General features: G+C 21.7%; 201 protein-coding genes, 16 tRNA genes and 2 pseudogenes (2 of these 219 running past the window's edge). 64 read left to right on the top strand and 155 right to left on the bottom strand.

Annotation, left to right across the window (positions count from 1 at the left end):
- Both hslV and hslU read left to right on the top strand, forming a co-directional pair.
- Nucleotides 1-449: the 3' portion of an ATP-dependent protease subunit HslV gene (hslV, locus tag GJT85_RS00590; protein ID WP_208754299.1), read on the top strand. It extends 79 nt beyond the left edge of the window; 449 of the gene's 528 nt are visible here — the last part of the coding sequence; its start codon lies off the left edge, out of view; its stop codon occupies nucleotides 447-449.
- A gap of 21 nt (nucleotides 450-470) precedes the next feature.
- A complete protein-coding gene (gene hslU, locus GJT85_RS00595; protein ID WP_208754300.1) occupies nucleotides 471-1,787 on the top strand; it encodes an ATP-dependent protease ATPase subunit HslU in 1,317 nt (438 codons plus the stop codon).
- 99 nt (nucleotides 1,788-1,886) lie between these two features.
- Here the strand turns inward: hslU and hisIE are convergent, their stop codons facing one another.
- From hisIE to rnhA, 9 genes and pseudogenes are all read right to left on the bottom strand, one after another.
- The gene (gene hisIE / locus GJT85_RS00600) at nucleotides 1,887-2,507 is read right to left on the bottom strand and encodes a bifunctional phosphoribosyl-AMP cyclohydrolase/phosphoribosyl-ATP diphosphatase HisIE (protein WP_208754301.1); all 621 of its coding nucleotides are present in this window, start codon (nucleotides 2,505-2,507) and stop codon (nucleotides 1,887-1,889) included.
- The gene (gene hisF, locus GJT85_RS00605; protein WP_208754302.1) at nucleotides 2,501-3,280 is read right to left on the bottom strand and encodes an imidazole glycerol phosphate synthase subunit HisF; all 780 of its coding nucleotides are present in this window, start codon (nucleotides 3,278-3,280) and stop codon (nucleotides 2,501-2,503) included. The genes hisIE and hisF overlap by 7 nt, the downstream gene beginning before the upstream one ends.
- On the bottom strand, nucleotides 3,262-3,999 hold the full coding sequence (gene hisA / locus GJT85_RS00610) for a 1-(5-phosphoribosyl)-5-[(5-phosphoribosylamino)methylideneamino]imidazole-4-carboxamide isomerase (protein ID WP_208754303.1): 738 nt from the start codon (nucleotides 3,997-3,999) through the stop codon (nucleotides 3,262-3,264). Before hisA ends, hisF begins: the two co-directional genes overlap by 19 nt.
- A gap of 14 nt (nucleotides 4,000-4,013) precedes the next feature.
- Nucleotides 4,014-4,601 (bottom strand): imidazole glycerol phosphate synthase subunit HisH, encoded by a 588-nt coding sequence (gene hisH / locus GJT85_RS00615; protein WP_208754304.1) that lies wholly within the window; start codon nucleotides 4,599-4,601, stop codon nucleotides 4,014-4,016.
- Nucleotides 4,598-5,665 carry a bifunctional histidinol-phosphatase/imidazoleglycerol-phosphate dehydratase HisB gene (gene hisB / locus GJT85_RS00620; protein WP_208754305.1) on the bottom strand — a complete coding sequence of 356 codons (1,068 nt, stop codon included), beginning with the start codon at nucleotides 5,663-5,665 and terminating at the stop codon, nucleotides 4,598-4,600. The genes hisH and hisB overlap by 4 nt, the downstream gene beginning before the upstream one ends.
- A gap of 29 nt (nucleotides 5,666-5,694) precedes the next feature.
- On the bottom strand, nucleotides 5,695-6,792 hold the full coding sequence (gene hisC / locus GJT85_RS02310; RefSeq protein WP_246212340.1) for a histidinol-phosphate transaminase: 1,098 nt from the start codon (nucleotides 6,790-6,792) through the stop codon (nucleotides 5,695-5,697).
- Nucleotides 6,793-8,097 (bottom strand): annotated as a pseudogene (gene hisD, locus GJT85_RS02315) (histidinol dehydrogenase); the annotation flags it as partial.
- A gap of 5 nt (nucleotides 8,098-8,102) precedes the next feature.
- Nucleotides 8,103-8,996 carry an ATP phosphoribosyltransferase gene (gene hisG / locus GJT85_RS00630; protein ID WP_208754306.1) on the bottom strand — a complete coding sequence of 298 codons (894 nt, stop codon included), beginning with the start codon at nucleotides 8,994-8,996 and terminating at the stop codon, nucleotides 8,103-8,105.
- A 155-nt stretch (nucleotides 8,997-9,151) separates the two neighbouring features.
- Nucleotides 9,152-9,613 (bottom strand): ribonuclease HI, encoded by a 462-nt coding sequence (gene rnhA / locus GJT85_RS00635; RefSeq protein WP_208754307.1) that lies wholly within the window; start codon nucleotides 9,611-9,613, stop codon nucleotides 9,152-9,154.
- A gap of 49 nt (nucleotides 9,614-9,662) precedes the next feature.
- Between rnhA and dnaQ the strand changes: the two genes are divergently transcribed.
- Nucleotides 9,663-10,385 (top strand): DNA polymerase III subunit epsilon, encoded by a 723-nt coding sequence (gene dnaQ, locus GJT85_RS00640; RefSeq protein ID WP_208754308.1) that lies wholly within the window; start codon nucleotides 9,663-9,665, stop codon nucleotides 10,383-10,385.
- A 59-nt stretch (nucleotides 10,386-10,444) separates the two neighbouring features.
- Nucleotides 10,445-10,518: transfer RNA gene (locus GJT85_RS00645), tRNA-Asp, on the top strand.
- A 33-nt stretch (nucleotides 10,519-10,551) separates the two neighbouring features.
- On the opposite strand, the gene GJT85_RS00650 is transcribed toward GJT85_RS00645, so the two are convergent.
- From GJT85_RS00650 to tkt, 4 genes are all read right to left on the bottom strand, one after another.
- Entirely contained in the window at nucleotides 10,552-11,385 is an 834-nt protein-coding gene (locus GJT85_RS00650; protein ID WP_208754309.1) for a mechanosensitive ion channel domain-containing protein, read from the bottom strand.
- Nucleotides 11,386-11,461: 76 nt separating this feature from the next.
- Nucleotides 11,462-12,541 (bottom strand): class II fructose-bisphosphate aldolase, encoded by a 1,080-nt coding sequence (fbaA, locus tag GJT85_RS00655; protein WP_208754310.1) that lies wholly within the window; start codon nucleotides 12,539-12,541, stop codon nucleotides 11,462-11,464.
- A gap of 90 nt (nucleotides 12,542-12,631) precedes the next feature.
- On the bottom strand, nucleotides 12,632-13,792 hold the full coding sequence (locus GJT85_RS00660) for a phosphoglycerate kinase (protein ID WP_208754311.1): 1,161 nt from the start codon (nucleotides 13,790-13,792) through the stop codon (nucleotides 12,632-12,634).
- Nucleotides 13,793-13,830: 38 nt separating this feature from the next.
- Entirely contained in the window at nucleotides 13,831-15,840 is a 2,010-nt protein-coding gene (tkt, locus tag GJT85_RS00665) for a transketolase (RefSeq protein WP_208754312.1), read from the bottom strand.
- A 309-nt stretch (nucleotides 15,841-16,149) separates the two neighbouring features.
- Here tkt and metK point away from each other — a divergent pair, with 309 nt between their 5' ends.
- A complete protein-coding gene (metK, locus tag GJT85_RS00670) occupies nucleotides 16,150-17,310 on the top strand; it encodes a methionine adenosyltransferase (protein ID WP_208754313.1) in 1,161 nt (386 codons plus the stop codon).
- 14 nt (nucleotides 17,311-17,324) lie between these two features.
- On the opposite strand, the gene gyrA is transcribed toward metK, so the two are convergent.
- The 3 genes from gyrA to GJT85_RS00685 all read right to left on the bottom strand — a co-directional run bounded on the left by gyrA (nucleotide 17,325) and on the right by GJT85_RS00685 (nucleotide 23,199).
- Entirely contained in the window at nucleotides 17,325-19,844 is a 2,520-nt protein-coding gene (gene gyrA / locus GJT85_RS00675; RefSeq protein ID WP_208754314.1) for a DNA topoisomerase (ATP-hydrolyzing) subunit A, read from the bottom strand.
- A gap of 97 nt (nucleotides 19,845-19,941) precedes the next feature.
- Complete coding sequence (mutS, locus tag GJT85_RS00680) at nucleotides 19,942-22,365, bottom strand: DNA mismatch repair protein MutS (RefSeq protein ID WP_208754315.1); 2,424 nt, start codon at nucleotides 22,363-22,365, stop codon at nucleotides 19,942-19,944.
- 96 nt (nucleotides 22,366-22,461) lie between these two features.
- A complete protein-coding gene (locus tag GJT85_RS00685) occupies nucleotides 22,462-23,199 on the bottom strand; it encodes a Bax inhibitor-1/YccA family protein (protein ID WP_208754316.1) in 738 nt (245 codons plus the stop codon).
- Nucleotides 23,200-23,384: 185 nt separating this feature from the next.
- On the opposite strand from GJT85_RS00685, the gene rsmH reads away from it, so the two are divergent.
- The 8 genes from rsmH (at nucleotide 23,385) to GJT85_RS00725 (ending at nucleotide 33,204) form a co-directional block, all read left to right on the top strand.
- Nucleotides 23,385-24,317, top strand: coding sequence for a 16S rRNA (cytosine(1402)-N(4))-methyltransferase RsmH (rsmH, locus tag GJT85_RS00690; protein WP_208754317.1), 933 nt, complete (start codon nucleotides 23,385-23,387; stop codon nucleotides 24,315-24,317).
- An 86-nt stretch (nucleotides 24,318-24,403) separates the two neighbouring features.
- On the top strand, nucleotides 24,404-25,912 hold the full coding sequence (locus GJT85_RS00695) for a UDP-N-acetylmuramoyl-L-alanyl-D-glutamate--2,6-diaminopimelate ligase (protein ID WP_208754318.1): 1,509 nt from the start codon (nucleotides 24,404-24,406) through the stop codon (nucleotides 25,910-25,912).
- The gene (locus GJT85_RS00700; RefSeq protein ID WP_208754319.1) at nucleotides 25,902-27,260 is read left to right on the top strand and encodes a UDP-N-acetylmuramoyl-tripeptide--D-alanyl-D-alanine ligase; all 1,359 of its coding nucleotides are present in this window, start codon (nucleotides 25,902-25,904) and stop codon (nucleotides 27,258-27,260) included. The genes GJT85_RS00695 and GJT85_RS00700 overlap by 11 nt, the downstream gene beginning before the upstream one ends.
- Nucleotides 27,254-28,351 (top strand): phospho-N-acetylmuramoyl-pentapeptide-transferase, encoded by a 1,098-nt coding sequence (gene mraY, locus GJT85_RS00705; protein ID WP_208754320.1) that lies wholly within the window; start codon nucleotides 27,254-27,256, stop codon nucleotides 28,349-28,351. The genes GJT85_RS00700 and mraY overlap by 7 nt, the downstream gene beginning before the upstream one ends.
- Nucleotides 28,348-29,661, top strand: coding sequence for a UDP-N-acetylmuramoyl-L-alanine--D-glutamate ligase (gene murD / locus GJT85_RS00710; RefSeq protein WP_208754321.1), 1,314 nt, complete (start codon nucleotides 28,348-28,350; stop codon nucleotides 29,659-29,661). The genes mraY and murD overlap by 4 nt, the downstream gene beginning before the upstream one ends.
- Before the next feature lie 69 nt (nucleotides 29,662-29,730).
- Entirely contained in the window at nucleotides 29,731-30,792 is a 1,062-nt protein-coding gene (gene murG, locus GJT85_RS00715; protein ID WP_208754322.1) for an undecaprenyldiphospho-muramoylpentapeptide beta-N-acetylglucosaminyltransferase, read from the top strand.
- Between the two features lie 9 nt (nucleotides 30,793-30,801).
- Nucleotides 30,802-32,271 carry a UDP-N-acetylmuramate--L-alanine ligase gene (murC, locus tag GJT85_RS00720; RefSeq protein ID WP_208754323.1) on the top strand — a complete coding sequence of 490 codons (1,470 nt, stop codon included), beginning with the start codon at nucleotides 30,802-30,804 and terminating at the stop codon, nucleotides 32,269-32,271.
- Between the two features lie 12 nt (nucleotides 32,272-32,283).
- A complete protein-coding gene (locus GJT85_RS00725) occupies nucleotides 32,284-33,204 on the top strand; it encodes a D-alanine--D-alanine ligase (protein ID WP_208754324.1) in 921 nt (306 codons plus the stop codon).
- 89 nt (nucleotides 33,205-33,293) lie between these two features.
- Here GJT85_RS00725 and GJT85_RS00730 read toward each other — a convergent pair whose 3' ends face one another.
- Nucleotides 33,294-33,761, bottom strand: a complete 468-nt coding sequence (locus tag GJT85_RS00730) for a hypothetical protein (protein WP_208754325.1) — start codon at nucleotides 33,759-33,761, stop codon at nucleotides 33,294-33,296.
- A 116-nt stretch (nucleotides 33,762-33,877) separates the two neighbouring features.
- On the opposite strand from GJT85_RS00730, the pseudogene secA reads away from it, so the two are divergent.
- Nucleotides 33,878-36,418 (top strand): annotated as a pseudogene (secA, locus tag GJT85_RS00735) (preprotein translocase subunit SecA); the annotation flags it as partial.
- A 158-nt stretch (nucleotides 36,419-36,576) separates the two neighbouring features.
- Here the strand turns inward: secA and dnaJ are convergent.
- Both dnaJ and dnaK read right to left on the bottom strand, forming a co-directional pair.
- A complete protein-coding gene (gene dnaJ / locus GJT85_RS00740) occupies nucleotides 36,577-37,683 on the bottom strand; it encodes a molecular chaperone DnaJ (protein WP_208754327.1) in 1,107 nt (368 codons plus the stop codon).
- 115 nt (nucleotides 37,684-37,798) lie between these two features.
- On the bottom strand, nucleotides 37,799-39,736 hold the full coding sequence (gene dnaK / locus GJT85_RS00745) for a molecular chaperone DnaK (RefSeq protein WP_208754328.1): 1,938 nt from the start codon (nucleotides 39,734-39,736) through the stop codon (nucleotides 37,799-37,801).
- 341 nt (nucleotides 39,737-40,077) lie between these two features.
- Between dnaK and GJT85_RS00750 the strand changes: the two genes are divergently transcribed.
- The 5 genes from GJT85_RS00750 (at nucleotide 40,078) to GJT85_RS00770 (ending at nucleotide 47,123) form a co-directional block, all read left to right on the top strand.
- The gene (locus tag GJT85_RS00750) at nucleotides 40,078-41,580 is read left to right on the top strand and encodes a leucyl aminopeptidase (protein WP_208754329.1); all 1,503 of its coding nucleotides are present in this window, start codon (nucleotides 40,078-40,080) and stop codon (nucleotides 41,578-41,580) included.
- 55 nt (nucleotides 41,581-41,635) lie between these two features.
- The gene (locus GJT85_RS00755; RefSeq protein ID WP_208754330.1) at nucleotides 41,636-44,482 is read left to right on the top strand and encodes a valine--tRNA ligase; all 2,847 of its coding nucleotides are present in this window, start codon (nucleotides 41,636-41,638) and stop codon (nucleotides 44,480-44,482) included.
- 49 nt (nucleotides 44,483-44,531) lie between these two features.
- Entirely contained in the window at nucleotides 44,532-45,551 is a 1,020-nt protein-coding gene (gene argF / locus GJT85_RS00760; protein ID WP_208754331.1) for an ornithine carbamoyltransferase, read from the top strand.
- An 88-nt stretch (nucleotides 45,552-45,639) separates the two neighbouring features.
- The gene (locus GJT85_RS00765) at nucleotides 45,640-46,023 is read left to right on the top strand and encodes a Rid family detoxifying hydrolase (RefSeq protein ID WP_208754332.1); all 384 of its coding nucleotides are present in this window, start codon (nucleotides 45,640-45,642) and stop codon (nucleotides 46,021-46,023) included.
- A gap of 50 nt (nucleotides 46,024-46,073) precedes the next feature.
- Nucleotides 46,074-47,123 (top strand): extracellular solute-binding protein, encoded by a 1,050-nt coding sequence (locus GJT85_RS00770; RefSeq protein WP_246212318.1) that lies wholly within the window; start codon nucleotides 46,074-46,076, stop codon nucleotides 47,121-47,123.
- Nucleotides 47,124-47,130: 7 nt separating this feature from the next.
- Here GJT85_RS00770 and trhO read toward each other — a convergent pair whose 3' ends face one another.
- A complete protein-coding gene (gene trhO, locus GJT85_RS00775) occupies nucleotides 47,131-48,084 on the bottom strand; it encodes an oxygen-dependent tRNA uridine(34) hydroxylase TrhO (RefSeq protein WP_208754333.1) in 954 nt (317 codons plus the stop codon).
- A gap of 132 nt (nucleotides 48,085-48,216) precedes the next feature.
- Here trhO and GJT85_RS00780 point away from each other — a divergent pair.
- The 3 genes from GJT85_RS00780 (at nucleotide 48,217) to aroC (ending at nucleotide 50,436) form a co-directional block, all read left to right on the top strand.
- Nucleotides 48,217-48,289 (top strand) — tRNA-Asn (locus GJT85_RS00780).
- A 114-nt stretch (nucleotides 48,290-48,403) separates the two neighbouring features.
- On the top strand, nucleotides 48,404-49,318 hold the full coding sequence (prmB, locus tag GJT85_RS00785) for a 50S ribosomal protein L3 N(5)-glutamine methyltransferase (protein ID WP_208754334.1): 915 nt from the start codon (nucleotides 48,404-48,406) through the stop codon (nucleotides 49,316-49,318).
- A gap of 41 nt (nucleotides 49,319-49,359) precedes the next feature.
- Entirely contained in the window at nucleotides 49,360-50,436 is a 1,077-nt protein-coding gene (aroC, locus tag GJT85_RS00790; RefSeq protein WP_208754335.1) for a chorismate synthase, read from the top strand.
- Here aroC and GJT85_RS00795 read toward each other — a convergent pair whose 3' ends face one another.
- From GJT85_RS00795 to rsmA, 5 genes are all read right to left on the bottom strand, one after another.
- Complete coding sequence (locus tag GJT85_RS00795) at nucleotides 50,437-51,042, bottom strand: redoxin domain-containing protein (protein ID WP_208754336.1); 606 nt, start codon at nucleotides 51,040-51,042, stop codon at nucleotides 50,437-50,439.
- 75 nt (nucleotides 51,043-51,117) lie between these two features.
- Nucleotides 51,118-52,137 carry a 16S rRNA (guanine(1207)-N(2))-methyltransferase RsmC gene (rsmC, locus tag GJT85_RS00800; RefSeq protein WP_208754337.1) on the bottom strand — a complete coding sequence of 340 codons (1,020 nt, stop codon included), beginning with the start codon at nucleotides 52,135-52,137 and terminating at the stop codon, nucleotides 51,118-51,120.
- A 2-nt stretch (nucleotides 52,138-52,139) separates the two neighbouring features.
- A complete protein-coding gene (locus GJT85_RS00805) occupies nucleotides 52,140-52,979 on the bottom strand; it encodes a symmetrical bis(5'-nucleosyl)-tetraphosphatase (protein WP_208754338.1) in 840 nt (279 codons plus the stop codon).
- 11 nt (nucleotides 52,980-52,990) lie between these two features.
- A complete protein-coding gene (gene apaG, locus GJT85_RS00810; RefSeq protein WP_208754339.1) occupies nucleotides 52,991-53,368 on the bottom strand; it encodes a Co2+/Mg2+ efflux protein ApaG in 378 nt (125 codons plus the stop codon).
- A 5-nt stretch (nucleotides 53,369-53,373) separates the two neighbouring features.
- Nucleotides 53,374-54,171, bottom strand: a complete 798-nt coding sequence (gene rsmA / locus GJT85_RS00815; protein ID WP_208754340.1) for a 16S rRNA (adenine(1518)-N(6)/adenine(1519)-N(6))-dimethyltransferase RsmA — start codon at nucleotides 54,169-54,171, stop codon at nucleotides 53,374-53,376.
- A gap of 479 nt (nucleotides 54,172-54,650) precedes the next feature.
- On the opposite strand from rsmA, the gene djlA reads away from it, so the two are divergent.
- Nucleotides 54,651-55,520, top strand: a complete 870-nt coding sequence (gene djlA, locus GJT85_RS00820; RefSeq protein ID WP_208754341.1) for a co-chaperone DjlA — start codon at nucleotides 54,651-54,653, stop codon at nucleotides 55,518-55,520.
- A gap of 3 nt (nucleotides 55,521-55,523) precedes the next feature.
- Here the strand turns inward: djlA and acpS are convergent, their stop codons facing one another.
- The 13 genes from acpS to GJT85_RS00885 form a co-directional block, all read right to left on the bottom strand.
- A complete protein-coding gene (acpS, locus tag GJT85_RS00825; protein WP_208754342.1) occupies nucleotides 55,524-55,919 on the bottom strand; it encodes a holo-ACP synthase in 396 nt (131 codons plus the stop codon).
- A gap of 35 nt (nucleotides 55,920-55,954) precedes the next feature.
- Nucleotides 55,955-56,794 carry a GTPase Era gene (era, locus tag GJT85_RS00830; protein WP_208754343.1) on the bottom strand — a complete coding sequence of 280 codons (840 nt, stop codon included), beginning with the start codon at nucleotides 56,792-56,794 and terminating at the stop codon, nucleotides 55,955-55,957.
- Between the two features lie 20 nt (nucleotides 56,795-56,814).
- Nucleotides 56,815-57,495 (bottom strand): ribonuclease III, encoded by a 681-nt coding sequence (gene rnc, locus GJT85_RS00835; RefSeq protein ID WP_425482947.1) that lies wholly within the window; start codon nucleotides 57,493-57,495, stop codon nucleotides 56,815-56,817.
- Between the two features lie 55 nt (nucleotides 57,496-57,550).
- A complete protein-coding gene (lepB, locus tag GJT85_RS00840) occupies nucleotides 57,551-58,423 on the bottom strand; it encodes a signal peptidase I (RefSeq protein ID WP_208754344.1) in 873 nt (290 codons plus the stop codon).
- Nucleotides 58,424-58,475: 52 nt separating this feature from the next.
- Nucleotides 58,476-60,263 carry a translation elongation factor 4 gene (gene lepA, locus GJT85_RS00845; protein ID WP_208754600.1) on the bottom strand — a complete coding sequence of 596 codons (1,788 nt, stop codon included), beginning with the start codon at nucleotides 60,261-60,263 and terminating at the stop codon, nucleotides 58,476-58,478.
- 49 nt (nucleotides 60,264-60,312) lie between these two features.
- Entirely contained in the window at nucleotides 60,313-62,358 is a 2,046-nt protein-coding gene (locus tag GJT85_RS00850; RefSeq protein WP_208754345.1) for a M3 family metallopeptidase, read from the bottom strand.
- A gap of 88 nt (nucleotides 62,359-62,446) precedes the next feature.
- Nucleotides 62,447-63,187 (bottom strand): 23S rRNA (guanosine(2251)-2'-O)-methyltransferase RlmB, encoded by a 741-nt coding sequence (gene rlmB / locus GJT85_RS00855; RefSeq protein WP_208754346.1) that lies wholly within the window; start codon nucleotides 63,185-63,187, stop codon nucleotides 62,447-62,449.
- Between the two features lie 76 nt (nucleotides 63,188-63,263).
- Nucleotides 63,264-64,205 carry a tRNA (adenosine(37)-N6)-dimethylallyltransferase MiaA gene (gene miaA / locus GJT85_RS00860; protein ID WP_208754347.1) on the bottom strand — a complete coding sequence of 314 codons (942 nt, stop codon included), beginning with the start codon at nucleotides 64,203-64,205 and terminating at the stop codon, nucleotides 63,264-63,266.
- Nucleotides 64,206-64,212: 7 nt separating this feature from the next.
- Entirely contained in the window at nucleotides 64,213-65,901 is a 1,689-nt protein-coding gene (gene mutL / locus GJT85_RS00865; protein ID WP_208754348.1) for a DNA mismatch repair endonuclease MutL, read from the bottom strand.
- A gap of 43 nt (nucleotides 65,902-65,944) precedes the next feature.
- A tRNA-Gly gene (locus tag GJT85_RS00870) sits at nucleotides 65,945-66,018 on the bottom strand.
- A gap of 85 nt (nucleotides 66,019-66,103) precedes the next feature.
- Nucleotides 66,104-66,631 (bottom strand): oligoribonuclease, encoded by a 528-nt coding sequence (orn, locus tag GJT85_RS00875; RefSeq protein ID WP_211080555.1) that lies wholly within the window; start codon nucleotides 66,629-66,631, stop codon nucleotides 66,104-66,106.
- Between the two features lie 128 nt (nucleotides 66,632-66,759).
- Nucleotides 66,760-67,758 carry an elongation factor P--(R)-beta-lysine ligase gene (epmA, locus tag GJT85_RS00880; RefSeq protein ID WP_246212320.1) on the bottom strand — a complete coding sequence of 333 codons (999 nt, stop codon included), beginning with the start codon at nucleotides 67,756-67,758 and terminating at the stop codon, nucleotides 66,760-66,762.
- Nucleotides 67,739-68,308: an elongation factor P gene (locus tag GJT85_RS00885; protein WP_208754349.1), complete on the bottom strand. Its 570-nt coding sequence runs from the start codon at nucleotides 68,306-68,308 to the stop codon at nucleotides 67,739-67,741. Before GJT85_RS00885 ends, epmA begins: the two co-directional genes overlap by 20 nt.
- 62 nt (nucleotides 68,309-68,370) lie before the next feature.
- On the opposite strand from GJT85_RS00885, the gene GJT85_RS00890 reads away from it, so the two are divergent.
- On the top strand, nucleotides 68,371-69,339 hold the full coding sequence (locus tag GJT85_RS00890) for a KamA family radical SAM protein (protein WP_211080552.1): 969 nt from the start codon (nucleotides 68,371-68,373) through the stop codon (nucleotides 69,337-69,339).
- Nucleotides 69,340-69,440: 101 nt separating this feature from the next.
- Here GJT85_RS00890 and groL read toward each other — a convergent pair whose 3' ends face one another.
- Together groL and GJT85_RS00900 are read right to left on the bottom strand one after the other, a co-directional pair.
- A complete protein-coding gene (gene groL, locus GJT85_RS00895) occupies nucleotides 69,441-71,087 on the bottom strand; it encodes a chaperonin GroEL (protein ID WP_208754351.1) in 1,647 nt (548 codons plus the stop codon).
- 71 nt (nucleotides 71,088-71,158) lie between these two features.
- Nucleotides 71,159-71,449 (bottom strand): co-chaperone GroES, encoded by a 291-nt coding sequence (locus GJT85_RS00900; RefSeq protein ID WP_208754352.1) that lies wholly within the window; start codon nucleotides 71,447-71,449, stop codon nucleotides 71,159-71,161.
- A 248-nt stretch (nucleotides 71,450-71,697) separates the two neighbouring features.
- Here GJT85_RS00900 and GJT85_RS00905 point away from each other — a divergent pair, with 248 nt between their 5' ends.
- Complete coding sequence (locus GJT85_RS00905) at nucleotides 71,698-72,975, top strand: anaerobic C4-dicarboxylate transporter family protein (RefSeq protein WP_208754353.1); 1,278 nt, start codon at nucleotides 71,698-71,700, stop codon at nucleotides 72,973-72,975.
- Nucleotides 72,976-73,048: 73 nt separating this feature from the next.
- Nucleotides 73,049-73,121: transfer RNA gene (locus GJT85_RS00910), tRNA-Phe, on the top strand.
- Nucleotides 73,122-73,203: 82 nt separating this feature from the next.
- On the opposite strand, the gene GJT85_RS00915 is transcribed toward GJT85_RS00910, so the two are convergent.
- The 9 genes from GJT85_RS00915 to GJT85_RS00955 form a co-directional block, all read right to left on the bottom strand.
- Nucleotides 73,204-74,169, bottom strand: coding sequence for a tRNA-modifying protein YgfZ (locus tag GJT85_RS00915; RefSeq protein WP_208754354.1), 966 nt, complete (start codon nucleotides 74,167-74,169; stop codon nucleotides 73,204-73,206).
- Between the two features lie 107 nt (nucleotides 74,170-74,276).
- A complete protein-coding gene (gene carB, locus GJT85_RS00920) occupies nucleotides 74,277-77,501 on the bottom strand; it encodes a carbamoyl-phosphate synthase large subunit (protein WP_208754355.1) in 3,225 nt (1,074 codons plus the stop codon).
- Between the two features lie 3 nt (nucleotides 77,502-77,504).
- On the bottom strand, nucleotides 77,505-78,656 hold the full coding sequence (carA, locus tag GJT85_RS00925; RefSeq protein WP_281351812.1) for a glutamine-hydrolyzing carbamoyl-phosphate synthase small subunit: 1,152 nt from the start codon (nucleotides 78,654-78,656) through the stop codon (nucleotides 77,505-77,507).
- A gap of 218 nt (nucleotides 78,657-78,874) precedes the next feature.
- Nucleotides 78,875-80,344 (bottom strand): ketol-acid reductoisomerase, encoded by a 1,470-nt coding sequence (ilvC, locus tag GJT85_RS00930; RefSeq protein WP_208754356.1) that lies wholly within the window; start codon nucleotides 80,342-80,344, stop codon nucleotides 78,875-78,877.
- Between the two features lie 216 nt (nucleotides 80,345-80,560).
- Complete coding sequence (ilvD, locus tag GJT85_RS00935; RefSeq protein ID WP_208754357.1) at nucleotides 80,561-82,408, bottom strand: dihydroxy-acid dehydratase; 1,848 nt, start codon at nucleotides 82,406-82,408, stop codon at nucleotides 80,561-80,563.
- A gap of 33 nt (nucleotides 82,409-82,441) precedes the next feature.
- A complete protein-coding gene (locus GJT85_RS00940) occupies nucleotides 82,442-83,368 on the bottom strand; it encodes a branched-chain amino acid transaminase (RefSeq protein WP_208754358.1) in 927 nt (308 codons plus the stop codon).
- Between the two features lie 52 nt (nucleotides 83,369-83,420).
- Nucleotides 83,421-83,651, bottom strand: a complete 231-nt coding sequence (gene ilvM, locus GJT85_RS00945; RefSeq protein WP_208754359.1) for an acetolactate synthase 2 small subunit — start codon at nucleotides 83,649-83,651, stop codon at nucleotides 83,421-83,423.
- A complete protein-coding gene (gene ilvG, locus GJT85_RS00950) occupies nucleotides 83,652-85,319 on the bottom strand; it encodes an acetolactate synthase 2 catalytic subunit (protein ID WP_208754360.1) in 1,668 nt (555 codons plus the stop codon). It abuts the gene before it with no gap.
- A 285-nt stretch (nucleotides 85,320-85,604) separates the two neighbouring features.
- Nucleotides 85,605-85,678 (bottom strand) — tRNA-Trp (locus tag GJT85_RS00955).
- 183 nt (nucleotides 85,679-85,861) lie between these two features.
- Between GJT85_RS00955 and GJT85_RS00960 the strand changes: the two genes are divergently transcribed.
- The 3 genes from GJT85_RS00960 (at nucleotide 85,862) to tpiA (ending at nucleotide 89,035) form a co-directional block, all read left to right on the top strand.
- Nucleotides 85,862-87,421, top strand: a complete 1,560-nt coding sequence (locus GJT85_RS00960) for a hypothetical protein (protein WP_208754361.1) — start codon at nucleotides 85,862-85,864, stop codon at nucleotides 87,419-87,421.
- A 65-nt stretch (nucleotides 87,422-87,486) separates the two neighbouring features.
- Nucleotides 87,487-88,242 (top strand): FAD-binding oxidoreductase, encoded by a 756-nt coding sequence (locus GJT85_RS00965; RefSeq protein WP_208754362.1) that lies wholly within the window; start codon nucleotides 87,487-87,489, stop codon nucleotides 88,240-88,242.
- Nucleotides 88,243-88,264: 22 nt separating this feature from the next.
- Nucleotides 88,265-89,035 (top strand): triose-phosphate isomerase, encoded by a 771-nt coding sequence (tpiA, locus tag GJT85_RS00970; RefSeq protein ID WP_208754363.1) that lies wholly within the window; start codon nucleotides 88,265-88,267, stop codon nucleotides 89,033-89,035.
- Here tpiA and lysS read toward each other — a convergent pair.
- The 4 genes from lysS to GJT85_RS00990 all read right to left on the bottom strand — a co-directional run bounded on the left by lysS (nucleotide 89,030) and on the right by GJT85_RS00990 (nucleotide 93,424).
- Complete coding sequence (gene lysS / locus GJT85_RS00975; RefSeq protein ID WP_208754364.1) at nucleotides 89,030-90,550, bottom strand: lysine--tRNA ligase; 1,521 nt, start codon at nucleotides 90,548-90,550, stop codon at nucleotides 89,030-89,032. The genes tpiA and lysS overlap by 6 nt on opposite strands.
- Before the next feature lie 19 nt (nucleotides 90,551-90,569).
- Nucleotides 90,570-91,664 carry a peptide chain release factor 2 gene (gene prfB, locus GJT85_RS00980; protein WP_211080553.1) on the bottom strand — a complete coding sequence of 365 codons (1,095 nt, stop codon included), beginning with the start codon at nucleotides 91,662-91,664 and terminating at the stop codon, nucleotides 90,570-90,572.
- A gap of 178 nt (nucleotides 91,665-91,842) precedes the next feature.
- Nucleotides 91,843-91,916 (bottom strand) — tRNA-Ile (locus tag GJT85_RS00985).
- Nucleotides 91,917-91,984: 68 nt separating this feature from the next.
- Entirely contained in the window at nucleotides 91,985-93,424 is a 1,440-nt protein-coding gene (locus GJT85_RS00990) for a trypsin-like peptidase domain-containing protein (RefSeq protein WP_208754366.1), read from the bottom strand.
- 184 nt (nucleotides 93,425-93,608) lie between these two features.
- Between GJT85_RS00990 and rpiA the strand changes: the two genes are divergently transcribed.
- From rpiA to corA, 4 genes are all read left to right on the top strand, one after another.
- On the top strand, nucleotides 93,609-94,310 hold the full coding sequence (gene rpiA, locus GJT85_RS00995) for a ribose-5-phosphate isomerase RpiA (RefSeq protein ID WP_208754367.1): 702 nt from the start codon (nucleotides 93,609-93,611) through the stop codon (nucleotides 94,308-94,310).
- A gap of 59 nt (nucleotides 94,311-94,369) precedes the next feature.
- On the top strand, nucleotides 94,370-95,200 hold the full coding sequence (gene dapF / locus GJT85_RS01000) for a diaminopimelate epimerase (protein WP_208754368.1): 831 nt from the start codon (nucleotides 94,370-94,372) through the stop codon (nucleotides 95,198-95,200).
- 57 nt (nucleotides 95,201-95,257) lie between these two features.
- Complete coding sequence (locus GJT85_RS01005; protein WP_211080554.1) at nucleotides 95,258-97,456, top strand: UvrD-helicase domain-containing protein; 2,199 nt, start codon at nucleotides 95,258-95,260, stop codon at nucleotides 97,454-97,456.
- A 67-nt stretch (nucleotides 97,457-97,523) separates the two neighbouring features.
- Nucleotides 97,524-98,477, top strand: coding sequence for a magnesium/cobalt transporter CorA (corA, locus tag GJT85_RS01010; protein WP_208754369.1), 954 nt, complete (start codon nucleotides 97,524-97,526; stop codon nucleotides 98,475-98,477).
- A gap of 101 nt (nucleotides 98,478-98,578) precedes the next feature.
- On the opposite strand, the gene GJT85_RS01015 is transcribed toward corA, so the two are convergent.
- Entirely contained in the window at nucleotides 98,579-100,024 is a 1,446-nt protein-coding gene (locus GJT85_RS01015) for an amino acid permease (RefSeq protein ID WP_208754370.1), read from the bottom strand.
- Nucleotides 100,025-100,431: 407 nt separating this feature from the next.
- Here GJT85_RS01015 and GJT85_RS01020 point away from each other — a divergent pair, with 407 nt between their 5' ends.
- The 11 genes from GJT85_RS01020 to GJT85_RS01070 all read left to right on the top strand — a co-directional run bounded on the left by GJT85_RS01020 (nucleotide 100,432) and on the right by GJT85_RS01070 (nucleotide 117,445).
- Nucleotides 100,432-103,104 (top strand): 2-oxoglutarate dehydrogenase E1 component, encoded by a 2,673-nt coding sequence (locus GJT85_RS01020; RefSeq protein WP_208754371.1) that lies wholly within the window; start codon nucleotides 100,432-100,434, stop codon nucleotides 103,102-103,104.
- A 42-nt stretch (nucleotides 103,105-103,146) separates the two neighbouring features.
- Entirely contained in the window at nucleotides 103,147-104,259 is a 1,113-nt protein-coding gene (locus GJT85_RS01025) for a 2-oxo acid dehydrogenase subunit E2 (RefSeq protein ID WP_208754372.1), read from the top strand.
- 133 nt (nucleotides 104,260-104,392) lie between these two features.
- Entirely contained in the window at nucleotides 104,393-105,949 is a 1,557-nt protein-coding gene (locus tag GJT85_RS01030) for a cytochrome ubiquinol oxidase subunit I (protein ID WP_208754373.1), read from the top strand.
- Between the two features lie 36 nt (nucleotides 105,950-105,985).
- A complete protein-coding gene (gene cydB / locus GJT85_RS01035) occupies nucleotides 105,986-107,134 on the top strand; it encodes a cytochrome d ubiquinol oxidase subunit II (protein WP_208754374.1) in 1,149 nt (382 codons plus the stop codon).
- A 25-nt stretch (nucleotides 107,135-107,159) separates the two neighbouring features.
- Nucleotides 107,160-107,252 carry a cytochrome bd-I oxidase subunit CydX gene (gene cydX / locus GJT85_RS01040; protein ID WP_208754375.1) on the top strand — a complete coding sequence of 31 codons (93 nt, stop codon included), beginning with the start codon at nucleotides 107,160-107,162 and terminating at the stop codon, nucleotides 107,250-107,252.
- Nucleotides 107,253-107,427: 175 nt separating this feature from the next.
- On the top strand, nucleotides 107,428-108,120 hold the full coding sequence (locus tag GJT85_RS01045; RefSeq protein WP_208754376.1) for a MotA/TolQ/ExbB proton channel family protein: 693 nt from the start codon (nucleotides 107,428-107,430) through the stop codon (nucleotides 108,118-108,120).
- 219 nt (nucleotides 108,121-108,339) lie between these two features.
- Nucleotides 108,340-110,244 carry a DNA topoisomerase IV subunit B gene (parE, locus tag GJT85_RS01050; RefSeq protein WP_208754377.1) on the top strand — a complete coding sequence of 635 codons (1,905 nt, stop codon included), beginning with the start codon at nucleotides 108,340-108,342 and terminating at the stop codon, nucleotides 110,242-110,244.
- A 216-nt stretch (nucleotides 110,245-110,460) separates the two neighbouring features.
- Nucleotides 110,461-113,109 (top strand): pyruvate dehydrogenase (acetyl-transferring), homodimeric type, encoded by a 2,649-nt coding sequence (gene aceE, locus GJT85_RS01055; protein ID WP_208754378.1) that lies wholly within the window; start codon nucleotides 110,461-110,463, stop codon nucleotides 113,107-113,109.
- Between the two features lie 11 nt (nucleotides 113,110-113,120).
- The gene (locus GJT85_RS01060; RefSeq protein ID WP_208754379.1) at nucleotides 113,121-114,614 is read left to right on the top strand and encodes a 2-oxo acid dehydrogenase subunit E2; all 1,494 of its coding nucleotides are present in this window, start codon (nucleotides 113,121-113,123) and stop codon (nucleotides 114,612-114,614) included.
- A 28-nt stretch (nucleotides 114,615-114,642) separates the two neighbouring features.
- Nucleotides 114,643-116,058 carry a dihydrolipoyl dehydrogenase gene (gene lpdA, locus GJT85_RS01065; protein WP_208754380.1) on the top strand — a complete coding sequence of 472 codons (1,416 nt, stop codon included), beginning with the start codon at nucleotides 114,643-114,645 and terminating at the stop codon, nucleotides 116,056-116,058.
- Between the two features lie 94 nt (nucleotides 116,059-116,152).
- On the top strand, nucleotides 116,153-117,445 hold the full coding sequence (locus tag GJT85_RS01070; protein WP_208754381.1) for a glycoside hydrolase family 28 protein: 1,293 nt from the start codon (nucleotides 116,153-116,155) through the stop codon (nucleotides 117,443-117,445).
- Here the strand turns inward: GJT85_RS01070 and dapE are convergent, their stop codons facing one another.
- The 7 genes from dapE to GJT85_RS01105 all read right to left on the bottom strand — a co-directional run bounded on the left by dapE (nucleotide 117,446) and on the right by GJT85_RS01105 (nucleotide 125,580).
- A complete protein-coding gene (dapE, locus tag GJT85_RS01075; protein WP_208754382.1) occupies nucleotides 117,446-118,618 on the bottom strand; it encodes a succinyl-diaminopimelate desuccinylase in 1,173 nt (390 codons plus the stop codon).
- A gap of 64 nt (nucleotides 118,619-118,682) precedes the next feature.
- The gene (lon, locus tag GJT85_RS01080) at nucleotides 118,683-121,019 is read right to left on the bottom strand and encodes an endopeptidase La (protein ID WP_208754383.1); all 2,337 of its coding nucleotides are present in this window, start codon (nucleotides 121,017-121,019) and stop codon (nucleotides 118,683-118,685) included.
- A gap of 80 nt (nucleotides 121,020-121,099) precedes the next feature.
- A complete protein-coding gene (gene clpX / locus GJT85_RS01085) occupies nucleotides 121,100-122,350 on the bottom strand; it encodes an ATP-dependent Clp protease ATP-binding subunit ClpX (RefSeq protein WP_208754384.1) in 1,251 nt (416 codons plus the stop codon).
- A 61-nt stretch (nucleotides 122,351-122,411) separates the two neighbouring features.
- A complete protein-coding gene (gene clpP, locus GJT85_RS01090; RefSeq protein WP_208754385.1) occupies nucleotides 122,412-123,038 on the bottom strand; it encodes an ATP-dependent Clp endopeptidase proteolytic subunit ClpP in 627 nt (208 codons plus the stop codon).
- Nucleotides 123,039-123,095: 57 nt separating this feature from the next.
- Nucleotides 123,096-124,358: a trigger factor gene (locus GJT85_RS01095; protein WP_208754386.1), complete on the bottom strand. Its 1,263-nt coding sequence runs from the start codon at nucleotides 124,356-124,358 to the stop codon at nucleotides 123,096-123,098.
- 59 nt (nucleotides 124,359-124,417) lie between these two features.
- On the bottom strand, nucleotides 124,418-124,687 hold the full coding sequence (locus tag GJT85_RS01100; RefSeq protein ID WP_208754387.1) for a BolA family protein: 270 nt from the start codon (nucleotides 124,685-124,687) through the stop codon (nucleotides 124,418-124,420).
- A gap of 110 nt (nucleotides 124,688-124,797) precedes the next feature.
- Nucleotides 124,798-125,580: an inositol monophosphatase family protein gene (locus tag GJT85_RS01105; RefSeq protein WP_208754388.1), complete on the bottom strand. Its 783-nt coding sequence runs from the start codon at nucleotides 125,578-125,580 to the stop codon at nucleotides 124,798-124,800.
- 159 nt (nucleotides 125,581-125,739) lie between these two features.
- On the opposite strand from GJT85_RS01105, the gene GJT85_RS01110 reads away from it, so the two are divergent.
- From GJT85_RS01110 to GJT85_RS01120, 3 genes are all read left to right on the top strand, one after another.
- Nucleotides 125,740-126,039 (top strand): NifU family protein, encoded by a 300-nt coding sequence (locus tag GJT85_RS01110; RefSeq protein ID WP_208754389.1) that lies wholly within the window; start codon nucleotides 125,740-125,742, stop codon nucleotides 126,037-126,039.
- Between the two features lie 65 nt (nucleotides 126,040-126,104).
- Nucleotides 126,105-127,007: a homoserine O-succinyltransferase gene (locus GJT85_RS01115; protein ID WP_208754390.1), complete on the top strand. Its 903-nt coding sequence runs from the start codon at nucleotides 126,105-126,107 to the stop codon at nucleotides 127,005-127,007.
- Between the two features lie 71 nt (nucleotides 127,008-127,078).
- A complete protein-coding gene (locus GJT85_RS01120; protein WP_208754391.1) occupies nucleotides 127,079-128,782 on the top strand; it encodes a proline--tRNA ligase in 1,704 nt (567 codons plus the stop codon).
- Here the strand turns inward: GJT85_RS01120 and tilS are convergent.
- The 12 genes from tilS to rpsB all read right to left on the bottom strand — a co-directional run bounded on the left by tilS (nucleotide 128,779) and on the right by rpsB (nucleotide 143,702).
- Nucleotides 128,779-130,104 carry a tRNA lysidine(34) synthetase TilS gene (gene tilS / locus GJT85_RS01125; protein WP_208754392.1) on the bottom strand — a complete coding sequence of 442 codons (1,326 nt, stop codon included), beginning with the start codon at nucleotides 130,102-130,104 and terminating at the stop codon, nucleotides 128,779-128,781. The two genes, GJT85_RS01120 and tilS, sit on opposite strands and share 4 nt — an antisense overlap.
- 103 nt (nucleotides 130,105-130,207) lie before the next feature.
- Entirely contained in the window at nucleotides 130,208-133,699 is a 3,492-nt protein-coding gene (gene dnaE, locus GJT85_RS01130; protein ID WP_208754393.1) for a DNA polymerase III subunit alpha, read from the bottom strand.
- A 33-nt stretch (nucleotides 133,700-133,732) separates the two neighbouring features.
- Nucleotides 133,733-134,152 (bottom strand): 3-hydroxyacyl-ACP dehydratase FabZ, encoded by a 420-nt coding sequence (gene fabZ, locus GJT85_RS01135; protein WP_208754394.1) that lies wholly within the window; start codon nucleotides 134,150-134,152, stop codon nucleotides 133,733-133,735.
- 92 nt (nucleotides 134,153-134,244) lie between these two features.
- Nucleotides 134,245-134,751 (bottom strand): OmpH/Skp family outer membrane protein, encoded by a 507-nt coding sequence (locus GJT85_RS01140; RefSeq protein WP_208754395.1) that lies wholly within the window; start codon nucleotides 134,749-134,751, stop codon nucleotides 134,245-134,247.
- Between the two features lie 25 nt (nucleotides 134,752-134,776).
- Nucleotides 134,777-137,203, bottom strand: a complete 2,427-nt coding sequence (gene bamA, locus GJT85_RS01145) for an outer membrane protein assembly factor BamA (RefSeq protein WP_208754396.1) — start codon at nucleotides 137,201-137,203, stop codon at nucleotides 134,777-134,779.
- 37 nt (nucleotides 137,204-137,240) lie between these two features.
- Complete coding sequence (gene rseP / locus GJT85_RS01150; RefSeq protein WP_208754397.1) at nucleotides 137,241-138,617, bottom strand: RIP metalloprotease RseP; 1,377 nt, start codon at nucleotides 138,615-138,617, stop codon at nucleotides 137,241-137,243.
- Nucleotides 138,618-138,753: 136 nt separating this feature from the next.
- Entirely contained in the window at nucleotides 138,754-139,479 is a 726-nt protein-coding gene (gene uppS, locus GJT85_RS01155; RefSeq protein WP_208754398.1) for a polyprenyl diphosphate synthase, read from the bottom strand.
- Nucleotides 139,480-139,529: 50 nt separating this feature from the next.
- Nucleotides 139,530-140,726 carry a 1-deoxy-D-xylulose-5-phosphate reductoisomerase gene (locus tag GJT85_RS01160; RefSeq protein ID WP_208754399.1) on the bottom strand — a complete coding sequence of 399 codons (1,197 nt, stop codon included), beginning with the start codon at nucleotides 140,724-140,726 and terminating at the stop codon, nucleotides 139,530-139,532.
- A 52-nt stretch (nucleotides 140,727-140,778) separates the two neighbouring features.
- Complete coding sequence (locus tag GJT85_RS01165) at nucleotides 140,779-141,336, bottom strand: ribosome recycling factor (RefSeq protein ID WP_208754400.1); 558 nt, start codon at nucleotides 141,334-141,336, stop codon at nucleotides 140,779-140,781.
- Nucleotides 141,337-141,392: 56 nt separating this feature from the next.
- A complete protein-coding gene (pyrH, locus tag GJT85_RS01170; protein WP_208754401.1) occupies nucleotides 141,393-142,124 on the bottom strand; it encodes a UMP kinase in 732 nt (243 codons plus the stop codon).
- 33 nt (nucleotides 142,125-142,157) lie between these two features.
- Nucleotides 142,158-142,952: a translation elongation factor Ts gene (gene tsf, locus GJT85_RS01175; protein ID WP_208754402.1), complete on the bottom strand. Its 795-nt coding sequence runs from the start codon at nucleotides 142,950-142,952 to the stop codon at nucleotides 142,158-142,160.
- A 24-nt stretch (nucleotides 142,953-142,976) separates the two neighbouring features.
- Nucleotides 142,977-143,702 (bottom strand): 30S ribosomal protein S2, encoded by a 726-nt coding sequence (rpsB, locus tag GJT85_RS01180; RefSeq protein ID WP_211080556.1) that lies wholly within the window; start codon nucleotides 143,700-143,702, stop codon nucleotides 142,977-142,979.
- 153 nt (nucleotides 143,703-143,855) lie between these two features.
- On the opposite strand from rpsB, the gene map reads away from it, so the two are divergent.
- Nucleotides 143,856-144,641 carry a type I methionyl aminopeptidase gene (gene map, locus GJT85_RS01185; RefSeq protein WP_208754605.1) on the top strand — a complete coding sequence of 262 codons (786 nt, stop codon included), beginning with the start codon at nucleotides 143,856-143,858 and terminating at the stop codon, nucleotides 144,639-144,641.
- Nucleotides 144,642-144,699: 58 nt separating this feature from the next.
- On the opposite strand, the gene rpoD is transcribed toward map, so the two are convergent.
- The 3 genes from rpoD to rpsU all read right to left on the bottom strand — a co-directional run bounded on the left by rpoD (nucleotide 144,700) and on the right by rpsU (nucleotide 148,655).
- Nucleotides 144,700-146,487 (bottom strand): RNA polymerase sigma factor RpoD, encoded by a 1,788-nt coding sequence (gene rpoD, locus GJT85_RS01190; protein ID WP_208754404.1) that lies wholly within the window; start codon nucleotides 146,485-146,487, stop codon nucleotides 144,700-144,702.
- Between the two features lie 140 nt (nucleotides 146,488-146,627).
- Nucleotides 146,628-148,376: a DNA primase gene (gene dnaG / locus GJT85_RS01195; protein ID WP_208754405.1), complete on the bottom strand. Its 1,749-nt coding sequence runs from the start codon at nucleotides 148,374-148,376 to the stop codon at nucleotides 146,628-146,630.
- Between the two features lie 63 nt (nucleotides 148,377-148,439).
- Entirely contained in the window at nucleotides 148,440-148,655 is a 216-nt protein-coding gene (rpsU, locus tag GJT85_RS01200; RefSeq protein WP_208754406.1) for a 30S ribosomal protein S21, read from the bottom strand.
- A 115-nt stretch (nucleotides 148,656-148,770) separates the two neighbouring features.
- Here rpsU and tsaD point away from each other — a divergent pair, with 115 nt between their 5' ends.
- Together tsaD and GJT85_RS01210 are read left to right on the top strand one after the other, a co-directional pair.
- The gene (gene tsaD / locus GJT85_RS01205; protein WP_208754407.1) at nucleotides 148,771-149,805 is read left to right on the top strand and encodes a tRNA (adenosine(37)-N6)-threonylcarbamoyltransferase complex transferase subunit TsaD; all 1,035 of its coding nucleotides are present in this window, start codon (nucleotides 148,771-148,773) and stop codon (nucleotides 149,803-149,805) included.
- A gap of 11 nt (nucleotides 149,806-149,816) precedes the next feature.
- Nucleotides 149,817-150,620: an undecaprenyl-diphosphate phosphatase gene (locus tag GJT85_RS01210; RefSeq protein WP_208754408.1), complete on the top strand. Its 804-nt coding sequence runs from the start codon at nucleotides 149,817-149,819 to the stop codon at nucleotides 150,618-150,620.
- Here the strand turns inward: GJT85_RS01210 and GJT85_RS01215 are convergent, their stop codons facing one another.
- Entirely contained in the window at nucleotides 150,621-151,859 is a 1,239-nt protein-coding gene (locus tag GJT85_RS01215; RefSeq protein WP_208754409.1) for a multifunctional CCA addition/repair protein, read from the bottom strand. It abuts the gene before it with no gap.
- A 426-nt stretch (nucleotides 151,860-152,285) separates the two neighbouring features.
- Here GJT85_RS01215 and ribB point away from each other — a divergent pair, with 426 nt between their 5' ends.
- Nucleotides 152,286-152,945 carry a 3,4-dihydroxy-2-butanone-4-phosphate synthase gene (ribB, locus tag GJT85_RS01220; protein ID WP_208754410.1) on the top strand — a complete coding sequence of 220 codons (660 nt, stop codon included), beginning with the start codon at nucleotides 152,286-152,288 and terminating at the stop codon, nucleotides 152,943-152,945.
- 15 nt (nucleotides 152,946-152,960) lie between these two features.
- Here ribB and GJT85_RS01225 read toward each other — a convergent pair.
- The 5 genes from GJT85_RS01225 to trxA form a co-directional block, all read right to left on the bottom strand.
- Nucleotides 152,961-153,034 (bottom strand) — tRNA-Pro (locus GJT85_RS01225).
- Nucleotides 153,035-153,083: 49 nt separating this feature from the next.
- Nucleotides 153,084-153,156 (bottom strand) — tRNA-His (locus GJT85_RS01230).
- A 32-nt stretch (nucleotides 153,157-153,188) separates the two neighbouring features.
- Nucleotides 153,189-153,262: transfer RNA gene (locus GJT85_RS01235), tRNA-Arg, on the bottom strand.
- 124 nt (nucleotides 153,263-153,386) lie between these two features.
- Nucleotides 153,387-154,646, bottom strand: a complete 1,260-nt coding sequence (rho, locus tag GJT85_RS01240) for a transcription termination factor Rho (protein WP_208754411.1) — start codon at nucleotides 154,644-154,646, stop codon at nucleotides 153,387-153,389.
- Between the two features lie 224 nt (nucleotides 154,647-154,870).
- A complete protein-coding gene (gene trxA, locus GJT85_RS01245) occupies nucleotides 154,871-155,203 on the bottom strand; it encodes a thioredoxin (RefSeq protein WP_208754412.1) in 333 nt (110 codons plus the stop codon).
- Between the two features lie 295 nt (nucleotides 155,204-155,498).
- Between trxA and dksA the strand changes: the two genes are divergently transcribed.
- Nucleotides 155,499-155,948 carry an RNA polymerase-binding protein DksA gene (dksA, locus tag GJT85_RS01250; RefSeq protein WP_208754413.1) on the top strand — a complete coding sequence of 150 codons (450 nt, stop codon included), beginning with the start codon at nucleotides 155,499-155,501 and terminating at the stop codon, nucleotides 155,946-155,948.
- 78 nt (nucleotides 155,949-156,026) lie between these two features.
- Here dksA and GJT85_RS01255 read toward each other — a convergent pair whose 3' ends face one another.
- From GJT85_RS01255 to tsaC, 5 genes are all read right to left on the bottom strand, one after another.
- Nucleotides 156,027-156,797, bottom strand: coding sequence for an ABC transporter permease (locus tag GJT85_RS01255; RefSeq protein WP_208754414.1), 771 nt, complete (start codon nucleotides 156,795-156,797; stop codon nucleotides 156,027-156,029).
- Nucleotides 156,798-156,801: 4 nt separating this feature from the next.
- A complete protein-coding gene (locus GJT85_RS01260; protein WP_208754415.1) occupies nucleotides 156,802-157,737 on the bottom strand; it encodes an ABC transporter ATP-binding protein in 936 nt (311 codons plus the stop codon).
- A 109-nt stretch (nucleotides 157,738-157,846) separates the two neighbouring features.
- A complete protein-coding gene (locus GJT85_RS01265) occupies nucleotides 157,847-158,473 on the bottom strand; it encodes a superoxide dismutase (protein ID WP_208754416.1) in 627 nt (208 codons plus the stop codon).
- Between the two features lie 54 nt (nucleotides 158,474-158,527).
- The gene (gene aroE / locus GJT85_RS01270; protein WP_208754417.1) at nucleotides 158,528-159,352 is read right to left on the bottom strand and encodes a shikimate dehydrogenase; all 825 of its coding nucleotides are present in this window, start codon (nucleotides 159,350-159,352) and stop codon (nucleotides 158,528-158,530) included.
- Between the two features lie 4 nt (nucleotides 159,353-159,356).
- Nucleotides 159,357-159,905, bottom strand: coding sequence for an L-threonylcarbamoyladenylate synthase type 1 TsaC (gene tsaC / locus GJT85_RS01275; RefSeq protein WP_208754418.1), 549 nt, complete (start codon nucleotides 159,903-159,905; stop codon nucleotides 159,357-159,359).
- 146 nt (nucleotides 159,906-160,051) lie between these two features.
- Here tsaC and def point away from each other — a divergent pair, with 146 nt between their 5' ends.
- The gene (def, locus tag GJT85_RS01280) at nucleotides 160,052-160,543 is read left to right on the top strand and encodes a peptide deformylase (protein ID WP_208754419.1); all 492 of its coding nucleotides are present in this window, start codon (nucleotides 160,052-160,054) and stop codon (nucleotides 160,541-160,543) included.
- Between the two features lie 19 nt (nucleotides 160,544-160,562).
- Nucleotides 160,563-161,525 carry a methionyl-tRNA formyltransferase gene (gene fmt / locus GJT85_RS01285; RefSeq protein ID WP_208754420.1) on the top strand — a complete coding sequence of 321 codons (963 nt, stop codon included), beginning with the start codon at nucleotides 160,563-160,565 and terminating at the stop codon, nucleotides 161,523-161,525.
- A gap of 12 nt (nucleotides 161,526-161,537) precedes the next feature.
- On the opposite strand, the gene rplQ is transcribed toward fmt, so the two are convergent.
- From rplQ to rpsJ, 28 genes are all read right to left on the bottom strand, one after another.
- Complete coding sequence (gene rplQ / locus GJT85_RS01290) at nucleotides 161,538-161,903, bottom strand: 50S ribosomal protein L17 (protein WP_208754421.1); 366 nt, start codon at nucleotides 161,901-161,903, stop codon at nucleotides 161,538-161,540.
- 23 nt (nucleotides 161,904-161,926) lie between these two features.
- Nucleotides 161,927-162,943, bottom strand: a complete 1,017-nt coding sequence (locus GJT85_RS01295; RefSeq protein WP_208754422.1) for a DNA-directed RNA polymerase subunit alpha — start codon at nucleotides 162,941-162,943, stop codon at nucleotides 161,927-161,929.
- A 26-nt stretch (nucleotides 162,944-162,969) separates the two neighbouring features.
- Complete coding sequence (gene rpsD / locus GJT85_RS01300) at nucleotides 162,970-163,590, bottom strand: 30S ribosomal protein S4 (protein WP_208754423.1); 621 nt, start codon at nucleotides 163,588-163,590, stop codon at nucleotides 162,970-162,972.
- Nucleotides 163,591-163,624: 34 nt separating this feature from the next.
- Complete coding sequence (rpsK, locus tag GJT85_RS01305) at nucleotides 163,625-164,026, bottom strand: 30S ribosomal protein S11 (protein ID WP_208754424.1); 402 nt, start codon at nucleotides 164,024-164,026, stop codon at nucleotides 163,625-163,627.
- A 23-nt stretch (nucleotides 164,027-164,049) separates the two neighbouring features.
- Entirely contained in the window at nucleotides 164,050-164,406 is a 357-nt protein-coding gene (rpsM, locus tag GJT85_RS01310; protein WP_208754425.1) for a 30S ribosomal protein S13, read from the bottom strand.
- A 40-nt stretch (nucleotides 164,407-164,446) separates the two neighbouring features.
- Nucleotides 164,447-164,563 (bottom strand): 50S ribosomal protein L36, encoded by a 117-nt coding sequence (rpmJ, locus tag GJT85_RS01315; RefSeq protein WP_208754426.1) that lies wholly within the window; start codon nucleotides 164,561-164,563, stop codon nucleotides 164,447-164,449.
- A 25-nt stretch (nucleotides 164,564-164,588) separates the two neighbouring features.
- Nucleotides 164,589-165,920, bottom strand: coding sequence for a preprotein translocase subunit SecY (gene secY / locus GJT85_RS01320; RefSeq protein ID WP_208754427.1), 1,332 nt, complete (start codon nucleotides 165,918-165,920; stop codon nucleotides 164,589-164,591).
- An 8-nt stretch (nucleotides 165,921-165,928) separates the two neighbouring features.
- Nucleotides 165,929-166,363, bottom strand: a complete 435-nt coding sequence (rplO, locus tag GJT85_RS01325) for a 50S ribosomal protein L15 (RefSeq protein WP_208754428.1) — start codon at nucleotides 166,361-166,363, stop codon at nucleotides 165,929-165,931.
- Nucleotide 166,364: 1 nt separating this feature from the next.
- On the bottom strand, nucleotides 166,365-166,544 hold the full coding sequence (rpmD, locus tag GJT85_RS01330; RefSeq protein ID WP_208754429.1) for a 50S ribosomal protein L30: 180 nt from the start codon (nucleotides 166,542-166,544) through the stop codon (nucleotides 166,365-166,367).
- Nucleotides 166,538-167,059: a 30S ribosomal protein S5 gene (rpsE, locus tag GJT85_RS01335; RefSeq protein ID WP_208754430.1), complete on the bottom strand. Its 522-nt coding sequence runs from the start codon at nucleotides 167,057-167,059 to the stop codon at nucleotides 166,538-166,540. Before rpsE ends, rpmD begins: the two co-directional genes overlap by 7 nt.
- A 23-nt stretch (nucleotides 167,060-167,082) precedes the next feature.
- Entirely contained in the window at nucleotides 167,083-167,436 is a 354-nt protein-coding gene (gene rplR, locus GJT85_RS01340) for a 50S ribosomal protein L18 (RefSeq protein WP_208754431.1), read from the bottom strand.
- 20 nt (nucleotides 167,437-167,456) lie between these two features.
- Nucleotides 167,457-167,990: a 50S ribosomal protein L6 gene (gene rplF, locus GJT85_RS01345; RefSeq protein ID WP_208754432.1), complete on the bottom strand. Its 534-nt coding sequence runs from the start codon at nucleotides 167,988-167,990 to the stop codon at nucleotides 167,457-167,459.
- A 20-nt stretch (nucleotides 167,991-168,010) separates the two neighbouring features.
- Nucleotides 168,011-168,403 (bottom strand): 30S ribosomal protein S8, encoded by a 393-nt coding sequence (gene rpsH / locus GJT85_RS01350; RefSeq protein ID WP_208754433.1) that lies wholly within the window; start codon nucleotides 168,401-168,403, stop codon nucleotides 168,011-168,013.
- Between the two features lie 37 nt (nucleotides 168,404-168,440).
- Nucleotides 168,441-168,746, bottom strand: coding sequence for a 30S ribosomal protein S14 (gene rpsN / locus GJT85_RS01355; protein WP_208754434.1), 306 nt, complete (start codon nucleotides 168,744-168,746; stop codon nucleotides 168,441-168,443).
- Nucleotides 168,747-168,758: 12 nt separating this feature from the next.
- Nucleotides 168,759-169,298, bottom strand: a complete 540-nt coding sequence (gene rplE, locus GJT85_RS01360; protein WP_208754435.1) for a 50S ribosomal protein L5 — start codon at nucleotides 169,296-169,298, stop codon at nucleotides 168,759-168,761.
- An 18-nt stretch (nucleotides 169,299-169,316) separates the two neighbouring features.
- A complete protein-coding gene (gene rplX, locus GJT85_RS01365; RefSeq protein ID WP_208754436.1) occupies nucleotides 169,317-169,628 on the bottom strand; it encodes a 50S ribosomal protein L24 in 312 nt (103 codons plus the stop codon).
- A gap of 20 nt (nucleotides 169,629-169,648) precedes the next feature.
- Complete coding sequence (gene rplN / locus GJT85_RS01370; protein WP_208754437.1) at nucleotides 169,649-170,020, bottom strand: 50S ribosomal protein L14; 372 nt, start codon at nucleotides 170,018-170,020, stop codon at nucleotides 169,649-169,651.
- A 113-nt stretch (nucleotides 170,021-170,133) separates the two neighbouring features.
- A complete protein-coding gene (gene rpsQ, locus GJT85_RS01375; protein ID WP_208754438.1) occupies nucleotides 170,134-170,388 on the bottom strand; it encodes a 30S ribosomal protein S17 in 255 nt (84 codons plus the stop codon).
- Nucleotides 170,389-170,392: 4 nt separating this feature from the next.
- A complete protein-coding gene (gene rpmC, locus GJT85_RS01380; RefSeq protein WP_208754439.1) occupies nucleotides 170,393-170,590 on the bottom strand; it encodes a 50S ribosomal protein L29 in 198 nt (65 codons plus the stop codon).
- Nucleotides 170,591-170,604: 14 nt separating this feature from the next.
- Nucleotides 170,605-171,009, bottom strand: coding sequence for a 50S ribosomal protein L16 (gene rplP / locus GJT85_RS01385; protein ID WP_208754440.1), 405 nt, complete (start codon nucleotides 171,007-171,009; stop codon nucleotides 170,605-170,607).
- Between the two features lie 16 nt (nucleotides 171,010-171,025).
- Nucleotides 171,026-171,727 carry a 30S ribosomal protein S3 gene (gene rpsC / locus GJT85_RS01390; RefSeq protein ID WP_208754441.1) on the bottom strand — a complete coding sequence of 234 codons (702 nt, stop codon included), beginning with the start codon at nucleotides 171,725-171,727 and terminating at the stop codon, nucleotides 171,026-171,028.
- Between the two features lie 12 nt (nucleotides 171,728-171,739).
- A complete protein-coding gene (rplV, locus tag GJT85_RS01395; protein WP_208754442.1) occupies nucleotides 171,740-172,075 on the bottom strand; it encodes a 50S ribosomal protein L22 in 336 nt (111 codons plus the stop codon).
- A gap of 45 nt (nucleotides 172,076-172,120) precedes the next feature.
- Nucleotides 172,121-172,402, bottom strand: a complete 282-nt coding sequence (gene rpsS, locus GJT85_RS01400) for a 30S ribosomal protein S19 (protein WP_208754443.1) — start codon at nucleotides 172,400-172,402, stop codon at nucleotides 172,121-172,123.
- A 20-nt stretch (nucleotides 172,403-172,422) separates the two neighbouring features.
- Nucleotides 172,423-173,244, bottom strand: coding sequence for a 50S ribosomal protein L2 (rplB, locus tag GJT85_RS01405; RefSeq protein WP_208754444.1), 822 nt, complete (start codon nucleotides 173,242-173,244; stop codon nucleotides 172,423-172,425).
- A 22-nt stretch (nucleotides 173,245-173,266) separates the two neighbouring features.
- On the bottom strand, nucleotides 173,267-173,566 hold the full coding sequence (locus GJT85_RS01410; protein ID WP_208754445.1) for a 50S ribosomal protein L23: 300 nt from the start codon (nucleotides 173,564-173,566) through the stop codon (nucleotides 173,267-173,269).
- Nucleotides 173,563-174,171 carry a 50S ribosomal protein L4 gene (gene rplD / locus GJT85_RS01415; RefSeq protein WP_208754446.1) on the bottom strand — a complete coding sequence of 203 codons (609 nt, stop codon included), beginning with the start codon at nucleotides 174,169-174,171 and terminating at the stop codon, nucleotides 173,563-173,565. Before rplD ends, GJT85_RS01410 begins: the two co-directional genes overlap by 4 nt.
- 31 nt (nucleotides 174,172-174,202) lie before the next feature.
- Complete coding sequence (gene rplC, locus GJT85_RS01420) at nucleotides 174,203-174,841, bottom strand: 50S ribosomal protein L3 (protein WP_208754447.1); 639 nt, start codon at nucleotides 174,839-174,841, stop codon at nucleotides 174,203-174,205.
- A 52-nt stretch (nucleotides 174,842-174,893) separates the two neighbouring features.
- Nucleotides 174,894-175,205, bottom strand: a complete 312-nt coding sequence (gene rpsJ / locus GJT85_RS01425) for a 30S ribosomal protein S10 (RefSeq protein ID WP_208754448.1) — start codon at nucleotides 175,203-175,205, stop codon at nucleotides 174,894-174,896.
- A gap of 318 nt (nucleotides 175,206-175,523) precedes the next feature.
- On the opposite strand from rpsJ, the gene ruvX reads away from it, so the two are divergent.
- From ruvX to hemW, 3 genes are all read left to right on the top strand, one after another.
- On the top strand, nucleotides 175,524-175,937 hold the full coding sequence (gene ruvX, locus GJT85_RS01430) for a Holliday junction resolvase RuvX (RefSeq protein WP_208754449.1): 414 nt from the start codon (nucleotides 175,524-175,526) through the stop codon (nucleotides 175,935-175,937).
- A 159-nt stretch (nucleotides 175,938-176,096) separates the two neighbouring features.
- A complete protein-coding gene (locus GJT85_RS01435; RefSeq protein ID WP_208754450.1) occupies nucleotides 176,097-176,657 on the top strand; it encodes a YggT family protein in 561 nt (186 codons plus the stop codon).
- A gap of 9 nt (nucleotides 176,658-176,666) precedes the next feature.
- The gene (gene hemW, locus GJT85_RS01440; RefSeq protein WP_208754451.1) at nucleotides 176,667-177,815 is read left to right on the top strand and encodes a radical SAM family heme chaperone HemW; all 1,149 of its coding nucleotides are present in this window, start codon (nucleotides 176,667-176,669) and stop codon (nucleotides 177,813-177,815) included.
- Here hemW and trmB read toward each other — a convergent pair.
- Complete coding sequence (gene trmB, locus GJT85_RS01445) at nucleotides 177,808-178,503, bottom strand: tRNA (guanosine(46)-N7)-methyltransferase TrmB (protein ID WP_208754452.1); 696 nt, start codon at nucleotides 178,501-178,503, stop codon at nucleotides 177,808-177,810. The genes hemW and trmB overlap by 8 nt on opposite strands.
- A gap of 97 nt (nucleotides 178,504-178,600) precedes the next feature.
- On the opposite strand from trmB, the gene GJT85_RS01450 reads away from it, so the two are divergent.
- Entirely contained in the window at nucleotides 178,601-178,840 is a 240-nt protein-coding gene (locus GJT85_RS01450; protein ID WP_208754453.1) for an oxidative damage protection protein, read from the top strand.
- A gap of 14 nt (nucleotides 178,841-178,854) precedes the next feature.
- Here the strand turns inward: GJT85_RS01450 and GJT85_RS01455 are convergent.
- Nucleotides 178,855-178,927: transfer RNA gene (locus tag GJT85_RS01455), tRNA-Ala, on the bottom strand.
- Nucleotides 178,928-178,936: 9 nt separating this feature from the next.
- Nucleotides 178,937-179,010, bottom strand: a tRNA-Ile gene (locus GJT85_RS01460).
- A gap of 100 nt (nucleotides 179,011-179,110) precedes the next feature.
- Here GJT85_RS01460 and rmuC point away from each other — a divergent pair.
- From rmuC to asnS, 3 genes are read left to right on the top strand one after another with little or no spacing between them, the layout of a single operon-like run.
- Nucleotides 179,111-180,559: a DNA recombination protein RmuC gene (gene rmuC / locus GJT85_RS01465; RefSeq protein ID WP_208754454.1), complete on the top strand. Its 1,449-nt coding sequence runs from the start codon at nucleotides 179,111-179,113 to the stop codon at nucleotides 180,557-180,559.
- A gap of 26 nt (nucleotides 180,560-180,585) precedes the next feature.
- Nucleotides 180,586-181,377: a TatD family hydrolase gene (locus GJT85_RS01470; protein WP_208754455.1), complete on the top strand. Its 792-nt coding sequence runs from the start codon at nucleotides 180,586-180,588 to the stop codon at nucleotides 181,375-181,377.
- A 49-nt stretch (nucleotides 181,378-181,426) separates the two neighbouring features.
- Nucleotides 181,427-182,791: an asparagine--tRNA ligase gene (gene asnS, locus GJT85_RS01475; protein ID WP_208754456.1), complete on the top strand. Its 1,365-nt coding sequence runs from the start codon at nucleotides 181,427-181,429 to the stop codon at nucleotides 182,789-182,791.
- Between the two features lie 18 nt (nucleotides 182,792-182,809).
- Here the strand turns inward: asnS and GJT85_RS01480 are convergent, their stop codons facing one another.
- The 13 genes from GJT85_RS01480 to GJT85_RS01540 all read right to left on the bottom strand — a co-directional run bounded on the left by GJT85_RS01480 (nucleotide 182,810) and on the right by GJT85_RS01540 (nucleotide 196,922).
- Nucleotides 182,810-183,445 carry an MBL fold metallo-hydrolase gene (locus GJT85_RS01480; RefSeq protein ID WP_208754457.1) on the bottom strand — a complete coding sequence of 212 codons (636 nt, stop codon included), beginning with the start codon at nucleotides 183,443-183,445 and terminating at the stop codon, nucleotides 182,810-182,812.
- 67 nt (nucleotides 183,446-183,512) lie between these two features.
- Nucleotides 183,513-185,168 (bottom strand): 30S ribosomal protein S1, encoded by a 1,656-nt coding sequence (gene rpsA / locus GJT85_RS01485; RefSeq protein ID WP_208754458.1) that lies wholly within the window; start codon nucleotides 185,166-185,168, stop codon nucleotides 183,513-183,515.
- A gap of 306 nt (nucleotides 185,169-185,474) precedes the next feature.
- A complete protein-coding gene (gene aroA, locus GJT85_RS01490; protein ID WP_208754606.1) occupies nucleotides 185,475-186,773 on the bottom strand; it encodes a 3-phosphoshikimate 1-carboxyvinyltransferase in 1,299 nt (432 codons plus the stop codon).
- Nucleotides 186,774-186,813: 40 nt separating this feature from the next.
- Nucleotides 186,814-187,902 carry a 3-phosphoserine/phosphohydroxythreonine transaminase gene (gene serC, locus GJT85_RS01495; RefSeq protein ID WP_208754459.1) on the bottom strand — a complete coding sequence of 363 codons (1,089 nt, stop codon included), beginning with the start codon at nucleotides 187,900-187,902 and terminating at the stop codon, nucleotides 186,814-186,816.
- A 30-nt stretch (nucleotides 187,903-187,932) separates the two neighbouring features.
- Nucleotides 187,933-189,048, bottom strand: a complete 1,116-nt coding sequence (rodA, locus tag GJT85_RS01500; RefSeq protein ID WP_208754460.1) for a rod shape-determining protein RodA — start codon at nucleotides 189,046-189,048, stop codon at nucleotides 187,933-187,935.
- 22 nt (nucleotides 189,049-189,070) lie between these two features.
- Nucleotides 189,071-190,963: a penicillin-binding protein 2 gene (mrdA, locus tag GJT85_RS01505; protein ID WP_208754461.1), complete on the bottom strand. Its 1,893-nt coding sequence runs from the start codon at nucleotides 190,961-190,963 to the stop codon at nucleotides 189,071-189,073.
- Nucleotides 190,964-191,002: 39 nt separating this feature from the next.
- Entirely contained in the window at nucleotides 191,003-192,007 is a 1,005-nt protein-coding gene (holA, locus tag GJT85_RS01510; protein ID WP_208754462.1) for a DNA polymerase III subunit delta, read from the bottom strand.
- Nucleotides 192,008-192,103: 96 nt separating this feature from the next.
- The gene (gene leuS / locus GJT85_RS01515; protein WP_208754463.1) at nucleotides 192,104-194,632 is read right to left on the bottom strand and encodes a leucine--tRNA ligase; all 2,529 of its coding nucleotides are present in this window, start codon (nucleotides 194,630-194,632) and stop codon (nucleotides 192,104-192,106) included.
- Nucleotides 194,633-194,753: 121 nt separating this feature from the next.
- A complete protein-coding gene (gene ybeY, locus GJT85_RS01520) occupies nucleotides 194,754-195,209 on the bottom strand; it encodes an rRNA maturation RNase YbeY (protein ID WP_208754464.1) in 456 nt (151 codons plus the stop codon).
- Between the two features lie 47 nt (nucleotides 195,210-195,256).
- Entirely contained in the window at nucleotides 195,257-196,600 is a 1,344-nt protein-coding gene (miaB, locus tag GJT85_RS01525) for a tRNA (N6-isopentenyl adenosine(37)-C2)-methylthiotransferase MiaB (RefSeq protein WP_208754465.1), read from the bottom strand.
- Between the two features lie 42 nt (nucleotides 196,601-196,642).
- Nucleotides 196,643-196,714, bottom strand: a tRNA-Gln gene (locus GJT85_RS01530).
- Between the two features lie 15 nt (nucleotides 196,715-196,729).
- Nucleotides 196,730-196,816: transfer RNA gene (locus GJT85_RS01535), tRNA-Leu, on the bottom strand.
- 32 nt (nucleotides 196,817-196,848) lie between these two features.
- Nucleotides 196,849-196,922, bottom strand: a tRNA-Met gene (locus GJT85_RS01540).
- Nucleotides 196,923-197,029: 107 nt separating this feature from the next.
- Between GJT85_RS01540 and glnS the strand changes: the two genes are divergently transcribed.
- The gene (glnS, locus tag GJT85_RS01545; RefSeq protein ID WP_208754466.1) at nucleotides 197,030-198,685 is read left to right on the top strand and encodes a glutamine--tRNA ligase; all 1,656 of its coding nucleotides are present in this window, start codon (nucleotides 197,030-197,032) and stop codon (nucleotides 198,683-198,685) included.
- Between the two features lie 54 nt (nucleotides 198,686-198,739).
- Here the strand turns inward: glnS and fldA are convergent, their stop codons facing one another.
- Nucleotides 198,740-199,258, bottom strand: coding sequence for a flavodoxin FldA (gene fldA, locus GJT85_RS01550; protein ID WP_208754467.1), 519 nt, complete (start codon nucleotides 199,256-199,258; stop codon nucleotides 198,740-198,742).
- 20 nt (nucleotides 199,259-199,278) lie between these two features.
- A complete protein-coding gene (locus tag GJT85_RS01555) occupies nucleotides 199,279-200,052 on the bottom strand; it encodes an alpha/beta fold hydrolase (RefSeq protein ID WP_208754468.1) in 774 nt (257 codons plus the stop codon).
- Nucleotides 200,053-200,228: 176 nt separating this feature from the next.
- On the opposite strand from GJT85_RS01555, the gene pgi reads away from it, so the two are divergent.
- Nucleotides 200,229-201,845 (top strand): glucose-6-phosphate isomerase, encoded by a 1,617-nt coding sequence (gene pgi, locus GJT85_RS01560; RefSeq protein WP_208754469.1) that lies wholly within the window; start codon nucleotides 200,229-200,231, stop codon nucleotides 201,843-201,845.
- Between the two features lie 121 nt (nucleotides 201,846-201,966).
- Here the strand turns inward: pgi and GJT85_RS01565 are convergent, their stop codons facing one another.
- From GJT85_RS01565 to GJT85_RS01620, 12 genes are all read right to left on the bottom strand, one after another.
- Nucleotides 201,967-203,619 carry a DEAD/DEAH box helicase gene (locus tag GJT85_RS01565; RefSeq protein WP_208754470.1) on the bottom strand — a complete coding sequence of 551 codons (1,653 nt, stop codon included), beginning with the start codon at nucleotides 203,617-203,619 and terminating at the stop codon, nucleotides 201,967-201,969.
- Between the two features lie 277 nt (nucleotides 203,620-203,896).
- Nucleotides 203,897-205,981 (bottom strand): polyribonucleotide nucleotidyltransferase, encoded by a 2,085-nt coding sequence (gene pnp / locus GJT85_RS01570; protein WP_208754471.1) that lies wholly within the window; start codon nucleotides 205,979-205,981, stop codon nucleotides 203,897-203,899.
- Nucleotides 205,982-206,045: 64 nt separating this feature from the next.
- Nucleotides 206,046-206,315: a 30S ribosomal protein S15 gene (gene rpsO / locus GJT85_RS01575; protein WP_208754472.1), complete on the bottom strand. Its 270-nt coding sequence runs from the start codon at nucleotides 206,313-206,315 to the stop codon at nucleotides 206,046-206,048.
- 36 nt (nucleotides 206,316-206,351) lie between these two features.
- Nucleotides 206,352-207,284, bottom strand: coding sequence for a tRNA pseudouridine(55) synthase TruB (gene truB, locus GJT85_RS01580; RefSeq protein WP_208754473.1), 933 nt, complete (start codon nucleotides 207,282-207,284; stop codon nucleotides 206,352-206,354).
- A gap of 30 nt (nucleotides 207,285-207,314) precedes the next feature.
- On the bottom strand, nucleotides 207,315-207,677 hold the full coding sequence (gene rbfA / locus GJT85_RS01585) for a 30S ribosome-binding factor RbfA (protein WP_208754474.1): 363 nt from the start codon (nucleotides 207,675-207,677) through the stop codon (nucleotides 207,315-207,317).
- Between the two features lie 58 nt (nucleotides 207,678-207,735).
- Nucleotides 207,736-209,916 (bottom strand): translation initiation factor IF-2, encoded by a 2,181-nt coding sequence (gene infB, locus GJT85_RS01590; protein ID WP_208754475.1) that lies wholly within the window; start codon nucleotides 209,914-209,916, stop codon nucleotides 207,736-207,738.
- 37 nt (nucleotides 209,917-209,953) lie between these two features.
- Nucleotides 209,954-211,444, bottom strand: coding sequence for a transcription termination factor NusA (gene nusA / locus GJT85_RS01595; protein ID WP_208754476.1), 1,491 nt, complete (start codon nucleotides 211,442-211,444; stop codon nucleotides 209,954-209,956).
- Nucleotides 211,445-211,783: 339 nt separating this feature from the next.
- A tRNA-Met gene (locus GJT85_RS01600) sits at nucleotides 211,784-211,860 on the bottom strand.
- Nucleotides 211,861-211,918: 58 nt separating this feature from the next.
- Nucleotides 211,919-212,009, bottom strand: a tRNA-Leu gene (locus tag GJT85_RS01605).
- 16 nt (nucleotides 212,010-212,025) lie between these two features.
- The gene (secG, locus tag GJT85_RS01610) at nucleotides 212,026-212,295 is read right to left on the bottom strand and encodes a preprotein translocase subunit SecG (protein WP_208754477.1); all 270 of its coding nucleotides are present in this window, start codon (nucleotides 212,293-212,295) and stop codon (nucleotides 212,026-212,028) included.
- Between the two features lie 343 nt (nucleotides 212,296-212,638).
- On the bottom strand, nucleotides 212,639-214,519 hold the full coding sequence (gene ftsH, locus GJT85_RS01615) for an ATP-dependent zinc metalloprotease FtsH (protein WP_208754607.1): 1,881 nt from the start codon (nucleotides 214,517-214,519) through the stop codon (nucleotides 212,639-212,641).
- Between the two features lie 54 nt (nucleotides 214,520-214,573).
- Nucleotides 214,574-215,218, bottom strand: coding sequence for an RlmE family RNA methyltransferase (locus tag GJT85_RS01620; RefSeq protein WP_208754478.1), 645 nt, complete (start codon nucleotides 215,216-215,218; stop codon nucleotides 214,574-214,576).
- 169 nt (nucleotides 215,219-215,387) lie between these two features.
- Between GJT85_RS01620 and dut the strand changes: the two genes are divergently transcribed.
- A complete protein-coding gene (gene dut, locus GJT85_RS01625) occupies nucleotides 215,388-215,840 on the top strand; it encodes a dUTP diphosphatase (protein ID WP_208754479.1) in 453 nt (150 codons plus the stop codon).
- A gap of 135 nt (nucleotides 215,841-215,975) precedes the next feature.
- On the opposite strand, the gene rpoC is transcribed toward dut, so the two are convergent.
- From rpoC to fusA, 10 genes are all read right to left on the bottom strand, one after another.
- Nucleotides 215,976-220,202 carry a DNA-directed RNA polymerase subunit beta' gene (gene rpoC / locus GJT85_RS01630; protein ID WP_208754480.1) on the bottom strand — a complete coding sequence of 1,409 codons (4,227 nt, stop codon included), beginning with the start codon at nucleotides 220,200-220,202 and terminating at the stop codon, nucleotides 215,976-215,978.
- Between the two features lie 85 nt (nucleotides 220,203-220,287).
- Complete coding sequence (gene rpoB, locus GJT85_RS01635; RefSeq protein WP_208754481.1) at nucleotides 220,288-224,319, bottom strand: DNA-directed RNA polymerase subunit beta; 4,032 nt, start codon at nucleotides 224,317-224,319, stop codon at nucleotides 220,288-220,290.
- 96 nt (nucleotides 224,320-224,415) lie between these two features.
- Complete coding sequence (gene rplL / locus GJT85_RS01640) at nucleotides 224,416-224,787, bottom strand: 50S ribosomal protein L7/L12 (protein WP_208754482.1); 372 nt, start codon at nucleotides 224,785-224,787, stop codon at nucleotides 224,416-224,418.
- A 69-nt stretch (nucleotides 224,788-224,856) separates the two neighbouring features.
- A complete protein-coding gene (gene rplJ / locus GJT85_RS01645) occupies nucleotides 224,857-225,339 on the bottom strand; it encodes a 50S ribosomal protein L10 (protein ID WP_208754483.1) in 483 nt (160 codons plus the stop codon).
- A gap of 128 nt (nucleotides 225,340-225,467) precedes the next feature.
- Entirely contained in the window at nucleotides 225,468-226,169 is a 702-nt protein-coding gene (gene rplA / locus GJT85_RS01650; RefSeq protein WP_208754484.1) for a 50S ribosomal protein L1, read from the bottom strand.
- A 7-nt stretch (nucleotides 226,170-226,176) separates the two neighbouring features.
- Nucleotides 226,177-226,608 carry a 50S ribosomal protein L11 gene (gene rplK, locus GJT85_RS01655; protein WP_208754485.1) on the bottom strand — a complete coding sequence of 144 codons (432 nt, stop codon included), beginning with the start codon at nucleotides 226,606-226,608 and terminating at the stop codon, nucleotides 226,177-226,179.
- Between the two features lie 59 nt (nucleotides 226,609-226,667).
- Nucleotides 226,668-227,213: a transcription termination/antitermination protein NusG gene (gene nusG / locus GJT85_RS01660; protein WP_208754486.1), complete on the bottom strand. Its 546-nt coding sequence runs from the start codon at nucleotides 227,211-227,213 to the stop codon at nucleotides 226,668-226,670.
- 11 nt (nucleotides 227,214-227,224) lie between these two features.
- On the bottom strand, nucleotides 227,225-227,602 hold the full coding sequence (secE, locus tag GJT85_RS01665) for a preprotein translocase subunit SecE (RefSeq protein ID WP_208754487.1): 378 nt from the start codon (nucleotides 227,600-227,602) through the stop codon (nucleotides 227,225-227,227).
- A 150-nt stretch (nucleotides 227,603-227,752) separates the two neighbouring features.
- Nucleotides 227,753-228,937, bottom strand: a complete 1,185-nt coding sequence (gene tuf / locus GJT85_RS01670) for an elongation factor Tu (RefSeq protein WP_208754488.1) — start codon at nucleotides 228,935-228,937, stop codon at nucleotides 227,753-227,755.
- A gap of 22 nt (nucleotides 228,938-228,959) precedes the next feature.
- A protein-coding gene (gene fusA / locus GJT85_RS01675; RefSeq protein ID WP_208754489.1) for an elongation factor G crosses the window boundary here: on the bottom strand, nucleotides 228,960-230,686 show its 3' portion. The gene runs 385 nt beyond the window's last position; 1,727 of the gene's 2,112 nt are visible here — the last part of the coding sequence; the start codon falls outside the window, past its right edge — the gene reads right to left on this strand; it ends in the stop codon at nucleotides 228,960-228,962.

Consider the following 230,686-nt stretch of genomic DNA (forward strand, 5'->3'; position numbering starts at 1 on the left):
TAATGAAAGGTAATGTCAAAAAAATTCGTAAATTATATAATAATAAAGTAATAGCAGGTTTTGCAGGAGGCACAGCAGATGCATTTACTTTATTTGAATTATTTGAACAAAAATTAGAAATGTATCAAGGTAATTTGACTAAATCTGCTGTTGAATTAGCAAAAGATTGGAGAACAGATAGAATTTTAAGAAAATTAGAAGCATTATTAGTTATTGCTGATAAAATAACATCTTTAATTATTACAGGTATTGGAGATGTAATACAACCTGAAAATGATATAGTTACTATAGGATCTGGTGGACCATATGCACAAGCATCAGCTCGTGCGTTATTTGACAATACTAATTTAAGTGCATATGAAATAGTAAAAAAATCACTTGTTATAGCAGGAGATATTTGTATTTATACAAATCATAATTTTACTATTGAAAAACTATTATCTAAATAAAGCATGAGGAAAATGCTCATTATGTCTGAAATGACCCCACGTGAAATTGTAAATGAATTAGATAAATTTATTATAGGACAAAATAGTGCTAAAAAAGCTGTAGCTATAGCTTTAAGAAATCGTTGGCGTCGTATGCAATTAGATGAAAATTTAAGGCAAGAAGTTACACCAAAAAATATATTAATGATTGGTCCAACAGGAGTTGGTAAAACTGAAATAGCACGTCGTTTGGCAAAATTAGCTAATGCTCCATTTATTAAAGTAGAAGCTACAAAATTTACTGAAATTGGTTATGTTGGTAAAGAAGTAGATTCTATTATTCGTGATTTAACTGATTCTGCAATTAAAATGATTAAAACTCAAGCTTTTAAAAAGAATTGTTATAGAGCAAAAGAAATAGCTGAAGAAAGAATTATTAATGTTTTATTATTAAATACCACTTGGGATAAAGAACAAAATAAAACATTAATTAGACAAAAATTACTTGTTAAGTTAAGATCAGGTCAATTAGATAATGAAGTAATTGAAATTAATATATCTAGTACACCTATGGGTGTAGAAATTATGGCACCACCAGGTATGGAAGAAATGACTAATCAATTACAATCATTATTTCAAAATTTAGGTGGTAATAAACAAAAAAAAAGAAAATTAAAAATTAAACATGCTTTTAAATTACTTATAGAAGAAGAAGCAAATAAATTAGTAAATAATGAAGAAATTAAACAACAAGCAATAGAAGCTGTTGAACAACATGGCATTGTTTTTCTAGATGAAATAGATAAAATTTGTAGAAGAAATACTAATATGTCATCTGATATTTCTAGAGAAGGAGTACAACGTGATTTATTACCATTAGTAGAAGGTTGCACAGTATCTACTAAACATGGAATGGTTAAAACTGATCATATATTATTTATTGCATCTGGATCTTTTCAAATTGCTAAACCATCAGATCTTATTCCTGAATTACAAGGTAGATTACCTATTAGAGTAGAATTAAAAGCATTAACTACAAATGATTTTGAAAGAATATTAATAGAACCTAATGCATCTATTACAATGCAATATCAATCTTTACTTGCAACAGAACAAGTACATATTAATTTTACTGCAGATGGCATTAGACGTATTGCAGAATCTGCATGGCAAGTAAATGAAACTACAGAAAATATAGGTGCAAGAAGATTACATACTGTTCTTGAACATTTAATGTCTGATATTTCATATAATGCTAGTGAATATAATAATAAAATTATTACCATTGACAAAAATTATGTTAGTAAACATTTAGATACATTAGTTGCTGATGAAGATATAAGTAGATATATTTTATAAAAAATATAAATATTATTTTTATCTTAAATTATTTTGTTGTTCTATGTATTATTTATTTAATTTATAAAATATATACATTAATTAATGTATTTCCCATATTTAAAATGAATTTCTTTTTTGTAACATTTGAATAATATCATTTATTTTAATGTTTTGAGATTGTAAAAGTATAATTAAATGATATAATAAATCAGATGTTTCTTCTATGATTTCCTGTTTGTTATTATGATTTGCTGCTATAATAGTTTCAATAGCTTCTTCACCAACTTTTTGAGATATTCTTTTTGTTCCACTTTTATATAAATTATAAGTGTATGATTTAGTTATAGATTTAACATTTTTTCTGTTATTTAAAAATTGTTCTAAAATATATAAAAATGTGAAATTTGGTATCATTGTACTTTTAAAACAACTGTATGTATTTAAATGACATGTTTTATGAATAGGATTAACTAAAATTAATAAAGTATCTTGATCACAATCAGTTAAGATTGAATCAACCTGTAAAAAATTACCAGAAGTTTCTCCTTTAGTCCATAAAGTATTACGTTTTCTAGAAAAAAATGTTACTTTTTTATTTTTTAAAGTCATATTTAATGCAATTTTATTCATAAAAGCATGCATTAAAATTTGTCCAGAAATTTTATGCTGTATAATAGTTGGGATTAATCCATTGGGTTGATCCCAATTTAATTTATTTATATTATTATCAATTAACATAATCTAATCTCTATGTTTTTCTTAAATAAAAATTTTTTTAATTTATGAATATTAATTATTTTATTATGAAATATTGATGCAGCTAAAGCTCCATCAATATTAACATCCTGATGAAATACTTGGTAAAAATGTTCATAAATACCCGCACCACCTGAAGCAATTAATGGTATATTACATATATTTTTAATATCTTTTAATTGTTTTAAATCATAACCGTCATTCATACCATCATGATTCATCATATTTAATACTATTTCACCTGCACCTAATTCTTGTACTGTTTTTACCCAATTAATTGTTTCCCATGTTGTTTTTTGTATGTAATTAATGTTGCCTGTGTATTTATATACATAATATTTATTATTATTTTTATCGTACCAAGAATCAATTCCAACCACAATACATTGTTTGCCAAAATATTGAGATAAATCTTTAATTAACAAAGGATTATTTAAAGCTGGAGAATTAATAGATATTTTTTCTGCACCAAATTGCAAAATTGTTAAAGCATCATTAATAGATTTGATACCTCCTGCAACACAAAAAGGAATATTTATTACATCTGCAATTTTAGAAATCCATGTTCTATCTACTATTCTATTATCAATAGAAGCAGTAATATCATAAAAAACTAATTCATCTGCTCCATCTTTATCATATTTTTTAGCTAATTCTACAATATTGCCTACATATTTATGATTTTTAAATTGTTTACCTTTAACTACTTTACCATTTAATACATCTAAACATGGAATTATGCGTTTTGCCAACATTTATTAGCCTCTTGAATAGTAAATTTATTTTCTAAAAAAGCTTTACCAATAATTATATCTTTAATTCCTAAATCTTTTAATTTTTTGATATCATTTAATGATGTTACCCCTCCAGAAGACTGAAAATATATTTCAGGATATTTATTTATTATTTCTTTATATAATTTAAAATTAGGACCTTGAAATGTACCATCTTTTGTAATATCTGTACATAAAATGTACTTAATGCCTATCTTAATTGCTTTTTCTATAATATCTTCAAAAACTAATCTACTATTTTTTTGCCATCCATTAATATATACAAATTTATTATTATTTTTATCTACTTTAATATCAATAGCTAAAATTATTTTTTTGTTATATAAATTTATCCAATTTTGTACAGACTCTATATCATTGATAATAGAGGAACCAATTATAATTTTGGATTTAGGAATAATATTATGTATAATGTTAATATCTTTTATTGTACGTATACCACCACCAATTTGTATTGGAATACTAATATTGAATAATATTTTCTTAAATAACTTAAATTGTTTATGGTTTGAATTCTTAGCACCATCTAAATCAATAATATGTAATTTTTGTGCACCATGTGAAATATATTTTTTTATGTAAAAAATAGGATCATTTATATATATTTTCTTTAAATTATATTGTCCTTGATATAAGCGTACTACTTGGCCTCTTATAAAATCAATTGCTGGAATAATCATTTTTTGTTATCTTTTTATAAAGTTAAAAAATTTTTAATTAATTGGATACCATATAATCCCGATTTTTCTGGATGAAATTGTACACCAAAAAAGTTTTTATGATTAATAATAGAACTAAATAAATTATTATAATTGCTTGTAGCAATAGTATAGCTATTTGTATGAACAAAATAACTATGTGCGAAATAAAAATAAGTATTATTAGGAATATTTAAAAATAATGCAGATTGTGTTTTATATTTAACTGTATTCCAACCCATATGTGGTACAGGCAAATAAGTATCTATATGTTCTACTGTATAATTTAGTCTACCTAATGTTTGAACACCATTACATTCTTGACTATATTTACCTAATATTTGCATACCTAAACATATGCCTAATATATCTATACTACAATATTTAATAATATTTATTAAATTATCTTGTTTTAATTTATTCATAACTGATACTACTGAACCTACTCCAGGCAGAAATATTTTATCAGCACCAGTAATTATTTGAGGATCATTAGATATCGTTGATTTAAAACCTATTTTTTTTATTGCGGATTGTAATGAATATAAATTACCACAAGATGTATTTATAATAACAATTTTCAATATAAAATTCCTTTAGAACTAGGTATATTAGAATGAATAATTTTAATTGCTTGTTTTAAAGTTTGTCCAAAAATTTTAAATAAGCTTTCTGCTTTATGATGATCATTTTCACCATATGCTTTTAAGTATATATTAGCATTCATTGAATATGATAATGAATAAAAAAAATGTTTAATCATTTCAGTACTTAAATCACCTACCTTTTGAAATTTAAAATTTACATAATAATGCAGATATGGTCTTCCAGATAAATCTATAGCACATTCAGCTAATGTATCATCCATAGGTAATATAAAACCAAATCTATTAATTCCTAATTTATTACCTAATGCATTAAATAATGCTTCTCCTAAAGATAAAGCAGTATCTTCAATAGTATGATGATCATCAATATTTAAATCACCTATCACATTAATATAAAAAATACATCCAGCATGAGTTGCAATTTGTTCAAGCATATGATTAAAAAAATTAATTCCAGTATTAATTTGACTCATACCATAATTATCTAAAAATACTTGTATTTTTATTGATGTTTCTCTTGTTTGTTTTTTTATTTTACTATATCTTTTTATTGTTGTTAATTTATGTAAAATATCTAACCAATTAAACTTATTACGATGATATTGTATACCATGTATTCCTATATTTTGTGCTAATTCCATATCAGTAATTCTATCACCAATTACATAACTATTTTTTTTATCTAATTTATTATTAAGATATTCATGTAACATTATTATATTAGGCTTACGACATATACAATTATCACTAATATAGTGTGGGCATATAAAAATATTATCAAAAATAATATTTTGTGATTTAAATACATTTAACATAAAATTTTGTGTTATATCAAAATCATTCTGCGGGAATTTTTTTGTACCTAATCCATCTTGATTAGTTACCATTACTAAAATATATGATAATTTTTTTAATTGTGATAATACTAAAATAACATTTTTTTCAAAAGAAATTTTATTAATACTATCAATTTGAAAATTATTTTTAGGTTCATTAATCAATGTACCATCACGATCAATAAACAAAATTTTCTTTAACATATTAAATTATCCTATCAAAATATTTTTTATCATAAAGATAATTGATTTAAAATAAATATAAGCTTTTTACATTCATCAAATGAACCAATAGTAATTCTTATACAATTTTTTAATTGTGGTTCATGATTTTGACTTCTTACAATAATATTTTTACTGTATAAATATTTAAAAATATATTCAGCATTAATAAATTCTACTAAAATGTAATTAGTTACACTAGGATAAATATATTTGACAAAACTGATTTTTTTTAAATGTTCTATTAACCAATATTTATTATTCATTAATATATCAATATTATTAAACATAATATTGATATTTTTTTTTTGTAAAGCTTGTATTGCTATATCAGATACTGGCTGTGGAACTGGATATGGTGCAATAACTTTGCGTAATAAATTAATAATATAAATATTTGCAATAACAAAACCACATCTAATACCTGCAAGAGCAAATGATTTGGATAATGTTCTTAAAATAACTAAATTATTATATTTTTTAATTAAAGAAACTAATGTGTTTTTTATACAAAAATCTATATATGCTTCATCAATAACTATAATTGTATTATTTTTTGTAATATTTAATAATTGTATTAAGTCTTCTTTTTGAAGTAAATTACCTATAGGATTATTTGGATTACATATATAACATATTTTTATGTTGAATAAATTTTCTTTTATTTTTTGTAGATTTAATTGTTGATTTTGTAAATTATTAATTATACGGTATTTAATACCTAAAATTTGTGCACTAATTTTATACATACCATAAGTAGGTGGAAAAAACATAATATAATCATCATGAGATGTACAAAATACTTTCATTAATAATTCTATACCTTCATCAGCACCTCGAGTAATTAAAATATTATTAATATTAATATTTATATATTTGCTATAATTATTTAATAGTTCTATTGGTTGCGGTTCAGGATATCTATTAAATGTATTAATTTTTAAATTAAATATAGTATTATTAGGTAATTCATTAGCATTTAATAATATTTTATTATATGTATTATTATCTATAATTCTTGCAGATTGATATGGTTGCAAATGAATAATATCTTGTCTTGCTATATTTGATATACATATTTTTTGTATATTATTTTTTGAATTTAACAAATTATTATTTATAATATATTTTTTTCTAATAGAAACTGCATTTGTATGTCCTAATAAATTTTCCTTTTGTGACATAATTTCTACTGTATCAGCAATATTCATAAAAGCTTGTTTTGTTAACTTTTGTACATACATACGTTTTTGAAAATCCATAATACCTAAACAAGAATATGTATGTGCATAACCATATGTAGGTAATACATGATTTGTACCAGCAGCATAATCACCAATAGATTCTGGTGCCCAACGCCCTAAAAATATTGATCCAGCATTATTAATATAAGGTAGAATATCATGGTAATTTTTACATTGTATAATTAAGTGTTCTGGAGCATATTGATTAATAATTTCTATAAATTGTTGATTATTTTTTACAACTATTATATGACTATTTAATAAAGATTTTTTTATAATATTTTTTTTTGTTAAACAATTTAATTGAATATGTATATTTTTTATAACTAAATTAGCTATATGTATAGATGTAGTAAGTAATATTACTTGAGAATCAGCACCATGTTCGGCTTGTGATAATAAATCTGCTATAATAAATTCATAATCTGCATATTTATCTGCAATAATCATTAATTCTGATGGTCCTGCAGGCATATCTATAGTAGTATTTAAATTATCTAACAAATTAATTTGCCTTTTTGCTTCCGTAACAAATATATTACCTGGACCAAAAATTTTATTAACTTTTTTAATTGTTTGTGTCCCATAAGCCATAGCCGCAATAGCTTGAGCTCCACCTATTTGAAAAATATTAGTTATACCACATAAAGAAGCTGCAAACAAAATTTCATTTGATATAGGTGGAGGTGAACAAAGAATAATATTTTTACATAATGCTAATCTTGCAGGTATACCTAACATTAATACAGTAGAAAATAATGAAGCAACACCTCCTGGTACATATAAACCAACAGAATTAATAGGTTTATAATGTTGTTGACAATATAATCCAGGAATAATTTCTATTTTTATATCTTTTAAAATTTGAGATTGATGAAATTTTTTAATATTTAAAAAAGCTATTTTAATGGCATTTTTAACATTTTTATTTATAAATTTATGGGCATTATCAATTTGTATTTTATCAATTTGTATTTTATCAATTTGTATTTTATCAAATAATAAAGTATAATCTTTTAAAGCACAATCACCATTGTTTTTAATTTTATATAAAATATCTTGAACATTTTTTTGTAATTGGTTATTTAATAAATATATTGGTCTAGATAAAATTTTTTTTTTATCTATTTTATGACATTGATCCCAATAAATAATACGTTGTAATAACATATAATTTACTCCATTAATTTTTCAATAGGTAAAACTAAAATAGAACTTGCACCTAATATTTTTAATTTTTCTATAGTATCCCAAAATAATGTTTCACTACTAACCATATGCATTACTAATTTTGTATTATCTCCATATAAAGGTAAAATAGTAGGATATTCCGCGCCTGGCAATAAATCTATTACACTACTTAATTTTTTACGTGGTATATGTAACATAATATATTTAGATTCTCTAGCTTTAATTACACCTTGTATTCTTGTTAATAATTTATTGATTAATTTCTTTTTAATTGTTGATATCCCATCACGTTGTATTAAACATGCTCTAGAACTATATATTGTTTCTACTTCTTTCATTCCATTTTCTTTTAATGTAGCACCAGTTGAAACTAAATCACAAATAGCATCTGCTAATCCAACTCTAGGTGCTAATTCAACAGAACCATTTAATATACAAGATTTAAATTGTATATTATGTTTATCTAAATATTGTTTTAATAAATTAGGATAAGATGTTGCAATACGATAATTTTGTAAAGTTTGAGGACCATGATATTCTTGATATATAGGTATAGCTATAGATAATCTACATATACCAAAATCTAATCTTAATAAGGTTATATATTTAGCATAATGATTTCTAGATAAACGGGTTAATACTGCTTCTTGTAAAACATTTTCTCCTATAATACCTAAATCTACTACTCCTTCCATAATTAATTCTGGAATATCATCATCACGCACCATAAATATATCAATAGGCATATTTAAAGCAAAGGCAATTAATTGCTGTTGTAAATTAATTTTAATACCACATTTTTTTAATAATTCATATGAATCTTTATTTAAACGTCCTGATTTTTGCATAGCAATACGCAAACGATTGTTATCTAACATAACAAATTATCCTTATTTATAAAAAAGAATTTTTTATTAACATATTTATTCATTTTAAATAATTAATTATATTATTTATAACATAAATTTTTTTTAATTTTAAATAACTTATTTTAATAATTATTATTTTTATATAAAAATATATAAATTTAACATTAATTGTTATAACCAATATCATAATATTTAGGATGTTCAGCTGCATAACGTGCTAATTTATCACATTTCTCATTGTATAAATGACCATTATGTCCTTTAATCCAAAACCAGTTAATATTATGATATACCAATATTTTATTTAATCTTTTCCACAAATCAATATTTTTTACTGGTTTTTTATTACTGCATAACCATTTTGAATGTTGCCAATTTATAATCCATTTAGTAATACCATTTTTTAGATATTTACTATCAGTTGATATAGAAATATTACAACTTTCTTTAACAGATTCTAAAGCAATAATTGCTGCCATTAATTCCATTCTGTTATTAGTTGTATAAAAAAAACCTTGAGAAAAAATTTTTTCATATTGATAATATTGTAAAATAGCAGCATATCCACCAGGACCTGGATTTGAAATACATGATCCATCAGTAAAAATATTTATATCTTTATACATAATATTTTATATACCTTAACCTTAACATATTATTTAGGAAATAATAAATATGAATAATATTATACGTCAAATAGTTTTAGATACGGAAACAACAGGTATGAATATTCATCCTCCTTATTATATAGGACATAAAATTATAGAAATAGGTATAGTAGAAATTATTAATCGTCAAATAACCGGGAAATTTTTTCATACATATCTTAATCCAATGCAATCTATTAGTTTTGATGCTTATAACATTCATGGTATATCTAATGAGTTTTTATTAGATAAACCTGTATTTTGTAATATTATTACAAATTTTATAAACTATATAAAAGGATCACAATTAATTATACATAATGCACAATTTGATATAGATTTTTTAAATTATGAAATTTCTCTAATAAACAATGATTTGCCTAAAATACAAGATATATGTTCTATAATTGATACTTTAAAAATTGCTAGAGAATTATTTCCAGGAAAACGTAATTCATTAAATTCATTATGTTCTAGATTTAATGTTGATAAACAACAACGTACTACACATGGGGCATTATTAGATGCTAAATTATTAGCTAATGTTTTTTTAGCTATGACTAGTAGTCAAAATACATTTAAGCTAGATGATTTTCAACATATTAATTTAAATCAACAAAAATATATAAAAAATAAAATGATAAAACATCAAAAATTATTAATTATTAAACCTTCTACTGAAGAAAACAAATTACATATAAAACAAATTAATATGATTAAAAATAAATGTGGTTTTTGTTTGTGGAATTAAATTAATATATAAAAAAGTATTGACGAATTATATTATGATATATATCATAATATAATTATGGTGCGATAGTTCAGTTGGTTAGAATACCGGCCTGTCACGCCGGGGGTCGCGGGTTCAAGCCCCGTTCGCACCGTAAAAAGATATATTTTATAATTATTAAAAATAGTCAATCATTATTAATCCATAAAATACAAGAAGGTTTATATTTTTCTATATTTTCTTTAATACGATGAATTAAATTTGAACATATTTCTTTTTTATATATAAAATCATTCATCCAAAAAAATATAGTAAAATTTATAGAATTATGAGTAATTTCATTAAGTACAGTATGTACTGTAGAATTTTTGATAATTGTATTACTCATAGATACTGTATCTAATAATATTTTTTGTACAGTATATATATCATTTTCAATAATCATTCTAGATAAACCTAAAGTAATTTTATTACGATATTCATGAGATTTAGATAGATTAATAATATTTTCTGATAAAATTTTACTATTAGGTATAGATACAATATTACCGTCTATAGTTTTTAAAAAAGTACAAAAAATTTCTACAGTAATAATTTTTCCAGTAATATTATTTAAATTTATATAATCTCCAATTTGAAATAATCTTAAAGTAATAATTAATAATCCTGATGCAAGATTTGATAAAGCATTTTGCCAAGCTAATCCAATAACCAATCCTATTGTACCAAATGCAGCTACAATAGATGAAGTTTTAAATCCCATACTGCTTAAAGCACTAACAATAATAAAAATAAATGAACCATATTTTAATATATTGGAAAAAAAACCTATAGTAATAGGATCTACATTTCTATTTTTAAAAATATTTTGTATTGTTTTAATAAAAATTCTAGAAATTCTAAAACCTATAAATACAATAATACCAGCTAATATTAAATGCCAACATTGATATAAAATTACTAACTTATTTTGTAATATCCAAATTTTAATAATTTCTAAAATATTCATAAATGTATTCATAAATTATTTAACCATTTTAAAAAAATTTTTACTTATTAAGTAATTAATATATTTATATGATTATTATGTTATGTATTTATAATATGTTAACTGCATTTAAATCTCTAAAGGTTTGTTCTAGACGTTTTTTCATAGAAATTTGTGATTCTCTAATCCAAATTCTTGGGTCATAATATTTTTTATTAGGTTGATTATAACCTTTAGGATTACCTAATTGATTTTGCAAATATTCTCTATATTTTTTATAAAATTTTAATACACCATTCCAAGTAGCCCATTGAGTATCTGTATCAATATTCATTTTAATAACACCATAATTAATTGATTGTTTAATTTCTTCTATAGATGAACCTGAACCTCCATGAAATACAAAATTAATAGGATTAGGTATTAATTTATGTTTTTTACTAATATATTCTTGAGATTGTTTAAGAATTTTAGGTAATAGTTGTACATTACCTAATTGATATACTCCATGAACATTACCAAAAGATGCTGCAATAGTAAATTGTGGACTAATAGAACTTAATTTTTCATATGCATAATTAACATCATATGGATCTGTATATAATAAATTTTTTGATAAATTACTATTATCAATGCCATCTTCTTCACCACCAGTACATCCTAATTCTATTTCTAATGTCATATTCATAGATGACATTTTATGTAAATATTGACTACATATATTAATATTATCTTCAATAGATTCTTTTGATAGATCTATCATATGAGAAGAAAATAAGGTATAACCATATAAATTATAATGTTTTTTATTTGCATTTAATAACCCATCTAACCAGAATAGTGTTTTTTTAGTACAATGATCAGTATGTAAAATTACAGGAATTTTATAATATTTAGCAAGTTGATGAACATGATTTGCACCTGATATAGCACCTATAATAGGAGCTAAATGAGCATTTTCGTTTGTTAATCCTTTCCCTGCAATAAAAGACGCACCACCGTAAGAAAATTGTATAATAACAGGAGATTGCATTTTTGATGCTGTTTCTAATACTGTATTAATAGAATCTGTACCTATACAATTAATAGCTGGTAAAGCAAATTTTTTTTCTTTTGCTATATTAAATATAGTTTGTACATCATGACTTACAATAACACCAGGTTTTACATAATTTAAAATTTTAGACATAATGTATAAAATTACCTTATTAATAAATTTAATTTATACTAGTAATATATAAAATATATTACCTAATACAATAAAATTATGATTTAGTTTTTATATATATTGTTTTAATTTTTCTATAACAACTAATGTATTATTTTCTATAAATTTTAAAAAAGACCCACCACCAGTAGAAATATATGAAATATTATTAAATACATTAAATAATTCTATTGCTGCTAAGGTATCACCTCCACCTACAATAGAAAATGCATGATTTTTTGCAATAGTTTTAGCAATATTTTTAGTTCCTTCACAAAATTTTTGAAATTCAAAAACGCCAACGGGACCATTCCATAATATTGTAGATGCTTTATTTAATATATTAATAATTATTTGGATAGATTGATCACCAATATCCATAATTTTTTCATTATATAAAATATTATTAGTATTTCTTATATAAACAGGAGATGTATTTGAAAAATTTATACCTACACGAAAATCAACAGGTAAAATAATATTTTTACATTTTGTCATAACATCTTTAGCTAATAGCATAGCATTTTTTTCATATAATGAACTACCAATATTATATTTAGTAGCTAAAATTGTATTAGCAATACCACCACCTACAATAACCTTATCTGACATTTTAGATAATTTATTTAATAAACTAAATTTTGTTGAAATTTTAGCACCGCCTATAATAGAAATAATTGGTTTTTTTGGTTTATATAAAAATTTTTTTAAATTTATTAATTCATTAATTAATAGCAAACCAGCACATGATTGTTGTACAAAAGATATAATTCCATAAGTAGATGCATGTTTTCGATGTGCTGTAGCAAAAGCATCCATAACAAAAACATCACACAAAGCAGCATATTTTTTTGATAAGGTTATATCATTTGCTTTTTCACCAATATTAAAACGAATATTTTCTAATAAAATTATTTCATTTTTTTTAAAAGATATACCATCTAAATATTTTTTTTTTAAAATAACTGGATGATTTAATAAATTGCTTAAATGCACAGCAATATTCTTTAATGATAATTTATTATTATATTCTCCTTCTACAGGTCTACCCAAATGAGATGCAATAATAATTTTAGCTCCATGATATAATGCATATTTAATAGTTGGCAATGATAATTTTATTCTAATATCAGAAATAATTTTACCTTGTGAATCTATTGGCACATTAAAATCCGATCTAATAAAAACAACTTTGTTTTGGATTTCTATATCTAGAATATTTTTTATAGACATAATTTATTATACCTTTTATTTATTATATATGAAAAATTTTAAATATTATTTTTTAATAATTTTTTTATTACAGAAATAATATTTTCAACAGTAAATCCAAATTTTTTAAAAAGTTCCATAGAAGAACCTGAATAACCAAAAGAATTTATTCCTATAACTTTGCCTTTTAAACCCACATATTTATACCAAAAATCTTTTGAACCAGCTTCTATAGCAATTCTACATGTAATTTGTGGAGGTAAAACATAATTTTTATATTCTTCTGTTTGTTTATCAAAAACATCAGTTGAAGGCATGGAAACAACTCTAATTTTATATTTAATTAAAGATAATTTATTATATACTTGTACAGCTAAATCTACTTCAGATCCAGTAGCAATTAAAATAATATTTGGATTTTGTTCTATACAATCTTTTAAAATATAACCTCCATAATGGATATATTTAATTTTATTATTATTTCTAATTTGTGTTGGTAAAATTTGTCTAGATAAAATTAATCCTGTAGGAGTATATTGATTTTCTATAGCATATTGCCATGCTATAAGTGTTTCAATTTTATCACAAGGACGCCAAATACTTATATTAGGTATTAATCTTAAACTAGATAATTGTTCTATAGGTTGATGTGTAGGACCATCTTCGCCAACACCTATAGAATCATGTGTATAAATCATAATATTTCTAATTTTCATTAATGAAGCCATACGTACTGCATTACGACAATAATCCATAAAAACTAAAAAAGTTGCGACATAAGGTATAAACCCTTTATATAAAGCAATACCATTAGATATGGCCATCATTCCAAATTCTCTTACACCATAATAAATATAATTTCCATTTTTAAATTTATTAATAGGTTTAGAATTAGATAATAAAGTTAAATTACTTGAAGCTAAATCTGCAGAACCACCTAATAATTCTGGTAATATATTAGATAATTTTTCTAAAATATAATGTGATGCTTCTCTAGTAGATAAATTAATATTATTCTTATACATATGATTTAATATATTTTGTAATTCTAGTTTCCAATTTGTAGGTAATTTATTATTAATTCTTCTTTTAAATTCTTCAGCTAATTTAGGAAATATTTTACAATAATCATTAAATTTATTTGCCCATTGTAATTCTTTTAAATCACCTATTTTTTTAGCATCCCATTGTTTGTAAATATCTTCAGGTATATCAAATGGTTTATAATTCCAATTTAATTGTTTTCTAGTTAATAATATTTCTGTTTCTCCCAAAGGAGTACCATGTGAAATATTTTTACCTGATTTGTTAGGTGAACCAAAAGCAATAGTAGTATTACATATTAATAAAGAAGGTTTATCTGATTGCAAAGATTTCACTTGATTAATAGCATTTTGTATTTTTTTATAATTATGTCCATCAATATTATCAATAACATTCCAACCATAAGATTCAAATCTTTTTTTTGTATTATCATTAAACCAATGTTTTACTTTTCCATCAATAGATATACCATTATTATCATAAAATACTATAAGTTTTTTTAATTGTAGTGTCCCTGCTAATGAACATACTTCATGAGAAATACCTTCCATTAAACAACCATCACCAACAAAAACATATGTATAATGATTAATAATATCATATCCTGGTTTATTAAATTGTGCTCCTAATGTTTTTTCAGCAATAGCCATACCTACTGCATTAGCTAAACCTTGTCCTAATGGACCTGTACTTGTTTCTACACCTAAAGTACATCGAAATTCTGGATGTCCGGGAGTATTAGAAAAAATTTTGCGAAATTTTTTTATATCGTTGATAGTTAAATTATAACCTGTTAGATGTAATAAACTATAAAGTAACATAACACTATGACCATTAGATAATACAAATCTATCACGATTAATCCATAATGGATTATTAGGATTATGATTTAAATAATTTCTCCATAATACTTCTGCTATATCAGCCATTCCCATTGGAGCGCCAGGATGTCCTGAATTAGAATGTTCAATAGCATCAATACTTAAAAATCTAATAGCATTAGCCAGATCTTTTCTAGAAGGCATACTTTACTCCTAAAGATTATTAATTTTTATAAAAAAATATAATATTATATAAATATCATACTTTTATAAAATAAATACATATCATTAATAAAAATTGTTAGATAGTAAATTTTTAAAATTTTTAATTAATGAATTAAATATATGATAATAGTATATTATGCATATAATTCAATTATTATAAATTAATTTTTAATAATTATGCATATTACATAATAATTTTATAAAAATATTTACAATCTTAAACATGTTATGTTATAAAAATATATGTTCAAAATTATTAATTTATTATTTCATAAAGGTTTTAGTTTCATGGAAAAATATCTCTTTACATCAGAATCAGTATCAGAAGGGCATCCTGATAAAATGGCTGATCAAATTTCTGATGCAATATTAGATAATATTATCATACAAGATAAAAATGCAAGAGTAGCTTGTGAAACATATATTAAAACAGGAATGGTATTACTTGGTGGTGAAATAACAACTACAGCACAAATTGATATAGAAACTATTATACGAAATACTATTAAAAATATAGGATATATAAATGCTAATACAGGTTTTGATGCTAATACATGCGCAATACTAAATATTATTAGTAAACAATCTAAAGATATACAACAAGGTATATATAATAAAAATCATTTAAATCAAGGTGCTGGTGATCAAGGATTAGTATTTGGATATGCTACTAATGAAACTTCATCTTTTATGCCTGCACCTATTGTTTATGCACATAAACTAGTATATCAACAAGCACAAATTAGAAAAAAAAAAATTTTGCAATGGTTACGCCCTGATGCTAAAAGTCAAATAACATTTTGCTATAAAAATAATAAAATAGATAGTATACAATCTGTAGTATTATCTACACAAACAACAAAAAATATATCACGTAAAACATTAGAAGAAGCTTGTATGGAAGAAATTATCAAACCAATTCTGCCAAAAAAATGGATTACTAATCAGACTAGTTTTTTTATTAATCCTGCTGGACGTTTTGTTATAGGTGGCCCAATTAGTGATTGTGGTTTAACAGGACGCAAAATTATTGTCGATACTTACGGCGGTATGGCACGTCATGGTGGAGGAGCATTTTCAGGTAAAGATCCATCTAAAATTGATAGATCAGCCGCATATGCAGCAAGATATATAGCAAAAAACATAGTAGCAGCTTCGTTAGCATCTAAATGTGAAATACAAATAGCATATGTTATTGGAATAGCAAAACCTGTATCTATTATGGTAAATACATTTGGTACTGGTAAAATTTCTGATAGAAAAATAGTTAAATTAATTAAACAAAATTTTGATTTAAGACCATTTTATTTAATAAAAATGTTAGATCTTTTAAAACCAATATATCAACAAACTGCTGTTTATGGACATTTTGGAAGAAATATTTTTACATGGGAAAAAATAGATAAAATAAACCAATTACAAGATCTATCAGGTATTAAAATAATATAAAGAAAAATATTTTTTTATATTTTTTGCAAACTAATTACTTGCTCATTTTTATTTATTTTGACAATAATTACACCATTTGTGTTACGACTAACTAAAGATATTTCTGAAACATTAATACGTATTAATGAACCAGTATTAGTAATTATTAAAATATGATCATTATCAGATACTTTTATACTACCAACTACTTGTCCATTTCTTATATTAGTTTTTATAGCAATTACACCTTTAGTTGCTCTAGATCTAAGAGGATATGCTTGATTAATAGTTCTTTTACCATATCCATTCTGTGTAATAGTTAATATATTTTTTTGGGATGTATTTGTTAAAATTATTAATGATACAACACGATCTTTAGAAGATGTAAATCTAATACCACGCATTCCTAAAGTATTTCTTCCCATGTTTTTTACTGTAGAAGAATTAAATTTTACTACTTTACCTAAAGCAGAAAACAACATAACTTGTTGTGTGCATTTTATAAGAGCTGCATCTTGTATCAAATCATTAGATCTTAATTTAATTGCAATTATACCATTCTTACGTGGCTTACTAAATTGTTGGATACTAGTTTGTTTTACAAAACCTTGCTGTGTAACTATAAATAAATTAATATCATTAGGATATGAATTAATAACTAAAAAAGTAATAATTCTTTCATTATTTTTTAATGGTAAAATATTTATAATAGGTTTGCCTTTAGCAAATCTATTAGCAAAAGGTAAATCATATACTTTTAACCAATATAAACGTCCTAAATTAGATAATAAAATAATATTGTCATGAGTATTGACTATTAATAATTTACTAATATAATCATTTTGATTTATTTTTGTTGCAAATTTACCTTTTCCACCTCTATGTTGTACATCATATTCAGATAATTTTTGATATTTAATATATCCTTTATATGTTAAAGTAACAATAACATTTTCTTTAATAATTAAATCTTTTATATTCATAGAATATGGAGTATTTATAATTTTTGTTTTTCTATTATCACCAAATTCTTTTTTAATATTAATTAATTCATTGCAAATAATATTCATTAAATAATTATCATTATTCAAAATTTGTGATAATTTATTAGTATTATATATTATTTGTTGATATTCATCACATAATTTTTGATATTCTAGATTAGTTAATCTATAAAGTTTTAAATCTAAAATAGCTTGTACTTGTTTTAAACTAAATGAATAATGATTTTCATATTTTATTAATTTTGTATCTTTAAATACACAATTATTTTTATTTTGTAGATTTAATTGTTGTATTATATTTTTTATATTCCATGTTTTATTAGAAATTGTATTTCTTATTACCTCAGTTCTTGTTGATGATTGTATAATATTTATAATATCTTTTATATTAATTAATGCAACAATTAATCCTTCTAAAATATGTGCTTTATCATTATATTTTTTTATTTCGTATTGTGTTCGTCTTATAACAATTTCACGACGATGTTCTATAAAAGCTATAATAATTTTTTTTAAAGGCATTAATAAAGGTTTATTTTTATATAATGCTACCATGTTAATATTAAAAGTACTTTGTAAAGGTGTAAATTTATACAAATTATTTAAAATTATATTTGCAGATACATTTTTTTTTATATCTATAACAATTCTAATACCATCTTGATCAGATTCATCTCTTAAATTTTTAATACCATTAATTTTTTTATTTTTAATTAAATCTATAATTTTTTCTATTAATTTTGCTTTATTAATTTGATAAGGTAATTCATAAATTATAATTTGATTATACTGTTCATATTTTATTATTTTACTACGTCCTCTAATAATAATTTGCCCTTTACCTGTATCATATGCTTTTTGAATTCCTAATGTACCATTAATAACTCCTGAAGTTGGAAAATCAGGACCTGGAATATATTGCATTAATTCTTTTGTTGAAATATTATTATCATGTATATATGCAATACATCCATTAATTATTTCTGTAAGATTATGAGGTGGTATATTAGTAGTCATGCCTACAGCTATTCCTGAAGAACCATTAATTAATATATTAGGAATTTTTGTAGGCATAATAGCAGGAATTTTTTCAGTACCATCATAATTTAATAAAAAATTAACTGTTTTTTTATCTATATCTTTTATAATTTCTTGTGTTATTTTAGTCATTCTAATTTCAGTATAACGCATTGCTGCTGCTGAATCACCATCAATAGAACCAAAATTACCTTGTCCATCTATTAAAGTGTATCTTAATGAAAAATTTTGTGCTAATCTTACAATGGTATCATAAACAGCTGCATCACCATGTGGGTGATATTTTCCTATTACATCACCTACAATACGTGCAGATTTTTTATAAGGTTTGTTCCATAAATTTCCTAATATATGCATTGCATATAATATTCTTCTATGTACAGGTTTTAATCCATCACGAACATCTGGCAATGCTCTACCTACAATAACAGACATTGCATAATCTAAATAAGAATTTTTTAATTCTGTTTCAATATTTACTAATGTAATATTTTTAGTACAAGAATTATCCATTTAAAATAATCACCTTACAATATGTAATATATATTTTATTTATTAATTTATATAAATATGTGCCATATAAAAAAATATTTTATAAAATATATTTTTATTATTTATTATTATTTTCTTTTTTTAAACATTGTATTTTTCTTTTAGCATTATTAATAACTGTTTGAGGTATTCCTGCTAAAGACGCTACAAATAATCCATAATTATTACTTATAATACCTTTTTTTACAGTATATAAAAAAATAATACTATTATTAAATTTTATTGCATCAAAATATATATTTATTATACATGCATAATTTTTACTTAAATTAGTTAATTCAATATAGTTAGTAGCAAATAAAGTCATAGATTTATTTTTTACAGCTATATTTTCAGCACAAGCCCATGCTATGGCTAATCCATCATATGTAGAAGTACCTCTACCTATTTCATCCATTAATACTAAACTATTAGTTGTAGCATTAAGTAAAATATTAGATGTTTCCATCATTTCTATCATGAATGTAGATAGTCCTAGTGAAATATTATCATATGATCCAATTCTTGTAAATATTCGGTCTATAGGTCCTATTATAGCTTGTTTAGCAGGAACATAACTACCGATATAAGTCATAATAATTATTAATGCAACTTGTCTCATATAGGTGCTTTTACCACCCATATTAGGTCCAGTAATCATTAACATATATTTTTCAGAATTTAAACATATATCATTTGGTATAAATGGAGTTTTTAAAATATGTTCAACAACAGGATGTCTAGATTTAGTTAAAAATATACCCTTCTTTTTACTTATAATAGGCTTGTTATAATTCAATGTAATAGATCTTTCAGCTAAATTAGATAATACATCTAATTCTGATAAATATAAAGATAATTTTTGTAATTTTTTTAAAAAAGGTTGTATATACTGAAATAATTGATTATATAATTGTTTTTCTAATTGTAAAGATTGTTCTTTAATAGATAAAATATTTTTTTGATGCATTGTCAATGATAATAAATTATATCTATTAAAATGTTTAAGTGTTTGTATTAAAATATATTGTTGTGGTAATTTTATGATTTTATTTTTTGGAATTTGAATATAATATCCACAAATAGTATTATAACCAATTTTTAATTTTTCAATATCTAATTTTTTACGTTCTTTTTTTTCTACATAATTTAAATATTCTGCAGAATCTAGTGTTTGTTTCCTTAATTTATCTAATTTAATACTATATCCTTGTGCAATAACATTCCCGTATTTTATAGAATTTGCAGGATTATTACTAATAGAATTATTTAGTAAAGAATTTAATTTAGTAAATAATCCTATTTCTAAAATTTTTTTTTTTATATCACAATATGGTATTTGCTTAAGTTTTTTATGTATATTAGGTAGAATAACAAATAATTTTTTTAAAATAACAAAATCTTGAGGTTTAGCTGTTTGCAAAGATAAACGTGCAATAATTCGTTCAATATCACCAATTTTAGATAAATAATTTTGTAAATCTATGTAATGATCTATTAATACCGTAATGCTATTTTGTCTAGAATAAATAATATTTATATCTAGTATTGGTGTATTTAACCATCTTTGTAATAAACGACTACCCATAGAAGTTTTTGTATGATTAATAATATAAAATAAAGTATGTTGTTTATTACCATATATATTTTTTATAATTTCTAGATTTTTTCTTGTATTGTTATCCATTATAATTTCATTATTATAATTAGATAATATTATCGTATTAATATGTGGTAAAAATATACGTTGTGTTTCTTTAATATATTGTAAAATACAACCAGCAGCTTTTATAGCCATTACATAATTTATAATCCCAATATTTTTTAAAGTATCTATACCAAATTGTTTACATAAATTGTGATATGATACTTCATAATTGAATGTATCCAATGGTCTAAATTTTATACATTTTATTTTTTCAATTAATTTGGTATGATTAAAATTATTTGTACATAATAATTCTACAGGATTAGTTTTATATAATTCTCCAGCTATAATATCATAATTTTTGTTTTCTATAACTTGTACATTACCCGAACTCATATTTAAAGTTGCATATCCAAAACCTAATTTTTCATCAAAACATATAGAAGCTAATAAATTATCTTGTGAATTTTTTAATAAATAATCATCGCTAACAGTACCAGGGGTAATAATACGTACTATTTTTCTTTCTAAAATTTTGTTTTTAAATAATCTTGTTTTATCTGTTTGTTCACATATAGCAATTGATTCACCTGCATTAATTAATTTTAATAAATAGTTTTCTATACTATGTACAGGTATACCTGCCATAGGAATACATATATTTTTAGTAGTATATTTTTTAGTTAAAACGATATTTAGTATTTTAGAAGCTTTGATAGCATCATTATAAAACATTTCATAAAAATCTCCTACACGATAAAATAATAAAATATTTGGATATTCTTTTTTTAATTCAGAATATTGATTCATCATAGGAGTTAATTTGATATAATTTTTTATTTTAATATCATTCATTTCATATTATTTATTATTTATATATATTATTATTAATTTAATAATATAATTATTAATTATATATAGAAAATTAATAATTATTAATAAATTAATATTTTATTCATTATTTTCTTGATTTTTATCATTATTACCTAACACACGTAAAATTGTTAAGAATAAATTAATAAAATCTAAATATAATATTAATGCACCTAAAATAGCATAACGTCTAATATTATCTGTATCATTTAAATTTGTACTAATTATATTAGCAAATGTTTTAAGTTTTTGAGTATCTACAGCAATTAAAACTGTAAATAAAATAATACTTATATAATTTATAATTGATATAATAATATCATTATGAAAAAAAAGATTAATAAAAGAAGATAATATAATGCCAATTAATCCCATCATTATAATATTATTAATATGACTTAAATCTTTTTTTGTTGTGTAACCCCATATATACATAATCAGAAATGTACTAGCAGCAGTAATAAAAGCTGTAAAAATAGTATTATGATTATATAAAGAACATATACTAGCAGTAGTTATACCTGTTAAACATGAATAAAAAATAAATAATATTGTTAATATTTGACCAGATAATCTATTTAAAAAATTAGATATAGTAAATACTAATCCTAATTGTAATAAACATAAAACAAATAATAAAATCTTATTATAAAACAAATATTGCATAATATATGTTGTATTAACGATATTCCATGCGATGTATGATGTTAAAATTAATCCGCAAAACATCCAACCAAATACTTTAGTAATATATATATTTATGTAGTTTTTATTACAATTTATGGTTGTATTTTTAAAATTTGAATATTCTATCATATAAAATCACCTATATTTATAATAAAATTTTATATTTAAAAATAAATAATATTTAATATTGTTAAATTATAAAAATCATATAAAATATATTAATTTATTTTATATTGTATAATATTTGTTAATATAAAATCCATATTATTTTAATAAATAATAAAATTTAATTATTATAAAATATTTAATTACTTATGATACATATACCTGTTTTATTAAAAGAAGCCATAAAGAATTTAAATATTAAACATAATGGTATATATATAGATGCTACTTATGGTTGTGGTGGGCATACTTATGCTATTTTACAAAAGTTAGGACCATTAGGCAAAGTTTATGCTATTGATCGTGATAATTGTACTATCATACAAAATAAGATACATGATAAACGAATTATATATATATATGATAATTTTTCTAATTTACAAAATATTTGTTGTAAATATAATATTTTAGGCAAAGTTGATGGTATATTATTTGATTTAGGACTCTCATCTTTTCAACTTAATAATCCTGATAGAGGTTTTTCTTTTATGTTAAATGGTCCTTTAGATATGAGAATGAATCAAAAAGATAATATTACTGCTTATACTTTTCTAAAAAATATAAATCAAGATAAACTATCTCATATATTAAAAATATATGGTGAAGAAAGATTTCATAAAAAAATAGCTATTAAAATAAAAAAATATATATCATTTAATAATTTAAATAGCACACATGATTTATCTAATATAATACGTTCTACAATATTTTTAAATAAAAAATATAATAAACATCCAGCAACACGAACATTTCAAGCTATACGTATTGTTATTAATAATGAATTAGAAGAGCTAAAACAAGCTTTATATCATACATTAAAGATTTTAAAAATAGGAGGTATTTTATCTGTAATTAGTTTCCATTCATTAGAAGATAGAATTGTTAAAAAATTTATGACAAAATATAGTAAAATTAATGATGATTTTTTAAAAATTCCTTTTAATATTCTTGAAATAAATAATTTTAATAATATTAAATATATTAAATTAAAAATTATTAATAGGGTTTTTCCTAATAAAGATGAAATTTTCTTGAATCCTAGATCTAGGAGTGCAATATTACGTATTGCACAAAGAGTATAAATATTATTTAAAAATAATTAATAATTATTCTTAATATATTAAAAATAACATTACGTATTTATTTATTATTAAAAGGTTAAATAAATTTGAATCAAAACAAAATCAGTTTAGCATATTTATTAAAAAATCATATTCAAAATGCTATTCTTGAAAAAATTTTTATACAAAATATATCAACCAATAGTAAACAAATTAAACCTAATTGGTTATTTATTGCATTAAAAGGATATATATGTAATGGTAGAAATTTTATTAATGAAGCAATATCTAATGGAGCAAGTGCAATATTAACTTATAATAATACTAATAATACAAATTATATTTTTTATAATAATCATATTCCTATAATTTATATAAAAAAATTAAAATATTATTTATCATCTATTGCAGGTCTATTTTATAAACATCCTAGTAAGGAAATACCAGTAATTGGCATTACTGGCACCAATGGTAAAACTAGTGTAACAAATTTTTTAATGCAATGGTTATATTTACTAAATCAAAAACCTGCTATTTGTAGTACATTAGGTAATGGTTTTTATAATAATTTAATAGAATCACATAATACTACAGAATCTGCAATTGAAATACAAGCTAAATTAAGAAATTTTATTAATCATCATTCTAATATTGTTATATTAGAAGTTTCTTCACATGGTATACATCAATATAGAATATCTGATATCAATTTTAATACAGGTATTTTTACTAACTTAACTAGAGATCATTTAGATTATCATAAAAATATGAATAATTACATAAATACTAAATGGTGTTTTTTTTCTAAACATATAGTACATAATAAAATTATTAATATTGATGATCCAATAGGATTTAAATGGTATAAAATATTATCTAATGCTATTGCTGTTACTACTAAAAAACATATGATATATAAAGAAAAATTATTTTTTATAGTAAAAAAAATAATTTATACATTAAATAAAACTATTATTATATTTCAATCTACATGGGGTTCAGGAATTTTACATTTAAATTTATTTGGTTATTTTAATGTGATTAATATTATTTTAAGCCTTACCACATTATTGTCTTTAAAATATCCATTATTAAAATTAATCAATACTGCATCATTATTAAAACCAGTCTATGGTAGATTTAATATTTTAAATTATAAAAATTTACCTAAAATAATTATTGATTACGCACATACTCCAGATGCTTTAAAAAATATTCTACAAACTATTAAACAATATTATACTACTAAAAAAATATGGTGTATATTTGGTTGTGGTGGAGATAGAGATAAAAGTAAACGTCCAATAATGGGATGTATAGCTAGTAATTATGCTGATTATATTATTATTACTACTGATAATCCACGTAATGAAAATATACAATATATTAATCAAGATATTCTAAAAGGTTGCAATACTAAACATAATATACATATTATTGTAGATAGATTTCAAGCAATTTATTATGCTATATTACATGCAAATATACAAGATATTATATTAATTTCTGGTAAAGGTCATGAAAAATATCAAATTATTGGTAATAATATTTTAAATATTTCTGATTATGATATTGTAGATAATATTTCTAAAAAAATACAAACAGATGCTAACTAATTTAACACAAATAGCAGATATTACTAATGGAATATTAATTGGAGATAATACTAGTATTCGTAGTTATTCAATTAATAGTAAGATTATTTACAATAATTGTATGTTTATTGCTATATGTGGTAAAAAATTTGATGGACATAATTATATTAATGAAGCTATTAAAAATGGTGCACAAGCATTACTTGTACAACAATATATAAGAACAATTATACCACAAATTATTGTTAATGATACTATATTCAGTCTAGGATTAATTAGTGCATGGAAAAGATCACAATTTAAAAATACAGTAATTGGTATTACTGGTACTAGTGGCAAAACTTCAGTAAAAGAAATGACTGTTTCTATACTACAACGTATAAAAAAAACTATATATACTATTGATAATATGAATAATCATATTGGAGTGCCATTAACATTATTAAATTTAAATAATACATATAAATATGCTGTAATTGAAATTGGTGCAAATAATTTATACGATATTTCTTATATAAGTAATATTGTAAAACCAAATATAGCAATTATTAATAATATATCTATTGCACATTTAGAAGGGTTTAAAAATTTAAATAATATTATTAAAAGTAAAATACAGATTTTTAATTATCTAAAAAATAATGGTACAATTATTATTAATTATGATGATGATCATCAAAAAAATATTTTACATACAATAAAACATAATAATATTTTAACTTTTTCTATAAATAATAAAAATACTGATTTTTTTACTAGTAATATACAGATTAATACTGATAAAATAGAATTTAATTTACATACTCCTATAGGAATACAATTAATTAATTTGTTTATTATTGGTGGTATACATAATATACAAAATGCATTAGCATCAGCAGTTATAGCATTTACAATGGGAATAACGTTAGAAGATATTGCTAATGGATTAAAATATTTTAAACCTATTCAAGGTAGAATGTATCCAATTTTTGTTAGTAAAAATAAATTAATTTTAAATGATGCATATAATGCAAATCCTAATTCTGTAATTCAAGCTATTAATATCTTACAAAAAATAACAGGACCGAAATTATTAATTATTGGTGATATGATGGAATTGGGTACAAAAACATTATTTTATCATGAATATATAGGGAAAAAGCTATCTGGCACAAATATAAATTTTATATTTAGTATAGGAAATTATAGTAAGTATATTACTAAAAATATTAGTAATGCTAAACATTTTTTATCTTCGCAGGATTTAATAACACAATTGTTTATAACAATACAGAATTTGCAACATTATACAATTCTATTTAAAGGATCTTATCATAGTCATATAGGTAAATTAATTAAAATATTTTTGGAAAAATTAAAATGTTAATTTTATTAACACATTATTTATATTATATAATGAAATATAATTTCAATATTACAAATTTAATATTCAGATTATTTATGAGTTTAATTACATCTTTATTAATAGTATTAATATTAAGTCCTATTTTTATCAATTATATCAAAAAAAAAAATATATTACAGATTATTAGATCTAATGGTCCTATAACACATATTAATAATAAATGTAATACACCTACTATGGGTGGTGTTATTATATTAACATCAATTTTTATAACTGTTATTATATGGTCTAATTTATTAAATTTATATATTATATACACACTAATTATATTATTAATTTATGCAGTTATTGGTTTTGTAGATGATTACTATAAAATTATTTTAAAACATCATCAAGGATTATATATTAAACAAAAATTATTACTACAATCTGTTGTTACTTTTATTATGGGTACATATATTTATTATCAAAATAATAAATATATGTCAATATTACAAATTAATATACCATTTTATAAAAATATTTTTATTTATACAAATTATTTTATATATATAATAATTACTTATATGATTATTGTAGGGTTAAGTAATGCAATCAATTTGACAGATGGATTAGATGGCCTAGTTATTATGCCTATTATTTTTACATCAATTGGTTTAATAATTTTATGTTTTATAACAGGTGATATTGATTTTAGTAAATATTTTAATGTTCAATATATTAAATATTCTAAAGAATTATCTATAATATGTTGTTCATTAATAGGTTCTGGGTTAGGATTTTTATGGTTTAATACATATCCTGCTATAATATTTATGGGTGATGTAGGTTCATTAACACTAGGTAGTATAATTGGATTAATTATTATTTTAATTAGACAAGAATTTTTATCTTTAATTATGTGTGGTATTTTTATTATAGAAGCTTTATCAGTCATGATACAAATTTTTATGTTTAAACTTAAAAAAAAGCGTGTATTATTAATGGCACCTATACATCATCATTTTGAATTACAAGGATGCCCAGAACCACGCATTATAGTTCGTTTTTGGATTATATCATTAATATTAATATTTTGTGCTATAGCAATATTACAAATAAATCATATATGATAAAAAAGATAAATATTATTATTGGTTTAGGTATTACAGGCGTATCGTGTATAAATTTCTTTTTAAAAAAAGGTATTATTCCATATTTAATGGATATTAATCCAACACCAATATATATAAAAAAAATACCGAAATTTATACCATGTTGTTTTGGTTCATATAATATACAATGGATTAAAAATGCAAAATTAATTGTTATAAGTCCAGGAATATCTATATTTCATCCTATGCTAACATTAGCTAAGAAATTAGGTATACCAATTATTGGAGATATAGAATTATTTTGTTTAAATACTACTACACCTATAATAGCAATTACCGGCACTAATGGTAAAAGTACTGTAATAGATATTTTAAAAAAAATTATACATAAATATAAATATAATATTGGTATTGGTGGCAATATTGGATATCCTGCATTAGATTTATTGAATATATCGCGAGATTTTTATATTTTAGAATTATCTAGTTTTCAATTAGAAACCATTAAGAGTTTAAAAGCATATATTGCTATGATATTAAATATTACTGAAGATCATTTAGATAGATATCCTTTAGGTTTTCAACAATATCGTAATTTTAAATTACAAATTTATAATAATGCAAATATTTGTATATATAATAATAGTGATAAATATACATATCCTAGAACATTTTTTAAAGATACTAAATATGTTACTTTTGGAAGTAAAAATTGTTATTATAAATTATATATAAATAATAACAATATATTTTTAAAAATTAATAATAAAACTATTTTAAATTTTAAATATACTAAATTAATAGGAATACATAATTATATAAATGTTTTAGCAGTATTATGTTTAACAGATCAATTAAATATACCACATAATCATGTATTAAATATAATTAAAAATTATACTAATAATCCACACACATTACAAATTATTAATACAAGTAATGGTATAACATGGATTAATGATTCTAAATCTACTAATGTTGGTAGCACTAAAGCAGCTTTAAAGTATTTATATAATAAAAAAAAAATTTGGTTATTATTAGGTGGATATGATAAAAATTGTCAATTACATTTATTAAAAAATTATATTAATAAAGATAATATAATTATTTATTGTTTTGGCACTGCAAGTAATGTAATTAAATCTTTATATCCTAAAGCTATTAAAGTTAATTCTATGAAGGAAGCATTACAACAAATTCATTTATTAGTTAAATATGGAGATATAGTATTATTATCACCAGCATGCTCAAGCATTGACCAATTTAAAAACTTTAAACATAGAGGAAAAGAATTTATTAATATAGTAAAAAAATTAACAACACAATAATATAAATATTTACTACATAATATTAAAATATTATATTATAAATTATATAAAATATAATATAATATTATTATGAATAAAAAAATTATTATAATAGCAGGTGGTACGGGAGGACATATATATCCTGCTTTAAATATAGCATGTTTACTAATGAAACAGGGATGGGAAGTTCGTTGGTTAGGATGTATGAATAGAATGGAATCGTATATTATACCACAAAAAGGAATTAAAATTAATTTAATAGATTTTACGTATTTTAAAACAAAAAATATATTTTTTAATATATTTACATTATGGAAATTAATAAAAGCATTATTTTATTCTATAAATATTTATAAAACATACAAACCAGATATTATACTATCTATGGGAAGTTATATATCTGGTCCTCCTGGAATTGCTGCTTGGTTATATAGAATTCCTTTAGTTATACACGAACAAAATAATATTGCTGGTTTTACTAATAAAATTTTATCTAAATTTGCTATTAAAATTATGCAAGCATATCCATATACTTTTAATAAAGGCATTTTAGTAGGTAATCCTGTAAATAAACAAATTATCAAACTGTCTGTATATAAAAGAGCTACAATAAAGATACATCATCCAATACATGTATTTATTACAGGAGGTAGTCAAGGTTCACAAACAATAAATATTTTAGGTGTAAAATTAGCATATATACTTAAGTATAAAATTTCTATTTTACATCAAGTAGGTCAAAATAATTTAATACACATTTTAAATAAATATAAAAAAAATAAAGTTAATAATTTTATTTTAAAAGAATATATACCAGATATGTATGAAGCATATAAATGGGCTGATATTATTATCAGTAGATCAGGTGCAATGACAGTTAGTGAAATTACTATAATAGGATTACCAGCAATTTTTATCCCCTTTAAACATAAAGATAAACAACAATATTTGAATGCAATTCCATTAAAAAATATAGGAGCTGCAGAAATATTTGAACAAGATAATATAAATATACATAAAATTGCATATATTATTCTTTCTTTAAATACACATAATATAAAAAAAATGTTAGTAAAATCTAATAACTTATGTATATATAATTCAACAGAATTAATTTGTAATGAAATTAATTTAATCTTCAATAAAAACTAAATAAATATAATGAAATATAAAAAAAACAGTTGTAATAATTATAATATATTACCAAAAATTAATTTTATAAAAAAATCTATATATCTTATTGGTATTGGTGGTATTGGAATGTGTGGTATTGCCAAAATTTTAATTAAATTAGGTTATAAAGTAAGTGGATCAGATATTATAGAAACTTACACTATAAAAGATTTAATTTTATTAGGTGCAAAAATATATTTAGGACATAATAATACCGAACATATTAGTAAAACAGATATAGTTGTAATTTCTACTGCCATTAAACCTAATAATCCTGAATTACTATTTGCTATAAATAATAATATGTATATTATGCATAGAGCACATATGTTATCAGAATTAATGAAATATTATTATAATATTATTGTATGTGGTACACATGGTAAAACAACAACTACAGCTATGATTTGTGAAATATTTCAATTATTAAAACAACATCCTACTTTTATTAATGGTGGGATTATAAAAAAAACAAAATTATATGCTAATTTAGGAAATAGTAAATATTTTATTACTGAAGCAGATGAAAGCGATAAATCTTTTTTATATTTTAATCCTATTATTAATGTTATAACTAATATTGATAATGAACATTTAGAATGTTATGCAAATAATATTGAATTATTAAAAGAACATTTTTTAAAATTAATGGAAAAAGTACCATTTTATGGTTGCAATATTATTTGTATAGATAATAATCATATTATGCAATTAATACATAATAATAATATTAAAAATAATATTATTACATATGGATTTAAAAATAATGCTCATTACCAATTAACAAATTATATACAAAAAAATAATACAAGTACATTTAATATTACAAATATACAACAAAATATGACATGGTTGATAAAATTAAATATTCCTGGCATACATAATGCTCTTAATGCTACAGCTGCTTTTATAACATCACAATATATTGGATTAAAAAATAGTCAAATTATTACAGCTTTAGAACAATATTCTGGAACACAAAGAAGATATGATATAAGAGGTTATTTTAAATATAATTTTAATAAATTTCATGGCAAAGTGGTTATTATAGATGATTATGGACATCATCCTACAGAAATAAAAATGACTATTCAAACTATTCGTTATAGTTGGCCTAAATATCGTTTAATAATGATTTTTCAGCCACATAAATATTCTAGAATTAAAAATTTATTACAAGAATTTGTACAAATATTATCTACTGTAGATAATTTATTTATTTTAGATGTTTACTCTGCAGGAGAACAATATTTAAAAGATGCAAATAGTTATATTTTATATAAAAAAATAAAAAAATTAGGAATAGTTATACCAGTGTTAAGTAAATGGTATAATTATTATGATTTAATAACATCTATATCTACAGTATTAAAAGGAAAAGATATATTACTATTTCAAGGTGCAGGAGATATTAATTGTTTATCATCACTATTAATAAAAAACAAATTTAAAATATAAATGAGTTATCTTATGTCTAATAAAATAGCAGTTTTATTTGGTGGTAAATCATTAGAAAAAAACATATCATTACAATCTTGTAAAGCGATTTTAAGAGCATTAAAAAAATTAAAAATAAGTGCTTATGGATTAGATATCTGTGATTTTCCTATATTTAATTTAAAAAAATATGGTTTTACAAAGGTTTTTATAGCAGTCCACGGCAAATTTGGTGAAGATGGGATATTACAGAGTATATTAGATTATATAAATATTCCATATACTGGTAGTAGAATGTTGCCTACGGCAATTACTATAAATAAACATCTTACAAAAACCATTTGGAAAGCATATAACTTACCTGTATATCCCCATTTTTTATTAAACAAAATAGATTTTACAGAAAAAAATTATATAAATATTAAAAATAAATGTTTATCTTTAAAATTGCCTATTTTTATTAAACCTAATTGTAGTGGTTCTAGTTTAGGTATTATAAAAATTAATTCTATAGATAAATTATTAATGGGTATTGAAAAAGCATTTAATTATAGTAATGAAATTTTATTAGAAAAATATATTCAAGGCACAGAATATACTATAGGTATATTAAATAATATAACATTACCAATAATTAAAATTGATTATCCAGGGATATTTTATGATTATAATAATAAATATAATAATAATTTAACAAAATATCTTTGTCCTAGTGATTTAACGCAACAAAAAGAATATGAATTATCTCAATTAGCTTTAAAAGCATGGAATATTTTAAATTGTTCTGGATGGGGTCGTATTGATGTTATTTTAGATAAAAAAAAATCTTTTCAATTATTAGAAATAAATACAGTTCCAGGTATGACTAAAAATAGTTTATATCCTAAAGCTGCAAAACAATACGGATTATCATTTAATAAATTAGTTTTATCTATTTTAAATATGGCTAGATAATTATTTTTTATAAAAATAATATTTTTATAAAATTTGTTTGATATAAAACTATTAATGTAAAAATTATACGTATTTTACCTAAAAAAATATTATTTAGATGATGCAATAAATTTAATGATAATATTACGTAATTTTATAGGACTTTTTTTAGATAGTTTTTTTAATAATGTTACACTATATTTAGTCAGCATATTATTATTTATATATTTATTTTTTTTAAAACAATTTATGGAAATTATAGGATTAATATTAAATTTAATGTCTTTTAAAGATGGTATAATAAATTTTTGTAATATACATATAAGATTAGATTTCTCTTTAAGAAAACTAAGCATATAATTAGAATTAGCAATTTCTATAAATAAAATATTATTTTGTAAATTTTGTACATTATATATATGATATAATTTTTTTGAAATATTTTGTTTAATAAATTTTTCTATTTTTATTAATAGATTAACATGTATTTGTAATTTTATTAAAATTTTTACATACGAAGGATAATGATTATTTATTTTTAAAATTTTATTAATTGGCAATAATTTATTATTTCTCATAAAAATTTATCCTATGTTTTAATAAACTATTAAAAGTTATTTTTATAAATATAAAATATATAACAATATATGTACTTTGTATTTAATTATTATTTAATTTATTAAAGAGTGTTTATATGTTAACTAAATTTTTAAAAAAAATATTTGGCAATAATAATAACTATGTTATAAGTCGTTTACAAAATACAGTCAATATCATCAATAATATGGAAAAAAAATTTGAAAAATTTACTGATAGTGAATTAAAAAATAAAACAATTTATTTTAAAAAACAATTAAAAAAAAAATATACATTAGATAATATTTTACCTGAAGCTTTTGCTATAGTTAGAGAAGCTAGCAAAAGAGTATTTGGCATGAGACATTTTGATGTACAATTAATAGGTGGTATTGTATTAAATAATAATTGTGTAGCTGAAATGCGTACAGGTGAAGGTAAAACATTAACTGCAACATTACCAGCATATCTTAATGCTTTAATGGGTAAGGGAGTACATATAGTTACAGTAAATGATTATTTAGCTAAAAGAGATGCTACTAATCATAAAATATTATTTGAATTTTTAAATTTAACTGTAGGACTGAATTTATCAAATATGTCATTATATAAAAAACGTCAAGCATATGCTGCTGATATTACATATGGTACAAATAATGAATATGGATTTGATTTTTTGAGAGATAATATGGTGCTACATATAAAAGATAAAGTTCAACGTCCTTTAAATTTTGCTATTGTTGATGAAGTAGATTCTATACTAATTGATGAAGCTAGAACTCCTTTAATTATTTCAGGACCAGATAAAAATAACGCAGAAATTTATTCTCAAATAAATAATATAATACCATATTTAAAATATCAATCTAGTGAAATAGATATTGCTGGACAACAAGGACATTTTTTTATAGATGAAAAATCAAAACAAGCATATCTAACAGAAGATGGGTTAATTTTTTTGGAACATATTTTAGTAGAAAAAAATATACTTAAGATTAATGAGTCATTATATTCGAGTAAAAATTTAATTTTACTACATTATATTTTAGCAAGTTTAAGAGCACATAAAATTTTTACAAAAAATGTTGATTATATTGTTCAAAATAATAAAATTATTATAGTTGATGAACATACAGGACGTTTAATGGATGGTAGAAGATGGTCTGAAGGATTACATCAAGCGATAGAAGCAAAAGAAAATGTTAAAATTAATAATGAAAATCAAACTTTAGCTTCTATTACTTTTCAAAATTATTTTAGATTATATCATAAATTATCTGGAATGACGGGTACGGCTATAACAGAATCATATGAATTTAAAGAAATTTATAAACTTAATACGATTGTTATTCCTACTAATAAACCTATGATTAGAATAGATTTTCCTGATGTAATTTATTTAACTGAACAAGAAAAAATTCAAGCTATTATTGAAGATATACAAAAAAAATATTATATAGGTCAACCAATTTTAGTTGGTACTATTTCTATAGAAAAATCAGAATTAATTTCTAAAAAGTTAAAACAAATTAATATTCCTCATAATGTTTTAAATGCTAAATATCATGATAAAGAAGCTGAAATTATTGCACAAGCAGGCACAATGCATTCTGTAACAATTGCCACTAATATGGCTGGGAGAGGTACTGATATAGTTTTAGGCGGTAATATATTATTTTATAAACATCTATCTAATCAAAAAGATAAAAATATAAAATTATCTTGGTTAAAACAACATAAAAAAATTATAAAACTTGGAGGGTTATATGTCATTGGTACAGAACGACATGAATCTAGAAGGATTGATAATCAACTAAGAGGACGTTCAGGACGTCAAGGAGATTGTGGTTCTTCTAGATTTTATTTATCTATGGAGGATTCTTTAATGCGTATTTTTGCATCTAAAAATATAACAAATATATTAAGAAGATTAGGTATGAAAAAAAATGAATCTATTGAACATCCATGGATAACAAAAGCAATATGTCAGGCACAAAAAAAAGTTGAACAATATAATTTTGATATAAGAAAACAACTATTAGAATATGATGATGTTATTAATAATCAACGTATAGCTATTTATCAACAAAGGGATTTAATTTTACAATTAACAGATATGAATATTATTATTGACAATTTTAGAAAAGATGTATTTACCACAATAGTTAATAATTATATTAAATCTGAATTATTTACAGAAAAAACATGGAATATAAAAAAATTAATGCAATATATTTATAATATGTTTAATATTTCTTTGCCTTATAAAAAATGGATAAGTTATACACATAAAACAAATAAAACCATTTTTAATAAGCAAATATTATTGAATAATATAATTATGTATACTAAAAAAAAATATGACCAAAAGAAAAAATTTTTAAAAATAGATATAATTAAACAAATAGAAAAAAATATTATTATAAAAATATTAGATTATGTATGGAAAGAACATTTATCATCATTAGATTATTTAAAACAAGGTATACATTTGAGAGGATATGCACAAAAAGATCCTAAACAAGAATATAAAAGAGAAGCATTTTATATGTTTAATACAATGTTAGATGTATTTAAAAAAGAAGTAATTATTTTTATTAATAAATTACAATTTACAAATAATAATATTAGTTTTGCACAAGAACCAATTAAAACAAATAATATACCTATACCACAATATGATTAATAAATATAAACTATATAATAAATAATAAATAATTAAATAAATATAAAAAGATTATATAAATCATTTATTTTCTTTTATATAGAGGATATAAAAAATAATTTTATTTGTTATACCCTCTTAAAAAAAAATAATTATTTTCCTAAATTTCTTAAAAATATTGTTATATTTTTAAGAAAATTTCTAATTAATGGTGTATGTCTATTATCTGAAATAAGATTAATATTTTTGTCTAAATTAGACAATATATTTTTTTGAGTATTATTTAAATTTATTGGTGTTTCAATTTTTACAGTACATAATAAATCACCCATTAAACCAGTTTTAATAGAAGGTACTCCTTTATTTCTTATTCTAAATGTTCTGCCAGTTTGTGTTTCAGGAGGTATTTTAATTTTTATGATGCCATTAATAGTTGGTATATCAACCTCACCACCTAAAGCTGCAGTAGCAAAACTAATAGGTAATTCACAATGTAAATTATTTTCTTCTCTAATAAATAAAAAATGTTTATTAATTCTGATTTCTATATATAAGTCTCCAGCTATAGATTTATTATCAGATTCTCCTTCACCATTTAATCTAATTTTATCACCTGTATTAATACCTTTTGGGATAGTTACTGATAATTGTTTGTTAGTTTCTATTTTTCCTTTACCATAACAATATATACAAGGATTTTTAATAAATGATCCACGTCCATGACACCTAGGACAAGTTTGTTGAACAGTAAAAAAACCTTGACTCATCTGTATTTGTCCATGTCCGTGACAAGTATGACATTGTTGTAATGATCCTTGTGAACCTGTACCTTTACAATATTTGCAACTTTGTAAAAATGGTATTTTAATTTGTTTTTTAACGCCTGTTATAGATTCTTCTAAAGAAATATTTATAATATATTGTAAATCAGCACCTCTGGTTTTTCTATTACTTCTAGTATTGCCAAAAATATCACCAAAAACATCTCCAAAAATATCACTAAAATCAGCTGTTGTATGACTGATATTTTCTTGTTCAAAAGCAGAATGTCCATATTGATCATATGCAGATCTTTTTTTAGCATCACTTAAAATTTCATAAGCTTGTTTAATTTCTTTAAATTTATTTTCAGAATTTTTATCCCCGGGATTACGATCTGGATGAAATTTTATAGCTAAACGTTTATATGCTCTTTTTATTTCTTTATCTGTAGCATCTTTATTAATACTTAAAATATCATAATAATCTTTTTTTGCCATAGTTTCTTACTATCCTATAATCCCCAATAATTTTAATACCGATTAATATATTAAATTATATTATTAATATATAAACGGTATCATAATATTGATAATATGTTTTAAAAAAAATATATTATTTTTTATTATCTTTTACTTCTTCAAATTCAGCATCTACTACATTATTATCTTTATTTGGTTTAGTATTTTGTTGTTTAGTATCTTGTTGTGTATTATTATGTTGTTGTTTTTGATTAATATCATTTTTAGTTAAATTCATGATTTTACTAGATGCTTCTATTAATTTTTGTATTTTTTGTTTAATATCATCTTTATTTTCATTTTTTAATGATATTTCAAGATCATTAATAATATTATTAATTGATAATTTATCTTCTTCACTTACTTGTTCTAAAACTTCATTTAATTTTTTTCTTGTACTATGTATAAGTTGATCGCCTTCATTACGTATTTTAACTAATTCTTCAAAATGTTTATCTGCTTCAGTATTAACTTCAGCATCTCTAATCATTTTTGCAACTTCATCATCATTTAAACCAGATGATGCCTTAATAGTAATATTTTGTTCTTTACCACTATTTTTATCTTTAGCTGAAACATGTAAAATACCATCTGCATCTATATCAAAAGTAACTTCAATTTGTGGTATACCTCTTGGCGCTGGATTAATGCCATCTAAATTAAATTGTCCTAATGATTTATTATCTCTTGCTCTTTTACGTTCTCCTTGTACAATATGTATTGTTACAGATGATTGATTATCTTCAGCAGTAGAAAATATTTGACTATGTTTAGTAGGTATAGTTGTATTTTTATTAATAAGTGTTGTCATTACTCCACCCATTGTTTCAATACCTAATGATAAAGGTGTTACATCTAATAATAATACATCTTTAACATCGCCTGCTAAAACCCCACCTTGTACTGCAGCACCAATAGCTACTGCTTCATCTGGATTAACATCTTTTCGTGGTTCTTTACCAAAAAAATCTGCTACTTTTCTTTGTACCATAGGCATACGAGTTTGTCCACCTACTAAAATAATATCATTAATATCTGAAATAGATAATGTTGCATCTTTTAAAGCCATTTTTAATGGATTAATTGATTTATCTACTAAATCTTCAACTAAAGATTCTAATTTAGCACGTGTTAGTTTAATATTTAAATGTTTAGGACCTGATGCATCGGCTGTAATATATGGTAAATTAACATCTGTATGTTGTGCTGATGATAATTCAATTTTTGCTTTTTCTGCTGTTTCTTTTAATCTTTGCATTGCTAAAGGATCATTTTTTAAATCTATTCCTTGATCTTTTTTAAATTCTGTTACTAAATAATTAATAATTCTACTATCAAAATCTTCACCACCTAAATGTGTATCACCATTAGTAGCTAATACTTCAAAAGTTTTTTCTCCATCAACATCATCAATTTCAATTATAGAAATATCAAAAGTTCCACCACCTAAATCATATACTGCAATTGTTCTATTACCTTTGTCTTTATCTAAACCATATGCTAATGCTGCTGCTGTTGGTTCATTAATAATACGTTTTACTTCTAAACCGGCGATTTTACCAGCATCTTTAGTTGCTTGTCTTTGCGCATCATTAAAGTATGCAGGTACAGTTATAACAGCTGCACTAACTTTAGTACCTAAAAAATCTTCAGCTGTTTTTTTCATTTTTTTTAGTACTTCTGCTGAAATTTGTGGTGGAGCCATTTTTTTACCTTGAATATCAATCCACGCATCACCATTATCAGATTCAGTAATTTTATACGGCATAATTTTAATATCGCGTTGTACTTCTTCATCTTGAAAACGTCTACCAATTAATCTTTTAATAGCAAAAAGAGTATTTTTAGGATTAGTAATAGCTTGGCGTTTCGCTGGTTGACCAACTAGAATTTCACCATCTTTAGTATAAGCAATTACAGATGGAGTTGTTCTATCACCTTCTGAGTTTTCTAAAACACGGGGTTTATTGCCATCTATAATAGCTACACATGAATTTGTTGTACCTAAATCAATACCAATTATCTTACTCATTTTTTATTTCCCTAATTTTTTTAGTATCAAAAATATTATATATAAACTTTAGTAAAAAAATATTATAATATTTATAAAACAATCATACTTAATGACAAGGAGATGGGGACACATATTTACGCATCAAGGGTATTATATATATTTTTTCATTTTTTTAGATAATTTATAGTATATATTTTATTTTTTTAAAAAAAAAAGATATATATTCATAAATTATATAAGTATATATTATATATTAATTATATAATTAATTTAATTAATATAAAGATATTAATTTTAATAATAAATATTAAAAAATATATATTTTTATTTTTAAAGTAACGTATTAATAAGGATAATATATGAAATATCTATTAGAAAATATAACATGTAAAAAAAAAATTGATTGTATTATTATGCCAATTTTTAAAAATTATATTATACCAGAAGATACACAAATAATTAATAATTTAACAAATAATTATATTATAAATTTTATAAAAAAAAATCATTTTCAAGGCAAACTTAATAATTTAATTACATTATATAATATTAATGTACCTAATCTTATAATCAATAAGATTATTATTGTAGGATGTGGTACACAAGAAAAAATCAATAGAATGAGATTTCATAATATTATTAATAATATTATTATTTATATTAAAAAACTATACATAAAAGAATGTATGTGGTTATTAGTTAATTTAAAAATACCAAAATATAATATTTATTGGAACATACGTGATACAATTAATATTATTGAAAATAATTTATATTGTTTAAATACATTTAAAAAAAACAAAAACAGTTATAATATACAAAAATTATTATTTCATGTAAATGATATATATGATAATAATTGTATTATTGCTATTAAACATGCTATGGCAATAAATCAAGGTATTTTAAAGGCAAAAAATTTAGCTAATTTACCACCTAATATATGTAATCCTCAATATTTAGTTAAACAAGTATATAAATTATCAGAAGAATTCCCGGAGAGCATTACTATAGATATTATTGATGAAAAATCAATGAATATATTGAATATGAATGCTTATTTAGCTGTAAGTAAAGGCAGTAAAAATCAAGCACTAATGTCTATTATTCATTATAATAATACTAATTGTAATACTACTCCTCCAATAGTTTTAATTGGTAAGGGTCTAACTTTTGATTCTGGGGGGTTATCTTTAAAACCAAGTCATAATATGCATGAAATGAAATATGATATGTGTGGTGCAGCATCTATATATGGTATAATGTATACCATCGCAAAATTAAAATTACCATTACATGTTATTGGATTAATGTTAGGTTGCGAAAATATGCCTGATGGTGATGCAATACGTCCTGGTGATATTATTAAAACAATGTCAGGAATTACTGTTGAAATAAAAAATACAGATGCAGAAGGAAGACTTGTTTTATGTGATGCTTTAACTTATGTAAACAGATTTAATCCTAAATATGTAATAGATATAGCAACATTAACAGGAGCATGTGTTATTGCATTAGGACATAATATTAGTGGTTTAATGTCTAATAGTCATACATTATCAAAACAAATTCAACAAGCTTCATCAGAAACAAATGATAGAGTTTGGAAATTACCAATTAATGATATTAATTATTTTAATCAATTATATTCTAATATAGCTGATATATCTAATATTGGTAATAATAATGCAGGTTCTGCAATAACTGCAGCATGTTTTTTAGCTAAATTTGCTAAACCATATAAATGGGCTCATATAGATATTGCTGGTACCGCATGGACATATGATGAACATAATCAAGCAATAGCATCAGGAAGACCAGTTAATTTAATATGTCAATTATTACTTAATAATATTAGTTAATAAATTAATATTTATTAAATATACAAAATTATATTTTTTTATATAGGATATGATTATGAATAATAAATATAATCCTAATAGTTTTGAAAAAAATATTTATGATTTTTGGGAAAAAAATAATTTTTTTCAACAAAAAATTAATATTAATAAAAAGAATTTTTCTATTATGGTACCACCACCTAACATTACTGGATATTTACATATAGGACATGCTTTGCAATATAATATTATTGATATTATAATTCGTTATCAACGGATGTTAGGTAAAAACATTTTATGTCAAGTAGGTATAGATCATGCTGGTATTGCAACACAAAATTTAATAGAAAAAGAAATTTTTGCTACAACAGGTAAAACAAAAAAATACTATAATAAAGAATATTTTTTACAAAAAGCATGGTTATGGAAAAAAAAATATATTCCAATTATTATCCAACAAATGAAACGTATTGGATTATCTGCTAATTGGGAAAATATAAGATTTACTATGGATAAACATTTTTCTCAATCAGTACAAAATATTTTTATTAAACTATATGAACAGGGATTAATATATAAAAAAACAAGACTAGTACATTGGGATACTACATTAAAAACAGTTCTTTCTGATTTAGAAGTAGAACACCGATTATGTCAAACAAATATTTGGCATATAAAATATATGTTGTTTAATAATGTTAAAACAATAGATAATAAATCATATATTATTGTAACAACAACTAGACCTGAAACATTATTAGCAGATACAGCTATTGCTGTTAATCCAAAAGATGTTAGATATCAAAATCTTATTGGTAAATATGTAATTGTACCAATAATTAATAGGAAAATACCTATTATTCAAGATGATCATGCAGAAATTAATAAAGGTACAGGTTGTGTAAAAATTAGTCCTGCACATGATTTTGATGATTATCAAGTTGCTGTACGTCATCAATTACCTTTAATTAAGATATTTAATATTGAAGGTCATATTTTAAATCATTATAAAATTTACTCCGTTAATGGTGAAAAACTTCAGATTTATTCTGATATAATACCTTATAAATTTCATAAATTAAATTATATACAAACACGTAAAATTATTATTCAAGAATTAAATACACAAAAGTTAATATGTTCTATTATAACACAAAATAGCTTAATACCATATAGTACACGTAGTAATACTATTATATTACCTATGTTAACCAAACAATGGTATTTAAATACTAAAATTTTATCTACACAAGCTATCAAGGCTGTAAAAAATAAACAAATTCAATTTATCCCTAAACAATACGAAAACATGTTTTTTTCCTGGATGAATAACTTACAAGATTGGTGTATTTCTAGACAATTATGGTGGGGTCATCCAATTCCCGCATGGTATGATAAACATAATAATATCTATGTTGGTAAAAATATTACAGATATTAGAAAAAAATATTCTTTAACAACAAATATTATTCTTAAACAAGATACTGATGTTTTAGATACTTGGTTTTCTTCTAGTTTATGGACTTTTATTACATTAGATTGGCCTAGTAAAAATATAAATTTTGATTTATTTCACCCTACTAGTATAATAGTAAGTGGTTTTGATATTATATATTTTTGGATTGCTAGGATGATTATGATGACAATGCATTTTGTTAAAGATAAAAATAATTGTGCACAAATTCCTTTTAAAAAAATATTAATGACTGGTCTTGTAAGAGATGCATATGGTCATAAAATGTCTAAATCTAAAGGTAATGTTATTAATCCAATTAATCTAATTGAACATAATAATACTATTTTTAGTAAAAACATACAAAACATAGAATCACATTCTGATTTTAAAAATTTAACATATCAAAATCAAAAAAATAATATAAAAAATCAAGGATATGGAGCAGATGCAGTTAGATTTACTTTAGCAGCTCTATCAACTACAGGTCGTGATATATATTGGGATATGACACGATTAGAAGGGTATCGTAATTTTTGTAATAAAATTTGGAATGCTGGTATTTTTATTTTGAAATATATAAATTTTGATTTAATTAAAAAAAAATGTCAATTATCTATAGCAGATAAATGGATTATATCAGAGTATAATATTATTATTAAGGATTATACTACAGCATTAAATAAATATCGTTTTGATATTGCTGCAAATTTATTATATAATTTTATATGGAATAAGTTTTGTGATTGGTATTTAGAATACATTAAATATGTTATACAAATAAATGATTTAGAAAATATAAATGGTATACATTATACTTTATATTATGTATTTGAATCATTATTACGATTATCACATCCTATTATACCATTTATAACAGAAGTACTTTGGCAAAAAATTCAACAACAAGATAATATTAAACAATATAATAATATTAGTATTATATCACAATCATTCCCAATACAAAATAAAGTACTTATAGATTATAATATTATAAATATGTTTAATTTATTTACATTATTAGTTACAACAGTACGTAGTAATAAGGTAGAAATGAATATTTATAATAAAATAGATTTATACATAAAAAATTATAATGATACATTTAAAATAGTCTTAAAAAATAATATTAATGTATTAAAAAAATTTTTAAATTTAAAAAACATTTTTTATCTGGATATACATGAGTTTTTTCCAAAAACATCATTAATTTTTCAAATAAATAATATTGAATGTGCCATACCATTAAATATAAAGATAATTGATAAAAAATTTTTATTAAATAAAATTAATCAAAAATTAACAGATAATCAAAAAATTATAGATAAAATTAATATCAGTATAAATAATCATAATTTTTTAAGCAAAGCCCCACAACATATTATAAAAAAATATTATAATCAAATTAATATATGTAAAAAAGTTAAAAAAGAGTTATTAAATAAATATAAATTAATTATAAACATATGAATTTATCTAGTAATATTTTTTTATTTTACCAAAAGTAGATAATAAAATCATGAATACATTATATAAAAAAAATATTTTAAAATTAACTGATCTTTCTCAAAAAGAGATTTATTATATTCTTCATTTATCTAAAAAATTAAAACAAGAAAAAAAAAACAATATAGAGATAAAAAGATTGTTAGGTAAAAATATTATTTTAATATTTGCAAAAAATTCCACTAGAACTAGGTGTTCTTTTGAAGTTGCTTGTTTTGATCAAGGAGCAAATGTTACTTGTTTAAATAAAACTGATAGTCATATAGGATATAAAGAAACTATACAAGATACTGCAAAAATTTTAAGTAATTTATATGATGGCATACAATATAGAGGCATACAAAAAGATATAGAAATTTTAGCAAAATCTTCAAAGATTCCTGTATGGAATGGATTAACTGAACAATTTCATCCCACACAAATACTAGCTGATTTATTAACTATACAAGAAAATATATCTGATAATCATAATATAGATCAAATTACTATATCTTATATAGGAGATATATATAATAATATTGCCATGAGTTTAGTTGAAGCAGCAAGTATTATAGGATTTAAATTATATTTAATTACTGCTAAACCATTATTTATATCAGATGATACATTACTATTTAACCAATTAATAAAAAAACATAATAATATTATATTAACGGATAATATGATATTAGGTGTAACAAATACAGATTTTATATATACAGATGTATGGTTATCTATGGGTGAATCTTCTACATTATGGGAATATAAAATTAAATATTTATATAAGTACCAAGTTAACAATAATTTACTATTAAATAGTAAAAATAATAATATAAAAGTTATGCATTGTTTACCATCATTTCATGATTATAATCATTATAAATCTATTATAAAAAATAATATTATATCTAAATTCAATTTATTTTATGGTTTAGAAATTACTAATGATGTTTTCTTATCTAAATATAGTATTATATTTCAACAAGCTGCTAATAGAATACATGTTATAAAAGCACTCATGATATTAACATTAATAAAAAATAATATTTTATAAATTATATATTATATAAATATATAACAATTTTTTATTAAAAAATAATAAATTACATTTCAAACTAAAATTAATATGGGTACATTAAGTAATGTATAAGATTATTCGTACTAACCAAGCACCTTGTCCTATAGGTCCTTATACACAAGGTATTATATTTAATAATATAATAATAACTTCTGGACAAATACCTATTAATCCTGTTAATGGATTAATGCCTATAAGTTTTAAACAACAAACAATACAAGTTTTATATAATATCAGAGCTATTATTAATAAAGCAGGTTTTGATATTATAAATATAATTAAGGTAAATATTTATTTGATAAATTTAAATAATTTAGAACAAATGAATATATTATATTCAAATTTTTTTTCACAATATTGTACTACATATCCTACAAGAACTTGTGTAGAAGTTTCTAAATTACCAAAAAATGCGTCTATAGAAATGGATGTTATTGCTATAAAATAATGAATAATATTAATTAATATTTTGTAATAAAATGAAGGTGATTAAAAACAATGATTATGTTTATTAGATTATTATGCATAATAATTATATTATTTATACAATATCAATACATAAATATAGTAGAAAAAAAAAATAATACGGTTTTTTTTTATAATTGGACAGAATATGTACCAAATGGTATTTTAGAAGAATTTACAAAAGAAACTGGTATAAAAGTAATATATTCAACTTATGAATCTAATGAAAGTATGTATGCTAAATTAAAAACTTATGATCAAAAATATGATTTAGTAGTACCATCTACATATTTTGTCACTAAAATGAAAAATGAAGGCATGTTACAAAAAATAGATAAAAAACAAATAACAAATTTTAAACATTTAGATCATAAATTTTTAAATAAATCATTTGATTATAAAAATGAATACTCTATACCTTATATATGGGGTGCTACTGGTATTGGTATTAATACAAATTTTATAAAAGATAAAGATATTAATAGTTGGAAAGATTTATGGAATACAAAATATGTTAAATCTATATCATTAATAGATGATGCAAAAGAAGTATTTCAAATGGCTTTATTAAAATTAGGATATAAATCATGTCCCATGAATATAAATAATATTCAAATGGCTTTCCAGGAATTAAAAAAATTAATGCCCAATATTGTATTATTTAATTCAGATAATCCTGGTTATCCCTTTATTGAAGGAGCAGTAAATATAGGAATGATTTGGAATGGTTCAGCATATGCTATACAAAAATTAGGCTTTCCATTAAAATTTATATGGCCAAAAGAAGGAGGTATATTTTGGATGGATAGTTTTGTTATACCACATAATGCAAATAATGTAAAAGGTGCTTTACAATTAATTAATTTTTTATTACGTCCTGAAATTGCAGCTAAAATTACAACAATTACAGGGTATTCTACACCTAATATAGATGCGCAAAAATTATTACCATTAGAAATTATTAATAATAATATATTATATCCTAATAATAATATTATTAAACAAGGTATATGGCAAAACGAAACTAGTGATAGTATAACTAAAGAATATGAAATAAATTTTCAAAAATTAAAAAATTTATAAAAATAATTTATTTTTTTATATTTAAGAAAATATTTTTACAATTTATACTACAACAATTTGAATATTTTTTTTGACATGTAGGACATTGTAAAAATAATAAATGACACAAATCATTTTTACAATTAGTATAAAAATTATAAGGATTTTTACATTGATAACAATATGATATAATATGTTCTGTTATTTGTTCTCCCATTCGATAATCAAAAACAAAATTAGTACCTTTAAATTTTAAAGGTAATTTATATTTATATACATCTTTGATGTATTTTATAATGCCACCTTTAATATGAAAAACATTTTTAATGTTATTAAATAATAACCATGATGTAGCTTTTTCACAACGTATACCACCTGTACAATATAAAATAATATTTTTATTTTTATATGGTTTTATATTATCTAATAACATTAACATTTGTTGTCTAAAATTGAGTGTATTATTGAATATAATTGCATTATCAAAATGACCCACAATATACTCATAATAATTTCTCATATCAATTAATACTGTATTATTATTTTCGATCATTAAATTTGTTTGTTGAGCATTTAAATATATTCCTGTTTTATTAAATTTTAAAAAATTAAAATTTAATAATCCATCATTTAATATCTTGTTTTTATATTGAACTTTTAATAAAAAAAATGCATGTTGGTTATTTTGAATAGCAATATTCCAATATAAATCTTGAAATTTATCATAAATTTTACCTAATAATAATTTTACTATTCTATAAAAATAATAAGGTATACTAATTTGAGCGTTTATACCTTCTGTAGCAATATAAATACGTCCTAATACATCAAAAGAATAAAATAATATATATATATTATTTCTTATAATATCAGGATTATTGATATGACAGTATTTATAAAAAGATACTATAATTCTTTTATTATTTTGCGAAATATATATTTTTTTTAATTTTTTATGAGATATTCTATTATATAATAACATATATATGCCTATGTATAAATTGATTATTTTAATAAATTAACTATTATGTAAAATGTAACATATATTTAATTTAAAAAATATATTATATTGACAATATAATATTAACTATATTATAATTATTCTTATTAAAAATCCTCTGTAGTTCAGTTGGTAGAACGGCGGACTGTTAATCCGTATGTCACTGGTTCGAGCCCAGTCAGGGGAGCATAACCTTTCTATTAATACTATAGATTTATATAATATATTTTATATAATAAACATTGTAAAAAATATATTTTAATAAATTAATATTCACCAATATATAATACAAATAAAATATATGACACAAATATTATCTCATGTCTTACATAAAGATATATTAAATGAATTATCTACAATCCAAGATATGACAAGATGGGCAACAACATGTTTTAATATATCTGATATATGGTATGGTCATGGCAATCTTAATCCATGGGATGAAGCTATACAATTAATATTACCTATTTTAGGATTACCACCATATTTATGGAATAAAATATACCAATCCAAATTAATTTATAATGAACGCAAACTAATTTATAATAAAGTATATAAACGTATTACAAAACATATTCCTGTATCTTATTTAACAAATAAAGCATGGTTTTGTGGACATGAATTATATATTGATAATAGGACGTTAATACCAAGATCACCAATTGCAGAGTTAATTAATAATAATTTTAATAATATTATATTTAATAAACCAAAATATATATTAGACTTATGTACAGGAAGTGGTTGTATTGCTATAGCATGTGCTTATTTATTCCCAGATGCGCATATAGATGCAGTAGATATATCTATTAATGCTATTAATGTAGCTGAACATAATATTTATCTACATGGATTAGAACATCATATTACACCTATTTATAGCAATTTATTTGATAATTTACATATAAAACATTATGATTTAATTATTTCTAATCCACCATATATAGATAAAAAAGATATTAAATATTTACCTAAAGAATATTTATATGAACCTGTTATAGGATTAGTTTCAAAAAATAAAGGTTTAGATATTATTTATAAAATTATTAATCAATCTTATAATTTTCTTAGTACAAATGGTATATTAATTTGTGAAGTAGGTAATAAAAAAACTAAAGTTATTAAAAAATATATGAATATTGATTTCGAATGGTTAGATATTACAGATAATAATGTTAATATATTTAAATTAAACCGTAATCAGTTAAAAATATGATGTTTTATTATTTAGAATTTAAAAGAAAGGTATAAAGAATTATGTCTGGTAATACAATTGGTAAATTATTTAAAGTTACAACTTTTGGAGAATCACATGGTGAATGTTTAGGTTGTATAGTTGATGGTGTTCCCCCACATCTACCATTACAAACTAATGATTTACAAATAGATTTAGATAGAAGAAAACCAGGATTATCTAAATATACTTCACCACGTAAAGAAACAGATCAAGTTAAAATTTTATCAGGTATATTTAATGGGTTAACTACAGGTACTAGTATTGGATTACTTATTAAAAATATTGATCATAGAACTCATGATTATAATAATATTAAAAATCTTTTTAGACCAGGTCATGCAGATTTTACATATGAAAAAAAATATCATATTAGAGATTATAGAGGAGGTGGTCGTGCTTCTGCTAGAGAAACTACTATGAGAGTTGCTGCTGGAGCAATTGCAAAAAAATATTTATTTATTAAACATAATATTAAAATTAGAGGATATTTATCACAAATGGGTAATATAATATGTCAATTTGATAATTGGAATATTGTAAATAATAATCCATTTTTTTGTCCTAATAATCATGATATTTTAAGTTTAAAAAATATGATAAAAAAATTAAAACAAGAAGGCAATTCTATAGGTGCTAAAATTTCTATTATTATAGAAAATGTTCCTATTGGTTTAGGAGAACCAGTATTTGATAAATTAGATGCTGAATTAGCTCATGCAATAATGAGTATTAATGCTGTTAAAGGAATTGAAATTGGTGATGGTTTTAATGTAATTAATCAATTAGGTAGTGAACATAGAGATGAAATAAATCAAAATGGATTTATAAGTAATCATGCTGGAGGAATTTTAGGGGGTATTAGTAATGGGCAAAATATAATTATTAATTTTGCTGTTAAACCAACTTCTAGTATTACTATGCCAGGTCAAACAATAGATCTAAAAGGGGAAAAAGTTACTTGTGTTACACAAGGACGACATGATCCTTGTGTAGGAATTAGAGCTATACCTATAGGTGAAGCTATGGTTGCTATTGTACTAATGGATCATTTATTAAGGTATCGTGCACAATGTGCTGATATTATATATAATAAATAATTATTTTAGATCATTTAAATTTGATGATAAATAATTTTTAATACCTTGTTGTGTAGGAATGATGCCTTTTTTACCTTTTTGCCATTGTGCTGGACAAACTTCACCATGTTGATTATGGTATATGATAGCATCTATTATGCGGATTATTTCATTAATATTTCTACCAAAAGGTAAATCATTAATTGTTTGATGTTTTATAATGCCGTCAGTATCTATTATAAATGTTGCTCTTAATGCAACACTTAATGTTGGATGTTCAATATTATATTTTTTTTGTATATCTTTTTTAAGATCTGAAATCATAATAAATTTTACAGGACCTATACCACCATCAGATATTTTAGTATTTCTCCAAGCATGGTGTGTATATTGTGAGTCACAAGATATACCTAATAAATTAACTTTACGTTTACTAAATTCTTGAAAATATTTATTAAATGCAATAATTTCTGAAGGACACACAAAAGTAAAATCTAATGGCCAAAAAAAAATTACTGTCATTTTGTTTTTAGAATATTGATAAAAATTAAAGTTTTCTTGAATAGTACCATCTGGTAATACTGCTGATGCAGTAAAATCTGGTGCTTGATGAGTTACTAAAGTCATAAATATTTTCCTTTATTAAATTTTATTAATTTCTATTATACATTAGAATTTTTATAAAAATAATTATTACACAAATTATTTATTTTTTATACTATAAATAGTATATTGATTATTTTTAGATAAAATATAAAAATTATATGATAAATGTTTGAAAATTTTTTTATATGGGATAATATTATGTGTTACAAATCTAAATTCACCATTATATACTAAATATTTTTTAATATTATACAGAATTTTATATATAGTATGTAATGAATAACATAATTCATTATGAAATGGTGGATTTGATATAATTAAATTAAATTTTTCATTAATATTAGAATAAATATGACTAGGAAATATTAATCCATGATGTATATTATTGGCAAATAATGTTTTTTTTGTAGAATATAATGCTTTTATATCTATATCTGTTGCATAAATTTTTATTTTTTTAGATTGTTTTGCTATAAAACTTGTTAATACACCCGAACCACATCCTAAATCTAATATTTTTCCTTTTATATCAGAAGATTTAATAGTAGATATTAATAATTGACTTCCTTGATCTAATTTATTATCGCCAAAAACACCAGGTAAATTATAAATAATTTGTTCATTTAAATAATAAAATTTCCAAAAACTATCAGGATGAAAATAATGTTTTTTTTTATACTGAGTATGATAAATACTATATTTGCGTGCACTAATAATCTTATTAAAAATAGTATTAAATATTGATATATTATTAATACTACGTATACCACTATTGTTTGCACCTATAATAAAAATATCACTATTATTATATAATAGTGTAGAAATTTGTTGTAATAAATAAATTGATTCATTTTTATTTTTAGTCCAAAAAAATATAAGTACATTGAAATAATTTATATTGGTTATATTAGCAAAATCAAAAAACACTTTATTTCCTAGTATTTTTTTTAACCATAAATAATAATCATATTTATGTGTACTAACAATAGTATCGAAAGTATTTAAATATATAGGCAAAGCATCTGTTATATTTCCTGCAAAAATAACCTTATAATTATTAAATTTATTACAAAAATTATGTAAAAAATATTGATTAATAGGTAATAGTTTATACATTTTTATTGTTTATTACATTTTATGCTATAAAATTTTTTTTCTTCTAAAGAAAATATAGTTAATTTATTACCCCAACAACATCCAGTATCTAAACCAATAATATTATAAGGAGTATATTTACCTTCTAAAGCAGACCAGTGACCAAAAAAAATTTTATATTTTTTATATATAGGATTTTTGAATAAAAACCATGGTTTTAATGGTAGGATAACATTATCTGGTATATCTTTAGAAGACATTTCTAACTCTCCATTAGGATAACAATATCTCATTTTAGTAAATGCATTAATAATAAAATTATAACGTTCAAATCCTTGTAATTTATTATTATTCCAATTAACAATTGGTTTTGTTTTACTATAAATATAAGAAAAAAATTTTTTATTAAAATAAGAATTAGTAATTATGTTTTTTACTTCATGTGCAACAGATAATATTAATTTAATATTATCCCATTGTGGAGTAATACCTGCATGAGTCATTAAAATTTTTTTTTCTGGATCAAATTGTACTAATGGCTGATATATTAACCAAGATTCAATTAAATATAAAATTGTTGTATGTTTTAATAACTTTAAGAGTTTTTTATCATAAGAATTATTACTACATCTTATACCTAAAGATAAAGCAATAAAATATAGATCATGATTACCTAATACTAATTTTATAGATTTTTTTAAATAGTATAAAAAATATAAAATTTTTATAGAATCAGGCCCTCTTGCTATAATATCTCCTGTAATCCATAAAATATCTTTTTTAGAATTAAAATTAATTTTTTTTAACAAAGTAAAGAATTCATTATAACAACCATGAATATCTCCAATTAAATAAGTAGTCATATTATTTATAATTAATGTATATAAGTTTTAATAGCTAAACGAAATACAGGGATATCAATATGATATATATCATTTTTTTCATCTATCATGATATAATGTCCTTGCATTGTACCTATAGGTGTTTCTAAAACAGTACCACTAGTATAGTGGAAATCATTACCTGGATTTATATAAGCGTGTTTTGTAATAATATTTGAACCATGCACTTGTGTTTTTTTGCCATGACCATTAGTTATTAATAAATAATGGCTAATGAGTTTTAATATTTTTTTACTGATATTGTGTATATTGATAGTATATGCAAAAACATAACGATTAATTTCTGGAGTTGATTGTGATTTTATATATACACTATGTACTTTTATATAAACTTGAGATAATATTTTCATTCAGTTTATATCCTTTTATAATTTGATTCTAATAATTTAGCTAATTGACAATATTCCATAATGGAAACATTTTCAGCGCGAATTTTATAATCAATACCTAATGTATTTAAATCGTCTACTGTAAATAAATTTTTTAAACTATTTCTTAATGTTTTTCTACGCATACTAAATGCTGTTTGAATTATTATTTTAAATATTGTAATATTATTAATATGATAAGGATTATAAATATATGGTCTTAAACATACCATTTGTGAAAAAACTTTTGGTATAGGATAAAATTCACATGGTTTTATCTCAATTAATGGTTTTATTTTACAATAAATTTGTGACATAATACTTAAACATCCATAATATTTATTTCCAGGATGAGCAATTAAACGTTGTATAATTTCTTTTTGCATGATGAAATGCATATCTTTTATATTATTAAAATTAAATAATAAAAATAATAATTGAGTAGCAATATTATATGGTAAACTACCAAATATACGTATTTTTTTATGATATTTTTTTGTAAAGATAGAATAATCAATATTTAACGCATTATCTAAAATAATTTTTGTATTAGATTTATTTAAAATTTTATTATTTAATAAAATTTTATAAAAATCTTTATCAATTTCGATAATAGTCATATTATTATTATAATAAATCATAGGCATTGTTAATGCACCAGAACCAGGACCAATTTCTACCATAATATTATTATATTTTGGATTAATAAATGTAATAATTTTATTAATTATAATAGAATTTATTAATATATGTTGACCATATTTTTTTTTAAAATTAAATTTCATTTTTTAGTTTATTGATAAAATATAGTGTTATATAATAAATTTATATTCGTATGTAAAATTTATTAAATATTTTTTTATATTGTATAAAATATATTTTTTTTATTTTTGACATAACAAATACATATACATTACATTTAACTAATATATATGTACTAATCTGTAAAACACGCATTAAAACATTATGAAAAAATAATAAATATTAAAATAATGAATGTATTACAATATTTTTTCATGAAAAAAAATATTATATAATTAACATTATTAAATATTTTAATAAAAATAATATCATAGCATATAATGATTTTTTTTTATAACAAATGTTGTTATATTTAATAATATAACTAATAGTTAGTTCATTTATTAAAATATACAATAAGTTTTATTATTATTTTATTTAATATGTATAAATAAAAAGAATATGAATCATATATAAAACAATATTAACATAATATTTTATAAATATAAAAATTGAGGAATATATGACATATTGGGGTAGATTAATAGGATTATTTATTGGTTTAATTTTTAATAATAATGTATTTGGTATACTTTTTTGTATATTAATTGGCTATTTAATTGATAAATTTTGTGCAATAAATATTAAAATTCATTATCAAAATTATAATTTCGATATAAAAACAATTTTTATTCAAACTACATTTGAAATAATGGGTTATATTAGTAAATCTAAAGGGTTTGTTACTAAAAAAGATATTATAATTACCACACATGTAATACAACAATTAAATTTAACCCCTGAAGAAATAATTTTAGCGAAAAAGTTTTTTTATAATGGAAAACAAAAAGATTATCCTTTAATTTATAAATTAAATTGTTTTTATCATAAAATTATTACTCACAATGATTTATTAAATAAATTTTTAACCATACAAATACAATTAGCATATGCAAATAATTATTTAGATAAACAAACAGAACAAATATTAAGAATAATATTACAAGAATTAAATATTCCTAATGAACATATTGAGTTTATTCTAAATAATTCATATAAACAATATGTAGATCAAAATAATCAATCTTATAAAGAATTTAAAGAATTTTTTACACAATACCATCATCAACAAAATAAGTATCAATATTATTCTAAAAAACCTAATTCTTATGTTACAGAATTAGATCAAGCATATAATATATTGAACGTAAACAAAAATGATAATTTTGTAACTATTAAAAAATCTTATTATAAATTAATGAGAAGATATCATCCAGATAAATTAATGTCACAAAAATATACACAGCAAGAATTACAAAATGCAAAAATTAAAACACAAGAAATACAAGCAGCATTTAATTTAATTAAAAAGCATAAATTTAATAAATGTTAATATTTATATTTTGTTTGCTTCTATAATAACTAAAGCACATACATATTTTTTTTCATCAGATAAAGAAACATGTATATTATAATTTTCACATTTTTTTTTCATTGCATATAATGCTTGATTATAAAATACTAACTTAGGTTTGCCAGCATTATTATGACATAATTCAATATGTTTAAATAAAATACCTTTTGTAAATCCAGTATTTATTGCTTTAACAGCAGCTTCCTTTACTGCAAAATGTTTTGCTAAAAAATTTATTTTATTTACATGACATTTTTCATATTTATATAATTCATACATAGTCAAAATTTTATTAGCTAATTTATTCTTAAAGCGTACAAAGATATTTTGTATACGTAATATTTCAATAATATCTATACCAATACCTATAATATTCATTATTATTTATACTCTATTATTTTTATTAAAAAAAATTATTTATTATAATTATAAACCCATAATGTTAATATGATCTTTCTTTTAAAGAAAGAACATATATTTTTTTGAGTATGGTAAGTAATTAATTTTATTTTTTTGCCATTTTTACCTATGATAATTTTTTTATGTTGTTTTTTTTTTATAAATAACATACCTTCTACTGTTTTAAAATTTGGAAGATTGTTAATATAATTAACATTATTTAATTTAATGTCAATTAAATAAGGTATTTCTTTATGAAGATAAAGTAGTAATTTTTCTCTAATAATGTCAATAATTATTAATTCTGGAGTTTGATTAGTAAGATAAGTAGCAGGATACAAATGTTTTTTTAAAGGTAATTGTTTACAAATAAATAAATTAATATGTTTAGTATATAGATTATTTTTAGCAGAAACCATAAAAAGAGCAATAAATGAAATTTTTTTTTGTAATATACTTATATGAGATAATAAAATATTTTTATTTAAAATTAAATCTATTTTATTAATTATAATAATAGTAGGTATATGAGTTACATTAATTATATTCATAATATTATCTTCTATAGAAGACCAATGTTTTCTATCTAATATAAATAAAATAAAATCAAATAATTGTTGTTTTAATAATTGTACAATATGTTTTCGATCATATATATTACCAGGAGTATCTATATATTCTATTTGATAATTTTTATTATTATATATTCCTAAAATATTATGATTAGTTGTATTAATTTTATGTGATATAATAGAAATTTTTTCTCCAATTAAAGCATTTAATAAAGTAGATTTTCCAACATTAGAACGACCTATAATAAATACACGACCATAATAACTAGATGAACTATTCATATCCTGTAATATAAGAAAAATTAATAATCATATTTTTCTATTCCTAATCGTATTAATGCTTGTTCTGCAGCAGATTGTTCTGCTTTACGACGACTAGACCCAATACCTGTAATAATTTCTGATATACCATTAATTTTACATTGTATAATAAATTTTTGATTATGTACTTCTCCATTAATTTGTATTATACAATAATATGGTAATGGTAAATGTGATCTTTGTAAATATTCTTGTAATCTTGTTTTAGGATCTTTTTGATTATTACCGGGAATAATCGTTTTTAATCTTATTTGATACCATATTAAAATAATATGTTCTACAGTTTTTATATTACTATCTAAACAAATACTACCAATTAATGCTTCTATAGTATCTGCTAAAATAGATTCTCTATCATAACCACCATTTTTAAATTCTCCTGGTCCTAAAAATAAATATTTACCTAAATTAAATTCCCTAGCAATACTAGCTAATGTATCTCCACGTACTAAAGTTGCACGCATACGACTCATATTGCCTTCATTAACATTAGGAAACTTATTATATAAGGCTTTAGCTATAATATAGCTTAGTATAGAATCTCCTAAAAATTCCAATCTTTCGTTATGTTTACTACTTGCACTACGATGAGTTAAAGCTTGATATAATAAATCCTGATGATGAAAAATATAACCTATCTTTTTTTGTAATTTATTTATCATAAGCAAAATTATGTTTTAATGTATCATACATTATATAAATATCTATATCATTAATTCAATGTATTAATTTTAAAATTCTATTTGTACGAATACTTGTAGGCCATTTATTTCCTTCTTTTTGTAAACTTAATACAATTATATAAGCTTTACCTAAAATATATTTTTTATGTATAAAACCCCAATAACGGCTATCATAACTATTATCACGATTATCGCCCAATACAAAATAAAAATTATTAGGAATGATTAATGTACAACTTGTTTTATTTATAGATTGACAATATTTATAAAATAAAAAAATATCATTATTAGATGTACATAATGTTTTATTATTATGGTTTTTCTCTTGTGTATGTATAATATTATTACCTTGATTATCTATACATATATTATTATTTTGTGTAATATTAGATATTGACCCATCTTGCACTAAATTATTATAATTTATCACAGTTTTTAAAACATATGTACCATTAGTTTTTAATTTATTATATATTGTTATAGTTTTATTATATTTGTTATAAATTATTTTATCACCTGGCAAACCAATAACTCTTTTAACAAAATTGTATTTTATATTTTTAGGATATTGAAAAACAATGACGTCATCTATATGAGGCAATTGATTTTTAAATATCGTTGCATTATTAAATGGATTATGCATACCATAAATAAATTTGTTTACTAAAATAATATCACCAGTTAATAAATTAGGAATCATAGATCCTGAAGATATTAAACAAGGCTCATATATAAAAGAACGTATTATAAATATTATAAATATTATAGGAAAAAAAGAACCTATTTCTTGTCGCCATGTTTTTTTTTTAATATCTAAATGGTAATAAAAATTAATATTTCTTTTAAAGAATTTTGTATATATAATAGAAAATATATTATATATCCATATAATTCCTGTAATCAGCATGCTGAATATTAGTATTTTTGTTAATAAATTATTCATAATATTTTTTTTAAATTTATTTTTTTATATTTAATACAGTTAAAAATACTGATGAAGGTAATAATACATTACCAATATTTTTCATACGTTTTTTACCTAATTTTTGTTTTTGAATAAGTTTTTTTTTTCTACTAATATCACCTCCATAACATTTTGCAATAACATTTTTACGTAATGGTTTAATACGAGCACTAGCAATAATTTTATTGCCTACAGCAGCTTGAATAGTAATATCAAATTGTTGTCTAGGAATTAAAGAAGTAATTTTATTTACTAATATACGACTAGAATAATAAATTTGTTTTTTATACGCAATAATAGTTAAAGCATCTACACATTTTTGATTAATTAATATATTAATACAAACTATATCAGCTTTTTTAAATTTTACAAATGAATAATCTAATGAAGCATAACCTTTTGTAATAGATTTTAATTGATCAAAAAAATTTATAATAACTTCTAACATTGGTATCTCATATACTAACATTACATGATTTTTATAATAAATCATATCAGTTTGTATACCATTTTTGTCAGAACATAGTTTTATAATTTTACCAACATATATAATAGGTGATAAAATTTTACATTGTACAATAGGCTCTTTTATAACTTTAATAATATTTATTAAAGGGAATTTAGCAGGATTATCTTCATAAATAATTTTATTATTTATAGTTTCAATTTCATATTTTACTGTAGGAGTAGTAGCAATAATATCAATATTATATTCACGTAATAAACGTTGTTGAATAATTTCCATATGTAATAATCCAAGAAAACCACATCTAAATCCAAAACCTAAAATACCAGAATTTTCTGTTTCAAATGTTAATGCAGAATCATTAAGACTTAATTTTTTTAATGCTGTACTAAAACCTTTATAATCATTTGTATTAACAGGAAATATGCCTGCATAAACTTTAGGAGTACTTTTTTGAAATCCAGATAAAATATTTTTAGATGGATTTATAAATGATGTTATGGTACCACCAATAGGAACATCAGTTATATTTTTAATACCTAAAATAATCCAACCTACATTACCACACTTTAAATATTTTAATGCTATTTTTTTAGGAGTAAATATGCCAATTTTTTCTACTGTATAAATTTTATTATTATTCATAATAATAACTTTGTGACCTTGATATATTATACCATTTTTTACACGTATAAATGCTACAACACCTAAATAATTATCAAACCATGAATCAATAATTAATGCCTGTGTTGGTAATGTTATATTACCTTGAGGAGCAGGAATTTTATATATAATTTCTTCAATAATTTCTTTAATGCCAATACCAGTTTTAGCAGAACATTGCAAACAATGATATTTGTTTATACCAATAATTTCTTTAATATCTAATTTAATTTTCTCAATATTAGTCATTAATAAATCAATCTTATTAATAACAGGTAATACTGTTAATCCCATACTAATAGCAGTATTATAATTAGATAAAGTTTGTGCTTCTATCCCTTGACTAGCATCAATAAGTAATAATGCTCCTTCACATGCAGCAAGAGATCTAGATACTTCATATGAAAAATCAACATGTCCTGGAGTATCAATAAAATTTATTGTATAAATAATATCATTAAATTTATAATTTAATGTAACACTTTGTGCTTTAATTGTAATTCCTTTTTCTTTTTCTAAATCCATAGTATCTAATACTTGTTCTTTCATTTCTCTTTGAGTCAGACCGCCACATAACTCTATTAAACGATCAGAAAAAGTAGATTTACCATGATCAATATGTGCAATAATAGAAAAGTTCCTAATATTTTTCATACATAATAATTTTATATAAATAATTAACATATTATATTATATGATAAATTTATATTTTTATACCTTTATGTTTGATTAAAGATTGAATATTTAATTCTCTGCCACGAAATTTTTTAAATGCAACTAAAATATTTTGAGAACATCCTATAGATAAAATATTATCAAAAAAATTTTTTCCAATTATAGGATTAAATAATCCATTAATTTTAAAATAATCAAATGCATCTGCAGCTAATTGTTCTGCCCATAAATAACTATAATATCCTGCAGAATATTCACCACCAAAAATATGACTAAAACTGTTTAATGATTTATTCCATGAAGGTATAGGTAATATTGTAATGATATTTTTTCTAATATTATTTATTATTTTAATAATATGTGTTTTATTAATATTATTGTTGTTTATATTATGTAAATTAATATCTAATAAACTTAATTCTAATTGTCTCATTAAATATAATGCAGCATGATATTTTTTAGAATCTATTAAACGTTTTATAAGATAGGATGGCATAGATATATTATTTTGATAATGTCTTGAAATTAATTTAATAACTTTAGGTTCCCAACACCAATATTCCATAAATTGGCTAGGAAATTCTACTATATCTAAAGGAATTCCATTAATTCCTGATATATTAGTTATATTTATTTTAGAAACAATATGATGTAATGCATGTCCAAATTCATGAAATAATGTTAATACTTCAGTATGATTTAATAATGTAATATGTTCAGATTCATAATTAAAATTACAATTAACATATGCTACAGGATATTGTAGCTTATTATTACTTTTTAACATTCTTGTTTGACATATATCCATCCATGCACCACTTCTTTTATTTTGACGTATATATAAATCAAAATATATACTTCCACATAAAATATTATTTTTATCAAATACATCAAAAAATATAACATATGGATCCCAAATTTCTACTTGTCTTTTTTTAAAAACAAGACCATATATTTTATTGATTAAAGTAAACATACCAAATATAACATTATCAATTGGAAAATATTCACGAATTAATTCATCATTAATATTATATAAATAAGATTTATATTGTTCAGAAAAAAACATAATATCCCATGGGTTAAAATCTGTTATATTATATTTTTTTTTTATAAATAATTTTAAATCATATACTTCTTGTTTTGCTTGTAAGCTAACTAATTTAACAAGTTTATTTAAAAAATTAAGTACATTTTCTAATTTTTGTGCAGATTTTGTAATTATAGAGTGTTGTGAATAAGTATGATATCCAAATAAATTAGATAATTTACAACGTAATGATAATTCTTCCATGATAATAGGAAAATTATCCCATTTAATATTTGTGTCTAATGTTGATGCTCTTACATTATAAGCATAATATATTTTTTTTCTTAAATAAATATTTTTACTATGTGTTAAAATAGATAAATAAATAGGTAAATCTAATGTAATTAAATAACCTTGTTTTTTTTTATTAATAGCTTGTTTTTTTAAGATAATAATAATATTTTTAGGTATTCCTTCTAATATTTTTTGATCTAATACATTATATTTCCAAGATATAGAACTATCAAAAATATTATTATTAAATTTAATTTGTAATATAGATAAACGTTTAATAATTTGATTATATATGATATTTTTTTCTTTAGTTAATAAAATACCAGATAATCTAAAATCACGTAAAATATTATTAATAGAAATTTTTTGTAATTTATTTAATTTCTTATTAACTATATCATTATTATTAATATAATTATAAATATTATAAATTTCTTTATGATTACTAATCCATAAATTATAATTTGTAACTATTTTTATAATATTTGTATATATATCTCTTAAACTATTTGTATTTTGTACATAATTTAAATGATTAATGATAGAAAATACACGGTTTAATTGTTCATCTAATTCAAAAATAGGTTGACAAAAATTATCCCATGTATAGTTATTTTTATGTTTCTTTATTAAAGATTCAATATTTTTATAACAATTATTAATAATTATTTTTATTGCTTCTAGTATTAGATCATATTTAATTTTATTAAATGGTGGTAATATAAAATTTGATAATAAAATATTATTCATAATAATACTCTGTTTAAAAAAAAAAAATAAAATATATTTAACATAAAAATAAATAATTTATATTTTTAAAAATATTAATTTATAATATTTATTTAATATTATTTTGTCTTATTATCTCAAATAAAATAATGCCTGTTGCTACAGAAACATTTAATGATTCTACATTATTAAATGTAGGTATTGAACATATTATATCACATTTTTTTTTTATTAATGGTCTTATGCCTTTGTGTTCAGAACCTATTATTAAACATAAAGGATATGTAAAATGATAATTATAAATCAAATTATTACTTGTACTATCAGTACCAATAATATTAATATTATGTTTTTTAAATAAAATAAGAATTTGTATTATATTTTTTACAAAAATAATAGGAACTAATTCTGTTGTGCCACAAGAAGTTTTTCTTGCTACTGCATTAATTTTAGCTGTAAAATGTTTTGGTATAATAATTATATTAATGTTAGCAGCTACAGCACTTCTTATACAAGCTCCTATATTATGTTGATCTGTAATATTATCTAATATAAGAATAAATGGATTTTTTAATTTATTAAGTAAATACATGATATCATTTTGTTGATAATGTTTTTTGTGAATAATATAAGCTAACAAACCTTGATGTACTCTATTATGTGTTTGTTTATCTAACCATTTTTTATCAACTTGTTGTATACAAATATTATATTTTTTTATATAACAAAATAATTGTTGTATTATTTTAGACTTTTTTTTATTTTTTAAAATAAATAATTTTTTACATATTTTAGGATTATTTTTTAATAAACTTATAATAGGATGTATTCCAAATATAATGTCTTCCATATTTATTTTTGTTAATATTTAAAAACTATAATATATCATGTTTTATGAATTTTATAAAATTAAAAAATATTTATATTTATTTATATATACTATTTTTAACTAATTTAATAATAGTATCATAAATTTTATTTTCATAAGTACTATCAAACCATTGAATATTATTTATTTTTTTTAACCAAGTTATTTGTTTTTTAGATAGATACTTTGTCATTTTAATAATATCATTAATCATATTAGAAAAATTTATTTTATTCTGAATATAATATAACATTTGCTTATATCCAATACAATGCATAGCAGGATAATCTTCCTTTAAATATTGATTATTAATTAGATAACGTACTTCAGATTCAAAACCTAAATCTATCATATCCATGATTCGTTGCGTAATAGATTGAAACAATTGATCACGATTAAAATATGTTAAAGCAAATTGATAAATATAATATGGTAATATTGGTCCTGGAGTTTTAATTAATGTACTTAAAGTTTTGCCAGTAATAAAGAATATTTCTATTGCTCTAATAATTCTTTTTGTATCATTAAAATGAATTCTTTTAGCACTAATAGGATCTATTTGACATAACATATTATGATATGAACTAAATTTTTTATTTTTTATTTGTTGAAAAATTATATTTCTTATATATTGATTTGATTTAGGCAATGGTGACATAGCATTCATTAATCTATGATAATAAAATATTGTACCGCCAACTAATAATGGTATTTTACCTTTTTTTGTAATATTACACATAATATTAATAGTATCTTGATAAAAATCATAAACAGAATATTTCTGATATGGTTCTTTAATATCAATTAACCAATGTTTACTATAAAATTGATGATTTTTATTAGGTTTTGCTGTACCAATATTTAATTTTTTATAAATTAATGCTGAATCAACACTAATTAATTCTATTGGTAATACATGAGCCAACTTCATAGCTATATGGGTTTTTTTAGATGCAGTAGTACCCATTAAAAAAATTGCTATTGGTAATTTATTATTCATTTAATATTTATATATTTATAGGATAAAATAATTTATCTATAAACATAATTTGTTTATTTAACATAAACATTTCATATTCCATTAATAAATTAATAATATTATTATATTGCCATATTTTATTTAAGTTAATAATATAATTAATTAACCAAAATTTTATATCATTTATATTTAAATTTTGTTGCATAGATACATCATATATTAATTTCATAAATAATATATCTATACTAACTGAAAATAGTATAACAGGTATTTTTGTGATAGATATTGTAACATAATTTATTTCATAAAAATTAAAACCTAATAATATTAAATATGTTTTGATCTTTTTATAAAAAAAATATTCTTTATAATTTAATGTAATAAATAAACTAATATTTACTGTTTTAATTTTATTATTTTGAATAATATGATAACTCATTATATTATATAAATATAATAATTCCAATTCTTTAATAAAAATTTTATATAAAATATCTTTTTTTAGTACAATAATATATTTATTATGTAAAATAGTTAATATTGTACCAAAATTTTTAAAATTATATAATGGATAATTATTTAAGGAAATAATATCTATATTTTTATTATGTATCAATAAATTATGTTTAATATTATTAATATTTTTTTTTATAATTTTTTTTTTTGTATTAAAAAAATTATATTTATCTACGTTAGAAGTAATATTTTTATTTTTAAATATATTATTTTTATATATAAATTTATTTATAATACTATAATAGATTAAATTATATATAGATTTAATATCATAAAACGTTACATCTGTTTTTTTTGGATGTATATTTACATTAATTTTATGCGATAATATTGTTAAATAAATAATAAATGAATATTTAATATTTTTTATATTTTGATTTTGATTATATAATATTGTTTGTATAGTTCTATTTATAAAAGTATTATGAATAATACGTTTATTTACAAAAATATATCTACTAGATAAATTATTATTAAAACTTAACCAACCAGATATTTTATAATGTTTATATATATAACGTATATGAAAACTATTTTTAATAAAATCTATACCACATATTTTTTTAATTCTTTTTATATAAGACAAATTATTTGTAACTTTTTCAAAATTATAAATTATTTTTTTATTATAATAAAATATAATTTTTATATGAAATGATATTAAAACAATAGCTTTAATAACATTTTTAATATAAATAAATTCAATTCTTTCATCAGATAAAAATTTTTTTTTAACCGGAATATTATAAAATAGATCAGATATAAATATCGTAGTTCCCTTAGGATGAGCTATAGGATATAAATATATTTGTTTATTACAACCTTGTGTATATAGTTTCCAGCCTACTTTTTGTGTATTAGTATTAGATAAAATAGTTATTTTAGATATATTTTTTATACTAGATAATGCTTCACCTCTAAATCCAAAGGTTTTAATCTTGTTTAAATCATGAAAATGTTTTATTTTACTTGTTGTATATCTATTTATACATAATAATAAATCATTTTTATTCATACCTAAACCATTATCATATATTTCAATTATTTTCATGCCACCTTTTTCAATATTAATCTTAATATTAGTAGATTTAGCATCAATACTATTTTCAATTAATTCTTTTACAACCGAAGATGGTCTATCTATAATTTCTCCAGAAGTAATTTTTTGAATAGTGTCTGCTGATAATGTTTTAATAGACATATATAAGACAATATAAAATTAGTAGAAAAAATATAAAATAATAAGCGGGAAACGAGATTCGAACTCGCGACCCCAACCATGGCAAGGTTGTGCTCTACCATACTGAGCTATTCCCGCAATATATTTTATATATTAATAAATAAAATATAATATCACTTATAATAAATTTATATTTATTATTTTGTCAATATATTTTCAATAATTATAAACAAAAAATAAATTTTTTATAGAATTTTAATTCTTTTATAGATTCATAAATATCATCTATAGCATGATGTGTTTTTATCTTACTAAAATTTTTGTAAATTTGAGGATGCCATATTTTTACTAATTCTTTAATTGTACTTACATCTATATTACGATAATGAAAATAATTTTCTAAATTAGGCATATAATTATAAAGAAATCTTCTGTCTTGACAAATACTATTACCACACATAGGAGCAGTTTGTGGTGGAACCCATAATTTTAAAAAATTTAAAATAATTTTTTCTGCCTGTTGTTCATTAATTTTACTACTTTTTACTTTATCAATTAACCCATTTTTATAATGTATATTTTTATTCCATGAATCCATACTACATATTATGTTATTGGGTTGATAAATATTTATTACAATATTATCACTCATAATTTTTAAATCATTATTAGTAATAATTATAGCAATTTCTATAATTTTATCTTTATTAGGATTTAATCCTGTCATTTCTAAATCTATCCATACTAACATAATTACACCACTATTATTTAACGTTATAAAAATATTTTTTATAAGATATTTGTTAAATAAATATTTAATATTATGAATAATGTTATATAAAAAATTATTATATTGTGTATATATCACCATAATCTATATTATGATTGTTTTATCGAAAAACTTATTATGTCATGTATAGATTTGGTTTTACATAAAAACATAATTAAACGATCTAAACCAATAGCCATACCAGAACAATTTGGCATACCAGATTTCATAGCTTTTAATAAATAATAATCTATTTTTTTTTGAGGTAATTTCATTAAACAACGTTTTTTATTATCTTCTTCGAATCTTTTATATTGTTCATCACTACTAGTTAATTCTTGAAACCCATTACCTAATTCTACACCTTTATAAAATAATTCAAATCTAATTGCAATATTATTATTAATCATTTCTGTTGTTTTCTGATAAGCAGGGAAATTATATATTAATACTGGATAGTGAAATCCTAATTTAGGAATAATATAAAGATCAAATAATATTTGAATCATTATATAAATATTTTCATTTTTATTATATAAATGTATTAATTTTAATTTTTTAAATATATTAAACAATATATTATGATTAGTATTAAAAGGATTTATATTCAGAGTACTGAGAAAAATATTTTTATAAGATATCTTTTTAAAAACTGGAAAACGTAAAAATAGAAAAAATTGTTGTACCATATCAATAAGATTATATAAATTAAAATTAGGACAATACCATTCTAACATAGTAAATTCTGGATTATGATATTGCCCATATTCCCCATTTCGAAAACTATGACATATTTGATAAATAGGTTTTTTAATTTTTGCAGCTAATATTCTTTTCATATGGTATTCAGGACTAGTTACTAAATATAATTTTTTGCTATGTTTACTATTATAAACTAATTTAGTAGTTAATTGATGTAAATAAACATTAGTATTTCCTGATTGACTTAATATTGGAGTTTCCACTTCAATAAAATTTCTATTATCAAAAAAATTTCTGATTTGTTTAATAAAATAAGCTCTTTTTATAATATTTTTATTACTAATATTAGGTTTCCATTTCATATTCATTATTTTTAATTTTAATATATTATTTAATTCTAGAAACATATATTTTTTTTCTTATATCTATTTTAATAGTATCACCTATATTTATAAAATTAGGTACTTTAATCATTTCTCCATTACTTAATATTGCTTGTTTATTCATATTATTGATTGTACTATTTTTCATAATAATATTAGTTTTTATAACATTCAGATTTATAAAATTAGGTAATGTTAAAAAAATTGGTAATTTATTCCAAAATGTTATGTTATAATTATATTGTGGTAATAACCATTTTATTTTATTTTTAATAATATTATTATTAATCATAATTTGTTCAAAAGTTTTTTTAAACATAAAATGATAAAAATAGTTTTTTTCACAATATAAATAAATTAGTTGATGTTCAAATATATCTGCAGTATTTAAATGTTCTGTAGATTTAAAAGTTTTATCAAGTAATTTTTCAGTAATTAAATTTCTCATTTTAATCCTAGTAAAAGTTTGACCTTTCCCTGGTTTAATAAATTCACTTTTTTCTATAATATAAGGTTCATTTAAAAAAATAAATTTCATTCCTACTTTAAAATTATTACTAAAATAATTTATCATGATTATCCTTTATCATATAAGGTTACATATATATATTAAATATATTTATGGTATATAATTTTATGAAAGAAATATGGCAAAAACAATTATCAAATATTATTAATAATAATAATTATATTAAAATATTTCATACACAAAAAAATATTAAATTATTTCTTATAAAAGAAAATTACAAATATTTTTCAGTTAAAATACCTCACAATTTTATAAAAAATATAAAATATAATGATCTAAATGATCCAATATTATTACAATTTATTCCTTGTCAAGAAGAAACAATTATATATAATAACTATACAAAAAATCCATTAAATGAAACATATCAAATACCAGGAATGTTACATAAATATGAAAATAGATTATTAATATTATTAACTGGAATATGTGCTATACATTGTAGATATTGTTTTCGTAAAAATACAAAAAATAATTTTTATTTAAAAAACGAAAATTGGAATAAAATTTTATTATATATAAAAAAAAATATACATATTAATGAAATTATTTTTTCTGGTGGTGATCCCTTAATGATACAAGATAATAAATTAAATAATTTTATTAAAGACATAGTAAAAATAACACATATTAAAATATTAAGAATACATACCAGAATGATTTCAATACTGCCATCACGTATCACAACGAATTTATTAAAAATTTTACAAATGCATACAATTAAAATTGTAATTGTTACACATATAAATCATGCTAATGAAATTACTTTAGAATTATATAAAAAAATTATATTACTTAAAAACATTGGCATAACAATTCTTAATCAAAGTGTTCTACTTAAAAATATTAATGATCACCCAAATATTTTAATAAAACTAAGTAATAAATTATTTAATATAGGAATTATACCTTATTATTTACATATTTTAGATAAAGTTCATGGTAGCAAACATTTCTTTGTTTCAGAAAAAAAAGCTTTAAATATTATAAAATCAATAAAAACAAAACTATCAGGTTTTTTAATACCTAAAGTGGTAAAAGAAATAAAATATCAAAATAAAAAATATATTTGTTAATTTAATATTAAAAGACAAAAGCTGTGCTTTTTAATTTATAAGCACAGCTTTTATCAATATATTAATAATTAAAATATTTTAAATATTAAATGTAATTTAAATTACATCATACCACCCATTCCACCACCCATTCCACCTGGAGGTGTATTATTCATTTCTACTTTTTCATCTTTTGGTAAATCAGTAATCATACATTCTGTAGTAATCATAAGACCAGCAACAGATGCTGAATATTGTAATGCTGATCTTGTTACTTTAGTTGGATCTAAAATACCAAATTTGATCATATCACCATACTCTTCACTTGCAGCATTATAACCATAATTACCATGTCCATCTTTTACATTATTAGCAACTACAGATGGTTCTTCACCTGAATTAAATACTATTTGACGTAAAGGAGCTTCCATAGCTCTTAATGCAACTTTAATACCCATATTTTGATCTTCATTATTACCAGTAAGATTCATTAATTTTGCTGCTACACGTACTAAAGCAACACCACCACCGGCAACAACACCTTCCTCTACAGCAGCTCTAGTAGCATGTAAAGCATCTTCTACTCTAGCTTTTTTTTCTTTCATTTCTACTTCTGTTGCCGCACCTACTTTAAGTACTGCAACACCACCAGCTAATTTTGCCACTCTCTCTTGTAATTTTTCACGATCATAATCAGAAGTAGCTTCATCAATTTGTTGTCTGATTTGTTTAACACGTCCAGAAATGTCTTGCTGTTGACCCATACCATCTATAATAGTTGTAGTATCTTTATTAATAACTATACGTTTTGCTTGTCCTAAATCATCTAGTGTAGTTTTTTCTAATTCTAAACCTATTTCTTCAGAAATAACATTTCCACCTGTTAAAACAGCAATATCTTGTAACATTGCTTTACGACGATCACCAAAACCAGGTGCTTTAACAGCTGCTACTTTAACAACACCACGCATAGTGTTTACTACTAAAGTTGCTAATGCTTCACCATCTACATCTTCTGCAATAATTAATAATGATTTACTTGCCTTAGCTACCATTTCTAATACAGGTAATATTTCACGAATATTAGATAGTTTTTTATCTACTAATAAAATATAAGGATGTTCTAATTCTACAGTACCTGATTCAGATTTATTAATAAAATAAGGAGATAGATAACCTCTATCAAATTGCATACCTTCTACAACATCTAACTCATCTTGTAAACCACTACCTTCTTCTACTGTAATCACACCCTCTTTCCCAACTCTCTCCATAGCTTTTGCTATAAGGTCACCTACTGCTTCATCAGCATTAGCTGAGATAGTACCTACTTGTGCAATAGATTTAGAATCAGAACAAGGTACAGATAAAACTTTTAATTCTTCTACAGCTGCAATAACTGCTTTATCAATACCTCTTTTTAAATCCATAGGATTCATACCAGCAGCAACAGCTTTTAAACCTTCGCTTACAATAGCTTGTGCTAACACACTAGCTGTTGTAGTACCATCACCTGCCACATCATTAGCTTTGGAAGCAACTTCTTTAACCATTTGTGCTCCCATATTTTCAAACTTATCTTCTAATTCAATTTCTCTTGCAACAGTTACACCATCTTTAGTAATGGCAGGGGCACCAAAAGATTTATCTAAAACTACATTTCTACCTTTTGGACCTAAAGTAATTTTTACTGCATCTGCTAATATATTAACACCTCTTAACATTTTTATGCGAGCATCATTACCAAATTTTACATCTTTAGCTGACATTTTATGTATCCTTAATTTAATGTTTATTAATTAAGCTAGGTATATTTAATAAATATAGATAATCTATTTAATTATTTAACAATAGCTAAAATATCACTTTCTGACATGATTAAAAATTCATCATTATCAATTTTTTCTGTTTTAACATTATAACCATCATTAAATATAACAATATCACCTTTTTTCACATCTAATGGTTTTACTGTTCCGTTATCTAGTATACGTCCTTTACCTACAGCAATAACTTCACCTCTAGTAGATTTACCTGCTGCGGAACCTGTTAATACAATTCCACCAGCTGATTTTGACTCAACTTCTTGACGTTTTACAATAACGCGATCATGTAATGGACGAATATTCATTTTTAATTATTCTCCTTTTTGAAGAAGTCTATAACATATATTATTAAATTAATATAATTAAATTTATTTAATCAATGTGACCAGAAAGATAAGGACTTATATACTCTGTTTCAAGTCCTATATATATTTTTTTTATTTTAATTTTTAATATTTTAAAAGATATATTATTATTAAATATATATTAACATTTATATTTTTATTTATATCTTCTGATATATAAGTTTTTAGGTTAAAATTAAGGTTTAAATATGTTAATTATTGAATTTATCATAGTCCTCACACTTATATGTTTAGGTAATAAATTCGGAGGTATTGGGTTAGGATTATGTAGTTATGTTGGTGTATTAATTTTAACATTATTTTTTCATCAACCTGTTGGAGATATTCCATTTGATGTAGTAGAAATTATATTAGCTGTTATTATTACTATTTCTACATTACATTTAGCTGGTGGTATTAACTACATAATATTTTATATAGATAAAATATTATCTAATAAACCTAAATATATTATTATTATAGCACCTATGATGACATATTTTATAACAATTATTACAGGAACTAGTTATACTGCATTATTTATTTTTCCTATAATACTAAATATTACAAAAAAATATGGGATTAAACCTGTTTATGCATTATCCATATCTGTAATAGCATCTCAAATAGCTGTTATTGCTTCACCAATATCAGCATCTTTAATACTTTTATCTAAATTATTAAATCCTCTAGGTGTTAGTTATAATAAATTATTATTGATTTTGATTCCCTCGACATTTATATCAGTTTTAATAACATCTATTATTTTAAGTTATTGGTATAAATTATATAACAAAAAAAAATATGTTTATAATAATCAAATCTTACAAAATATTTATTTATTAAATAATAAAAGTAAATATTCTTTAATTATATTTATTATAGGTATTATTATTATGTTAGTATATAATACTGTTATAAGTAGTATATACAAACAAAATATTATTTTACCTAGAACTGAATCAATTATATTGTTTATGTTTACGATATCATTATTTATATCTCTTATATGTAAAATATCATTTAATCAAATTACACAAACAAAAATTTTTCAGTCTGGTATAAATTCTTGTATATGTGTTATGGGAGTATCTTGGTTAAGTAATACTTTTATTAATGCTAATATAGAAATAATAAAATTTTATATATTATATATTATTAAATATAAACCAGGAATGTTATCAATAATTTTGTGTTTAATAACTTCATTATTTTATTCTCAAGCAGCAACAACAAAAACTATTATACCTCATTTAATTGAATTAAAAATTCCATTAGACATGATTATTAGTACCTTTCCTGCAGTATCTGCATTATTTTTATTACCTACTTATCCCACAATGTTACATGCTATACAAATAGATGATACTAAATCAACTAAAACAGGTACATATATAATTAATCATTCATTTTTTATACCAGGATTAATAGTAACAACATTATCTATAAGTATAGATTTAATACTTGTCAATTTTATTTTAAAATAATGAATTATATTTCATATAAAACTCTTGACGTATTATACTAAATATTGTCATAATAAATTCGTATTTAAATATTGCCCGGATAGCTCAGTTGGTAGAGCAGTGGACTGAAAATCCCCGTGTCGGTGGTTCAATTCCACCTTCGGGCATATTTTTTATACGGTAACAAATATAATATTATATTTTTATAATTATACTATTGATTTTATAACTATTATATATTATCAATAATTAAAAATTTTTAATAATAAAATTACTTTGTTTGTCTTCTATGAATCTAATATTATTAATATTATGAATATTAATATTATTACGTAATAATACTTGTATCCACCAAATATTATTTTTAAAATTATATAAAGTTAAAATTTTACTACTGATAAAAGTATATTTATTTAACAAATAATCTGTTTTTATTTCTAATAAACTGTGTATTTGAGGTTTAATTTTATTAATTTTTCCTTCTAATAAATATAGTTTGTGTGTATTGATTTTTTTTAAAAAATATCTGTTTAATATTTCCTGTCCTAAATAACAACCCTTATTCAAATCAATAGCATAAAAATTATTCATATTTACTTGTTGTGGTATAAATTTTCCAAAATTATAATTATCAATAATAGGATAACCAATTTCCATATTAAATTTAGTCCAAAAATCACTATTATATAATGGTATATGAGCTTGATTAAGATATTTTATTACCTTATCATAAGTATTAGAATTTAAAATTATTAAATATCTATTTACAGGTGTTAAAAATTTTAAAAAAATATTTTTTTTATATATAAAAAATAATTTATTGGTTTTATAATATTTAAATATAATACTTATTATTTGATCTATATTGAATCCAGAACATCCTAAGATTTTTTTATCAGAACATTGAATATTTATATTATAAATTTTTGTATATTTTTTAATAAAATTAAAATATGATTGTACTATATTAGTTCTAATGATATATCCATAATAATTTAAATCACATTGAAAAATTTGCATATTAGTTAACATTTTACCTTGTGCAGTACAATGTGATGCATAATAAAAATTATGATTATTTATTTTATTCATATCAATTGTTAGCTGATTTTGTAAAAAATTTTTGCTATCTGGCCCCTTTATAGTAATTAATTTCCATTCATCTAATTGCATAAATCTTAATACATTATTATTTAATTGATTATGTTTTAACATTGTATATTTTACTGTTTAATTATTTATTTTGAAAATTAAATATATATTTATGATTAAATAATATATTATAAAATATACAATGTTAAATTAAAATATAATAATAAATATTAATAATGTTTTTTTAAATTTTTATGTAATTCTTGTAAAGCATAGACATGATGTTTTGGATTACTTTTCATTGATAAAATTGTAGCAATAGCACTACTAATAGTAGTATTGTAATAAATATTATTTTGTAAAGCATAAATACGAATAAATTTAGATGATTTAATAGATTTTTTATCTGTAGTATTAATAATATAAGTATATTTTTTATTTTTAATATTATTAAAAATATTAGATTTTAATTTTATATTTTTTTCTACTATTGTTACTTTTAACTTAGATTGTTTTAAAACTTTAGCAGTGCCATGTGTTGCTTCAATATTAAAACCATATTGAATTAATTGTTTTGCTAATGGAATGATATATTCTTTATCTTGATTTTTTACAGAAATTAATACTATACCTTTTTTACAAATATTATTTTTAGAACTTAATATAGCTTTTCCGAAAGCTTCTGCAAAAGTTCTTCCCAACCCCATAACTTCACCAGTGGATCTCATTTCAGGTCCTAAAATAGGATCTATCCCATAAAATTTATCAAATGGTAATATAACTTCTTTTACAGCAAAATAATTAGGAATAATTTCTTTAGTAACATGTAATTCAGATAATTTTTTACCTATCATAACTAATGCTCCTATTTTAGCCATAGGTATACCAATTGCTTTTGAAATAAAAGGAATAGTACGTGATGCTCTCGGATTAACTTCTATTAAATATATTATGTTATTTTTTATAGCAAACTGAATATTTATTAATCCACAAATTTTTAATGTCATAGCTATTTTTCTAACTTGTGATTTAATATTATTTATAATATCTTTAGTCAAAGTTCGTGTAGGTAAAGAACAAGCAGAATCTCCAGAATGTATTCCAGCATGTTCAATATGTTCCATAATACCACCAATAAAAACTTCTGTTTTATCACAAATAGCATCAACATCTACTTCAATAGCATTATCTAAAAATTTATCCAATAATATTGGCATATCTTCTTTAATATGATGATTATAATATTTTTGTAATTCATTTTGATTATATATTATTTCCATAGATCTCCCACCTAAAACATATGATGGACGTATTACTATAGGATAGCCAATAATATTTGATTTATGTATAGCATCAACTAAATTATTAACAATATAATTATCAGGTTGTTTAAGTTTTAATTTTTGAATAATATTTTTAAATTTTTCTCTATTTTCAGCAATATCAATAGTATTAGATGAAGTGCCTAAAATATTTACTCCAAATTTAACTAATAAAGAAGATAAATTTAAAGGAGTTTGTCCACCGTATTGAATAATAACACCCTTAGGTTGTTCAATTCTAATAATTTCTAATATATTTTCTAAATTTAATGGTTCAAAATATAAACGATTAGAGATATCATAATCAGTAGAAACAGTTTCAGGATTACAATTAATCATAATAGTTTCAAAATTATTATGACGTAATGCTAAAGATGCATGAACACAACAATAATCAAATTCAATGCCTTGTCCTATACGATTTGGACCACTACCTAAAATAATAACTTTATTTTTATTATTAGTTACATATGCTTCACATTCAGTACTATAAGTAGAATATATATAAGCAGTATTAGTATTAAATTCTGCTGCACATGTATCTACTCTTTTATATACAGGATGTATATTACAGTTATAACGTAATATTCTAATATTTTCTTCAGTAGAATTAACTAAAATTGCTATTCTTTTATCTGAAAAACCTTTTTGTTTTAATAAGAAAAAAAAATCTTTATTTTTTAAACATTTTATACCTGTATGAATAATTTTATGTTCGATATTTATTAATTCTTGTATTTGATGTAAAAACCATATATCTATTTTTGAAAAAAAATGTATATTATTTATAGATAATCCTAATCTAAAAGCATCAGCTATAAATCTAATTCGTTCAGGACCTGGATATTGTAATTCATATATAATTTTATCAATATTATCTTTATTTTTTATAAAAATTTTAGAATCAAATCCACTAAGATTAGTATCTAAACTACACAATGCTTTTTGAATAGATTCTTGAAAATTTTTACCAATAGCCATTACTTCACCAACAGATTTCATTTGTGTTGTTAATCTATCATTAACATTATAAAATTTTTCAAAATTAAATTTAGGTATTTTAGTTACTATATAATCAACAGTAGGCTCAAAAGCAGCAGAAATTTTATCACTTGTGATATCATTAGTTAATTCATCGAGAGTATACCCTACAGATAATTTTGCTGATATTTTAGCTATAGGAAACCCTGTTGCTTTAGATGCTAATGCTGAAGAACGTGATACACGAGGATTCATTTCAATTACCACTAATTTGCCATTTTTAGGATTTACAGCAAATTGTACATTAGCACCTCCAGAATTTACACCTATAGCTTCCATAATAGAAATAGCAGCGTTTCTCATGTTTTGATATTCTTTATCAGATAAAGTTTGTGCTGGTGCAACAGTAATAGAATCACCAGTATGTATACCCATAGGATCAATATTTTCAATAGAACAAACAATAATACAATTTCCATTTTTATCTCTAATAACTTCCATTTCATATTCTTTCCAACCCATTAATGATTCGTCAATAATTAATTCATTAATAGGTGATAAATCTATACCATTGAGACATAATTGTTTAAATTCTTCTAAATTATATGCAATTCCACCTCCACTGCCTCCCATAGTAAATGAAGGACGTATAATACATGGAAAACCTATTTGATTTACACAATTTAATGCTTCTTTAAGATTATGTACAGTATAAGATACTGCCATATTTAATCCGATTTGTTTAACTATATTACTGAATGTATTTCTATTTTCTGCTTTATGTATAGCTTCTATTGTTATGCCAATGATAGATATGTTAAATTTTTTTAAAATATTTTTTTCATGTAATTTTAATACACAATTTAAAGCCGTTTGACCTCCCATAGTAGGCAAAATTGCATCAGGTTTCTCTTTTTCAATAATTTTAGCAATAATTTCCCATTGTATTGGTTCAATATAAGTTACATCTGCAATATCAGGATCGGTCATAATCGTTGCAGGATTAGAATTAACAAGAATTAACTTATATCCTTCTTTTTTTAAGGTTTTACAAGCCTGTGTTCCTGAATAATCAAATTCACATGCTTGTCCAATAACAATAGGTCCAGAACCTATAATAATAATACTTTTTATATCAGTACGTTTTGGCATATTTTATATACTCTTATATTTCTTATAACAATATTTGTGTATTAATTTTATAAAATAATCAAATAAAATAGATATATCATGTGGTCCTGGATTAGCTTCTGGATGTCCTTGAAAACCAAAAGCTGGTTTATAACGATGATGTATTCCTTGTATAGTGCCATCAAAAAGTGATATATGTGTAATATATAAGTTTTTTGGAAAATTATTATGATTTACTGTAAAACCGTGATTTTGAGCAGTAATAAATATTTTATTGGTTTTTAAATCTTTAACTGGATGGTTACTACCATGATGTCCTATAATCATTTTTGTTATTATAGCATTATTAGCTAATGCTAATAATTGATGTCCTAAACAAATACCAAAAATAGGTATATCTGTTTTTAATATTTTTTTAATTGTATTAATAATAAATGTACATGGTTGTGGATCTCCAGGACCATTAGATAAAAAAATACCATCAGGATTTAAATTCATTACTTCTTCAAAAGAAGTGTATGCATTTATTACAGTAATACGACATCCACGTAATACTAACATATTAAGTATATTGGTTTTAATACCAAAGTCATACGCTATGATATGCATAATAGAATTATTATGTTTAATATGTAGTTTATTAAAAATATAGGAATAATTCATTGTAGTTGTAATTTTTTTAACTAAATTAATTCCTGATAATCCTGGTGAAGATTTTATTTTTTTTATTAGTATATCTTTATTAATATTATTTTGTCCTGTAATAATACATCCTTTATTAATTTTTTTATTACGTAATAATCTTGTTAATTTTCTAGTATCAATATTTGTAATAGTAATAATATTATTTGTTTGTAAAAATTTTTTTAATGTCATATAACTACGATAACTACTAGCAATTTCAGAAATATTTTGTATAACTAATCCTTTTAAATATATTTTAGATGATTCATTATCTTCTAAAGAAATACCAACATTACCGATATGTGGATAAGTTAATATTACAATTTGTTGAAAATAAGATGGATCTGTAATAATTTCTTGATATCCTGTCATAGAAGTATTAAAAACTAATTCTCCTGTTACTATCCCTTTTACTCCAATAGATTTTCCTGTAAATATTGTACTATCTTCCATAATTAACCATGCTTTATCATTAAACAAAGAATCCTCCAAAATATTATTTTTTAAAAAATGTATAAAACATAAAATTATTTAATAATATTATTTATTAATTTATTAAATATTTACATTTTATTTATAGATAAAATAATGAATTATTTATATAAAGTATTTGAATAAAAATATAAAATATATGACATAATAAAATATATAAATTATATACTCTCTTTTAATATCAAGAGAGAGTATATTATAATATATTAATATTGATTTTAATATGTAAAAGACTTCATATTTGTCATATATTTACGTAAAATATTGCCTGTTATTTCAATAGGATGATTATGAATATTATTATTTATTTCCATTAAATTAATATTAGTAATGTTTATAGTAGGTTTAATAATACCTATATCTTCATTATTTAAATTCAATATAAAATCCTTTAATAAAGGTATAGCTCTATTAGTAAATAAATAATTACCATATTCAGCTGTATCAGATATTACTCTATTCATTTCATACAATTTTTTTCTTTTAATAGTATTAGCTATTAAAGGTAATTCATGCAATGATTCATAATATGCTGATTCTGATGATATTCCTGTTTCTTGCATAATTTCATAAGATAATTCAACACTAGCTTTAATAATAGCTATCATAAAGATACCACGTTCAAAAACTATTTTTTCTGTAACAATTTGTTTATTATTAACAATACTTTTTTCAAATATATTTTGTTGATATTTGTTTCTCCAATGAAGTAAATCATTATCATTATTTTTCCAATCTGATATAAGATTTTTTGTAAATTGTCCAGAAATAATATCATCCATATGTTTTTTAAATAATGGTTTGAGTATTTTTTTTAATATTAGAGATAATTGATATGCATGTATTTTACTATAATTATCTAATCTATCCATCATTAAACTAATACCACCACATTTTAAGGATTCAGTAATATATTCCCAACCAAATTGAATAAATTGTGATGCATATATATGATCTACATTTTCATTAATTAGTTTTTGAAAAAATAAAATAGATGCTGTTTGTAACATTCCACATAATACTGTTTGTTCACCCATTAAATCAGACTTAACTTCTGCTATAAAAGAAGATTCTAATACTCCAGCTCTATGACTGCCTATAGCTACAGCCCAAGCTTTTGTTATATCTAAAGCATATTGTTTATTAGTATATTGATGAATAGCAATTAATGCAGGTACACCAAAATTTTTTTTATATTCTTCCCTTACTTCAGTACCAGGACATTTTGGTGCAACCATAATAACATTAATATTATTTGGTATTTGTTCACCTTCTTCTATAATATTAAAACCATGAGAATATCCTAACGTTGCATTTTGTTTCATTAAATGTTTTATATTTTTTAATACAATATTATGATATTTATCTGGTGTTAAATTAATTATTAAATCTGCTTGTGGTATTAATTCCTCATATGTACCAACAACAAATTGATTATTAATTGCTCTTTGCCAAGATTGATTTTGATTTTTTATTGCGTTATGTGTTAATACATAAGAGATATTTAATCCAGAATCCCTCATATTTAATCCCTGATTTAACCCTTGTGCACCACATCCAATAATAACAATATTTTTATTTTTTAATATATCAACTCCATACATAAATTCTTTTATATGCATTAATCTAGATTTTTGTAAATTTTTTAATTTTTCACGAAAATTCAAGTTATTAAAATAATTATTCATAAATATAAACCTTATATAAAGTTATATACAATTTATTATATAGTTCTATATATGAAAAATATTATAAAAATGTTTACTTATTAATAAAATAATATTTTTACTAATATTTTTCATAATAAATAATATTATATATAATATTTATAAAAAAATATAATTTAAAAAAAGTTGTGTTTTATATTAAATAATTATATTTAAAATATATAATATTTAATAGTTTTATAATTTATTTTTATCTCTTACTGCACCTTTATCAGCTCCAGTGACTAAAGCCGCATAAGCTTTTAATGATATAGATATATTTCTATGTCTTTTAATTTTAGGAGTATAGGATAAATATCCTCTATTTTGCTCTATCTGTATTCTTTTTTGTATTATTGTAGAAGAAACATTTAAATGTATTGTTCGATTAGGTATATTAATTTCTATAATATCATTATTTTCAATTATAGAAATTAAACCTTTGTTAGCTGCTTCTGGTGATATATGACCAATAGATAAACCAGAAGAACCTCCAGAAAAACGTCCATCAGTAATTAAAGCGCAACTTTTATCTAAATTCATAGATTTTAAATATGATGTAGGATATAACATTTCTTGCATGCCTGGACCACCTTTTGGACCTTCATACCTTATAACTATAACATCACCAGGACATATTTCTTTATGTAAAATACCATATACTGCAGCTTCTTGACTTTCATATACTTTTGCTTTGCCAGTAAAAACTAACAATTTTTTATATACACTAGCTGTTTTTACTACACATCCATTAGTTGCAATATTACCATATAAAACAGCCAATCCACCATCTTTACTAAAAGCATGTTTTATAGATCGTATACACCCATTTATTCTATCATTATCTAATTTATTAAATAAATTATTTTGTGAAAAAGGTATTATAGTTTTTTTATTACCTGGTGCAGACATAAAAAAATTTTGAATTTTTTTATTTTTAGTTAATTGTATATCATAATTATGAATAGTTTCTTCTAAAGTTAAATTCATAATATTTTTAACTTGTGGATATATTAATTTGTTTCTATATAATTCTCCTAATAAACTTATTACTCCACCAGCTCTATGGAAATCTTCAATATAATATTGTTTAGTGCTTGGAGATAACATACATATCCAAGGGATTTGTTTAGATAGTTGATCTATTTCTAATAATTTTAATGAAATATTTGCTTCTTGTGCTAAAGCTAACATATGCAAAATAGTATTAGTAGAACCCCCCATAGCAATATCCATCATAATAGCATTTTTAAATGATTTTTTGTTGGCAATATTTCTAGGTAAAATAGTAATATCATTATGATGATAATATTGTTTAGTAATATTTACTATTGTTTGTGCTGATAAAATGCATAATTTTTTACGTTTAGCATGTGTTGCTAATAAAGTACCATTACCTGGTAATGCTAGACCTAATGCTTCTGTTAAACAATTCATAGAATTTGCAGTAAACATACCAGAACAAGAACCACATGTAGGACAAGCATTTAATTCAATATTATTAATATTTTTTGTTGATTGTTTTATATTTGCTGCATAAACCATAGCATCAACTAAATCTATTTTTTTATCTTCAGAATCTATATTAATTTTACCTGCTTCCATTGGACCACCTGAAATAAATACAGTAGGTATATTTAAACGCAAACTAGCCATTAACATACCTGGTGTAATTTTATCACAGTTAGATATACAAATCATAGCATCAACACAATGAGCATTAATAACATACTCAACAGAATCAGCTATAAGTTCTCTAGATGGTAAAGAATATAACATACCGTTATGTCCCATAGCTATTCCATCATCAATAGCTATTGTATTAAATTCTTTAGCAACTGCACCTTGTCGAATAATTTCTTTAGAAATAATATTTGCTATATCTCGTAAATGTATATGTCCTGGAACAAATTGTGAAAATGAATTTACTACAGCAATAATAGGTTTAGTAAAATCATCATCTTTCATGCCAGTAGCTCTCCATAATGCTCTAGCTCCTGCCATATTACGACCTTGTGTTGTAATTAACGAACGATACTTAGGCATATCAAATCTCTTATATTGTTAAATTATTAATAATTAATGAATATAATCTAACCAATTCCATTGGTCGTATATTTTCCCTTTAAATAAGTTAAAAAAATGTTTCTGAATAATTTGAGTATATTTTCCTATTTCTCCATTATTTATTAATATATCATCTATACTACGTACAGGAGTTATTTCAGCAGCTGTTCCTGTTAAAAACATTTCATCTGCTAAATATAAAGATTCTCTTAATAAATAAGATTCTTTAATTGTTATATGTAACAACTTAGCAATTTTTAAAATTGAATCTCTAGTAATGCCAGGCAATATTGAAGAAGTAATCGGTGGGGTAAATAAAATATGATTTTTTATAATAAAAACATTTTCTCCTGCACCTTCGGCAACAAATCCTAAATGATTTAACGCTATGCCTTCATGATATCCATGACGTCGTGCTTCACTGCCTATTAACAACGAAGATAAATAATTTCCACTAGCTTTAGCTATATTAGATATAGTATTAGGTTGTACTTTATGCCATGATGAAATCATAGTATCAATTCCTTGATTAATTTTATTAGTATTAAGATAATTGTCCCATGGAAAAGCACTAATCATTATATCTGTACAATAATCCTTTGGAGGATGAATACCTAATCCAACATCACCAATAAATACTAAAATTCTAATATAAGCTTCTACAAGATTATTAATTTTAATTATTGAATTTACTGCATGTATAATTTCTTGCATAGAAAATTTTAAAGGTAAACGATAAATTTTAGCAGAATTAAATAAACGTTCAATATGATCTATATGACGGAAAATAGCAGGACCTTTATAAGAATTATAACATCTTATACCTTCGAATACAGAAGTGCCATAATGTAAAGCATGTGTCATAACACTTATTTTTGCTGTTTCCCATTTTATTATATTACCATTTAACCAAATAAAATCTGCTTTTTTGGTAGACATTATTATGTTCCTTATTTTAATTAAAATAGCAGCATTATTTATAGTATTTGGATTATCGAATAATAATATCTAAAACATCAATTAATTTAAATATTTGTTTAACCAATAATTCTATAGTCTTATAACTCATAATAGTTAATTGAAAAAGCATTTTATTAGTATTCTTATCTGTATTCATCTTCATATTGTATAATATAAATCCTCTATGACGTATAATTCTTATTATACGTTCTATAACATCTTGATTAATATTAGTTGTAATATATAAATTATACTGTTTCATTTAATCTTGCTCTATCATATGATCATTACTTTTTCCAGGAGGTACTAATGGCCAAACATTATCATGTTCATTAATAGTTACATGTAATATATAAGCGTTTTGTGTACTTAACATTTGTTTACAACCATTATCAATTTCACTAAATTTATTAATACTACATCCATCTATACCAAAAGCAGAAGCTAATACTATAAAATTCGGATTATCCCATAATATAGTTTCACTATATCTTTTATTAAAAAATATTTGTTGCCATTGTCTTACCATTCCTAAACGTTTATTATCTAATAAAACAATTTTAATGGGTAATTTTTTACGTTTAATAGTACTTAATTCTTGTATATTCATTACAAAAGAACCATCTCCAGAAATACAAATCACTTGATCATCTGGATAAGCAATTTGTGCACCAATTGCTGCTGGTAACCCAAACCCCATAGTGCCTAATCCACTAGAAGTAATAAATTTTCTAGGATGTGAGAAAAACATATGTTGTGCTACCCACATTTGATGTTGTCCTACATCAGTCGTAATAATTGTGTTTTTTTTTAACATATTAGATAATTTATTTAAAAATATAGGAGCATAAATTTTATTATTTATATTATAATTAACATTATAAATCCATGAATATTTCTTTTTAAGTTTTATAATATATTTTTGCCATACAGTAATATTAATAGGTTTAGATAATAATGGGATTATATCTTTAACATCTCCTAATAATGCAATATCTACTAAACAAATTTTATTAATTTCAGCATCATCTATATCTATATGTATAATTTTAGCATTAGGAGCAAATTCTCTTGTATTTCCAGTAACTCTATCATCAAATCTTGCACCAACTGCAATAAGTAAATCACATTGTTGTACTGCATAATTTGCAGCTTTATTACCATGCATGCCTAACATACCTAAATAATATTGATAAGTATGACATATAGTACCTAACCCTTTTAATGTAACTACAGTTGGTATTTTTGTATAATTTATAAATGTTCGTAATATAATAATAGCATTACTAATATTTACTCCACCACCAATATATAAGATTGGCATACTAGATTTTTCTATTAATTTATTAGCTTTAATAATATTACTATTTATACAATTAATAATTTTATTATTTTTACTATTTGCATATTTATTATTATAATCAATAGCTATATTTTTAGCTAATTGTATATCTTTAGGTATGTCAATTAAAACCGGTCCAGGACGATTAGATAATGCAATAATACATGCTTTATTAATTGTATTACATATTTCTGATGGTGATTTAATTAAAAAACTGTGTTTTGTACATCCTAAAGACATACCTATAATATCTGTTTCTTGAAAAGCATCAGTGCCAATTAATGATAATGGTACTTGGCCAGTAATTGCTATAATAGGAATAGAATCTGCCATAGCATCTGCAATACCTGTAATAAGATTTGTCGCACCAGGTCCTGAAGTCGCTATACATACTCCTATACATCCTGTAGAACGCGCATATCCAATAGCGGCCATAGCAGCAGCTTGTTCATGTCTACATAATATATGTTCTATTTGTGCATTATATAATGCATCATATAATGGCATAATAGCTCCACCTGGATAACCAAAAACTGTTTTAATATTATTTATTTGTAATGCATAAATTATGCATTCAGCACCATTCATTAATACTATACCTCTATCTTTTATATTTTTATTGATAAAAATATTATAATATTTTATATTTATATATAAAAATATATAATATATTATTATAAAATGTATATTTTTAACAAATAAAAGAATTTATATTGATATTTTTTGAATATTTAATTGCTTCAAAAATAGTATGAAAAATTAATATATTTTAAAAAAGAAGTATAATATTTATTATTTATATAATTTTGATAAATTAATTTATAAAAATTATATAAATAATAAGCTAATCTTAGGAATTTATTAAATATAAAACAGGGATGGAGGGATTTGAACCCTCAACTACCGGTTTTGGAGACCGATGCTCTACCAATTTGAACTACATCCCTTTAAAAAAATTTAATTATATCATATTATAAAATTATTATATATATTTTTCATAAATATTAAAAAAAGATTTTTATATATAAATAAATAATTTTTTAATTGACATTTATATTTAAATAAGTTCAACATAATAATATTATTTAATTTTTTTTCAATATTATAAAAATAAAATGATAATAAGTAATATGAATAAATATGCATTCATCAGTGTAGTTGATACATCAGGTATTTTAGATTTTGTCAAAACATTAATACAATACAAATTTAATATTATTGCTACACATAAGACTTACTTATTTTTAAAATCTAACGGATATTTAGTTACTAGTTTATCTGATTATTTTGATAGTGAAGAAATAATACAAGATATAAATATTTTAAATTTTAAATTATATAAAAGTATTACGAGTAGTAGAAGTAAACAAGATATAAAGTATTTAAATAAACAAAATATAAATTTAATTGATTTAGTTATAGTTAATTTTAATGATTTATCTAATTTATCAAATGATACAAACAATATAGAAAAGACACTAAATCATATAGATACTATTACTCCTTATATAGTCCAAACTGCATCAAAAAATTATAAAAATATAGCTGTTTTAGTAGATCATATAGATTATGAATTTATTATTAATGAATTACATTCTAAAAGTGTCATATCATTAAATACTAAAATACAATTAGCTAACAAAGCATTATATTATATTTATTTATATAATAAAAAAATATTTAATTTTTTTAATAATAAATCTCATAATTTATTATTTAAAAATATGCATTCAAATATAGAATGTAAACAATATAATTTTGTTCTTCCAAAACATAAAAAAAATATTAAATATGAATCTCATGATTATTATCAAAAACAATTTTGTAATAATGTGAAAGAATATTTACATATTAATAAATTAATGCAAATACAAGGCAAGGAATTAACATATGATGATTTTATTAATGTTAAAGTAATAATTAAATACCTTAAAACTTTTTTAATGCCTACATGTATTATTTTTAATAAATCTAATTTATGTTCTGTATCTTCAAATAAATTTTTAGCTCAATCATATATTAATGCTTATTGTGCACATAATATTATAGATAATAATCCAATTACTATTGGATTAAACAAAATTTTAGATGTTAATACAATAGAACATATTATACAACACACAAATATAAAATTATTAGTTGTACCTGAAATATCAAATAATGCTAAAATATTTTTAGCAAAAAAAGCAAAAATTATTGTAATATTATACGATACAAATAAATATAATAAAAAAAGTAATATAAATCTTATTAATGAAGAACATTTAATTAATAAATCTCATGATACTACTTTTATAAAAAAAAATATGAATATCGTAAGTAAAAGAAAACCTTTACAATATGAAATAGATGATATGTTATTTAGTTGGAAAATTATTAGATTTATGCAATCTAATTCTATTATTTGTTGTAAAAATAATATTACATTAGGTATCAGTCATGGTAAAATTAATATTATGGATTCTATCCAATTAGCTATTATAACGGCTCAAAATAATGGTTTTAATATTGTTAATTCGATTATAGCGTCTGAAGCTTTTGTTTCTTCTAAAAATTATATTGATTATATTGCAAAACTTGGTATTAAATGTCTTATACAGCCAGGAGGATCTATTTACGATAAAGAAATTATACAAACAATTGATCATTATAATATGTCAATGATATTTACAAATATACGCTATATATAAGAAGTAATATACATTATAATAAATTAGTATATTTAAAATTATACAAATATTATAGGATAAATAATATGACAGATTGGGTTGTAGGTACAGTACAAAAAACAATATATTGGTCAAAAGAATTATTTAGTATAATTGTAAAAGCTGAAGTAGATTATTTTATCCCAGGACAATTTGCTAAATTATCTTTAGATATTAATAATAAAAATATACAAAGAGCTTATTCATATATTAATGCACCAAGCAATAAAAATAATGAATTTTATATTAAAAATATTGTTAAAGGGAAATTAACTTCATATTTATTAAATTTAAAATATAATGATAAGATTATGATATCTAAAAAAGCTTTAGGTACATTTACTATTAAAAATATACATTCTTGTGATTATTTATGGATGTTTGCTACAGGTACAGGTATAGGACCATATTTATCAATATTACAAGATGGTAACGATTTACATAAATTTACTAAAATTATTTTAGTATATTCAATAAGACTAATAGAACACTATAATTATATAAACTTAATTAAATCTTTAAAAAAAAAATATAATGATAAATTAATTATACAAATCGTTTTAACAAAATATACAAATAATATGGATAAAAATATTTTATATGGACGAATTACAACTTTATTATTAAATAAAATTTTAGAACATAAAATTGGTATTAGTATAAGTAAGAATACAACACATGTTATGTTATGTGGTAATCCTAATATGATTAAAGAAACACAAAATATTTTACAAACACAATATAACCTTACTAAAAATTATATAGATTTAAAAGGTCATATTACAACTGAACAATATTGGTAATATTATTTAGGAATATAAATATATGCGTAAAATTATAATTATAGGCAATTGGAAATTAAATGGTAATTATTTGTTTTTAAAAAATTATTTAAAACAAATACAAAAAGTACTAAATAATCAAACATTATATTCATGTCAAATTTCTATAGCATTTCCTTATGTATATTTAAATACAGCTGCTAAATATTTATCTAATACACCAATTACTATAACAGCACAAAATGTTGATATACATCTTGAAGGATCTTATACTGGCGAAATTTCAGTAAATATGTTAAAAGATATTGGTGTTAAATATATTATTATTGGTCATTCAGAAAGAAGACAATTTCATCTGGAAGATAATATTTTAATAGCACATAAATTTTATTTAGTTAAATCTCATGGGTTAATACCTATTTTATGCATAGGAGATAATAAAAAAGAAAAAGATTTAAATCAAACTATTGATGTTTGTATTAAACAAATTAATTTTGTTATTAAACAATATGGTATAGATATACTATATAAAAGTATTATTGCGTATGAACCTATTTGGGCTATTGGTTCTGGTGTACCTGCAGATGCTAATTTTGTACAATATATACACACATCTATTCGTCAATATATTATGTCTATAAATAATAAAGTAGCTAAAAGTATTATATTACAATATGGTGGTTCAGTTAATTCTTCTAATATCATTAATTTTAATAATAAAAATAATATAGATGGTTTTTTAATTGGACAAGCATCTTTAAATGTTAAAGATTTTATATCTATAATTCAAAAGATAGAACAAAATATATCATAATTTTTCTAATGGTCTTAGCATAGGAAACAAAATTACATCTCTTATAGATTTGCTATTAGTAAATAACATTATTAATCTATCAATTCCTATTCCTAAACCAGCTGTAGGAGGTAATCCATATTCTAAAGCTTCTATATATTCATGATCTATAGTACTATTGTTTGTATTTTTATTTGCTGTATTTGTTATTTTTTGTTTTTCAAATCTTGTTTTTTGTTCTTTAGGATCATTTAATTCAGAAAAACCATTAGCAATTTCCATGCCACAAACAAAGAATTCGAATCTATCTACTACATCAGAATTTATATTATTTTTACGTGCTAATGGTGATATCTCAACAGGATATTCTGTAATAAATGTTGGATAAATTAATTTATGAATAATTTTTGTTTCAAAAATTGCAACAATAATTTCACCTATACTCCATTGTTTGTTAATTATTACATTTAATTTTTTAGCTATTTTTTGTATTTGATTTAAATTATTTAATTTACTTAATTTAATATCAGGATAATAAAATATTATTGATTCTCTCATAGTTAATATTTGGAATGGTTTATTTAAATCAAATTTATAATTATCATAAGTTAATATATAGTTATTAAAAATATGAAAATTTATTTTTTGTAACAATTGTATTAAAAATAATATTAATTCTTTATAATCTGAATATGCAATATATAATTCCATCATAGTAAATTCTGGATTATGTTGGGTAGAAATACCTTCATTACGAAAATTTTTATTAATTTCAAATACTTTATGAAAACCACCAATAATTAATCTTTTTAAATATAATTCTGGAGCTATTCTTAAATACATGTCTATATTATATGTATTATGATGAGTGATAAAAGGTCTTGCATTAGCCCCGCCTGGAATATTTTGCATCATAGGAGTTTCTACTTCTATAAAATCCATTTTATTCATAAAAAAACGTATATAAGCAATAATTTTAGATCTAGTTTCAAAAATTTTTTTTGATTTTATATTAATAATTAGATCTAAATATCTTTTACGGTATTTGATTTCTTGATTATGTAAACCATAATATTTATCAGGTAAAGGTCTTAATGATTTCGTTAATAGGAAAAATTCTTGACAAGAAATAGATAAGGTACCTATTTTAGTTTTAAAAACTGTGCCTACTACACCTATAATATCACCTAAATCTATTTGATTAATAAATTCAGAATATTTAATATTTTTTATATTATTTTTAGAAATATAAATTTGTATTGTTCCATAATGATCTTGCATTTGTATAAATGTAGCTTTACCCATAATACGCAAATTAATAATACGTCCTGCTATATAAAATATTTTTTTTATCTGTAATAACAATTGTACAGAAATATTATGATAAGATTCATATAACTTATGTGTTGTTATATTAATTTTAAAATTATTTGGATAAATATTATTATTATAATGTTTAATATTTTTTAATTTATTAATACGATATTTCATTATATCATCATATATAGATGTATATTCTTTTATTTTGTGAGACATATATAAAATAACCTATATTTTATAAACCTAATTTTAAACTTGCTTTTATAAATTGATCTAAATGACCATTTAAGACATCGTGTATATTATGTGTTTCTATACCTGTTCTTACATCTTTTATGCGTGTATCATCTAATGTATATGAACGTATTTGATTTCCCCAACTAATATTTGATTTAGTATTTTCAATTTCTTGTTTTTCTTTTTGTTTTTTTAAATATTCTAATTTAGATAATTTTATTTGTATTTGTTTAATAGCTTGTTGTTTATTTTTATGTTGTGATCTATTATTTTGACATTGTGTTACAAGACCTGTAGGAATATGAGTAATACGTACAGCAGATTCAGTACGATTAACATGTTGTCCACCAGCTCCAGAAGCTCTATAAACATCAATTTTTAAATCTTGTGTTCTAAGAAGTATATTAGAATTTATTTTTACATCAGGATATATAAAAGTCGAAACGAATGAAGTATGTCTTCTACCTGCAGAATTAAACGGACTTTTTCTTACTAAACGATGTATACCACTTTCTGTTCTTAACCATCCAAAAGCATAAATTCCTTGAATGTGAATAGTAGCTGATTTAATGCCTGTTATTTCACCAAAAGATTTTGTAATAATAGATGTTTTAAAATTTTTACGTTCTGCCCATTTTATATACATTTTCATAATCATTTGTGCCCAGTCTTGTGATTCTATACCTCCTGACCCAGCTTGTATATCTATAAAACAATTGTTTTTATCATGAGTTTTAACAAAAAGATTATTTAATTCTAAAACATCTATTTGTTTATTTAATCTATTTAATATTTGTAATGCTTCTGATATAATAACATTATCATTAGTTTGTATAGCAATATTAATTAATTCATTAATATCATATAATTCTTTATTAATTTTATCTAAAGAACAAATTATGTTTTCTATATCAGTTTTTTGTTTATTTAATTTATATATTTGAATAAAATTTTTCCAATTTTTTGGATTAATTAACTCTGATTTAATATATAATAATTTTTTTTTATAATGATAATAATTAAAGAAACCCCCTAACAAAATTATTACGTTTTTGAATTTCTTTAAAATATTTTTGTATAAAAGATATTTCAAACATAATAATACCTTTTTTTATTAATTACTAAATAATAATATACAATTAGTAAATTAAATTATGAAATAATTTTTTTTCATATAAAAAATAAATAATTTTGATAAGTTAATATTTTAAATAAATCTTGCTTATTATTAATTAAGATTGGATATGTATTTTATACTAATTATTTTTTTATGGCCCTTGTTGGATTTGAACCAACGACCTAACGATTATGAGTCGTTTGCTCTAACCAACTGAGCTAAAGGGCCAATAATATTTAAATATAAATAAAAAACATGATTATTTCAATATAATTTTATATTTTATTTTAAAAAAATTACATTATTAAATATAAATCATGTTTATTTCTTAAAACATGTAAAATAACTAAATGTTTTTTTTTACATGTACCTAATATTTTTTTTATATCTTGAATATTTTTAATTTTATTATTATTAATTTCTATTATAATATCTTTTACACGTAGTCCTGCATTTACAGCTAAGCAATTAGAACTTATTTTAACAACTTTAACACCAATAACTTTACTGTTTTTTTTATAAGAATAAAAATTAGTTAAATTAATTCCTTCTAATCCATATAAATTTATTTGGTTGCTGATATTTTCAGAATTTTGTAATGTAAGTGTTATATTTTTAATTAATAATCCTTTTCTTAAAATATTTAATTTTATTTTACTGCCAGGTGAATATGAACTTACTTTTGCTCTTAATAACATAAAATTATTAATTTTTTTACCATTAAATGCTACAATAACATCACCAGCTTTTAATTTTGTATTTTTATTCCATACTTCTTTAACAAAAATACCTACAGTATTCTTATTAATTTTTAATATATTATTTAAATTTTGATTAAGATCTATACCAGAAAAACCTAAAAACCCATGTCTAACATAACCAAATTTATTAATTTGTTTAAATAATTTTATAATAGTATTACTAGGAATAGCAAAACCAATACCTATACTTCCTCCAGAGGGAGGTGTTACTATTGCAGTATTAATTCCAATTAAATTACCTTGTAAATTAACTAATGCACCACCAGAACTACCATGATTAATTGCCGCATCTGTTTGAATAAAATCTTCAAAATGATTTGTGTTATTTCCAGAACGATTTAATGCAGATATAATACCTGTAGTAACTGTATTATTTAAACCAAATGGATTTCCTATTGCTATAGTATAATCTCCTACTTTTAATTGGTCGGAATTAGCAATTTTAATACTTTTTAATTGTTTTGCATTTTTAATTTGAAGTACGGCAACATCAGATGCTTCATCCTGACCTATTAACTTAGCAGGATAAATTTCCCCATTATATAATTCTACTGTAATTGAATTAGCATTTTCAATTACATGATTATTAGTAATAATTAGTCCTTTTTTAGCATTAATAATAACACCTGAACCAATAGCATGAAATTTTTCTGATAAAATATTTTCATTATTGACACATAATGGTGTTTCTTTAAATTTAGAACCTACATCACAAAAATGTTGTTCGATACTTATTTTTTGTATTTTTTCAGGTATAACAAAATTTTTAGTCACAATACTACCATCTATATTAATATTAACTACAGATGGTATAACTTTACTTAAAATAGTTGCCAAAGTTAAATTTGGCATATGATTAACTGTATATATACTTCTATTATTAGTTATTAATGATGTTTGTTTAGCTTGTATATTATACATAGGAAGCATAATAATCATTATAAATAAATATAAAAATATTTTTATTTTTTTCATGAAATTATCTCATTATAAATTTTAATAGTATATGCTTATAATGTCATATTCTTATTTATGTTATTTTCTAATATCTTATATATTAAATCAAGTAATATATTATTAAAATTATAATATTTAATTTATTTCCTAAAATGATATGTATTTTATATAATAAAAATTATTAATTTAAAATCATTATAATATGTTAAATAAATTAAAAACAAATGCTTCTAAAATAGCATTAGAATATATAAAAAAAAATCAAAATATTATTGGCATAGGTTCTGGTACTACTATAATTAATTTTATTAATATGTTAGGACATATAAAAAAAAACATTAAAGGAATTGTTGCAGCTTCAGAATTATCTATTAAATTTTTAAAAAAATATAATTTTAATATATATGAAATAAATCATATTAATGATATTAATATTTATTTTGATAGTGCAGATGAAATAAATAATAATATGCAAATGATTAAAGGTGGTGGTGGAGCATTAACTAATGAGAAAATTATTGCAAATTTTGCTAAAATATTTATATGTATAGTAGACCAATCTAAAATTGTAAATTATTTAGGTGCTAAACATCCATTACCTATAGAAATTATACCTCAAGCACAAGCATATATTACTAGAATAATACAAAAATTAGGTGCAAAAGTAAAATATAGATCAAATTTTATTACAGAACATGGTAATATTATATTAGATATATATAATTTACAGATATTGGATCCAATAAAAATAGAAAAATATATAAATAATATTCCTGGTGTAATTACAGTAGGATTATTTGCAAAAAGACCGGCAGATATTTTATTAATAGGAGAAAAAAATTTATCAGTTACTATAAAATATAATAATACATTTTATAATAATTATTTATATAAATATATATAATAAATTTATGTCTTTTATTATAATATCAATTTTATTTTACTAAACATAATAAAAACTATATGCAAATAAAATTTACTAAAATGCAAGCATTAAATAATGATTTTATTATTATTAATAATATTAATTATAACATTACTTTTACTAAAAATATTATACAAAATTTATCTAATAGATATACTGGAATAGGTTTTGATCAATTACTTATTTTAGATGTACCTAAAAAAAACAATATTGATTTTCATTATCGAATTTTTAATGCTAATGGCAATGAAGTAGAACAATGTGGTAATGGTGCACGTTGTTTAGCATTATACTTAAAAAAAAAAAAATTAATAAAAAAGAATACTATTTATATTAGTACAAATAATAGAATTTTAATTTTAAAAATTATGGATAATAATTTAATTTGTGTTAACATGGGTAAACCATTATTTTTACCAAAAGATATTCCTTTTATTACAGATACAATACAGGAAAATTATAGAATTTTATTTAAAAATAAATATATTTATTTTAATATTGTTTCTATAGGAAATCCTCATTGCGTTATTACTGTTAAAAATATATCTACTTTTCCAGTAAACTTAATAGGATCATTTATAGAAAATCATATTGTTTTTCCTAAAAAAATTAATGTTAATTTTATGGAAATTATAAATAATAAACATATTAAATTACGTGTTTTTGAAAGAGATATAGGAGAAACTAATGCTTGTGGATCAGGTGCTTGTGCGACAGTTGCTGTAGGTATAAAAAAAAATATTTTATCTAATAAAGTTAGAGTTACATTATTAGGTGGCGATTTAAATATTAATTGGAATGGTAAAAATAACAATTTATTTATGTTTGGTACAGCACATCATGTTTATGATGGTGTTATTAACATATAATATTAATTTATAGAATAATTAATATTAATTAATTTGTGAATATAAATAATTTATATTATGAATTTATTAAAAGATCTAAACAATAAACAATGTGAAGTTGTATCTGCATATAGACAAAATTTATTAATTTTAGCTGGAGCTGGTAGTGGTAAAACATTAGTTTTAATTAGACGTATAGCATGGTTAATTAATAAAATGAAATGCTCTTCAAGCTCTATTTTAGCTGTTACTTTTACAAATAAAGCAGCAAAAGAATTAAAAGAACGAATTAAAAATATAATCCATTGTAAAAAAGATTATAATAACATTTGGATAGGAACATTTCACAGTTTTGCATATTATATATTAAGAATTCATTATGTAGAAGCAAAATTACCAAAACATTTTCAAATTATTAATAATGATGATCAAAAAAAAATAATAAAACATATTTTACAAAATAATAATTTTAATGAAAAAATTTATAATATTGATAACATTATTAAATATATTAATTTTGTAAAAAATTCTTATCAATTTAATAATTATAAACAAAATAATAATATCATATATAAAAATTTACATATTATTTTTAATAAATATCAAAAATTATGTAAACAAACAGGAATATTAGATTTTAACGAATTAATTATTCAGTTATATGAATTATTTTTAAATAATCCATCTATTTTAGATATTTATCAACAAAAATATAAAAATATTTTTATTGATGAATTTCAAGATACTAATGATATTCAATATAATTTTATTAATTTATTATATAACAAAGAAATTAATACTTGTATAACAGTAGTAGGAGATGATGATCAATCTATCTATAGTTGGCGTGGTGCTAAAGTTGAAAATATTAACAGATTTTTGAAAGATTTTTATCAAGCAAAAATTATTTTATTAGAACAAAATTACAGATCTACTAATAATATTTTAAATGCTGCTAATAAATTAATTTCATATAATATTAATAGAGTAAAAAAAACATTATGGACTAATTCTAACAATGGTCACTTAATTACTATTTACTTAGCTTATAATGAATTTGATGAAGCAGAATATATTGCAAGATATATTCAAAAATATATTATTAATAATAATCTTTCATTAAGTGATTGCGCAATTCTTTATAGGAATAATACTCAATCACGTATTATAGAAGAAAAAATGCTGCAGTTTAATATACCATATTATATTTATGGTGGTATACGTTTTTTTGAGAGACAAGAAATTAAACATGTATTATCATATTTAAAATTAATTTCTAATTATAATAATGATATTGCTTTTGAACGTATTTATAATATTCCTAAAAGAGGTATAGGTAAAAATACTTTTCAAATTATTAAAACCATAGCAAATAAACTTAATATTTCTTTATGGGAATCTAGTATTTTAATAATAAAAAAAAAAAATATTAATACTTCATCATTAAATGCATTAATTAAATTTATAAAATTAATACAAACATTAAAACAAAATACATTAAATGATACTTTACCTAATATTATTAAAAAAACTATAGTATTAACAGGTTTACAAGAAATGTATAGTAAAAATTCTTGTAAGATTATGAATGACAAAGATAATTCTATATTAAATAATTTACAAGAATTAATAAATTCTTCAAAACATTTTATGTATAATTTGTCAAAGAAAAATAATAATATTTCTATAAATAAACAAAATATTTTAGTAGAATTTCTTTCTCAAAGTATTCTACAAGTAGAAAATATAGATATAAATAATAAACATATTACAAATAATAAAAATTATATACAATTAATGACTATACATGCCTCTAAAGGATTAGAATTTAATCAGGTTTTTATAATTGGAATGGAAGAAGGTATTTTCCCTAATAAAATATCTATATATAAAGAAAAAAATATATACGAAGAACGACGTTTAGCATATGTAGGTATGACTAGAGCAAAAAAAAAACTTATTTTAACGTATACAAAAAATAGATATATATATGGCAAAGAAATTAATACAATTCCATCTAGATTTATTAATGAGTTACCAATATGTTGTGTAAAAAATATTAGTTATTTAAACTTTCAGCCAAATTATACACCAAAAAAAATAAAATTAAAAAATAGTATAGATTACTATGTAGGACAAAAAGTTAATCATAATATTTTCGGTAAAGGTATAATTTTAAAAATTGAAATTTTAAAAAAAGATTTCAAATTAAAAATTAAATTTGATAAAATAGGTATTAAGTGGATTATGTCAAATTATATAAATAATAATATATAATTAAAATATAGCAAACATATTTTATATATATTTTATATAAAAAATAATATACAATGAGAATTATAGTATGTTTTATGCTTTTAAATTAAAAAATAATCATTTAATACGTCTAGAATTAGATAAGAATTCAAATGATATTATAGAAGCTATTTGGATTGATCTAATTAAACCTGTTAAAGAAGAAAGAAAAAAATTATATTATTTATTGGGACAAAATTTAGCTACTAGGCCAGAATTAGAAGATATAGAAGCTTCTGCACGATTTTTTGAAAATGAAGATGGATTACACATACACTCATTTTTTTTTTATGAAGATATTGAAGATCGCGCAGGCAATGCTACTGTTGCTTTTACGATTAAAAATAATAGATTATATACTTTAAGAGAAAGAGAATTATCTGCTTTTAGATTATATAGAATGCGTTTTAAACATCAAATATTAAAAGATAATAATCCTTATGAAATATTATTAGATTTATTTGAAACTAAAATTGAACAATTAGCTGATGAAATTGAAAATGTATATAGTGATTTAGAATCTTTAAGTATTATTATTATGAAAGGACATCAAGATGATAAATTTGATAATGCATTATCAAATTTATCAGAATTAGAAGATATAGGTTGGAAAGTCAGATTGTGTTTAATGGATACACAAAGAGCACTAAATTTTTTAATAAGAAAAACCAAATTACCTAATAATCAAATGGAACAAGCAAGAGAAATTTTACGTGATATCGATTCATTATTACCTCATAATGAATCTTTATTTCAAAAAGTAAATTTTTTAATGCAAGCTGCTATGGGATTTATTAATATAGAACAAAATAGAATTATTAAGATATTTTCATTAGTATCTGTAATTTTCTTACCTCCTACATTAGTTGCTTCTAATTATGGCATGAACTTTAAGATTTTACCTGAATTAAAATGGCATTATGGATATTTATACGCATTAATATTAATGTTTATATCAGCATTAGCTCCTTATTTTTATTTTAAGAAAAAAAAATGGTTATAAATAAATATTTATAAAAATTAATATAATAATTATGTATACATTAAAAACAACAAGGCAAAAAATTTTACACTTAACCTTGTTGTTTTAATTAATTAAAAATTTTATATATTATTATTTTTTTTTTTAACTTTTAACCATCCTAAATATAATAATAACATTATTAATGGTATTAAACTTATTGAATAAGTACCACTAGGATAATTACAAGCAATTGTTATTAATATACATATAAGAAATATTACTGTTAACCATGAAGTAAATGGTGTTCCAGGCATTTTATAACGAACTTCTGGAATAATACCTTGATTAATAGCTTTTCTTAGTTTTATTTGGCAAAATAAAATAAATAACCATGAAAAAATAACACCTAATGAAGCAGTATTTAAAATAATAGAAAATATATTATTTGTTAATAGATAACTAATATAAATACCAATTAAATAAATACTAACAGTTGTTATAATACTAACATATGGGATATTATATTTGTTCATTTTAGTAAAAATTTTTGGTGCAACATTGCCTATAGCCATTGTTCGTAAAATACGTCCTATAGAATACAGGCCAGAATTAAGACTAGATAATGCAGCACTGATAATTACAATATTCATTATTGAACTAATATGTGGTATTCTAATTTTTTGTAAAACAGTAATAAAAGGACTAATAAATCCCTTATATTGTTCTAATGGTAATAATAAAATTAATAATGTAATAGAACCTATATAAAATAACATAATTCTCCAAATTACACCATTAATAACTTTTGGCAAAATTTTATGAGGATTTTTGCATTCACCAGCAGCAACTCCAACCAATTCAATAGAAGCAAAAGAAAAAATAACACCTTGAGTTAATAATATAGTTTGCCATAAACCATATGGTAAAATTATATATTCTCCATGATTATTTAAAAAATTTTGTTGAATATTTATTGGAATATTAGTTATATTATAATCAAAAATATAGTAACTAAATAAAACAGTAACACCTATGATAATAAATATTATTATAGTAAAAACTTTTATAAAAGATAACCAAAATTCAATTTCTGCAAAATATTTTACACCTATAACATTAATAATACATACTATGCATAATGTCAATAATGCAAAAACTAATTTTGATATATGTTGAAAACATTGCCATTTATGCATATATAATGATATAGCCATTAAGTCTACAATACCAGTCATTATCCAATTAATAAAATACATCCAACCAGATAAATATTCAGCATACTTGCCTAAAAATTCTCTTGAATATGAGATAAAACTACCACTAGATGGACGATAAGATATTAATTCCCCTAAAGCACGCATAATTAAGTAACAAAAAAAACCACATATGGCATATATTATAATTAATGAAGGTCCCATAATTTTTAATCTAATACTAGAGCCTAAAAATAAACCAGAACCTATAGCACCACCCATGGCTATCATTTGTATATGACGATTGCTGATAACTTTATTATATTCTTGTTGTGATTTTGATAATATTGGTTTGATAGTTTTATTATTAATATCCTTTTTATGTATATTCATATAACTCCCTAATTAATTTAATTTTAAGTAAAAAATATAGATAATATTATTTTTTTACATTAAAAAAAGTTATTAAAAAATATACATTAATCTGAATCAATTACTTATATATTTTTATTTATATAAATAATTATTTTATAAAACATAATATTTTTTATTATATATTTAAATAATTTCTATAATATACTAACTTTTTTTAGTAATGTAATCTATATAATTATGCATAAATTAAATTATTATAATAAATATATATTAATTTTATTTTTTATAATAAATAAATTACATCATAACATATGAATAATTTAAAAATAATTATGTATAATAAAAATTAAATATAGTTTTATAAATAAATATTAAACATTTATAATATTTATTTAAATATATATTTCAAATAAAAAGAACATAAAATGGATAAAGACAATTTATATAATAACCTTATTTTTACAAATCTTTTTTATTTAGAAAAATTGTATAAAAAATTTGTATTAGATAAAACATCTGTTAATAAATCATGGAGATCTTTTTTTCAAAAAAATTTTATGAAAAATAATTCATCCATTATTAATAAACAACATCATCATGATATAATGTATGTAATATTACAATGTATTAAAAATTTTAGAACCATAGGACATTATTATGCAAATAATAATCCATTAAATTTTAATAAAAATAAAATACATGATGTATTAAAAATAGAAAATTTGACATTAAATAATAATATTTTAAATAAAAAAATTTTTGTAAACACAAAATTAGGATTAAAAAGTATTGTTGAAATTTATGATATTTATAAAAATATATATTGTGAAAATTATGGTATAGAATATATAGGTTTACCTAATAATGAAAAAAAATGGCTACAAAAAAAAATAGAATTTACAAAAAAAGAATTTTCTTATCAGGAAAAAAAAACTTTTTTAGAAGAATTAATAGTTGCAGAATATTTTGAAAAATTTATAGGTAATAAATTCCCAGGAACCAAGAGATTTTCTTTAGAAGGATGTGATGTTTTAATACCCATTTTAAAAGAAATTATTCGTTATATAAGTCAAGAACAAGCAAAAAAAATAAACATCATATTAGGCATGGCACATAGAGGGCGATTAAATGTATTAGTAAATATTATGGGTAAAAAAATACAAACCATAATTGATGAATTTAATAATATAAATATTAATACACAACAAATGGATGATGTAAAATATCATCTGGGTTATTCTACAATTGCTCAAATTAATAATAAGCATATATATTTAAATTTAGTATGTAATCCTTCACATTTAGAATGTATTAATCCTGTTATTATGGGAATAGCTAGAGCACAATATGATAAAATATGTAATCATGAGATTATTTTACCTATTAATATTCATGGAGATGCTGCTATTACAGGGCAAGGTATTGTACAAGAAACATTAAATATGTCTCAAACTAATGGATATAATATTAATGGTACTATACATATTATTATTAATAATCAAATTGGTTTTACTAATTCTAATATTAAAGATCTTAGATCTAGTCATTATTGTACTGATATTGCAAAAATGATTAACGCTCCTATTTTCCATGTTAATGCAGATAATGTAGAAGATGTAATTTTTATACTTAGAATAGCTATAGATTATAGAAATAAATATCATAAAGATGTCTTTATTGATTTAATTTCTTATCGTAGATATGGACATAGTGAAATTGATGATCCAGACATAACACAACCAATAATGTATAATTTTATTAAAAAACATTCTACAATACAAAAAATATATCAAAATAAACTATTATTAGAAAAAATTGTTAATAAAAAATTTATAGAAAACATATATGATAAATGTAAAAAAATATTTGAAAAAAAATGTATAAGCACTAATCATACTCTCAATGTTATTAAAGATCATAACACACATGATAAAAAATCTTTTATTCAAAAACCTATTCAAATACTAAAAAAATTACTTTATACTATTAGCACTATTCCTAATAATTTTCATATACATAAAAGAGTAAAAAAAATTTATTTAGATAGAATAGCAATGAGTCAAGAAAAAATACCTTTAGATTGGGGCACAGCAGAAAATTTAGCATATGCTAATATATTATTTCAAGGAATATCTTGCCGTCTATCTGGAGAAGATATAACAAGAGGAACTTTCGCTCATAGACATACAGTATTATATGATCAAACTACTGGTATTCCTTATATACCTTTAAAATATATAAATAAAAAACAAGGAATATTTAATATTTATAATTCTGTTTTATCTGAAGAATCAGTTTTAGGATTTGAATATGGATATTCTATCCAAAATAATAATAGTTTAAATATTTGGGAAGCACAATTTGGAGATTTTGCAAATGGTGCACAAATTATTATAGATCAGTTTATTAGTTCAGGTGAAAAAAAATGGGGATATCAATCTAATTTAATAATATTATTACCACATGGATATGAAGGTCAAGGGCCTGAACATTCATCCGCAAGAATTGAAAGATATTTACAACTATGTGCAGAAAATAATATGAAAATTTGTGTACCAACTCTTGCTGGACAAATGTATTATTTATTATGTCAACAAGTATTACAAGTAAAAAAAAAACCACTAATAATTATGACACCAAAATCACTTTTACGCAATAATTTAACATTTACACCTTTAAAAAATTTAACTAATTTACATTTTTTTAAAATAATAGATGAAATACAAAATATAGATATTAATAATATTAAACGAATTATTTTTTGTATGGGCAAAATATATTATGATTTATTAGAATATAGAAATATTGTAAAAAATAATTGTACTGTATTAATTAGAATTGAACAATTATATCCATTTCCATTAGAAATGATAAAACAAATTATTAATAAATATACAAATAATAAAATAATATTTTGGTGTCAAGAAGAACCAAAAAATCAAGGAGCTTGGATGTATATTCAATATATTTTTTTAAATAAATTAAAAAAAATAATTTATTATATTGGTCGCGAAGAATCATCATCAACTGCAACAGGATATATAAATATCCATAAAAAACAACAACAAAATATATTATTTAAAGCTTTTAATATATAAATAAATATTATTTAATATTAAAAAAAAAAGGATAACATATTCATGAATGATACCAATATTATTGTACCTGAATTACCAGAATCTATTAGTAATGCAGTTATTATTCAATGGTGTAAAAAACAAGGAGATTCAATAAAAACCGATGATATTTTAGTTGAATTAGAAACAGATAAAGTTGTTTTAGAAATACCAGCTACCATAAATGGTATTTTAAAAACAATATTAGTAAAACAAGGAGAAACAGTAAAATCACAACAAATTATTGGAATATTAGAAGAAATAGCATTAAATGATATTAAATATGATATCAATAAAATTACTGACAAACAAACAAAAAATAATATTACTAATAATCATTATTTAAGTCCTTCTTTAAGACGTAAAAATAATTACGATATATTAAATAATAATCAAGAAAAACATAATGAAAAAATAAACATAAAAAATTCTACAACATATAATATAACAAGAGTACCAATGTCTCCAATTAGACAAAAAATTACTCAACAATTAATGTTATCTAAAAATAATACTGTTATGTTAACTACCTTTAATGAAGTTAATATGCAAAAAATAAATAAAATTAGAAACAAATATAACGTTTTAATACAAGAAAAATACAATTTTAAATTAGGTTTTATGTCGTTTTATATTAAAGCTGTAACTCAATCATTACAAATATATCCACAAATTAATGCATATATAGATAATAATGATATTATTTATAATAATTTTTATCATATTAATATAGCTATTGCTACTAAAAGAGGTTTATTAACACCTATTATTAAAGATACTGATAAAATACCATTATTAGATATTGAAAAAAAAATTAAGGAACTTGTTTTAAAAAGTAATACTAATCAATTATCTATAGATGACTTAAATAGTGGTACATTCACTATAACTAATGGTGGAGTCTTTGGATCATTAATGTCTACACCTATTATTAATCCACCTCAAAGTGCTATATTAGGAATTCATGCAATTAAAGATAGACCTATAGTCATTAAAGAAAAAATTTGCATTATGCCTATGACATATTTAGCATTATCTTATGATCATAGACTAATTGATGGGAAAGAAGCAATTGGTTTCTTAAATAATATAAAATCTTTACTAGAAGAACCATTATATTTGTTAATGCAAATTTAAATAAAATATTAATTGCACATATTATATAATAATAAATATTATTTTAATAATAAAATAATAAATTTAGTTATATTATTCATAATATAATATATTATGATTTTTAAAATTAAAATTACAAAACTAGGTATTAATAATGTTAAATGTTGTTTGTTTATCAAGACTACAATTTGCATTAACAGCAATGTATCATTTTATTTTTGTGCCTTTAACATTAGGAATGTCTTTTATATTAGCTATTATGGAAACATTATATGTTTTATCTGGTAAAGTAATATATAAAGATATGACTAAATTTTGGAGTAAATTATTTGGTATAAATTTTGCATTAGGAGTCGCTACTGGTTTAACTATGGAATTCCAATTTGGAACAAATTGGTCTTATTATTCACACTATGTAGGTGATATATTTGGGGCACCATTAGCTATAGAAGGGTTAATGGCGTTTTTTTTAGAATCTACGTTTGTAGGTTTATTTTTTTTAGGTTGGGAACGATTAAGTAAAATTAAACATTTAATCGTAACGTGGTTGGTAGCTATAGGTTCTAATTTATCTGCGTTATGGATTTTAATAGCAAATGGCTGGATGCAAAATCCAATTGCTGCACATTTTAATTATCATACCATGAGAATGGAAATGGATAATTTATGGCATTTAATATTTAATCCAGTTGCACAAGTAAAATTTGTACATACAATATCTGCTGGATATACTACTGCTGCTATTTTTGTTATTGGTATTAGTACATATTATTTATCACAAAAAAGAGATATAATTTTTGCTAAAAAATCTATAATTATTGCATCTAGTTTTGGATTAGCTTCTATTATTTCTGTTATTGTTTTAGGAGATGAATCTGGTTATCAAATAGGTGATATTCAAAAAATAAAATTGGCTGCAATTGAAGCAGAATGGACAACACAAAAACCACCTGCATCATTTACAATATTTAGTATTCCTAATCAAAAAACTCAAACTAATAAATATTCTATATCTATTCCATATGTATTGGGAATATTAGCAACTAGATCAATAAATACACCTATATTAGGGATCAAAGATTTAATTACAAATTATGAATTAAGAATTCAAAATGGCTTAAAAGCTTTAATAGCTTTAGAAAAAATAAAAAGTGGTAACACTAATCCTAATTATATAAAAACGTTAAATATGTATAAAAATGATTTAGGATATGGTTTTTTAATTAAACAATATAATTATCATGATTTAAATAAAATAAATTATAAAGATATTAGACAAATTGCAAAAGATTCCATTCCATTAATTACACCATTATTTTTTGCTTTTCGTATTATGGTTTTAATTAGTATAATTTTATTAGTTACAATTATATTAGTATTTTTTTATAGTATAAGAAATACTATTGATAAAAAAAACTATTTATTAAAATTTTGTACTTATATTATACCATTACCATGGATAGCTTCTGAATCAGGATGGTTTGTTGCAGAATATGGTAGACAACCCTGGGCTATTGGTGAAATCTTACCTACATTTATAGCTGCATCTTCAATTAATATAATAGAAATATTATTTTCAATAATTATTCTTATGATAATTTATACAATATTATTTATAATAGAATTATATTTTATATATAAAATTGCTTATATAGGACCAAGTATTTTAAAAACTGGAAGATATTTTTTTGAAAAAAAAAATATACAATAATATTTAAAAATAGAAATAAAATAGGTTAATTGAAATATGTTTAATTATGATTTTTTACGTCTAACTTGGTATATTTTAATAATCATTTTGATTACAGGTTTTATTATTACTGATGGATTAGATATGGGAGTAGGAATTTTATTATTTATTATAGGAAGACACAAATCTGAAAGAAAAATAATTATTAATACTATTGCACCGCATTGGGATGGTAATCAAGTTTGGTTAATTACTACAGCAGGTGCTATATTTGCAGCATGGCCAAATGTTTATGCTACTTTATTTTCTAGTTTTTATATAATTATATTTATATTATTATTTGCTTTATTTTTAAGACCAATAGGTTTTGAATATCGATCTAAATTATCTAATATATTATGGGAAAAAATATGTGATATATTTATTTCAATAGGTAGTTTAATACCACCTATTTCTTTAGGAATTATTTTAGGATGTATTTTACAAGGTATACCTTATTATTTTGATAGATATTATCATATTTACTCAAATTATGATGTGTTAACATTATTTAGTTCTTTTAATATAATTATTATTATAACTTTGACTTTACTTATGCTTAATCAAGCATCAAATTATTTACAAATTAGAATTAATAATAAAAATATTAATAATAAATTAAGTATTATTATACCTATAATATCTATATTATTATTATTTTTTTCAATAATATCTTTTATTAATATTATATTTTATATAAAAGGATATAAACTTAATAATATTATAAGTATTTATACAATGCATAAACTACCTATGTTAATTTCTGATATTATATATGGTTATGGTATGTGGATAAATAATTTTTTATATTACCCACAATTATTCATTATACCTATATTAGGTATATTAAGTATTATATGTACTATATTATTTTCTATATATAATAAAGATATTTGTGCATTTATTTGTTCTATCTTTTATACAATTAGTGCTATATCTACTATAGCTATGACAACATTTCCTTTTATTATACCTAATAGTAATTATATAAATCATACTCTTACAGCATGGAATGCAACATCTAGTCAATTAACATTAAATATAATGTTATATACAGCACTAATTTTTGTGCCAATTATTGTATTATATACATTTTGGTGTTATAAACAAATGTTTTATAAAATAACAATAGAACAAATAAATAAAAATCCTAATAATTTTTATTAAAAAAATCATAGGAGTATAAATTAATATGTGGTATTTTACATGGGTTATTGGAATGTTATTTGCATGTAGTTTTACTATAATTATATCTTTAGTAAAAGAATATAATAGTATTACATAATTTATATTAAATAAAAATAATATTTAATTTTTATTAAAAAATAAAAAAATATTATATAATAAATAATATATTATCATAATTAGTATTATTATATAAAATTTTATGTTGGTTATACATAAAATTCAATAATTAATAACTAAATACTAACTTTTAATAAACAAATTAACGATTATTTATGAATATCATAGATATGTTATGGAAATCTGTACTAATTATAAAATTAATATTATTAATATTAATAATAATGTTTATTATTTCATTATTTATTATTATACAAAAATATTTATTAATAAATAAAACATTATATCTATTAACAAATTTTAAAAAAAAAATTTGGTCTGGTAATGATATATCTAATATATATAAAGAAATACAATTAAAAAAGGATGATATATTTGGTATTGAAAAAATTTTTTATAAAGGTTTTAAAAAATTTATATACACTTATAATTATATAACAAATATTCCTGAAATTATTATAAAAGATACAAAAACAGCAATTAATTTGTGTATAAAAAAAGAATTTTTGTTACTAAATTCCTATATGATATATTTAAATATTATTTATCTTATAAGTCAATATATTATATCACTTGGCAATGTTTATATTTTATTTTATATAATAAAATTTCTTATAAATTTAAAATTTAAAATATTATTATATAATTTATTACCTAATTTAATTACCATAATAGTAATGATTATTATGAGTTTAATTGTTAAAATTATTACTTTAATAAATTATAAAATTATTAATCAATATATTGAACATATAATATTAAAATATAATAATTTTACACAAGAAATATTATCTATTTTTTATAAAAAAATTTTTTTAAAAAAAACATTTATAAATTATAATAAGTAAAATTATAATTTATTTTATTTTATTATTAAAATAAATAAAAATATTTTAATAAATTAATTTAATCATATAAAATTTGTAATTTTAACATTATAATGTGTTTTATTACATAAATAATATGTTTTGTTTTCTAAAAAATATAAATTATTATAAATAATAATTGACTAACAATATATTTCTTTTATATTTAACGTATTAAAATTGCTATTTATTTAATAAATAATGAATCATTTAAATCAATATAATGCTGATGCAATAGAAGTTTTAGAAGGATTAGATCCAGTTAAACGTAGACCAGGAATGTATACTGATCTAACAAGACCAAACCATTTGGGTCAAGAAGTAATAGATAATAGTGTAGATGAAGCATTAGCTGGATATGCAAAAAATATTGAAGTTATTTTATATAAAGATCAATCATTAGAAATTATTGATGATGGTAGGGGTATGCCTATTGATATACATCCTCAAGAAGGCATACCTGCAATTGAATTAATTTTATGTCGTTTACATGCAGGAGGAAAATTTTCTAATAAAACTTATCAATTTTCAGGAGGATTACATGGTGTAGGTATTTCTGTAGTAAATGCTTTATCTAAAAGAATGGAAGTTAGTATTTTTAGAAATAAAAAAACATATCATATTATTTTTGAAAATGGATGTAAAGTTAAGGATTTAAGTATTATTAATAATAATATTAATTATACGGGAACTAAAATTAGATTTTGGCCTAATGAACATTTTTTTGAACATTCTACTTTTTTAGTATCACATCTAATTAATTTATTAAAGGCAAAAGCAATATTATGTTCAGGGTTAACGGTTAGTTTTAAAAATAAAAATACAAAAGATTATTATTCTTGGCATTATAAATATGGATTATGTGATTATTTAATAAACTCTTCAAAAAATTTTAATTCTATACCTAAAGAACCATTTACAGGTGACTATATTAGTAAAACCAAACATATTAGTTGGGCTTTATTTTGGATAACTAATAGTAATAATACTATTATTACAGAAAGTTATGTAAATTTAATTCCAACAACTAATGGCGGAACTCATGTTAATGGGTTAAGACTTGGACTATTAGATGCCATAAAAAATTTTTGTAACTGTCATAATATTTTACCTAAAAATCTTAAATTATCTGGTGATGATGTTTGGAATGATTGTTCATATGTATTATCTATAAAAATACAAGATCCACAATTTACAGGACAAACTAAAGAACGTCTATCTTCTAGACAATGTACAGTATTTGTATCTCATATAGTAAGAGATGCTTTTATTTTATGGTTAAATAAGAATATTAAGATTGGTATATGTATTGCTGATATGGTAATAGCAAACGCACAAAAACGTATTCGAGAATCTAAAAAAATTATAAAGAAAAAAAATTATATAAGTTCACTTTTACCAGGTAAATTAGCAGATTGTATTATTAAAAATCCTAAAAAAACAGAATTATTTCTAGTAGAAGGAGATTCTGCTGGTGGTTCTGCTAAACAAGCAAGAGATAAAAATTATCAAGCTGTTATGCCTTTAAAAGGTAAAATTTTGAATACATGGGAAATTAATTCTGAAGAAATTTTATGTTCACAAGAAATATATGACATTATATTAGCAATAGGTGTATATCCTAATAATGATAATCTAAAAAAATTAAGATATCATAAAATTTGTATTTTAGCAGATGCAGATTCTGATGGTTTACATATTGCTACTTTATTATGTGCTTTATTTATTAAACATTTTTTCCCATTAGTTACAAATGGTAATATTTATGTTGCTATGCCACCTTTATATCGTATAGATTTGGGTAAACATATTTTTTATGCTTTAGACGAAAATGAGAAATTATTAATTTTAAATAAGTATGCTTCTAAATATAAGCAAGATAGCATTAATGTACAACGTTTTAAAGGTTTAGGAGAAATGAATCCAAAACAATTAAGAGAAACAACATTTAATCCTAATACTAGAAAACTAGTACAATTAGTAATTCATAATAATAATTTAGATATTAAGAAAGCATTATCTATTATGGATATGTTGCTATCTAAAAAAAGATCAGAGGATCGCCGTAAATGGTTACAACAAAAAGGAGATATTACTAATATTTAGTAAAATTTTAATAATAACACTACTAAAATTATAATTTTTAAAATGTAATTAAAATTATTACAATTTTTAATAAACTTATCTATTATAATTATAATAAATTAATCAATCAATAAATCAAAATAAAGTATTTTTTTATAAATTATATACTAAATATATAATGAAAATTTTTTAAACATAATATTATATGAATAATATTACAAATAAGGAATATATGCCATGTCAGATGAAAAATATAATGACGTGGATCCAATTGAAACTAATGATTGGATACAATCTATTAAATATGTTATTAAAGAAGAAGGTATAAATAGAGCAAAATTTTTATTAGATAAAATAAAAAATTATATAAATTATGATGTTAATAGTCGAAATGACTATATTAATACTATATCATTAGTGCAAGAACCAATATATCCAGGTAATATAATTATTGAAAAAAAAATCAGAAATACTATACGTTGGAATGCAATAATGATAGTATTAAGAGCTTATAAAAAAAAATTAGATTTAGGTGGTCATATTTCATCATATCAATCTTCAGCTCATATTTATGAAGTATGTTTTAATCATTTTTTTCAAGCTATAAATAAATATAATCATGGAGATATTATTTATTTTCAAGGACATATATCTCCAGGTATTTATGCAAGATCTTTTTTAGAAAATAGATTAACTGTAAAAAATTTGGATAATTTTCGTCAAGAGATATGCGGCAAAGGATTATCATCTTATCCACATCCTAAACTTATGCCAAATTTCTGGCAATTTCCTACTGTATCTATGGGGTTGGGTCCAATATCAGCTATATATCAAGCTAAATTTTTAAAATATTTGCATAATAGAGAATTACAAGATACGTCTACACGTAAAATTTTTGCATTTTTAGGTGATGGTGAAATGGATGAACCAGAATCTAAAGGGGTAATTAATATTGCAGCAAGAGAAAAATTAGATAATTTAATTTTTATTATTAATTGTAATTTACAAAGACTCGATGGACCAGTATATGGTAATGGTAAAATAATTAATGAATTGGCTTCATTTTTTAATGGTGCAGGATGGTCTGTTATTAAAGTTATTTGGGGCAATCGATGGGAACAATTGATATCTCAAGATAATAGTAAAAAATTAATTCATTTATTTAATGAAACATTAGATGGAGATTTTCAAAATTTTAAATCAAAAAATGGTAATTATATTAGAAAACATTTTTTTGGTAAATATCCAGAAACTTTAAAATTGGTTGAACATTTAACTGATAAAGAAATTGAACAATTAAACTATGGAGGTCATGATTCTAAAAAAATATATGCTGCATTAAATTTGGCTTATAAAACAAAAAATAAACCTACAGTTATTTTAATGCATACTATCAAGGGTTATGGATTAGGAGAAATAGCTGAAGGTAAAAATATTGCGCATCAAATTAAAAATATTGATATTAAAACTTTAAAAAATATACGTGATCGTTTATCACTAAATATTAGTGATAATGATTTATGTAAATTACCTTATATTTCTTTTGCAAAAAAATCTATAGAATATCAATATTTACATGATCAACGTAAAAAATTAGGTGGTTATATACCATATCGTAGAAATCATGTTACGGATAAAATTATTTTACCTAAATTATCAGATTTTAGTGTATTATTTAATACACAACACAATTATATATCCACGACAAAAGCATTTGTGAAAATTTTAGGTTTACTTTTAAGAAACATAAATTTAAAAAATAAAATAGTACCTATTATTGCTGATGAAGCACGCACATTTGGTATGGAAGGATTGTTTAGACAAATTGGCATATATAATTCTAATGGATTAAATTATACACCACAAGATAAAGCATTATTGGCTTACTATAAAGAAGATAAAAAAGGACAAATATTACAAGAAGGTATTAATGAATCTGGTGCTTTTGCCTCTTGGTTAGCTGCAGCAACATCATATTCTACAAATAATTTAATTATGATACCTTTTTATATTTATTATTCTATTTTTGGTTTTCAAAGAATTGGTGATTTTTGTTGGGCAGCAGGTGATCAACAAGCAAGAGGCTTTTTAATAGGTGCTACATCTGGCAGAACTACTCTTAATGGTGAAGGATTACAACATGCAGATGGACATAGTCATATTCAATCTTTAACAGTTCCAAATTGTATTTCTTATGATCCTGCTTATGCATACGAATTAGCAATCATTATATATAATGGTTTACATAGAATGTATGGAGAAAAGCAAGAAAATATATATTTTTATATTACCACTACTAATGAAAATTATAAAATGCCTAATATTATACCTACAGGAGTAGAGTATGGTATATGTAAAGGTATTTACAAATTACGTAATATACCAGGGAAAAAATGTTGTGTACAATTACTTGGTTCTGGTTCTATACTAAAACATGTAATACAAGCAGGAAAAATATTATATCAAGAGTATGATATTAGTTCAGATATTTTTAGCGTAACTTCGTTTACTGAAATTGCACGTAATGGACAAGATTGTGATCGTTGGAATATGTTACATCCTATGAACAAACGTCGTATACCTTATATAACACAAATTATGAAGAATTGTCCTACTATTGCTACTACAGATTATATGAAAATTTTTGCTGAACAAATTAGGAAATATATTCCTACAAATAATTATTTTGTTTTAGGCACAGATGGTTTTGGACGTTCAGATAGTAGACAAAATTTACGTGATTTTTTTGAAATTAGTTTTCCTTATATAACATTAGCAGTACTTAATATTCTATTAGATTTAAATATTATTAATAATAATATTATTATGCATTTTATAAAAAAATATAATATTGATATAAATAAAAATAATCCTCGAAGCTCCTAAAAAGGAATAATATGAATAAAAATATAATACTTCCTGATATAGGCAATGAAGACATGAAGGTTACTGATATTTTAGTTAAAGAAGGAGAATTTATAACTAAAGATCAGAGTATTATTATTGTAGAAAGTGATAAAACTTCTATGGAAATTCCTACTAATTATTCTGGAATAATACAAAAAATTTTAGTATCTGTAGGAGATATAGTACATACAGATAGTTTAATATTAACTATTAAAGATAATAATACTAAAAATACAACACATAAAATACAAGAAGAAAATATTAATAAAATATTTTCTCAAAATATTTTAGTTCCCGATATAGGCACTAAAAGTATGGTAGTAAAACAAATTTTAGTGCAAAAAAATAGTACAATTAATAAAAATCAATCATTAATTATTATATATAACGACAATCATACAATTGAAATTGCATCTTTATATGCTGGATATGTTAAAAAAATAAATATTAAAATTAATGATATCATTCATACAAATGATATTATAATTGTTTTATCTATAAATACTATAAATAATAATATAACTAATAATCAAACATCATTTATTAAAACAAATAATATTATTAAAACAAATACTTTATATAATCAAGAACAATATTTTAATGCAACTCCTATTATAAGAAAAATGGCACGGGAATTTAAAATTGATCTATCAGAAGTTAAGGGTAGTGGTAATAAAAATAGAATTACTAAAGAGGATATTTTAAAGTTTAGTACACAAAAAACAGATATTAATAATGTTAGTGAATTACATGCAAATATCAATAATTATAAACAATATGGTAATATAGAAAAAATATATTTAAATCATATACAAAAAATTACTAGTGTAAATCTTACAAATAACTGGAAAAATATTCCGCATGTTACACAGCATATAGAAGTTGATATTACACAATTAGAAAAATTTCGTGTTGAAAAAAATAAAGAATTTCAAAATACTAATAGTAATGTTAAACTTACATTATTGAGTTTTATTATAAAAATATGTGCATATGCTTTAAAAAAATATCCATATTTTAATTCATCTTTGTTAGATAAAGAAACGTTAATTATTAAAAAGTACTATAATATAGGTATTGCTATTAATACTAAACAAGGTTTAATGGTTCCAGTAATATTTGATGTTCTTAATAAAAGTATTATCGATATTGCGCAAGAAATAATTCTTTTATCACAAAAAGCACAAAAAAAACAACTCATACCAAAAAATATGCAAGGTGGATGTTTTACTATATCTAATCTAGGTGGTATACGTAGTAATTTTTTTACTCCTATAATTAATGCTCCAGAAGTTGCTATTTTAGGTATATCACAGTCTATTATTAAACCTGTATGGGATAGTCAAAAATTTATTCCTAAATTAATGTTGCCATTATCTTTATCTTATGATCATCGAGTAATAAATGGTGTAGATGGAATTATTTTTTTAAATTATATTTGTAATTTAATACATGATATTAGAAATATATTAATGTACAATTAATTATTAAACTTAATTATAGAAACTTTTTATGAATAAACAAATAAATACAGAAGTAGTTGTTATTGGTGGTGGACCAGCAGGATATTCTGCTGCTTTTCGTTGTAGTGATTTAGGTATGAAAACAACAATTATAGAAAAGTATAATAATTTAGGTGGAGTATGTTTAAATGTAGGATGTATTCCGTCTAAATCTTTATTACATATTTCTAATATTATTGAAGAAAATAATATATGTAATAAACAAGGTATTTTTAATAATAAAATTGAATTAAACATACAAAACATATTATTATGGAAAAAGAATATAATAAATAAATTAATTAATGGTCTAAATTTTTTAGCAAAAAAAAGAAATATAAATATTATAAATGGTACGGCAAAATTCATTACAGAAAATATTATAGAAATCAATAATAATAATAATATTAAACAGATTTTTTTTAAAAATGCAATTATTGCTACTGGTTCTAGATCAAATACATTACCAATAATTCCTAATGATAAACGTATATGGAATTCAACAGATGCATTAATGTTAAAAACTATACCTAAAAAAATGTTAATTTTAGGAGCAGGAATTATTGGATTAGAAATGGCTACTATTTATAATACTTTAGGATCTAAAATAGATGTTGTAGAAATATCAAAGGATTTATTACCAGAAATTGATCAAGATATTATTAATGTTTATAAAAAATGTATTCAACAAAAATTTACTGTATTATTAAACACACAAATTATATCTATAGATAACACAAAAGATATATTACAAGTACATATGACTAGTGATAATCAACAATCTATATATTCTAAATCGTATGACATTATTTTAGTAGCTATAGGTAGAATACCAAATTCTAATTATATTAATCAAGATTTTAATAAAATAAAAATGAATCATAAAAACTTTATTTGTGTGGATAATCAAATGAGAACTAATATTCCTAATATATATGCTATTGGTGATGTTATAGGACCTCCTCTTTTAGCACATAAAGGTATGCATGAAGGTCATTTAGCAGCAGAAGTAATTGCTGGTAAAAAACATTATTTTATTCCAAAAATTATACCATCAATAGCATATACTAATCCAGAAATTGGTTGGGTAGGAATAACAGAAAAACAAGCTAAAATAGATAATATAGTATATAAAACATCATGTTTCCCATGGAATGCTTTAGGTAGAGCAATGACAAGTAATGCTGAATATGGTTTAACTAAATTAATTATAGAAAAATGTTCTAATAGAATTATTGGAGGATGTGTTATAGGACCTAATGCAGGAGAATTATTAGGAGAAATTAGTTTAGCTATTGAAATGGGATGTGATATAGAAGATATAGCATTAACAATTCATGCACATCCTACATTATATGAATCAATCGGATTGGCTGCAGAAATATTAACAGGTTCTATTACAGATATTTTAAATATTACTAAATAAATATTATTTATTAATATTTAATGATATATATCAAATGATAATTATTTATTAATTATTATAATAAATTTTATTAATTAAATAGATATTAAAATATATGTTTAATTATAAAAAATTTAATTTAATATTAAATAATATTAATATTCCTGTTTTTAAAAAACAAAAATTTTATCTTAAAACATATTTTGATAAAATATCAAATAATTATATTGATATTTCACAAGTCATTAATTCTGCCATAATCGATTGCCATAATAATGGTGGTGGTACAGTTATTATTCCTGATGGAGAGTTTTATTGTGGGCCTATACATCTTAAAAGTAATGTAAATTTATTTTTATGTGCAAATACTATTATAAAATTTTTTACTGATCCTAAAAAATATTTTAATGTTTTAACTAGATGGGAAGGTATAGATTGTATTAATTATACTCCTTTAATTTATGCATATAATCAAACAAATATAGCTATTACAGGATATGGAACATTAGATGGACAAGCTAGTTTATATAATTGGTGGTCTTGGAAAAAAAATATTGATAATACAACTTTACAAGATAAAGATGTAAAATTATTAATTCACATGATGGAAAATAATATTCCAATTAATAAAAGAATTTTTGGATATAATCATTTTCTTAGACCTAATTTTATACAATTATATTTATGTTCTAATATTTTAATTACAGGAATAACTATTATTAATTCTCCTATGTGGGAAATACATCCATTATTAAGTAATAATATTTACATCAATAATGTGACTATTAATAGTATAGGTCCTAATAATGACGGTTGCAATCCAGAATCTTGTAGTAATGTTTTAATTGATAATTGTTATTTTAATACAGGAGATGATTGTATTGCTATTAAATCAGGTAAAAATAGTGATGGTAGAAAAATTAATATAGCTTCAAAAAATATTATTATACAAAATTGTTTAATGAATAAAGGACATGGGGCAATTGTTTTAGGTAGTGAATGTACTGGTGGAATAAATAATATTTTTATAAGAAATTGCAAAACCATTGGTGAACAATTACAATCTTTTTTAAGAATTAAAAATAATGCTGTACGTGGTGGTATTATAAATAATATATATATAACAGATATTAATATTCAATGTATTAAATCTAGTTTTTTAAATATTAATTTATTATATGATGAAGGACAAAATGGAACATATTTACCAAAAATATATAATATATATATAAATAATATTTATATAAACTTATGTTACAGAGTTATAGATATAAATTCTTTTATACATTCATTTATTAATAATATTTTTTTGCAAAATAGTATTTTTAAAAATATTAAATATCCTTCTAAAATTCAGATTTTTAATAAAGATAATTTAATTAATTTTAATAATGTAAAATTTTTATAATTATAATAATATATCTTGTATAATATTATAATATATTTTGTATAAAACATAGATATCATTAATATTAACACATTCGTTAATTTTATGTATAGTAGAATTTTTTAATCCTAATTCTACTATTTGTGCTTTTGTTTTTATAATAAATCGTCCATCAGAAGTTCCGCCATCATTAATTAATGATGGAGTAATTTTATTAATTAATTTAATATTATGTTTAACTATATTTACTAAATTTCTTTTATTATAATGATTAATGTCATTATATGTACTTATAAAAGGTTTACCAGATAAAAACCAATCTAAATCATAAGTAGTAATATATTTTTTAATAATATTATTAATTTTATCTATTATATAAGAATAATGTATATTATGTGTATAACGAAAATTTATTTGTATGTTAATATTATTAGGAATAATATTAGTATTATTTTGTATAGCAGAAATAATATTAGTAATTTGCATACTAGTATTAGGTAAAAATAAATTATTTTTTTCCCATATAATATTTAGTAATTCTTGTAAAAATGGTATAGTAATATGTATAGGATTAATAGCAAGTTTATGATATGCTACATGTCCTTGTACACCATTAATTTTTAAAAAAATATTTAAAGAACCTCTCCTGCCATTTTTAATATTATCACCTATAATTTTATAGCTAGTTGGTTCTCCTAATATACAGTAATCAATAATTTCTTTTTGAGATATTAATTTTTTTATAACTTTTATTGTACCATCTTCTGCTGTTCCTTCTTCATCAGAAGTAATTAAAAATGCTATTTTACCATGATAAACTTTATTTGTTAGGATAAATAATTTAGCTGCAAATATCATTGCAGCTAAAGCACCTTTCATATCACATGCACCACGACCATATAAAATATTATTATTAATAGTTGCTTTAAATGGATGATATTTCCATGATGTTATATTACCTGGAGTAACAACATCTGTATGTCCTGCAAAAACTAATGTTGGTGTAATATTTTTAATATAATTACAACTATGATATGCCCAAAAATTTTTGGTATTATTGATATTAATAATATCAATAAAAAAACCTAATTGTTTTAAAAATTTTATTAATAATGTTTGACACCCAGCATCATTAGGACTAATAGAAGGACATTGAATAATTTTTTGTGTAAATGATATAATTTCTTTTAACATATATTTTAAGTTTTATTAAATGTTAACGTTATTTTTTATGAAATTCATATTTCATAAAAAATAATTAACATAGTTTATTTAATAAAGATAATTGCCAAACTTCTTCAATTTTATTAACTGGATAAATTTTTAAATCAGTAACAATATTTTTAGGTATATCTTCTAAATCTCTTTTATTTTGATATGGTATTAACACAATATTTATTCCACCTCTATGAGCTGCTAATAATTTCTCTTTTAACCCACCTATAGGTAATATTTGACCTCGTAAAGTAATTTCACCAGTCATAGCAATATTAGCTTTTACAGGATTATTACTTAAACTTGATGCTAAAGCCGTACAAACAGCTATTCCTGCGCTAGGACCATCTTTAGGAGTAGCACCTTCAGGTACATGTACATGAATATCAATTTCTTTATAAAAATTATTATTAATACCTAATAATAAAGTATGTGCTCTAACTACTGTTAAAGCAGCTTGTATAGACTCTTGCATTACTTTTCCCAAAGAACCTGTATATGTTAGTTTCCCTTTGCCAGGTATACATGAAGTTTCAATAGTTAATAAATCACCACCAACTTCTGTCCAAGCCAAACCAATAACTTGCCCTATACAATTTATATTTTCGGCTTTTCCATAATCAAATTTTTTTACGCCCAAAAATTTTTTTAAATTTGTTTTGTTAATTTCTATACTAGTAATATTATTATTACTAACTAAAATTTTTTTTACAGCTTTTCTACATAAAGAAGCTAATTCTCTTTCTAAGTTTCTAACACCTGATTCTCTTGTATAATATCTAATTATATCAATAATTGCATCTTTTTTAATATTTAATTCTGTAAATTTTAGTGCATTACGATAAAATTGTTTAGGTAATAAATATTTTTGTGCAATATTTAATTTTTCATCTTCAGTATATCCAGATAATTTAATTACTTCCATTCGATCTAATAATGGTAATGGAATATTTGTAATAGAATTAGATGTAGCAACAAACATAACATCAGAAAGATCATAATCTACTTCTAGATAATGATCATTAAAAGAAATATTTTGTTCAGGATCTAATACTTCTAATAACGCAGCAGCAGGATCTCCTCTCATATCATATGAAATTTTGTCAATTTCATCTAATAAAAGTAATGGATTTTTTACTCCTGTTTTTATGATTTTTTGAATAATTTTGCCCGGCATAGATCCTATATATGTACGTCTATGTCCTCTAATTTCTCCTTCATCACGGATACCACCTAATGCCATTCTTATAAATTTTCTTCCAGTTGTTCTTGCAATAGATTTACCTAATGAAGTTTTTCCAACTCCTGGAGGACCTACTAAACATAAAATTGGCCCTTTTATTTTATTAGACCTATTTTGTACAGCTAAATATTCTAAAATACGTTCTTTAACATATTCTAATCCAAAATGATCTTGATCTAATGTTATTTTAGCAGTAAATAAATTTTTTTTTAATCTACTTTTTTTATACCATGGTATTTGTATCATCCATTCTATATAACTTCTTACAACAGTAGCTTCTGCCGATATTGCAGACATCATTTTTAATTTTTGTAATTCTGATATTGTTTTTTCTAAAGCTTCTTTTGACATTTTAGCTGAATCTATTTTTTTTCTTAAAATTTCATTTTCATCAGGATAAATATCCATATCACCTAATTCTTTTTGTATGGCTTTTATTTGTTCATTTAAATAGTATTCTCTTTGACTTTTTTCCATCTGTTTTTTTACTCTATTACGAATTTTTTTTTCAACTTGTAATAGATCTATTTCAGATTCTATAATAGCCATTAAATACTCTAATCTTTCACTGATATTAAACATTTCTAATATTAATTGTTTATCTGATAATTTTAAAGGCATATGAGAAGCTATAGTATCAGCTAATTTATCTATACTATTAATATTTTTTAAAGATGATAATACTTCAGGCGGAATTTTATTATTTAGTTTAATATAACTCTCAAATTGATTAATTGCAGTACGCATTAATACTATCTTTTCTTTTTCTACTAACTTAGGAGAATCAATATAATAAATTTTAGCTGTAAAATATTTACCATTATCTAATAATGTATCAATTTTAGCTCTTTGCAATCCTTTGACTAAAATTTTTAATGTACCATCTGGTAATTTTAACATTTGTAAAATTAATGTAATTGTGCCAATAGAAAATAAATCATTTAAATCAGGATTATCTTTTAAAGCATCTTTTTGTGCAACTAACATAACTTTTTTATTATTATTCATTACTGCTTCTAAACATTGAATAGATTTTTTTCTACCAATAAATAAAGGAATTACCATATGAGGATATACTACCACATCACGTAATGGTAACACAGGTATTACAATACGTTCTGGCTGATTAACATCCATAAAACCCTCTCTTTATTGTATAATAATTTTATATTATAAAATATAATTAATAATATAAAAAATATATTATATAATGATATTTATGTTTTATATTTTATAATAGGTTCTGATAAGTTTTTTATAACATTAGCAGTAATTATAACTTTATTTACATTTAATAATGATGGAATATCATACATTATATTTAATAAAGTTTTTTCCATAATAGTTTTTAATCCTCTAGCACCTATATTTAATTTTATAGCACTATTTACTATTTCTTGAATAGCTAATTCTTCAAATTCTAAGCTAATATTTTCATATTGAAATAATGTTTGATATTGTTTAATAAGAGCATTATAAGGTTCTAATAAAACTTTTTTCAATCCATTTTTATTTAATGACGTTAATGTAACAATTACAGGCAAACGACCAATAAATTCAGGAATTAAACCAAATTTAATTAAATCATTAGATGTAACACTATCTATATAATTAATAAATTTTTCTGATTTTTTATTATATTGTCCTTTATTTATATTAAATCCTATAGACGTATATGAATCATTAGAACGTGAACTAATTATTTTATCTAAACCATAAAAAGAACCAGCACATATAAATAATATATTTTTTGTATCTACTTGTATACATTCTTGTTGTGGATGTTTTCTACCTCCTTGAGGTGGTACAGATGCAATAGTACCTTCTATTAACTTTAATAAAGCCTGTTGAACACCTTCTCCAGATACATCACGTGTTAAAGATACATTATCAGATTTTTTAGCAATCTTATCTATTTCATCAATATAAATAATACCTTTTTGCGTTTTTTCAATATTAAAATTTGCATTTTGCAATAATTTTTGTATAATATTTTCTACATCTTCTCCAACATATCCTGCTTCTGTCAATGTTGTAGCATCAACAATAGCAAATGGAACATCTAAAAAACGTGCTAATGTTTTAGCTAACAATGTTTTTCCACTGCCTGTAGGACCTATTAATAAAACATTATTTTTTTCAATTTCTATCTTATTGTGTTTTTTAATATCAGAAAGTTGCAATCTCTTATAATGATTATATACAGCTACTGATAATATTTTTTTTGCTAATTCTTGTTCAATAACATATTTATTTAGATATTGAAAAATTTTATGTGGTGTTAATGCTTTATTAAAAATAATATTATTATTAATATTATTTTTATAAATAATATTATTACATAATATAATACATTTATCACAAATATAAGCTTTATTTCCTGATACTAATTTATTAACTTCATTTTGAAATTTACCACAAAAGGAGCAACATAATAGATTATTTAAATCATCCTTTTTATTTATCATGTAAAAAAACCTCATTTATATAAATAATTTTATTTTACAAATTAGTACGATCATAAACAATTTATTCACGATGATAAATAATATTATCTACTAAACCATATTGCATTGCTTCCGTAGCAGATAAAAATCTATCTCTATCTGTATCTTTTTCAATAGTTTTTAAATTTTGTCCAGTATGTAAAGATAATAATTTATTTATATGTTTTTTAATTCTTAAAATTTCTTGAGTATGAATTTCTATATCAGTAGCTTGTCCTCTATAACCACCTATAGGTTGATGAATCATAACACGTGAATTAGGAAGACAAAAACGTTTATTTTTTTTACCAGATGCTAATATAAAAGCAGCCATAGAACATGCTTGTCCAATACAAATTGTGCTAATATCTGGTTTAACAAATTGCATAGTATCATATATAGACATTCCTGATGTAATAATTCCACCAGGGCTATTTATATAAAGATATATGTCTTTAATATTACTTTCTGATTCTAAAAATAATATTTGTGCTATAATAATATTAGCCATATTATCTTCAATAGTTCCTGTTAAAAAAATAATACGTTCTTTTAATAATCTAGAAAAAATATCATAAGATCTTTCACCCTTAGAATGTTGTTCAATAACCATAGGAACTAAATTAAGATAATTTGATATTACTTTATTATTTTGATTATCATATAACATGCTCAATCCTATTTTTATATTATAAAAAATTTATATATAAAAAATATTTTTTATTACTTATATATTAGAAAAATTAAATTTTATTTTTTTTATTTTCATATTTTTTATTATATTATTTATAATTTGATATTCTAATGTATGAATAGATATTAGTTGTAATAAATATTTATTTTTAAAAATATTATTTATATATTTTTTATTAATATTATGATTAATATAATTTACATAAGTAATTTCTTCAGTAATCATATCTAATATTAGATTCATATTAGATTTAATATTCATTTTTATAATTATTTGATTAATAAAAATTTTAAATATAATATATTCTTTTATATTTTTTAACAATAGTTTTTGATATAAAATATTTGTTAATATACAATATTCATTGTATTCTTTATGTAATTTTAATTGTATTAATGTATTATTAGATATTGTAATATTATTAAAATTTTTTAAAAAAATTTTAATAAAATTATGTAAAATAGCATTACGTATAATTTTTTTTTTAATTAATTCTAATTGTTTAATAGTATTATTATATAATATTTTATATGTAAAATGATTATTTACATTATATATATCTTTAGATATATATACTTCTTTTTTAATTTCAATTTTTTTAATATGAATAATAAAATTTTGTTTTGTATTTAATATATTTTTATTAGGATAATTATTCAATACAATCTTATTTAAATAAAATTCTTCATTATGTTTTTTATTTATTAATGCTATTTCTAAATCTTGAATAATATAATTTTCTTTATCTAAAACAATTTTTTTATTTTTAAGGACAAGATTGTTTTTATTATTTAAATATATATCTATTGTTACTCTATCATTTATACTAATTACATAATTATTACTAGATATTAACCATGTAATATTTTTTATATAATTTTGTTTTATAATATTTTTTATATCTTGTTCTTGAATATTAATATCAGGTATTTCAATTACCATATTATTTAATTGTTGTATATCAAACTCATGACATTGATAATAACAAACATTAAATGTTAAATTATATCCATATTTATATAGTTTATAATAAAATTTTGGTTGACCTATAATATTAATTTTTTTTTCATATATAAATTTATAAAACATATCATTCATTAATTTATATAATACTTTTTTATAAGTATCTTTTACAAATAATTTAGTTATTAAACTTAAAGGTGCTTTACCTTTGCGAAAACCTTTAATATTCTTATTTTGGGATATAATTAGCAATTCTTTTTGAATATGATCCATAATTATTTTTGATATAATAGTCATATTCATTTCTTTACTATATATTGGTATGAAATTCATCATCTTGTATCCTTCTATAAAAAATATAATACTAATAAAATATATAATATATTATTATTTTAATTAAAATTGTTTTTTTTATTCCATTCAGATATAGAATATGTATTTAAAGATATTGAATGTATTTGTTTTAAAATATTATTTTCTAATATTTGATATATTAATTGATGTCGTTTTAATAAATTTTGATTATCAAATTGTTTGCAAACAATAATAATTTGTATATGTGTAATAATATTATTTTTTGGATTATGACTTGTATTATTAATTTTTAAATATATAGGTTTTAATTTAGTTTGCAATATTTCTTTGATTTTTTGAATAGTCATTTGTATATAATTCCTATATAATAAATATATAATTTATATATTTATTTTATGCAGAGTATATTTAATTATAAAATATTTTGAATGAAGTATTATTAAAATAAATTATTAAATTAATTTGACTTCTGAGATAATAATAATTGTAATATATGTGAATGAGCTACTAAAATATTTTTAGAATATTTATAATTATAATGTCCTATAAAATCCGTTAGTAGACCACCTGATTCTTTAATTAGTAATTCGCCAGCAATAAAATAATAAAAATCTGTAATATTATTATTTATATAACAGTTAATTTTATTAGATGATACATATGCTAAATCTAAAGCAATAGAACCACTAACACGTAATGACACTAAATATTGATGTAATATATTTATAAAATTTATATTATTTTTACTGTAAAAAATATAATCTGGATTTAAACCTAATAAAAAATTATTATCTTTTTTATGTGAAAATTTTGTACAACGTATTTTATACCCATTTAATTGAGTATTTTGGCCTCTTATAGCAGTAAATAAATCATTTCTTAATGGATCATAAACTAATGATACTTCTGTTTTTCCATGAATACAGATAGCTATAGATATAGCAAAATGAGGTAATTTTTTAATAAAATTAACTATGCCATCTAATGGATTAATAATCCATGTGGTTTTTTTATATTTTAAAATTAATAATTCTTTTTTATTAGATACAATAATATTTTTAGAATATATATCATTTAATGATTTAATTGTAATTTTATTAATTAAACGTAACATTTTAATAATAATAAAATTATAATTTTCTGTATGATTAAGATATTTTTTTTGTATTTCATAATATTGTAAAACTATATCTCCTATTTGTCGTACTATACGTATGGCAACATTAAGCATGGGACGCATATTAGTTTTCTCACAAATTAATTTACATATAATTTATTATTCAATAATAAATTATATATTTTTTATATATATAGTGTAAACATATACAATATATATTTTATATATTATTATTTTTTTATATAATAACTTTAATGTTCTATTAATATATAATAAAAAATTATGAATAATGTAACAAATATTACAGATGATATACACCAAGACTTGCAAAATAAAGTTATATTATATATAACACAAAATATTAATCCTAAATTATTATATCATGGAGGATCTTTAAAATTAATAAAAATTACAAAAGAAAAAATAGCATTATTAAAATTTAATGGTGGATGTAAAGGATGCGCTATGAGTCAACAAACATTACATAATTGGATTGAAAAACAATTATTAAATGAATTTCCAATATTACAAGGAATACGTGATATTACTATACATAAAAAAAATAATTTATCATATTTTTAGTTAGTATAACAAAATTTTTATTAATATATTTTATATTATATAATTTCTATAAGGAATAATATTCTATGCCAGTAATAGTGCCGGATAAATTACCAGCAATTGATATTTTAAAACAAGAACATATTGTTGTATTATCTAATAAAAATATTCCTAAATATAATAATTCATATAAAATAATTAATATTTTATTATTAAATTTGATGTATAAAAAAATTGATACAGAAAATCAAATTATTCGGTTATTATCATATTCACCATTATATATTAAATTAACTTTATTATATATCCATGATATACAATCACATAATATAAATTCTTTAAAACATACTAAAAAATTTTATTATACTTTAGAACAAATTATGCATAAAAAATATGATGGGTTAATTATTACTGGTGCACCATTAGGGTTAATTCCATTTTCTAAAATCAGATATTGGAATGATTTTGTACGTATTATTTATTGGTCTAAAGAACATGTGCATTCTATATTATCATTTTGTTGGTCTGTACAAGCTATTTTATATATATTATATAATATACCTAAATGTATTAGAAATACTAAATTATTAGGTATTTTTAAACATAAAATTGTATTAAAAAATAATTTGTTGGTTCAAGGATTTGATGATTATTTTTTTGCACCACATTCACGATATGCAGATTTTTCTTTAGATATAATAAAAAATTATACAGATCTTAATATAATATCTTATTCTAAAGAGGCTGGAGTTTATTTATGTACAACATATAATAAAAAATATATTTTTATTACAGGACATCCTGAATATGATTTTAATACTATTGCAAAAGAATATTTTAATGATCTAAAAAAAAATAATAAAATACATATTCCATATAATTATTTTACTAAAAATAATATTTTTTCTAAACCAATTAATACATGGAAAAGTCACGGTTATTTGTTATTTTCAAATTGGATTCATAATTTTATTTATATAAATAAATAGTATATATTTAAAATATATATATTAATAAATAATTTATATATATTATTTTATTTTGTTTAAAGGAATGTTAAGTGTTAGCTACTAATTATGTATTTTTTACTTCTAAAATTAATAAAAAAAATATTAATAGTTATACCATAATGATTAATGCAGGTATGATTAAACAATTATCTTCTGGTATTTATTACTGGTTACCTACTGGCTTAAAAGTTCTTAAAAATATTGAAAACATAGTACGCAACACTATGAATAAAATTAATGCTATAGAAATTTTAATACCTATACTACAAAATGTTTGTATTTGGGAACAAAGTAATAGAATTAAAGATTATGGAGCTGAATTATTTAATATTACAGATCGCAAACAACATAATTTAGTTCTAAGTCCTACTAATGAAGAAGCTATAACGTATTGTTTGAAAAATGTGATTAAATCTTATAAAGAATTACCAATACATATTTATCAAATACAAACTAAATTTAGAGATGAAATAAGACCAAGATTAGGTATTATTCGTGCTAAAGAATTTATTATGAAAGATAGTTATTCTTTTCATATAAATAGAATTTCTTTGCAAGAAACATATAATATGATGTTAACTACATACAAAAAAATATTTGATATTTTAAAATTAGAATATATCATTATTCAAGCCGAAAACAGTATAATTGGTGGTAATATTTCACATGAATTTCATTTATTTGCAAATAATGGAGAAAATACTTTAGCATTAACTCAATGTCATAAATATATTTCTAATATAGAATTAGCTACATATTTCTTACCTAAGAAAAATAAAATTAATATAAAAAAATTTATTAAAAAAATAAATATTACTAGTACTAAAAGTTTATTAAATATATGTAGAAAATATAATATTGATCAAAATAATATTATCAAAATTATTATAATACAAATTATTAATGTAAAAAATAAATTTATTATTATTTTTATTAAACAAAATTATACATTTAATATATATAAATTTATTAAAATTAGTAAAGAAAAAATTGAAAATCTAAAAATTTTATCAGAACAAGAAACTAAACAATATAATTTATTTGATATGATTAAATTACAAAATAATGTATCAATAATAGCAGATTATTCTGTAATAAATATGTATAATTTTATTATTAATATTTATCAAAATCAATATATTATATATGCTAATTGGTATAGAGATATACCATATCCTACAAATATCCAAGATATTAGATATGTTACACAAAATGATTTAGCACCTAATGGTAAAGATTATTTAATTATAAAACGTAGTATTGAAATAGCTCATATTTTTCAACTAGATAAAAAATATTCACAATCTATGAATTTATATATTAATAATATTAATGGTATAAAAAAATATTTATATATGGGATGTTATGGTATTGGTATTTCTAGAATTATTGCTGCAATTATCGAACAACATCATGATGCTAAAGGTATAATTTGGCCTACTACATTAATAGCTCCTTTTAAAATTGCAATTATACCAATTAATATGCATGCTATCGATGCAGTAAAAGATATTGCTTATTTTTTATATAAAAAATTTACAAAATTAAACAAAGAAACTTTATTAGATAATAGAAAAGAAAATCCCGGCAAAATGTTAACAGATATAGATTTAATTGGTATACCACATATAATTATAATAAATATAAAAAATTTAAAAAACAATCATGTAGAATATAAATATCGTAATACAGAAGAAAAATTTTTAATTTCTTTAAATAATATTATATCATTTATTATGAATAAAAATAATTAATTATTTTTATTATCCCATTTAATAAATAATATTTTATTTGAATTAATATTCTTTAATTGATTAAATGTAGTACAAATATTATTTTCTAAATCTGCAATAAACTGATTATTATAAAATAATAATGGTATTTGTTTTCTTTTCCAAAATGGTATAGATAATTTTTCCCATATACTACAAATACTAACTTTATAAATAGTATTAAAATATATATAAAATTTTTTATTATTAAAAAATTTTATATATATATATTCATTATCTTCAGGATAACGAATTCTAATACTATTATTAGTATATTTTAAACTAATATTTAGTTTTCCTAATTTATAAGGCAATATTAAAGGTTTATGGATGTTGAACCATAATAAAGTTTTATCTGTAAAAATATCATTATTAATACAAAATAAATATGATTTATATTTACAAATAATTTTATTTTTTATTAAAATTTCTGATTTGGGGCTATTACAACAAATAATATCTTTCCAAATTAAAAATAATACTTTTCTAGAAGGCATAACACATTCATTATATTCTAACCATTTTCTTAAAATACTATTTCTTTTATAAATACTATAATATTTTAGTGGTATATAAAATAAACTTTTATCCTTTTGTATTAAATTAACTAATATAGGATTTAAGAATTCATTTAATAATTTTTCCTGTTCTTGACATAATTGTGCAGATCTTACAATATTTTTATTAAAATAAGACCAACGATCATTAATTTGTGGTAAAATAATATTTCTTAAAAAATTACGATCATAATTAATATTTGAATTGCTCGGATCATCGATCCATTGTAATTTATTTTGTATAGCATATTCCAAAATTTTATGTTTAGAGATATTTAATAAAGGACGAAAAACTTTAATATTATTAATAATATTTTGATATGGAATACCTGATAATCCTTTTGGACCACTACCTCTTTTTAAAGCTAATAAAATAGTTTCACATTGATCATTCAAATGATGTGCTGTTACAAGAAACTCATGATTTTTAATAACTTGTTGAAAAACAATATATCTTTTTATACGTGCTATTTCTTCTATATTACTTATATTATTACAAAAAATACTTTTGTGTAAAAAAATTACATTTAATTTTTGACATTCTAAAAAACATATATTAACCCATTTTTTTGATTGATGTGTTAAGTTATGATTAACATGAATAGCACGTAATGAAATATTAGGATATTTATTACGTAATTTTACTAAATTATATAATAATACTGAAGAATCTAATCCACCACTATATGCTACTAATATATTTTGTAGTTTATATAATATTGACTGTATGTTTTTGGTAATTAACATATATATATTATAATTAATAAATAATTTTTAGTTTAAAATAACTTAATATAACATTAATAGTATATTAATAATATTTGTTTATAAAATATTTTTTTTATAAAAATTATTTTAAACATAATTTATAAGACAAATTGTTTAATTTTATTAAAAACTTAATTTGTGAAAATTGTAATTCATTATTTTTTAAATAAAATTTTTGATTATGATATAACATATCTTTTTTATTATTATTCATATAAAAATATATGGGAATATTGTTTTCAAAATTATTTTTAGATAAAAAATTAATCATATATATAAAATTTTTAGTTATTAATATATTTTTATTATTAATAAAAATATTAATATGTTTTAAATATTTTTTTCTTATATTTAACAAACTATTAATTTTATATGCATAAATTTTATATATATGATGAAAATAATCTTTTTTTATTACACCATCTAAAATAACCAAATTATTAATTTTAATACAATTATGATATTTATTAAAAATATGTAATGTTAAATAAACATCAATATTTTGTGTATTATCTTCAAAATTTAAAATAATAAATCTTTGTTTTTTGTAATTTACAATATTATTTATATTATTAATAATACCACCTAATTGTATTATATTATTAGCATAATTATTATATTCTTTACAAATTTTTTGTATATTTATTTCTTTAGTATATAAAGATAATTCTGATACATATTCATTTACTGGATGATTAGTTAAGTAAAAGCCTAAAATATTTTTTTCTTTTAATAATATTTCTTTTTGAGAATATTTAATAATGATATCATTTAGAATTTTATCTTTATGAATAATATCATATTCAGATTGCATGAAATGCATTTGACCTGTGTTTTTTTGATGTAAATAGTAATGAGTCATTTGCATTATTTTATTCAAATTTTTTAACATAATATTTCTACTTAGCTGAAACACATCTAATGCACCAGAAATAATTAATTTTTCTAAAATATGTTTATTATTTTTTTCAAAAGCCATTCGAATACATAAATCAATAATTGATAAAAAATTACCATATTTTTTTCTATTATTAATAATTTGTTTAGATTGATTTATACCTATGCCTTTAATAGCTCCTAAACCATAAATAATATTTTTATGTTTAACATGAAATTTATACAAACTTTGATTAATATTAGGAGATAAAATTTTAATATTCATGTTTTTACATTCATTTATTAGAATAATTATTCTTGTAGTATTATCCATTTCTGATGTTAATACAGCAGCCATAAATTCTTCAGGATAATAAACTTTTAACCAAAGTGTTTGATATGATATTAATGCATAACTAACAGAATGAGATTTATTAAATCCATATGCAGCAAATTTTTCAAGAAAATCAAAAATTTTCATAGATAATATTTTATCAATATTTAATTTTTGCGACCCTTGTAAAAATAATGATCTTTGTTTAAACATTTCTTCATGTTGTTTTTTACCAATAACACGTCGTAAAACATCAGCTTGTCCTAAACTATAACCAGATAATACTTGTGCTATTTGCATTACTTGTTCTTGATATAAAATAATACCATATGTAGATTGTAATATTGGCTTTAAAGAATTATGTTGCCATACAATATCCGGATAATAAATTTTTTCTTTACCATTTTTACGATTAATAAAATTATCTACCATGCCTGATTGTAATGGACCTGGACGAAATAAAGCTAATAAAGATACTATATCCTCAAAATTATTTGGTTTAAGACGTTTAATTAATTCTTTTATACCTTTAGACTCTAACTGAAAAATTCCTGTAGTATGAGCTGTTTTTAAAAAATGAAAAATATTTTTATCTTCTAATGAAATAGAATTAATATCTAATATATGATTGTTCGATTTATTAATCATATTTAATGTATAATCAATAATAGTTAATGTTTTTAAACCTAAAAAATCAAATTTTACTAAACCTATTTCTTCTATATCATTTTTATCAAATTGAGTTAGGATATTAGATCCTAAATTATCACAATATATAGGTGTAAATTCTGTAATTTTCCCAGGTGAAATAACTACACCACCAGCATGTTTTCCAATGCCTCTTATTGTGCCTTCTAATTTTAGAGCAAAATTTATTAAATTTTTTATATTATTATCAGATTTATATAAAATTTCTAATTTTTTATTTTTTATCAAAGCTTTTTTTAATGTTATACCAACATCTAGAGGTACTAATTTAGAAATACGATTAATAAAATCATAAGGATAACCTAAAACTCTTCCAACATCTCTAATTACTGCTTTTGCAGTCATAGTACTAAAAGTAATAATTTGTGCAACTGAATTAGTACCATACATTTTTTTTACATGATCAATAACTAAATCACGTTTTTCCATACAAAAATCAATATCAAAATCTGGTAAAGAAATTCGTTCTGGATTTAAAAATCTTTCAAAAATTAAATTAAATTTTATTGGGTCAATATTAGTAATATCAAGGGCATATGCTACTAATGATCCAGCACCAGAACCTCGAGCAGGACCAACAGGAATATTATTATGTTTGGCCCATTGTACAAATTCCATCACTATCAAAAAATAACTAGTAAAACCCATATTATTAATAACTTGCAATTCTTTTAATAATCTTGACTGATATTTAATAATATTATTATTTATATTATATATACCTAATTTTATTAATTTTTTTTTTAATCCATTTGTTGCTTGTTGTGTTAAATATGTTTGTATAGGAATATTAATAGTAGTAAAATTAGGTAGAAAATATTTGCCTAATGTTAAAAATACATTACATCTCTGAGCTATTAGCATACTATTATGTATAGCTTCAGGTATATCTTGAAACAATAATGACATTTCTACTGGAGATTTAAAAAATTGTTCATCACTATAATTATTTATTTTCATATATTCATTTAAGGTTTTACCTAAATAAATAGCTACACGTATATTATGTACATGAAAATCTGTTTTTTTTAAAAAACATACTTCATTAGTTGCTATAACAGGTAAATTAAAATCATAAGCCAAATTTAATGCAATATCTATATATTTTGTTTCATCAATACGATTGGTACGTGTTAATTCTAAATAAAAACAATTAGGAAAATATTTTTTATAAAAAGCAATTATTTTTTTTATTCTAATAAAATTATTTGTAATAATATTAATACCTATATCGCCATTTATACTGCCAGATAAAATAATTAATCCCTTATTATATTTTTTAAGTAAATGATAACTTATAGTAGGTCCAATATTGTTACAATAACCTTGTTGATAAGCAATAGATAGTAAATATTTCAGATTTTGATAACCAATATTATTCATAGCTAATATAGTTATTTTACTATATTGATAAGAAGATATTATATTATTATTTAATATAATTTTAAATTCAGATCCTATAATTGCTTTAATGCCAAAATTATGTGCTAATTTATAAAATTTTATTAATCCAAAAATATTTGTAATATCAGTAATAGCAACAGCAGGCATTTTAAATATTGATGTTTGTTTAATAATATGTTCAATTTTAGCTAATCCGTTTTGTATAGAATAATCACTATGAACATTTAAATGTATAAAATTATTTATATTCATTAAGTTTATATAATGAAATGTTTTATTATATTATTATTGAATAATTTGAGCACATATAATTTTAGCCTTACACACTACTTGATTATTTACCTTAGCTAAAATATTACAAAATATTAAATGTTTCTTTGTTTTGTATATATAACTTTCTAAAAACATTTGATCTCCTGGTAAAACTATTTTTTTAAAACGTGCATGATCAATGCCAGCTATATAATATATTACTGTTTTTTTTAAAATTTGTGAATTTTTATATAGTAAAAAACTTGTATTTTGTATCATAGATTCTAATATTAGTACACCGGGATAAATGGGTTGATTAGGAAAATGACCTTGAAAACAAGGTTCATTAAAAGATATATTTTTTAATGAATAAATAAAGTTTGATTCACATATAATAATACGATCTATTAAAATAAATGGATACTTATGTGGTAAAATTTTTTGAATTTCCATTATATTGTTCAATATATATACCCTACATAAAATATTTTTACTATATAATATATTATATTACTAATATTTATAAAATTAAATAACATAATATATTATTTTTGTTTTGCTTGTAATATCACTTCATCTGTAATATCTATTACATTTTTATTTATATAAGACATTAAAGAAATATCTAATACCATATTATAATTATTTTTTTTTGCTATTTGATTAATAATTTGTTGTATAAAATGAAAAATTTCTTTTTTAGCTTTATTATTTTTATTTTGAATATCTATTTTTAATAATTTTTCATATTGTAAAAGAACATTTTTTAATTTTAAAATTTCTTGTTCTATTTTAGTTTTTTCAGCTAATGGTATAAAATTGTTCTGTTTTTTTAAATTTTGTTTTTTTAAAATGAAATTTTCTTTCATTTTTTTTAATTTTAAAAGTTTTGGTTTTAATTCATATTCTAATGTTTCTGATATTATTTTATTTTGTGGTATTTCCTGAAAAATTTTTTTAATATTAACAACTACTATTGTATGACAACAAAAAGTTTTACTATTTGATATTATTAAAAATAAAATCAATAATGTTTTCAAAAATGATTTCATATAATTTCTCTTTTATATTTTTATATTACCAATTATTTCCTATATTAAATTGTATTGGTTCAAATGCATCATGAATCGATTTATTGAATGGATGTGCATATGAAAGAATTATAATACCTAATGGAGTTTTCCATTTTAAAGATAATCCTATTGAGGCCTTTAACTTTGTTAAAATATTAGAATTAGATAAAGAATATAATTTAGATAAATAATTATTAGTATTAATAATATTCCATATATTACCTATATCTAAAAAAATAGAAGGTTTAACTTTTTGTATATAATTACCTATTTTAATATTATATATAGGTAGTATTAATTCTGTTGTTAATTTAATTATTAAATTACCACCAATAGTATGTTGTTGATTAAAACATATAATTTGATGTTTATTACATGGTTGTTTTATAGAATTTATATATATTCCATTAGGTTCGAATGTATTAGGGTTAAATCCTCTAACTATATTAGACTGATTTTTAAAATTTTTATAAAAAGGATATATATTATTATGTATACTATTACTATAACCAATAGTACTATTAATAACTAAATTTAATAAAGAAGAATATATATTATGATGATGATGAGATATTTTAATATAAATAGGAATATAATGATTATAATCTAATATAATTTGATAATTACTATTATAATAATTTTTTAATGGTATACCTATATTTATATTTAGAATACTTAAAATACCTTTTTTAATACTTACATAATTACTCACTGTATTAAAAGTTAGTATATGTTGTATATTAAATTCATTTAAATAATAATTATTATGTTTTAAAGGTAATTTATACCCTTTTACATGAGTAAAATAATCAAATACAGAAAATTGTGAACTAAAATTATATATTTTATGTTGTATAAAACCTAATTTATTTTTTATAATAATACTATCTTTAATAGGTATGATTATATAAGTAAATATTCCTTTTATCTGATCTATATAATCTATATTTTTTAAATAAATTTTATTAATTATAGGATTATTAAAAAATAAATTAATACCTGTACTAATACGAGTATTAAAAATATAAGGTCTATGTAAATTAAATTCTAAATATGAATGTGTAGAATCTTTAATAATATTCGTAATAATATGATTATATGTTTTTAAAAAATTATCTTGTTCAAGATATGTATTTAATACTAATTTATAATTATTTATACCAAAATTAATATTAAACAATCCTTTATTCTTATAATTAATATTATAAATAATATTTACTGTATGTAATGAATCATGATTGTCATGTATAAATAATGATACATTATCAATATATTCTAATTTCTTAAGTTTATCTATTGTTTTATTAATACATGTTAAATTTAAAATTTGTCCTTCTTTTTGTGATATTAATTTCTTTAAAACTTTAAATGGAATAGAATGATTTCCAGTAAATATAATATGTTTTATATGATATTGTATCCCAGTTTTTATATATACATATAATTTGATATTATTATTAATATAATTATTTTGTTTATATATTTTGATTATAGGATGAATAAAACCATGACTTTGTAAAAAAATTAATATATTTTTTTTTAACAACATATCTTGTTTATATTGATATATATTATTTATATAACTATTAAATATTTGTTTTATATTTATAAGATATTTTTTATTATTTATATAAATATCAATATTTTTAATTAAGAATTGTTGATTTTCATTTATATTTATTGTAATACATATTTGATTTTTATCATACAATATAGATTGTGAAATATTTTGTATATTAAATTGTAAAAAACCAGCATCTAGATACATTTTTTTTATATTATTTAATACATACATAAGAAATGGTGTACTATAATTTTTTTTAATAAAAAAATTATTTATCCAGTTTTTAGATAAACCAGTATTACTTAATATTATTTTTTTAGAAAAATAATGGTTACCTATAATATCAACATTCTTAATTTTGAAAATATTACCTTCATTAATATATATAAAAAGAGATACTTCATTATTATGAATAATAGTTTTAATTTTAACAATACAATTTAGTAAACCATTAATATGATATATTTGTTCAATAATATTTTTAATAATATATAATTTAGATCTATCTAATATATTTCCTTTTTGTATATTAATATTATTAATTAATTGTAATAATAATTGTGTTTTAATTAATTTATTGCCTATAAATTTAATATTCATAAGTTTGTTTTTTTGTAAAACTTTAATAAATATTAAATTATGATGTTGTATAATACTAATTTGATCAAACAAATTATTTTTAAATACAATATTATTGATGTTATTTGGTAATAATCGTTTTTCTACAACACATATTTCTTGTTTTATATGATGTAATAATTTTGGTTGTTTTATACTAAAAAATATAACTTTTTTAAAATTAATATTATGATTTGTATCATATATACATGCATCAATATTATTGATAAAAAATAAATAAAATAACAATATAAATATATACTTATATAATATATATAAAAACTTTTTATAATTTTGCATAATCATTTACAAATGACAAACCCATTATTAAAATTAATAACAACATACTCAAATTATATATAATCATTTTTATATATGTTGGTATTTTTCTTCTTATAATTTTTTCTATAACTATAATACATAATTGGCCACCATCTAAAATAGGCAAAGGTAATAAATTAATTATAGCTAAATTAATACTAATTAAAGCTAAAAAATATAAATAAAATTTAAAATTTTCTTTAAATAAAGAACTAACAACATTTGCTATATATATAGGTCCTCTAAAATTATTAATATTAATATTATGATGTGTAAATAAATTTAATAATGAATGTAATATAATTTTTATTGTTAAATAACTTGTATTTAATGCATACCATAAAGATTGTAGTAAATTACATTTATATATTATTTTATTTGTATTAATATTTTGTGTATCTATAATTTTAGGTTTAATGCCAATATAATTATTTTGTAATAATGCTGTTTTTTTATTAGGTATAGAAATATTTATTGCAATTATTTTATTATTTCTTTTAATAAAAAATATTACTTTACGATTAAAATAATATGAAATAATTTTTTTAAAATTATACCAATTATTAATTTTATATTTTTGTATTTGTAAAATTTGATCTCCTACATGCAAATTTGCTTGTGATGCAGCAGATTTTTTTTGTATTTTAATAATAATTGGAATAATATCTATCCCTTCTGGTATGATACCTAATTTATATATTAAATTATTATGTTGATTATTAGATAATATCTTATTATCTATTTTTAATGTCTTATGAAATATTTTTTTAGAATTAATATATTGCATATCCAATTCAACATTCTTTTTATTAATAATATTATTATTTAATTCTAAATTAATAGAATTCCAATCTACAATATCTTTATTATTAATTTTCTTAATTTCTGTATTAGGAAGTATCCCTGCTGTATCAGCAATAGATGCATACTCTATATCATGAATAATTGGCTTGTTTGTAGAATATCCTATAAAAAATATAAACCAATAAATAATAAAAGCTAGTAAAATATTTGCTATAGGACCACCTAAGATAATTAACATTCTTTTAAATAAAGATAAATTATCATAAAATAATAATTTATATTTATATATATTTTTTTTATTATAATCATCATTATTTTCAGGGATTTTAACATACCCACCTAATAAGAATAATCTCATTATGTACTTAGTACCATATTTATCATTAAATTCTAATATTTTAGGTCCAAAACCTAATGAAAAACAAGCAATACATAAATTAAAACATCTGGCTATATAAAAATGTCCATATTCATGTACTATAATAAGAACACATAAAGTAATAATAAATATTATGGTATTATAAATAATATTAAACAAAGTAATTAACTCCCTATATAATAAAAATTATTAACATCTATAGTATTAATAGATTATATATTATAATATTAATATTTAATTTAATTTAATTTAAATGTTAACATGATTATATTTAATATAATAATTTATTTAATTATTATTTTCCAAAACGACGCTGTCTTTTAAAAAAATTTTGTATTGCATATAAAAAATGTTGTTCATTAAAATCAGGCCATAAAATATTAGTAAAGTATAATTCTGCATATGCAATTTGCCAAAGTAAAAAATTACTAATACGCATTTCACCACCTGTACGAATAACTAAATCTATAGGAATAGAATTATGTAATTCTAAATATTTTGTAAAGGTTTTTTCATTAATATCTTTTAAAGATATCTGTTGTTTATTTATTTTTTTTATAATATTTTTTATACCACATATAATATCTTGTCTACCACCATAATTAATAGCAATATTTAATTGTAATGCAGTATTTTTTTTTGTTAAATATTCAATTTGCATAATTAATTTTTGTAAATTTATATTTAATTTATTTTTATTGCCAATAAAGTTAATATTAATATTATGTTTTTTAAAATTTTTTATTTCATTTATTAAAATATTTTGAAATAAATTCATTAAAAAATCTATTTCTTCTTTTGTACGTTTCCAATTTTCACTGCTAAAAGCATATAGTGTTAATACTTTTAATTTAAATTGTAAAGATAAATCAATAATTTTTTTTACAGTATATACTCCAGCCTTATGACCATACAAACTGTTTTTTCCTTGTTTTTTTGCCCATCTTCTATTACCATCCATTATTATTGCTATATGTTGTAAGGATGGTTTATTATATAATAAGTTTATTATGTTTTTCATTAATATGTTTTAATATATATTTTAATGTATGTAAATATGTAATTTTTACATTATATACCATGAAATTTTTTCTTAACAAAATAATGAGTATATTTGCGAACATAATTATCAATCCATAATACTTCTTGTATACAATTAGGATTATTAAAAGATAATTTATTTAAAATAGTAGTATTTAAAATTGCAATATCTGTAAAAGATATTTTATTTTTTAAACATAATTCTACTGCTATATCATTGGCAGCATTTAATACTAAAAATGTAGAAAATTCTGTGTGACAAGTTTCTATAGCTAATTTTAAACATGGATATTTTATAAAATCAGGTTTTAAAAATGTTAAAGATTGTATATCATAAAAATTAATATGTTTAATATTAGTACTAATTTTATATGGCCACATTATCATATTAGTAATAATAGTTTGTATATCTGGATAATTTATTTTTATATTAATACTACTATCTTTAAAACGTACCATAGCAGCAATTACAGATTCAGGATTAATGATAATTTCTATTTGTTTATGTTGTGCATTTAATAGATATTTAGTTGCAATATATTCTAATCCTTGTAGCATCATTGTTGCTGTATTAATAATATTTTTTTTATCTATAACATTAGAGGAAATACAAGATTTAATATTAATATATTTAAATTTTTCTATTGGTAAATACAAGAAAGGCCCCCCAGAACCAGTTAAAATAACACTATAAACATCACTTTTATATAAATCACATAATCCTAATCTATTCTGTATATAATTAGGCATCATTTCAAAAATTGCACTATGATTTTTATTAATCGGTAAAATTTTTGATTTAAATTTATATATTTGTTTTATTAAGATAACATAAGTAATAACTAATAATTCTATGCTTGTTAAAAATATAATTTTTCCTGATTGAATAGCTTTTAATATATATAATAAACTTATAAAATTTTTAAAAGTAATAATAACTTGATCAACATCATCTAAAGCAACAATTTCTTCAATTTTACGTTTACCGAATAAGACCTTTGTTTTAACACCTGTATTATATAAATTATGCTGTAACAACATTGCATTATTTTTTTTATACATAACAGCATAATCAGGATTAAATAAAATGCATTGTTTAGTCATTAATTCAACATTATGCATTGCAACTAATGCTTTAATTTTAAAAAAATTTGGATTAGTTAACATTACAGATAAAATGTGACGTCCAATATATCCAGTAGAGCCTAAAATAGTTATATATTTCATATTATTATTTATCCTATTTAGTATATAAATAATTAAAATAGATAAATAACATTTAATGTTGTAATATATTTTGTTCTTTTAATTTTAGAAAATCTGATATACATTTTATATAAAATATTGTTTGTTTTTGAATAATATTTTGTAATTTTATTTCTTCATTTTCACTAATTTGTTTATTTTTTACAAGTATTTTAATATGATTATTTGTTTTTCTTCTTATATTACGTATATTAATACGATTGAATTCTGATTCTTTTTTTATCATTTGTAAAATTTTAATTCTACGAGATTCTGTCATTATGGGAATAATAACTAATATACTATTATTTATAATTTTTGTATTTATATCTAAATTAGCAAGTATAATAGCTTTTTCAATATTTTTTATTATATTTGTATCAAATGGTGTTACTTTTAATGTATTAGCATTTTCAACAGTAATGCTAGATAAATAACGTATTGGGGTAATTTTATTAAATAAATTAATTTTAATATTATGTAAAAAACAAGGCGTAATTCTATTTATATATATTATATTAATTTTTTTCTTAAATAATTCTAAACATTTTTTCATATTTGCTTCATTATTATTAATAATATTATTGTACATATTAAAATTTCCAAATATTATATTTCAATGTTATTACTATAATTTATAATAGTATACTAATTTGTTATAATTGTTCCAATAATATTGCCTGTTAGAATTTTATATAAAGAACCAGATTGATTAATATTTAAAATATGTATAGGCATAGAAACATTACGAGCTAAAATTATAGCTGTTTGATCCATAACATCTAATTTTTTATGTAAAACATCATTATAGGTTAATTTTTTATATAAAACAGCATTACTATATTTTATAGGATCTTTTGAATATACTCCATTTACTTTTGTAATTTTTAAAACAGCTTGTGCTTCTAATTCTATGCCTCTCAAACATGCAGCAGTATCTGTAGTAAATACAGAACAACCTGTACCTCCAACAAATATAATTATTTTATTACTCTGTATAATATTTAAAGCTTTATTAATATTATATTCATTACAAATACCTGGGATAGGCAAAGATGACATAATAATAGCATTAATTCCCTTACTATTTATATTATCATTCAAGATTAATCCATTAATTATTGTAAATAACATTCCTATATGATCACCTAGTACAGGTTTTATATTATTATTTAATGTAATATTTCTACCTTTAAAATAATTACCAGCTCCTATAACGATAGCAATTTGTACTCCTAAAGAAATAATATATTTTATTTCATTTATTAAATTCTTAATTAAATCATTATTTACATTCAAATAATAATTCTTTTGTAAAAAATCGCCACTAATTTTTAGTATTATACGTTTATACACTATCTTATTATTTATTATATTCATAATATTATATATTTATCTTTTTATTTAATTAAATTATTTTTCACCAATTTCAAAACGTATAAATTTTTTAATAATCATATTATTTGATTTTAAATAATCTATTACTAATTTATTTGTATCTAATAAAAACGGTTGATTATATAAAGTAATATTATTAATAAATTTTTGTATGCGCCCTTCAACTATTTTTTTTATAATATTATCTGATTTATTAATTTGTTCTGCAATATTTTTTTGTATATTATATTCATGTTTTAATAGTTTTTGAGGAATATTATTTTCTGATATATATTCTGGTTTTTGCATAGCTATATGCATAGCAATATTTTTCATTAATAATATATTATCTATGTTAGATTGTAATATTACTCCAATGCGTTTATTATGATGTATATATTGTCCAATAAAATTACCATCTATTTTTTGTAATTTATTAATTATAATATTTTCTTTTAAAATATTTATTAATTCTAATAATTTTTCATTAAAAATATAACGTATATCATATATATTAATATTTTTATGATCATGAATATATTTTAAAATTGCACAAGCAAATTTTACTAAATTTCTATCTTTTGCTACAAAATCAGTTTGACAATTAATTTCTAATAGAACACCAAAATTTTGAGTAGTTAATCCTGTAATAAAACCTTCCTTAGTAATATTTTTATGTTTTTTTATAGCTTGTAATTTAAAATTTTTTCTTATATAATCAATAGCTTGTGAAATATTACCTTTAGTATAAATTAAAGCATTTTTACATTCCATAATCCCAATACCTGTAAGATTACGTAATTCTTTTATTAACTTAGATGAAATTTTCATACATTAACCTTTTATATAATTAAATTATATTTTTTGTTCAATAAAATCTGTATTTTGTTTTTGTAATTCTAATGATGGTTTATCTAATAATGCTTTAGATATATAATATAAATATAATTTAATTGCTCTTATAGCATCATCATTACCTGGAATAACATAATTGATACCATCAGGATTAGAATTAGTATCTACAATAGCAAATATAGGAATATTTAATTTTTTTGCTTCTTGTATAGCAATTTTTTCATGATAAGCATCAACTACAAAGATTGCATCAGGCAATCCAACCATATTTTTTATACCGTCTAAATTTTTTTGTAATTTTAATAATATTTTATTACGTGTTAATGATTCTTTTTTAGTTAATTGTTTAAATGTACCATCTTTACTTTGTATTTCTAATTCTTTTAATTTTTTTATAGATTTTTTTACTGTTTTCCAATTAGTTAACATTCCACCTAACCAACGATAATTAATAAAAAACTGATTACAATCTTGTGCTGTTTTTTTTATTAATTTTGATGCTGATTTTTTTGTACCAACAAATAAAATTTTACCTTTGCGACGACTAATTTTTTTTAATTCTAATATAGCTTTATTAAAATGTATTAATGTTTTATCTAAATTAATAATATGTATTTTATTTTTACTATTAAAAATATATTTTTTCATTTTTGGATTCCAAAACCTAGTTTGATGTCCAAAATGTACACCCATATTAAACATTTTTTGTATAGAAATAGACATAATTTTACAATTCCTTATATTTTTATTTAAACTATTATATAGTTAGTTTAATATATGTTAAATATATAAATTTATATTTTAAAATAATTAATTTATAAATATTATATATAATGTAATATGAGATATTATACAATTAATAATTATACAATAAGTATTATGAATATATTAATTAAAAATTCTAAAGAAATAAAAAAAATCCGTAAGTCGTGTCAATTAGCTGCTGAAGTGTTAGAAATGATAGATTTATATATAGTACCGGGTATAAGTACAGAAGAAATTAATAATATATGTCATAATTATATAGTTTATGTACAAAAAGCTAAACCAGCTACATTAGGATATAAAGGTTTCCCAAAATCTATATGTATATCTAAAAATGATATTGTTTGTCATGGTATACCTAATAAAAATGAAATATTATATGATGGTGATATTGTTAATATTGATGTAACTGTTTTATATGATGGTTATTATGGTGATACTTCTAAAATGTTTTTTGTAGGTGAAAATATTAAAGATAATTTAAAAAAATTATGTAAAATTACACAATATAGTTTATATAAAGCTATAAACATTTTAAAACCTGGTATTAGATTATATTTAATAGGACAAACTATTCAAAAATATGTAGAAAATAAAAAATTTTCTGTAGTTAGAAACTATTGTGGACATGGTATTGGAAAAAATTTTCATGAAGATCCACATATATTACATTATTATGATTATGATAATGGTATTGTTTTACAAAATGGTATGATTTTTACTATTGAGCCTATGATTAATATAGGTAATAAAGATGTATACGTTATGGATGATGGTTGGACAGTACGTACTATAGATAAAACTTACTCTGCTCAATATGAGCATACTATATTAATAAATAATGATGGATGTGAAGTCTTAACTATAAGACAAGAAGAACAAAATAATATTTTTAAATAAATTTGATATAATCAAGTAGCAAATATAATAACATTATGCTACTTGATTATATCAAATTTTAATCATCTAAAAAACTTTTTAAAATTTCAGAACGACTTGGATGTCTTAATTTACGTAACGCTTTAGCTTCTATTTGTCTAATTCTTTCTCTAGTAACATCAAACTGTTTGCCTACTTCTTCTAAAGTATGATCTGTATGCATATCAATTCCAAAACGCATTCTTAGTACTTTTGCTTCTCTAGGTGTTAAACTGGATAAAATATTATGTGTAGCCATACGTAAGCTTTCTGATGTTGCTGATTCTAATGGTAATTCGGATATATTATCTTCAATAAAATCTCCTAAATGAGAATCTTCATCATCCCCAATAGGGGTTTCCATAGAAATTGGTTCTTTAGCTATTTTTAAAACTTTTCTAATTTTATCTTCAGAAATCATTAAATATTCTGATAATTCTTCTGGAGTAGGTTCTCTCCCCATTTCTTGTAAAATTTTTCTTGATATTCTATTTAATTTATTAATAGTTTCAATCATATGTACAGGAATACGTATAGTTCGTGCTTGATCTGCAATAGAACGTGTTATTGCTTGTCTAATCCACCAAGTGGCGTATGTTGAAAACTTATATCCTCTTCTATATTCAAATTTATCAACTGCTTTCATTAAACCAATATTACCTTCTTGTATTAAATCTAAAAATTGTAATCCTCGGTTTGTATATTTTTTGGCAATAGATATAACTAATCTTAAATTAGCTTCTACCATTTCTTTTTTAGCTCTTTTTGCTTTAATTTCACCTATAGAAATTTTTTTATATATATTTTTTATTTGTTTTATAGATAAATGTGTTTCTTTTTCAATATTAATTAATTCATTAAAAAATTTATCTAATTTATTATTAAAAAAATCTATTGATATTTTATCATAATTAATAATTTGTTTATAATATTGTAATTTATGAAAAATATGTTTTTTATTATATTGACAATTTTTTAATAAAAGTAAACATTTTTTCTTAGATATTTTATAATATTTAATACAAAATTTTACAATATATTTATCTTGTATACGTATACGTAAAATAAATTGTTTTATTTGATTTATTAAAAAATCAAATTCTTTAGTTACTAAACGAAATTGTTGAAAAATATTTGCAAGATTATGAATTTCTTGAATAGACTGTTTATTTGTACGACCTTTTTTATTAATAATTTTAGATGTTATATCATATTGTGTATTCAGTTCCTGAAATTTTATATTAGCTATAGTAGGATCAACAAGATTATTATCTGTTTGTTCATTAGTTATAAGAGTACTAATATTATTAATATTTATTACATCTTCTAATTTATTTAAATTAATAAATCCATAAATAATATCAGAAAATTTAATTTGACCATGTTGTACTTGTTTGTATTTTTTTAAAAAATATTCAATAGCATTAGGATATTCAGCAATAGAATATTGTACTTGATTTATACCTTCTTCAATTCTCTTAGCAATGTTAATTTCTCCTTCTCTAGTTAATAATTCTACTGTACCCATTTCACGCATATATATACGAACAGGATCAGTTGTTTTCCCTATATCTGTCTCAACATTAGATAAAATTTGTATTGTATCATCATTATTTTGATTATGATGAAGTATTAAATCATCTCCATCTAAAGCTTCTTCCATTATTTGAATACCCATATCATTTATAACATGTATAATATCTTCAAATTTATTTGAATTAATAATGTTCTCTGGTAAAAAATCATTTACTTCTGCATATGTTAAATAACCTTTTTCTTTACCACGAGATAGAAGAGTTTTTAATTTTAATTTTGAGTTATGATCCATAAAAATTATTCCATACTATACTATGTATATGATTAACAATGCATTAATTAAATAATAATATTAATTATTTTATATAAATTAAGTAATAAATATCCTTTTGTAAAATAAAAATTTTAATTTGATTTTATTTATAAAAAAAATTATATATTTTTTATCATGATTTTTTTGTTTAAAGACCATAATTCGTTCTTTTGTTTAATACTTAATCCTTGTTGTCGTTCTAAAGATATTAAATAATTTTGTCTATCTTCTAAAATATTAATTTTTAATTTATTAATTAATTGTATAAATAATTCTTCTATTTGATTATTAGGAATCATATGGTTCCATTTTGCTAAAATTTCAAGAGATTGTTTAAATTTTGTATTTTTATAATATTCAATAATATTTTGTGTAGTAATATTTTCATTACTGCATACCTTAATTAATTTTATAAAAAAAGATAAGCCATGTATATTAGATGTTTTAAATAATTGTATTGGTGGTACAATATTAGATAAGTATGGATATTGTATCAAAATACTAATAAGTAAACGTACAGTAGTTTTTTTTAAAATATTTTTTTCTTTTTTTATATAATTATTTATATTACTATATAATGATTTATGATAGTAAATATCTATTAAGTTCATAATACCTATTTTTTCACCTAATTGTTTAATTAAATAAACTTGAAATAAGTAATCAGGAATAATCTTAATTAAAGATAATGCTGTGTAAGTTAATTTAGTTTTTCCTTCACAAGAACTCGTATTAATAGTAGATAATAAAAATTTAAAAAAAAAATCTGAAAATAATAAAACATTTTTTATTCTTTCTTCAAATAATTTTTTACCTTCTTTTCTTATTAAACTATCTGGATCTTCATTATTAGGTAAAATCATAAAACCTATTTTTTTACCATAAACCATATGTGATAAACTAATTTTTAGTGCGTGCCAATGTGCTTGTATTCCAGCATGGTCACCATCATAACAATAAATAATCATATTAGTTAAACAAAATAATTTTTTAATATGGACATTACTAATATTAGTGCCTAATACTGCTACAACATAAGTAATATTATACTGAAATAAACTAATAACATCAGTATATCCTTCAACTACTAATATATATTTAAAACTATTATTTTTTTTTTTTATTTCATATAAACCATATAATTCGTTACTTTTATGAAAAATTAAATTTTCTGATGAATTTAAATATTTAGGATGTTTATTATCTATAGCACGAGCACCAAAACCAATAATATACCCTTGTATATTTTTGATAGGAAATATTATACGATGATTAAATATATCATAATACAATTTTTTAAATTTATTTATTTTTAAAATACCTAATTTTTGACTTAAAATATTTAAATATTTACTATTATTTTTTATATTATATTCTGATTGTATAGGAGAATATCCAATAGAAAAAAATTTAATAATATCTAATGTATAACCTCTATTTAATAAATAATTATAAGCATTTTTACCTGCTGATGTATATAAAGAATTTTCATAAAAATTACTAATATTTTGCATACATCTATATAATTTATCATGTTTTATTAAATATTTATAAACAGATACATTATTATTATAATTATCAATAGGAATATTAAAAAAATCAGTAATTTGTTTAATACTATCTAAAAAAGAAACATTATTATAATTTATAATAAAATCTATAATATTACCATGTACACCACAACCAAAACAATGATATATTTGTTTATCAGCATTAACAGCAAATGATGGAGTTTTTTCTATATGAAAAGGACATAAACCAAAGAAATTATTACCTTTTTTATTTAATTTGATTTTACTTTTTATAAAAATAATAATATCAGATTTTTCTAAAATATTATTTATAAAATCACGAGAAACATATTTCATAATATATTATTTTACTAATTATTTTATCATATAAAAATATTATTTTAAAATATAAATTATGTTCTAATATAAACGTATTTTTTTTGATTTGTCTCTAGAAATTTTTTTCATATGTCTTTTAATAGCAGATGCTTTAGATCTTTTTCTTGCTGTAGTTGGTTTTTCATAAAATTCTCTACGTCTTACTTCTGCTAAAATTCCAGCTTTTTCACAAGAACGTTTAAAACGTCTTAAAGCTAAATCAAATGGTTCATTTTCACGTACTTTAATAATTGGCATATTAATATAACCTTTATAAATATATGAATTTATTATTATAGTATAAATTAATAATTAAATAAATTTTTTTGTTATACTTATAATAATATTTATATAAATAATCAGGTTTATTAATATGTTAATTTTAGGCATTGAAACATCTTGTGATGATACAGCAATAGCGATTTATGATAAACATCATGGTATTTTATGTAATTACATAAAAAAACAGACAATACATGATAAGTATGGAGGTATTGTCCCGGAATTAGCTGCAAGAAAACATTTAAGTAATATTATTTTATTAATAAAAAAATCTTTATTAAAAATTAATAAACATATAAAAGATATTAATGGTATTGCTTATACTTTTGGTCCTGGATTAGTTAATTCCCTTATAATTGGAGCAACAATTGCTCACACATTAGCTTATACATTAAATATACCTATTATTCCTATTAATCATATGGAAGGTCATTTACTATCCATTATGTTAAATAAAAATAAACCAGTATATCCTTTTATAGGATTATTAATTTCTGGTGGTAATACTCAACTAGTATATGCATATAAATTTAATAAATATAAAATTATAGGAAATAATATAGATGATGCAGTTGGAGAAGTTTATGATAAAGTATCTAAATTTTTAAAGTTAAAAGTATTAGGTGGTAGAAGCATAGCAAATATATCAAAATTTGGTATTCCAACACAATTAAAATTTCCAAGACCTATGTTAACTGATAAAAATAATTTAAATTTTAGTTTTTCTGGATTAAAAACATCTGTTAAAAATTTTATACAAAAAAATAAAATTAATACATTTCAGATGAAAGCTAATATTGCTTATGCTTTTGAAGATGCTATTCGAGAAACTTTATTTATAAAAAGTTTACGATCATTACAAAAATATAATATTAAACAATTAGTAATTGCAGGTGGTGTAAGTTCTAATATGAATTTAAGAAAATATTTTTATAAAAATTTTAAATCTTATCATATTAAAATATTTTTTAGTAATATGGAATATTGTATTGATAATGCTGCTATGATTGCATATGTAGGTATGAAAAAAATTAATAAATATACAAAATACTTATTTTGGGAAAAAATTATTGATCCTAAAATAACATTAGATGATAATATTAAAAATATAATATTTAAAAATTAATTACTATTTATATGATAATAAATTCTAATATTTTAATAATATTATTGTTAAGTATAATACAAGGATTAACAGAATTTTTACCTATATCTTCAACAGCTCATATGATAATTGTATCTAAACTATTAAATTTGCCAAATAATCAATTTTTTAATATGTTTAATATTATAGTACAATTAGGATCTGTATGTGCAGGATGTATATTCTTTCATAAAACTATTTATAATATTATTTATAATACTCTAAAATATAATAAAAATAAAATTAATTTATTACATATTTTAATTACTATAATGCCAATTATAATTATAGGTATAATATTTTATCATAAAATAAAAAAAATTATGAGTATTACAAACACTATATATGGTATGATACTAGGCAGTATATATATATATATATCTGAAATAATAAAACCAAAAAAATATAAAATATACAATATAAATTGTTTAAAATATAAATTGTTGTTTATTATTGGTTGTTTTCAATGTTTGGCTTTTTTACCAGGATTTTCAAGATCAGGATCTGTTTTGTCTATTAGTTTAATAATGGGGTTAACTCGTTATATAGCTACAGAATTATGTTTTGTAATAGCTATACCTGTTATATTTGGTGCTAGTTGTCTAGAATTATATAAAAATTTTATATTTTTAAATATTTATAATATTAAAATATTAATTTTAAGTTTTTTTATATCTTTTATAACAAGTTTTTGTACAATTAGATTATCATTATTTTTAATTCATTATATGTCATGGAGATATTTTGCTATATATCGTATAATAATTGCTATTATGATTTATATATATATTATGTAATTATTTTATTTTATATAAATTTATAAATTTTTTTAATAATTTTAATCTTTCATTATATATTAATTTTTTAATATCAAGACCATTAATATTAGAATGTTTTATAAAAATATCTTTTGTTTTTATTTTACAAATATATTTATATATTTCAATAAAATATTTTCCTTGTGTATAATTAATAGATTCAAACATAGTACGACCACGCGCATCTGATTCACTAATTAATGCAATTTGTTTCACTCTTTTAGGCTGCCTCCAAGCGTCAATTATATTATATATATTTAAAATATCTTCAGGATTTTGTTCATAAATATTATGTAATAAATCATGTGTTTGTACAGCTAAAATAGATAAAGATTTAATTTCATTAGGGATTTTTAATCTTTTACATAATTTTTTTACTAAAGGTATACCTGCTATACCATGTCCGTAATGTCTAGGCCATAAATGTTTAGGTGTTAAGCTTTTACCTAAATCATGACATAAAGATGCAAATCTTACAGATATATCATTAGTTAATTGTGAAGCAATTTTTAATGTCATCATAGTATGTATGCCAGTATCAATTTCTGGATGCCATTTAGCTGGTGCTGGGACACCATATAATTTATTTATTTCTGGAAATAAAATTGATAAAGCACCACATTTGCGTAATACTTCAAAATAAACATGAGGATTTAGAGTATTTAAAGCACTAGATGTTTCTTTCCAAATACGTTCTGGTTTTAAATATAATAATTCTTGTGTATTACACATATCTTTCATTAGATCTAATGTACTATTATGTATATAAAAGTTTAAATGTGCAAATTTAGCAGCAAATCTTGCAACACGTAAAACTCTTAATGGATCATCTTTAAAAGATAAAGAAATATGTTTCAGAACTTTTTTTTTAATATCTTGTATTCCATTAAAGGGATCATATAAATTACCTAAATGATCTTGTGCTATTGCATTAATTGTAAGATCTCTACGTAATAAATCTTCTTCTAATGTTACTTTTGATGTAGCATGGTATTTAAACCCTTTATAACCATGTCCTAATTTTCTTTCTGTACGTGCTAATGCATATTCTTCATGTGTGATAGGATGTAAAAATACAGGGAAATCTTTACCTACTAATTTATATCCTAATTTTGTCATCTCATTTATATTAGAACCTACCACTAACCAATCTTTATCAGTGACTTGTAATTTTAATAATGAATCACGTACAGCACCACCAACTAAATAAATTTTCATAATAGACACTCTAAAATAATAATATATTTAATAAATATTTGTATAATTAATATATATTATAATTCTTTTTATAATAAATTTTATAAAGTATTAATGTTATTTATATAAAAATAAAATTAAATAACATAATAATGTTTATTAAAAAATTATTGTTAATTCAATTAGCATATTGTTAATCATTAAAAGTAATAATTTTATTATAATAAATATTATTAAAAAATTTATGCATATATAAAATTATACATAATATTATTATTTTTTGAAATTTATTTTTAGTGAATAAAAACATTCTTTTAAAATATAATATCTAAAATAATTTATTTTATAATATAAATTTAATTATATAAAAATAAAAATATTTTGAATAATTACTATATTTAATAATATATTGAATATTATTTACCTATATATATAACTCATTTTATGATGAAGCAAAACTATAAAGTATTAAATTATTATTTTGGAAATAATCATAATAGAATTTTAAATTCTATTCATGCTTTACAAAATGGAAAAGGTATAATGATAATAGATGATCACAATAGAGAAAATGAAGGAGATATTATTTTTTCTGCTGAAACTATTACAATACCACAAATAATATTTAGTATTAGATATGGCAGTGGTATTATTTGTTTATGTATTACTGAATATTTACGTAAAAAATTAAAATTACCGATGATGGTAAAAAATAATACTAATATTTATAAAACTGGGTTTACAATATCTATTGAAGCAGCAAAAGGAATAACTACAGGAGTATCCGCACAAGATAGATTTACTACCATTAAAACAGCTATAAATAATAATACAAAACCCGAAGATTTAAATCATCCTGGGCATATATTTCCTTTAAGAGCAGTTCATGGTGGAGTTCTAGTCAGACCAGGTCATACTGAAGCAACAATAGATTTATTAAAAATATCTCAAATGAAACCAACAGGAATTTTATGTGAATTAACTAATAATAATGGCACTATCGCAAATATGTTAGATACAATAATTTTTGCAAAAAAACATAATATGTTAGTATTAACTGTAAATGATATAAAAAATTTTATTATAGAAAATAATATTAATTTATAATATATATAAAAATTGTCGGCGAGAGAGGATTTGAACCTCCGACCCACTGGTCCCAAACCAGTTGCGCTACCAAACTGCGCTACTCGCCGAAATTAATTATAACTTTTATTAAATTATAATTATCATTCATATATTCTGGGTGGCTAATGGGATTTGAACCCACGACAACCGGAACCACAATCCAGTGCTCTACCAACTGAGCTATAGCCACCATCATATATATATTATTTTAAATATGTTCTATACACCCGACAGGAATTGAACCTGAGTCCACTGTTTTCGGAAAACAGTACTCTATCCTACTGAGCTACGGGTGTTATTACTATGATAATAACAAAAAAAATATATTAAAGTCTAGTATTTTAAACAAAAATATTATGTTACATTTTTTGTATATAATATTAAATATTTAAACATTTAATATTATACCTAATAATATAATTATGATCTTTTCATCATATTAAAAAAATCATTATTAGTTTTTGTCATAGATAATTTATTAATTAAAAACTCCATAGCATCTATTTCACTCATAGGATGTATTATTTTACGTAAAATCCACATTTTTTGTAATTCTTCTGTTGAACTTAGTAATTCTTCTTTTCTAGTACCTGATCTATTATAATCAATTGCTGGAAATACTCTTTTTTCTGCTATTTTACGTGATAAATGTAATTCCATATTACCTGTTCCTTTAAATTCTTCATAAATTACATCATCCATTTTAGAACCAGTATCTATTAATGCTGTGGCAATAATAGTTAAACTACCACCTTCTTCTACATTTCGTGCAGCACCGAAAAAACGTTTAGGCCGATGTAACGCATTAGCGTCAACACCACCAGTTAATACCTTTCCTGAAGCAGGAGCTATTGTATTATAAGCACGAGCTAAACGTGTAATAGAATCTAACAAAATAATTACATCTGCTTTATGTTCAACTAATCTTTTAGCTTTTTCAATAACCATTTCGGACACTTGTACATGTCTTAATGATGGTTCGTCAAAAGTAGATGCAATTACTTCTCCTTTTACTAATCTTTGCATTTCAGTTACTTCTTCAGGTCTTTCATCAATTAGTAAAACCATTAATATACAATCAGGATGATTATATGCAACACTTTGTGCAATATTTTGTAACAACATAGTTTTGCCAGCTTTTGGTGGTGCTACTATTAAACCTCTTTGCCCGCGACCAATTGGTGATGCTAAATCTAATACACGAGATGTTAAATCTTCAGTAGTACCATTGCCTCTTTCCATACTTAAACGATTATTAGCATGTAATGGAGTTAAATTTTCAAATAAAATTTTATTACGAGCATTTTCAGGTTTATCAAAATTAACTTTATTAACTTTTAATAAAGCGAAATATCTTTCACCATCTTTAGGTGGTCTAATTTTTCCTGAAATTGTATCTCCAGTACGTAAATTAAATCTTCTAATTTGACTTGGAGATACATATATATCATCTGGTCCAGCTAAGTAAGAACTATCAGCAGAACGCAAAAAGCCAAATCCATCTTGCAAGATTTCTAATATGCCATCACCAAAAATATCTTCTCCAATTTTGGAATGTTGTTTGAGTATAGTAAAAATAATATCTTGTTTGCGCATTCTAGCTAAATTAGCTAAATCAATGCTTTCACCTAAATATATTAACTCAGATATTGTTTTTTTTTTTAATTCGGTAAGATTCATAATGGTGAGGTCTTAAACTTTGAGTATATCGTGAGGTTTTATATAAAAATATTTATGGTCTAATAAGTTATTGATTAATAAATCATAAATTATATTTAAAAACTAAGAAAATGTTACAATAAATAAATATAATAATTAAATTTTCATAATAATACATATCTCCTATAAAAATAATATATATAAAATATTTTATATAAAAAATTTACAAAAATAAATATATCTTATTAAGAACAATTTTTATCTAAAAATTGTTTCAACTGTTGTTTATTCATAGAACCTATTATATGATCAATAATTTTACCATTTTTAAATAAAAAAACTGTTGGTATACTACGAATATTATATTTTTGTGCTATATTTGGATATTTCTCAATATTTAATTTAGTAAAAATGATGTTTGGATATTGTAATTTAGTAGAAATTAAAACTTCAGTAAACATTTTACATGGATTACACCATTCAGCCCAAAAATCTACTAATACAAATACATCTAAATTAATTTTAGATTGAAATTCTATATCTGTTAAATTAATTAAGGATATCGTATTATTATTCATGTAAATTAAAACCTTTATAAAATAAGTATTACGAATTTCTATAATATACAAGAAATGATACAATTTGTATATATTTTTATTACAAGTTATCAAATTTAACATATATAATTCTATATTATAAATAATAATTTTACAAGTATATTTATATGTTATTTTTATATATTTTTTTTGACATAAGAAATAAAAATTAATATAATGCAATGCATATTTCACACATTATATTTTATATATTAATAAATATAATTTAATTATAAATAATAAAAAAATAAAATTAATTTAATTATGGACATACAGTATGAAAAAAAACCATATATTATCATCTTTAAATATTTTATCTATTGCTGGTGTATTGCCTTATAAATTAAAACATAATGAAAAATATATGAATCATAAACAAATTTCACATTTTAAAGTGATACTAGAATCATGGTGTAAAAAACTAAAAAATAAAAAAAATATAACGATGAATTATATGAAAAATAAAACCATTAATTTCCCTGATTTAATAGATAGAGCAGTACAAGAAGAAGAATTTAATTTAACATTACGTACTCAAGAAAGAGAACAAAAACTTATTAAACAAATTGAATATACATTAAAAAAAATTAATACTAATGGTTTTGGTTATTGTGATTTATGTGGTATAGAAATAGGCATTAAAAGATTAGAAGCGAGTCCAATAGCAAATTTATGTATTGATTGTAAAACTTTATCAGAAATTAGAGAAAAACAAATAATAGAATAATAAAATATATTTAATTAAAAAATTATAAAATAGTAAAATATTAATTATTACCAATTAAATATAAATAAGTTTTAATTTTTAAATTTTTAATTTTTGTCTTTTTTGTATTATATTCCAACAATAAATATATATTATAAAAATAAACATAATTATTAAAAAAATAGTATTCCATACTGATATATTATGTATACCTAAAAAACTATATCTAAATCCAGAAACAATATAAAAAATAGGATTAAAATTTGATAATTTTTGCCAAAAAATTGGTAAAATAGAAGTTGAATAAAAAACTCCACCTAAATATGTTAATGGAGTTAGAATAAATGTTGGTATAAAATTAATATCGTCAAAATCTTTTGCAAAAATTGCATTTAATAAACCAGATAAAGAGAATAATATAGAAGTTAATAACGAAATTATAATAAGAAAAAACCAAGAATATATTTTAAAAGATATAAATAATGTAGATATTAATAATAAAATTGTACCAATAATTAAACTTCTAAAAATACCTCCTCCTATATATCCTAAAATAATAATATGAGTAGAAACAGGTGCAATTAATAATTCCTCTATATTATGTTGAAATTTTGCACTAAAAAAAGATGATGCTACATTAGAATATGAATTATTAATCATACTCATCATAATTAATCCTGGTATAATAAATTGTATATAACTAAACCCATTTAATTTCTCAATATGTGAACCCATTAAATTACCAAATATTATAAAATATAAAGTTATAGTCATAATAGGTGGTATTAATGTTTGGATCCAAATACGACGAAAACGATTAATTTCTTTAATCCATATTGTTTTTAATGCAATTAAATTTACATTTAACATTATTTTATTTTATATCCTGATTAATTTTTTTAGTAAAATCCATAAAAAATGTTTCTAATCTATTATGTTTATTTTTAATACTAATAATATTAATATTTTGATTAATAAATTGTTTAAATAAATTATTTAAACCTTGTTCCTGCATTACTACAATTTCTAATGTATTATTATCAATAAATTTATGTTTATATTCATAAATTTTAGGTTTATTATTATTAATATTATAAAAATTTAATATAAAAATTTCTGATTTTAATTTTTTAAATAAATGTTTTATAGAACAATTCTCAATCAAAATACCATTATTAATAATACCTATATTACGGCATAAAAATTCAGCTTCTTCTAAATAATGAGTGGTTAAAATTATAGTAATATTATTTTCTTGATTAATTTTAGTAAAAAAAGACCATAAATAATGTCTTAATTCAATATCAATTCCAGCAGTAGGTTCATCTAAAATTAACAATTTAGGATTATGTATTAAAGCACGTACAATCATTAAACAACGTTTCATTCCTCCTGACAATTTTCTAGCTTGTACATGTCTTTTATCCCATAATTTTAACATCTTTAAATATTTTTTTATTTTAGTATATGCTATTTTTTGCTGTACACCATAATATCCTGCTTGATACATTAAAATTTGTATTACTGTTTCAAAAGGATTAAAATTAAATTCTTGCGGTACTAATCCTATTGTTTTTTTTGCTTGAAAATTATTTTTTATAATATCAAAATCAAATACTTTAACTATACCGGAAGTTTTATCTATTAAAGAACTGATAATACCTATCATAGTAGTTTTTCCAGCACCATTTGGTCCTAATAAAGCATAAAAATCACCTATATTTACATTTAAACTTAATTGGTTTAATGCTGGATATTTATTTATATAAATTTTAGTTAAATCTATTATTTCTAATGCATAACCTACCATATTTTATCTCTATAAAAAAACAAATAATAAAATTATTAAAAAATATTTCTAGATATTAATAAAAAATATACTTTATATTATTAATAATATAAAGTATATCATATAAAATTTAATTTTTATTTAAAAATAATTCTGTTACTTTATCCCAATTTAAAACATTCCAAAATGATTGAATATATAAATTTTTTTGATTTTGATACTTTAAATAATAAGCATGTTCCCATAAATCTAATCCTATTAAAGGATAACTACCTATAAAATTATTTGTTTTAATATGCATTAAAGGATTATACTGATTAATAGTAGTAGTAATTTTTAATTTATTATTTATAGAAACTAACCAAATCCAACCAGAACCAAAAAAATTTAAAGCTTTTTGTTCAAATTCTTGTTTAAAATTATCTATACTACCAAAATGATGTGTTAAAATTTCAGATATAATATTATTAGGGGTAATATTTTTTTTTAAAATTGTCCAAAAAAAACTATGATTAGCATGTCCTCCTGCATTATTATATAGTGATATTTTTTGTTGTTCTGTTAATGAAAAATTATTAATTTTAGATAATAAAGTATTAATATTTATATCTTTTATATTATTTTGCTTTAATATTATATTAGTATTATTAATATAATTTTGATGATGTTTAGTATGATGTATAAACATAGTTTGCTCATCAAAAAAAGGTTCTAAAGCATTATAATCATATGATAATAATGGTAATTTATAAACCATCTTTAAATCTCCTATTGCAAATACAACATATTATATTTAATATAATAAAATTATCTATATAATTTTATTTTGTAAATATTGAATAACATTGTTTGTATTTGGTTTTATACCATACCATAATTTAAAAGAATAAGCTGCTTGTTCTACTAACATACCTATTCCATTAAATAAATTATTTGTACCATTGTTATAACACCATTTTAAAAAAGGAGTCAATTTTTTACTATAAAAAATATCATAACAAAAAATTTTAGGATGAATAATATTATTAGGAAGTTCTAATATTGTATGATTCATACTACTAGATGTGGCATTAATTATTAAATCATATTTATGATATATAATATTAGTTTTTTGAAAATCTTGTAGAGATATACAATGTAATTGTGGAATATTTTTAAAAAATAATATAATATTTTGTGCATTTATAAATGTACGATTTACAATTGTAATATTACAATTTAAATCTTTTAAAAAACTTATAATACCCTTTGCTGCACCTCCAGCACCTAATATAAGTATATTTTTATGATAAAAAGTAAATTTTTTTTTTAAATCATTAAAAAATCCAATACCATCAGTATTATCACCTAAGATTTTTTTATTAACTACTTTTGTAGTATTAACTACACCACTATTTTTAGCTCTAACAGTTAACATATTACATATTTTATATGCCTCTTCTTTAAATGGTATTGTAATATTAGCTCCATATCCTCCATCTTTAAAAAAATCTAATAATTTTTTGTTAAAATAATTTAATGGTACATATATTTTAATATATTCTTGTTTTACGCCTATTTGTTCAGAAAATAATTTATGTATTAATGGCGATTTACTGTGTGCAATAGGATTGCCTAATACTGCGAATTTTCTCATGTTATTAACCTTTTCGAATAATTTGATTTGTTAAACTATGTTTAATTTCTGATGGGTTATAACCTCCTACATTTCCTTTAATAATAAATATTTTAGTTTTAAATACATCAAAAACTTCTTTAGCAGTTAAACATGGTTTATGACCACTAATATTAGCACTAGTAGATATAATAGGCTTACCAAAAGCATTACATATTTGTTTTATTAAATAAAAATTAGTTACACGTACTGCAATAGTTTGAAATTGTCCAGTTAACCATTTTGGTGTATATAATGAAGTAGGTATAGTCCAAGTTAACATTCCCGGCCATGTGGATAATATATATTGTTTTTGTTTTATTGATAAAATATCAATATTAATATATTTTAATAATTGTTGATAATTTCCTGTAACTAAAATTAATCCTTTATTTACACTACGTTGTTTTATAGATAAAAGTTTATATACAGCCTTTTTATTATCTGGATCACATCCTAAACCAAATACAGATTCTGTAGGATAAGCAATAATTTCTCCTAATTGTAATACTCGTATAAAACAATTTATATTCATAATTTAATAAAAAAAATTGATAAAATTATAAATGAATAATATAATATTAAAATATTTCCATTATGTATTAAATAAAATTCATCATAATTTTTAATAAAAATACATAATAATTATTTTATATAAATATAAAAATTATTAAATTAATAATGAAATTAATATATTTTCCAAATAATCAGTTACGTGTACATGCAAAAATTATCAATAATATTGATAAAAAAATTCATTATTTAAGCCAAAAAATGTTAGATATTATGTATAAAGAAGGAGGTATTGGTTTAGCTGCCACGCAAATAGGAATTCATAAACGTATTATAGTAACAGATATTTCATTAAAACAAAATAAACCATGTGTATATATTAATCCCGAAATTATATCATATACATCAAATAAAATAAATAGTTTAGAAGGATGTTTATCTATACCTAAACAAAGATATTATGTTTTAAGACATAAAAAAATTAAAATAAGTGCATTTAATTTACAAAATAAAAAAATCGAAATAGAACTAGAAAATTTATTATCCTGTTGTATACAACATGAAATTGATCATTTAAATGGTATTTTATTTATTGATTATTTATCGAATATAAAATATCAACGTATTTATGATAAATTAAATAAAATTTTAAATAAATAACAGTTAAATATAAAATATAATGAATATTATCTTTATGGGGACATCTTTATTTGCATCGATACATTTAACAGGTATTATAAAACAATATAAAATATCTTGTATTATAACCAAACCTGATACTTATGCTCATAGAGGACATAAATTAACTATAAATCCAGTAAAAAAAATAGCATTAAAATATAAAATAGATATATTACAACCATTAGATCCAAATAATATTAAATTTATAAATTATATTAAAAAATATAAATGTGATATTATTATTGTGGTAGATTATGGTATTATAATTTCGCAACATATATTAAATATTCCTAATATATTTTGTGTTAATATACATGCATCATTATTACCACGTTGGCGCGGAGCTGCTCCCATACAAAGAGCATTATTAGCTAATGATAATAAAACAGGAATTAGTATCATTAAAATGGATGAATTATTAGATCATGGAGATATTATTTATCAAGTAGAATATAAGATTAAAAGTTATGACACATATGGTACATTATTTAATAATTTATCTAAATTAGGGTTACAAGGTATTTTATATATATTAAAAAAAATTTATAGAAAACATAAAATAAATATATTTAAACAAAATACAAAAAATGTTATTCCTACTTATGCAAATAAAATACATAAATCAGAATGTGAAATTAATTGGTTATTACCAGCACAAAATATATTATGTATGATACGTGCTTTTAATCCCTATCCTGGAGCATATTTTATAGCTTATAATGAAAGATATAAAATATATGATGCAGAATATTATGATTCTGATAATAATATACCAGGAATGATATTATCCATACAAAAAAATGGAATACAAATTAATACCATTAATGGTATTATAAATATTAAAATTATTCAACCATGTAATAAAAGAATTATGGACATAACTAATTTTTTAAATTTTATTAAAAATAAAAATATTTTTATAAAAGGTGATATATTAAAACATAGTTCATTATGTCTATAAATAATAGACCATTTATTTATTTATTCTTTCTAATAATTCTATATAAGCTATAGGAGCTTTATCACCATTTCTAAATCCACACTTCACAATACGAGTATAACCACCAGGTCTATTTTTAAATTTTGGGGCTAAAACATTAAATAATTTTATAACATTTTTTTTATTATTAATTTTAGAACGAATAAATCTTTTATTAGCAATAGAATTAATTTTTGCTTTAGTAATTAACGGTTCTATTATCCTTCTAAGTTCTTTAGCCCTAGCTAAAGTTATTTTAATAATTTCTTTATCAATTAAAGAATTAATTAAATTATATAACATAGAATGACGGTGACTGTGATTCATATTAAAATAACGACCAGTTTTACAATGACGCATATTTATTCCTTTTATAAAAAATTTTAATTTTCTTTTTTTGAATCTATATTTTTATTAACAGATAACCAATTTTCTAATCTCATACCTAATGTTAATCCTCTAGTAGCCAATACATCTTTAATTTCTGTTAAAGATTTTTTTCCTAAATTAGGTGTTTTTAACAATTCTACTTCTGTGCGTTGTACTAAATCCCCAATTAATTGTATAGATTCTGCTTTTAAGCAATTTGCAGAACGTACTGTTAATTCTAAATCATCTACAGAACGTAATAAAACAGGATCAAATACAGGTTTTTCTTCTTTAATTTCGGGTTGTTGTATATCACTTAAATTAACAAAAGCTTTTAGTTGTTCAGATAAAATAGTAGCAGCTCTTCTAATAGCTTCTTCAGGATCTATAGTACCATTAGTTTCCATTTCAATAATTAATTTATCTAAATCAGTTCTTTGCTTAACTCTTGAAGATTCTACATGATAAATTACTCGTTCAATAGGACTATAAGATGCATCAATAAATAATACTCCAATAGGATTATTTATATTTAATGATTTATCTTGTATTTTTGTATGAGCTGCTGTATATCCTCTTCCTTGTTCTACTTTTATTTTCATTTTAATATTAGTATTATTATCAGTAATATTACAAATAATATGATCAGGATTAATAATTTCTACATCATTATTATGTATAATATCAGCAGTTTTGACAACACCAATACCAGATTTATCTAAATATAATATTGCTTCTGTTTTATTATCTTTTAATTTTACTGCTAATTGTTTTAAATTTAATAAAATTTCAATAATATCTTCTTTAATACCTTCTTTGGTACTAAATTCATGTAATACTCCTTCAATTTCTACCGAAGTAACCGCATATCCTGGCATAGCAGATAATAAAATACGTCTTAATGCATTTCCTAAAGTATGACCAAAACCACGTTCTAAAGGTTCTAATATTATTTTTACTGTAGAAGTATTAATATATTTAATATCTACTAAACGTGGTCGTAAAAATTTTGTTATAGAATTATATTGCATTTTTATTCTCTCTATTTTATATATAATTATTTTGAATATAATTCAACTATTAAATGTTCATTAATATCTGGTGATAAATCAGAACGTTCAGGTAATTTTTTAAATATACCAGTTTTTTTTATAGTATCTATATCTAACCAAGATGGTTTTTCAGATTTTTTTGCTAAATCAATAGCAGCAATAATTCTTAATTGTTTCTGAGCCTTGTCAGTAATAGAAATAATATCTTTTACATTAACCTTATAAGATGCAATATTAACTATTCTATGATTAACTTTAATAGATTTATGTGAAATTAATTGTTTAGCTTCTGCTCTTGTAACACTAAATCCCATTCTATAAACTATATTATCTAATCTTTGTTCTAATAAACAAAGTAAATTATATCCTGTATTACCTTTCATACGTAAAGCTGTTTTATAATAATTATGAAATTGTTTTTCTAAAACACCATATATCCTACGTACTTTTTGTTTTTCCCTTAATTGTATACCATAATCAGATAATCGGGGTTTTTTCATACCATGTTGTCCTGGTATTTGTTCTAATTTACATTTAGAATTAATATCACGTACATTAGATTTTAAAAATAAATCTGTTCCCTCTCTTCTACTTAATTTTAATTTAGGACCTAAATATTTTGCCATTATATGTTCTTCTCTTTAGTATAATTAAATATATTTAAACTCTTCTTTTTTTAGGAGGTCTACAACCATTATGTGGTATAGGTGTAACATCAGTAATATTAGTAATATTGAATCCTGAATTATTTAATGCTCTTATAGTAGATTCTCTACCTGGTCCAGGACCTTTAACCATAACTTCTAAATTTTTAATACCATAATTTTTTATATTTTCTGCACATTTTTCTGCTGCAATTTGTGCTGCAAAAGGTGTTGATTTTCTTGAACCTCTGAAACCAGAACCTCCAGCTGTAGCACAACCTAAAACATTACCTTGACGATCTGTAATAGTTACAATAGTATTATTGAATGATGCATGAATATGTGCGATACCATCTATAATATTTTTTCTGGTATTTTTTTTAGATTTAGCTAATTTTGTTGATTTTATTTTAATCATAATATTTTACCTATAAAAATAAATTATCTTTTAAAAGATTTGTTATATTTTTTACTAGTATGTGCATTAGTTTTAGTTCGTTGTCCTCTAACAGGTAATCCTTTACGATGTCTTAAACCACGATAACATCCTAAATCTATTAATCTTTTAATATTTAAATTAATTTTTCTCCTTAGATCTCCTTCTACTGTAAATTTTGCAATTTCATTTCTTAATAAATCAATTTGTTTAGTACTTAATTGGTTAATTTTAGTATTAGGTGCAATATTAATAGTTTTACAAATTTTTATAGAATTAGATGCACCTATACCATAAATATATTTAATAGCAATAACAGTACGTTTATTATCTGGTATATTGGTGCCTGCGATACGAATCATATTTTTTTTTAAACTCCTATATATTTATTATAATAGATTTTTACCCTTGTCTTTGTTTATGTTTAGGATCAGTTGTACAAAATACATGAATAACTCTATTTCTCCGAATAATTTTACAATTACGACATATTTTTTTTACAGAAGCACGAACTTTCATTACATATTCCTTATATTTTAAATAATTATTTTGTTTTAAAATTAATTTTTTTCATTATAGATTCATATTGTGAAGACATGATAATTGTTTGTACTTGTGTAATAAACTCCATAATAACTACTACAACAATAAGTAATGATGTACCTCCTAAATAAAAAGAAATATTTGTTAAACTATGTATAACAGTAGGTATAAGACATATAAAACTAATATATAAACTTCCTGCAAAGTTTAATCTAATAAGAATTTTAGTAATATATTTTGCAGTTTGCATACCAGGACGTATTCCTGGAATATAAGCTCCTGTTTTTTTTAAATTATTAGCAGTTTCTTTTGGATTAAAAATAATAATAGTATAGAAAAAACAAAAAAAAGCAATAGATGATATATATAACATAATATATAATGGTCTACTTGGTTGTAAAGATATAGCTATATTATAAAATATATATGATTTAAAGACATAACTACACCAAAATAATATAGTAGAAGTAAACAAGATAATACTGGCTGCAAAAATAGTTGGTATAACTCCAGACATATTAAGTTTTAAAGGTAAATGTGTATTATTTTTTATATTATAAATATATTTATTATAATTTTGTTTGGCATAATGTACAAGAATTTTTCTTTGTCCACTTTCTATAAATACAATTACAAATACCATAAATAATATTACTAAACACATTAAAAACATTAATAATAAATTTAAAAAATTATATTGTAATTTTTCTAAAGTTTGTTGAATTTGTGATGGTAAACTAGACAAAATACCTATAACTATCATAATAGATACTCCATTACCAATACCTCTATTGGTAATTTGATTGCCTAACCACATTAAAAACATAGTACCAGTAATTAATGTTAACATAGATACAATAACAAAAATTATACCTGATTGTAATACTACATTTTCCATACCAGGAATATGAGGTAGCCCAGTAGTTATACCTAATGATTGAATAATAGATAATGTTAATGCAGTATATTTAATATATTTATTAATTTTTTTTTGGCCAGATTCACCTTCTCTTTTTAAAGCTATAAGTTTAGGATGTATAGATGTTAATAATTGAAAAATAATAGAAGATGAAATATATGGCATAACACCTAAAACAAATACTGATGATCTACTTAAAGATCCTCCAGAAAATATATTAAATAAATTTAATATAGTATTATTTTGTTTATAAAATATATTATGTAATATATTAACATTAATGCCAGGTATAGGAATAAATGAACCTATACGAAAAATGATTACTGCAAATATAAAAAATATAAATCTTTTTTTTAATTCATATAAACCTTTTTGAGTACTTTGTAAATTTATTTGTTTAAATGATGTGGTCATGTATTTGTTTATTCCTTAATGTTACCACCTAACTGTATTAATATTTTTTTCACACTACTTGTACATTTTAATTTAATAATATTTTTAAATTTATTAATATTGCCAGTATTAATAATTTTTACATATTTAATTTTTCTATTAATAATTTTAAAAGATCTAAGTATTGATAAATTAATATCATTACCATCTATTTTAGATAATTCATTTAATCTTATTTCTTGAAATTTTTTTTGTTTTCTAGATATAAAACCAAATTTTGGAAGTCTTCTATTTAAAGGTGTTTGACCACCTTCGAAAGATCTATTAATTTTACATCCAGAACGTGATTTTTGTCCTTTATGACCCTTCCCACAAGTTTTTCCTAAACCTGATCCTATACCACGACCCACTCGTTTTTTATTACGTTTATTTCCACGTTCTGTATAAAAAGTATTTAAATACATATTATTCACTCACTTTTACCATATAAGAAATTTTACGTATCATACCTAAAATAGTAGGTGTTTTTTTTTTAATTACTGTATGTCTTATGTGTTTTAAACCTAGACTTATTAAAATACGTTGGTGTTTAGGTATTCTACCTATAGCACTTTTAGTTTGTGTAATATAAATATTTTTTAACATTGTTTAATATGCCTTTGTATTTCTTGAATAGTTTTATTTCTTTTAGCTGCAATAATATTAATATTTTTTATATTAGATAAAATTTTTATTGTTGCTTTAACAACATTTATAGGATTTGTAGATCCATAAGTTTTAGCTAAAATATTATAAATACCAGCTACTTCTAATACTGATCGCATAGCACCACCAGCAATAATCCCTGTTCCTTCATATGCCGGTTTCATAAATATATAAGAACCTGTATGATATCCTTGTATAGGATATTGTATAGTATTATTAATTAAAAAAATATTTATCATATTTTTTTTAGCACGTTCCATTGCTTTTTGTATTGCATTAGGCACTTCTTTTGCTTTACCATAGCCATAACCTACACGACCTTTACCATTACCTACTACTGTTAGTGCTGTAAATGAAAAAACTCGACCACCCTTAACAGTTTTAGACACTCTATTCACAGTAATTAATTTTTCTTTTAGTTCATAATGATTATTTTTTTTATCATAATTTATCATTATAATTCCTTAATATTATAATATTAAAAGTTCAACCCATTATTACGTGCTGCTATTGCTAATGATTTAATGCGTCCATGAAATTTATAACCTGAACGATCAAATGTTAATTTAGTAATACCTTTTTTAATAGCTTTAATAGCTATTAATTGTCCTATTAAAGTAGCTGATTTTATATTGCCAGTATATAATAATGTTTTTTTATGACATTTTTCTAAAGTAGAAGCAGTAACTAATACTTTATTATTTGCAGAAATTATTTGTGCATATATATGTCGTGCAGTACGATGTACAACTAAACGAATATTGTTATTAACTAAATTTTTACGTAATTTAGTTGCTCTTTTAATTCGAGCAATATATTTATTATTATTCATAATATATATTTATTTATCTCCTATTTTTTTTTAGTTTCTTTAATTCGTACTATTTCATGTTCATAACGTATTCCTTTACCCTTATAAGGTTCTGGTTTTTTATAAGCTCTAATATCAGATGCAACTTGTCCTAGCAATTGTTTATCGAAACCATATAATATAATTTCATTAGTATTATAACATTTACCTGTAATACCATTAGGTAATGTATAGAATACGTGATGTGAAAAACCTAATATTAAATCTATAATATTATTATTAATACTAACTTTATAACCAATACCAAATAATATTAATTTTTTTGTGAATCCTTGTGTGATACCTATAATCATAGAATTAATTATAGAACAAGAAGTACCTGCATGTGCCCAAGAATTACGTTTATTATCTTTAGGAAGACATATAATTTTATTTTTTTCTATAAGAATATTTACTGATTTATGAATTTTTTTTTTTAATACACCTTTTATACCTTGTATGTTAATGGTATTATTATTCATCATAACTTGTATATCATTAGGAATGATTATTGGTTTTTTAGCTATTCTAGACATTTATATACCTTTTACTTATATTAAGAAATATAAAAAATAATTTCACCACCAATGCCATACTTACGAGCTGTATAATCTGTCATAATACCTTGAGATGTAGAAATGATAGCAACACCTAATCCAGCCATAACTTTAGGTAATGTATGTTTTTTTTTATATATTCTTAATCCTGGTTTACTAATATAATTTATTTGTTCAATAACTCCATAACCTTTAAAATATTTTAAATTAATTTTTAATTGCATATAATTGTTTTGTATTACACAAAAATCTTTTATATATCCTTCTTGTTTTAAAACTTCAACAATAGATTTTTTAAATTTTGAATATTGTATAATAATTTCAGGTTTTTTAGATAACTGACCATTACGAATACGTGTTAACATATCAGCAATAGGATCTTGTATACTCATATTAAAATATCCTATAATATATTATTTGTTTATATGTTTACCAACTTGCTTTACGTAAGCCTGGTATATCACCTTTCATAGCCGCTTCTCTTAATTTTATTCTACTTAATCCAAATTTTCTTAAATAAGCATGTGGTCTACCAGTTAGTTTGCATCTATTTCTTTGTCTAGAAAAACTAGAATCTCTTGGTAATGATTGTAATTTAAAAACCGCATCCCAACGCATTTTATCTGTAACTTTGATATTAGAAATAATTTGTTTTAATTTTTTTCTACGTAAAAAAAATTTTTTACATAATTTTATACGTTTATTTTCACGTGCTTTAATAGATTCTTTTGCCATATATCATAACCTTTATGTTTTAAATGGAAAATTAAATGCAGATAATAAAGCATATCCTTCTTTATTAGACATAGCATTTGTATAAATATTTATATCTAAACCACGAATTTGATCAATTTTATCAAAATCAATTTCAGGAAAAATAATTTGTTCTTTTATACCTATATTATAATTACCATAACCATCAAATGATTTAGGTGAAAAACCTCTAAAATCTCTAATTCTTGGAATAGCTATCCATAATAAACGTTCAAAAAAATTCCACATTCTCATTTTACGTAATGTTACTTTACATCCAATAAAATCACCTTGTCTAATTTTAAAACCTGAAATAGATTTTCTAGATTTAGTTTTGAATGGTTTCTGACCACTAATAAGCATTAAATCATTAATAGCAGCATCTAATAATTTCTTATTATTAGTAACTTTACCTACTCCCATATTTAAGGTAATTTTTTTTATACAAGGAACTTGCATAATAGAATGATATTTAAATTGTAACATTAATTGTTGAATTATTTTTTTTTTATATTCATGATATATTTTTGACATAAAATAGTATTTCCTATTTTAAATAATTTCATTATTAGATTTTAGATAACGTACTTTTTTACCTTGAGATATTTTAAAACCAATACGATCTGGTTTCCCAGTTTTAATATTTAAAATAGCAATATTAGAAATATGTATGTATGCTTCTTTTATAATAATACCACCTGCAGATGAATTTTTAGGATTAGGTTTATTATGTTTTTTAACAAGATTTATTCCTTTTACAATAACGTATTGTTTTTTTTTAAAGGATATAATACATCCTTTTTTACCTTTATCTTTTCCTGTTAAGATAATAACCATATCATTAACATGTAATTTACTAGCCATTAATTTATTTCTCTTATATGTTAAATAACTTCTGGAGCTAAAGAAATTATTTTCATAAATTTGTCATTTCTTAACTCTCTAGTTATAGGACCAAATACTCTAGTACCAATTAATTGTTCATTAGTATCATTTAATAAGACACAAGCATTATGATCAAAACGAATCAGTGAACCATCAAAACGTCTAATACCTTTTTTTGTTCTGACTATAACGGCTTTTAGTACATCTCCTTTCTTTACTTTACCTCTTGGTATTGCTTCTTTAATAGTAATTTTGATTATATCACCAATGTTAGCATAACGACGTTTAGAACCACCTAAAACTTTTATACACATTACACTACGAGCACCTGAATTATCAGCTACATTTAATATAGTATGTTCTTGTATCATAATATATATCTCTATAATTAAATAATATGTATGAAAACATATTATAATAATTTAGTTTTAATAAAAATTGTTGTAAAAAATACAACTTTTTAAAATAAAAAATATTGTATATTTTATATTATTGATTGGTTTATAATATTAACTAAAGTCCAAGCTTTAGTTTTAGAATAAGGTTTACATTCTTTAATTTCTACAATATCTCCTATATGACAAATATTATTTGCATCATGAACATGTAATTTTGTTGTACGATTTATAAATTTACCATAAATAGGATGTTTAATTAATCTATTAATTTTTACTACAATAGTTTTATTCATTTTATTACTAATAACTGTACCTTTTAAGGTTCTTACATTAGTATTCATTAAATTAACCTTGCAAAATATTTTTTTGTGATAAAATTGTTTTAATACGTGCAATATTTTTTCTAGCTGTTTTTAATAAATGTGTTTGTTTTAATTGTCCAGCATTTAATTGTATTTTTAAATTAAATAGTTCTCTAGAAATACTTAGTAATTCTTGTTTAATTTCTTTTGATGTTTTATTTTTAAAATTTTTTACATTCATATATTTATAATTATTTAAGATTTATTTAAAAAAATAGTTTTTACTGGTAATTTAGAAGCACCTAAACGTAAGGCATCTCTTGCTATATTTTCTGATACTCCATCAATTTCGTATAATATTCTTCCTGGTTGTATTAACGATACCCAATATTCTACATTTCCCTTTCCCTTTCCCATACGTACTTCTAAGGGTTTTTTTGTAATAGGTTTATCTGGGAAAATTCTAATCCAAATTTTTCCTTGTCTTTTTATAGATCTACTAATAGCTCTTCTAGCAGACTCAATTTGTTTTGATGTAATACGACCTCTACTAATAGCTTTTAATCCATAAGTTCCAAAAGCAAGTTCCATTCCTATAATAATGCCTCTATTCCTACCTTTCTGCATTTTACGAAATTTTGTACGTTTTGGTTGTAACATAATATAAAAACCTCAATTATTTACGTCCTGAACGATATTTTTTATATGTTTTAAAATCAGATTTTATATTTTTTTTATCGTCAAGAGATTTTTGTAAAATTTCTCCTTTAAAAATCCATACTTTAACACCAATAATGCCAAATGTTGTATTAGCTTCTGTACAACTATAATCTATATTAGCTCTTAAAGTATGTAATGGTACTCTACCCTCTCTATGCCATTCTGTACGAGCTATTTCTACACCACCCAAACGACCACTAACTTCTACTTTAACTCCTTTAGCACCTAATCGCATAGCATTTTGTACTGCTCGTTTCATAGCTCTTCTAAACATAATGCGTTTTTCTAATTGTACTGCTATAATTTCTGCTACTAATTTAGCTTCTAATTCAGGCTTTCTAATTTCTGTAATATTAATTTGTGCTGGTACTTGAGTTATTTGAGCTATTTTTATTCTTAATTTTTCAACATCTTCTCCTTTTTTTCCTATAACTATTCCAGGACGTGCTGTATGAATAGTTACTTTAATACTTTTTGAAGGACGTTCAATAATAATATTAGAAATAGAAGCTTTTATTAATTTTTTATATAAATATTGTCTAACTTGATAATCACTATACAAATAGTGTGCAAAATTTTTTTTATTTGCAAACCAAGTTGAATTCCATGTTTTTATAATACCTAAACGTAAACCATTAGGATGTGTTTTTTGACCCATTAATCTATTTTCCTATTTAATATTTGATAAAACAATAGTAATATGACTAGTATATTTTAAAATACGATCTGAACGTCCTTTTGCGCGCGGCATAATACGTTTCATATTTGTTCCTATATCTATAAAAATTTTTAATATAATTAAATTATCAATATCTAATCCATAATTATGTTCAGCATTTGCTATAGCAGAATTTAGAACTTTTTTAATTAATACAGCAGCTTTTTTATTAGAAAAATTTAATATATCTAATGCTTTTGCAATATTAGTTCCTCGAATTAAATTAGCAATTAATCGTAATTTTTGTGCAGAAGAACGTGCATATTTATGTTTTGCAATAATTTCCATTATACCTCTTTATAAATGTGTATAAGATAAAGTTATAAATATTTTTTAAACTTTTTTTATTTTTCTATCAGCAGTATGCCCTCTATATGTTCTAGTAGGCGCAAATTCACCTAATTTATGTCCTACCATCTCATCAGAAATAAATATTGGTAAATGATGACGTCCATTATGAACCGATATAGTTAAACCAATCATATTAGGTAATATTGTAGAACGTCTAGACCAAGTACGTAATATTTTTTTCTTACCACCCATACTAATATTATTTTCAACTTTTTTTAATAAATGTTTATCAATGAAAGGACCTTTTTTTAAAGAACGTGGCATATTTTACACCTTATATAATTTTATTTATGACGAAATTTAATAATATATTTATTAGTTTGTTTGTTTTTTCTAGTTTTTTTTCCTTTTGTTTGTATACCCCATGGTGTAACTGGATGTTTCCCAAAATTTTTACCTTCACCACCACCATGTGGATGATCAATAGGATTCATAGCTGTTCCACGAACCGTTGGTCTAATACCTTGCCAACGTTTAGCACCAGCTTTACCATATGTTTTTAACATATGCTCATTATTCCCAACTTCTCCTATAGTAGCTCGACATTTTGCTTGAATTTTTCTTATTTCTCCTGAGCGTAATCGCAATGTCACATAAAAATTTTCTTTAGATATTAATTGTGCATATGATCCTGCAGACCTTGCCAATTGTCCCCCTTTATTAGGTTTCATTTCTATATTATGTAATACTGTGCCTACTGGAATATTTTTCATAGGTAATGTATTACCTATTTTTATATCAATATTATTACCTGATTCTATCAGATCACCTATTTTACAATATTTAGGTGATAGTATATAACGTCTTTCACCATCTTTATATTTTATTAATGCTATATGTGCTGATCTATTAGGATCATACTCAATACGTTCAATAGAACCTAAGATATTATCTTTATTTCTTTTAAAATCTATAATACGATATGATTTTTTGTGTCCACCTCCAATATGTCTAGTAGTAATATGTCCATAATTATTTCTGCCACCAGATTTATTTTTTTTTGCGATTTTTGCTTTCCAAGGTTGTCCTTTGTATAAAAAAGGATTAATAACTTTTATCATATGACGACGACCTGGAGACGTTGGTTTATATTTTTTAATAGCCATATTTAATATTTATTTATCCTTATTAATTTATATTAATATTAAAATCAATATTATATTTTTTTTCTAAAGTTATATAAGCTTTTTTCCAATTACTTTCATAATAATGATTATTTTTATTCTTTTTATATTTTCCTTTTATTATTAATGTATTTATATTTTTAATTTTTACATTAAAAATTTTTGTGAGAGATATGAAAATTTCTTTCTTTGTAGCAGTTTTTAAAATTTTAATTACAATAATATTGTTTTTTTCCTTCATTATAGATGATTTTTCTGACATATGAGGAAATTTTAAAATTTTAAAATAATTTTCTTTTATCATGTTAATAATCTTTCTTCTAAATGTTTAATAGCTTGAGTAGTTATTAAAGTTTTTTCTTTATATATTAAATGTATGGGATTAATATTAATAGAATTAAATAATGTAACATTATATAAATTACGTGAAGATAAAAATAAATTTTGATCTATCATAGTTGTTATAATTACTACTTTATTAAGTAATAATTCTTTTAATTTATTAACTAATATTTTTGTTTTAGGTTGTGATATAAAAAAGTTTGTTACTATAATTAATCTATTTGTTCTTAATAATTCTGAAAAAATACTTTTTAAAGCACAACGATACATTTTTTTATTTATTTTTTGTGTATATATTTTATTTGTTGCAGCAAAAGTTACACCACCAGAACGCCAAATAGGACTTTTAACCGAACCTGCTCTAGCTTTCCCAGTACCTTTTTGTTTCCATGGTTTTTTACTAGAACCTTTAACGTTACTTCTTGTTTTTTGTGATTTAGTACCTTGTCTGCCTATTGTTTGATAGTATTTAATTAATTGATGTATTAGTTCTTTATTAAAAGTTACATTAAAAATTTTATCTGAAATAATAATTTCATTATTAGTATCTTTAGTTATAATTTTCATTATATTATCCTGCAAGATGTTTTATTAAAATTTATATTGTATAATGTTTAATTGCAGGTTTAATTAACACTGTATGTCCTGTGTATCCAGGAGTCGAACCTTTAATTAGTATTATTTTTTTTTCTATATCTAATTTAATAATATGCAAATTTTGAATAGTAATCTTTTTATTTCCTAATTGTCCAGACATTTTTTTTCCTTTAAAAACTTTGCCAGGAGTTTGATTCTGTCCAATAGATCCAGGAACTCTATGTGATAAAGAATTACCATGACTAGCATCTTGAGTGCTAAAATTCCATCTTTTTACAGTACCAGAAAAACCTTTTCCTTTAGATATACTAGTAATATCTACTTTATGAATTTTTTTAAAAACATTAATATCAATTTTTTGTCCTATATGATAATTTTTTATATTATGTACACGATGTTCCCATAAAATATATCCGGCATTAATTTTAGCTTTAGCAAAATGGCCTGCTTCAGCTTTATTAATATGACTATTTTTTTTTGAGCCAGTTGTCATTTGAATGGCATTATATCCATTTTTACATATAGTTTTTATTTGTGTAATATAAATATCATCAAATTGAATCACTGTTATTGGAATAGCTAAACCATCTTCAGTAAAAATTCGTGTCATACCCATTTTTTTACCGATTAAACTAATCATTTTATATCACCATTAAAAAATAATGTTTTACTTTTTTTTAATAAAAAATGTATTATCCTAAGCTTATTTGTACATCGACTCCAGCAGCTAAATCTAAACGCATTAATGCATCTACAGTTTTTTCTGTAGGTTCTATAATATCAACTAAACGTTTGTGAGTACGAATTTCGTACTGATCTCTTGCATCTTTATTAACATGAGGTGAAATTAATATAGTAAACCTTTCTTTTTTAGTTGGTAAAGGGATAGGACCACGAACTTGTGCGCCAGTACGTTTAGCAGTTTCTACAATTTCTACTGTTGATTGATCAATTAAACGATGATCAAAAGCTTTAAGACGAATACGGATTCTTTGGTTCTGCATTAGACCAGAGTCTCCCATTTTTAAATTTTAAATAACCCTCTACTAATATATAATATTTATGAGAGGACCTATGTTATTGATTTTTATCATTATTGAAGTAATGACAATTCTACTATTATGACTTATAAAATACAAATAAAGCAATATATAAATATTATTTATATAAATATATATTTTTATAATAAATTCTTTGTAGGCAATATTATACTATTTTATTTAATTTATATATTTAAATATATAAATTTTTTAGTTTATAATATAAAAAAAATATATTTTATATTATATTAATATAAATAAATAATTTATATTACTAAATATATGACAATATTAGCTTTTGATTTTGGTACCAAATATATAGGTGTAGCAGTTGGCAATGCTTTTATTAAAATAGCACATACATTAAATGTTATTAAAAATAAACGTAAAAACGGTAAAATTAATTGGTTAATGTTTAATAAGTTAATTGATACTTGGAATCCAGAAAAAATTATTGTAGGTTTGCCATTAAATATGGATGGTAGTAAACAATACATTACTATTTTAACAAAAAAATTTGCATCTAGTCTAAAACATAGATACCATATTTGTATAGAATTACATGATGAAAGATTAAGTACAATAGAAGCAAAAAATATTTTATTTTCTTATGGTGGATGGAAAAACTTACAAAGAAATAATATTAATTCTATGTCAGCTTCTATTATTTTACAAAGTTGGTTTAACAATAAATAATAATACCTAATTTGATAAAATAATTATATAATATTTTAATATTTATATAGTATATTTTATGAAATTATTATTTATAGTACATGTATTAAACAAAAATATTTGTTTATATATAATGATATTTATTGAGGTTTTAAATATATATTTATGAGGTTGTAAACTATGTTAGCAATAATTCTTTTATTACGTAATATAATAGATGTATTAATTTTAATATGTATATTACGTATATGGATTTATTATACGATAAAAAATACATATAATACTTTTGCACAGTTTATTATAAAAATATCTCAACCAATAATTCAACCATTTCAAATATTATTACCTAATATTAAAAACATTGAATTATCTACATTAATTCTTTTATTTATTCTAGTAACCATTAAATACCCTTTATTAGTTTTACTTAATACAAAAACTATACCATTATATAGTTTTATTACATTAATATTTATAGGTATTCTTGTATTATTTAAATCATTAGGAAATTTAATTTTTTGGTTAATTACTATACGTACTGTATTTAGTTGGTTTGATAGAAAAGCTAACGATTTTGATTATATATTAAATACATTGACAGATCAAATAATGTATCCAATAAAAAAAATTATATTACCTATTGGTAATATTGATGTTATTCCTTTTGTTATTAGTTTAGTTTTGTATTGTCTTAATATTTTAGCTATGGATATTTTTCCACAATTTTGGTTTATTATATAATATATAACTATGTATTCAAATAAATATTTATATTGTAGTTTATATATACATATACCTTGGTGTATAAAAAAATGTTATTACTGTGATTTTTATTCTTTAATATATCATAAAGACAACAAGAAAATACAAAAAAAATATATAGATCATTTAATTATAGATTTAAAAAATGAGCTTTTAATAATTAAAAAGAATATATATATAACAAGTATTTTTTTTGGTGGGGGTACACCTAGTTTAATAGAAACAGAATTTATACAATATTTTTTATATGAAATTAAAAAATTAATATATATACCTAAAGACATAGAAATTTCTATGGAGATGAATCCTACTCTTTTGAATATTAAAAATATAATAAAATATAGCATACATGATATTAATAGAATATCTATTGGTGTACAAAGTTTTAATAATCAGCATTTAAAAAATTTAGGTAGAATACATTCTAATAAAGATGTATATAATACCATATATAAAATATTAAAATATAAATCTTTTACTATTAATTTAGATTTAATATATGGTTTGCCAAATCAAACTATAAAAGATGTAAAAAAAGATTTAAATTGTGCAATAAATATATTTCCAGAACACATTTCTTGGTATCAATTAACTATTGAAAAAAATACATTATTTGGTAGGTATCAACCTAAAAATTTACCTAATAATGATATATTATGGAAAATGTTTATATCAGGAAAAAATATTTTAAAAAAATATAATTACTTACATTATGAAATTTCTTCATTTGCAAAAAACAAACTAAATAAATGTAAACATAATTTAAATTATTGGTATAATAAAGATTATTTAGGCTTAGGATGTGCATCACATAGTAAGATAACAAATAATAATAAAATTATACGTACAATACGTAATAAAAGTATTAAACAATATATTAATGGTAATTATGTTATTTCCAGAACAATACTTAAAACACAAGATAAAATATTTGAATTTTTTTTAAATAGAACACGTCTTTTACAAAATATTAAAAAAGAAGATTTTATAAAAACTACAGGATTAAAATTAAAATATGTTTTGCCTTTTATAAATCAAGCAATAAAATTAGGATATATGAGACAAAATGATAAATATTGGATTATAACAAACAAAGGATATTTATTTTTAAATAATTTATTAGAAATATTTATTTAATTAAAAAATATTTTTTATATTCAATAATATATATAGTTTTATTATTTCTTATTGCTTTTTCCCAAAATTTTGTTTTTGAATATTTTAAAATATTTTTTTTATAAAAATTATTATATTCATTAGAATGTAATATTACATAATTATAATAATGTAAATTATGTATAATATTATTAATTTGACAATAATAATCATAACAATCAGTCATTATATATAATAATCCATTATTTCGTAATCTATTAAAAATTAGATTAATAAAATATTGATTTAATAATCTTTTTTTTTTATGTTTATTTTTCGGCCATGGATCTGGAAAATATAATTGAATTATATTTATTGATTCATTACATATCATATTTTTTAATACTAAAAAAGCATCATAATAAATAAATTTAATATTACAAGTTTTTTTAATTAAAATATTATTTAAACATTGAATAATACCAGGCAAATAAACATCTATAGCAATAAAATTATATTTTTTATTATCTTGAGATAAATTATTTAATAAATTACCTGTGCCAAAACCTATATCTATAATAATAGGATTATTATTTTTAAAAATATTAAATAGATTTGTTTTTTTATTTTTATAAATTATTTCAAACAAATTAAAATACTTATTAAAAATAATTTTTTTATTATTATTTACTTTTCTAAAGCGACATATAAAACTTTTAATATATTTCATAGACATTAATAATTTTAATATTTAATTGTTTATTCAAAATAAATAATTGATATAATACGATTACATATCATGTATACATAAAAGTAAAAATTATATAATGTCAAGAAAAATTTTTTGTAGTTATTTTCAAATACATATGAATGGATTAGAATATAGCGTATATCCAGGTATTATTGGAGAAAAGATATATAATAATATATCTAAAAAAGCATGGTACTTATGGTTAAATAAACAAACAAAATTAATTAATGAACATAACTTAAATATGGCTAAAGAAAAACACCTACATTATTTAGAAAAAGAGATGATATTATTTCTTTTTAAGAATAAAATATGAATAACTTAAACTATTGGAGCTAAGCGGGATCGAACCGCTGACCCTCTGTGTGCAAAACAGATGCTCTACCAACTGAGCTATAGCCCCATTTTATTGTAGGCTTGAGTGGATTTGAACCACCGACCTCACCCTTATCAGGGGTGTGCTCTAACCAACTGAGCTACAAGCCTATTAACAATATACGGTAATTAACACATATTTATTATAAAATGTCAACTAAATATTTTACTAATATATAAAAATTACATACATATAGGATATTTATAACTAATGTTAATATATAAAAACAATATTATAATTATTATTTTAATTTTTATAACATTATTTTTTATAATAAAAATAATAAGATTGTATAAAATACAAAATAAAAAATTAAAAAATCAAATTATAATAAAAAAAATGTTAATAGAACGATATTATAATAAAAATTCTGAAAATATTCAAACAAAACTACAATTAATACGATATAAAAATATAAATATTAATTTAAAAGAAAAAATAGAACAATTAAAAACTATATGTAATAAATATACAGAAAAAATAGAAAATTTTAAAAATTATAAATTAGATAATGATAATTTAAATTCTAAAATAATAGAACAATCTCAAATTATTAATAATTTAAAAATAGAAATTAAAATTATTAAAAATAAATTTTATGATACAAAGAATTTTTTTCAACAAAAAGAAAAACTAATGATAAAATATCATGATAACATAAATATAAAATTAAAAAAATTAGCTAATACAGTTATTGAAAGTAATACAAATCATGTAACAAATTTAAATGATGATAATATTATAAAAATTATACAACCTTTACAAAAGCAAATAGAAAGTTTACAAAATAACTTACAAAATAACTTAAATCAAGAATCTATAGAACGTAATATTTTACAATATGAACTAAAAAATTTAAAAAAATTAAATATGCATCTATCACGTGAAGCAAATAATTTAACTCAAGCATTAAAAGGTAATAATAAGTTACAAGGCAATTGGGGTGAATTAGTATTAACTAAAATATTAGAATCATCAGGATTAAGACAAGGTCATGAATATGATATACAAAAAAAAATATTTTTACAAGATAAAACTTTACAACCTGATATAATTATAAAATTACCAAATAATAAAAATATTATTATTGATGCTAAAGTTACTTTAGTTTCATATGAACGTTATTTTAATAGTGATAATGATAATATATTACGTACCCAATTTTTAAAAGAATATATCACATCTGTCAAAAAACATTTAAGATTATTAAATAGTAAAAATTATCATACCTTATATAATATTATATCTTTAGATTATATAATTATGTTTATTCCTATTGAAACAGCATTCTTATTAGCTATTAATCACAAACCATCTTTATTATATGAAGCACTAAAATATAATATTATGTTAGTTAGCCCAACCACATTAATGATTGCATTAAGAACTATTAATAATTTATGGAATATTGATAAACAAAATAAACATTCTTTATTATTAGCTAATAAAGCTACAAAAATATATAATAAAATTAAAATTTTTGTTGATGATATATGTACATTAGAAAAAAGTTTAAATAAATTACAAAATAATTATAATCTTATTATAAAAAAACTTTTATATGGTAAAGGAAATATAATAACACAAGTAGAAAGTTTTAAAGATTTAGGAATTGATGTTTTAAATAAAATTGATACTAATTTTTTAAAAAATAAATAATATATATTAATTAAAAGGATTAGTAAATGTTTGATATGAGTGTCAATTTAACTAGTAAAAGATTTGATAATGATCATCAGCTAGTTATAGATAGAGCTAAATTATATGGTATTAATGGTATGTTAATTATAGGAAGTAATGTTAATGATAGTATTTATGCTAACCAAATAATATTACCATATAAGAATTATTGCTGGGCTACAGCAGGCGTACATCCACATTATGCTAATTTATGGAATAAAAATACTATTAATATTATAAATAATATTATTAATAAATATAAAACAGTTGTAGCTATTGGAGAATGTGGATTAGATTTTTATAGAAATTTATCTTCAAAAAAACAACAAATATTTGCATTTAATGCTCAATTAGAATTAGCAACACAATATTCTTTACCTTTATTTTTACATTGTCGTAACGCATTTTCTGATTTTATAAAAATTTTAAAAAAATGGATTGATAAAATCCCTATATCTGTTATACATTGTTTTTCAGGTAATCAATATGAATTACAACAATGTTTAGATATGAATTTATATATTGGGATATCAGAATTATTTTTCAATAAAAAATATAGAATATTTTCCATAAATGATATTAATATTATTCCCAAAAATAAAATTGTTATAGAAACAGATTCTCCTTATTTATTATTTAAAAATATATATAAAAATATATATAAAAAATATCAAGGACGTAATGAACCTTTTTTATTAGTTAATTTAGTAAAAAAAATTGCTACATATCAAAAAAATAATATTGACATAGTAAAAAAACAAACAGAAAAAAATACACGTATTTTATTAAATATATAATAAATATATTCTAATTTATACTTATCAATATATAATAAAGAGAAAAATTATGACATTACTTATTAATATATCTGATATTATTTTAAATAAAATTAATATTGGCACTAAAATTAAAATTAAAGGTTGGGTACGTTATATTAGACATTCTAAAATAGGTATATCTTTTATTACTATATATGATGGATCTAATATTCAAGATATACAAATTATTGCAAAAAAATATCTTGATAATTATAAATCTGAAATTTTATCTCTTACTACTGGATGTTCTATAGAAATTATAGGGTCTTTAATTTTATCACCTCATATAAATAAACAAAAATATGAAATAGATTCAACAATAATTAAAATTATAGGGTGGATTAATAATCCTGGTTCATATCCTATTTCATTAAAAAAACATAGTTTAGAATATTTAAGAGAAGTAGCACATTTACGTGCTAGAACTAGAATTATAAGTAGCATAATGAGATTAAGACATTATATTACTATATATATACATAATTTTTTACACCAACATAATTTTTTTTGGATTAATACTCCTATTATTACTACTTTAGATACTGAAGGTTATAGTAAAATGTTTCATATTTCTACTATAGAATCAAATAATTTTTTTAATAAAAAATCATTTTTAACTGTTTCAGGACAATTAAATTTAGAAACATATGCTTGTGCAATGTCTAAAGTATATACTTTTGGTCCTACTTTTAGAGCAGAAAATTCTAATACTACACGTCATTTAGCAGAATTTTGGATGTTAGAAATTGAAATAGCTTTTGCAACATTAGATGATATTATATCTTTTGTTAAGAAATTTATTAAGCATATTAGTAAACAAATTTTAACATTTCATATAGAAGAAATTAATTTTTTATCTGAATATACAAAACAAGACTTATCAATTAAAATACAAAAAATATTATCTGATAATATATTTATTATAGATTATACAAAAGCAATAAATATTTTACAAAAATGTAATATATCATTTAAAAATAAGATATTTTGGGGTATAGACTTAGCTATAGAACATGAAAAATATTTAACTAATACATATTTTAATAGTCCAATAATTATATATAATTATCCTAAAAAAATTAAACCATTTTATATGTATTTAAATGATGATAATAAAACAGTTGCAGCTATGGATTTATTATTACCTAATATAGGTGAAATTATAGGCGGTTCACAAAGAGAACATAGAATAGAAATTCTAAATAAAAGAATATTAGAATTAAATTTATGTAAAAAAGATTATTGGTGGTATAGAGATTTAAGAAAATATGGTACCGTACCACATTCTGGATTTGGTTTAGGAATAGAAAGACTTGTATCCTATTTTACAGGATTTAATAATATAAAAGATATAATACCATTTCCTAGAACACCTCATAATGCTAAATTTTAAATTATATATTAATATTTTTTATATAATTTTTGATATAAACTTATTATATTTTATTTCTTTTAATAAAGTAGTATTTTGACCATGACCTGGTAAAATTATTGTGTTTTGATTTAAAGTTAAGATAGAATTTTTAATAGATTTCATTAAATGTGTATAATTACTAAAAGGCAAATCTGTACGCCCAATACTATTTTTAAAAATTATATCACCGGATATTAAAACATGATGCTCTTTAATGTAAAAAATTAAATGTCCAGGTGTATGCCCCGGACAATGATATATATTAATTAATATATTCCCTAAACTGATTTTCTGTTTATGACTTAACCATTGATTATATTTAAAAATACAATTATATAAACTAAAATATATAGTTTGTAATTTTATATTTTTTATCCATACTATATCATATTTATGAGGACCACAAATAGGTATATTATATTTTATAGATAAATTATATGCAGCACCTATATGGTCTAAATGACCATGAGTAATTAAAATTAATTTTATATATAAATTATATTTATTTATAATATTAATTATTTTATATATATCACCACCAGGGTCAATAATAGCAGTATATAATGTTTTTGTACACCATAAAATATAACAATTTGTTTGAAAAAATGTAACTGGAATTACAATATATTTCATAAAAATACACTTATAATATATAAATATAAAGAAATTTCATAATAAAAATTTAACTAAACTGTTAAGATTATTTGTTTTTTGCTGCTTGAAAAGCTTCAGTCATTACATTAATAATTTTGTCTTTATGATATTTTTTTTTAAAATTATCTTCTACTTCTTTTAAAGATAATAACATATTAACTATACGATTTTTACGATCAATATTATTAATTTTACCTTCAATTATATTATTAATTTTAAAATATTTATTAATATGAGTATGATTGTAATGATCTTGATCACTAAATTTAACATTACCAATAATATTATTTTGTAATTCTAAAATTAACATATTGTTTTTAATTTCAATAATTTTACCATTAATTATTTGACCTTTTTTATGTATTTTATAATATACAATTAAAGGATCTTCACTTAATTGTTTAATTCCTAAAGATATTCGTTCTCTATCAGCATCTACTTGTAATACTATTGCTGTAATTTCTTCACCTTTTTTATATTTACGTACTTCATCTTCACTATTATTAATCCAAGATAAATCTGAGATATGTACTAAACCATCAATACCACCATCAAGACCAATAAAAATACCAAAATCTGTAATTGATTTAATTTTTCCTTTTACTTTTTCTCCTTTATTATGATTTTGTGCAAATAATAACCATGGGTTAGTAGTACATTGTTTCATACCTAATGAAATACGTCTGCGTTCTTCATCTATATCTAATACCATAACTTCAACTTTATCATTAATTTTTACTTTTTTTGAAGGATGAATATTTTTATTAGTCCAATCCATTTCTGAAACATGCACTAATCCTTCAATACCATTTTCAATTTCTACAAAACATCCATAATCTGTTAAATTAGTTACTCTACCTATTAATTTACTATTTTCAGGATAGCGTTTAGAAATAGAAATCCAAGGATCTTCTCCTAATTGCTTAAGTCCTAATGAAACACGTGTTTTTTCTTTATCAAATTTTAATATTTTAACAAATATTTCTTCACCTATATTAATAATTTCACTAGGGTGTTTAACTCGTTTCCAGGACATATCTGTAATATGTAATAATCCATCAACTCCACCTAAATCAACAAAAGCACCATAATCTGTTAAATTTTTAACTAATCCTTTAATTTTTAAACCTTCATGTAAGGTATTAAGTAAATTTATTCGTTCTGCACTATGTTCAAATTCTATTACAGCTTTTCTAGAAACAACTACATTATTACGTTTTTTATCTAATTTAATTATTTTAAATTCTAATTCTTTACCTTCTAAATGTGAAGTATCTCTAATTGGTCTAATATCTACTAATGAACCAGGTAAAAAAGCACGAATACCATTTAAATCAACAGTAAATCCACCTTTAACTTTGCCATTAATAATACCAACAGTATTAGTATTTTTATATTGTGCTTGTTCTAATATCATCCATGACTCATGTCTTTTTGCTTTTTCTCTAGATAAAATCGTTTCACCAAAACCATTTTCTATAGCATCTAAAGCAACATCTACAATATCACCTACTTTAATTTCTAATATACCTTGAGTATTCTTAAATTGTTCTATAGGAATGATAGATTCTGATTTAAAACCAGCATCAATTAATACAATATCTTTTTCAATGGCAATTACAGTACCTTTAATTATATCACCTAAAATAATATTTTTATTTTTTAGTGATGATTCAAATAATTGTGCAAAAGACTCAATCATATTCTTAACTTTTAACTTATGTATTAAATAATAAACTTACATCATATTAAGTATTATTGTTAATCGGACTTATAAATATCCTTTTTATAAGTAAAATAATTTTATGTATAATATTTTAATATTATATATAATGTTTTTTATTAAATTATATTAATTTTTATGTATATAAAACATATATTCTAATTAATAAAGTTATCATTAATAATGTATTTCTGCAACTATCTTAAAATTTTTGTATTAATAGACAAATATAAACATATGTTTTTTATAATTAAATATTATTTATATAGCTAGTTAATTTAACAATCAATTATACAAACTAATTTTTTTAAAATCTTTAAAAAAATTTGGATATGTTTTGTTAGTACAAGAGGGATTAATAATTTGAACTGCATTATCTGATAATGCTAATAAAGCAAAACACATAGCCATGCGGTGATCATTATATGTTTCTATAATACTAGCTTGAATCTTTTTAGGTGGAGTAATACTAATGTAGTCTATACCTTCAATAACTTGTGCACCAGTTTTTCGTAATTCTATAGCCATAGCATGTAAACGATCAGTTTCTTTAACACGCCAATTATAAATATTACTGATAGTAGTTGTACCACCAGTTGCAAATAAACAAGTAACTGCTATCGTCATAGCAACATCAGGAATATGATTCATATCCATAGAAATAGCATGTAATATATTACGTGTACAACTTACATAGTTATTTCCATAAAAAATGTTTGCTCCCATTTTTTTTAAAACTTCTATATATTTTATATCACCTTGAATACTATTTTTATCAATATTATTTAATTTTACTGTACCTCCCTTAATAGCTGCTGCAGACAAAAAATATGAAGCTGAAGAAGCATCACCTTCAATAATATATTTATTAGGAGATAGATATTGTTGATTACCACAAATATAAAATTTAGTATAATTATAATTTTTTATAATAACACCAAATTTTTTAATTAATTTTAATGTAATTCTAATATATGGTTGAGATACTAATGTATTTTTAATAATTATTGTTGTATTATTTTCTAATAATGGTGCTGTAATTAGTAATGATGTTAAAAATTGGCTAGAGATTGATCCATCTAATTCTAATATTTCAGTGCCTATAAAACCACCATGTAATTGTATTGGAGGATAGTTTTCTCTTTCTAAATAAGTAATTTTAGCGCCTCCTAAACGCAAAGTATTAACAAGATGTCCAATAGGTCTTTCTTTCATTCTATCTTCTCCTGTTAAAATAATATTACATATTTTATTTGCAGAAAATAAAGCTGTTAATGGTCTAATAACTGTACCTGCATTACCTAAAAATAATGTATTATTTTTATTTTGAATATTAAAAATTCCATTATTACCAATAATATGACATATATTTTTGTGATGATTTATTGTAATTTTTATACCACATATTTTTAATGTATTTAGCATATATTTTGTATCATCACAATTTAATATATTATATAATGTAGTACAGCCCATAGATAAAGCAGATAATAATAAAACTCTATTTGAAATACTTTTAGAACCTGGTAAATTAATACAACCACTAATTTTTTTTATAGATGTTAAAGTTAAAATATTATTCATATTGGATTTATAATTAGGATGATGTAATTTATTATAACATTTATAAATATTTTTTTTCAAAATCATTCATACAATTTACTAATTTTTTTACACCTTTTAAAGGCATTGCATTATATATTGAGGCTCTAATACCCCCAATAGCATTATGACCTTTTAAAAAAAATAAACCATGATTATTTGCATATTTTAAAAATAATTTTTCTGTTTTAATATTAGGTAATGTAAAAACTATATTAGTCATAGAACGATTTTTTTTAGCAATATTATTAATATAAATATTACTATTATCAATAGTGTCATATAATAACTGAGATTTTTGTTGATTTATATGAGATATAGTTGATATACCACCTTGTTGCTTTAACCATTGTAAAACTAAATAAGATAAATATAGTGCAAATGTTGGTGGAGTATTAAACATTGAATTATGTTGTGCTATAATTTGATAATTTAATGCTGAAGGCAATTCTATTCTTTTTTCTTGCTCTAATAAATCTTTTCTTATTATAACAATAGTTAAACCAGCTGGGCCAATATTCTTTTGAGCACTAGCATATATTACACCATATTGTTTAATATTAATATATTTTGTTAAAATGTATGAAGATAAATCAGCTACAACAATTATATCATTAAAACTAGGTTCTTCATATGTAGCAATACCTTCTATAGTTTCATTAGGACAATAATGTATATATTTAATATCATTATGTATGTGCCATTTATTCATTAATTGAATATAATCTATATTATTTTTTTTTTTTTTAACATTTAAAACATATGGATTACAGTATTTTTTTGCTTCCTGTATAGCTTTATTAGACCAAAAACCCATATTAACATATGCTGCTTTATCATTATATTTGAGCAAGTTCATTGGAACTGCTGAAAATTGAGATCTAGCACCACCTTGACAAAATAAAATTTCATAATTATTTGGTATATTCATCAATGTAATTAAATCTTCTTTAAGATCTTCAATTAAACGTATAAAATATTTACTACGATGACTAATTTCCATAACAGACATATTTAAATTATTCCAATTTAATAATTCTTTTTGTGCTTGTTTTAATACTGTATGTGGCAAGATTGCAGGGCCAGGACTAAAATTAAAAATTTGATTCATATATATTGTTCCTTTTAAAATAAAAACATATTAAAAATATTTTTGTTTAATATAATTATCATGTGTATATAAAGACATGATTATACCAAAATTACTCATCATCATAATTAAAGATGAACCACCATAACTTATTAATGGTAATGGAACTCCAACAATAGGTAATATTCCACTGACCATACTAATATTAATAAATATATAAAAAAATAATATTATCATTATTCCACAAATAATAACTTGTTTAAAAATATTTTTTAACCTTAATGCTAAAATTATACCTCTTATTATTAATAGTATATAGACAGTAATAAGTATAATTACACCTACAAAACCAAATTCTTCTGCAATTACAGAAAAAATAAAATCAGTATATTTTTCTGGTAAAAATTGTAATTGAGTTTGAGTACCATTTAACCATCCTTTACCAAATAAACCTCCAGAACCAATTGCAATTTTAGATTGAAGAATATGATATCCAGTTTTTAAAGAATCATTTTCCGGATGTAATAAAATTAAAATTCTAGATCTTTGATAATCATGCATAATTATAAACCATAAAATTGGCAAAGAAATTAATATAAATAAAATATTAATTATAATTAATCGCCAAGATAAACCAGATAAAAACAATATAGTAATTGCTGCAATATCAATTAAAATAGCAGTACCTAAATCAGGTTGTTTAATTACTAAAATAGTAGGAATAATAATAATTAATATACTAATAAAAAACTGTTTAATATTTATAGTATAAGATTTGTTATTAAAATATTGTGCTAAAAATAAAGGTAAAATAACTTTAATTATTTCAGATGGTTGAAATTTGAATAATCCTATATCTAGCCATCTTTGTGCTCCTTTGATAGTATTACCTAATATATTAACTAGTATTAATAAAAATATACAAATTATATAAAATAAAAAAAAACAATTTATATATAATCTAGGAGGTATTTGAGCAATTATAAGCATAATAACTAAACCTATAAAGATCTGTATAATTTTATTGTTTAATATATGTAAATTTTTATTAGAAGCACTCCATACAATCATAATACTAAATAATAAAAGTAATAAAATTAGATATAAAAATATTAAATCTAAATGTAATTTTTTTTGTATAAAAATATAAATATTGTTTTTTCGCATAATTTTCTATTTAAATTTTATATTATATTTCAAATCCATTATAATGTTGAAAAATATAATCAAAAATTTTTCTTAATAATTTACCTATTAAAAGATCATGATTATTATTATTTTCTATAACAATAGTTATAGCAATTTTAGGATTATTATAAGGTGCAAAAGCAATTATAAGTTTATGATCTTTTAATTGTTCTTGCATTACTTGAATATTATTAACATTTTTATTTTTTAAACTAAATACTTGTGCTGTACCAGTCTTTGCGGCTAATGTGTATTTTACAGCAGTAAAATATGGGTGTATAGTACCATGTTTATTATGTGCAACACCATACATGCCTTTTTTAATAATATCCCAATATTCTTGTGGTATACCATTCACACTATTAACATTAGACGAATGAAAACAATATTTATCTTTTTTCATATCTATATATTTTAAAACATGCATTTTTTTTGTTATACCATTATTAATTAATATTGTTAATGCTTTATGTATTTGAATTGGTGTTGTATTCCAATAACCTTGTCCTATACCAACAGAAATTGTATCACCAATATACCATTGATTATTTATAAATTTTTTTTTCCAATTAATATTAGGCAAATTACCAGATTGTTCATTGTTTAAATCAATTCCTGTTTTATGTCCAAAACCAAATTTAGACATCCATTTATATATTTGTACAATATCCATATTATATGCTAATTTATAAAAAAACGTATCTGATGATTCAATTATTGCATGATGAAGATTTATATAACCATGTCCTTGTTTTTTCCAATCTTTATAAAATTTATAGTTTTTAGGAATTTTCCACCATCCTGGATCATACATTATAGTATTTATATTAATAATACCTAATTTTAAACCTATTAACGCTAAATATGGTTTTACTGTTGATGCCGGAGGATATATGCCTTGAATAACACGATTAAGTAATGGTTTATTAGGATTTCGTAAGAGTCTGTTAAATATTTTTTGGTCAAATATATTCATAAAAATATTAGGATCAAAACTAGGATTAGAAATCATAGTTAAAATATCACCATTTTGTGGATTACTAATTATAATAGCTATACGATAATTAGATATAATAGAATTAATATATTTTTGTAATTTTACATCTACTGTTAGATAAATATCACGACCAGATAATACTTTTTGTACTATTTTAGTATAAATTATCTCACCTTTATTATTTATAACACTTTTTTTATAACCTGGTATACCGTATAAAATATTATCATAATATTTTTCAACACCGGTTCTACCTACTATAGAAATATTATTTAAAATATTTTCCATAGATTCATTATATTGTTGATAATATGTATTATTTTTTATATTATCTTGCACTACATAACCTACTAAATGAGCAAATAATGATTTAAAAGGATATAAACGTTTGTGATATTTTTGTAAATAAATACCAGACAAGTTATGTTGATTTATTATAAATTTTGCAATTTGTATTTCATTTAATTCTTGTAATAAAATTATTGGAGTATATTTATCACTTTGTTTTTTATCTTTAATAAAAGTTATTAACTTATTTAAATTTATATTTAAATTTTGATTGAAGGGAAATAATCTTTTTAAGATTATTAATGTTTTATTTATATCTTTAATACGCAAAGGTATTGCATATATACGATAATAAGTTTGATTAATAGCTAAAGGTATACCATTTCTATCGTAGATCATACCTCTATGAGGAATTATTCTTGATAATTTAGTATAATTATTTTGTGATGCTATTAAATATTTATTAAAAGATTTAATTTGTAAATAATATAAATTAAACAATAATATTAGTAATAATAATACAGATATATTAATTATTATAAATATTCTATAAAATAATGTTTTTTGTTTAGATGCTGCATTTTTTAGCAAATAAGAATGCCATTTCATGTTTAATATAGTACCATGTTATTGTAATAAGATATTTATTTAAAATAAAAAAATTAATTTTTCTAAATCTATCCAAATATATTTATCTATATAATTATTTATTAAATGGTTTTTTATATTTATATCTATATTTAATAATATTTCTATAGATAAATATAACTGTTTATTTGATATTTTAGATATTACTTTAGTAATAAATTGATATTTATATTGAGGTATATTAAATTTCAAAAAAATTTTTTCAAGATTATAATTTTTTATATTACGTTTAATTTGTATAAAATATATTATATATTTAACAAAATTATTAATAATAAATAAAGGATTATATTTATTAACTTTCATCATATTAATTATGTAAAAACTTTTTTGTTTTTCACCTATTAAAATAAAATGAATTAAATCTACATATTTAATATCAATTAAATTGCCGATATAATTATATAGTATTATACGATTAATATGAGTATATAGTTGTGTTAATGCAATATTATTTATAACTTGATTAATTAATGATATATTATTTTTATAAAAATATTGTAATAAATTAATTGCATTATCTGAGATAGATAATGTAAGTTTTTTGCATATCTTTAATATCAATATTTTAGATTGTAAATCATTTAATTTATTAAATATTATATATTTAATAAAATGATTATTATTTATTAATAAAATTTTTTCTATTAATAATTTTTTATATATATAAGGATTTAAAATATTATGTATTTCTATTATTAGAATAATATTATTATTTAATAATTTAAGTATTTTTTTTATATTTGTTTTATTTTTAATAATATGATTTTTATCATAAAAAATTAAATTAATTATATGTTTATTATAAAAAAAATTCATACAACAAAATTTAGTAAATATATCTTTCCAAATAATTGTATCATCTATAATTATTATTATATATTCTGTATAATCATACTTTTTAATTTTATTAAGTAATGTTTGTATATATTGCTTAATTAAGTAAGATTCATTCCCTATAATAATATAACAATTATATTTTAAGCATAAATCTTGTAATATCATATCATTAATTTTTTTTAGTTATACAAACTATAATTTATATAATAACATTATTATATAATATAAAAAAATCTATTAAAAATATATATAATATTTTATTTATATTGTTACTATATTAAAAATTTTATTAGGAATAAATATAGTTTTTATAATTTTTTTATTTTGGATATATTCTAATATTTTACTATTCTTATATATAATTTGCTTAATCATATTTTTATTATTTTTATATTGTATAGGTATTTCAATATTATATTTTTTTCTACCATTAATTTGAATAATAATATTAAAAAAATTAATAAACATTGCTTCATCTATATTAATAATATTAGGCCATGATTCTTGTTCGATGTCATTTTTATTACCAATATATTGCCATAATTTATAACTATAATGAGGAGCAAAAGGATATAATATTTTTATAATAGTTAATAATGCATAATGTATTATAGTATAATCTAATATATCTGATATTTTATATTTAATAATATTGTTTACTAATGACATAATGCTAGCTATTGCTGTATTAAATGTTTGATTTATGTTAATATCTTTTGTAACTTTGCTAATTGTATAATTAATTTTTTTTTGTAAACAAAATTGTTTAAAATTATATTTATTATACATTTTTTGAATATCATAATGTATATTAATAATATAATTTAATTTGCGGTATTCATAAATAAATTTCCATAATTTTTGTAAAAAACGTAATATACCATTAATACCAGATTCCTGCCACTCTAAAGACATAGTTGGTGGTGCTGCAAACATTAAAAATAAACGTAATGTATCTGCACCATATTTTATAATCATATGTTGTGGATCCACACCATTATTTTTAGATTTAGACATTTTAATCATTTTATGTCTAGTTAATAAATTATTATTAGTATCTAAAAATAATTTTTTATTATTTTTATAATTTATTACTACATTTTTAGCATTAACCCAATATTTTTTATTATTATTTATATAATAAAATGCATCTGATAATACCATACCTTGACATAGTAATTTTTTTACAGGTTCATTAGTATGTACTAACCCAATATCTCTCATTAATTTATGAAAAAAACGGATGTAAATTAAATGCATAGTAGCATGTTCTATGCCTCCTACATATTGATCTACTGGCAACCAGTATTTAGTATCATATACATTTAACATGGCTTTGTTATATTGAGGACAAGTATATCTTGCATAATACCATGAAGATTCTATAAAAGTATCAAATGTATCTTGTTCTCTTCTAGCTATTTGACCATTATAATTGTAATGAAACCATGATAATTTAGATAAATGATATTGATCATAATTATAATATTTTGTATAAAAACTTTTTGGAAATATTACAGGTAACTCTGTATCTTTTAAAGGTAAAATATTTCCATTTTTTAAATTCACTATAGGTATAGGAGTACCCCATAAACGTTGTCTAGAAATACTCCAATCTTGGAGTCTATAATAATGTTTGTATTTTAAAAAATTAATATTTTCTAATTTTCTATTATTTTTTTTATTATTTATATCATTTAAAATATATTTTATTTTTTCAAATATAATATTAGTTTTTATAAATAAAAAATTATATTTTATGGCAAGTATATTATCTTGGTTATTATATAATGGTAATCCAAAAGTTGCTTGTAAATTATATATATTTGAAATATAATTTACTATTATTATCGGTATTTTATTTTTATTAAAATAATCTGTAGCAAATAAATTACTATTTATTGAAGATAATGGTTGATTTTTATATAAATTATTATTGCTATTTATAATAAAATCTTTTACTAAAGAATTTTCTTTGGCAATGGATTTACAAATAGGATGTGTATAAACTAGTTTAATAAAACTAGCATTATGAATTTTTTTAATATCTTTTATAAAAACATTTAATATTTTTGTATTACATATTGTATATTGTATTTCAAAACCTTCTATTTTGCCTATCCAATTTTTTTGCATTTTCTTTACTTGAATAGGCCAGTCATTTAAATATTTTAAATCATGTAATAATTCTTCTGCATAACTTGTAATTTTAAAAAACCATTGTGACATATTTTTAATTTCTATATTACTGTCACATCTCCAACAAGTATTATTATGTACTTGTTCATTAGCCAATACTGTTTTATCTACTGGACACCAATTAACAGGCATTTTTTTTTTATATATTAAACCTAATTCATATAATTTTAAAAAAAACCATTGTTCCCAACGATAATATTGAGGATCACATGTAGTAATTTCTCTATTCCAATCAAAACTAAATCCTAATTGTTGTAATTGTTTTTTCATATATTGAATATTTTGATAAGTCCATATATCAGGTGATATATTATGTTTAATAGCTGCTATTTCTGCTGGTAATCCAAATGCATCCCATCCAATAGGATGCAAAACATTTTTACCTAACATCCTTTGATATCGAGCAATGACATCACTAATCGTATAATTACGTACATGACCCATATGTAATTTACCTGAAGGATAAGGTAACATTGATAGACAATAAAATTTTTTTTTATTGTGATTAATTTCTGCTTGAAAAGTTTGTTTTTTATACCATTGTTTTTGTACATATTTTTCTATATTATGAGGATCATATTTTTCTTCCATACAAAAAATCCTATTTAGATATTATCTATTAGTTATATTTATAAAATAATTATAAATATTAAATATATTATTTAAAATTAAAATGTTAGTTAAATATAATGTTATTTATAAACATTATTATTTAAACATATGGATTATTATATCCTAACATATTTAATATATTGATTTCTTGAGATTCCATTTTTAAAGCATTATTATCATTATTATGATCAAAATTTAACAAATGCAAACTACTATGAATAATCAAATGCGCCCAATGTGCTTTTAATATTTTTTTTTGATTTAGTGCTTCTTGTTCTATAATTTGTTTACATAAAATAATATCCCCATAAATTTTTTTTGTATTATTTAAATCATTGTAAGGAAAACATAAAACATTAGTATATTTATTTTTTTTTAAATATTTTATATTTAATTGTTTTATATTTTGTTTTGTAACAATACTAATTGTAATATTAGCATCTTTTTTAAAGCTTTGAACAAATACTGTATATAACCAAATATTTATTTCACTTTTCATAGGCATATTTGTATTATTAATACAATTATGATAATAATTTAAAGTAATATAGTGCATATTATAAAAAATATATTAGAATTGAAAATTATTAATTTAATTAAATATTAATTATTTTGGTGTATAGACACTAAATTTCCATATAAAGTATATAAATAAAAATGATTTATTTTAATGTTTACAATTTTTCCAATACAATCTTTTGTGCTTTTAAAAAAAACTGTTCTATTATTTTCTGTTCTTCCGAAAAAATATTGATTATTTTGTGGTGCTATACCCTCTACTAAAATAGTTTGGATAGTATTTAACATTTTTGCACTAAATTTTTTTGTTTGTTTATTTATATGATATTGTATAAGATACAATCTTTGTTTTTTTTCTTTCATATCTATAGTATCTAACATTTTACTAGCAGGTGTACCAGGTCGAGAAGAATAAATAAAACTATAACTCATATCTATATCCATATCTAAAATTAATGTAATAGTTTTATTAATATCTTCTGTAGTTTCACCTGGAAAACCAACTATAAAATCAGAACTAATTTGCATATGTGGTCTAATATTTTTTATTTTTTCTAAAATATGTTTATACTCATTAATTGAATATCTTCTTTTCATTAAGGATAAAATTTTGTCGGAACCGCTCTGGACTGGTAAATGTATAAAATTAACTAATTGAGGTATTTTATTGTAAACATTAATCAAATCATCAGAAAAATCTTTTGGATGACTAGTAGTATATCTAATTCTATAAATACCATTAATTTTTGCAATCATACTTAATAATTTAGCAAATGTACAAATATAATTGTTTTTATCAATGTATTTGTAAGCATTAACATTTTGTCCTAATAGATGTATTTCTTTTACACCTTGTTGTGTTAGTTGTTGTATTTCTAATATAATATCCTTGTAAGGCCTACTAATTTCTTTGCCCCTAGTATAGGGTACAATACAATAAGTACAATATTTATTACATCCTTCTATTATAGTAATAAAAGCACTAATTGCATTAGTTTTTCTTATAGGGAAATAATTAAATTTTTCTATTTGTGGAAAACTAATATCAATTAATTTTTTTTTAAAGGTACGTACATTATAAATCATTTGTGGTAATCTATGTAAAGTTTGTGGACCAAAAATAATATCAACATAATGTGCACGATAAAATATACGTTCTCCTTCTTGGGTTGCAACACAACCACCTACACAAATAATAATTTCAGGATTATTTTGTTTTAAATATTTCCATCTACCTAATTGATGAAATAATTTCTCTTGAGCTTTTTCTCTTATAGAACATGTGTTGAGTATTAAAATATTTGCTGTATCTGCTGTTTTAATGATAGTACAGTCTATTTTTTCATTTATTAAATCAGCTATCTTTAATGAATCATATTCATTCATTTGACAGCCCCAAGTTTTAATATATACTTTATTATAAAACATGATGTAATAGTACAAATTTTAATTGAATTAATATTTATAACACTGGGGTACCTGGATTCGAACCAGGGATGCCGGTATCAAAAACCGGTGCCTTAACCACTTGGCTATACCCCAAAATTAAAAATATATTACGGAAGACGAGAATCGAACTCGTACACTATATATTATAGTGCTAGAACCTAAATCTAGTGCGTCTACCAGTTTCGCCACTTCCGCAATAATAATATTATTTGATTGACAATAACTACTAGCTATGATGGGAATTGAACCCATGACCTCAGCGTTATGAGTGCTGTGCTCTAACCAACTGAGCTACATAGCTAAAATCTATTATTTCCACTTACATATTATGTAATATATAAAAGCATAACGTCAACTATTTTATTACATAAAATATATATTTTTTTTATATTATAGAGTATTCATACTATGGATTATATTAATTATACTAAAAATTTTATTTGTCAAATAATAAATCAAGATTTACAAAAAAATAAATATAAAATTATTTGTACTAGATTTCCGCCAGAACCAAATGGTTATTTACATATTGGACATTTAAAATCAATATGTTTAAATTTTTTTATTGCAAAATTTTATAAAGGTAAATGTAATCTGAGATTTGATGATACAAATCCATCTAAAGAACATGCTAAATATGTTCAAGCAATACAAAAAGACTTAAAATGGTTAGGGTTTACATGGTATAGTAATATTACATATTCTTCAGATTATTTTCATCAAATATATCAATATGCAATAGAATTAATTAAAAAAGAATTAGCTTATGTTGATGAATTAAATATAAAAGATATTCGTGAATATCGTGGAACATTATTAACAAATGGCATTGATAGTCCATATAGATATCGTAGTGTAAAAGAAAATTTAACTTTATTTGAAAATATGCGTTTAGGAAAATTTCCAGAAGGAAGTATGTCTTTAAGGGCTAAAATTGATATGAATTCTAATGCTATTATTATGAGAGATCCGGTTTTATATAGAATTAAATATATTAAACACTATAAAACTAAAAATGAATGGTGTATATATCCTACTTATGATTTTGCACATTGTATAGCTGATGCTATTGAAGGCATAACACATTCTTTATGTACATTAGAATTTCAAGATAATCGTATGTTATATAATTGGATATTAAATAATATTAGTATAAAAAATTATCCTAAACAATATGAATTTGCAAAATTAAATATTGAACATTCAGTGTTATCTAAAAGAAAAATTAATATTTTATTGAAAAATAACATTATACAATCATGGAATGATCCACGTTTATTTACAATTTCAGGATTACGCAAAAGAGGTTATACTGCTTCTTCATTAAAAAATTTTTGTTATGGTATAGGTGTTACTAAACAAAATAATCTTATAGAGCAAACTTTTTTAGAATCTTATATAAAAAACGAATTAAATCAACGTGCATATAGGATTATGGCTATTTTATATCCTTTAAAATTAATTATTATTAATTTTCCTAAAAATATTACGGAAATTATAATAAAAGCACCTAATCATCCTAATAATAGCAATATGGGTTATAGATATATTTTCTTTACCAAAGAAATATATATAGATAATACTGATTTTATAGAACACATATCTGATAATACTAATAAAAAACTAACTATTGGACAAGAAGTTCGATTAAGATATGCTTTTGTTATTAAAGCCGTAAATATAATAAAAGATATACAAGGCAATATAATTTGTGTACATTGTCTTTATGATCCCAATACTTTAGGTGTTAAAATTAATAAAAATAGAAATGTAAAAGGTATTGTACATTGGGTATCTAAAATATATTCTGTAAAATCAGATTTCTATTTATATAATGAATTATTAATTAATAAAAATAATGAAAATATAAAAGATATTTTATCTGTTATTAATAAAAAATCATTATTAATTTGTAAAGGTTTTATTGAAAAAAATATATTACAACTTTGTAATATAACAAAACATTTTCAATTTGAAAGAATTGGATATTTTTATTTAGATAAAATATTTAATAATCCAAAAAAAATTATTTTTAATAGAATTACTAAATTAAAAAAAAAATAATTACATAATTAAAAGAAAAATCAATTATATAAATATATAATTGATTTTAACATATTAAATAATATTTTTTAATTCTTTCATAATTTGTTGTACCCATTGTTTAATACGAGAATCTGTTAATTCAGCTTGTCTATCTTCATCTAAAACTAAGCCTAAAAAATAATCTTTATTTTTTAAACTATTTGTTTTATAAAAATTATAATTAATATTAGGCCAATATCCAATTATATTAGCTTTATTTTTTTTAATTATTTTATAAATAATACTTAAAGCATCACAAAAATATTCTCCATAATCTTCTTGATCACCACAACCAAATAATCCTATATATTTATTTTTAAAATTAATTTTTTTTAATATTGGTAAAAAATTATCCCAGTCATATTGCAATTCACCATAATACCAAGTAGGGATGCCAAATAATAATATATTAAAATTTTGCATATCTATTTGTTTAGTATTGGCAATATCGAAAACTTGTGCCATATGATGGCCTATATGATCATATAATTTATATGCAATATTTTTAGTATTACCAGTATCACTACCAAAAAAAATACCTATTTTAGACACACAAAAATTCTCCTTATAAATTATTGTAAACAAAAATTTAATATTCTTTTATATACTGAATCTATATTTTCTACATGTAAAAAATGTCCTGCATTAGGTATATTAAATATAATGGCATTTGGAAATTGTCTAAATATATCATTATAATATATATGATTAATATAATTAGATTTCATTCCTTTTAAAAATAAAATATTACCTACCCAAGGTTTTAATATTTTCCATGAAGATATATGTTTATATGCTTTTTTTATAAAAAATATATTAAAATTCCATTTTCCTTTATAAAATGATTGTAATAACATATTAATTATATATTTATTATGGATATATAATTTCATGATTTCTGATACTTGTTTTTTTATAACAATATTTTTTATATATACTTGTTCTAATGCAAAAAAAATATTTTTAAAACTATAATTATAACATACTGGTGCTATATCCAAGACAATAATTTTTGATATGCTATTATATAATATAGTAGTTAAAAACATAGCAATTTTACCACCTATAGAATGTCCTATAATAATAATATTTTTATATATATTTAAAAAATTTAATGTATCTAATATATCTTGGGACATTATTATATAATTCATATTAGGATGATGTGCAGAACATCCATGATTTCTTAAATCTAATAAAATAATTTTACAATTTAGATGTTCGTTTAAAAAAGTACCTAATGATAATAAACTGTTTTTATTACCAAATAATCCATGTAATAAAATTATATTTTGCTGAAATTCATTAGAATTATTATTATTTATTATTAATTGATCTAAAATCATTGTAATTATTATGTCGTTATTAAATTTTTATAATAAAATATAAGTAAATAAAATAATTATGTTATAATACAAACATATAATTTCTATTTATTATATATTTAAAATAATTAAAATTAAACATTATAAATTTAATTATAAATAAATATATATTTATCCATTTATATTATAAATAATGTATGAAAAATATTAATCCAACTAAAACTATAGCATGGAAAATTCTACAAGACCATTTTCAAAATATTAAATATACAACTATAACAGAATTATTTAAAAAAGATAAAAATAGATTTAAAAATTTTGCTATAAATTTTGAAAACGAAATTTTATTTGATTTTTCAAAAAATATTATTAGTAATAAAACCATAAATTATTTATTTAATTTATTAAAAGAATTAGAATATTCTAATTCTATACGTGATATGTTTTATGGTAAAAACATTAATAAAACAGAACATCGTTCGGTTTTACATATTGCTTTAAGAAATCATAATAATAATGATTTTATAGTACATAATAATAATATTTATAATGATGTTCGTAATAATTTAAGTAAGATAAAACAAATTTCTAATGATATAATTAATGGTATATGGACAGGATATACAGGAAAACCCATAAAAAATATTATTAATATTGGTATTGGTGGATCTTATTTAGGACCATTAATGGTTACTGAAGCATTAAAATCTTATCATAATCATTTAAATATTTATTTTATCTCTAGTCTTGATGCAACTCAATTAATACATACTTTAAAATATATTAACCCAGAAGAAAGTATATTTATTGTTTCTTCTAAAACATTTACAACACAAGAAACTATAGTCAATGCTTGTAACATTAAAGAATGGTTTATGGAGAATACTAGTAATTTAAATATAAATGATATGTTTACTAAACATTTTATTGGTATTACATCTAATACTACTGATGCTATGACTTTTGGAATTCCACAACAAAATATTTTACCAATATGGAATTGGGTTGGTGGTCGTTTTTCATTATGGTCTTCAATAGGTTTGCCTATATCATTATTAATAGGTTTTAAAAATTTTTATGAGTTATTACATGGAGCTGAAAAAATGGATCATCATTTTTTTTATAGTAATATTAATAATAATATACCAATTATCATGGCTTTAATTAGTATATGGTATAATAATTTTTGGAATGCTGAAACTGAAGCTATAATTCCATATTCTTATGATATGCGTTTTTTACCTAAATATTTACAACAATTAAATATGGAATCTAATGGTAAATCTATAGATAGAACAAAAAATAATATAGATTATCAAACTAGTCCAATTATATGGGGTGATATAGGTACTGAAGGACAACATTCTTTTTTTCAAATGTTACATCAAGGAACAAAAATAATACCATGTGATTTTATTGCTCCAGTTCTACCACATATTTATTTGCAAAATAATCATAATATTTTAATATCTAATTATATTGCACAAACTAGAGCTTTAGCATTTGGTAATAATATAACAAATAAAAATGATATAAATGAGTATGAAATATGTACAGGTAATCATCCTAGTAATTCAATTTTCATGAGAAAAATTACTCCTTATAATTTAGGTTTATTAATTGCTTTATATGAACATAAAATTTTTATACAAGGTATAATTTTTAATATTTTTTCTTTTGATCAGTGGGGTGTGGAATTAGGGAAAAAAATATCTAATCTAATTTTAGAAGATTTAAACGATAATGTTAATAATATTAATAAATATGACAGTTCTACTAATGGATTAATTAATTTTTATAAATCATTTTTATAAAAAAATTTTATTAATAAATATAAAAGAATAATATTAAATTATTGAAAAAATAAATTATTAATAAATTTAATTTTAAGTATTTTTTAGTAAAAAATTATAAATGTAATAATTTTTCAAATGTTTATTTATTATAGATATTTTTGTGAAATTTTAAGTATGATTTTGCATTCTTAATTAATTTGAATGTAATTTTTTTATTTAAAATTTTTATATTTTTTGTATCTTTAATAAGATCTTTATTATTTTTTAATAATTCAACTGTAGTATAATAATCAAATAATTTTATATTACCTATATCATTACTATTAATCAAGATTTGGTTAATAATAACTCCTACAATATGACGAACTTCTACCCCATCTTTTTTACCAATATTAATACTATATAAAATCATGTTATATTTATATTTTTTCTGATACTTATTATTTATATTATATTTATGTGATTTTTTAGGAATATATGTTTCAGGGGGGATAATTAAGGGTCTATTACCTTGTGCTATTTTTAATAAAATAGCAGATAAAATATCTTTATCAATAAATTTTTTAAAAGGTTGTGTTAATAAAATTTGTTTATATTGATCTAAATCATAACTTGTTGAATATTCATATATTTTTAAAAGAAATTTTTCTAATCTTTTCTGACTTAATAATGTAGTATTAGGTAATTGTTTTTCAATAATTTTTACTTTCATAATTCTTTCAATATTTTTTAATAAACGTTTTTCTCTATAATCTACAAACATTAATGCTTGTCCTGTACGTCCTGCACGACCAGTACGACCAATGCGATGTGTGTAAGATTCAGCATCTGTAGGAATATCATAATTAATAACTAAATTAATACGTTCAACATCTAATCCTCTAGCAGCAATATCAGTTGCAATTAAAATATCTAACTTAGAATATTTAAAATTATATAATGTTTGTTCTCTAATATTTTGATTCATATCACCATTTAATGGTGCACTATTATAACCAAAATTATTTAAAATATTAGAAATTTCTAAAGTAGCATTTTTTGTTTTCACAAAAACTAAAACTGCATCAAAATTTTCTGTTTCTAAAAATCTCATTAAACCATCTATTTTTTTGCCTCTTACTATCCAATAACTTTGATTAATATTGGGTATAGTATTAATATTAGATTTAATTTTAATTTCATAAGGATGATTCATAAATTTTTTAGTAATATTTTTAATACGATATGGCATCGTAGCTGAAAATAAAGCTGTTTGATGCCCTTTAGGAATAGTAGATAAAATATTTTCTACATCCTCAATAAAACCCATTCTTAACATTTCATCAGCTTCATCTAAAACTAAACTGCAAATTGTAGATAAATTTATATTTTTACGATTAATATGGTCTAATAATCTACCTGGTGTAGCAACTATAATTTGAGGTTTTAAACGTAAACCTTTTAATTGTATATGATATGATTGTCCACCATATAATGGCAAAACATTAATACCATGCAAAAACTTTGCAAAATCAGAAGTAGCTTTTGCTATTTGTAAAGTTAATTCTCTCGTAGGTGTTAAAATAAGAATTTGTATTGTTTTAATAATTGGATTTAAATTATTTAATAATGGTAATATAAATGCTGCTGTTTTGCCACTTCCAGTTTGAGCAATACCTAATACATCTTTTCTAAGTAATAAATATGGAATACATTTTTTTTGTATAGGTGACGGTGTTACATATCCAATATTATTTAATGTTTTTATAATATTAGGATGTAATCCAAATTGGACAAAATTATTGTTAGTCATGTTAATATACATGCCTCTTTACAGTAAATAATGATTAATACTAATAATATTTTTTATTAATATAAAATAAATAAAATAATATAATTTTAATATATTTAATTTTTAATCTTTTAAAAATAAATTGTTTTTATATTATATGTATAATTTGTGATTATAATTATCATATTAAATATAACCACAAATAAGTAAATTATAATAATAATGTATAAATCATTAATTAAATTTTATTAAAATTAATATATATTATAAAATAATATATAGTAATATGATTTTTAAATTAATTTAAAGCAGCCTTAATGCTTAATCTAATTCTTCCTTGTTTATCAATTTCTAATACTTTTACTGATACATTTTGTAATAATTTTAAATAATCACTAACTCTACTAACATGTGTATTAGTAATTTGTGAAATATGTACTAATCCTTCTTTACCATGACCTATAGATACAAAAGCACCAAAATCCATAATGCGTGTAACTTTACCAATATAAACTTGTCCAACTTCAATATCAGCAGTAATTTCTTCAATACGACGAATAGCAAATTGAATTTGTTTATTATTTTGTGCAGAAATTTTTACAATACCATTATCTTCAATTTCTATAATTGTTTCGGTTTCTTCCGTTAGTGCTCTAATTACTGAACCACCTTTACCTATCATATCTTTAATTTTATCGGGATTAATTTTTATAGTATGTATTCTAGGTGCAAAATCTGAAATATTTGTTTTAGGAATAGCAATTGCTTTTTTCATAACTGATAAGATATGTAATCTAGCTAACTTAGCTTGTTTTAATGATAATTTAATAATTTGATATGTTATTCCTTCTATTTTTATATCCATCTGCAATGCAGTAATGCCTGTATCAGTACCTGCAACTTTAAAATCCATATCACCTAAATGATCTTCGTCTCCTAAAATATCTGTTAAGATTATATAATTATCATTAGTTTTAATTAATCCCATTGCTATACCAGCTACAGCATTTTTAATAGGTATACCAGCATCCATCATTGCTAATGATGCACCACATACAGAAGCCATAGATGATGACCCATTAGATTCAGTTATTTCTGAAACTATACGAATAGTATATGGAAAAACTTCTGTAGTAGGCATAACTGGCAATATTGCTTTTTTTGCTAAATATCCGTGACCTATTTCACGTCTTTTAGGAGTACCTAATATGCCAATCTCACCAACAGCATAAGCAGGAAAATTATAATGAAATAAAAAATTATCAGTCTTTTCACCTACTAAATCATCTAAAATTTGTGCATCTCTATTCGTACCTAGTGTAACAGTAACTAAAGATTGTGTTTCGCCTCTAGTAAATAAAGCTGAACCATGCGTACGAGGTAAGATCCCTGTGCGTACATCTAAACTACGAATCATATCATGTTCACGACCATCAATCCGTGTATTATTTTTCAAAATATTTGTTTTAATGATATTTTTTTCCAATTCATAAAAAATTTCATTTATATCATGATGTGAAATATCTTCGTATTGTTTATTAATATATTCAATAACATTAGATTTTATTATATTAATTTGATTCATACGATCTTGTTTAGTGGATATATTATATGCTTGTATTAAATCATCATATGATAAAGATGCAATTTTTTCTTTAATATCTTGATTTATGGCATGTAATATCCATTCTATAGTAGGTTTTTTTACTTCATCTGCAAATTTTATAATATTGTCAATAATAGTTTGTTGTTGCTTATGTCCGTAAATAATTGCTTCTAAAATTTGTTCTTCATTTAATTGATCAGATTTTGCTTCTACCATTAAAATTGTTTTTTTAGTTCCTGTCACAATTAAATCTAATCGACTTTGCTTCATATCTTTTATAGTTGGATTTAATATATATTCATTATTTATATAACCAATACGTGCTGTACCAATAGGACCAGAAAAAGGAATACCTGATAAAGTTAACACAGCAGATACACCAATAATTGCAACAATATCTGGATTAATATTAGGATCAACAGACATAACTGTAGCAATAATTTGTACTTCATTTAAAAAACCTTTTTTAAATAAAGGTCTTAATGGACGATCTATTAAACGAGAAATTAAAATTTCTCCTTCACTAGGGCGACCTTCTCTACGAAAAAAATTTCCTGGAATACGCCCCGCAGCATATGATTTTTCTTGATAATGTACTGATAATGGTAAAAAATTTAATTCTGATTTAATATTTTTATTTACTACTATAGTAACAAAAACTGCTGTATCATCCATGCTAACCATTACTGCAGCTGTAGCCTGTCGTGCAATCATACCTGTTTCAATAGTAACAATATTATTACCATAACGAAACTTACGAATAACCGGATTTAACAAAATATTTATCCTTTTAATTTATTACAAAATTTATGTTATTTAATATGTAACATTATTACATATATTATTTTCTTAAATTTAAACTTTCAATTAATTTGTTATAATCATTAATATTTTTTTTTTTGAAATAATTTAAAAATTTTCGACGTTGTGATATCATATCTAGTAATCCACGACGGCTATGGTGGTCTTTTTTATGTATAATAAAATGTTTTTGTAAATAATTAATTTTTAATGTAAGTAAAGCTATTTGTACTGGAGTAGAACCATTATCATGATTGTGTTTTTGATACTTTAATATCATATTATTTTTTTCTTGTTTATTAAAATACATAAATAATACTCCTATATTTATACTTGTAATTATATATTATTTAATTATACTACACTTAGTAATGTATTTATCCTTGTTGATACTTCCAATACTAATTAGTTGATTTGTATTTATTTCATAAATGCGAATAAAATTATTTGTTAAAAGAAGATCTTGTTTAATTTTATATTTATAACCGTTTTTAATTTTACATATTATATTATTAGATAAATATATTTTTGGGATATGTTGTACTATATATTGTATAGGTAATAATAATTTATTAATTAATAATATATTATATGAGTATTTTTTTACTAATTTATATAATTCCTCTAATGTTAATACCTTATTATGTAATACAGAAATATGTGCTACTGTTAAACGACGTAATTGGGTTACATGTGCGCCACATTTAAGTTTATCACCTAAATCATCAATTAAACTACGTATGTATGTACCTTTAGAACAATGTATATTTAATATAAGTTTATTATCTTTAAAAGAAATTAATGTAATATTATAAATTATAATTATTCTAGGTTTTATTTTTATTGTAATGCCAGAACGTGCATACTTATAAAGGGGTATGCCATGATATTTTATAGCAGAATACATATTAGGTTTTTGTGTGATATAACCTGTAAATTTTTTTAAATATTTATTAATAGTATCGATTGTGATATTAATAACTTTATTTTTTTTGATAATTTTACCATATATATCTGCAGTATCAGTTTTAATACCTAAATATGCAGTTACTGTATATGTTTTATCCGCATTACTTAATAAACCAGCTAATTTTGTATATTTGCCACAACATATAGGTAATAATCCACTAGCCAGCGGATCTAATGTGCCAGTATAACCAGCTTTTTTAATATGACATAAAGATTTAATATTTTGCAAAATTTTATTAGATGTTAATCCAATTGTTTTGTCAATTAATAATAAACCATTATAGTTTTGTTTGTGTTTTATAATATTCATTATTTATATTTTTTATATAATAAACAATAATTAATTATTCTTAATAAGATTATAAATATAATTACCTTCTTCTAAAGAAGAATCTAAAAAAAATTTTAATTGTGGTACATTACGTAATAACATTGTTTTTTTTAAAATAAACCTAATATATCCTGTAATATTATTTAAAAAATGTAATTCCTGTTTAAAATTATTAATTGCATTATTATTTATTTGTTTATAAGGTATCATAATAAATATTTTTGCGTATGATAAATCTTTAGATATTAATAAATCAGTAATAGTAATAAATTTATTTAAACGTATATCATCAATATGATATTGAAAAATATAAGAAATTTGTTTTTTTAATTCATTAGCAATTTTTAATTGACGGTATAACTTTTTTTCCATTATATTATACTTTTTAAAAAAAATAGTTTTTGAAAATTATAAATTATATTTATATTATTTATTTAAATGTTTCTATTTTATCTTTTATTTTAATAGTATTAAAGTTTTTAATACTAATACCACATTCCATATTAATATGTACTTCATTAACAGTATCTTTAAATCTTCTTAAAGATTCAATAACTCCTTCATAAATAACTTTATTATTTCTAATAATATGTACAGAATCATTATTTTTTAAAATACCATTTATAACAGTACAACCAGCAATTACACCTAATTTGGGAATAGTAAAAATATTTTTTACTTCAGCTATACCTAAAATTTTATATTTATTTTGTGGTATTGTTAATATATTAATATAATCTTGTAATTCTTGAATTAAATGATAAATTACTGTAAAATTTTTTATTTTAATATTTTCAGATAAAATAATATTTTTAGCTGCATTATCTGTTTTAACATTAAAACCAATTATAATAACATGATTATTATTTTTAGTGGTAATTAGTGTAACATCAGTTTCTGTAATATTCCCTACACCAGTATGAATAACATTAATTTTACAATGATTATTAGACATATTAATTAATATATTTTTAATAATTTCTACAGAACCTTGTGAATGACATTTTAATAAAATATTTATTCTACATATATTATTTTGTATATTTAAATTATCAAAATTTTGTCTAAAATTTTTACTTTGTTCTTGTAAATGATTCTCACGTAATTTATTTTTTCTATATATAGCTACTGCTTTTGCTTGTTTCTCGTTTTTAACTGTTATAAATATATCACCAGCATAAGGTATATCTGATAAACCTATAATTTCAATAGGCATAGACGGTGTAGCATATGATATGATTAATCCTTGATTATTTCTTAAGCTTTTTATTCTACCATAAGTTATACCACATAATATAATATCACCTTTACTTAATTTTCCTTCTTGTACTAAAATGTTAGCAACAGGTCCTTTACCTTTATCTAAATAAGATTCAATAACTGTGCCTTTTGCTATACCTTCATATCTAACTTTTAATTCTAATATTTCTGCTTGTAATAAAATTGCATCTAATAATTTATTAATGCCAATACCAGTTTTTGCAGAAATAGAAACAAATATATTATCTCCACCCCATTTTTCTGATACTATATGATAACTACTAAGTTCATTAGTAATTTTATCTATATTTGATATATCTTTATCAATCTTATTAATTGCTACTATTATAGGTATATTTAATTTTTTCGCATAATTTATAACTTCAACAGTTTGAGGCATAACACCATCATCAATTGCTATAACTAAAATAATAATATCAGTAATTTGTATACCACGAAATCTCATGTCTTTAAAAGCAGCATGTCCTGGAGTATCTACAAAAGTTATATATTTATTTTGATGTTTGATTTGATATGCATTAATATTTTGTGTAATATTTCCAGCTTCTGATTTTATAATATTATTAGAAAGAATATAATTTAATAATGATGTTTTTCCATGATCAACATGACCCATAACTGTTACTATAGGACTTCTTTCATATTTTTTATATTTATTATTTTCTTGTTTATTGATTAAAGATTTTTCTATAGAATTTTCATCATGTAAAATAACTTTATGTCCCATTTCTTCTGCAATGAATTGTGCAGTTTCTTGATTTAATAATTGATTTATATTAACTACTTTTTCTCCCATATTAGTCATTGTTTGTATAATTAAAGAACTTTTTACAGCCATTTTATTAGATAAATCATTAATACTAATATTTTTATTATTAATACAAACTGTCCGATTAATATTTTTTATAGGTTTTTGAAAATTTTGTTGTAATGTACTATAATTAATTGTAGTATTACGTTTAATATTTTTTTCTTTATTTTTTATAAAATATTTTTTATTAGTTATTTTTTTTTTATATGCAAATTTTTTATATTCTTTCTGTGTTATATCTATAAAATTAGAATGTTTTTTTTCTTGTTTAAATTTTGTGCTATATTTGTTTAGTATATAATGTTTTTTATTATACGTTTTATTTATAGAAAGATCTTGATTTTTAACATATTTATTTTTACTTATTAAGTATTGTATTATATTTTTTTTTTCTATGATATTAACTGAATCATTTATATTTTTTTTTATACCTATTTTTAAAAAATATTGTATTAATTTTGTAATATTTATTTTTATTTTTTCTGCTAATTTTTTTACAGTAATAATTTCTTCGAGCATATATTGATATCCTATTAATATAATATTTATATTATTGTTATTTTTTATTAAACCAACAAATATTACGTGCTGACATAATTAAATGACCAGCTTGTTTAACATTGAGTACATCAATATCTGATAAATCTTCAATACTTTGTTCGGCTAATTGTTCTATACTAATAATACCTTTATCTATTAATAACTTACATATTTCATTATTAATTTCTTTTATTTGAAATAAATTATTCTTAATTTTTGTAATATTTATTTCTGTTTTTAGATTATATAAATTATTAAATTGTTTTTTCATTGCAATTTGCATTTGTCTAAAATTTGATATATTAATATTAAATTTATGATTTATTTGATCAATTTGATTGATAGAGCAAAATATAATTGCTTCTATAGAAGATAAACCTGCTTGAATTAATTTTAATGATATATCTTTATTAATATGTAAATATTTATTAAAAATTTTTACTAAATTATTTTGTTGTAATATATACTTATTTTTTAAATCATTTTGTGTCATAACATTTAATTCCCAACCACTTAATTGAGATGCTAAACGAATATTTTGTCCGTTTCTACCAATAGCTTGTGCTAAATTCTGTGCATGTACAGATATATCTATTATATGTTTATAATGATTAATTATAATTGAAGATATATTAGCTGGGGCCATTGCATTATTAATAAATTTTTTAATATCTTTATCCCATAATATGATATCAATTTTTTCACCATGTAATTCGTTCGATATAGCTTGTACACGAGCACCTCTCATGCCTACACATGCACCGATAGGATCAATTCTTTTATCATTAGTTGTAACAGCTATTTTTGCTCTAGATCCTGGGTCTCTAGCTATAGCTTTAATTTCAATGACACCGTCTTTAATTTCAGGTACTTCAATACGTAATAATTCAATTAACATTTGTATTTTAGAACGACTAACAAATAATTTAGTTTCCTTATATGTATTCTTTATAGAAAATAATAAACCTTTAATACGATCTCCTGGTCTATAATTTTCTCTGGGTAACATATCTTCTCGTAATATCATTGCATCTATATTATTACCTAAATCTAAACTTAAATAATTTTTATGTATTTTTTTAACTATGCCATGTAATATTTTACCTTCTTGTTTTTTAAAATGTGCAATAATAATTTCTTTTTCAGCTTCTCGTACTTTATGTACAATAACTTGTTTTGCTGTCTGAGTAGTAATACGATTAAAATTAATAGATTCAATTTGGTCATAAATATAATCACCTACATTTAATGTATTATCTTCAAGACGTGCAGCATCTAATGTAATTTCTTTTGTAGGATAATTTACTTTGTTAACAATTAACCAACGTCTAAAAGTATTAAAATGACCATTTTTACGATCAATATTAACTGACACTTCTATATCATGTTCATATTTTTTTTTTGTTGCACTAACTAATGCACTTTCCATCGCTTCAAAAATTTTTTCACGAGGTAAAGATTTTTCATTAGATACCGCTTCAATAACAGCAAGCATTTCTTTATTCATCCTAGTTTTCCTCAAATATTAACCTTGTAAAATTAGGGAACTAGATTTTTTATAAAATTTATTTATATTTTTATAAAAATAAATATTTATTATATTAAGTAACACTAAAATTATATTTTAATAATACAAATATTTCAGAATAATACAGTATATCTTCATAATTTAAAATATTAATATTTTAAATTCATAATAAAAACTTGAATTTTTTAAAAAAAATAAAAGTCTTTTATACAGTATATAATTTAAAATTTTAGTATATTTTATTTAATATAAAAACTACATTAAATTATACAAAATAATTAATATAATTATTAGGAGTAAAACATTAATTGATAGTAGTGGTTGCGGGAGTTGGATTTGAACCAACGACCTTCGGGTTATGAGCCCGACGAGCTACCAATCTGCTCCACCCCGCGTCTACTTAGTGATACTATATGATATGATAAAAATATAAATAATGCAAATTTTTTTTTATACCGAAGACGGGATTCGAACCCGTAAACCCTATGTTAATAAGAGTGCTACCACCTCAAGGTAGTGTGTTTACCAATTTCACCACATCGGTATTTTTTATATCAAGGTTAAAATTTACTAAATTTACTTATGTCAATATTTTTTATATTTGTACCTTCATTAAAATGACATAATATTAAACTAAAAATAAAAAATAAAAGAGATAATACTATAATACAATTTGTTAAAATTTTACTTGTTGTATTTGTATTAAATAATGATTTAGGATAATTTATAGATGAAGTATTAATATCTGTTATATCACTATTTTCTAATACAATTAAACTTATTAATAAAACTGTAATAATAATAAAAAGTAATAAAGATAAAACATACATGAGGTTTACCAATAATAAATTATTAATTTTTTAATAAAAAATATTGTGATTATGATTATCACATAAAATATTAATTAATACAATCAAATTTAGTAAATACTATTCAATTTACTATAGTAAATAAAATATTAGATTATTTATTACTTAATATTTTTATTAATTTATAAAATTATCTAATAATTATTAATATGTATCTAATATATATTATATACTTTTTAATACAATAAATTAATTTTTATATAACAAATAATATATTTAAATAATATTTAATAGAATTTGTAAATTAATATTAAAGTATTAAATATTATTTTTATATTTCATTATATAATAAATAATTAACTTATTAATTTTTGTTAATTTTAGAATTTTTTATTATATTTACTTTATGATCTTTTTTAGTATCTAATTCTATTGCCCATTCTGGAGGACGTACTGTTTTTCTTGCCATTAAATCATTAATTTGGTTTATACCTATTGTTTCATATTTTATCAATGCATTTTTCATTTCATGTAAGATATCAATATTTTCTTTTAAAATATTCATAGCTCTATTATAATTTTCTTGAATAAAATATTTTACTTCTTGATCAATTATTTTAGCTGTTTCATCAGACATATTTTTAGATTTTGTAACAGAACGTCCTAAAAAAATTTCACCTTCTTCTTCTGAATATAATAAAGGACCTAATTTTTTAGAAAACCCCCATTGTGTAACCATATTCCTTGCAAGATTAGTAGCAACTTTTATATCATTAGATGATCCTGTAGAAACATATTCTTCACCATAAATAATTTCTTCTGCTATTCTACCACCATATAATGTAGAAATTTCGCTTTCTAATTTTTGACGATTAATACTAATAGTATCTATTTCTGGTAAAAAAAATGTTACACCTAATGCTCTGCCTCTAGGTATAATAGTTACTTTATGTATAGGATCATGACCTGGTACTAAATAACCAATAATAGCATGTCCTGCTTCATGATATGCTGTAGCTTCTTTTTGAGCATCTGTCATAACCATTGATTTGCGTTCAATGCCCATCATAATTTTATCTTTAGCAGTTTCAAAATCTAACATAGAAACATTATTACAATTATTACGAGCAGCAAATAAGGCCGCTTCATTTACTAAATTAGCTAGATCAGCACCAGAAAATCCAGGAGTCCCACGAGCTAATATAAGAATATTAACATCAGATTTTAAAGGAATTAATTTAGTATGAATCTTTAATATTTGTTCTCTACCTTTAATATCAGGTAAACCTACAATAACTTGACGATCAAATCTACCTGGCCTTAATAAAGCAGGATCTAATACATCTGGACGATTAGTAGCTGCAATAACTATTATACTTTCATTATTATCAAATCCATCCATTTCTACTAACATTTGGTTTAATGTTTGTTCTCTTTCATCATGACCACCACCTAATCCAGCACCTCTTTGACGTCCTACAGCATCTATTTCATCTATAAAAATAATACATGGAGCAATTTTTTTTGCTCTATTAAAAATATCTCTAACACGTGAAGCTCCTACACCAACAAACATTTCCACAAAATCTGAACCAGAAATAATAAAAAAAGGTACTTTAGCTTCACCAGCAATAGCTTTTGCTAATAATGTTTTACCTGTTCCTGGTGGGCCAATCATTAAAACTCCTTTAGGTATCTTGCCACCTAATTTTTGGAATTTATATGGTTCTTTTAAAAAATCTACTATTTCTTTTACTTCTTCTTTTGCTTCATCACATCCAGCTACATCATTAAATGAAATTTTTATTTGTTCTGCTGTAAACATTTTTGCATTACTTTTACCAAAAGATAATGCTCCTTTACTACCACCTTGAATTTGTCGAATAAAAAATATCCATACACCGATAAGTAATAACATGGGAAACCATGAAATAAAAATTGTTAATAATATGCTAGGAGATTCAGATGGTACACCAAATATTTTTACATTTTTTGTTAATAATGTTTGCAATAAATTAGGGTCATACATTGGTAAATAAGTAGTATATTTCATATGATCTCTTGTAATGACACATATCTTTCTACCATCAATTCGTGCTTCGCTAATCTTATTTTGATTAACTTCATTAAGAAAAATTGAATAATCAATTCTTATTTTTTTTTTAATATCATGTGTATTAAAAGTCTGGAAAACAGATAAGAATATTATAGTAATTGCTAACCAGAGAATTATATTTTTTGCTATATTCTTCAAAGGAGTAACCTCACATCTGTATCTTATTAGTATAATTTGAATAAATTATTGATGTTTATATCCTTTTGCAACAACATAAATTTCACAAGATTTAGATCTTGAAGCATTAGGTTTTCTAATTTTGATATTATAAAATATGTTACATATCATGTTACATAAATATTTAAAATTATTATTGTGAAAAACTTTCATTATTAAAGTACCTTGGTATGCTAAATATATTTTACATAAATTTAATACCAATATATTTAAATTAACTGAACGTTCAGCATCTATTATTTTTATACCAGAAATATTAGGAGATATATCAGACATTATAACATGTACTTTTTTAGCATTTAATTTATTTGCCAATAGTTTTAATGTATGAGAATCAAATATATTGCCTGTAAAAAAATCTACATTATGTATATTATTCATAGGTAATATATCACAAGCAATAACTTTCCCTGTATGACCTATTGTAGATGCCGCAAAACATGACCATCCACCAGGAGAAGAACCTAAATCAATAACATACATTCCTTTTTTAAAAATTTTATCTTGTTTATGTAATTCTGATAACTTAAACCACGAACGAGAACGAAATTTTTTTATATTAACTTGTGTTTGTTTTACATAATAATCATTAAAATGGTTTTTTAACCATGTTTTTCGTGATATATTTTTTTTTGTATTTATAAAGGTCATATATTTAATTAACAATTATACTATGTTATAATTGAATAATGATTTGAATTAAATTATTATTTTAAATAAATATATCAAAAATTTTTAATAATTGCAATTCGGTATATTGAATTTTTAATAAATCATTATATAAGTCTTTAAAAAATATATTATATAGATAATATTACATATGAAAAATATAGATATTAAAATTTTAGATAAACGTATGGGGCATATATTTTCATTACCAAAATATGCTACTTTAGGTTCTGCAGGATTAGATTTAATAGCATGTATAGATAAAACCATAATAATTAATCCTAATAAAACTAAATTATTACCAACAGGTATAGCTATATATATAAAAGATCCTAATATTGCTGCTGTTATTATACCACGATCAGGGTTAGGACATTATTATGGTATTATTTTAGGAAATTTAATAGGATTAATAGATTCAGATTATCAAGGGCAATTAATGGTATCTATATGGAATAGAAATAATAATATAATACAAATATCTCCAGGATCAAAAATTGCTCAAATAATATTTTTACCAATTTATAAAATTAAATTTAATATAGTAAAAACATTTAAAGAATCTTTAAGAGGTACTAAAGGTTTTGGTCATACAGGATTATAATAAATAATATATTCATTATGCAAAAATAATATTATTATATATTTTTTATTATATAAATAATATTATTTTTTATTTATATATTTATATATTTATAACAATATATTTTTTATAAAATATAGTTTGTTTATAAATTATTTAATTTTTATTAGTTTTATCTATTAAATTTGCATTTAATAATTCTGTTAAATTAGCAGCTGCTTCTGTAATATTATCATAAGTTTGTTTAGACTTATTTTGTTGTCTTTGTTTTTGATGATATGCATAACCAGTACCAGCAGGAATTAATCTTCCTACAATCACATTTTCTTTTAAGCCTTTTAATTGATCATATTTACCTGCAACTGCTGATTCTGTTAAAACCCTTGTAGTTTCTTGGAATGAAGCAGCAGAAATAAAGGAAGATGTTGCTAAAGAAGCTTTAGTGATACCTAATAAATCTCTTTTGTACTTAATAATTTTTTTATTTTGATTTTTTAATTTATTATTGATAACTTTGATTTGAGATACTTCAACTTGTTCACCAATAAAAAAATCAGAATCCCCTTGATCTATAACAGTAGCTTTACGTAACATTTGTCTAATAATAACTTCTATATGTTTATCATTAATTTTTACACCTTGTAATCTATATACATCTTGTACTTCATTAATAATATAATGTGTTACTGCATTTACTCCTCGTAAGCGTAGAATATCATGTGAAGATTCAGGACCATCAGAAATAATATCACCCTTATTAACTAGTTCACCTTCAAAAACATTTAATTGACGCCATTTAGGTATCATTTCTTCATAAGTTGTTAAATTACTAGAAGAATTCATTGGTGTTATAATAATTCTTCTTTTTCCTTTAGTTTCTTTTCCAAAAGATATAATTCCACTAATTTCAGCTAAAATAGCTGCATCTTTTGGACGTCTAGCTTCAAATAAATCAGCGACTCTAGGCAATCCACCTGTAATATCTTTCGTACTAATTGATTCTTGAGGGACTCTAGCTAGTATATCACCAGTGTTAATATGTACTCCATCATTTAAATTAATTATAGCTTTTCCTGGTAAAAAATAATGTGCTGGCATGTCTGTTCCAGGAATAATAATATCATTATTTTGATCATCTATAATTTTTAACATAGGTCTATAATCTTTACTTATACTTGTTCTTTCTGAAGAATCTAAAATAACAATAGATGATAATCCAGTTAAATCATCTGTTTGTTTTATGATATTTTGACCTTCTAACATATTACAAAATTTTACTATACCTGTTACTTCACTAATAATAGGCATAGTATGTGGATCCCAATATGCTACTATTTCTCCTGAGTTAACTTGCATACCATGTTGTTTTGTTACTGTTGCACCATATGGTATTTTATAATTTTCTATAGTTTTTCCCATGCTATTTATAATTTTAAGCATAACATTACGTGTAGTAATTATTAATTTTCCTAAAGAATTAATAACATATTTCATATTAACTAAGTTAATAAAACCTGTTTCTTTAACTTGAACACTAGATTCTGTAGCTGTTCTTGAAGCAGCACCTCCTATATGAAATGTTCTCATTGTTAATTGTGTACCGGGTTCTCCAATAGATTGAGCAGCAATAACACCAATAGCTTCTCCTTGATTAATTAAATGTCCTCTAGCTAAATCTCTACCATAACAATACGAACATACACCAAAAGTTGTTTCACAACTAACAACAGATCTAACAATTATATTTTCTATAGAAAATTCTTCTAAAAGATCACAATAGTATTCATTTAATAATGTATTTTTATTAACTAGTATTTCATTACTATTAGGTTTAATAATATCTTCTAATGTTACTCTACCTAATACACGTTCTCTTAATGGTTCTTTTATTTCACCTCCAGTAATAATAGAAGACATAGTTATACCTTTATTTGTTGAACAATTTTTTTCTGTTATAACCAAATCTTGTGCAACATCTACTAATCTACGTGTTAAATATCCAGAATTTGCTGTTTTTAAAGCAGTATCGGCTAAACCTTTACGCGCACCATGTGTAGATATAAAATATTGAAGTACATTTAATCCTTCTCTAAAATTAGCTATAATTGGTGTTTCAATAATAGAACCATCAGGTTTTGCCATTAAACCTCTCATCCCAGCTAATTGCCTAATTTGTGCTGCAGATCCTCTAGCACCTGAATCAGCCATCATAAAAATATTATTAAAAGAACTTTGCTTTTCAATATTACCATGTTTATTCATAATTTTTTCATATGACAAATTAGACATCATTGATTTAGCTACTTTTTCATTTGCTGCAGACCAAATGTCAATAACTTTATTATATCTTTCTCCAGCTGTGACTAAACCAGATTGAAATTGTTCTTGTATTTCCGAGACTTCAGATTCTGCTTCTTGAATAATATCTTTTTTGTTATATGGAATAATTATATCATCTATACCTACAGATGCCCCAGAACGGGCAGCATAATAAAATCCAGTATACATAATTTGATCAGCAAATATAACTGTATCTTTTAATCCTAAAATTCTATAACATGTATTTAACATTTGCGAAATAGTTTTTTTTCTTAAAGTTTGATTAACTATTTTGTAAGATAATCCTTTAGGAACATAAGACCAAAAAATAGCTCTTCCAATAGTAGTATCTATAATTTTAACATTTTTTACAAATATATTTTTTTCTTTATCTAATAAATATTCTGTAATGCGTACTTTAACACGAGCATGAAGATCAGCTATACCCATAATATAAACACGTTCTGCTTCTTTAGGTCCAGTAAGATACATTCCTTCGCCTTTAGCATTTATACGACCTTTTGTCATATAATATAAACCTAATACTACATCTTGTGATGGTACAATAATAGGTTCTCCATTAGCTGGAGATAAAATATTATTAGTTGACATCATTAATATTCTTGCTTCTAATTGTGCTTCTAATGTAAGTGGTACATGTACAGCCATTTGATCTCCATCAAAATCAGCATTATATGCAGCACAAACTAAAGGATGTAATTGTATAGCTTTACCTTCAACTAAAATTGGTTCAAAAGCTTGTATTCCTAATCTATGTAGAGTAGGAGCTCTATTTAATAATATAGGATGTTCTCTAATTACTTCATCTAATATATCCCATACAATAGCGTCTTCTCTTTCAACCATTTTTTTTGCAGTTTTAATTGTATTAGCTAATCCTCGAATTTCTAATTTGCCATATATAAATGGTTTAAATAATTCTAAAGCCATCTTTTTTGGTAATCCGCATTGATGTAAACGCAAATAAGGTCCTACTGTAATAACAGATCTACCTGAATAATCTACTCTTTTACCTAATAAATTTTGTCTAAATCTCCCTTGTTTGCCTTTAATCATATCAGCTAAAGATTTTAAAGGACGTTTATTTGATCCAGTAATAGCACGTCCTCTTCTACCATTATCTAATAATGCATCTACTGATTCTTGTAACATTCTTTTTTCATTTCTAATAATAATATCTGGTGCAGATAATTCTAATAAACGTTTTAATCTATTATTACGATTAATAACACGACGATATAAATCATTTAAATCAGATGTAGCAAATCTTCCACCATCTAAAGGGACAAGAGGTCTTAAATCTGGTGGCAATACAGGCAACACTGTTAATATCATCCATTCTGGTTTATTATCTGAATTTATAAAAGATTCTAATAACTTTATACGTTTAGTAATCTTCTTCCTTTTAGTTTCAGAATTAGTATTATTAATTTCATTACGTAAATTATTAAATACTTTTGTTAAATTAATTTTTTTTAACAATAACTGTATAGCCTCTGCACCCATTTGAGCAGAAAATTCATCTCCAAATTCTTCTAATGCATTTAAATATTGTTCTTCAGATAAAATTTGTTGATGTTTTAATGATGTTGTACCTTCATCTATTACAATATATGCTTCAAAATAGAGCACACGTTCTATATCTTTTAAAGGTATATTTAATAATAAACCAATTCTAGAAGGTAATGACTTTAAAAACCATATATGTGCTATAGGTGCAGCTAATTCAATATGACCCATTCTATCTCTACGTACTTTAGTTTGTGTTACTTCAACACCACATTTTTCACAAACTACTCCGCGATGTTTTAAACGTTTATATTTACCACATAAACATTCATAATCTTTAATAGGTCCAAAAATACGTGCGCAAAATAAACCATCTCTTTCTGGTTTGAAAGTACGATAATTTATAGTTTCAGGTTTTTTGACCTCTCCAAACGACCAAGATCTGATCATATCAGCAGAAGCTAAAGTAATTTTTATTGTGTTAAATTCTTCTATTTTATTTTGTGATTTTAAATATTTAAATTGATCTTTCACAAATGTATAACCCCATATTTTATAAGAATTAATAAAAATTATTTGTATAAATAAAATTAAATATTATGATTTTCAATAAACATAATCATTTTTTATCTTCTAGATCAATATTCATTCCTAATGAACGTATTTCTTTCAGTAAAACATTAAATGACTCTGGTATACCAGGTTCCATTTGATGATTGCCATCAACAATATTTTTATACATTTTTGTTCTACCATTTACGTCATCTGATTTAATAGTTAACATTTCCTGTAAAGTATATGATGCACCATATGCTTCTAATGCCCAAACTTCCATTTCACCAAATCTTTGTCCACCAAATTGTGCTTTACCACCTAATGGCTGTTGTGTAACTAAACTATAAGAACCAGTTGACCTTGCATGCATTTTATCATCTACTAAATGATTTAATTTTAACATATACATATAACCTACAGTTACTAGCCTTTCAAAGGCTTCACCTGTACGGCCATCATATAATTTAATTTGTCCTGAAGTAGGTAAATTTGATAATTTTAATAAATCCTTAATTTCTTTTTCAGTTGCTCCATCAAATACAGGAGTAGCAACTGGTAAACCTTGTTTTAAATTATTAGCAAGTGCTAAGATTTCTTGATCAGTAAAATTTTGTAGATTAATTTTTTTACATGTACCATACCCAATGTCATATGCTTTTTGCATAAATTTTCGTACTTTTTCTATATTATTTTTTTTCTGTAATAATATATTAATTTTATTACCAATACCTTTTGCTGCCATTCCAAGATGTGTTTCCAATATTTGTCCTATGTTCATTCGTGATGGTACACCTAAAGGATTTAAAACAATATCTACTGGTATACCAAATTCATCATATGGCATATCTTCTACAGGACAAATTTTAGAAATTACTCCCTTATTACCATGACGTCCTGCCATTTTATCACCAGGTTGTACTTGTCTTTTAATAGCTAAATTTATTTTAACTATTTTTAAAATACCTGGTGCTAAATCATCACCACGTATAATTTTTTTCTTTTGTATATCTAATTTTTTTTTAAAAATATATTTTAGTTTGTCATATTTTTGAATTAATTTTTGTATAATTTTCCGTTTTTGTTTTTCTTTAGAAGATAACAAAGTATGCCATTTGCTATAATGATGTTCTTCAATTATTTCTTTAGTACAACCATTATTTATTAAAAAATTATACATATCTGTTAAAATATATTGTTCAAATATTTTTTGTTCTTTAGATAAATCTTGTTGTTTTTGTTTTAATTCCATTTCTTCAATTTCTATAGTTCTTTTATCTTTTTTGACTCCTTCACGAGTAAAAATTTTAACATCAATTACTATACCAGCAATTCCATTAGGAACACGTAAAGAAGTATCTTTTACATCTGAAGCTTTTTCACCAAAAATAGCACGTAATAATTTTTCTTCTGGTGATAATTGTGTTTCTCCCTTAGGAGTAACTTTACCAACTAATATATCTCCACTTTTTACTTCAGCACCAATATAAACAATACCTGATTCATCTAATTTTGATAAAGCCGATTCACTAACATTTGGAATATCTGACGTAATTTCTTCTGATCCTAATTTTGTATCACGAGATATACATGATAATTCTTGTATATGTATAGTAGTAAATTTATCTTGTTGTACTATTTTTTCTGATAATAATATAGAATCTTCAAAATTATAACCATTCCATGGCATAAAAGCTACTCTCATATTTTGTCCTAAAGCTAATTCGCCTAAATCAGTAGCTGGACCATCAGCTAAAACATCACCAGCAATGATACTATCACCTAAATTAACACATGGTTTTTGATTAATACATGTATTTTGATTTGAACGTGCATATTTAATTAAATTATATATATCTATTTCTGTTTGATATTCATTTTTTAGTAAAATATTTTTCTTGATAATTATACAAGATGCATCTACATATTCTACAATACCTGTATGTTTTGCAATAATTGTAACTCCTGAATCTATAGCAACTATTCTTTCCATGCCTGTGCCAACTAAAGGTTTTTCTGTTTGCAATATTGGTACAGCTTGTCTTTGCATATTTGCACCCATTAAAGCTCTATTAGCATCATCATGTTCTAAAAATGGTATTAAAGAAGCACCTACAGAAACAATTTGTTGTGTTGATACATCCATATATTGAATTTGATTTTTGTGAAATAAATTAGATTCACCTTTATATCTACATGTAATATAATCATCGATTATATTACCATTATTTCCAATATTAATATTTGCTTGAGCAATAATATAATTACCTTCTTCAATTGAAGATAAATAACATATTTTTTTGGTAACAATGCTATTTTTAACATATAAATATGGTGTAACTAAAAAACCATATTCATTAGTTTGAGCATAAACAGATAAAGAATTAATTAAACCAATATTAGGACCTTCAGGTGTTTCTATCGGGCAAACTCTACCATAATGAGTAGGATGTACATCTCTAACTTCAAAACCAGCTCTTTCTCGAGTTAATCCTCCAGGACCTAATGCAGAAATACGACGTTTATGAGTAATTTCAGATAATGGATTATTCTGATCCATAAATTGTGATAATTGACTAGAACAAAAAAACTCTTTAATAGCTGCAGAAATAGGTTTCGCATTTATAATATCTTGTGGATTTAATAATTCAGTTTCTCCTAATGACAATCGTTCTTTTACTGCACGTTCAACACGTATTAATCCTATACGAAACTGGTTTTCTATCATTTCACCTACAGAACGAATACGTCTATTACCTAAATGATCTATATCATCAATATTGCCTTTACCATTTCTAATAGCAATTAACTTTTTTATAACTTCTGTAATATCATCTTTATTTAATAATCCAGAACCTATAATATTTGTACGTAATAACGAACAATTTAATTTCATTCTACCAACAGGTGATAAATCATAACGTTCTTCTATAAAAAATAATCTTTTAAACAATAATTCTGCTGCTTCTTTAGTTGGTGGTTCTCCAGGTCTCATCATTCTATATATTTCTACCAAAGCTTCTAAACGATCAGATGTTGTATCTATTCTAAGAGTATCAGAAATATATGGACCATTATCTAAATCATTAGTAAAGATTGTTTCAATATCAACAAAATGATTTTCAATAATCTTATTGATAGAATCTATTGTTAAATAAGTATTAGCAGTAATAATAATTTCTCCTGTATACTTATTTATATAATCTTTTGCAACAACTTTACCTATTAAATATTCTTTTGGTACACTAATACAATTAATTTTATCTTGTTTTAATTTATTAATATGTTTGAGTGTAATTCGTTGACCTGTTTTTATATAAATAATGTTATTAACTATTATATCAAAACTAGCTGTTTCACCTCTTAATCTGTCAGGTACTAATATCATTAATATTTGTTGTTTATTTATTTTAAAAATATTTTTTTGAAAAAAAATATTTAATATTTCTCCGGTATCATAGTTTAATGCACGTAATAAAATAGTAATAGGTAATTTTTTTCTTCTATCTATACGCATAAACAAATGATCTTTAGGATCAAATTCAAAATCTAACCATGAACCTCTATATGGAATAATACGTGCATTATATAATATTTTACCTGAAGAATGTGTTTTACCTTTATCACTATCAAAAAATACTCCAGGACTTCTATGTAACTGTGATACAACAACTCTTTCAATGCCATTAATTATAAATGTACCATTAGATGTCATTAATGGTATTTCACCCATATATACTTCTTGTTCTTTTATACTTTTTACATTATTTTTAATATCTTTATCATAATTAATTAATTTTAATGTTACACGTAAAGGAGCTGCATATGTCATACCTCGAACATGACATTCTTTAACATTAAATATTGGTTTTCCTAAACGAAAACTTATATATTCTAATTTAGAAGTACTGTTATAACTATATATAGGAAAAATAGTTTTACAGGCGGATTCTAAACCACATACTCCTTGTGAATTAGATTTTATAAATTTTTTAAATGAATCTAATTGAATAGAAAGTAAATATGGGATTTTTAAAATTTGAGGTCTTTTCCCAAAATCTTTACGAATACGTTTTTTTTCAGTTTGAGAATAAACCATATGTTTCCTCAGTTATTTAATAATATGAATAACTAACTTTAACGTAAAATATATGTGATAATATAAACTTATAAAAATATTTATATTTTATTAAATTTATTTAATTTCAATTTCTGCACCAGTACTTTTTAATTGTTTTTCTAATTCTATAGCTTCTTTTTTACTAATTGATTCTTTGATTATGACAGGAGCTGATTCAACTAAATCTTTAGATTCTTTTAATCCTAAATTCATAATACTTCTTACTGCTTTAATTACAGCAATTTTATTTTTTCCCATATGTTTAAGATATACATTAAATTCCGTTTGTTCTTCTATAACTTCTTTTGGATTATTATTTGTATTATTATTTAAAGTATTAGCAACAGAAACTCCAAATTTTTTTTCCATTAATTTTATTAATTCCATTACATCCATGACAGACATAGATTCTACAGCTTCTATTATTTGTTCTTTAGTTATTGACATAATATTTTTCCTAAAAAATAATATTGTTATGTTATTAAATAGATAATGTATGTATAAAATTAAAAAAATTTATTTTTTATTTATTGCAAATAAAACATAAATAAGTTGTTCTACTGTAATATTTTTTAAAAATTTTAATAAAATAGATATTGCTTCTTTATATGTAGGTAATTCTGCTAACATATCAATATTTTTGTCATATAATTTATTATTAAAAACAGCAGCTTTAATTTTAAAATTATTATTTGTTTGTGCAAAATTTTTAAATAAACGTGCAGCAGTTCCTGGATGATCAAAAGAATAACCAACTAATATTGGTCCATATATTTTATCAATTAAATATTTAAAGTGACTATTTTGTATAATAAGTTTTAATAGTTTATTTCTAATAACATGTATAATAATATTATTATTACGACCATTTTTTCTTAGTTCTGTAATACTATTAACATTAATTCCGGAAAAATCTGCAATTACTATTGATATAGCTTTTTTATTTATTTCTTTAAATTTTGTAACAATTATTTTTTTTTTATCAAGATTTAATGCCATTAGCTTATTTCACTCTTTGAATTTATTATAAATACAAGAATAAACTTATTAAAATTCATCATAATTATATATTAATAATTTTTATTAAAAATTTACATTATAATATAAAATATAAATAAAGTAAAAAATTAAAAATTATTTATACAATCTATTGTTATATCTACTGCTATACCCATAGTAGTAGATAAATATATTTTTTTTATAAAATTTCCTTTAATATTACTAGGTTTATTTTTATTAATTTGTTTTATTAAAAATAATATATTTTCTTTAATATCATTATTATTAAAATTTAATTTACCTATGTTTACATGAATAATTCCATTTTTATCATTACGAAAATTTATATATCCATTTTTAATCTGTTTAACCGTATTATACACATTATTTGTAATAGTTCCTAATTTAGGATTAGGCATTAATCCTTTAGGCCCTAAAATAGGTCCTAATTTGCTAACAATAGTCATAGATTCTGGAGTAGCAATAACTATATTAATTTTTTTAATTTCATTATTAATAATTTTATTTGCTAAATCATCCATACCAATAAATTCTGCTCCTGCTTTTTTTGCTTGTATAGCATCTTCTCCAGCAGCAAATACTGCTAATGTTATTATTTTACCATTACCATGTGGTAATACAACATGACTACGAATATTTTGTTCTGTTTTTTTAGGATCAATGCCTAGCATAATAATAATTTCAATACTTTCAATAAAATTAACTGTACTATTATTTTTCAATAATGTTATAGCTTCTGTTATTAAATATTGTCTATTTTGATTGTTTTGTTTATATAAACGAGACATTCGTTTTGTATATTTAACCATAAATATTTTATTCCTTTACTATAGTTAAACCCATAGATTTAGCTGTACCTTCTATAGAACGCATCATAGCTTCAATATTAATCCCTGTCATATCAATAAATTTAGTTTTAGCTATTGCACGAATTTGTGTACTGTTAATTTGACCAATAGTATTTATTTTTGTTTTGTCAGAACCTTTTTTAATGCCAATAATTTGTTTGATCAATACAGCAGCAGGTGGTGTTTTTATAATAAATGTAAAAGTTTTGTCAATAAAAATTGTAATAATTACTGGTATAGGCATACCTTTTTCTAAATTATTAGTTTTTGCATTAAATAGTTTACAAAATTCCATAATATTTACTCCATGTTGTCCTAATGCTGGGCCAATAGGTGGACTAGGATTTGCAGTTCCTGCTGGAACTTGTAATTTTACATAAGTTTTAATTTTTTTTGCCATGTAAATAATCCTTCTGTTATAGAAATTTTAAAATAAATTATGTAAAAAATAATTATAAATTAACCTTTTTCAACTTGACTAAAATTTAAATCTACAGGTGTAGATCTACCAAATATAGAAACTGAAACTTTTAAACGACTTTTCTCATAATCTACTTCTTCTACTACACCATTAAAATCAGAAAAAGGACCATCATTTACTCTAATCATTTCTCCAGGTTCAAATAATATTTTTGGTCGTGGTTTATCACCAATTTGTTGTAATTGATTAATAATAATATTAACTTCTTTATCACTAATTGGTGCTGGATTATCAGAAACACCACCTATAAAACCTAAAACTTTAGGTATATTACGTACTAAATGCCAACTATGTTCTTGCATTATCATATGTATTAATATATAACCTGGGAAAAATTTACGGTCACTTCTATATTTTTGACCATTACGTATTTCTACTATAGCTTCAGTAGGTATTAATATATCACCGAATAAATCATTCATATTATGTAATTTAATATATTCTCGTAATGATTGCGCTACGCGATTTTCAAAACCAGAACGAGCATGAATTACATACCATTTCTTTTTTAAAGGTACAGACATATTATTTGACCTTATTTCATACAAAAAGATAATAAATAAATTAAAAAATGATCTAACAACCACAGCATAGAAAACATTATAGTAGCAATTATAAATATAATTATAGTTATTTGTATTGTTTCTAAATATGTAGGCCAAAATACTTTACGTATTTCCATTCGTGTATTTTGTATAAATACAAATATTTTTTTACCTTTTTTTGTTGTTGAAAAACTCAATAACATTAATAAAAATAAAAAACTAACTAAAATATTACGATATATTAACTGTATATCTTGATATATATAATTATATATAATTACTAAAATTAATAAAATTATACTAATAATCCATTTTATAAGTTCAATAATATGCTGTATCAAATTTTTTTTAACTCTAAAAATTTTCATCAAAATAACCAATAAAAATAAATTAAGTATAAATTACAATATTATAATATATACACATTATAAATAACATTTTATACAAACTTAATAAATAACTTATATAAAAGAATCAAAGGGGATATTTTAAAAAACCCTTATCTTCTTTTATTATGATTATTCTATAATTCTAGTGACTACACCAGCACCAACAGTACGACCTCCTTCACGAATTGCAAAACGCAATCCTTTAGTCATAGCAATAGGATGGATTAATATAACATTCATATTAATATTATCACCTGGCATAACCATTTCTATATCTTTAGCTAATTCTATAGTACCTGTAACATCTGTAGTTCTAAAATAGAATTGTGGACGATATCCTTTAAAAAAAGCTGTATGTCTACCACCTTCATCTTTAGATAATATATATACTTCTGCTTCGAATTTTGTATGTGGACAAATTGAACCCGGTTTTGCTAATACTTGTCCTCTTTCAATATCTTCTCTTTTTATACCTCTTAATAAGATTCCTACATTCTCTCCCGCTCTACCTTCATCTAATAATTTACGGAACATTTCTACTCCTGTACATGTAGATTTAATAGTATCTTTAATACCTATTATTTCAACTTCGTCACCTACTTTAATTATACCTCGTTCAACTCTTCCAGTAACAACCGTACCTCTACCAGAAATAGAAAATACATCTTCTATAGGCAATAGAAATGGTTGATCAATTGCCCTAACAGGTTCAGGAATATAAGTATCTAAATAGTTCGTTAATTCAAGAATTTTTTCACTCCATATTGTATCTCCTTCTAATGCTTTTAACGCAGATCCATGTACAATAGGAGTATTTTCTCCAGGAAAATCATATTGCGATAATAAATCACGTACTTCCATTTCAACTAATTCTAATAATTCTTCATCATCTACCATATCACACTTATTAAGAAAAACAATAATATATGGTACACCAACTTGTCGTGCTAATAAAATATGTTCTCTAGTTTGTGGCATAGGACCATCAGTAGCTGCTACAACTAAAATAGCGCCATCCATTTGGGCAGCTCCAGTAATCATATTTTTTACATAATCAGCATGTCCAGGACAATCTACATGAGCATAATGTCTAACTGCAGTATCATATTCAACATGAGATGTATTAATAGTAATTCCTCTTGCTTTTTCTTCTGGTGCATTATCAATTTGATCAAATGCTTTTGCTGCTCCACCATATTTTTTAGATAAAACTGTAGTTATAGCAGCTGTTAATGTTGTTTTACCATGATCAACATGACCTATTGTACCAACATTAATATGTGGTTTAGAACGTTCAAATTTTTCTTTAGACATCAAATTATTCCTTAATTATATTTTATATATTTTTAGAATTAATAATTTCTTTAGTAATATTGTAAGGTATTTCAGTATATTTTAAAAATTCCATAGAATATGAAGCTCTACCTTGTGTATAAGAACGCAAATCTGTCGCATAACCAAACATTTCTGATAATGGAACACAAGCTTTTATAATATGATTATTTGATATATTATGCATTCCTTCTATAATGCCTCTTCTTCGATTTAAATCTCCAATAACATCACCCATATATTCTTCTGGTGTATCTACTTCTACAATCATAATTGGTTCTAATAACACAGGATTAGCTTGCTTAAATGCTGTTTTAAATGCTATAGCTGCTGCTAATTTAAAAGCTAATTCTGATGAATCTACATCATGATAAGATCCAAAATGCAATCTTACAGCAATATTTACTACAGGATATCCAGCTAGAGGACCTGATTTTAATTGTTCTTGAAAACTTTTATCTATAGCTGTAATATATTCACTAGGTATTACACCACCTTTTATATCATTAGTAAATAAGTAACCTGTTTTATTTTTCTTAGATTTTATTGGTGAAATATCTATAACAACATGTCCATATTGTCCTCTACCACCTGTTTGTTTAATATATTTACCTTCTATATTTTCTATACGATTTTTAATGGTTTCACGATAAGAAACTTGCGGTTTACCAATATTAGCTGCAACATTAAATTCTCTTTTCATTCTATCTACAATAATTTCTAAGTGTAATTCACCCATACCTGCAATAATAGTTTGATTAGTTTCTTCATCTGTCCATGTTTTTAATGAAGGATCTTCTTTAATTAGTCGATTTAAAGCTAAACTCATTTTTTCTTGATCATTTTTAGTTTTTGGTTCTATTGCAATAGAAATAACAGGTTCTGGAAATTCCATTTTTTCCAATATAATACTATTTTGTATAGAACATAAAGTATCTCCTGTAGTAACATCTCTTAATCCAATAGCAGCTGCAATATCACCTGAATATACTTTTTTAATTTCTTCACGTTTATTCGCGTGCATCTGAACTATTCTACCAATACGTTCTTTCTGTTTTTTGATTGAATTAAAAATAATATCTCCACTACTAACTGTACCTGAATATACTCGAAAAAAAGTTAAATTCCCAACAAAAGGATCATTAGCAATTTTAAAAGCTAATGCAGCAAATGGCTCTTGATCATTTGTAAAACGTGTTAAAGTTTCTTTATTATGTTCTGTTATACCTTTTATTGGTGGTATATCCATAGGAGATGGTAAATATTCAACAATAGCATCTAATAAAGATTGTACTCCTTTATTTTTAAAAGCTGAACCACAAGTGATTAAAGTGATTTCATTTTGTAATACTCTCTTTCTTAAAGCATATTTAATATCTTGTTCAGTAATAGTAATATTATTTAAATATTTTTCCATTAATATATCATTAGATTCAACAGCTATTTCTATTAATTTTTGGCGCCAAACATTAACGATATTAATCATATGTTTAGGTATATGTTTGTAATAACAATGAATTCCTTGATCTTTTTCTTCCCAATACATAGCTTTCATTTTGATTAAATCAATAATACCAATAAATTTTTCTTCAGAACCAATTGGTAATTGTAAAGGAATAGCTTCTGTAGATAATTTTTTATTTATTTGTTTTACAACTTTAAAAAAATCCGCTCCAATACGATCCATTTTATTAATAAATGCTATTCTAGGCACTTTATATTTATTAGCTT

The sequence above is a fragment of the Enterobacteriaceae endosymbiont of Neohaemonia nigricornis genome, from assembly GCF_012571795.1.
GTDB lineage: Bacteria > Pseudomonadota > Gammaproteobacteria > Enterobacterales > Enterobacteriaceae.

Coding starts and splice junctions, on each gene's coding strand:
- hslU (WP_208754300.1), top strand. CDS start 471: ATGTCTGAAATGACCCCACGTGAAATTGTAAATGAATTAGATAAATTT.
- hisIE (WP_208754301.1), bottom strand. CDS start 2,507: ATGTTAATTGATAATAATATAAATAAATTAAATTGGGATCAACCCAAT.
- hisF (WP_208754302.1), bottom strand. CDS start 3,280: ATGTTGGCAAAACGCATAATTCCATGTTTAGATGTATTAAATGGTAAA.
- hisA (WP_208754303.1), bottom strand. CDS start 3,999: ATGATTATTCCAGCAATTGATTTTATAAGAGGCCAAGTAGTACGCTTA.
- hisB (WP_208754305.1), bottom strand. CDS start 5,665: ATGTTAAAGAAAATTTTGTTTATTGATCGTGATGGTACATTGATTAAT.
- hisG (WP_208754306.1), bottom strand. CDS start 8,996: ATGTTAGATAACAATCGTTTGCGTATTGCTATGCAAAAATCAGGACGT.
- rnhA (WP_208754307.1), bottom strand. CDS start 9,613: ATGTATAAAGATATAAATATTTTTACTGATGGATCATGTATTTCAAAT.
- dnaQ (WP_208754308.1), top strand. CDS start 9,663: ATGAATAATATTATACGTCAAATAGTTTTAGATACGGAAACAACAGGT.
- GJT85_RS00650 (WP_208754309.1), bottom strand. CDS start 11,385: ATGAATACATTTATGAATATTTTAGAAATTATTAAAATTTGGATATTA.
- fbaA (WP_208754310.1), bottom strand. CDS start 12,541: ATGTCTAAAATTTTAAATTATGTAAAACCTGGTGTTATTGTAAGTCAT.
- GJT85_RS00660 (WP_208754311.1), bottom strand. CDS start 13,792: ATGTCTATAAAAAATATTCTAGATATAGAAATCCAAAACAAAGTTGTT.
- tkt (WP_208754312.1), bottom strand. CDS start 15,840: ATGCCTTCTAGAAAAGATCTGGCTAATGCTATTAGATTTTTAAGTATT.
- metK (WP_208754313.1), top strand. CDS start 16,150: ATGGAAAAATATCTCTTTACATCAGAATCAGTATCAGAAGGGCATCCT.
- gyrA (WP_208754314.1), bottom strand. CDS start 19,844: ATGGATAATTCTTGTACTAAAAATATTACATTAGTAAATATTGAAACA.
- mutS (WP_208754315.1), bottom strand. CDS start 22,365: ATGAATGATATTAAAATAAAAAATTATATCAAATTAACTCCTATGATG.
- GJT85_RS00685 (WP_208754316.1), bottom strand. CDS start 23,199: ATGATAGAATATTCAAATTTTAAAAATACAACCATAAATTGTAATAAA.
- rsmH (WP_208754317.1), top strand. CDS start 23,385: ATGATACATATACCTGTTTTATTAAAAGAAGCCATAAAGAATTTAAAT.
- GJT85_RS00700 (WP_208754319.1), top strand. CDS start 25,902: ATGCTAACTAATTTAACACAAATAGCAGATATTACTAATGGAATATTA.
- mraY (WP_208754320.1), top strand. CDS start 27,254: ATGTTAATTTTATTAACACATTATTTATATTATATAATGAAATATAAT.
- murD (WP_208754321.1), top strand. CDS start 28,348: ATGATAAAAAAGATAAATATTATTATTGGTTTAGGTATTACAGGCGTA.
- murG (WP_208754322.1), top strand. CDS start 29,731: ATGAATAAAAAAATTATTATAATAGCAGGTGGTACGGGAGGACATATA.
- murC (WP_208754323.1), top strand. CDS start 30,802: ATGAAATATAAAAAAAACAGTTGTAATAATTATAATATATTACCAAAA.
- GJT85_RS00725 (WP_208754324.1), top strand. CDS start 32,284: ATGTCTAATAAAATAGCAGTTTTATTTGGTGGTAAATCATTAGAAAAA.
- GJT85_RS00730 (WP_208754325.1), bottom strand. CDS start 33,761: ATGAGAAATAATAAATTATTGCCAATTAATAAAATTTTAAAAATAAAT.
- dnaJ (WP_208754327.1), bottom strand. CDS start 37,683: ATGGCAAAAAAAGATTATTATGATATTTTAAGTATTAATAAAGATGCT.
- dnaK (WP_208754328.1), bottom strand. CDS start 39,736: ATGAGTAAGATAATTGGTATTGATTTAGGTACAACAAATTCATGTGTA.
- GJT85_RS00750 (WP_208754329.1), top strand. CDS start 40,078: ATGAAATATCTATTAGAAAATATAACATGTAAAAAAAAAATTGATTGT.
- GJT85_RS00755 (WP_208754330.1), top strand. CDS start 41,636: ATGAATAATAAATATAATCCTAATAGTTTTGAAAAAAATATTTATGAT.
- argF (WP_208754331.1), top strand. CDS start 44,532: ATGAATACATTATATAAAAAAAATATTTTAAAATTAACTGATCTTTCT.
- GJT85_RS00765 (WP_208754332.1), top strand. CDS start 45,640: ATGTATAAGATTATTCGTACTAACCAAGCACCTTGTCCTATAGGTCCT.
- GJT85_RS00770 (WP_246212318.1), top strand. CDS start 46,074: ATGATTATGTTTATTAGATTATTATGCATAATAATTATATTATTTATA.
- trhO (WP_208754333.1), bottom strand. CDS start 48,084: ATGTTATTATATAATAGAATATCTCATAAAAAATTAAAAAAAATATAT.
- prmB (WP_208754334.1), top strand. CDS start 48,404: ATGACACAAATATTATCTCATGTCTTACATAAAGATATATTAAATGAA.
- aroC (WP_208754335.1), top strand. CDS start 49,360: ATGTCTGGTAATACAATTGGTAAATTATTTAAAGTTACAACTTTTGGA.
- GJT85_RS00795 (WP_208754336.1), bottom strand. CDS start 51,042: ATGACTTTAGTAACTCATCAAGCACCAGATTTTACTGCATCAGCAGTA.
- rsmC (WP_208754337.1), bottom strand. CDS start 52,137: ATGTATAAACTATTACCTATTAATCAATATTTTTTACATAATTTTTGT.
- GJT85_RS00805 (WP_208754338.1), bottom strand. CDS start 52,979: ATGACTACTTATTTAATTGGAGATATTCATGGTTGTTATAATGAATTC.
- apaG (WP_208754339.1), bottom strand. CDS start 53,368: ATGAAAATATTATCTCAAGTTTATATAAAAGTACATAGTGTATATATA.
- rsmA (WP_208754340.1), bottom strand. CDS start 54,171: ATGAAATTTAATTTTAAAAAAAAATATGGTCAACATATATTAATAAAT.
- djlA (WP_208754341.1), top strand. CDS start 54,651: ATGACATATTGGGGTAGATTAATAGGATTATTTATTGGTTTAATTTTT.
- acpS (WP_208754342.1), bottom strand. CDS start 55,919: ATGAATATTATAGGTATTGGTATAGATATTATTGAAATATTACGTATA.
- era (WP_208754343.1), bottom strand. CDS start 56,794: ATGAATAGTTCATCTAGTTATTATGGTCGTGTATTTATTATAGGTCGT.
- rnc (WP_425482947.1), bottom strand. CDS start 57,495: ATGATAAATAAATTACAAAAAAAGATAGGTTATATTTTTCATCATCAG.
- lepB (WP_208754344.1), bottom strand. CDS start 58,423: ATGCTGATTACAGGAATTATATGGATATATAATATATTTTCTATTATA.
- lepA (WP_208754600.1), bottom strand. CDS start 60,263: ATGAAAAATATTAGGAACTTTTCTATTATTGCACATATTGATCATGGT.
- GJT85_RS00850 (WP_208754345.1), bottom strand. CDS start 62,358: ATGAATAATATTTTATTATCAAATTTTATATTACCACCATTTAATAAA.
- rlmB (WP_208754346.1), bottom strand. CDS start 63,187: ATGGAAGACATTATATTTGGAATACATCCTATTATAAGTTTATTAAAA.
- miaA (WP_208754347.1), bottom strand. CDS start 64,205: ATGAATAATAAATTACCAATAGCAATTTTTTTAATGGGTACTACTGCA.
- mutL (WP_208754348.1), bottom strand. CDS start 65,901: ATGTCTATTAAAACATTATCAGCAGACACTATTCAAAAAATTACTTCT.
- orn (WP_211080555.1), bottom strand. CDS start 66,631: ATGTTAGTATGGATAGATTTAGAAATGACAGGATTAAATCCTAATAAA.
- epmA (WP_246212320.1), bottom strand. CDS start 67,758: ATGTTTCTAGAATTAAATAATATATTAAAATTAAAAATAATGAATATG.
- GJT85_RS00885 (WP_208754349.1), bottom strand. CDS start 68,308: ATGATAAATTATTTTAGTAATAATTTTAAAGTAGGAATGAAATTTATT.
- GJT85_RS00890 (WP_211080552.1), top strand. CDS start 68,371: ATGAAAGAAATATGGCAAAAACAATTATCAAATATTATTAATAATAAT.
- groL (WP_208754351.1), bottom strand. CDS start 71,087: ATGTCAGCTAAAGATGTAAAATTTGGTAATGATGCTCGCATAAAAATG.
- GJT85_RS00900 (WP_208754352.1), bottom strand. CDS start 71,449: ATGAATATTCGTCCATTACATGATCGCGTTATTGTAAAACGTCAAGAA.
- GJT85_RS00905 (WP_208754353.1), top strand. CDS start 71,698: ATGTTAATTATTGAATTTATCATAGTCCTCACACTTATATGTTTAGGT.
- GJT85_RS00915 (WP_208754354.1), bottom strand. CDS start 74,169: ATGTTAAAACATAATCAATTAAATAATAATGTATTAAGATTTATGCAA.
- carB (WP_208754355.1), bottom strand. CDS start 77,501: ATGCCAAAACGTACTGATATAAAAAGTATTATTATTATAGGTTCTGGA.
- ilvC (WP_208754356.1), bottom strand. CDS start 80,344: ATGAATAATTATTTTAATAACTTGAATTTTCGTGAAAAATTAAAAAAT.
- ilvD (WP_208754357.1), bottom strand. CDS start 82,408: ATGCCTAAGTATCGTTCGTTAATTACAACACAAGGTCGTAATATGGCA.
- GJT85_RS00940 (WP_208754358.1), bottom strand. CDS start 83,368: ATGTCTACCAAAAAAGCAGATTTTATTTGGTTAAATGGTAATATAATA.
- ilvM (WP_208754359.1), bottom strand. CDS start 83,651: ATGAAACAGTATAATTTATATATTACAACTAATATTAATCAAGATGTT.
- ilvG (WP_208754360.1), bottom strand. CDS start 85,319: ATGAATGGTGCTGAATGCATAATTTATGCATTACAAATAAATAATATT.
- GJT85_RS00960 (WP_208754361.1), top strand. CDS start 85,862: ATGAATAAATATGCATTCATCAGTGTAGTTGATACATCAGGTATTTTA.
- GJT85_RS00965 (WP_208754362.1), top strand. CDS start 87,487: ATGACAGATTGGGTTGTAGGTACAGTACAAAAAACAATATATTGGTCA.
- tpiA (WP_208754363.1), top strand. CDS start 88,265: ATGCGTAAAATTATAATTATAGGCAATTGGAAATTAAATGGTAATTAT.
- lysS (WP_208754364.1), bottom strand. CDS start 90,550: ATGTCTCACAAAATAAAAGAATATACATCTATATATGATGATATAATG.
- GJT85_RS00990 (WP_208754366.1), bottom strand. CDS start 93,424: ATGAAAAAAATAAAAATATTTTTATATTTATTTATAATGATTATTATG.
- rpiA (WP_208754367.1), top strand. CDS start 93,609: ATGTTAAATAAATTAAAAACAAATGCTTCTAAAATAGCATTAGAATAT.
- dapF (WP_208754368.1), top strand. CDS start 94,370: ATGCAAATAAAATTTACTAAAATGCAAGCATTAAATAATGATTTTATT.
- GJT85_RS01005 (WP_211080554.1), top strand. CDS start 95,258: ATGAATTTATTAAAAGATCTAAACAATAAACAATGTGAAGTTGTATCT.
- corA (WP_208754369.1), top strand. CDS start 97,524: ATGTTTTATGCTTTTAAATTAAAAAATAATCATTTAATACGTCTAGAA.
- GJT85_RS01015 (WP_208754370.1), bottom strand. CDS start 100,024: ATGAATATACATAAAAAGGATATTAATAATAAAACTATCAAACCAATA.
- GJT85_RS01020 (WP_208754371.1), top strand. CDS start 100,432: ATGGATAAAGACAATTTATATAATAACCTTATTTTTACAAATCTTTTT.
- GJT85_RS01025 (WP_208754372.1), top strand. CDS start 103,147: ATGAATGATACCAATATTATTGTACCTGAATTACCAGAATCTATTAGT.
- GJT85_RS01030 (WP_208754373.1), top strand. CDS start 104,393: ATGTTAAATGTTGTTTGTTTATCAAGACTACAATTTGCATTAACAGCA.
- cydB (WP_208754374.1), top strand. CDS start 105,986: ATGTTTAATTATGATTTTTTACGTCTAACTTGGTATATTTTAATAATC.
- cydX (WP_208754375.1), top strand. CDS start 107,160: ATGTGGTATTTTACATGGGTTATTGGAATGTTATTTGCATGTAGTTTT.
- GJT85_RS01045 (WP_208754376.1), top strand. CDS start 107,428: ATGAATATCATAGATATGTTATGGAAATCTGTACTAATTATAAAATTA.
- parE (WP_208754377.1), top strand. CDS start 108,340: ATGAATCATTTAAATCAATATAATGCTGATGCAATAGAAGTTTTAGAA.
- aceE (WP_208754378.1), top strand. CDS start 110,461: ATGTCAGATGAAAAATATAATGACGTGGATCCAATTGAAACTAATGAT.
- GJT85_RS01060 (WP_208754379.1), top strand. CDS start 113,121: ATGAATAAAAATATAATACTTCCTGATATAGGCAATGAAGACATGAAG.
- lpdA (WP_208754380.1), top strand. CDS start 114,643: ATGAATAAACAAATAAATACAGAAGTAGTTGTTATTGGTGGTGGACCA.
- GJT85_RS01070 (WP_208754381.1), top strand. CDS start 116,153: ATGTTTAATTATAAAAAATTTAATTTAATATTAAATAATATTAATATT.
- dapE (WP_208754382.1), bottom strand. CDS start 118,618: ATGTTAAAAGAAATTATATCATTTACACAAAAAATTATTCAATGTCCT.
- lon (WP_208754383.1), bottom strand. CDS start 121,019: ATGGATGTTAATCAGCCAGAACGTATTGTAATACCTGTGTTACCATTA.
- clpX (WP_208754384.1), bottom strand. CDS start 122,350: ATGATAAATAAAAAGGATGATTTAAATAATCTATTATGTTGCTCCTTT.
- clpP (WP_208754385.1), bottom strand. CDS start 123,038: ATGTTATATGATAATCAAAATAATAAAGTAATATCAAATTATCTTAAT.
- GJT85_RS01095 (WP_208754386.1), bottom strand. CDS start 124,358: ATGAATTTCATACCAATATATAGTAAAGAAATGAATATGACTATTATA.
- GJT85_RS01100 (WP_208754387.1), bottom strand. CDS start 124,687: ATGACTATTCAAAAAATCAAAGAAATATTGCAAACTAAATTAAAACCT.
- GJT85_RS01105 (WP_208754388.1), bottom strand. CDS start 125,580: ATGCGTCCCATGCTTAATGTTGCCATACGTATAGTACGACAAATAGGA.
- GJT85_RS01110 (WP_208754389.1), top strand. CDS start 125,740: ATGAATAATGTAACAAATATTACAGATGATATACACCAAGACTTGCAA.
- GJT85_RS01115 (WP_208754390.1), top strand. CDS start 126,105: ATGCCAGTAATAGTGCCGGATAAATTACCAGCAATTGATATTTTAAAA.
- tilS (WP_208754392.1), bottom strand. CDS start 130,104: ATGTTAATTACCAAAAACATACAGTCAATATTATATAAACTACAAAAT.
- dnaE (WP_208754393.1), bottom strand. CDS start 133,699: ATGAATATAAATAATTTTATACATTTAAATGTTCATAGTGATTATTCT.
- fabZ (WP_208754394.1), bottom strand. CDS start 134,152: ATGGAAATTCAAAAAATTTTACCACATAAGTATCCATTTATTTTAATA.
- GJT85_RS01140 (WP_208754395.1), bottom strand. CDS start 134,751: ATGAAATCATTTTTGAAAACATTATTGATTTTATTTTTAATAATATCA.
- uppS (WP_208754398.1), bottom strand. CDS start 139,479: ATGAAAAACATAATAAACTTATTATATAATAAACCATCCTTACAACAT.
- GJT85_RS01160 (WP_208754399.1), bottom strand. CDS start 140,726: ATGAAATATATAACTATTTTAGGCTCTACTGGATATATTGGACGTCAC.
- GJT85_RS01165 (WP_208754400.1), bottom strand. CDS start 141,336: ATGTACAATAATATTATTAATAATAATGAAGCAAATATGAAAAAATGT.
- pyrH (WP_208754401.1), bottom strand. CDS start 142,124: ATGAATATAATAAATAATAAGATAGTGTATAAACGTATAATACTAAAA.
- tsf (WP_208754402.1), bottom strand. CDS start 142,952: ATGAAAATTTCATCTAAGTTAATAAAAGAATTACGTAATCTTACAGGT.
- map (WP_208754605.1), top strand. CDS start 143,856: ATGAATATATTAATTAAAAATTCTAAAGAAATAAAAAAAATCCGTAAG.
- rpoD (WP_208754404.1), bottom strand. CDS start 146,487: ATGGATCATAACTCAAAATTAAAATTAAAAACTCTTCTATCTCGTGGT.
- dnaG (WP_208754405.1), bottom strand. CDS start 148,376: ATGAAATATGTTTCTCGTGATTTTATAAATAATATTTTAGAAAAATCT.
- rpsU (WP_208754406.1), bottom strand. CDS start 148,655: ATGCCAATTATTAAAGTACGTGAAAATGAACCATTTGATTTAGCTTTA.
- tsaD (WP_208754407.1), top strand. CDS start 148,771: ATGTTAATTTTAGGCATTGAAACATCTTGTGATGATACAGCAATAGCG.
- GJT85_RS01210 (WP_208754408.1), top strand. CDS start 149,817: ATGATAATAAATTCTAATATTTTAATAATATTATTGTTAAGTATAATA.
- GJT85_RS01215 (WP_208754409.1), bottom strand. CDS start 151,859: ATGAAAATTTATTTAGTTGGTGGTGCTGTACGTGATTCATTATTAAAA.
- ribB (WP_208754410.1), top strand. CDS start 152,286: ATGAAGCAAAACTATAAAGTATTAAATTATTATTTTGGAAATAATCAT.
- rho (WP_208754411.1), bottom strand. CDS start 154,646: ATGAATCTTACCGAATTAAAAAAAAAAACAATATCTGAGTTAATATAT.
- trxA (WP_208754412.1), bottom strand. CDS start 155,203: ATGAATAATAATACGATATCCTTAATTAATTTAACAGATATAGAATTT.
- dksA (WP_208754413.1), top strand. CDS start 155,499: ATGAAAAAAAACCATATATTATCATCTTTAAATATTTTATCTATTGCT.
- GJT85_RS01255 (WP_208754414.1), bottom strand. CDS start 156,797: ATGTTAAATGTAAATTTAATTGCATTAAAAACAATATGGATTAAAGAA.
- GJT85_RS01260 (WP_208754415.1), bottom strand. CDS start 157,737: ATGGTAGGTTATGCATTAGAAATAATAGATTTAACTAAAATTTATATA.
- GJT85_RS01265 (WP_208754416.1), bottom strand. CDS start 158,473: ATGGTTTATAAATTACCATTATTATCATATGATTATAATGCTTTAGAA.
- aroE (WP_208754417.1), bottom strand. CDS start 159,352: ATGAGAAAATTCGCAGTATTAGGCAATCCTATTGCACACAGTAAATCG.
- tsaC (WP_208754418.1), bottom strand. CDS start 159,905: ATGAATATAAATTGTTTTATACGAGTATTACAATTAGGAGAAATTATT.
- def (WP_208754419.1), top strand. CDS start 160,052: ATGAAATTAATATATTTTCCAAATAATCAGTTACGTGTACATGCAAAA.
- fmt (WP_208754420.1), top strand. CDS start 160,563: ATGAATATTATCTTTATGGGGACATCTTTATTTGCATCGATACATTTA.
- rplQ (WP_208754421.1), bottom strand. CDS start 161,903: ATGCGTCATTGTAAAACTGGTCGTTATTTTAATATGAATCACAGTCAC.
- GJT85_RS01295 (WP_208754422.1), bottom strand. CDS start 162,943: ATGCAATATAATTCTATAACAAAATTTTTACGACCACGTTTAGTAGAT.
- rpsD (WP_208754423.1), bottom strand. CDS start 163,590: ATGGCAAAATATTTAGGTCCTAAATTAAAATTAAGTAGAAGAGAGGGA.
- rpsK (WP_208754424.1), bottom strand. CDS start 164,026: ATGATTAAAATAAAATCAACAAAATTAGCTAAATCTAAAAAAAATACC.
- rpsM (WP_208754425.1), bottom strand. CDS start 164,406: ATGATTCGTATCGCAGGCACCAATATACCAGATAATAAACGTACTGTT.
- rpmJ (WP_208754426.1), bottom strand. CDS start 164,563: ATGAAAGTTCGTGCTTCTGTAAAAAAAATATGTCGTAATTGTAAAATT.
- secY (WP_208754427.1), bottom strand. CDS start 165,920: ATGACCACATCATTTAAACAAATAAATTTACAAAGTACTCAAAAAGGT.
- rplO (WP_208754428.1), bottom strand. CDS start 166,363: ATGTATTTAAATACTTTTTATACAGAACGTGGAAATAAACGTAATAAA.
- rpmD (WP_208754429.1), bottom strand. CDS start 166,544: ATGTTAAAAAATATTTATATTACACAAACTAAAAGTGCTATAGGTAGA.
- rpsE (WP_208754430.1), bottom strand. CDS start 167,059: ATGATAAATTATGATAAAAAAAATAATCATTATGAACTAAAAGAAAAA.
- rplR (WP_208754431.1), bottom strand. CDS start 167,436: ATGAATAATAATAAATATATTGCTCGAATTAAAAGAGCAACTAAATTA.
- rplF (WP_208754432.1), bottom strand. CDS start 167,990: ATGTCTAGAATAGCTAAAAAACCAATAATCATTCCTAATGATATACAA.
- rpsH (WP_208754433.1), bottom strand. CDS start 168,403: ATGAGTATACAAGATCCTATTGCTGATATGTTAACACGTATTCGTAAT.
- rpsN (WP_208754434.1), bottom strand. CDS start 168,746: ATGGCAAAAGAATCTATTAAAGCACGTGAAAATAAACGTATAAAATTA.
- rplE (WP_208754435.1), bottom strand. CDS start 169,298: ATGTCAAAAATATATCATGAATATAAAAAAAAAATAATTCAACAATTA.
- rplX (WP_208754436.1), bottom strand. CDS start 169,628: ATGGCTAGTAAATTACATGTTAATGATATGGTTATTATCTTAACAGGA.
- rplN (WP_208754437.1), bottom strand. CDS start 170,020: ATGATACAAGAACATACTATATTAAATGTAGCTGATAATTCAGGTGCT.
- rpsQ (WP_208754438.1), bottom strand. CDS start 170,388: ATGAATACTAATGTAAGAACCTTAAAAGGTACAGTTATTAGTAATAAA.
- rpmC (WP_208754439.1), bottom strand. CDS start 170,590: ATGAATGTAAAAAATTTTAAAAATAAAACATCAAAAGAAATTAAACAA.
- rplP (WP_208754440.1), bottom strand. CDS start 171,009: ATGTTACAACCAAAACGTACAAAATTTCGTAAAATGCAGAAAGGTAGG.
- rpsC (WP_208754441.1), bottom strand. CDS start 171,727: ATGGGTCAAAAAACACATCCTAATGGTTTACGTTTAGGTATTATAAAA.
- rplV (WP_208754442.1), bottom strand. CDS start 172,075: ATGGAAATTATTGCAAAACATAAATATGCACGTTCTTCTGCACAAAAA.
- rpsS (WP_208754443.1), bottom strand. CDS start 172,402: ATGCCACGTTCTTTAAAAAAAGGTCCTTTCATTGATAAACATTTATTA.
- rplB (WP_208754444.1), bottom strand. CDS start 173,244: ATGGCTATTAAAAAATATAAACCAACGTCTCCAGGTCGTCGTCATATG.
- GJT85_RS01410 (WP_208754445.1), bottom strand. CDS start 173,566: ATGATAAAAGAAAATTATTTTAAAATTTTAAAATTTCCTCATATGTCA.
- rplD (WP_208754446.1), bottom strand. CDS start 174,171: ATGAAAATTATAACTAAAGATACTAATAATGAAATTATTATTTCAGAT.
- rplC (WP_208754447.1), bottom strand. CDS start 174,841: ATGATTAGTTTAATCGGTAAAAAAATGGGTATGACACGAATTTTTACT.
- rpsJ (WP_208754448.1), bottom strand. CDS start 175,205: ATGCAGAACCAAAGAATCCGTATTCGTCTTAAAGCTTTTGATCATCGT.
- ruvX (WP_208754449.1), top strand. CDS start 175,524: ATGACAATATTAGCTTTTGATTTTGGTACCAAATATATAGGTGTAGCA.
- GJT85_RS01435 (WP_208754450.1), top strand. CDS start 176,097: ATGTTAGCAATAATTCTTTTATTACGTAATATAATAGATGTATTAATT.
- hemW (WP_208754451.1), top strand. CDS start 176,667: ATGTATTCAAATAAATATTTATATTGTAGTTTATATATACATATACCT.
- trmB (WP_208754452.1), bottom strand. CDS start 178,503: ATGAAATATATTAAAAGTTTTATATGTCGCTTTAGAAAAGTAAATAAT.
- GJT85_RS01450 (WP_208754453.1), top strand. CDS start 178,601: ATGTCAAGAAAAATTTTTTGTAGTTATTTTCAAATACATATGAATGGA.
- rmuC (WP_208754454.1), top strand. CDS start 179,111: ATGTTAATATATAAAAACAATATTATAATTATTATTTTAATTTTTATA.
- GJT85_RS01470 (WP_208754455.1), top strand. CDS start 180,586: ATGTTTGATATGAGTGTCAATTTAACTAGTAAAAGATTTGATAATGAT.
- asnS (WP_208754456.1), top strand. CDS start 181,427: ATGACATTACTTATTAATATATCTGATATTATTTTAAATAAAATTAAT.
- GJT85_RS01480 (WP_208754457.1), bottom strand. CDS start 183,445: ATGAAATATATTGTAATTCCAGTTACATTTTTTCAAACAAATTGTTAT.
- rpsA (WP_208754458.1), bottom strand. CDS start 185,168: ATGATTGAGTCTTTTGCACAATTATTTGAATCATCACTAAAAAATAAA.
- aroA (WP_208754606.1), bottom strand. CDS start 186,773: ATGAATAATATTTTAACTTTAACATCTATAAAAAAAATTAGTGGTTGT.
- serC (WP_208754459.1), bottom strand. CDS start 187,902: ATGAATCAAATTTTTAATTTTAGTCCTGGCCCTGCAATCTTGCCACAT.
- rodA (WP_208754460.1), bottom strand. CDS start 189,048: ATGCGAAAAAACAATATTTATATTTTTATACAAAAAAAATTACATTTA.
- mrdA (WP_208754461.1), bottom strand. CDS start 190,963: ATGAAATGGCATTCTTATTTGCTAAAAAATGCAGCATCTAAACAAAAA.
- holA (WP_208754462.1), bottom strand. CDS start 192,007: ATGATATTACAAGATTTATGCTTAAAATATAATTGTTATATTATTATA.
- leuS (WP_208754463.1), bottom strand. CDS start 194,632: ATGGAAGAAAAATATGATCCTCATAATATAGAAAAATATGTACAAAAA.
- ybeY (WP_208754464.1), bottom strand. CDS start 195,209: ATGCACTATATTACTTTAAATTATTATCATAATTGTATTAATAATACA.
- miaB (WP_208754465.1), bottom strand. CDS start 196,600: ATGTTTTATAATAAAGTATATATTAAAACTTGGGGCTGTCAAATGAAT.
- glnS (WP_208754466.1), top strand. CDS start 197,030: ATGGATTATATTAATTATACTAAAAATTTTATTTGTCAAATAATAAAT.
- GJT85_RS01555 (WP_208754468.1), bottom strand. CDS start 200,052: ATGATTTTAGATCAATTAATAATAAATAATAATAATTCTAATGAATTT.
- pgi (WP_208754469.1), top strand. CDS start 200,229: ATGAAAAATATTAATCCAACTAAAACTATAGCATGGAAAATTCTACAA.
- GJT85_RS01565 (WP_208754470.1), bottom strand. CDS start 203,619: ATGACTAACAATAATTTTGTCCAATTTGGATTACATCCTAATATTATA.
- rpsO (WP_208754472.1), bottom strand. CDS start 206,315: ATGTATTTTAATAAACAAGAAAAAAATAATATGATATTAAAGTATCAA.
- truB (WP_208754473.1), bottom strand. CDS start 207,284: ATGAATATTATAAAACACAAACAAAACTATAATGGTTTATTATTAATT.
- rbfA (WP_208754474.1), bottom strand. CDS start 207,677: ATGGAAAAAAAGTTATACCGTCAATTAAAAATTGCTAATGAATTAAAA.
- infB (WP_208754475.1), bottom strand. CDS start 209,916: ATGCTCGAAGAAATTATTACTGTAAAAAAATTAGCAGAAAAAATAAAA.
- nusA (WP_208754476.1), bottom strand. CDS start 211,444: ATGAATAAAGAAATGCTTGCTGTTATTGAAGCGGTATCTAATGAAAAA.
- secG (WP_208754477.1), bottom strand. CDS start 212,295: ATGTATGTTTTATCTTTATTACTTTTTATTATTATTACAGTTTTATTA.
- GJT85_RS01620 (WP_208754478.1), bottom strand. CDS start 215,218: ATGACCTTTATAAATACAAAAAAAAATATATCACGAAAAACATGGTTA.
- dut (WP_208754479.1), top strand. CDS start 215,388: ATGAAAAATATAGATATTAAAATTTTAGATAAACGTATGGGGCATATA.
- rpoB (WP_208754481.1), bottom strand. CDS start 224,319: ATGGTTTATTCTCAAACTGAAAAAAAACGTATTCGTAAAGATTTTGGG.
- rplL (WP_208754482.1), bottom strand. CDS start 224,787: ATGTCAATAACTAAAGAACAAATAATAGAAGCTGTAGAATCTATGTCT.
- rplJ (WP_208754483.1), bottom strand. CDS start 225,339: ATGGCATTAAATCTTGATAAAAAAAAAATAATTGTTACAAAATTTAAA.
- rplA (WP_208754484.1), bottom strand. CDS start 226,169: ATGGTTAAATATACAAAACGAATGTCTCGTTTATATAAACAAAACAAT.
- rplK (WP_208754485.1), bottom strand. CDS start 226,608: ATGGCAAAAAAAATTAAAACTTATGTAAAATTACAAGTTCCAGCAGGA.
- nusG (WP_208754486.1), bottom strand. CDS start 227,213: ATGTCTGTACCTTTAAAAAAGAAATGGTATGTAATTCATGCTCGTTCT.
- secE (WP_208754487.1), bottom strand. CDS start 227,602: ATGAAAATTTTTAGAGTTAAAAAAAATTTGATACAGCATATTATTGAA.
- tuf (WP_208754488.1), bottom strand. CDS start 228,937: ATGTCTAAAGAAAAATTTGAACGTTCTAAACCACATATTAATGTTGGT.